The 213,461-nt window shown below is 70.1% G+C and carries 211 protein-coding genes; 112 read left to right on the top strand and 99 right to left on the bottom strand.

Annotated features, from left to right (window positions below):
• The coding region (locus H521_RS0110045) for a cell wall-binding repeat-containing protein (protein WP_026482144.1) at positions 1-249 on the top strand (249 nt) is incomplete at its 5' end.
• 106 nt (positions 250-355) lie between these two features.
• Here the strand turns inward: H521_RS0110045 and H521_RS0110040 are convergent.
• The 4 genes from H521_RS0110040 to H521_RS0110025 form a co-directional block, all read right to left on the bottom strand.
• Positions 356-949 carry a nitroreductase family protein gene (locus tag H521_RS0110040; protein WP_022892892.1) on the bottom strand — a complete coding sequence of 198 codons (594 nt, stop codon included), beginning with the start codon at positions 947-949 and terminating at the stop codon, positions 356-358.
• Between the two features lie 110 nt (positions 950-1,059).
• A complete protein-coding gene (locus H521_RS0110035; protein ID WP_022892891.1) occupies positions 1,060-2,133 on the bottom strand; it encodes a threonine aldolase family protein in 1,074 nt (357 codons plus the stop codon).
• An 80-nt stretch (positions 2,134-2,213) separates the two neighbouring features.
• Positions 2,214-3,347 (bottom strand): ABC transporter permease, encoded by a 1,134-nt coding sequence (locus tag H521_RS0110030; protein WP_022892890.1) that lies wholly within the window; start codon positions 3,345-3,347, stop codon positions 2,214-2,216.
• A complete protein-coding gene (locus H521_RS0110025; protein WP_022892889.1) occupies positions 3,344-4,228 on the bottom strand; it encodes an ABC transporter ATP-binding protein in 885 nt (294 codons plus the stop codon). The genes H521_RS0110030 and H521_RS0110025 overlap by 4 nt, the downstream gene beginning before the upstream one ends.
• Positions 4,229-4,461: 233 nt before the next feature.
• On the opposite strand from H521_RS0110025, the gene H521_RS22705 reads away from it, so the two are divergent.
• Positions 4,462-5,841: an MFS transporter gene (locus H521_RS22705; protein WP_022892887.1), complete on the top strand. Its 1,380-nt coding sequence runs from the start codon at positions 4,462-4,464 to the stop codon at positions 5,839-5,841.
• Here H521_RS22705 and H521_RS0110010 read toward each other — a convergent pair.
• Genes H521_RS0110010 through H521_RS0110000 form a run of 3 tightly spaced genes read right to left on the bottom strand, consistent with a single transcriptional unit; the run spans position 5,826 to position 7,232 of the window.
• Positions 5,826-6,404: a dihydrofolate reductase family protein gene (locus H521_RS0110010; RefSeq protein ID WP_022892886.1), complete on the bottom strand. Its 579-nt coding sequence runs from the start codon at positions 6,402-6,404 to the stop codon at positions 5,826-5,828. The genes H521_RS22705 and H521_RS0110010 overlap by 16 nt on opposite strands.
• Positions 6,404-6,898 (bottom strand): SRPBCC family protein, encoded by a 495-nt coding sequence (locus tag H521_RS0110005; protein WP_022892885.1) that lies wholly within the window; start codon positions 6,896-6,898, stop codon positions 6,404-6,406. The genes H521_RS0110010 and H521_RS0110005 overlap by 1 nt, the downstream gene beginning before the upstream one ends.
• The gene (locus tag H521_RS0110000; protein WP_022892884.1) at positions 6,891-7,232 is read right to left on the bottom strand and encodes an ArsR/SmtB family transcription factor; all 342 of its coding nucleotides are present in this window, start codon (positions 7,230-7,232) and stop codon (positions 6,891-6,893) included. Before H521_RS0110000 ends, H521_RS0110005 begins: the two co-directional genes overlap by 8 nt.
• A gap of 212 nt (positions 7,233-7,444) precedes the next feature.
• Here H521_RS0110000 and panD point away from each other — a divergent pair, with 212 nt between their 5' ends.
• Positions 7,445-7,855: an aspartate 1-decarboxylase gene (gene panD, locus H521_RS0109995; RefSeq protein ID WP_022892883.1), complete on the top strand. Its 411-nt coding sequence runs from the start codon at positions 7,445-7,447 to the stop codon at positions 7,853-7,855.
• Between the two features lie 35 nt (positions 7,856-7,890).
• Here the strand turns inward: panD and H521_RS0109990 are convergent, their stop codons facing one another.
• The 3 genes from H521_RS0109990 to H521_RS0109980 form a co-directional block, all read right to left on the bottom strand.
• On the bottom strand, positions 7,891-8,604 hold the full coding sequence (locus H521_RS0109990) for a response regulator (RefSeq protein ID WP_022892882.1): 714 nt from the start codon (positions 8,602-8,604) through the stop codon (positions 7,891-7,893).
• Entirely contained in the window at positions 8,601-9,965 is a 1,365-nt protein-coding gene (locus H521_RS0109985) for a sensor histidine kinase (RefSeq protein ID WP_022892881.1), read from the bottom strand. The genes H521_RS0109990 and H521_RS0109985 overlap by 4 nt, the downstream gene beginning before the upstream one ends.
• Before the next feature lie 164 nt (positions 9,966-10,129).
• Positions 10,130-10,525 (bottom strand): phage holin family protein, encoded by a 396-nt coding sequence (locus H521_RS0109980; protein WP_022892880.1) that lies wholly within the window; start codon positions 10,523-10,525, stop codon positions 10,130-10,132.
• 76 nt (positions 10,526-10,601) lie between these two features.
• On the opposite strand from H521_RS0109980, the gene H521_RS22700 reads away from it, so the two are divergent.
• The 3 genes from H521_RS22700 to H521_RS0109965 all read left to right on the top strand — a co-directional run bounded on the left by H521_RS22700 (position 10,602) and on the right by H521_RS0109965 (position 13,484).
• Complete coding sequence (locus H521_RS22700) at positions 10,602-11,933, top strand: MFS transporter (protein WP_022892879.1); 1,332 nt, start codon at positions 10,602-10,604, stop codon at positions 11,931-11,933.
• A gap of 103 nt (positions 11,934-12,036) precedes the next feature.
• On the top strand, positions 12,037-12,645 hold the full coding sequence (locus tag H521_RS0109970; RefSeq protein WP_022892878.1) for a hypothetical protein: 609 nt from the start codon (positions 12,037-12,039) through the stop codon (positions 12,643-12,645).
• A 143-nt stretch (positions 12,646-12,788) separates the two neighbouring features.
• Entirely contained in the window at positions 12,789-13,484 is a 696-nt protein-coding gene (locus tag H521_RS0109965; RefSeq protein ID WP_156891361.1) for a hypothetical protein, read from the top strand.
• Here H521_RS0109965 and H521_RS0109960 read toward each other — a convergent pair.
• Together H521_RS0109960 and H521_RS0109955 are read right to left on the bottom strand one after the other, a co-directional pair.
• Positions 13,474-14,127: an SDR family NAD(P)-dependent oxidoreductase gene (locus tag H521_RS0109960; protein ID WP_022892876.1), complete on the bottom strand. Its 654-nt coding sequence runs from the start codon at positions 14,125-14,127 to the stop codon at positions 13,474-13,476. The genes H521_RS0109965 and H521_RS0109960 overlap by 11 nt on opposite strands.
• 106 nt (positions 14,128-14,233) lie before the next feature.
• The gene (locus H521_RS0109955) at positions 14,234-15,709 is read right to left on the bottom strand and encodes a DUF6421 family protein (RefSeq protein ID WP_022892875.1); all 1,476 of its coding nucleotides are present in this window, start codon (positions 15,707-15,709) and stop codon (positions 14,234-14,236) included.
• Between the two features lie 317 nt (positions 15,710-16,026).
• Between H521_RS0109955 and H521_RS0109950 the strand changes: the two genes are divergently transcribed.
• A complete protein-coding gene (locus H521_RS0109950) occupies positions 16,027-16,314 on the top strand; it encodes a DUF4190 domain-containing protein (RefSeq protein ID WP_022892874.1) in 288 nt (95 codons plus the stop codon).
• A 67-nt stretch (positions 16,315-16,381) separates the two neighbouring features.
• Here H521_RS0109950 and H521_RS22695 read toward each other — a convergent pair whose 3' ends face one another.
• Positions 16,382-17,866, bottom strand: coding sequence for a DHA2 family efflux MFS transporter permease subunit (locus tag H521_RS22695; RefSeq protein WP_022892873.1), 1,485 nt, complete (start codon positions 17,864-17,866; stop codon positions 16,382-16,384).
• A gap of 58 nt (positions 17,867-17,924) precedes the next feature.
• Here H521_RS22695 and H521_RS22690 point away from each other — a divergent pair, with 58 nt between their 5' ends.
• Positions 17,925-18,545, top strand: coding sequence for a TetR/AcrR family transcriptional regulator (locus H521_RS22690; protein ID WP_022892872.1), 621 nt, complete (start codon positions 17,925-17,927; stop codon positions 18,543-18,545).
• A 63-nt stretch (positions 18,546-18,608) separates the two neighbouring features.
• Positions 18,609-19,076 (top strand): GNAT family N-acetyltransferase, encoded by a 468-nt coding sequence (locus tag H521_RS0109935; protein ID WP_022892871.1) that lies wholly within the window; start codon positions 18,609-18,611, stop codon positions 19,074-19,076.
• A 13-nt stretch (positions 19,077-19,089) separates the two neighbouring features.
• Here H521_RS0109935 and H521_RS0109930 read toward each other — a convergent pair whose 3' ends face one another.
• The 4 genes from H521_RS0109930 to H521_RS22685 are packed head-to-tail and all read right to left on the bottom strand — an operon-like array spanning position 19,090 to position 22,466.
• Positions 19,090-19,554, bottom strand: coding sequence for a GNAT family N-acetyltransferase (locus H521_RS0109930; RefSeq protein ID WP_022892870.1), 465 nt, complete (start codon positions 19,552-19,554; stop codon positions 19,090-19,092).
• 52 nt (positions 19,555-19,606) lie between these two features.
• Positions 19,607-20,515: an ABC transporter permease gene (locus tag H521_RS0109925; protein ID WP_022892869.1), complete on the bottom strand. Its 909-nt coding sequence runs from the start codon at positions 20,513-20,515 to the stop codon at positions 19,607-19,609.
• Between the two features lie 9 nt (positions 20,516-20,524).
• Positions 20,525-21,562: an aliphatic sulfonate ABC transporter substrate-binding protein gene (locus H521_RS0109920; RefSeq protein WP_022892868.1), complete on the bottom strand. Its 1,038-nt coding sequence runs from the start codon at positions 21,560-21,562 to the stop codon at positions 20,525-20,527.
• A 43-nt stretch (positions 21,563-21,605) separates the two neighbouring features.
• Complete coding sequence (locus tag H521_RS22685; protein ID WP_022892867.1) at positions 21,606-22,466, bottom strand: ABC transporter ATP-binding protein; 861 nt, start codon at positions 22,464-22,466, stop codon at positions 21,606-21,608.
• A 121-nt stretch (positions 22,467-22,587) separates the two neighbouring features.
• On the opposite strand from H521_RS22685, the gene H521_RS0109910 reads away from it, so the two are divergent.
• Positions 22,588-22,995 (top strand): VOC family protein, encoded by a 408-nt coding sequence (locus H521_RS0109910; RefSeq protein WP_051159248.1) that lies wholly within the window; start codon positions 22,588-22,590, stop codon positions 22,993-22,995.
• A gap of 46 nt (positions 22,996-23,041) precedes the next feature.
• Entirely contained in the window at positions 23,042-23,881 is an 840-nt protein-coding gene (locus H521_RS0109905) for an SDR family oxidoreductase (RefSeq protein WP_022892865.1), read from the top strand.
• On the opposite strand, the gene H521_RS25815 is transcribed toward H521_RS0109905, so the two are convergent.
• The 5 genes from H521_RS25815 to H521_RS0109880 form a co-directional block, all read right to left on the bottom strand.
• The gene (locus H521_RS25815; RefSeq protein ID WP_022892864.1) at positions 23,845-23,997 is read right to left on the bottom strand and encodes a hypothetical protein; all 153 of its coding nucleotides are present in this window, start codon (positions 23,995-23,997) and stop codon (positions 23,845-23,847) included. The genes H521_RS0109905 and H521_RS25815 overlap by 37 nt on opposite strands.
• 61 nt (positions 23,998-24,058) lie before the next feature.
• Positions 24,059-24,877: an alpha/beta fold hydrolase gene (locus H521_RS0109895; RefSeq protein ID WP_022892863.1), complete on the bottom strand. Its 819-nt coding sequence runs from the start codon at positions 24,875-24,877 to the stop codon at positions 24,059-24,061.
• Between the two features lie 31 nt (positions 24,878-24,908).
• On the bottom strand, positions 24,909-25,364 hold the full coding sequence (locus tag H521_RS25810; RefSeq protein ID WP_022892862.1) for a hypothetical protein: 456 nt from the start codon (positions 25,362-25,364) through the stop codon (positions 24,909-24,911).
• Positions 25,361-26,656 carry a serine/threonine-protein kinase gene (locus H521_RS0109885; protein ID WP_022892861.1) on the bottom strand — a complete coding sequence of 432 codons (1,296 nt, stop codon included), beginning with the start codon at positions 26,654-26,656 and terminating at the stop codon, positions 25,361-25,363. Before H521_RS0109885 ends, H521_RS25810 begins: the two co-directional genes overlap by 4 nt.
• Before the next feature lie 73 nt (positions 26,657-26,729).
• On the bottom strand, positions 26,730-27,428 hold the full coding sequence (locus H521_RS0109880) for a TetR/AcrR family transcriptional regulator (protein WP_022892860.1): 699 nt from the start codon (positions 27,426-27,428) through the stop codon (positions 26,730-26,732).
• Between the two features lie 89 nt (positions 27,429-27,517).
• Between H521_RS0109880 and H521_RS0109875 the strand changes: the two genes are divergently transcribed.
• A complete protein-coding gene (locus H521_RS0109875) occupies positions 27,518-28,222 on the top strand; it encodes an NAD(P)-dependent oxidoreductase (protein ID WP_022892859.1) in 705 nt (234 codons plus the stop codon).
• 50 nt (positions 28,223-28,272) lie between these two features.
• A complete protein-coding gene (locus H521_RS25025) occupies positions 28,273-28,860 on the top strand; it encodes a GNAT family N-acetyltransferase (protein ID WP_022892858.1) in 588 nt (195 codons plus the stop codon).
• A 13-nt stretch (positions 28,861-28,873) separates the two neighbouring features.
• Here the strand turns inward: H521_RS25025 and H521_RS0109865 are convergent, their stop codons facing one another.
• The 3 genes from H521_RS0109865 to H521_RS22675 all read right to left on the bottom strand — a co-directional run bounded on the left by H521_RS0109865 (position 28,874) and on the right by H521_RS22675 (position 32,175).
• Complete coding sequence (locus tag H521_RS0109865; protein WP_022892857.1) at positions 28,874-29,710, bottom strand: exodeoxyribonuclease III; 837 nt, start codon at positions 29,708-29,710, stop codon at positions 28,874-28,876.
• Between the two features lie 100 nt (positions 29,711-29,810).
• Positions 29,811-31,256, bottom strand: a complete 1,446-nt coding sequence (locus H521_RS0109860) for a cell wall-binding repeat-containing protein (protein ID WP_169513980.1) — start codon at positions 31,254-31,256, stop codon at positions 29,811-29,813.
• Positions 31,257-31,641: 385 nt separating this feature from the next.
• Complete coding sequence (locus H521_RS22675) at positions 31,642-32,175, bottom strand: DUF6328 family protein (RefSeq protein ID WP_022892855.1); 534 nt, start codon at positions 32,173-32,175, stop codon at positions 31,642-31,644.
• 97 nt (positions 32,176-32,272) lie between these two features.
• Between H521_RS22675 and cofE (H521_RS22670) the strand changes: the two genes are divergently transcribed.
• The 6 genes from cofE (H521_RS22670) (at position 32,273) to fgd (ending at position 37,688) form a co-directional block, all read left to right on the top strand.
• Entirely contained in the window at positions 32,273-33,088 is an 816-nt protein-coding gene (gene cofE / locus H521_RS22670; RefSeq protein WP_022892854.1) for a coenzyme F420-0:L-glutamate ligase, read from the top strand.
• A 54-nt stretch (positions 33,089-33,142) separates the two neighbouring features.
• A complete protein-coding gene (locus H521_RS0109845) occupies positions 33,143-33,925 on the top strand; it encodes a GntR family transcriptional regulator (protein ID WP_022892853.1) in 783 nt (260 codons plus the stop codon).
• 115 nt (positions 33,926-34,040) lie between these two features.
• Positions 34,041-35,075: a TIGR03557 family F420-dependent LLM class oxidoreductase gene (locus H521_RS0109840; protein WP_051159247.1), complete on the top strand. Its 1,035-nt coding sequence runs from the start codon at positions 34,041-34,043 to the stop codon at positions 35,073-35,075.
• On the top strand, positions 35,072-35,947 hold the full coding sequence (gene cofE, locus H521_RS0109835; RefSeq protein ID WP_026482140.1) for a coenzyme F420-0:L-glutamate ligase: 876 nt from the start codon (positions 35,072-35,074) through the stop codon (positions 35,945-35,947). The genes H521_RS0109840 and cofE (H521_RS0109835) overlap by 4 nt, the downstream gene beginning before the upstream one ends.
• Positions 35,944-36,666, top strand: coding sequence for a 2-phospho-L-lactate guanylyltransferase (cofC, locus tag H521_RS22665; protein ID WP_084512208.1), 723 nt, complete (start codon positions 35,944-35,946; stop codon positions 36,664-36,666). The genes cofE (H521_RS0109835) and cofC overlap by 4 nt, the downstream gene beginning before the upstream one ends.
• The gene (gene fgd, locus H521_RS0109825; protein ID WP_022892851.1) at positions 36,663-37,688 is read left to right on the top strand and encodes a glucose-6-phosphate dehydrogenase (coenzyme-F420); all 1,026 of its coding nucleotides are present in this window, start codon (positions 36,663-36,665) and stop codon (positions 37,686-37,688) included. Before cofC ends, fgd begins: the two co-directional genes overlap by 4 nt.
• A gap of 108 nt (positions 37,689-37,796) precedes the next feature.
• On the opposite strand, the gene ggt is transcribed toward fgd, so the two are convergent.
• The 3 genes from ggt to H521_RS0109810 form a co-directional block, all read right to left on the bottom strand.
• The gene (gene ggt / locus H521_RS0109820; RefSeq protein WP_022892850.1) at positions 37,797-39,635 is read right to left on the bottom strand and encodes a gamma-glutamyltransferase; all 1,839 of its coding nucleotides are present in this window, start codon (positions 39,633-39,635) and stop codon (positions 37,797-37,799) included.
• A gap of 118 nt (positions 39,636-39,753) precedes the next feature.
• On the bottom strand, positions 39,754-40,266 hold the full coding sequence (locus tag H521_RS22660) for a nucleoside/nucleotide kinase family protein (protein WP_022892849.1): 513 nt from the start codon (positions 40,264-40,266) through the stop codon (positions 39,754-39,756).
• A 242-nt stretch (positions 40,267-40,508) separates the two neighbouring features.
• Entirely contained in the window at positions 40,509-41,606 is a 1,098-nt protein-coding gene (locus H521_RS0109810; RefSeq protein WP_022892848.1) for a DNA glycosylase AlkZ-like family protein, read from the bottom strand.
• 240 nt (positions 41,607-41,846) lie between these two features.
• Here H521_RS0109810 and H521_RS25805 point away from each other — a divergent pair, with 240 nt between their 5' ends.
• On the top strand, positions 41,847-41,990 hold the full coding sequence (locus tag H521_RS25805) for a hypothetical protein (RefSeq protein ID WP_022892847.1): 144 nt from the start codon (positions 41,847-41,849) through the stop codon (positions 41,988-41,990).
• Positions 41,991-42,026: 36 nt separating this feature from the next.
• Here H521_RS25805 and H521_RS22655 read toward each other — a convergent pair whose 3' ends face one another.
• From H521_RS22655 to H521_RS0109790, 3 genes are read right to left on the bottom strand one after another with little or no spacing between them, the layout of a single operon-like run.
• Complete coding sequence (locus H521_RS22655; protein WP_022892846.1) at positions 42,027-42,848, bottom strand: ATP-binding cassette domain-containing protein; 822 nt, start codon at positions 42,846-42,848, stop codon at positions 42,027-42,029.
• Complete coding sequence (locus H521_RS22650; RefSeq protein ID WP_084512205.1) at positions 42,845-44,011, bottom strand: putative F420-0 ABC transporter permease subunit; 1,167 nt, start codon at positions 44,009-44,011, stop codon at positions 42,845-42,847. The genes H521_RS22655 and H521_RS22650 overlap by 4 nt, the downstream gene beginning before the upstream one ends.
• Positions 44,011-45,012, bottom strand: coding sequence for a putative F420-0 ABC transporter substrate-binding protein (locus tag H521_RS0109790; RefSeq protein WP_022892844.1), 1,002 nt, complete (start codon positions 45,010-45,012; stop codon positions 44,011-44,013). Before H521_RS0109790 ends, H521_RS22650 begins: the two co-directional genes overlap by 1 nt.
• A gap of 229 nt (positions 45,013-45,241) precedes the next feature.
• Here H521_RS0109790 and H521_RS22645 point away from each other — a divergent pair, with 229 nt between their 5' ends.
• From H521_RS22645 to H521_RS22640, 7 genes are read left to right on the top strand one after another with little or no spacing between them, the layout of a single operon-like run.
• The gene (locus H521_RS22645) at positions 45,242-46,192 is read left to right on the top strand and encodes an alpha/beta hydrolase (protein WP_022892843.1); all 951 of its coding nucleotides are present in this window, start codon (positions 45,242-45,244) and stop codon (positions 46,190-46,192) included.
• Positions 46,189-47,601: a dihydroorotase gene (locus tag H521_RS0109780; RefSeq protein ID WP_022892842.1), complete on the top strand. Its 1,413-nt coding sequence runs from the start codon at positions 46,189-46,191 to the stop codon at positions 47,599-47,601. Before H521_RS22645 ends, H521_RS0109780 begins: the two co-directional genes overlap by 4 nt.
• A 2-nt stretch (positions 47,602-47,603) precedes the next feature.
• Complete coding sequence (locus H521_RS0109775; RefSeq protein WP_022892841.1) at positions 47,604-48,578, top strand: LLM class flavin-dependent oxidoreductase; 975 nt, start codon at positions 47,604-47,606, stop codon at positions 48,576-48,578.
• Positions 48,579-48,620: 42 nt separating this feature from the next.
• On the top strand, positions 48,621-49,460 hold the full coding sequence (locus H521_RS0109770) for an ABC transporter ATP-binding protein (protein WP_022892840.1): 840 nt from the start codon (positions 48,621-48,623) through the stop codon (positions 49,458-49,460).
• The gene (locus tag H521_RS0109765) at positions 49,457-50,299 is read left to right on the top strand and encodes an ABC transporter permease (protein ID WP_022892839.1); all 843 of its coding nucleotides are present in this window, start codon (positions 49,457-49,459) and stop codon (positions 50,297-50,299) included. The genes H521_RS0109770 and H521_RS0109765 overlap by 4 nt, the downstream gene beginning before the upstream one ends.
• Positions 50,296-51,129: an ABC transporter permease gene (locus tag H521_RS0109760; protein WP_022892838.1), complete on the top strand. Its 834-nt coding sequence runs from the start codon at positions 50,296-50,298 to the stop codon at positions 51,127-51,129. Before H521_RS0109765 ends, H521_RS0109760 begins: the two co-directional genes overlap by 4 nt.
• 4 nt (positions 51,130-51,133) lie before the next feature.
• Positions 51,134-51,553 carry a RidA family protein gene (locus H521_RS22640; RefSeq protein WP_022892837.1) on the top strand — a complete coding sequence of 140 codons (420 nt, stop codon included), beginning with the start codon at positions 51,134-51,136 and terminating at the stop codon, positions 51,551-51,553.
• 149 nt (positions 51,554-51,702) lie between these two features.
• Here the strand turns inward: H521_RS22640 and H521_RS22635 are convergent, their stop codons facing one another.
• Complete coding sequence (locus tag H521_RS22635; RefSeq protein ID WP_051159245.1) at positions 51,703-52,782, bottom strand: ABC transporter substrate-binding protein; 1,080 nt, start codon at positions 52,780-52,782, stop codon at positions 51,703-51,705.
• Between the two features lie 227 nt (positions 52,783-53,009).
• Between H521_RS22635 and H521_RS0109745 the strand changes: the two genes are divergently transcribed.
• From H521_RS0109745 to H521_RS0109720, 6 genes are all read left to right on the top strand, one after another.
• Complete coding sequence (locus H521_RS0109745; RefSeq protein WP_022892835.1) at positions 53,010-54,023, top strand: alcohol dehydrogenase catalytic domain-containing protein; 1,014 nt, start codon at positions 53,010-53,012, stop codon at positions 54,021-54,023.
• Positions 54,013-54,609, top strand: coding sequence for an OsmC family protein (locus tag H521_RS0109740; RefSeq protein WP_022892834.1), 597 nt, complete (start codon positions 54,013-54,015; stop codon positions 54,607-54,609). The genes H521_RS0109745 and H521_RS0109740 overlap by 11 nt, the downstream gene beginning before the upstream one ends.
• A complete protein-coding gene (locus tag H521_RS22630) occupies positions 54,606-55,790 on the top strand; it encodes a CaiB/BaiF CoA transferase family protein (RefSeq protein ID WP_022892833.1) in 1,185 nt (394 codons plus the stop codon). Before H521_RS0109740 ends, H521_RS22630 begins: the two co-directional genes overlap by 4 nt.
• Positions 55,787-56,650, top strand: coding sequence for an amidohydrolase family protein (locus tag H521_RS0109730; RefSeq protein WP_022892832.1), 864 nt, complete (start codon positions 55,787-55,789; stop codon positions 56,648-56,650). The genes H521_RS22630 and H521_RS0109730 overlap by 4 nt, the downstream gene beginning before the upstream one ends.
• Positions 56,651-56,725: 75 nt before the next feature.
• Positions 56,726-57,571 carry a DODA-type extradiol aromatic ring-opening family dioxygenase gene (locus H521_RS22625; protein ID WP_022892831.1) on the top strand — a complete coding sequence of 282 codons (846 nt, stop codon included), beginning with the start codon at positions 56,726-56,728 and terminating at the stop codon, positions 57,569-57,571.
• The gene (locus H521_RS0109720) at positions 57,568-57,924 is read left to right on the top strand and encodes a hypothetical protein (protein ID WP_156891357.1); all 357 of its coding nucleotides are present in this window, start codon (positions 57,568-57,570) and stop codon (positions 57,922-57,924) included. The genes H521_RS22625 and H521_RS0109720 overlap by 4 nt, the downstream gene beginning before the upstream one ends.
• 35 nt (positions 57,925-57,959) lie before the next feature.
• Here the strand turns inward: H521_RS0109720 and cofD are convergent, their stop codons facing one another.
• Complete coding sequence (cofD, locus tag H521_RS0109715) at positions 57,960-58,967, bottom strand: 2-phospho-L-lactate transferase (RefSeq protein ID WP_022892829.1); 1,008 nt, start codon at positions 58,965-58,967, stop codon at positions 57,960-57,962.
• Between the two features lie 54 nt (positions 58,968-59,021).
• A complete protein-coding gene (locus tag H521_RS0109710) occupies positions 59,022-59,432 on the bottom strand; it encodes a hypothetical protein (RefSeq protein WP_040424392.1) in 411 nt (136 codons plus the stop codon).
• 49 nt (positions 59,433-59,481) lie between these two features.
• Here H521_RS0109710 and H521_RS0109705 point away from each other — a divergent pair, with 49 nt between their 5' ends.
• The gene (locus tag H521_RS0109705; RefSeq protein ID WP_022892827.1) at positions 59,482-60,240 is read left to right on the top strand and encodes a DeoR/GlpR family DNA-binding transcription regulator; all 759 of its coding nucleotides are present in this window, start codon (positions 59,482-59,484) and stop codon (positions 60,238-60,240) included.
• A 21-nt stretch (positions 60,241-60,261) separates the two neighbouring features.
• Here H521_RS0109705 and H521_RS0109700 read toward each other — a convergent pair whose 3' ends face one another.
• Positions 60,262-61,701: an aminotransferase-like domain-containing protein gene (locus H521_RS0109700; protein ID WP_245560965.1), complete on the bottom strand. Its 1,440-nt coding sequence runs from the start codon at positions 61,699-61,701 to the stop codon at positions 60,262-60,264.
• A 134-nt stretch (positions 61,702-61,835) separates the two neighbouring features.
• Here H521_RS0109700 and H521_RS0109690 point away from each other — a divergent pair, with 134 nt between their 5' ends.
• From H521_RS0109690 to H521_RS25015, 11 genes are all read left to right on the top strand, one after another.
• Positions 61,836-62,684: a nitrilase-related carbon-nitrogen hydrolase gene (locus H521_RS0109690; protein ID WP_022892824.1), complete on the top strand. Its 849-nt coding sequence runs from the start codon at positions 61,836-61,838 to the stop codon at positions 62,682-62,684.
• Positions 62,685-62,713: 29 nt separating this feature from the next.
• Entirely contained in the window at positions 62,714-64,177 is a 1,464-nt protein-coding gene (gene hydA / locus H521_RS0109685; protein ID WP_022892823.1) for a dihydropyrimidinase, read from the top strand.
• 31 nt (positions 64,178-64,208) lie between these two features.
• Positions 64,209-65,225, top strand: a complete 1,017-nt coding sequence (locus H521_RS0109680) for a TIGR03842 family LLM class F420-dependent oxidoreductase (RefSeq protein WP_022892822.1) — start codon at positions 64,209-64,211, stop codon at positions 65,223-65,225.
• On the top strand, positions 65,222-66,211 hold the full coding sequence (locus tag H521_RS22620; protein WP_022892821.1) for an ABC transporter permease: 990 nt from the start codon (positions 65,222-65,224) through the stop codon (positions 66,209-66,211). The genes H521_RS0109680 and H521_RS22620 overlap by 4 nt, the downstream gene beginning before the upstream one ends.
• Positions 66,208-67,047, top strand: a complete 840-nt coding sequence (locus tag H521_RS22615) for an ABC transporter ATP-binding protein (protein WP_022892820.1) — start codon at positions 66,208-66,210, stop codon at positions 67,045-67,047. The genes H521_RS22620 and H521_RS22615 overlap by 4 nt, the downstream gene beginning before the upstream one ends.
• Positions 67,047-67,886: an ABC transporter permease gene (locus H521_RS22610; protein ID WP_022892819.1), complete on the top strand. Its 840-nt coding sequence runs from the start codon at positions 67,047-67,049 to the stop codon at positions 67,884-67,886. Before H521_RS22615 ends, H521_RS22610 begins: the two co-directional genes overlap by 1 nt.
• Positions 67,883-69,046: an ABC transporter substrate-binding protein gene (locus H521_RS0109660; protein WP_022892818.1), complete on the top strand. Its 1,164-nt coding sequence runs from the start codon at positions 67,883-67,885 to the stop codon at positions 69,044-69,046. Before H521_RS22610 ends, H521_RS0109660 begins: the two co-directional genes overlap by 4 nt.
• Before the next feature lie 80 nt (positions 69,047-69,126).
• Entirely contained in the window at positions 69,127-70,458 is a 1,332-nt protein-coding gene (locus tag H521_RS0109655) for an aspartate aminotransferase family protein (protein ID WP_022892817.1), read from the top strand.
• Between the two features lies 1 nt (position 70,459).
• Entirely contained in the window at positions 70,460-71,953 is a 1,494-nt protein-coding gene (locus H521_RS0109650; RefSeq protein ID WP_022892816.1) for a CoA-acylating methylmalonate-semialdehyde dehydrogenase, read from the top strand.
• Positions 71,954-72,350: 397 nt separating this feature from the next.
• Positions 72,351-75,125 (top strand): glycoside hydrolase domain-containing protein, encoded by a 2,775-nt coding sequence (locus H521_RS25020; protein WP_169513979.1) that lies wholly within the window; start codon positions 72,351-72,353, stop codon positions 75,123-75,125.
• Between the two features lie 73 nt (positions 75,126-75,198).
• Positions 75,199-78,099 carry a discoidin domain-containing protein gene (locus H521_RS25015; protein WP_022892814.1) on the top strand — a complete coding sequence of 967 codons (2,901 nt, stop codon included), beginning with the start codon at positions 75,199-75,201 and terminating at the stop codon, positions 78,097-78,099.
• Positions 78,100-78,128: 29 nt separating this feature from the next.
• Here the strand turns inward: H521_RS25015 and H521_RS0109630 are convergent, their stop codons facing one another.
• The 3 genes from H521_RS0109630 to H521_RS0109620 all read right to left on the bottom strand — a co-directional run bounded on the left by H521_RS0109630 (position 78,129) and on the right by H521_RS0109620 (position 80,451).
• The gene (locus H521_RS0109630; protein ID WP_022892813.1) at positions 78,129-78,626 is read right to left on the bottom strand and encodes a CinA family protein; all 498 of its coding nucleotides are present in this window, start codon (positions 78,624-78,626) and stop codon (positions 78,129-78,131) included.
• A complete protein-coding gene (locus H521_RS0109625) occupies positions 78,610-79,422 on the bottom strand; it encodes an enoyl-CoA hydratase/isomerase family protein (protein WP_022892812.1) in 813 nt (270 codons plus the stop codon). Before H521_RS0109625 ends, H521_RS0109630 begins: the two co-directional genes overlap by 17 nt.
• Positions 79,423-79,533: 111 nt before the next feature.
• Positions 79,534-80,451 carry a LysR family transcriptional regulator gene (locus tag H521_RS0109620; protein WP_022892811.1) on the bottom strand — a complete coding sequence of 306 codons (918 nt, stop codon included), beginning with the start codon at positions 80,449-80,451 and terminating at the stop codon, positions 79,534-79,536.
• A 449-nt stretch (positions 80,452-80,900) separates the two neighbouring features.
• Between H521_RS0109620 and H521_RS0109610 the strand changes: the two genes are divergently transcribed.
• Genes H521_RS0109610 through H521_RS0109580 form a run of 7 tightly spaced genes read left to right on the top strand, consistent with a single transcriptional unit; the run spans position 80,901 to position 90,205 of the window.
• Entirely contained in the window at positions 80,901-81,641 is a 741-nt protein-coding gene (locus tag H521_RS0109610; RefSeq protein ID WP_022892809.1) for a Type 1 glutamine amidotransferase-like domain-containing protein, read from the top strand.
• On the top strand, positions 81,638-82,993 hold the full coding sequence (locus tag H521_RS0109605) for an anaerobic C4-dicarboxylate transporter family protein (protein WP_022892808.1): 1,356 nt from the start codon (positions 81,638-81,640) through the stop codon (positions 82,991-82,993). The genes H521_RS0109610 and H521_RS0109605 overlap by 4 nt, the downstream gene beginning before the upstream one ends.
• A 13-nt stretch (positions 82,994-83,006) precedes the next feature.
• Complete coding sequence (locus H521_RS22595; RefSeq protein ID WP_022892807.1) at positions 83,007-84,431, top strand: threonine/serine exporter family protein; 1,425 nt, start codon at positions 83,007-83,009, stop codon at positions 84,429-84,431.
• Between the two features lie 9 nt (positions 84,432-84,440).
• Positions 84,441-85,013 (top strand): orotate phosphoribosyltransferase, encoded by a 573-nt coding sequence (gene pyrE, locus H521_RS0109595; protein ID WP_022892806.1) that lies wholly within the window; start codon positions 84,441-84,443, stop codon positions 85,011-85,013.
• Positions 85,013-88,237 (top strand): septum formation family protein, encoded by a 3,225-nt coding sequence (locus H521_RS26580; protein WP_022892805.1) that lies wholly within the window; start codon positions 85,013-85,015, stop codon positions 88,235-88,237. Before pyrE ends, H521_RS26580 begins: the two co-directional genes overlap by 1 nt.
• A 4-nt stretch (positions 88,238-88,241) precedes the next feature.
• Entirely contained in the window at positions 88,242-89,276 is a 1,035-nt protein-coding gene (locus tag H521_RS22590) for a ribokinase (RefSeq protein WP_022892804.1), read from the top strand.
• The gene (locus H521_RS0109580) at positions 89,273-90,205 is read left to right on the top strand and encodes a nucleoside hydrolase (protein WP_022892803.1); all 933 of its coding nucleotides are present in this window, start codon (positions 89,273-89,275) and stop codon (positions 90,203-90,205) included. The genes H521_RS22590 and H521_RS0109580 overlap by 4 nt, the downstream gene beginning before the upstream one ends.
• 38 nt (positions 90,206-90,243) lie before the next feature.
• Here the strand turns inward: H521_RS0109580 and H521_RS0109575 are convergent, their stop codons facing one another.
• Positions 90,244-90,741: a DUF6069 family protein gene (locus tag H521_RS0109575; RefSeq protein ID WP_022892802.1), complete on the bottom strand. Its 498-nt coding sequence runs from the start codon at positions 90,739-90,741 to the stop codon at positions 90,244-90,246.
• 101 nt (positions 90,742-90,842) lie between these two features.
• Between H521_RS0109575 and H521_RS0109570 the strand changes: the two genes are divergently transcribed.
• Entirely contained in the window at positions 90,843-91,262 is a 420-nt protein-coding gene (locus H521_RS0109570; protein ID WP_022892801.1) for a MarR family winged helix-turn-helix transcriptional regulator, read from the top strand.
• A 95-nt stretch (positions 91,263-91,357) separates the two neighbouring features.
• On the opposite strand, the gene pdxR is transcribed toward H521_RS0109570, so the two are convergent.
• The gene (pdxR, locus tag H521_RS0109565; RefSeq protein WP_022892800.1) at positions 91,358-92,908 is read right to left on the bottom strand and encodes a MocR-like pyridoxine biosynthesis transcription factor PdxR; all 1,551 of its coding nucleotides are present in this window, start codon (positions 92,906-92,908) and stop codon (positions 91,358-91,360) included.
• A gap of 139 nt (positions 92,909-93,047) precedes the next feature.
• Between pdxR and H521_RS0109560 the strand changes: the two genes are divergently transcribed.
• Positions 93,048-94,055, top strand: coding sequence for an aldo/keto reductase (locus H521_RS0109560; RefSeq protein WP_022892799.1), 1,008 nt, complete (start codon positions 93,048-93,050; stop codon positions 94,053-94,055).
• 41 nt (positions 94,056-94,096) lie between these two features.
• On the opposite strand, the gene H521_RS25010 is transcribed toward H521_RS0109560, so the two are convergent.
• The 6 genes from H521_RS25010 to H521_RS0109530 all read right to left on the bottom strand — a co-directional run bounded on the left by H521_RS25010 (position 94,097) and on the right by H521_RS0109530 (position 98,704).
• Positions 94,097-94,564, bottom strand: coding sequence for a hypothetical protein (locus H521_RS25010; RefSeq protein ID WP_156891351.1), 468 nt, complete (start codon positions 94,562-94,564; stop codon positions 94,097-94,099).
• A gap of 9 nt (positions 94,565-94,573) precedes the next feature.
• Entirely contained in the window at positions 94,574-95,371 is a 798-nt protein-coding gene (locus H521_RS0109550) for an HAD-IIA family hydrolase (protein ID WP_022892797.1), read from the bottom strand.
• A 113-nt stretch (positions 95,372-95,484) separates the two neighbouring features.
• Entirely contained in the window at positions 95,485-96,141 is a 657-nt protein-coding gene (locus H521_RS0109545; protein ID WP_022892796.1) for a metal-dependent transcriptional regulator, read from the bottom strand.
• Between the two features lie 5 nt (positions 96,142-96,146).
• Positions 96,147-97,028: a metal ABC transporter permease gene (locus tag H521_RS0109540; RefSeq protein ID WP_022892795.1), complete on the bottom strand. Its 882-nt coding sequence runs from the start codon at positions 97,026-97,028 to the stop codon at positions 96,147-96,149.
• A 3-nt stretch (positions 97,029-97,031) separates the two neighbouring features.
• Positions 97,032-97,793 (bottom strand): metal ABC transporter ATP-binding protein, encoded by a 762-nt coding sequence (locus tag H521_RS0109535; RefSeq protein ID WP_022892794.1) that lies wholly within the window; start codon positions 97,791-97,793, stop codon positions 97,032-97,034.
• Positions 97,790-98,704: a metal ABC transporter substrate-binding protein gene (locus H521_RS0109530; RefSeq protein WP_022892793.1), complete on the bottom strand. Its 915-nt coding sequence runs from the start codon at positions 98,702-98,704 to the stop codon at positions 97,790-97,792. Before H521_RS0109530 ends, H521_RS0109535 begins: the two co-directional genes overlap by 4 nt.
• A gap of 81 nt (positions 98,705-98,785) precedes the next feature.
• Between H521_RS0109530 and H521_RS0109525 the strand changes: the two genes are divergently transcribed.
• The 3 genes from H521_RS0109525 to H521_RS0109515 all read left to right on the top strand — a co-directional run bounded on the left by H521_RS0109525 (position 98,786) and on the right by H521_RS0109515 (position 100,948).
• Entirely contained in the window at positions 98,786-99,457 is a 672-nt protein-coding gene (locus H521_RS0109525) for a TrmH family RNA methyltransferase (RefSeq protein ID WP_022892792.1), read from the top strand.
• 28 nt (positions 99,458-99,485) lie between these two features.
• Entirely contained in the window at positions 99,486-100,502 is a 1,017-nt protein-coding gene (gene corA / locus H521_RS0109520) for a magnesium/cobalt transporter CorA (protein WP_022892791.1), read from the top strand.
• A 77-nt stretch (positions 100,503-100,579) separates the two neighbouring features.
• A complete protein-coding gene (locus tag H521_RS0109515; RefSeq protein ID WP_022892790.1) occupies positions 100,580-100,948 on the top strand; it encodes a nuclear transport factor 2 family protein in 369 nt (122 codons plus the stop codon).
• Between the two features lie 88 nt (positions 100,949-101,036).
• Here H521_RS0109515 and H521_RS0109510 read toward each other — a convergent pair whose 3' ends face one another.
• The gene (locus H521_RS0109510) at positions 101,037-101,939 is read right to left on the bottom strand and encodes an alpha/beta fold hydrolase (protein WP_169513978.1); all 903 of its coding nucleotides are present in this window, start codon (positions 101,937-101,939) and stop codon (positions 101,037-101,039) included.
• Between the two features lie 73 nt (positions 101,940-102,012).
• Here H521_RS0109510 and H521_RS0109505 point away from each other — a divergent pair, with 73 nt between their 5' ends.
• The gene (locus H521_RS0109505; RefSeq protein WP_022892788.1) at positions 102,013-102,579 is read left to right on the top strand and encodes a TetR/AcrR family transcriptional regulator; all 567 of its coding nucleotides are present in this window, start codon (positions 102,013-102,015) and stop codon (positions 102,577-102,579) included.
• 30 nt (positions 102,580-102,609) lie between these two features.
• On the opposite strand, the gene argG is transcribed toward H521_RS0109505, so the two are convergent.
• Complete coding sequence (gene argG, locus H521_RS0109500; protein WP_022892787.1) at positions 102,610-104,037, bottom strand: argininosuccinate synthase; 1,428 nt, start codon at positions 104,035-104,037, stop codon at positions 102,610-102,612.
• A 78-nt stretch (positions 104,038-104,115) separates the two neighbouring features.
• On the opposite strand from argG, the gene H521_RS26080 reads away from it, so the two are divergent.
• The 3 genes from H521_RS26080 to H521_RS0109485 all read left to right on the top strand — a co-directional run bounded on the left by H521_RS26080 (position 104,116) and on the right by H521_RS0109485 (position 115,460).
• On the top strand, positions 104,116-104,667 hold the full coding sequence (locus tag H521_RS26080) for a DUF3151 family protein (protein WP_022892786.1): 552 nt from the start codon (positions 104,116-104,118) through the stop codon (positions 104,665-104,667).
• 1 nt (position 104,668) lies between these two features.
• The gene (locus H521_RS0109490; protein ID WP_022892785.1) at positions 104,669-105,955 is read left to right on the top strand and encodes an adenylosuccinate synthase; all 1,287 of its coding nucleotides are present in this window, start codon (positions 104,669-104,671) and stop codon (positions 105,953-105,955) included.
• A 112-nt stretch (positions 105,956-106,067) separates the two neighbouring features.
• Positions 106,068-115,460, top strand: a complete 9,393-nt coding sequence (locus H521_RS0109485) for a DUF5979 domain-containing protein (RefSeq protein ID WP_022892784.1) — start codon at positions 106,068-106,070, stop codon at positions 115,458-115,460.
• 68 nt (positions 115,461-115,528) lie between these two features.
• Here the strand turns inward: H521_RS0109485 and H521_RS0109480 are convergent, their stop codons facing one another.
• Entirely contained in the window at positions 115,529-115,750 is a 222-nt protein-coding gene (locus tag H521_RS0109480; protein WP_022892783.1) for an Rv0909 family putative TA system antitoxin, read from the bottom strand.
• Between the two features lie 144 nt (positions 115,751-115,894).
• Here H521_RS0109480 and H521_RS22575 point away from each other — a divergent pair, with 144 nt between their 5' ends.
• Positions 115,895-116,548, top strand: a complete 654-nt coding sequence (locus H521_RS22575) for a GNAT family N-acetyltransferase (RefSeq protein ID WP_022892782.1) — start codon at positions 115,895-115,897, stop codon at positions 116,546-116,548.
• A 47-nt stretch (positions 116,549-116,595) separates the two neighbouring features.
• On the opposite strand, the gene H521_RS0109470 is transcribed toward H521_RS22575, so the two are convergent.
• From H521_RS0109470 to H521_RS22570, 6 genes are all read right to left on the bottom strand, one after another.
• Positions 116,596-117,336: a sulfite exporter TauE/SafE family protein gene (locus H521_RS0109470; RefSeq protein WP_022892781.1), complete on the bottom strand. Its 741-nt coding sequence runs from the start codon at positions 117,334-117,336 to the stop codon at positions 116,596-116,598.
• A gap of 93 nt (positions 117,337-117,429) precedes the next feature.
• Entirely contained in the window at positions 117,430-119,385 is a 1,956-nt protein-coding gene (locus H521_RS0109465) for a carboxypeptidase-like regulatory domain-containing protein (RefSeq protein ID WP_022892780.1), read from the bottom strand.
• Positions 119,386-119,454: 69 nt separating this feature from the next.
• Positions 119,455-120,927: a sodium/solute symporter gene (locus H521_RS0109460; RefSeq protein ID WP_022892779.1), complete on the bottom strand. Its 1,473-nt coding sequence runs from the start codon at positions 120,925-120,927 to the stop codon at positions 119,455-119,457.
• The gene (locus H521_RS0109455) at positions 120,924-121,328 is read right to left on the bottom strand and encodes a DUF485 domain-containing protein (protein ID WP_022892778.1); all 405 of its coding nucleotides are present in this window, start codon (positions 121,326-121,328) and stop codon (positions 120,924-120,926) included. Before H521_RS0109455 ends, H521_RS0109460 begins: the two co-directional genes overlap by 4 nt.
• Positions 121,325-122,071, bottom strand: coding sequence for a LytR/AlgR family response regulator transcription factor (locus tag H521_RS0109450; protein ID WP_022892777.1), 747 nt, complete (start codon positions 122,069-122,071; stop codon positions 121,325-121,327). The genes H521_RS0109455 and H521_RS0109450 overlap by 4 nt, the downstream gene beginning before the upstream one ends.
• Complete coding sequence (locus H521_RS22570) at positions 122,068-123,294, bottom strand: sensor histidine kinase (RefSeq protein WP_022892776.1); 1,227 nt, start codon at positions 123,292-123,294, stop codon at positions 122,068-122,070. Before H521_RS22570 ends, H521_RS0109450 begins: the two co-directional genes overlap by 4 nt.
• Positions 123,295-123,486: 192 nt before the next feature.
• Here H521_RS22570 and H521_RS0109440 point away from each other — a divergent pair, with 192 nt between their 5' ends.
• The gene (locus H521_RS0109440; RefSeq protein WP_022892775.1) at positions 123,487-123,879 is read left to right on the top strand and encodes a DUF485 domain-containing protein; all 393 of its coding nucleotides are present in this window, start codon (positions 123,487-123,489) and stop codon (positions 123,877-123,879) included.
• Positions 123,879-125,495: a solute symporter family protein gene (locus H521_RS0109435; protein WP_022892774.1), complete on the top strand. Its 1,617-nt coding sequence runs from the start codon at positions 123,879-123,881 to the stop codon at positions 125,493-125,495. The genes H521_RS0109440 and H521_RS0109435 overlap by 1 nt, the downstream gene beginning before the upstream one ends.
• A gap of 241 nt (positions 125,496-125,736) precedes the next feature.
• Here H521_RS0109435 and lpdA read toward each other — a convergent pair whose 3' ends face one another.
• Positions 125,737-127,137, bottom strand: a complete 1,401-nt coding sequence (gene lpdA / locus H521_RS0109430) for a dihydrolipoyl dehydrogenase (RefSeq protein ID WP_022892773.1) — start codon at positions 127,135-127,137, stop codon at positions 125,737-125,739.
• A 221-nt stretch (positions 127,138-127,358) separates the two neighbouring features.
• On the opposite strand from lpdA, the gene H521_RS0109425 reads away from it, so the two are divergent.
• The 6 genes from H521_RS0109425 (at position 127,359) to H521_RS0109400 (ending at position 132,573) form a co-directional block, all read left to right on the top strand.
• On the top strand, positions 127,359-128,258 hold the full coding sequence (locus H521_RS0109425) for a DMT family transporter (protein WP_040424369.1): 900 nt from the start codon (positions 127,359-127,361) through the stop codon (positions 128,256-128,258).
• 155 nt (positions 128,259-128,413) lie between these two features.
• Positions 128,414-128,773 carry a GntR family transcriptional regulator gene (locus H521_RS0109420; protein WP_022892771.1) on the top strand — a complete coding sequence of 120 codons (360 nt, stop codon included), beginning with the start codon at positions 128,414-128,416 and terminating at the stop codon, positions 128,771-128,773.
• Positions 128,770-129,678: an ABC transporter ATP-binding protein gene (locus H521_RS0109415; protein ID WP_022892770.1), complete on the top strand. Its 909-nt coding sequence runs from the start codon at positions 128,770-128,772 to the stop codon at positions 129,676-129,678. Before H521_RS0109420 ends, H521_RS0109415 begins: the two co-directional genes overlap by 4 nt.
• Positions 129,675-130,442 carry a hypothetical protein gene (locus H521_RS0109410; RefSeq protein ID WP_022892769.1) on the top strand — a complete coding sequence of 256 codons (768 nt, stop codon included), beginning with the start codon at positions 129,675-129,677 and terminating at the stop codon, positions 130,440-130,442. The genes H521_RS0109415 and H521_RS0109410 overlap by 4 nt, the downstream gene beginning before the upstream one ends.
• Before the next feature lie 113 nt (positions 130,443-130,555).
• The gene (locus tag H521_RS0109405) at positions 130,556-131,257 is read left to right on the top strand and encodes an ABC transporter ATP-binding protein (RefSeq protein ID WP_022892768.1); all 702 of its coding nucleotides are present in this window, start codon (positions 130,556-130,558) and stop codon (positions 131,255-131,257) included.
• A complete protein-coding gene (locus tag H521_RS0109400) occupies positions 131,254-132,573 on the top strand; it encodes an FtsX-like permease family protein (RefSeq protein ID WP_022892767.1) in 1,320 nt (439 codons plus the stop codon). The genes H521_RS0109405 and H521_RS0109400 overlap by 4 nt, the downstream gene beginning before the upstream one ends.
• 102 nt (positions 132,574-132,675) lie before the next feature.
• On the opposite strand, the gene H521_RS0109395 is transcribed toward H521_RS0109400, so the two are convergent.
• Positions 132,676-133,170: a hypothetical protein gene (locus tag H521_RS0109395; RefSeq protein WP_022892766.1), complete on the bottom strand. Its 495-nt coding sequence runs from the start codon at positions 133,168-133,170 to the stop codon at positions 132,676-132,678.
• A 185-nt stretch (positions 133,171-133,355) separates the two neighbouring features.
• Between H521_RS0109395 and H521_RS0109390 the strand changes: the two genes are divergently transcribed.
• The 6 genes from H521_RS0109390 to H521_RS0109365 all read left to right on the top strand — a co-directional run bounded on the left by H521_RS0109390 (position 133,356) and on the right by H521_RS0109365 (position 137,186).
• Positions 133,356-134,030, top strand: a complete 675-nt coding sequence (locus tag H521_RS0109390) for a DUF998 domain-containing protein (RefSeq protein ID WP_022892765.1) — start codon at positions 133,356-133,358, stop codon at positions 134,028-134,030.
• Positions 134,031-134,095: 65 nt separating this feature from the next.
• Complete coding sequence (locus H521_RS0109385; RefSeq protein WP_022892764.1) at positions 134,096-134,467, top strand: YciI family protein; 372 nt, start codon at positions 134,096-134,098, stop codon at positions 134,465-134,467.
• Positions 134,467-135,738, top strand: a complete 1,272-nt coding sequence (locus H521_RS22565) for an RNA polymerase sigma factor (protein ID WP_022892763.1) — start codon at positions 134,467-134,469, stop codon at positions 135,736-135,738. The genes H521_RS0109385 and H521_RS22565 overlap by 1 nt, the downstream gene beginning before the upstream one ends.
• Positions 135,731-136,081, top strand: a complete 351-nt coding sequence (locus H521_RS0109375; RefSeq protein WP_022892762.1) for a chorismate mutase — start codon at positions 135,731-135,733, stop codon at positions 136,079-136,081. Before H521_RS22565 ends, H521_RS0109375 begins: the two co-directional genes overlap by 8 nt.
• Positions 136,078-136,995 carry an SDR family NAD(P)-dependent oxidoreductase gene (locus tag H521_RS0109370; RefSeq protein WP_026482128.1) on the top strand — a complete coding sequence of 306 codons (918 nt, stop codon included), beginning with the start codon at positions 136,078-136,080 and terminating at the stop codon, positions 136,993-136,995. Before H521_RS0109375 ends, H521_RS0109370 begins: the two co-directional genes overlap by 4 nt.
• Positions 136,992-137,186, top strand: a complete 195-nt coding sequence (locus H521_RS0109365) for a hypothetical protein (RefSeq protein WP_026482127.1) — start codon at positions 136,992-136,994, stop codon at positions 137,184-137,186. Before H521_RS0109370 ends, H521_RS0109365 begins: the two co-directional genes overlap by 4 nt.
• A 19-nt stretch (positions 137,187-137,205) precedes the next feature.
• Here H521_RS0109365 and H521_RS0109360 read toward each other — a convergent pair whose 3' ends face one another.
• Together H521_RS0109360 and H521_RS0109355 are read right to left on the bottom strand one after the other, a co-directional pair.
• Positions 137,206-137,676, bottom strand: coding sequence for an OsmC family protein (locus H521_RS0109360; RefSeq protein ID WP_040424314.1), 471 nt, complete (start codon positions 137,674-137,676; stop codon positions 137,206-137,208).
• Positions 137,673-138,305: a GntR family transcriptional regulator gene (locus H521_RS0109355; RefSeq protein ID WP_022892761.1), complete on the bottom strand. Its 633-nt coding sequence runs from the start codon at positions 138,303-138,305 to the stop codon at positions 137,673-137,675. The genes H521_RS0109360 and H521_RS0109355 overlap by 4 nt, the downstream gene beginning before the upstream one ends.
• A gap of 287 nt (positions 138,306-138,592) precedes the next feature.
• Here H521_RS0109355 and H521_RS0109350 point away from each other — a divergent pair, with 287 nt between their 5' ends.
• From H521_RS0109350 to H521_RS0109310, 9 genes are all read left to right on the top strand, one after another.
• Entirely contained in the window at positions 138,593-139,522 is a 930-nt protein-coding gene (locus tag H521_RS0109350; RefSeq protein WP_022892760.1) for a phosphate/phosphite/phosphonate ABC transporter substrate-binding protein, read from the top strand.
• Between the two features lie 56 nt (positions 139,523-139,578).
• A complete protein-coding gene (phnC, locus tag H521_RS22560; RefSeq protein WP_022892759.1) occupies positions 139,579-140,484 on the top strand; it encodes a phosphonate ABC transporter ATP-binding protein in 906 nt (301 codons plus the stop codon).
• Positions 140,481-142,295 carry a phosphonate ABC transporter, permease protein PhnE gene (gene phnE / locus H521_RS0109340; RefSeq protein WP_022892758.1) on the top strand — a complete coding sequence of 605 codons (1,815 nt, stop codon included), beginning with the start codon at positions 140,481-140,483 and terminating at the stop codon, positions 142,293-142,295. Before phnC ends, phnE begins: the two co-directional genes overlap by 4 nt.
• Before the next feature lie 26 nt (positions 142,296-142,321).
• Positions 142,322-143,476 carry a TIGR03364 family FAD-dependent oxidoreductase gene (locus H521_RS0109335; RefSeq protein ID WP_051159252.1) on the top strand — a complete coding sequence of 385 codons (1,155 nt, stop codon included), beginning with the start codon at positions 142,322-142,324 and terminating at the stop codon, positions 143,474-143,476.
• A complete protein-coding gene (locus tag H521_RS0109330) occupies positions 143,473-144,324 on the top strand; it encodes a phosphonatase-like hydrolase (RefSeq protein WP_022892756.1) in 852 nt (283 codons plus the stop codon). The genes H521_RS0109335 and H521_RS0109330 overlap by 4 nt, the downstream gene beginning before the upstream one ends.
• A 10-nt stretch (positions 144,325-144,334) precedes the next feature.
• Positions 144,335-145,492 carry an alcohol dehydrogenase catalytic domain-containing protein gene (locus tag H521_RS0109325; RefSeq protein ID WP_026482122.1) on the top strand — a complete coding sequence of 386 codons (1,158 nt, stop codon included), beginning with the start codon at positions 144,335-144,337 and terminating at the stop codon, positions 145,490-145,492.
• A 77-nt stretch (positions 145,493-145,569) separates the two neighbouring features.
• Positions 145,570-146,331, top strand: a complete 762-nt coding sequence (locus H521_RS22555; protein ID WP_022892754.1) for an endonuclease/exonuclease/phosphatase family protein — start codon at positions 145,570-145,572, stop codon at positions 146,329-146,331.
• Complete coding sequence (locus H521_RS0109315) at positions 146,328-146,747, top strand: hypothetical protein (protein WP_022892753.1); 420 nt, start codon at positions 146,328-146,330, stop codon at positions 146,745-146,747. Before H521_RS22555 ends, H521_RS0109315 begins: the two co-directional genes overlap by 4 nt.
• Entirely contained in the window at positions 146,744-147,337 is a 594-nt protein-coding gene (locus tag H521_RS0109310; protein WP_022892752.1) for a hypothetical protein, read from the top strand. The genes H521_RS0109315 and H521_RS0109310 overlap by 4 nt, the downstream gene beginning before the upstream one ends.
• A 201-nt stretch (positions 147,338-147,538) precedes the next feature.
• Here H521_RS0109310 and H521_RS26075 read toward each other — a convergent pair whose 3' ends face one another.
• Positions 147,539-147,766 (bottom strand): hypothetical protein, encoded by a 228-nt coding sequence (locus tag H521_RS26075; RefSeq protein ID WP_169513977.1) that lies wholly within the window; start codon positions 147,764-147,766, stop codon positions 147,539-147,541.
• Between H521_RS26075 and erm the strand changes: the two genes are divergently transcribed.
• A complete protein-coding gene (gene erm / locus H521_RS0109305; protein ID WP_051159243.1) occupies positions 147,654-148,526 on the top strand; it encodes a 23S ribosomal RNA methyltransferase Erm in 873 nt (290 codons plus the stop codon). The two genes, H521_RS26075 and erm, sit on opposite strands and share 113 nt — an antisense overlap.
• On the opposite strand, the gene H521_RS0109300 is transcribed toward erm, so the two are convergent.
• From H521_RS0109300 to H521_RS25005, 5 genes are all read right to left on the bottom strand, one after another.
• Positions 148,507-148,734 (bottom strand): PLDc N-terminal domain-containing protein, encoded by a 228-nt coding sequence (locus tag H521_RS0109300; RefSeq protein WP_026482119.1) that lies wholly within the window; start codon positions 148,732-148,734, stop codon positions 148,507-148,509. The genes erm and H521_RS0109300 overlap by 20 nt on opposite strands.
• Before the next feature lie 53 nt (positions 148,735-148,787).
• Positions 148,788-149,135, bottom strand: a complete 348-nt coding sequence (locus H521_RS0109295) for a hypothetical protein (protein ID WP_022892751.1) — start codon at positions 149,133-149,135, stop codon at positions 148,788-148,790.
• A 2-nt stretch (positions 149,136-149,137) separates the two neighbouring features.
• Positions 149,138-149,647 carry an NUDIX domain-containing protein gene (locus tag H521_RS22550; protein ID WP_022892750.1) on the bottom strand — a complete coding sequence of 170 codons (510 nt, stop codon included), beginning with the start codon at positions 149,645-149,647 and terminating at the stop codon, positions 149,138-149,140.
• 114 nt (positions 149,648-149,761) lie between these two features.
• Complete coding sequence (gene purL, locus H521_RS22545; RefSeq protein ID WP_040424359.1) at positions 149,762-152,050, bottom strand: phosphoribosylformylglycinamidine synthase subunit PurL; 2,289 nt, start codon at positions 152,048-152,050, stop codon at positions 149,762-149,764.
• Positions 152,051-152,352: 302 nt separating this feature from the next.
• Entirely contained in the window at positions 152,353-153,879 is a 1,527-nt protein-coding gene (locus H521_RS25005) for an HNH endonuclease signature motif containing protein (protein ID WP_022892748.1), read from the bottom strand.
• A 254-nt stretch (positions 153,880-154,133) separates the two neighbouring features.
• Between H521_RS25005 and H521_RS0109270 the strand changes: the two genes are divergently transcribed.
• Positions 154,134-155,351 (top strand): MFS transporter, encoded by a 1,218-nt coding sequence (locus tag H521_RS0109270; RefSeq protein WP_022892747.1) that lies wholly within the window; start codon positions 154,134-154,136, stop codon positions 155,349-155,351.
• A 7-nt stretch (positions 155,352-155,358) separates the two neighbouring features.
• Here the strand turns inward: H521_RS0109270 and H521_RS0109265 are convergent, their stop codons facing one another.
• Together H521_RS0109265 and H521_RS0109260 are read right to left on the bottom strand one after the other, a co-directional pair.
• Positions 155,359-156,174, bottom strand: a complete 816-nt coding sequence (locus tag H521_RS0109265; RefSeq protein ID WP_022892746.1) for a shikimate 5-dehydrogenase — start codon at positions 156,172-156,174, stop codon at positions 155,359-155,361.
• 27 nt (positions 156,175-156,201) lie between these two features.
• The gene (locus H521_RS0109260; protein ID WP_022892745.1) at positions 156,202-156,663 is read right to left on the bottom strand and encodes a DUF3817 domain-containing protein; all 462 of its coding nucleotides are present in this window, start codon (positions 156,661-156,663) and stop codon (positions 156,202-156,204) included.
• A 126-nt stretch (positions 156,664-156,789) separates the two neighbouring features.
• On the opposite strand from H521_RS0109260, the gene H521_RS22535 reads away from it, so the two are divergent.
• A complete protein-coding gene (locus H521_RS22535) occupies positions 156,790-157,092 on the top strand; it encodes a hypothetical protein (protein WP_156891343.1) in 303 nt (100 codons plus the stop codon).
• A 43-nt stretch (positions 157,093-157,135) separates the two neighbouring features.
• Here H521_RS22535 and H521_RS0109250 read toward each other — a convergent pair whose 3' ends face one another.
• Positions 157,136-157,663: a tetratricopeptide repeat protein gene (locus H521_RS0109250; protein ID WP_026482118.1), complete on the bottom strand. Its 528-nt coding sequence runs from the start codon at positions 157,661-157,663 to the stop codon at positions 157,136-157,138.
• A gap of 119 nt (positions 157,664-157,782) precedes the next feature.
• Here H521_RS0109250 and H521_RS0109245 point away from each other — a divergent pair, with 119 nt between their 5' ends.
• Entirely contained in the window at positions 157,783-158,241 is a 459-nt protein-coding gene (locus H521_RS0109245) for a Fur family transcriptional regulator (protein WP_022892742.1), read from the top strand.
• Positions 158,242-158,381: 140 nt separating this feature from the next.
• Positions 158,382-159,863 (top strand): catalase, encoded by a 1,482-nt coding sequence (locus H521_RS0109240; RefSeq protein ID WP_022892741.1) that lies wholly within the window; start codon positions 158,382-158,384, stop codon positions 159,861-159,863.
• 255 nt (positions 159,864-160,118) lie between these two features.
• Here the strand turns inward: H521_RS0109240 and purQ are convergent, their stop codons facing one another.
• The 6 genes from purQ to kynA form a co-directional block, all read right to left on the bottom strand.
• Positions 160,119-160,817, bottom strand: coding sequence for a phosphoribosylformylglycinamidine synthase subunit PurQ (gene purQ / locus H521_RS0109235; protein ID WP_022892740.1), 699 nt, complete (start codon positions 160,815-160,817; stop codon positions 160,119-160,121).
• 13 nt (positions 160,818-160,830) lie between these two features.
• On the bottom strand, positions 160,831-161,163 hold the full coding sequence (gene purS, locus H521_RS0109230; RefSeq protein WP_026482117.1) for a phosphoribosylformylglycinamidine synthase subunit PurS: 333 nt from the start codon (positions 161,161-161,163) through the stop codon (positions 160,831-160,833).
• Between the two features lie 104 nt (positions 161,164-161,267).
• Entirely contained in the window at positions 161,268-161,717 is a 450-nt protein-coding gene (locus H521_RS22530) for a hypothetical protein (protein WP_022892739.1), read from the bottom strand.
• Positions 161,718-161,847: 130 nt separating this feature from the next.
• On the bottom strand, positions 161,848-163,071 hold the full coding sequence (locus tag H521_RS22525; RefSeq protein ID WP_084512223.1) for a kynureninase: 1,224 nt from the start codon (positions 163,069-163,071) through the stop codon (positions 161,848-161,850).
• 32 nt (positions 163,072-163,103) lie between these two features.
• On the bottom strand, positions 163,104-164,246 hold the full coding sequence (locus H521_RS22520; protein WP_022892737.1) for an amidohydrolase family protein: 1,143 nt from the start codon (positions 164,244-164,246) through the stop codon (positions 163,104-163,106).
• Positions 164,247-164,248: 2 nt separating this feature from the next.
• Positions 164,249-165,106: a tryptophan 2,3-dioxygenase gene (kynA, locus tag H521_RS0109210; RefSeq protein WP_026482116.1), complete on the bottom strand. Its 858-nt coding sequence runs from the start codon at positions 165,104-165,106 to the stop codon at positions 164,249-164,251.
• 296 nt (positions 165,107-165,402) lie between these two features.
• Between kynA and H521_RS0109205 the strand changes: the two genes are divergently transcribed.
• Positions 165,403-166,053: a TetR/AcrR family transcriptional regulator gene (locus tag H521_RS0109205; protein WP_022892735.1), complete on the top strand. Its 651-nt coding sequence runs from the start codon at positions 165,403-165,405 to the stop codon at positions 166,051-166,053.
• Between the two features lie 119 nt (positions 166,054-166,172).
• On the opposite strand, the gene H521_RS22515 is transcribed toward H521_RS0109205, so the two are convergent.
• From H521_RS22515 to purD, 6 genes are all read right to left on the bottom strand, one after another.
• Complete coding sequence (locus H521_RS22515; protein WP_022892734.1) at positions 166,173-167,666, bottom strand: DHA2 family efflux MFS transporter permease subunit; 1,494 nt, start codon at positions 167,664-167,666, stop codon at positions 166,173-166,175.
• A 58-nt stretch (positions 167,667-167,724) separates the two neighbouring features.
• The gene (locus H521_RS25795; RefSeq protein WP_022892733.1) at positions 167,725-167,871 is read right to left on the bottom strand and encodes a hypothetical protein; all 147 of its coding nucleotides are present in this window, start codon (positions 167,869-167,871) and stop codon (positions 167,725-167,727) included.
• Positions 167,872-168,097: 226 nt separating this feature from the next.
• Complete coding sequence (locus tag H521_RS22510; RefSeq protein WP_022892732.1) at positions 168,098-168,709, bottom strand: TetR/AcrR family transcriptional regulator; 612 nt, start codon at positions 168,707-168,709, stop codon at positions 168,098-168,100.
• 88 nt (positions 168,710-168,797) lie between these two features.
• Entirely contained in the window at positions 168,798-169,655 is an 858-nt protein-coding gene (locus tag H521_RS0109180; RefSeq protein WP_051159242.1) for a VOC family protein, read from the bottom strand.
• Between the two features lie 101 nt (positions 169,656-169,756).
• Positions 169,757-170,707, bottom strand: coding sequence for a phosphoribosylaminoimidazolesuccinocarboxamide synthase (locus tag H521_RS0109175; protein WP_022892730.1), 951 nt, complete (start codon positions 170,705-170,707; stop codon positions 169,757-169,759).
• Between the two features lie 130 nt (positions 170,708-170,837).
• Positions 170,838-172,181, bottom strand: coding sequence for a phosphoribosylamine--glycine ligase (gene purD / locus H521_RS0109170; RefSeq protein ID WP_022892729.1), 1,344 nt, complete (start codon positions 172,179-172,181; stop codon positions 170,838-170,840).
• A gap of 90 nt (positions 172,182-172,271) precedes the next feature.
• Between purD and H521_RS22505 the strand changes: the two genes are divergently transcribed.
• Both H521_RS22505 and H521_RS0109160 read left to right on the top strand, forming a co-directional pair.
• Positions 172,272-172,877 (top strand): signal peptidase II, encoded by a 606-nt coding sequence (locus H521_RS22505; RefSeq protein WP_245560963.1) that lies wholly within the window; start codon positions 172,272-172,274, stop codon positions 172,875-172,877.
• 34 nt (positions 172,878-172,911) lie between these two features.
• Positions 172,912-173,295 carry a sterol carrier family protein gene (locus tag H521_RS0109160; protein WP_026482114.1) on the top strand — a complete coding sequence of 128 codons (384 nt, stop codon included), beginning with the start codon at positions 172,912-172,914 and terminating at the stop codon, positions 173,293-173,295.
• Positions 173,296-173,304: 9 nt separating this feature from the next.
• Here the strand turns inward: H521_RS0109160 and H521_RS0109155 are convergent, their stop codons facing one another.
• From H521_RS0109155 to H521_RS0109145, 3 genes are read right to left on the bottom strand one after another with little or no spacing between them, the layout of a single operon-like run.
• The gene (locus tag H521_RS0109155) at positions 173,305-174,138 is read right to left on the bottom strand and encodes a heme ABC transporter ATP-binding protein (protein WP_084512196.1); all 834 of its coding nucleotides are present in this window, start codon (positions 174,136-174,138) and stop codon (positions 173,305-173,307) included.
• The gene (locus tag H521_RS0109150) at positions 174,135-175,211 is read right to left on the bottom strand and encodes a FecCD family ABC transporter permease (RefSeq protein WP_040424343.1); all 1,077 of its coding nucleotides are present in this window, start codon (positions 175,209-175,211) and stop codon (positions 174,135-174,137) included. Before H521_RS0109150 ends, H521_RS0109155 begins: the two co-directional genes overlap by 4 nt.
• A 49-nt stretch (positions 175,212-175,260) precedes the next feature.
• Positions 175,261-176,394 (bottom strand): heme/hemin ABC transporter substrate-binding protein, encoded by a 1,134-nt coding sequence (locus H521_RS0109145; protein WP_022892725.1) that lies wholly within the window; start codon positions 176,392-176,394, stop codon positions 175,261-175,263.
• 160 nt (positions 176,395-176,554) lie between these two features.
• On the opposite strand from H521_RS0109145, the gene H521_RS25000 reads away from it, so the two are divergent.
• Together H521_RS25000 and H521_RS0109135 are read left to right on the top strand one after the other, a co-directional pair.
• Entirely contained in the window at positions 176,555-179,695 is a 3,141-nt protein-coding gene (locus tag H521_RS25000) for an HtaA domain-containing protein (RefSeq protein ID WP_026482111.1), read from the top strand.
• A 96-nt stretch (positions 179,696-179,791) separates the two neighbouring features.
• Entirely contained in the window at positions 179,792-180,127 is a 336-nt protein-coding gene (locus H521_RS0109135; RefSeq protein WP_022892723.1) for a hypothetical protein, read from the top strand.
• A gap of 39 nt (positions 180,128-180,166) precedes the next feature.
• Here the strand turns inward: H521_RS0109135 and H521_RS0109130 are convergent, their stop codons facing one another.
• Positions 180,167-181,063, bottom strand: a complete 897-nt coding sequence (locus tag H521_RS0109130; RefSeq protein ID WP_026482109.1) for an alpha/beta fold hydrolase — start codon at positions 181,061-181,063, stop codon at positions 180,167-180,169.
• Positions 181,064-181,102: 39 nt separating this feature from the next.
• Positions 181,103-182,140, bottom strand: a complete 1,038-nt coding sequence (locus H521_RS0109125) for a LacI family DNA-binding transcriptional regulator (protein WP_022892721.1) — start codon at positions 182,138-182,140, stop codon at positions 181,103-181,105.
• 145 nt (positions 182,141-182,285) lie between these two features.
• Between H521_RS0109125 and H521_RS22495 the strand changes: the two genes are divergently transcribed.
• Genes H521_RS22495 through H521_RS0109115 form a run of 3 tightly spaced genes read left to right on the top strand, consistent with a single transcriptional unit; the run spans position 182,286 to position 185,374 of the window.
• A complete protein-coding gene (locus H521_RS22495; protein WP_211215494.1) occupies positions 182,286-183,245 on the top strand; it encodes an MFS transporter in 960 nt (319 codons plus the stop codon).
• Positions 183,134-183,556 (top strand): MFS transporter, encoded by a 423-nt coding sequence (locus H521_RS26240; RefSeq protein WP_211215495.1) that lies wholly within the window; start codon positions 183,134-183,136, stop codon positions 183,554-183,556. The genes H521_RS22495 and H521_RS26240 overlap by 112 nt, the downstream gene beginning before the upstream one ends.
• A 36-nt stretch (positions 183,557-183,592) precedes the next feature.
• Entirely contained in the window at positions 183,593-185,374 is a 1,782-nt protein-coding gene (locus H521_RS0109115; RefSeq protein WP_022892718.1) for a glycoside hydrolase family 3 protein, read from the top strand.
• A gap of 78 nt (positions 185,375-185,452) precedes the next feature.
• Here H521_RS0109115 and purF read toward each other — a convergent pair whose 3' ends face one another.
• A complete protein-coding gene (gene purF, locus H521_RS0109110) occupies positions 185,453-186,910 on the bottom strand; it encodes an amidophosphoribosyltransferase (RefSeq protein ID WP_022892717.1) in 1,458 nt (485 codons plus the stop codon).
• A gap of 182 nt (positions 186,911-187,092) precedes the next feature.
• Between purF and H521_RS0109105 the strand changes: the two genes are divergently transcribed.
• From H521_RS0109105 to H521_RS0109080, 6 genes are all read left to right on the top strand, one after another.
• On the top strand, positions 187,093-188,301 hold the full coding sequence (locus H521_RS0109105; RefSeq protein WP_022892716.1) for an ROK family transcriptional regulator: 1,209 nt from the start codon (positions 187,093-187,095) through the stop codon (positions 188,299-188,301).
• Positions 188,298-189,263 carry a carbohydrate ABC transporter permease gene (locus H521_RS0109100; RefSeq protein ID WP_022892715.1) on the top strand — a complete coding sequence of 322 codons (966 nt, stop codon included), beginning with the start codon at positions 188,298-188,300 and terminating at the stop codon, positions 189,261-189,263. Before H521_RS0109105 ends, H521_RS0109100 begins: the two co-directional genes overlap by 4 nt.
• A complete protein-coding gene (locus tag H521_RS0109095; protein ID WP_022892714.1) occupies positions 189,256-190,149 on the top strand; it encodes a carbohydrate ABC transporter permease in 894 nt (297 codons plus the stop codon). The genes H521_RS0109100 and H521_RS0109095 overlap by 8 nt, the downstream gene beginning before the upstream one ends.
• Before the next feature lie 79 nt (positions 190,150-190,228).
• The gene (locus H521_RS0109090) at positions 190,229-191,473 is read left to right on the top strand and encodes an ABC transporter substrate-binding protein (protein WP_022892713.1); all 1,245 of its coding nucleotides are present in this window, start codon (positions 190,229-190,231) and stop codon (positions 191,471-191,473) included.
• A gap of 84 nt (positions 191,474-191,557) precedes the next feature.
• Positions 191,558-192,712, top strand: a complete 1,155-nt coding sequence (locus tag H521_RS0109085) for a glycoside hydrolase family 15 protein (RefSeq protein WP_022892712.1) — start codon at positions 191,558-191,560, stop codon at positions 192,710-192,712.
• On the top strand, positions 192,709-194,952 hold the full coding sequence (locus H521_RS0109080; protein WP_022892711.1) for a glycoside hydrolase family 31 protein: 2,244 nt from the start codon (positions 192,709-192,711) through the stop codon (positions 194,950-194,952). Before H521_RS0109085 ends, H521_RS0109080 begins: the two co-directional genes overlap by 4 nt.
• Before the next feature lie 31 nt (positions 194,953-194,983).
• On the opposite strand, the gene H521_RS0109075 is transcribed toward H521_RS0109080, so the two are convergent.
• A complete protein-coding gene (locus H521_RS0109075) occupies positions 194,984-195,415 on the bottom strand; it encodes a PaaI family thioesterase (RefSeq protein ID WP_022892710.1) in 432 nt (143 codons plus the stop codon).
• Between the two features lie 23 nt (positions 195,416-195,438).
• On the bottom strand, positions 195,439-196,062 hold the full coding sequence (locus H521_RS24995; protein ID WP_022892709.1) for a TetR/AcrR family transcriptional regulator: 624 nt from the start codon (positions 196,060-196,062) through the stop codon (positions 195,439-195,441).
• On the opposite strand from H521_RS24995, the gene H521_RS22485 reads away from it, so the two are divergent.
• Complete coding sequence (locus H521_RS22485; RefSeq protein WP_084512219.1) at positions 196,052-196,978, top strand: SDR family oxidoreductase; 927 nt, start codon at positions 196,052-196,054, stop codon at positions 196,976-196,978. The genes H521_RS24995 and H521_RS22485 overlap by 11 nt on opposite strands.
• Before the next feature lie 13 nt (positions 196,979-196,991).
• Here the strand turns inward: H521_RS22485 and H521_RS0109060 are convergent, their stop codons facing one another.
• Complete coding sequence (locus H521_RS0109060) at positions 196,992-197,603, bottom strand: hypothetical protein (protein WP_022892707.1); 612 nt, start codon at positions 197,601-197,603, stop codon at positions 196,992-196,994.
• A 69-nt stretch (positions 197,604-197,672) separates the two neighbouring features.
• Here H521_RS0109060 and purM point away from each other — a divergent pair, with 69 nt between their 5' ends.
• Together purM and H521_RS0109050 are read left to right on the top strand one after the other, a co-directional pair.
• Positions 197,673-198,791, top strand: coding sequence for a phosphoribosylformylglycinamidine cyclo-ligase (purM, locus tag H521_RS0109055; RefSeq protein ID WP_022892706.1), 1,119 nt, complete (start codon positions 197,673-197,675; stop codon positions 198,789-198,791).
• Between the two features lie 5 nt (positions 198,792-198,796).
• Complete coding sequence (locus H521_RS0109050) at positions 198,797-199,564, top strand: LLM class flavin-dependent oxidoreductase (RefSeq protein WP_022892705.1); 768 nt, start codon at positions 198,797-198,799, stop codon at positions 199,562-199,564.
• A 52-nt stretch (positions 199,565-199,616) separates the two neighbouring features.
• Here H521_RS0109050 and H521_RS0109040 read toward each other — a convergent pair whose 3' ends face one another.
• Positions 199,617-199,823, bottom strand: coding sequence for a DUF3073 domain-containing protein (locus H521_RS0109040; RefSeq protein ID WP_026482105.1), 207 nt, complete (start codon positions 199,821-199,823; stop codon positions 199,617-199,619).
• Positions 199,824-200,095: 272 nt separating this feature from the next.
• Between H521_RS0109040 and H521_RS0109035 the strand changes: the two genes are divergently transcribed.
• Complete coding sequence (locus H521_RS0109035; protein WP_022892704.1) at positions 200,096-201,274, top strand: NAD(P)-binding domain-containing protein; 1,179 nt, start codon at positions 200,096-200,098, stop codon at positions 201,272-201,274.
• Here the strand turns inward: H521_RS0109035 and H521_RS0109030 are convergent.
• Together H521_RS0109030 and H521_RS22480 are read right to left on the bottom strand one after the other, a co-directional pair.
• On the bottom strand, positions 201,271-201,708 hold the full coding sequence (locus H521_RS0109030) for a DUF1801 domain-containing protein (protein WP_022892703.1): 438 nt from the start codon (positions 201,706-201,708) through the stop codon (positions 201,271-201,273). The genes H521_RS0109035 and H521_RS0109030 overlap by 4 nt on opposite strands.
• Before the next feature lie 9 nt (positions 201,709-201,717).
• Positions 201,718-203,823 (bottom strand): APC family permease, encoded by a 2,106-nt coding sequence (locus H521_RS22480; RefSeq protein WP_022892702.1) that lies wholly within the window; start codon positions 203,821-203,823, stop codon positions 201,718-201,720.
• 116 nt (positions 203,824-203,939) lie between these two features.
• Between H521_RS22480 and H521_RS24990 the strand changes: the two genes are divergently transcribed.
• Both H521_RS24990 and H521_RS24985 read left to right on the top strand, forming a co-directional pair.
• Entirely contained in the window at positions 203,940-204,548 is a 609-nt protein-coding gene (locus tag H521_RS24990; RefSeq protein ID WP_022892701.1) for a hypothetical protein, read from the top strand.
• Between the two features lie 102 nt (positions 204,549-204,650).
• Positions 204,651-205,439, top strand: a complete 789-nt coding sequence (locus H521_RS24985) for a copper resistance CopC family protein (protein ID WP_022892700.1) — start codon at positions 204,651-204,653, stop codon at positions 205,437-205,439.
• Positions 205,440-205,502: 63 nt separating this feature from the next.
• Here the strand turns inward: H521_RS24985 and crcB are convergent, their stop codons facing one another.
• From crcB to H521_RS22460, 5 genes are all read right to left on the bottom strand, one after another.
• Positions 205,503-205,877, bottom strand: coding sequence for a fluoride efflux transporter CrcB (gene crcB / locus H521_RS0109010; RefSeq protein WP_051159241.1), 375 nt, complete (start codon positions 205,875-205,877; stop codon positions 205,503-205,505).
• A 5-nt stretch (positions 205,878-205,882) separates the two neighbouring features.
• Positions 205,883-206,302, bottom strand: coding sequence for a fluoride efflux transporter FluC (locus H521_RS22465; RefSeq protein ID WP_022892698.1), 420 nt, complete (start codon positions 206,300-206,302; stop codon positions 205,883-205,885).
• Between the two features lie 9 nt (positions 206,303-206,311).
• Positions 206,312-206,827 carry a GNAT family N-acetyltransferase gene (locus tag H521_RS0109000; protein ID WP_022892697.1) on the bottom strand — a complete coding sequence of 172 codons (516 nt, stop codon included), beginning with the start codon at positions 206,825-206,827 and terminating at the stop codon, positions 206,312-206,314.
• Between the two features lie 223 nt (positions 206,828-207,050).
• Positions 207,051-207,695, bottom strand: a complete 645-nt coding sequence (locus tag H521_RS0108995) for a PadR family transcriptional regulator (protein WP_022892696.1) — start codon at positions 207,693-207,695, stop codon at positions 207,051-207,053.
• The gene (locus H521_RS22460) at positions 207,692-208,591 is read right to left on the bottom strand and encodes a DUF4097 family beta strand repeat-containing protein (protein WP_022892695.1); all 900 of its coding nucleotides are present in this window, start codon (positions 208,589-208,591) and stop codon (positions 207,692-207,694) included. The genes H521_RS0108995 and H521_RS22460 overlap by 4 nt, the downstream gene beginning before the upstream one ends.
• A 319-nt stretch (positions 208,592-208,910) precedes the next feature.
• Here H521_RS22460 and H521_RS0108980 point away from each other — a divergent pair, with 319 nt between their 5' ends.
• Positions 208,911-209,669: a MerR family transcriptional regulator gene (locus H521_RS0108980; RefSeq protein WP_022892693.1), complete on the top strand. Its 759-nt coding sequence runs from the start codon at positions 208,911-208,913 to the stop codon at positions 209,667-209,669.
• A gap of 64 nt (positions 209,670-209,733) precedes the next feature.
• On the opposite strand, the gene yczE is transcribed toward H521_RS0108980, so the two are convergent.
• Positions 209,734-210,429, bottom strand: coding sequence for a membrane protein YczE (yczE, locus tag H521_RS22455; protein WP_022892692.1), 696 nt, complete (start codon positions 210,427-210,429; stop codon positions 209,734-209,736).
• A 62-nt stretch (positions 210,430-210,491) separates the two neighbouring features.
• Between yczE and yczR the strand changes: the two genes are divergently transcribed.
• Positions 210,492-211,934 (top strand): MocR-like transcription factor YczR, encoded by a 1,443-nt coding sequence (gene yczR, locus H521_RS0108970; protein ID WP_022892691.1) that lies wholly within the window; start codon positions 210,492-210,494, stop codon positions 211,932-211,934.
• A 295-nt stretch (positions 211,935-212,229) separates the two neighbouring features.
• Here yczR and H521_RS26400 read toward each other — a convergent pair.
• The coding region (locus H521_RS26400; RefSeq protein ID WP_022892690.1) for a hypothetical protein at positions 212,230-213,461 on the bottom strand (1,232 nt) is incomplete at its 5' end.

Here is a 213,461-nt window from a genome sequence, read left to right as displayed (position 1 = left end):
GCGGAGAGTTATGCGCCGGGTGTCGATGTGGTGTTCGTCGCGAACGGGTTGAACTTCCCGGATGCGTTGGCTGGTGCTCCGGTGGCTGGTGCGCAGGGTGGTCCGTTGCTGTTGGTGGCGGACTCGATGATCCCGGCGGTCGTGGCGGCGGAGTTGGATCGTCTGGATCCGAAGCGGATCGTGGTGCTGGGCGGGGCGGGTGTGGTGCACGAGTCGGTGGTGCAGGAACTGGCGGACTTCATCGACTAGGCCGGTCGACGAATGAATCGAGCGCCACGGGTCGTGATCGACTCGTGGCGCTCGTGCCGCTGCTGATCCGCGGCGCTCGACGCTCGCGCGCGGCTGCGCTTGCTCGTTACTCGCCGACGAGCACGAGCTCTTCGAGGGACTTGCGCAGGCGCGGTGCGCTCTCGCGCTCGCGGAGCGCCTCGGGCAGGGCGTTCACGTCGCCGAGTACGCCGATCGCGGTGATCGAGACGACGTCGAGGCCCTCGGCGAGCCCGAAGGCCGCGCGGATCTTCTCGCCCTCGAAGCCGCCCATCTGGTGCGTGTGCAGGCCCTCGTGCTGCGCCTGCACCGAGAGATGGGCGACGGCCTGGCCGAGGTCGTAGCGCGCCCACGGGCGGGGCTTGCCCTCGGCGTCGACGGTCTCGGCGATGTTCGCGATCAGCACGGCGGCCGAGTCGGCCCACGCCTGGTTGAACCCGAGCATTGCGCCGTGCACCTTCGTGAAGGCGGCGGTGCCGCGGCGGGCGACGATGAAGCGCCAGGGCTGCACGTTGTTGGCCGAGGGCGCCCAGCGGGCGGCCTCGAGGATCGTGCGGATGACGCCCGGCTCGATCACGGCCGTGGGGTCGTAGGCCCGGGGGCTGAAACGCTCGATGAGCGGCGTGATGAGCGGGGCGTCGGTCTCGGCGCGGCGCGAGGTGATGTCGGTGATGAGCGTCATGGGTTGCAGCTTTCATGCATTGGGGCGGATGCCGGGGCATCGTCGACCCACGGGGTGCAACGTGCCGCGGCATCCGTTATTCCATGCTTCTGCATACTCCCAGCGATGGCTCAGACGCGCGCGAGTTCCTCGCGGATGCCGACGACGAACGCATCGATGTCGGCTTCGCTCGTGTCGAACGAGCACATCCACCGCACCTCACCGCGCGCGGCATCCCAGTCGTAGAAACGGAACCGCTCGCGCAGCCGGTCGGCCACGCCCGCCGGCAGCGTCGCGAAGACGCCGTTCGACTGCGTCTGCTGCGTGAAGCCGAGGCCCGGCAGCTCGCCGGCAGCGATGCCGGCGTCGAGCGCGTCGCGCAGCCGGCGCGCCATCGCGTTCGCGTGCCGTGCGCTGTCGATCCAGAGCTCGCCCCCGTAGAGCGCGATGAGCTGCGCCGAGGTGAAGCGCATCTTCGAGGCGAGCTGCATGTTGAGCTTGCGCAGGTACTTGAGACCCACGGATGCCTCGGAGTTCAGCACCACGATCGCCTCGGCGCCGAGGGCGCCGTTCTTGGTGCCGCCGACGCTCAGCACGTCGACGCCGACGTCACGGGTGAAGGCCCGCAGTGGCAGGTCGAGCGACGCGGCGGCGTTCGACAGGCGCGCGCCGTCCATGTGCAGGGTCATGCCGCGCTCGTGCGCGTGATCGGCGATCGCGCGCACCTCGTCGGCGGTGTAGGCGGTGCCGAGTTCGGTGGTCTGCGTGATCGACACGACGAGCGGCTGGGCGCGGTGCTCGTCACCCCAGCCCCACGCCTCGCGGTCGATGAGCTCGGGGGTGAGCTTGCCGTCGGTCGCCGGCACGGTGAGCAGCTTGATGCCGCCGACCCGCTCGGGCGCCCCGCCCTCGTCGACGTTGATGTGGGCGGTGCTCGCCGAGATCACTGCGCCCCAGCGCGGGAGCATCGACTGCAAGGCGGTGACGTTCGCGCCCGTGCCGTTGAAGACGGGGAAGGCCTCGACGCCCTCGCCGAAGTGGCCGGCGAACACCTGTTGCAGGCGCTCGGTGTAGACGTCGTCGCCGTAGGCGACCTGGTGGCCGTCGTTCGCGGCGGCGATGGCGGCGAGCACCTCGGGGTGCACGCCGGAGTAGTTGTCGGAGGCGAAGCCGCGGACAGAGCGGTCGTGGAGCTGTTCAGTCACCGAACCATCCTCCCATTCCCGGCTGTGCGCCGGGAATGGGAGGCCTGCCCCAACCCGCCCTCTCGGTGGGGTGAGCGCGCTCAGCCTCGCAGCGCCTCGGCGAACGGCACCCGCGCGCCGGTCTTCAGGAGCGAGTTGCGGTAGATGCGCTCGCCGATCACGACGGCCAGGGCCGTGCTGGCCACGAGGATCACGAGCGACACGATGGGCTCCCACCACTCGGCCTGCCCGAGGAAGATGCGCATCGGCATGCCGACGGGCGCCGAGAACGGCACGTAGCTCATGATCGCGAGCACGACCGGGTTGTCGTTGAAGAAGATCACCAGGAAGTACGGGATCATCACGAGCATCGTCACCGGCGTCGTGACCGAGCCGATGTCTTCGGCGCGCGACACGAGGGCTGCACTCGCGGCGAAGAGCGCCGCGAGCATCACGAAGCCGATCGCGAAGAAGACCACGAACCAGATGACGGATGCCCCGAGCACGCCGAGCAGCACCTGCTGGTCGGTGAGCATCAGCCCGAGGATCGCGAGCACAGCGATCGCGAGGATCTGCCCGAACGCGAGCACGCTGTTGCCGATCACCTTGCCGGTGAGCAGGGCCCGTGCCGACACGGCGGAGAGCAGGATCTCGACGACGCGGGTCTGCTTCTCCTCGACGACCGACTGCGAGATCGTCGAGCCGAACGTGATCGCCGACATGAAGAACACGATGCCGAAGCCGAACGCCACGAGATAGGCGATGCCGGGGTCGACCGCTGCCGGGTCGAGCAGTTCGACCGTCGGTGCAACGGAGAGCGCCGAGACGACCGAGTTCGGGGTCGATTCGAGGCCGTAGACGATGACGCCGAGAGGTTCGGATGCCGCGGGGGCGACGATCGCCTCGACCTCCCCGTCGCGCAGCAACTGCTCGGCGGCGGCGAGATCATCGACCGGCTGCGCGTCGAGCGCCTCGTTGCCGGCGACGACGTCGGTGGCCCCCGCGACCACGGCGACCTTCGGTACGTCGGACTGGCCGCCGAAGATGCCGCCCAGCACGATCGACGCGAGCACGGCGAGCATGAGGATGCCGGTCGAGACGAGGAACGCCTTGCTCCGCATGCGCATCGTGATCTCGCGCCCTGCCACGAGGGTGACGCTGTCGACGAACGTCGGCGTGCGGCGCTCGTCGCCGGGTGTACGGGTGGCGCGCGGTGCTCTGGTGTCGGTGCTCACAGCACGACCTCCTTGAAGATCTGGGCGAGCGTGGTGTGCTCGCGGGTGAAGTTCACGACCTCGCCGCGAGCGACGGCCTCGGCGAGCGCGGCCTGCCGCGCGGCATCCGATTCGGCCTCGAAGACCGCCCAGCCGCCGTCGAAGTCGGCGACCCGGATGCCGGGCTGCTGCCGTAGCCAGCCGAGGTCGCCCGAGGTGAGCAGCTCCCAGCGCTCCGAGCCGTGCTGGGAGCGCAGGGTGTCTGCGGTTCCCGAGGCGGCGATGCGCCCGCCCGCGATGATGACGAGGTCGTCGCAGAGGCGCTCGACGATGTCGAGCTGGTGCGAGGAGAAGAGCACCGGGGCGCCGGATGCCGCGGCATCCGCCAGCACGCCCTGCACCGTCTCGACGGCCATCGGGTCGAGGCCCGAGAAGGGCTCGTCGAGCACGAGCACCTCCGGCCGGTGCACGAGGGCCGCGGCGATCTGGGCGCGCTGCTGGTTGCCGAGCGAGAGCGACTCGATCGTGTCGTCGCCGCGCTCGCCGAGGCCGAGTCGCTCGAGCAGCTCGACCGCGTTGCGGTGCGCTGCTGCGGCGCTCCAGCCGTGCAGCCGGGCGAGGTAGACGGTCTGCTCGAGCACGCGCATCTTCGGGTACAGACCTCGCTCTTCGGGCATGTAGCCGAAGCGGCGCCGATCGGCGGCGGTCAGTGTGTCGCCGCCGAGGGTGACGGTGCCGCCGTCGGCGGCGAGCACGCCGAGCACGATGCGCATCGTCGTGGTCTTGCCGGCGCCGTTGCCGCCGACGAAGCCGGTGAGCCGGCCGTCGCCGACGGTGAAGCTCACGTGGTCGAGGGCGAGGCGCTCGCCGTAGCGCTTGGTGACATCCTGGAGTTCGAGCATGGCTTCACGCTACGGATGTCGCGAGCCCCGCGGCATCCGCCGCGCGACGGGTTTCACGGCCTGCCGCAGCCGGTGACTCCGCCGTACGGCGGAGGGGGCTACCGGATGTCGGGGGCGCTGGTTACGATCGCACGGTGACCAACGGATCAGGGGAGTCCGAGACGCAGCAGGTGCCCGGGTCGGCACCGCCTCCCGCGGTGCCCGCGTCCACGGTGTCACCGCCGCCGAACGGCATGCGCACCTTCATCCAGGTGCTCGCGAACACGATGATCGCGAACGTCACCACGAGCTTCCTCTGGTTCGCGCTCACGTTCTGGGTCTACCTCGAGACCCGCTCGGTGCTCGCGACGGGCATCATCGGCGGCGCCTACATGCTGCTCATCGCCGTGTTCTCGATCTTCTTCGGCACGATCGTCGACCGGCATCGCAAGCATCGCGTCATGGTGTTCTCGAGCCTCGTGACCCTCGGGTCGTTCGTGATCGCCGGAGTGCTCTACGCGACGCAGCCCGAGGCAGCGCTGCTCGACCTCGGCGGACCGTGGTTCTGGCTGTTCTCGGGCATCATCCTGTTCGGCTCGGTCATCGAGAACATGCGCAACATCGCGCTGTCGACGACCGTCACGCTGCTCGTGCCCGAGCCGCGGCACGCCAACGCCAACGGCATGGTGGGCACCGTGCAGGGGCTCGCCTTCATCGTCACGAGCGTGTTCAGCGGTCTCGCGATCGGGCTCGCCGGCATGGGCTGGACCCTCGTCATCTCGATCGCGGCGACCCTCGTCGCCCTCGTGCACCTGCTCTTCGTGCGCATCCCCGAAGACCACCCCGTCGTCGACGGCGATCACAGCCCGGCGATCGACCTGCGCGGCAGCATCGCCGCGATCAAGGCGGCGCCGGGCCTCTTCGCGCTCATCCTGTTCTCGACGTTCAACAACCTCATCGGCGGCGTCTACATGGCGCTCATGGACCCGTACGGCCTCACGCTGTTCCCGGTCGAGGCATGGGGCGTCGTGCTCGGCGTCTCGGCCACGGGCTTCATCGTCGGCGGTCTGGTGATCGCCAAATGGGGGCTCGGCCGCAACCCGATCCGCACGATGCTGCTCGTCGTCGTCGCCATGGGCCTGCTCGGGGCGCTCTTCACGATCCGCGAGTGGTGGGTGCTCTACGGGGTCGGCATCTGGGTCTACATGACCCTCATCCCGGTGGTCGAGGCGGCCGAGCAGACCGTGATCCAGAAGGTCGTGCCGTTCCGGCGGCAGGGGCGGGTGTTCGGCTTCGCCCAGGCGTTCGAAGCGGCGGCGGCGCCGATCACCGCGTTCCTCATCGCGCCGATCGCGCAGTTCTGGATCATCCCCTACATGGAGTCGAACGAGGGCCGGGCGACATGGGGGTGGCTCCTCGGCGACGGCGATGCCCGCGGCATCGCACTCGTCTTCCTGTTCAGCGGGCTCGCGATGGTCGTGCTCGCGCTCATCGCCTTCGGCACGCGCTCGTATCGCATGCTGTCGGCGGAGTACCAGCAGGGCGGTGCAGCGGGCGATGCGGGGGAGCCGGATGATGCCGACGAGTCGGATGCCGCGGCATCCGACCCCGCTCGCGCTCAGCGCACGACGTAGCGGAGGCTGACGACGCCGCCCGGCCGTTGCGTGACGCGGTCGAGTTCGATCGAGCGGTCGCCGAGCTCGGCCGGGGTGAACGATCGGCCCGCGCCGAGCAGCACCGGCACGACGCGCAGATGCAGCTCGTCGACGAGTCCGGCGCGAAGCAGGGCATCGGTGAGCGTGAGGCTGCCCCACACGATGACCGTGTCGAACCGCTGCTTCAGCGCCGCGGTCGCCTCGACGCCGTCGCCGTGCAGCACCCCGATCTCGCCATCGCCCCACGGCGCTTCGGTCAGCGTGTTCGAGATCACGAACTTGGGCAGCCGGTCGATGAGCTCGGCGACCCGCTCGACCTCGGGGTCGACGCCCGGCCAGTAGTCGGCGAACATGCGATAGGTGGTGGCGCCGAACAGGATCGCGTCGGCCCGTGAGACGTAGTCGAGCTGTTCGGTGTCGTTGAAATCGACCTCGCCGTTCTCGCCCGGCTGCACGAGCGCGTCGAAGAAGTCGATGCCACCGTCGAGCTCGGCGGCGTAGCCGTCGATGCTCACGATCTGCTCGATGATGAGGCGGCCCATCAGCTTGCCCCCTGCTCATCGAGTCGCCCGTGCTCGTCGAGGTGCTCGACGAGCACATCGAAGGCCGAATCCCAGCCGTCGTAGACGTTGTCGTCGCCGGGGGCGGCCTCGATGCCGAGCACGTGGAACGTCATTCGCGTCTGCTCGCCGCGCTCGCCGTGTTCGGCGAGCTCGATCGTGAGCACCGGCGCGATCTCATCCGGGTCGCCGGGCGAGCCCCACGTCATGACGAGCCGTTCGGGCGGCGTGATCTCGCGATAGACGCCGGCCGTCGGATACTCGGTGCCGTCGGGCGCGATCATCGTGTAGCGATAGCGCCCGCCGGGTCGCACGTCGAGCACGACGCTCTCGCGCGGCGTGACGATGCCCCGGGGGTGCCACCAGACGGCGGCCTCGTCGGGGTCGGTCCATGCGCGCCACACGACGTCGCGGGGTGCGTCAAAGATGCGCGTGATGGTGAACTGCTTCGTTGCTGCGGCGGTCTGCTCAGGCATCCGTCTGTCCTTTCAGTTCGCGGAGTCGTTCGTCGAGCAGGTCGAAGCGCTCGTTCCACTCGTCGCGGTGCCGGTCGACCCAGGCGGATGCCTCGTCGAGCGGCTCGGTGCGAAGGGTGCAGGTGCGCCACTGGGCCGTCGCGGTGCGCTCGATGAGCCCGGCGCGCTCGAGCACCCTGAGGTGCTGCGAGATAGCGGGCCGGCTCATCGCGAAGGGCTCGGCCAGTTCGCCGACGGTCGTCGGCCCGCCGCGAAGTCGCGAGAGGATCTCGCGCCGGGTCGGATCGGCGAGCGCCTGGAACACGAGGCTGAGCGCATCGGGCCCGTTCTGCATGTAAGCAACTCCTTAATTAATACATTGCTTACGTTAGGCAGAAGTGCGCGCGGTGTCAAGGGAGCTGCTGCAGAAATTCAGGAGATCCCGCTCTGTAGGTCGCCATGCGGGGTCATAGCCGCACATCTCCTGAATTCTGCGCGCCCGCGCGCTCGGGCGCGGGCCGTGTTGCAGGCGCCTGCCCCTCGCGCGACATCCGTAAGCTGGATGCCGTGTTGCGCACCATGCTGAAGTCGAAGATCCACCGCGCCACCGTGACGCACGCCGACCTGCACTACGTCGGCTCCGTGACGGTCGACCGCGAGCTCATGGACGCCGCCGACCTGCTGCCCGGCGAGCAGGTGTCGATCGTCGACGTGACCAACGGCGCCCGCCTCGAGACCTACGTGATCGAGGGCGAGCGGGGGTCGGGAGTGCTCGGCATCAACGGAGCCGCGGCGCACCTCGTGCACCCGGGCGACGTCGTGATCCTCATCGCGTACGGGCAGCTGGATGATGCCGCCGCCCGAACCTTCCGCCCGCACATCGTGCACGTCGACGCGTCGAACGCGATCGTCGCGCTGGGGTCGGATGCCGCGGAGCCGGGTGTGACCGGCGTGCAACGCTCACCGCACGCGGCCTGAGCGAGCGTCTGCCGCAAGGCGTCCGCAACACGGCGTCAGCCGCGTGGCCGCACGATGCCGTGCTCGTAGGCGTAGACCACGGCGTGCACGCGATCGCGCAGTCCGAGCTTCATGAGGACCTTCGACACGTGCGTCTTCACGGTCGCCTCGCCGACCCAGAGCCGTTCGGCGATCTCGGCGTTCGAGATTCCCGCGGCGAGATGCTCGAGCACCTCGCGCTCGCGGTCGGTGAGGGTGTCGAGCGCGGTCGGCTGGGTTTCGAGACGACGATGGCGCGCCTCCTCAACCCGCGGTGAATGGGTGGGAGGGGTTTCGACCCGCGCGGCGCCCGAGACCGCCTCGATGACGCGGCGCGTGACGTCGGGCGAGAGCAGCGCGTCGCCCCGGGCCACGACCTGCACGGCCTCGATCAGCTGCTCGGGGCTCGAGTTCTTCAGCAGGAACCCGCTCGCCCCGGCCTCGAGGGCGGCGAAGAGGTAGTCCTCGCGGTTGAAGGTCGTGAGCACGAGCACGGCCGCACCGGATGCCGCGTCGGCGGTGATGCGACGCGTGGCCTCGAGTCCGTCCATGCCGGGCATCTGCACGTCCATGCAGACGACATCGGGCGAGAGCTCGGCGACCTTGGCGATGGCGTCTTCGCCGTTCGCCGCTTCGCCCACCACCTCGATGCCGTCTTCGGAGTCGAGGATGGTGCGGAAGCCGCCTCGCACGAGGCTCTGGTCGTCGACGACGAGCACGCGGATGCTCATGCGCGCACCTCCTCGACGCGCCGGAGCGGGAATTGCGCGCGCACCAGGTACCCGCCCCGCGCCCGTGGGCCGAGTTCGAGGTGGCCGCCTGCCGCCGCCACCCGCTCCTGCATGCCCAACTGGCCGAGACCTCGGCTCGCGGCATCCGGTGCCGAATCGCTTCGTGACCGGCGCACGGCACCGGTGTTGGTCACTTCGACCTCGACCGATTGATCGGCCCAGCGCACGCGGACCTCCGACGTCGCTGCGGCGCCGGCATGCTTGCGCACGTTCGTCAGGGCCTCTTGGACGATGCGGTAGGCGCTGAGGTCGACGACGGCGGAGACCGGGACGGGCTCGCCGATGATCTCGAGCGTGGTCGGAAGGCCGATGGCCGAACTCTCGGCGACGAGTTCGTCGAGACGCTCGATGCCGCGGGTCGACGTGCTGGTGGCGGCGTCGGTGACGTCGGCCGAGCGGTGCAGGGCGGCGTCGAGCACGGCGGATGACCCGGTCTCTGCATCGCCGCGAAGGGTGCCGAGCAGGCCGTGCAGTTCGTCGACGGCGTCGCGGGCGCTCGACTCGATCGACGAGAGCGCCGTCGACGCTGCCTCGGGGTCTTTCGCCAGCACCCGGCGGGCGGCGCCGGCCTGCACGCCGATCACCGAGACGTGGTGCGCCACGACGTCGTGCAGCTCGCGCGCGATGCGCAGCCGCTCGATCGCGACGGCCTGCGCCCTGGTGCGCTCCCGCTCGGAGGCGAGCTCTGTCGTGCGCTGCTCGAGTTCGGCCCTCGACCGTGCAGAGCGGTAGGCGGTATCACCGAAGTACCATGCGCCGCCGAAGTACAGCAGGTTCGTGAGCACGTTGATGAGGCCGTAGGCGAGGTACGGCGAGATCGCCCCCTCGCGGGACAGGTCGGGCAGGTGGTCTTCGATGGTCGCGAAGTAGATGAGCCCCCAGAAGAGCCACGCGAACATGCCCACCACGATGAGGCCGCGCACGATCGTCGCCCGCCGCCGACTGCGGCTCCACGCGCCCACCGTGTAGATGGCGATGAAGAGGGCGATGTTGGTGAACAGGACCTCGCCGATCTCGACGACACCGCCGACGACGAAGGCGACGGATATCGTGACCGCCACGACCTCGGGCCAGCGCCGTCGCACGGCGAGCGGCAGGGGCACCGCGACGATCCAGATGGCGGTCGCCCACCACGGCGTCGTCTCGCCCCAGCCCGTGACGCGGTAGAGCAGCGTGCTCGCGACCGTGCCCGCAGCGAGCACCAGGGCGAGCACGAGGTCATTGCGGAACGCACGCCGGCCCGGCCGCGGGCGAACCCACTCGACGCCCTCGACCACGGGCGGTTCTGCTGCATCGGCCATGCCACCACGCTAGCGAGGGAGTCACGCCGATGAATCCACCGCGCGGCGGAGATCGTCAGCGCAACGCTGCAGCTCCGATGCTTCCGGTGCAACGACTCAGCAGTGATGCGCGCTATCGAGCTTCCATGGCGTGCTTTTCTGGTGAGCGGGTCGCTCGTTCGAGGTCAGGCGCGAGCGCCCCGCCGCTCGCCCGCTCGCTGCTTCAGGAACACGAGCGGTAGCAGCCAGGTGCCGAGCGCCGTGACGAGCCACACGATGAGGGTCGCCAGCACCCAGGTGAGCAGGCCGTCGATCTGCAGGCCGTTGCCGATCCAGTGCGCGAGCAGCAGCGCGACGAAGGTCGAGATGAGGCCGACCCCGCCGAGGATCGCCGGAGCATGGCGGGCGGCGAGCTTGGAGATGAGCGGGCTCAGAAGCGATTGCGCGATTGCGAAGATCAGCATCGCGACGATGAAGCCCGCCCAGTTGATGTCGAAGCCGGGCAGCAGCCACCAGGCGATGAGGAGTCCGAGGGCGGCGGTGCCGAGGAAGATCGCCGCGCGGATCAGGAAGCGCACCATGTCGCGAGCGTAGCGGCTGCCGCGGCATCCGCCGTTGCATCTTGGCGGCGGGCCGAGGAGCGAGCATGATGAGCACATGGCCGAACGTGCGCAGCGCAATGCCTCGCAGCCGGCGCCGAATCCGGCGGCGCAGCGAGTGCAGGCGGCGTACTTCACCCTGCTGATCGGCAACACGCTCGCCGCGTCGTTCATCTGGGGCGTGAACACGCTGTTCCTGCTCGACGCCGGGCTGACCAACCTCGAGGCGTTCGCGGCGAACGCGTTCTTCTCGGTGGGCATGGTCATCTTCGAGGTGCCCACAGGTGTCGTCGCCGACACCATGGGCCGTCGCGTCTCCTATCTCCTGGGCACCGTCACGCTCGCCGCGACGACCGTGCTCTACTACCTGCTCTGGGTCGCGCACTCGCCGTTCTGGATGTGGGCGGTCGTCTCGGTGCTGCTCGGCCTCGGCTTCACCTTCTTCTCGGGTGCGGTCGAGGCGTGGCTCGTCGACGCGCTCGCGGCGACGGGCTACACCGGCGGCCTCGAGCGGGTGTTCGGCCGGGGCCTGGCGCTCTCGGGTGCCGCGATGTTCGTCGGCTCCATCGCCGGCGGCGTCATCGCGCAGGCGACGAACCTCGGCGTGCCGTTCCTCGTGCGCGCCGGCATCCTCGTGGTGATGTTCGTCGTCGCCGCGATCGTGATGCGCGACCTCGGCTTCACGCCGGCGGGTCGCGCGCACCCGCTGCGAGCCACGAAGGAGGTGTTCCAGGCCTCGGTGAAGTACGGGCTCGGGCGAAGGCCGGTGCGCTACGTCATGTTCGCGTCGTTCTTCACGACCGGCGTCGGCTTCTACGTCTTCTACGCGCTGCAGCCCTACCTCGTCGAGCTCTGGGGCGACTCCGGTGCGTACTCGATCGCAGGCCTCGCCGCGGCGATCCTCTCGGGGTCCCAGATGATCGGCGGACTCGCCGCGCCGTGGGTGCGGCGCAGGTTCCGCAAGCGCACGACGACCATCATCGCGAGCCTCATCGTCTCGACGCTCGTGCTGCTCGCCCTCGGCGTGAATCAGAACTTCTGGATCGCCCTCGTGCTGCTCACGGTCTGGGGCCTCGTCGATGCCGCGGCCGGGCCCGTGCAGCAGGCCTACCTCAACGACATGATCCCGTCGCAGCAACGAGCAACCGTGCTCTCGTTCGACTCGCTGCTCGGCAGCACCGGCGGCGCCGTGATCCAGCCGGTGCTCGGGCGATCGGCCGACATCTGGGGCTATCCGGGTTCGCTGCTCGTCAGCGGCGGCATCCAGGTGCTCGCGGTGCCGTTCCTCTGGCTGAGTCGCCGACAGGGTTCGCCGGCGGATGTCGCGACGGGCGATGACGCCGTGGCGGCCGATGGTTCGTCGGAGATCGCGGGGCCGGCGGCCGGGTGAGTCGGCGTGGTGGGTTGGTCTCAGGGCTAGCCCTCAGTCCTTCGAACCGATCGAAGCGATACAGTGTGCGCACGCGATCACCCATGCCAGGAAGGCGGACGCCATGCGACGAGGTGCACTGGTCGGCGCAGCCGCCGTTCTTGCAGCGGGGGTGCTGGTTGCCGGAGTCGTCACCGCGTCGGCATTCCAGCGAGTCGAGACCGGTGTCGACGACGCGTCTGTCGGCAGCACTGGCGGGGAGACCGCCGTCACCGATGTGACGTCGCGTGAAGACGAGGAGCGCCGGGTCGCGCCTTCGAGCGCTCCCGTGATCCTCGAGGCCCCGCATGCCGTGGCGCCCGCAGAGTTGCCGGTGCCGCCGGAATCCGCGGAAGACGCCGTCGTCGACGCGACGGCCGACACCGACGCCGACACCGGATCCAGCGACGTGCCGGTCGAGGGCGAGGACGACTGGAGGCCGACGCTCGAGGAACAGCAGACGTGGCTCGCGTTCCAGCAGACCGTCCGAGACTGCATGGCCGAGCGGGGCCAGGAGTACCTGTATTGGGAGTGGTGGAGCGGAACGTCGGCGATGCCCGTCGATCTCTCCGGTGAGGAGCGCGCCGCATGGGATTTCGCCCTCTACGGCGATGACCCCGGCGGCGAGGCCTACCGCTGGCAGGACGCGGGGTGCTGGGGCGCCGCGGCCGAGGCAGCCGGCAACACCCACTGATCTGGGCTCGTCCCCCACTCACCGCACTGAGTTGCGCACTTCAAGCCCCCGTTCGGGGGCATGTAGCATGGATCGGACACCCCGAGCGGCCAGCGGTCGTTCCCGATCGCGGCGGGAGGTGCCCGATGCGCAAGGCGCTGGTCATGAGTGGCGCGATCGCGGCCCTCTTCGTGGGTTCGATCTTCGTCGGCGTCGCCGTTGCGACGACCGGGGCACCGGTGCTCTACGACGCGAGGTCGCCGCAGCCGGTCGCGACTGAATCCGGCGGCTTCGGGGTCGAGGCGGGCGAGGCCACGGGCGATCCGCAGGTTCCGGCCGACGGTGCTGACGACGATGGTGAGGCACCGCTGCCGCGCACGCACTCGAACCCTCCAATCGCGAGCCCGAGCCCAGCACCGAGCGCGCCGCCGGTGCCGTCTCCCGCGCCCAGCCCGCCGCCGGCCGATCCCGTGCCCACCGCCGATGAGCAGCAGGCATGGCTCGCATTCCAGCAGCTCGTGCGCGAGTGCATGGCCGGAGCCGACCAGGAGTACCGCTTCTGGGAGTGGTGGAACACCGAACCGCGCAATCCCACCTCGACCGCCCCGGCGATGCCCGAGGGGCTCAGCACCGAGCAGCAGCAGGCGTGGCGCCTCGCGCTCGAGGGCGACGGCGATGACGGATGCATCGGCGAGGCGACTCGCGCCGATCAGCAGCCACCGGCCTCCGGCATGCCGCCGCCGCCAGCACCGCCGCCCGCCGAGAGCGTGGCGCCCCCTGCAGAGAGCGGCGCTCCAGCGGTCGAGAACGAAGCACCCGCGGCCGGGACCGAGGCCCCGCCCGCCGAACTCAGGCAGTGAGTTCGACGACGGCACCGTTCAGCTCAGCGGCATCCGTGCCCCAGAGGTCGACGACGGATGCCGCGAGCCGACCCTCAAGCCCCGCGAGTGACTGCACGCGGAACGTGACCGCCGCTGCGGTGTCGCCGGCCTTGCCGAAGCCCTGCGCGAGAGAACGCATCCACGACTCGCTCGCCGCCTTGATCGCCGTGTAGTTGGCGCCGCCCGCGGTGGGGCGATCGACGGTCGTCGACGAGACGATCGCGATGCGGCCGGCGGGTGACGCCACGAGGTCGTTCCAGAAGGCGCGGCTGACGTAGCGCAGCGCCGTGAACGAGCGTTCGAGCACGCGGTAGTCCTCTTCGGTCTGCCCGGCGATGCCGCCGCCGCCGCGCCAGCCGCCGACGAGGTGCACGACGCCGTCGACGTCGCCGACGCGGGCGTGCACGCGCATGGCGAGCTCGAGCACGTCGTCGCCGTCGGTGAGGTCGGCACGCTCGCCGACCACGCCAGGCAGCTCGGCCTCGAGGGCCTCGATGCGCGACTGGTCGCTGCCGACGGCGATCACTCGCGCCCCGGCGTCGAGGAGCGCGCGGGCGACGACGCGACCAGAGGTGCTCGTCGCTCCCGCGATGAGCACGGTGCGATTCGCGAGATCGGTCATGAACTTGCTCCTCTTCGAGTTTCGTCGGTCGAATAGCGAAGCGTATCGAGACCCACGTTACGGGGTCTCGATACGCTCCTTCGTCGCTCCTCGACCGGCGGGGTTGCTACTCGGCCGCCGAGTGCGCCGTGATGCCGACGGTCGACTCGATGACCGGCTTCATCTTCTTGTCGAGCGCCTCGTAGAACATCGAGAGCGGGAACTCGTCGTCCATCACGAGGTCGGTGTAGCCCTTCGGCGCCCCGGCGAGCACCTCGCGCGGCAGGCCCTGCGCCCACACCGACGCCGGGTTCGGCGTCACGACGCTGGTGACCAACTCGTAGGCGGCGAGCCAATGCGCCGTCTTCGGCCGGTCGATCGACTTCCAGTAGAGCTCGTCGATCGCATCGCCGAGCTCGACGACCGCGTCGGGCACGGCGTCCCAGTCGAAGCTCAGCGAGACGTCGGTCCACTCGAGCACGTGCTTCTGGTGCAGCCACGCGAACAGCAGCTGGCCGCCGAGCCCGTCGTAGTTGCGCACGCGCGAGCCGGTGATCGCGAAGCGGAAGATGCGATCGAAGATCACCGCGTACTGCACGAGCTTGCCGTGCTGGAGCAACTGCTGCTCGACGGCGGTCAGGTACTCATCTGCCCCTCCCGTATGCTCGGTCGCTCGCTTGCGCAACTGCCGCTCGATCTTCACCGACTCGCGGAACGCGGTGAGGTCGCACCGCAGTTCTTCGAGCGAGTAGAGGAAGAACGGCATGCGCTGCTTGATCATGAACGGATCGAACGGCAGGTCGCCGCGCATGTGGGTGCGGTCGTGGATGATGTCCCACATCACGAAGGTGCGCTCGGCGAGCTCTTGGTCGTCGAGCAGCGCCGCCGCGTCGGCGGGCAGTTCGAGCTTGGTGATCTCGGATGCCGCGCGCACGACCTTGCGGTATCGCGCCGCCTCACGGTCTTGGAAGATCGCGCCCCACGTGAACTGCGGGATCTCGCGCATCGCGACCGTCTCGGGGAAGAGCACGGCCGAGTTCGTGTCGTACCCGGGCGTGAAGTCGACGAGCCTCAGGCTCACGAAGAGCTTGTTGCCGTAGTCGCCGGCTTCGAGCGCCGCGATGAACTCGGGCCAGATCGTCTCGACCACGAGGGCCTCGACGTGCCGTTCGGTCGAGCCGTTCTGCGTGTACATCGGGAAGACCACGAGGTGGCGGATGCCGTCGACCCGGTGCCGCTGCGGCTGGAACGCCACGAGCGAGTCGAGGAAGTCGGGCACGCCGAAGCCCTCGGACTGCCAGCGCCGGAAGTCGACGACGGATGCCGCGAGGTACTCGGCCTCGTGCGGGAACCGCGGCGCGAGCGCCTCGATCGACTCCACGATGGCATCGACGAGCGCGGATGCCTCTTCGCGGTCGCTCGCCTCGGGCACCGAGCCGTCTTTCACCTGCAGCCCGTGCAGGGCGGTCGCCGATTCCTTGAGGCGCAGCCACGCGGCATCCGTCTCGACGCCGTCGGCGAGCGCGAGGTCGGCGGCGGTCACCTCGTCTTCGAGAACCTCGGGTTCGCCGATGATGGCGTCGATCATGGTGTTGCTCGACATGTGAACCTCCGTTCCTCGGTGAGGGTGCGCGATGCGCGGGTTTGGCGCGACGGGATTCGCCGGCTCATCCAAGGCTACGAGGCGAGCGTCTGCGATTGGTTGTGCTCCGACGCGGGATCATTGCGTCGCCGTAAGAATTCGCGACGAAGATCGCCGTGGCGCGCACATCGTCTCGATGCGTCGTTCCGAGTCGCTCTGCGACCCGGCGTGGCGCGGCGAGTCGAAACGGGGAGTGCTGTCCATTGACACCGGGCGACGGGCGCTGTCAAGATGCGTTCGGCAATCCGCCGCTTCCCAACAGCAAGGAACCCTCACACATGACCACTCCCGCTCCCGCCCCCGTGCCTGCGCAGCCGGCGTCCGCTGAGAAGTGGAACGTTCTGTCGATCGTCGGCTTCGTGCTGTCGCTCATCGGCTTCAACGTCGTCGCGATCGTGCTCGGCTTCATCGCCCTCAACCAGGTCAAGAAGACCGGTGAGCGCGGCCGTGGCCTCGCGATCGCCGCGATCATCATCGGTTTCGTCTACATCGTGATCGGCATCATCTTCTTCGTCGTGTTCGCGTCGATCATCGCCTCGAACCCGAACATCACGACGACCTACTGAGTCGCTCCTGAACCACGAAGTCCCCGCCCGGCTCCGGCCAGGCGGGGACTTCGTCGTCGAGGGGTGCTCAGCGCGCGAGCTCGGGCTCTCGCTCCTCCTCATCGACGATCGACTCGACGGCGGCATCCGCGGATGCGGGTGCTGGTGCCGTCGCCCGCCCGGCCGGCAGCAGCATCGCGATCAGCCCCGAGACGAGCAGCACCGCGGCACCCACGACGACGGCGGGCTGTGCGCCGACGCCGTACTCGGTCGGTGTGAGCGCGCCGCCGGCACCGGTGAACACCGCGGTCGAGACGGCGATGCCGAGCGCGACGCCGACCTCGCGCAGCATCGAGTTCGTGCCGCTCGCCTTGGCGTGATCGTCGGGCGCCATCGTCGCGAGCACCGCGGTCGCCGACGGGGCGAAGACGAGTCCCATGCCGATGCCCGCGATGATGAACGGCGCGATGAAGGCCGAGTACTCGGTGCCGGGCTCGAGGAGTTGCGTGAGCCAGAAGAGCGCACCCGACAGGGCGAGCAGGCCGGCCACGATGAGCGTGCGGGTGCCGAGGCGGCCGGCGAAGACTCCGGCGAGCGGTGCCACGATCATGGGAGCGAGGGTCCACGGCGAGGTCTGCACAGCGGCATCGAGCGGGCTCGCGCCCTGCACGACCTGCAGGAACTGGATCAGGATGAAGATCGACCCGAACGCTCCGAAGCTGAATCCGAAGCCCGCGAGGTTCGCCACGGTGAAGCTGCGGTCGCGGAACAGGCGCAGCGGCAGCAGCGGCGCCGAGGTGCGCGACTCCCAGGCGACGAAGGCGAGCAGCAGCGCGCCGCCGGCGATCAGGCTGCCGAGCACCTCGACGCTCGACCAGCCCGCGTCGTTGCCGCGCACGATGCCGTAGACGACGCCGAGCAGTCCGACGCCCGAGAGTACGAGGCCGACCACGTCGGCGCGAAGGCGGGCGCCGAAGCTGTTCGGCAGGGCGGCGAGGGCGAGGGCGATCGAGACGACGCCGACCGGCACGTTGATCCAGAAGATGGCCTGCCACGCCCAGCCCTCGATGACCGCGCCGCCGATGAGCGGGCCCGTGGCGACGCCGAGTCCGGCGACGCCGCCCCAGATGCCGATGGCGAGCGGGCGCCGGGCGAGTGGCACGGCACCCGCGAGCAGGGTGAGCGAGAGGGGCATGATCGCCGCGGCGCCGAAGCCCTGCGCGGCTCGGGCCGCGATGAGCTGCGTCGGGTCGGTGGCGAGCGCCGCGAGCGCCGAGCTCAGCGTGAAGACGACGATGCCGATCACGAAGAGCGTGCGCCGGCCGAAGCGGTCGCCGAGGGCGACGGCCATCAGGATCGTGCTGGCGAAGGCGAGCGTGTAGGCGTTCATGAACCACTGCAGCTCTTCGACGGATGCCCCGAACTCCGAGTGCAGCACCGGCAGGGCGTTCGTCATGACGAGGTTGTCGAGCGTCGCCATGAACATCGGCAGCGCCGTGGCGATGAGCACGAGCCAGAGCGGGCTCGGTCGGCGGGTGCGCAGCGGGACTGCTGCGTCGAGCGTGGTGGACACGGCGTGCTCCTTGTTTGTAATCGAATGATTACTTGGACTGTAGTAATCGACTGATAACATGTCAACCATGACGGTCGAAGAAGTCGCACCCGCTCCGCGAATGAGGTCGGCCGACCGGCGCGAGCAGATCCTCGTCGCGGCCACCGCGGTGTTCGGCGCCAAGACCTACGTCGGCACCACGACAGACGAGGTGGCCCGCGCAGCCGGGGTGAGCCAGCCCTACGTCGTGCGGCTGTTCGGCACGAAAGAGAAGCTGTTCGTCGAGGTCATCGAACGCGCCTATGCCCGCCTGCTCGCCGAGTTCCGCGCCGCGCTGCCCGGGTCGGTCGAGGGCCGCGCCGAACGCATGGGAACGGCGTACACGAGCCTCCTCGCCGAGCGGGGCATGCTGCCGGTCATCGCGAGTTCCACGGCGCTCGGCGGCGAACCGGTGATCGGGCGCGTTGCGCGCAAGGGCTTCAGCGAGATCTGGCGCTTCGTGCGCGAAGACGCCGGATTCACCGAGGAGCAGACCCGCCAGTTCATGGCCACCGGCATGCTCATCAACGCGATCGTCGGGCTCCGCCTGACCGGTGACTACGGCGACGAGCTCTCGGCGACCGAGATCTTCGACGCCTGCTTCCCCGACGGCGTGGCCAAGTTGCGCACGTTCATGCCCGGTACCGACGAACCCTGGTGATGGTGCTGCGCTGAGCGAGCGGATGCCTCGGCATCCGCTCGTCTCGTGTGACAGGCTTCGCCCATGACCGCTTCGCTCCGACCGATCGACGTCGACCTCCTGCCCGCGTGGATCGATCGCAGCGCCGCCGAGTATGCGGCGGATCTCGTGGCGACCGGCAAGCCCGCCGACGACGCGGCGCGAGCGGCCGCGGAGGGCATGGCCGAGTCGTTTCCGAACGGCGAGCTCTCACCCGGCCATGCGGTCTTCGACGTGATCGACGACGGCGTCACGGTCGGCTACCTGTGGATCGGCCCAGACACGAGCGGCGACGAGAGTTCATGGTGGGTCTGGGACGTGCTCGTCGAACCCGATCAGCGCGGTCGTGGCCTCGGGCGCGAGGCGATGCGACTCGGCGAGGAGTACGCCCGGGCGCGGGGGGCGCACTCGATCGGCCTGCACGTGTTCGGGTTCAACACCGCGGCCCACCGACTGTACGAGTCGCTCGGCTACGAGACGACGTCGATCAGGATGCGCAAGCGCCTGGAGTGAGCGGCCGCGTCGGTCAGAGCGGCTTGCCCATGTGCATCGTTGCGACGGTGTAGCCGAGGCCCGTGTAGAGCCGGATCGCCGGCTCGTTGTATGCGAAGACGTTCAGGCGCAGGTTCGCGGCACCGTGCTCGCGCGCCACCTCCTCGGCGAGCTCCATCGCTCGCCGTCCGAAGCCGCGACCGCGGTGGGTCTCGTGGATGGCGACGTCCCAGACATACCAATTGGCAGCGTCGGTCATCGGGCCGATCCAGAGCCAGCCGACGTCTTCTCCGGCAGCCTCGACGGTGAAGAGCAGATGCCCGTCGACGAGACGGCCATCGGGGAAGAACTGCTCCTCGGATGCCCGGCGCGCGGTGGCCGCCTGCTCGGCGCTGTCGCCGGCGCTGCGCCGTGCCTGCTCATACGCCGCCATCGCGATCGGCAACCAGGCGGCGACCTCGGCGTCGGACTTGGGGATGAGGCGGACGTGATCGGTCATCGTTCCATGATGCCAGCGCGGCTCGTGCTGGAGCGATGCCGGCGGGCGCGGCTCACGCCCAGCGGCGCACCGCCCAGCGCTCCACGAGCGCGACGACGGAGTCGGTGAGCTTGCCGAGCACGGCGAGCAGGATGATCGCGAGGAAGATGCGGTCGATGCGGCCGTTCTGCCCAGAGTCGTTGAGCAGGAACCCGAGACCCATCGACGAGGCGATGAGCTCTGCGGCCACGAGGAAGAGCCACGATTGCGCGAGCGCGAGGCGCAGCGCCGAGAGCACCGAGGGCACCACGGCCGGCAGCTGCACCGTGGCGAAGAGGGCCACGCCGTGCAGTCCGAACGCTCGGCCCGCCTCGATCAGCTGCCGGTCGACGTGCCGCAGCGACGCCGACACGATCGTGTAGACCGGGAAGAAGGCGCCGATCGCGATGAGGATGACCTTCGAGTCTTCAGCGATGCCGAACCAGAGGATCAGGAGCGGGATCCACGCGAGCGAGGGCACGGCCCGGATCGCCCCGAGCGTCGGCGCGAGCAGGACGTCGGCGAGCCGAGACAGCCCGACGATCGCGCCGAGCGCCAGGCCGATCGCGCCACCGAACGCGAAGCCGATGAAGACGCGTTGGGTCGAGATCGCCACGTAGAGTCCGAGCAGCCCGCGCTCGGCGAGGTCGACCGCCGCGAGCCACACCATCTCGGGCGACGGCAGCTGCGAGAGCGGCACGAGGCCCGACGTCGAGACCCACTGCCAGGTGCCGAGCAGCAGCAGTGGGATGATCGCGCCGCCGGCGATGCGGAACCAGCGTCGGTCGACGAGACGACGGCGCCCGCTCGGCGTCTCGGGGCCAGCGGATGCCTCGCGGCCGGCCGCGATCGACGTCGTGCCGTCGTTCACGGCGACCCGCACGGCATCGCCGTCGTGGATCGCCGCGCCCGTGGAGAGCGCCGTGTGCGAGGCATCCGTCATGGTGTTCGCCTACTTCGCGAAGCGGGTGGCGTCGGCCTTCGTGACGAAGGTGTCGTTGATGATCGTCTCGAGCGCCTCGTCGACCTGCGCCTGCGTGGCGACATCGCCGAGCTCCACGAAGATCGGGCCGATCTTCTCGAGCACCTCGACCTGGGCGTCGCCGGGCACGGGGTCGACGTCGAGGTTCGAGCGCTCGGTGATGACCTTCGTGGCGACGGCGAGGTCGAGCCCGGCGACATCCGCGAGGATCTGCGCCGTGTCTTCGGGGTTCTCGGCCGCCCACGCGCGGGCCTGCTCGTAGGCGTCGACGACCGCCTGGGCGACCTCGGGCTTGTCGGCGATGAACGACTCCGTCGCGTTCAGGAAGCCGTAGCTGTTGAAGTCGACGTTGCGGTAGAAGAGCATCGCGCCCTGCTCTTCAGCGCCCGCCATGATCGGGTCGAGCCCCGACCACGCGTCGACCGAGCCGTTCTGGAGGGCGGCCCAGCCGTCGGCGTGCTGCAGGTTCTGCACGGTGATGTCGGATGCCTCGAGCCCCTCGGCCTCGAGCGACTGCAGCAGGAAGAAGTACGGGTCGGTGCCCTTGGTCGCCGCGACCTGCTTGCCCTTGAGGTCTTCGACCGAGGTGATCGCCGAGCCGTCGGGCGCGACGAGCGCGGCCCACTCGGGCTGCGAGTAGATGTCGATCACCTGGATGGGCGAGCCGTTCGAGCGAGCGAGCAGCGCCGCCGAGCCCGCGGTCGAGCCGACGTCGATGGCTCCGGCACGGAGCGCCTCATTGGCCTTGTTCGAGCCGGCCGACTGCACCCAGTTCACGGTGAGGCCGGCGTCTTCGAGCCAGCCCTGGTCTTTGATGATGAGGCTCAGCGGGTTGTACGTCGCGAAGTCGATGTTGAGGGTCTGACCCTCGAGCGAGACGGCCTCGCCGGCCTCGGTGGGCTCGGGCTCGGCGGCCTGGCCTTCGCCGGCGACGCAACCGGAGAGCAGCAGTGCTGCGGCGGCCGCGCCGGCGACGAGCGCGGTGCGGAAGAATGGGGGGCGGGACACGTGGACTCCTTCAGGGTGGTGGCGCGGGTGCTGTGGGCGCCGGTCAGAACGGGTAGTGCGGGATGGTCGTGGTGGACTCGATGCCGCGTGCGACACCGTGCCGGTCGATGCCGAGACCGTCGAGCAGGCGCCCGCGCAGCTCGGCGAGCTCTGCTGAGCCGCGATCGCGCGGGCGAGCACCCGGCACGACGACGACCTGGCGGATGTCGGCGCCCGGCGTCTCGCCGTCGCTGCCGAGCAGGATCACCCGATCGGCGAGCTGCAGTGCCTCATCGACGTCGTGCGTGACGAGCAGCACGGTCGTGGGCGCGGCGGCGTGGATGTCGAGCAGCAGGTCTTGCATCTTCAAGCGGGTGAGGGCGTCGAGCGCGCCGAACGGCTCGTCGAGCAGGAGCACGCCGGGATTGCGAGCGAGCGCACGAGCGAGCGAAGTGCGCTGGGCCATGCCCCCCGAGATCTCGCGCGGGCGGTGGCCGGCGAACTCGGCGAGGCCGACGAGTTCGATGAGCCGCGCCACCTTCTCGCGGCCTACGGCCTTCGAGGTGCCGCGCGGCAGGCCGAGGGCCACGTTGCCGGCGACGGTGCGCCACGGCAGCAGACGCGGCTCCTGGAATCCGACCGCCGACCGCGGGTCGTACGAGGTGACGGGCGTGCCGTCGACGCTCACCCCGCCCTCGGTGGCCCGGTCGAGCCCGCCGGCGATGCGCAGCAGCGTCGACTTGCCGCAGCCGCTCGGGCCGAGGATCGCGACGATCTCACCCGACTGGACTTCGAGGTCGATGTCGCGCAGCACCTGACGCGTGCCGCCGGCCGTGTCGAAGGCGCGCCCGACGCCGCGGAACGAGACGGGCACGGCAGCGGCCGACCCCGAGGTCTCGCGGGCAGTGGCGGATGTCGCCGACATGAGGGACTCCTCGGCAGCAGATACAGGGGGATTCCATTCGAAGCTATCGAGGTGCCGCCGCGCTGTCAGCCGGGCGCGACCCGCGACGTAACAGTGCCGGGTGCGTCGGGCTGTCATCCGAATGACATCTGGGACTCGATACGGTTCAGACGTGATCCGAATCCAGAACGCCACGTACCTCGTACACGACCATGACAAGGCGCTCGACTTCTTCGTCGGAGCGCTCGGGTTCGAGGTGCGTCAGGACGAGACGTTCGACGGCGGGTGGCGCCGCGTGGTCGTGGGCCCGGAAGGCGGCGGCACCGGTTTCGTGCTCGCTCTCAGCGCCGACCGCGATCTGCTCGGGAGGCAGGCGGGGACCGATGTTGCGTTCTTCCTCGAAACCGATGAGTTCGAGCAACAGCATGAGCGGATGCTGAGGCACGGCGTTCGGTTCCGAGAGGAGCCGCGTCGCGAGGCCTACGGGACGGTCGCGATCTTCGAAGACCTCTACGGCGCGCCATGGGATCTCATTCAGCCACCTGTGTAACGCCGGTCGGAACGCGCTGGGCCGACGCGTGGGCGAAAATGGGGGGATGACGAGAACCGCACGCGGCGCCAGGGTACTGATCACCGGGGCGGCCGGTGGCATGGGCCGCATGTACGCCCAGCGGGCCGTCGCCGAGCACGCGGCATCCGTCACGCTCTGGGATCGTGACGCGGCGGCGCTCGCGCGTACGGTCGACGAGCTCGGCGCCGTCTCGCAGGGTCGCACCCGCATCCAGTCGTTCGTCGTCGACGTGGGCGATGCCGGTGCGATCGCGAAGACGGCCCAGAGGGTGCGACGAGACGTGGGCAACCCCGACGTGCTCATCAACAACGCCGGCATCGTGCGGGGCAACCGCTACTTCTGGCAGACCGACAACGGCGAAGACACCCGGCCCACGATGCAGGTCAACGCGCTCGCGCCGATGTACCTCACCCGAGAGTTCCTGCCCGGCATGATCGCCGATGCCTATCGACCGGCGCGTATCGTCAACATCGCGAGCGCCGCCGGAACGCTCGCGAACCCGCGCATGGCGGTCTACGCGGCATCCAAGGCGGCCCTCATCGCCTGGAGTGACTCGCTTCGGCTCGAACTCGAGCAGGCCGACCACGGCAACGTCAAGGTGACCACCGTCACGCCGAGCTACATCTCGACGGGCATGTTCGCCGGTGCGCGTGGCCCGGTGCTCACGCCGGTGCTCGAGCCTGAGTACGTCGTCGATCGGGTGTGGCGGGCCATGCTCGACGGTCGCCCGCTGCTCGAGTTGCCGTGGAGCGTCGGACTGTCACGCGCGTTGCGCGGGCTGCTGCCGACTCGCGTCTTCGACCGGGTCGTCGGCGAGGGGTTCGGGGTCTACCGCTCGATGGATCGGTTCACCGGTCGTCGCTGAGCCTGCACCCGCACGGGCACAGGCTCGGGGCGACGCCGGCGCGCGGCGAGGCCGAGGAGCAGTGGGCCCACGGTGCCGGAGATGCAGATCGCGGCGAGCCAGAGTTCGGTGGTCATTCGACGACGGTAGCCCTCGAGCCTGAGGGCCCGCTCCGAATCCGGCGATTCAGCGGGCGGCTCAGAGTGCGTGCTCCCGGAGCCAGTCGAGCAGCACGCGGGTGAACTCCTCCGGCCGCTCGACGCTCGGCAGGTGCGCGGTGCCCGCGATGCGAACGCCCGTCGCGTCGGGCAGTTTCGCGAGCAGGTGGTCGTGCGCCGCGAGCTCTTCGCTGAGGTCGTGCTCGCCGACGATGACGAGCGCGGGCGAGCGGATGTCGCCGAGACGCTCGCAGGCCGGCGGTTCGAGTGGAAGCACCGTGCCGTCGTCGTGCACGTGCCCGATGTTCAGCGCGTTGAGCTCGCGTGCTCGCTGCAGGAACCGCGGGTCGACATCGGCCGCGCTCCGCCCGAACCCCACCGCCCAGACCTCGGCTTCGAGCCGCAGGTACCGCGCGGCATCCTGTGTCAGGTCGATCGCCTCGATCTCGTCGAAGCTGCGCTGCTCCTCGTCGGTGAGGGGCTGGTCGGGCGTGCCGCCCGGCACCGAGCCGACCGTCGCCACGCCGCGCACGCGATCGGGCGCCGCGAGCGCCGTGTCGAGTGCGAGCCGACCGCCGCGGCTCGCGCCGATGACGGTCGCCGCCTCGATGCCGAGGTGGTCGAGCAGGGCGACGGCATCGGCGTGATTGGCGAACGGCACGGCCTCATCGTGCCGAGTGCCGCCGAACCCTCGCGGGTCGTACCTCACCACGAGATGCTCTTCGGCGAGGGCGTCGACCTGGGCATCCCACATGCGCAGCGTGGCGATGCCGGCGGGCAGGAGGAGGAGGGCGGGTGCGGACGCGGGTCCGGCGGATTCGTAGCAGAGCTCGGCGCCGGGAACGGAGAGGGTGGGCATGCTTCGAGCGTACGCAATCGGCTGCGCCGGCTCAGTCGTCGCCGTTGCCCTTGCCGCCGTTGCCCTTGTCGTTGCCTTTGTCGTCATTGCCCTTGTCGTCGTTGCCCTGGTCATCGTCGCTGTTGCCGGGGCCGCTGTCATCGCCCTCATCGGGTGCCGGCTCGGGCTCGGGGGTCGGCGTCGTCGCGGCTTCGGCGGCCTCGAGGTCGACCTGAACGAGGGCGAGCGCCTCGCGGATCTCCTGAGCCTGCTCCGCGTCGATCGTGCCGTTGTCGACGGCCGCGGTCACGTCGTTGTCGAGCAGTGCGAGCTCGGCCAGCGCGCCGAGGTAGTCGCCGGCCTGGGCTCGCGTCGCGACCTGCACGACCGAGGCATGCAGCTCGCCGGCGACCGATTCGGCCGACGGGCTGCAAGCGGCGAGGCCGAAGACGAGCGAGGCCGCGATGGCGCCCGCGGCGAGGGCCGAACGGAATCGGGTGGGAATCATCGGGTCACCGCATCGTCGAGGCGTTCGAGGTGCACGCCGAGCTGGCCCGGCAGGCTCGGCAGCGGTTCGACCGGCGCGGTCGGGGTCGGGTCGAGACTCGCCACCACGGGGGGAACGAGGTGAACCGCCCCGACCGCGATGAGGGCGAGCAGCGCGATCGAGATGACCGGGCGCAGCCATCGGCGCGAGTGCGGCTGTGATTGCGACTGCGCTCGTCGCTGCGGCCGTGACCGTGGCCGTGACTCCGGCCCACGCGTCGCCGCCGTGACCGCGCGTGCTGCGACGGCGTCATCGCTCTCCGCGCCGCCGCGGGTCATCACCCGGGTCGTTGCCGTGGATTGGTGCTCCGCGCCGTCAGCCGATCGATCGACCGGCAGCACCTTGGTGGGGTCGTCGGATGCCGCGGCCGACACACTCGTCGTGGCATCCGGCAGCGCATCGGAGACTTCGAGCCGGCCCGACGCCATCGCGATGTCGAGCGCGAGCGGGCGGGCGGCCGGGTCGCGGTCGGTCATCGCGCGCAGCAGCGCGACCCACTCGGAGCCGAGCTCGTCGGGGATCTCGGGATCGCGCACGAGGCGCGCAGCGGCGGATTCGGTGGCCGGCCCGGGGAAGGCCTGCTGCCCGGTGCGCGCTTCGAGCAGCACGAGCCCGAGGCTGTACACGTCGGCCGCGGTGCCAGGGGCGTTGCCGCTGACCTGCTCGGGGCTGAGGTAGCCCGCCGTGCCGACGAACGCGCCGGTGCGGGTGAGGCGGGCGTCGTCGATGAGCCGGGCGATGCCGAAGTCGGCGAGCTTCGCGTTCCACCTGCGGGTGGGCAGGTGCGCCGCCGAGAGCAGCACGTTCGCGGGCTTCACGTCGCGGTGCACGATGCCGCGCTCGTGGATCACGTGCAACGCCTCGGCGAGGTCGGCGGCCACGCCCGCGGCATCCGCTGGGCTCATTCGACCGAGGCGCAGCGACTGGCGGAGGTCGCGGCCGTCGACCAGCTCCATCACCAGGTACTCGCGACCGATCGCGTGGTCGTAGTCCGCGTCGTAGAGCCGCACGAGGGCGCGGTGTTCAACGCTCGCGAGCAGCGCGATCTCGGATTGCCGTCGAGCCGTGTCATCGATGCCCTCGGCCGCGGCGGCGAAGATCTTGACGGCGACGGAGCGACCCAGGCTGCGATCGACGCCCCGGTAGACGCTCGCCATGCCGCCGCGCCCGATGAGCGCATCGAGACGGTATCGCCCACCGAGGGTGGTGCCCGTGAACGGGTCGCCCGTGGCTCGCTGCTCGGTACTGGTCACCTCTCGAGCGTAACGTCGCCGGCTGGGAGCCCGGCGATTCCGGGCATGGGGTTGCGTCTGTCCGCGGCGGGGGTCAGCCCGCGTCGGGCGCCAGTCCGTCGAGGATCAGGGCGAGACCGAAGAGGAATTCGTCGTCGACGCCGGGCGCGGCGGATCCGGCCCCCGCGCGCTCGAGCGCGATCTCGGCGAGATTCGGGTAGTCGGCGGCGGAGAGCTGCGCGAGCAGCTCAGCCGCTGCATGACCGGCGTCACCGGCGTCGTCGGCATCACCGTTTTCGCCGAATGGCAGGCTGCGTTCCTGCAGCAGGCTGCCGTAGACGTAACTGTCGAGCACCGCCATGGCGTGCACCGACATGGTCGTCGAGAATCCCGCACGGCGCAGGGTGCCGAGCACGCTGTCGTGATGGCGCAACGTCGCCGGCCCGGGGGTGCTGCGCGAATCCATCATGCCGATCGCCCACGGGTGGCGCTGCAACGCTGCGCGGGTCGAGACGGCGAGCACGTGCAGCTCGTCGCGCCACGGGGCTGCACTGTCGGGAAGCGCGATCTCCGCGAACACCGCATCGATCATGCCGTCGAGCAGGCCGGCGCGGTTGGCCACGTGGTTGTACAGCGACATCGCTTCGACGCCGAGGCTGCTGGCGACCGCCCGCATCGTCACCCCGGCCGAGCCGGAGTCGTCGGCCAGTCCGACCGCGGCCTCGACGATTCGCGATCGACTCAACGGTGACCGCCGTGCCGCGATCGGCTGCGCGCTGCGCGTCGTGCTCATTTCGCCTGCCCCCGAGGTTGCACATGCTTACAACGTAAGTGTAGGGTACTTACATTGTAAGTAAGAGTGAACGGCGCGAAGAAGAAGGCATGAGCACGTCGGGCATCCAGAGGGTCTGCGTCATCGGCGCATCGGGCAAGCTCGGCCAGCACATGGTCAGGCTCGCCCTCGATCGGGGCTACGACGTGGTCGGTGTCTGCCGCGAGCGCAGCGTCGGCAAGCTCGGTGAACTCGCGAATCGCATCACCGTGGTGCCCGGCTACACCGACGACCGGCGCGTCATCGAGCAGGCCGTGGCCGGCTGCGACGCGGTGCTCACCGTGCTGGTGCCGTGGGGCACCCGGCACTACTCATCGGGCACGGCGCAAGCGGTGCTCGACTTCGCCGAGCCCGGCGCACGGCTCGTCTTCTCGTGCGGCTGGCACGTGCCGCGCGACGAGCACGATGTGTACCCGCCCGCGACCCTCCGCGCGCAAGCGGTGATGACGAAGCTCATGCGGGCGCTTCGCGTCATGGACATCGACGATCAGGTCGAGGCCGCCCATCGCATCTACGCGAGCGGCACCCGATGGACGCTCGTGCGCGGCAGCACCCTCGAAGAGGGCGAGAGCCAGGGGCTCCCGGTCTGGGCCGAGCACGTCGGCGACCCCGTGCTCGCGAGCGACCGAACGCGGCGGGTCGACTACGCCCTCTTCATGCTCGACGCGCTGACGAACGACGAGCTCGTACGAAAGGCGCCGGCGATCGTCGGCCGCCTCTCGCCGAGCGCGCTGGCGCACGCGGGCACGCAGTGACGTCGCGCGCGCATCCGCAACTGATCCATCTCAGAGAGGGACACACCGCCATGACCGAATCCGGAATCCGACCACGGCTCGCCACTTCGCACGACGCCGCAGCGATCGTCGAGCTGTGCGCGTCGGCGTTCGACGACGATGCGCTCACCGAGTGGATCCACCCCGATCAGGGCACCCGCCTCGAGATGCTGCGCTTCATGTTCGACGCATCACTGGGCGAGGCGATCGCGTCAGGCAACGTGATCACCGCGGCGGCATCGGATGGCGTACCGCTGGGTGCTTCGATCTGGCAGCACTCGTCGACCGTGCTCACGAGTGAGATCACCGGAGATGATCCGCTGTCGCAGCGAATGCGCGCGCTCCAGCACGCGACCGATGCGCGGCGCCCGCGATCGCCGCACGTCTACCTGCCGTCGATGGCGGTGCACCCGGCACGCCGGCGCGGCGGCATCGGCGGCATCATGCTCGCAGCCGGCATCGAAGCCGCCGCAGAGCGAGGCCTGCCCGTCTCCCTCGAGGCATCATCGCCCGAGAACCGCCGCTTCTACCTGCGCCACGGATTCGACGACCTCGGTGGCCCGATCCGGGTCGCCGACGACGCCCCGACCCTGCAACCGATGTGGCGCGACGCCCGCTGACGCGCGAGCGGCCTCAGAAGATCATCGGGCGATCGTCGTCTTCGTCGCCGAGCGCGAGCTCGACGAGCACCGGCACGTGGTCGCTGGGAACATCGCCCTTGCGCTCGTTGCGGTGGATCGTGGCATCGGTGACGGCCTCGGCGAACGCCGCCGAGCCGAGCACGAAGTCGATGCGCATGCCCTCGTTGCGCGGGAACTTCAGTTGCTTGTAGTCCCAGTAGGTGAAGCCCTCGGGAACGCGTGGGCGCACGACATCGGTGACGCCGGCGTTCTCGAGCGTGAAGAACGCCGCGCGCTCGGGCGGCGAGACGTGCGTGCTGACGCCCTCGACGACCATCGGGTCGCCGTTGTCGGAATCGAGCGGTGCGATGTTGAAGTCGCCCATGAGCGCGAAGGGCACTTCAGGCCGAGCGGATGTCTCGGCGCGCGTGTAGTCGGTGAGCGCCGCGAGCCAATCGAGCTTGTAGGTGTAGTGCGGGTCGCCGAGCGAGCGCCCGTTGGGCACGTAGAGGCTCCACACCCGCACGCCGTCGACCGTCGCGCCGATCGCGCGAGCCTCTTGCGGCTGGTCGGGGCCCTCGAGTCCCTTGAGGAAGCCCGGCATGCCCGGGAACGCCGTCTCGACCTCGCCGATGGGCGAACGGCTCGCGATCGCCACGCCGTTCCACTGGTTCAGACCGTGGATCGCCACCTCGTAGCCCGCCGCTTCGAACGCCTCGAGCGGGAACTGCTCGGGCTTGCACTTGATCTCCTGCATCGCGAGCACGTCGACGTCTTCGCGCACCATCCAGTCGACGGTGCGCCCGACTCGGGCGCGGATCGAGTTGACGTTCCAGGTGGCGATGCGCATGCATCCAGCGTATGGCAGGCGTCCGACGCGTCTGCCCTCACGCAACGGATGCCTCGGGTGCGCGTGCACCCGAGGCATCCGTTCGTTCAGTTGCAGCGGCTCAGCAGTGTTTCAGCGGTTCGTCGAACGAGATCTCCGAGAAGTAGCCGAGCAGGTACGTCTCGTAGACGTGGAGCGCGGCGATGTGCTGTTGCACGGAGTCAGGCACGCACGTCGGGGGAACGGCGTACAGCGGCGCGCCCCACCTGCCGCCCGCGAGGGCGGCACCCGAGAGCGCGTCGGGGAAGTTGGTTCCGTTGGTGACGAATGCGTAGACCGAGGTGGCGCCGTCGGGGGTGTACCAGTTGAACTCGTTGATCACGAGCGACGTGCCGTAGCGGTCGGCACCTGCCAGTCGGTTCGTTGCATACTGCTGCGCCAGCTGGGCTTGGATGCCTGTCGACACGACGCCGGTGCCGCCGGCGATGAGCACCGCGTCAGGCTCGAGCCCGGCGATCGTGGTCATCGTCGCACCGTCGAGCGAAGGAGCCGCTCCCGGAACGATCAGCACCGGTTCGCCGTAGGAGGCCGCCCCGTTGCTCGCGGAGAGCGCATCGGGGAAGTTCATGCCCGTCGCGATCCAGGCGAACCCGCCGGTCCCGCCGGTCTCGCCGAAGGCGTGGTCGACGATCGCCCGCGAGGTGGCGAACCGATCGGAGCCGGCGAGTCGCTGCACATTGGCATCGGCGACGATCTGCTTGACGGCGGACTCCACACCCGCGGAGACGGCACCGGTACCACCGGCGATGAGGATGTTCGCCGGGCTCAACCGGCCGAGTTCGGCTTCGATGGCCGACGGTACTGCCGTCGGCGCCACCAGCAGGAGCGGACCGCCGCACGTGGCTGCAGCCGGAGCTGCGCTCAACGCATCGGGGAAGTCCGCCCCTGAGGCGAGGTAGACGCAGTCGACGTTCGCGGGGAAGTCCGCCGCGATCGCGGCCGAGGTCTCATAGCGCGACGCTCCCGCGATGTAATCGCTCAGCAGCGGAGCAAGCACCTCGTCGATGCCGGCGGAGTCCTGTCCGTCGGTGACGACGACCGCATCGGCCTGCGAGGCATACGCCGCATTCGGGTAGAAGTCGGGCAGGAGTTCCGATCCCGATGCCTGGTCCTGAACGAGCACGACGTACGATCCGGTGTCGAGACCGGTCAACGTGTAGGTGCCGTCGGATGCGCTCGTCGCGGTCGCAAGGGACCCCGACAGCGTGTTGTTTCCCGAGTCATAGGTATGGGCGGTGATCGTGGCTCCCTGGAGCGGCACAGACACTGCGTAGTCGACGAGCTGATCGACGACGCCAGAGATCGAACCGGTGCCGACGGCCATGCGGGCCACCACGTCGTCGCCGAGCTCGGCAGAGGCGGTCGTGGCCGAGACGCCGAGTGTCAGGCCCCGCGGTGCGAGCGGATCGCTCGCGGATGGGACCGACGTTGAGAACGCCGGCGGCACGTGGCCGGGCCCTTCGGCGCCGTCGCTCGATGAGGCGTGGGCGGGTGTTGCGCTGATCACGGTGACTGCGACGCAGGCCGCGAGAGCGAATGCAGTGCGCCAAGGCATTGCACTGGGGGAGCGGGACATATGGTTCCTTCGGGGAGATGACCTCAGGGATGAGGGCAGACTGCACGATACGGAGCACGCTCTCCGAAAGCGATGCCCCCATTCGGGGGGTGATCCGATGCCCGGGTGCGGCAGGCGCGCGAGCGCGAAGGGCACTTCAGGCTGAGCGGATGTCTCAGCGCGCGTGTAGTCGGTGAGCGCCGCGAGCCAATCGAGCTTGTAGGTGTAGTGCGGGTCGCCGAGCGAGCGCCCGGTGCGCCCGACTCGGGCGCGGATCGAGTCGACGTTCCAGGTGGCGATGCGCATGGGTCAAGCGAAAGACAGGCCGCCCACGCGATCAGTCGTGTAATTGCCCGTTCGAGAAGCGTTCGCCGGGCCGCACCGGCACCCGGTCGGCCGAGAGCCGTGGCACCGCGAGCCAGAGCAGCGCGACCGCGACGACCCCGGCGCCGAGGGCGACGAACCCGGCGGCCCGGCCGAGCGCAACGTCGAAGACGAGGCCCGCGACCCCGGCGGCGAGCAGCGAGACGACGACGAGATCGGCGACGAGCAGCGCGCCGCCGACATGCACGACGCGGTCCTTCTGCAACTGGCCGAACAGCAGCCGGTGCAGGATTACCGGACCGAGGCCGATCAGCGTGGCCGCGCACGCCAGACCGACGAGCACGAGGTAGAGCGTGAGCTGGTAGCCGTCGAGTTCGGTGAAGCGCGGCTGGAACGCCGCGGCGAGCAGGAATCCGCTGATCACCTGGGTGCCGGTCTGCACGGCTCGCAGCTCTTGGAGGATGTCGGTCCAGTTGCGATCGAGGCGTTCGACCCGGGTCTCGTTGCGACCGTCACGGCGGTCGTCGCGCGAATCATCGGTGACCATACGCGATGCTACCGCCGGGGGCATCCGTCTCTTCAAGGGGTGGACACGGCGCTTCGACGTGCAACTGGCCGCGCGGGCCGCGGAACTGCGATGATTCATGCAGACCGATGAGCCGGGGGTGGCCGTGAGATACAGCATCGAAGGAGTCGAGGGGCTGCCCGAGATCGGCAAGGGCGACGATCTCGCCGCACTCATCGCCGAGGTGGTCGCACTCGACGACGGCGACATCCTGGTGATCACCTCGAAGATCGTCTCGAAGGCCGAGGGCCGCATCGTGCAGGCCGCCGACCGCGAGCAGGCGATCACCGACGAGACCGTTCGCGTCGTCGCGAGCCGCACGTTCGACGGCGGCGTGACCCGCATCGTCGAGAACCGGCAGGGCATCATCGGTGCCGCGGCGGGCGTCGACGCGTCGAACGCACCGCACGGCACGGTGCTGCTGCTGCCGGTCGACCCGGACGCCTCGGCCCGGGCGCTGGCCACCGGCATCCGCGCCCTCACCGGCGCCCACGTCGGCGTCATCCTCTCCGATACGCTCGGGCGCCCGTGGCGCGAAGGCCAGACCGATCTCGCGATCGGCGCGGCCGGCGTGCTCGTCTTCGACGACCTGCGCGGGTCGACGGATGCCTCGGGCCAGCCGCTCTCGGTCACGATGCCGTGCGTGGCCGACGAGCTCGCGGGCGCCGCCGAGCTCGTGAAGGGCAAGTCGTCGGGGGTGCCGGTCGCCGTCGTGCGCGGACTCCGGCGCCTCGTTGGCGACCTCGACCTGCCAGGGGCGCGGTCGATCCAGCGGCCGGCTGAGCGCGACCTGTTCCGGGTCGGCGCCGATGAGGCGTACAACGAGGGGTATCGCAACGGCTTCGACGAGTCGCAGGCCGAGGGACCGCTCGCCCCGCGTGAGCCCCTCCGCTGAATTCTGGATCCAGAACCGGTCTTCGGCGCCGGATTTCCGCTAAGTTCGGGTTTCATGAGCACACGCAGTGCAAGTGCAGGCGACGCCATCGAGCCGATCGCGGCCGGATCCGACGGCGGGGCAGCAGCCCTGCAGCAACTGGCCGGTCGTCATGCCACCGGCTACCGCTCGGTCGGCGTGATGGTCTACGACATCCTTCGCGACGCCATTCTGGGCGGCGCGCTCGTGCCGGGCCAGAAGCTGCGCCAAGAGACGCTCGCCGAGCTGATCGGCGTCTCGCGACTGCCGGTGCGCTCGGCCCTCATCCAACTCGAGGCCGACGGGCTCGTCGAGTTCCACGACCGTCGCGGCGCCGTGGTGAAGTCGCTCTCGCCGGCGCAGGCGAAAGAGGTCTACGACATCCGCACCCTGCTCGAGATCGAGGCGCTACGGCTGTCGATGAGCGAGATGACGCCCGAGCGGGTGGAGCGGTTGCGCGAGCTCGGGCAGATCGCCGACGAGCAGCAGGAGGGCGCCGATTTCGTCGACGCCCGCACGGCGTTCTACGCCGAGCTGTACGACGCCGAGCGGCACCCGGTGCTGTGGGAGATGATCGAGCAGTTGCGCCTGAAGGTCGGGCGCTACGTGCTCGGCTGGCGGCTGGTCGGCGGTGCCGAACACGGCCATTCGCACGAGAAGCTCATCGAGGCCGTCGCCGCCGGCGAGGTCGAGCCGGCGGTGACCGTGCTGCGCGAGCACCTCGAGCGCGTGCGCGACGCCGTGCTCGAGCTGCTCGACGCCGAGGCGACGGCTGCCGAGGCCGGGGCCGTCTCCGCGCGCCGTTCCGGTCGTCGCTGAGCGGAACGACGACCCGACGCTCAGTCGCGCGGCTTTCGCGGTTGCATTTTGGATCCAGTATCCGAGATAATGACAACGGTCACTCGCGTTCGCGGGCGGCCCGGCTCGCACCCGCATGACACGGGTGCTCGCGACCCGTCAGGATGGAGGGGTGTCAGTGCACATCGGCTACGCCGCGATGCTCGAGCAGTTCGCCCCCACCGAGGCGGTCGCGCTCGCCGCGCTCGCCGAGCGCCACGGGTTCACCGGGGTGATGGCGTCCGACCACTTCCAGCCCTGGCTGCCGCGTCAGGGCGAGTCCTCGTTCGTCTGGAGCGTGCTGGCGGCGCTCGGCGAGCGCACCTCGGGTGATCTCGGGCCCGGCGTCACGACGCCGAGCTTCCGCATGCACCCGGCCGTCGTCGCCCAGGCGAGTGCCACGCTCGCGAGCATGTACCCGGGTCGGCACTGGCTCGGCATCGGCTCGGGTGAGGCGCTCAACGAGCACATCGTCGGGCAGTACTGGCCAGAGGCCCCCGAGCGCATCAACCGCATGTTCGAAGCGGTCGAGATCATCAAGAAGCTGTTCTCGGGGTCGATCGCGGGTCGCGACGTGCGGCACTTCGGCCCGAACTTCAAGCTCGAGACCACCCGTCTCTGGACCATGCCGGCCGTCGCGCCCGAGATCCTCGTGGCCACCGCCGGCCCCGTCACCGCGCGTCGCGCCGGCAAGCAGGTCGACGGCCTGATCACGACGAGCGCGCCGATCGACCGCGTGGCACCGCTGCTCGCGCGGTTCGCCGAGGGCGCTCGCGAATCCGGCCGTGACGCATCGACGATGCCGAAGGTGCTGCAGCTGCATCTCTCGTGGGCGAGCACCGATGAAGAGGCGATGCGCAACGCGCTCGCCGAATGGCCGATCGGCGGTCTGCGGTTCGGCCGCAGCGACATCCGATCGCCCTTCGAGTTCGAGCAGATCGCGCGCACCGTGCGCCCCGACGACTTCGAGGGCCGCATGATCGTCTCGGCAGACCCCGACGCGCACCGGGCGCACATCCAGCACTACCTCGACCTCGGCTTCGATCGCATCTACCTGCACAACGTGGGCCGCAACCAGACCGAATTCATCGAGATCTTCGGGCGCGACGTGCTGCCGGGGCTGCACCGATGACGCGCACGGCGCTCGAGGCGGGTGCAGCCCTGGGCGTGCGCGCGCTGGCCGGGATTCCCGAGATCGAAGCCGGCGACGACCTCGTCGAGCTCATCGTCGCGGCAGCGGCCGGCACCCTGCGCGACGGCGACATCCTCGTCATCACCTCGAAGATCGTCTCGAAAGCCGAGGGTCGCGTGCGGGTCGCCGACGGCCGCGAGCAGGCCATCGCCGACGAGACCGTGCGTGCCGTCGCCACGCGGGACCACGCCGGCGGGGTCACGCGCATCGTCGAGAACCGGCTCGGCATCGTCGCCGCAGCGGCCGGCGTCGACGCGAGCAACACCGCGCCCGGCACCGTGCTGCTGCTGCCCGTCGATCCCGACGCTTCGGCCCGAGCGCTGGCCCGCGGCATCCGAGCCCGCGCGGGCGCCGAGGTCGGCGTGATTCTGAGCGACACGCTCGGGCGACCGTGGCGCGAGGGGCAGACCGATGTGGCGATCGGCGCGGCGGGGGTACGCGTCTTCGACGACCTCCGTGGCACGAGCGACAGCGCAGGGGCGACGCTCGCGGTGACGATGCCGTGCCTCGCCGATGAACTGGCGGCGGCAGCCGACCTCGTGAAGGGCAAGACGAGCGGATGCCCCGTGGCCGTCGTCGGCGGACTCGCCCGCGTCGTCGGCCCGCTCGACCTGCCGGGGGCCCGCTCGATCGTTCGGCCCGCCGAACTCGACCTCTTCCGTCTCGGCACCGATGAGGCGCTCGTCCTCGGCCGGGAGCAGGGGCGCGCGGCCGGCTACACCTCGGGCCGAGCCGCCGGGCATGCCGAGGGCTGGGCTGCCGGCTTCGCCGAGGGGCGCGCCGCCGCGGCCGCCGATCGGTTGCTCGCATGAGCGCCTGGACCGTGGTGATTCCGGTCAAAGAGCTGCGGCAGGCCAAGTCGCGCCTCGGCACCGGCATCACCCCGCCGGCGCGGGCGGCGCTCGCCCGAGCCTTCGCCCTCGACACGATCGCCGCGGCCGTTGCGACGCCGTCGGTGCAGCGGGTCGTGGTGGTGGGCGCCGCGTCCGAACTCGCCGCGCTTCGCGAGTTGGCCGGTCCGGAGCTGGCCGGCGTCGAGATCGTCGATGAGCGGCCCGGGGCAGGGCTGTCGGCGGCGATCCGGCTCGGCATCGAACACGCCCGCGAGCGCGACGAGCCCGCCGTGGCCGTGCTGCTCGGCGACCTGCCCGCCCTCACCCCGGCCGAGCTCGGCACCGCCCTCGAGGCGGCCGCGCGGCATCCGCTCGCTTTCGTGCCCGACGCGGACGGCACCGGCACCACCCTCGCGACCGCGCTCGCCGGCGAAGCGTTGCTGCCGCAGTTCGGCGCCGATTCGGCGTCACGGCACGTCGCATCGGGGTTCACCGACCTGACCGCCGTCGTGCCCGACTCGGTCGGCACCGGCCTGCGACGCGACGTCGACACCATCGAAGCCCTCGAAGCCGTGCTCACCGTCGGCGTCGGGGCGCACACCGCCGAAGCCGTCGCCGCGCTCGCCGACGGGTCATTGCCTCACGACCACGCATCCTTCGCGTGGACGGGAACGTCGAACAGAAAGGGAACACCGTGACGCTCACTCTCGGATACAAAGCCTCAGCGGAGCAGTTCGCGCCCCGCGAGCTCGTCGAAATCGCGGTCGCCGCCGAACAGCACGGCATGGAGTCGGTGTTCACGAGCGACCACTTCCAGCCGTGGCGGCACACCGGCGGCCATGCCCCGTTCTCACTCGCCTGGGTCGCAGCTGTCGGTGAACGCACGTCGACGATCAAGATCGGCACCTCGGTGCTGACACCGACCTTCCGGTATAACCCGGCCGTGCTCGCTCAGGCGTTCGCGACGATGGGCGTGCTCTACCCAGGCCGCATCATCCTCGGCGTCGGCTCCGGCGAGGCGCTCAACGAGATCGCCACGGGCTTCCAGGGCGCCGGCGAGCAGGAGTGGCCCGAGTTCCGCGAGCGTTACGCACGCCTGCGCGAATCGGTGCGCCTCATGCGCGCGCTCTGGAGCGACGAGGGCCAGGTCAGCTTCGACGGCGAGTACTACTCGACCCACGACGCTTCGATTTACGACCGGCCAGAGGGCGGCGTGCCGATCTACATCGCCGCCGGCGGCCCGCAGGTCGCGAAGTACGCCGGCCGCGCGGGCGACGGCTTCATCTGCACGTCGGGCAAGGGCGCCGAGCTCTACGCCGATCAGCTCATGCCCGCAGTGAAGGAGGGCCTCGAGGCGCGCACCGACGGCCGCACGTTCGAGCAGTACGACCGCATGATCGAGATCAAGCTCTCGTACGAAGAAGACCTCGACACCGCCCTCGACAACACCCGATTCTGGTCGCCGCTCTCGCTCTCGAAGGAGCAGAAGCACGACATCACCGACCCGGTCGAGATGGAGCGGGCCGCCGATGCCCTGCCGATCGAGGAGATCGCGAAGCGTTGGATCGTCGGCACCGACCCCGACGCCGTCGTCGAGCAGATCGGCCAGTACATGGATTGGGGCTTCAACCACCTCGTCTTCCACGCACCCGGACATGACCAGCGCCGATTCCTGGAGCTCTTCGAGCGCGATCTGGCACCGCGACTGCGAGCACGCTGAGCGTCGCACTGCCCCGTCGATCGAGTAGGCCCGCCAGGGCCGTATCGAGATCTCGCACGAGGTCTCGATACGCTCCTTCGTCGCTACTCGACCGGCGAGGCGCGCGGGCTACGAAGCCGGCTCGACCACGAGCCCGGTGCCGCCCCCGCGCCGCACGGGTTCTGCCACCGCGGTCATGAGCCCGTCGGCGCCGACCTCGATCGCGGCCACCGCCCCGATCTCGGCCGGTGGCCCGAACGTGTGGCCGTACGGCGTGAGCTCGGCGGCGTACGCATCGAGGAACGCCTGCTCGGCCGAGACGTTGACGGTGTTGCGCTGCGCCGCCCGTGGTGCCGCGACCGCGTCGGGCAGGCTCATGCCGAGTTCGATGCGGTTCATGAGCACCTGCGTTACGGTGGTGATGATCGTGGAGCCGCCGGGCGAGCCGACGACGTAGCGCACGTCGCCGCCGTCGAGCACGATCGTGGGTGACATCGACGAGCGCGGCCGTTTGCCGGGTTCGACGGTGTTCGGGTCGGCGGGGTTCGGCACGAAGTTGAAGTCGGTGAGCTCGTTGTTCAGCAGGAACCCGCGCCCGGGCACGGTCATGCCCGAGCCGCCCGTCTGCTCGATCGTGAGCGTGTAGGCGACCGCGTTTCCCCACTGGTCGACCACCGAAAGGTGCGTGGTCGAGATGTTCTCCGTGTCGACGGGGTCGGCGGCGGCGGCGAGCTCGCAGCCCGCCGCGTCGAGCGGCGCGGGCGCCACGGGCTTGACCGACGCGGCATCCGGATCGATCACGCAGGCTCGTGCGTCGGCGAAGTCCTGACTCAGCAGGGTCTCGGTCGGCACGTCGACGAAGGCCGGATCGCCCACGTAGGCGTTGCGGTCGGCGAAGGCGTGCGCTGTGGCCTCGAGGAAGAGGTGCAGCGCCTGCGGCACCGGCTCGCCTGCGAGATCGTAGTTCTCGAGGATGTTGAGCGATTCGCCGACCGTCGTGCCGCCCGACGACGACGGGGCCATGCCGTACACGTCGAGTCCGCGGTACTCCACGTGCGTCGGGGCCTGCTCGAGCACCTCGTAGTCGGCGAGGTCGTCGGCCGTCAGGTAGCCCGGGAACGCGGGCAGCGTCGTCGCCGGATCGGTCTGCGGGTCCTGTGCGATGGCGGCGATCTCGTCGGCGAGGGCGCCCTCGTAGAAGACGTCGGTGCCGTGCACGGCGATCTGGCGAAGCGTCTTCGCGAGGTCGGGGTTCTTGAAGGTCGATCCGACCACCGGAGGTGCGTCGTTCGGCAGGAACAGTTCCGCCGTTGCCGGGAAGGCTGCGAACCGGGCCTGGTTGGCGGCCGTCTGCTGGGCGAAGGTCTCGTCGACTCGGAACCCACGTGTGGCGAGCAGGATCGACGGCTTCAACATCTTGTGCAGCGATTCGGTGCCGAAGCGGTCGAGCGCCGTCTCCCAGGTGGCGAGCGTGCCGGGCACGCCGACCGAGAGTCCCGATGACACGGCGGCGGCGAAGGGGTACGGCTGGCCGGTGGCGGGATCGATGAACGCATCGACCGGCATCGCCGCGGGCGCGGTCTCGCGCCCGTCGATCGTGGTGACCTCGCCGGTCGCGGCGTCGAAGTACACGAAGTAGCCGCCGCCGCCGATGCCGGCGCTGTAGGGCTCGGTGACGCCGAGCGCGGCCGCCGTGGCCACGGCGGCGTCGACGGCGTTGCCGCCCTTGCGCAGCACCTCGAGGCCCACGGCGCTCGCTTCGGAGTCGACGGATGACACCGCGCCGCCGTAGCCCGCCGAGGTCGACGGCGCCGGTGGCGCCGGGCGCCCGGCGGCGAACAGGCTCGAAGCGGCGGTGAGCGGCTGCGCGGAAGCCGGGGCGGCAGCCGCGAGAGCTCCGACCGCGAGCGTTGCGGCGAGTGCTGCGCTCACGCGACGAAGCGCGGCGCGGCGGACGACGTTGACCATTTGGGACCCCCCGAATCGGGTACAACCTGCTGGATGCCATCACCGTAGACCTCGACGCCTTCGACGGCAACGGGTGGCCTCGGATCGGATCGGATCCGATCGGGTCGCGCCCGGCGGGTCAGCGCAGTCCGGGTCGGTTCACGCTCGGCGGCAGCGCGCAGTAGTCGTAGAAGAATCGGCTCGGTGCGGCGTCGTCGGTGACGTCGACGATGACGGATGCCCCCGAGTGCGGCAGCTCGTCGCCCGCCTTCAGCCACACCGAGAAGTGCCAGATGCCGCGCACGGCGTCGTCGAGCAGGCCCCGCCCGTCGACGACGAGCACCGAGTCGTCGGATGCCCCGGGCGTGGTGCCCGCACGGAACGGATCGACGACCTCGGCGCGGAGCGCGGCCTCGTCGATTCGATGGGCCCCGCCGGTCTCGTCGGCTCCGCCGACGGATGCGCGCACGACCGACTGCCCGCGCCCTCGGAGCACTGCTGCGAGGTCGTCGGCGAAGCGCGCGGTATCGACCGTCGCGGCGCCGTCGACCGCGATGAGCCGGCGGCCGCGCGGAGCATGGTGGAGGAACTCCTCGGCGATGCCCTCGAGCAGTTCGTCGCGAGGCTGCGCCTCGTAGGCCGTTCGCGTCATCCCCTCAGGCTACGCGCGCCCGGCGGAGGGCGCTGGCGCGTTCGTCTACACGTGCACATCGGCCGATGCCATTCGGCCACGGTTGTCGAAACGTCGCAGAGTCGAGGTTTCGACGGCCTGCCCTGGATCGTGAGTTCTGACCCACCGAACGGCTGGGTTCTGACCACCTAGTGATCGGTGTTCAAGAGCTCGCCAGCTGACCGCTCGCGGCCGTTGGAGGATCCGCTTGGGGGAATGCGGCGTCAGTGCCCGTCGGAATGGATCTCGCGACCAAGCACCTCGGCGAGTCTTCCGCGCGCGATCTCGAGCTTGTCGCTCGAGAGTGCTCCGCCGTGGGTCGTTACGGTAAGCAGATCCTCGGCAATCTTCCAAGTGCCTTCGACCCGACCGTCGATCAGTACCGGATTGGCGCCGCGGGTGATCTCGCCACGCCGGTCAGGCGGGACGATGTGCACGTCTGCAGTGCCCGCGCCGAGGAGCCACGGATCGAGTCCTGGCAGCAGATGAATGACGCCCGATGCCGGCTCCGACGCCAGCTCGTCGACATGGTCTGCAAGACAGAGCAGCTCATCGCCTTCGACGTCGATCGTCACGATCTCGTCCTCTAGCATGCGTGCGATCCAGCCCGCGATGCGCTTGCGGCCGGCGCTGAGGCCATCGCCGAGCCAGTATTGCAGGTGGTCGGCAGACGCGGGCCCGTAGGCGGAGAGGTACGCGCGGACAGCCTGCGGCCCGGCATCCTCGGGTTCCGGAATGCCCGACCAACCGAATGCGACCGTCGGTGACTGCAGCATCAGCACGCCCTCCCGCGGTGGGGCAATACTGAGGTCGCCCTGCCATGCGAAGGGCTTGAGGAACGTGCATGACTTATCAGTGAGTGCCCCGGTGAGGTGCGAGAATCGCGCGTCACGAACGACCACGTCGGCCAAATCGCACTGGTTGAGAGGACCGGATGACAGTGCATCGCGCACGACCGCGCGGAGCACCGGCCAGTCCGCGGGTTCGAGGCGGTAGAACTCGCGCCAGCTCTTCAGTTCCCACTGTCGCCCAACCGCTCGGAGCGCGAGATAGATTCCAGCGTCTTCGGGAACGAGGTAGTTCATCGCTCCACGGAACGCAAATGTCTTGACGAGATGTCCCTCCGCGAACGCAGCCGCTACAGCTCCCAGATGCGGACGTAGCATTCGCGACCCGATCGCGAGCTCGGCGTTTCCCGACCATGACGGCACCGCAACCAGCCGTCGAACCACTTCCCCTACGGAGGTGGCGCCTGGACCGTTCAGGAACTGACGCCGCATCCGCCACGAGAGGATCTCCTGCCATCCGATCGCCCCGACCATGACGACAAGCTAACCACCGCTCACGAGCAGGTAACGTGTTCGCATCGCGCCACAGACGACAACCGACGTCGCGTTGTATCGGTGCCTGGACAACCGATTGCCGGTTCGCTCCCGCGGCAGCCGATGTCGCGTGGGCGGATCGATCATCGGGCGGCGTCACGCAGTCGATGATCGCCTCCGGCTGTCGGTCACGCGCGCAGAGACCGACGGGGAGCGCCAATCGCCCCCTATGCTCGCCCCATGGAGTTCTTGATGATCGCGTTCGCGCTCTTCCTCTTCTTCGCCGTGATCAGCATCATCGCCGCGCTGCGCCGGATCGCGGACGCGACCGAGGAGATCGCACGCAATGCCCGCGAGCGTGCAGAGGTCGACGCGCCGCAGTAGGTTCGCGGGTGCCCGGCACCCGGACTCGCCGGTGCCTCACGTGCGCGGGTCGAACGCGACCTCTGGCGTCTGCGCCGACGAGACGCCCGCGTAGGCGATGATCGGCCGCCCTGTCGAGGGATGCGAGAGCACTTCGGCCTCGACGCCCCAGACCTCGCGGATGAGGCTGGGTTCGAGCACCTCGGCCGGCGCTCCGGATGCCACGACCCGGCCGCCGTCGAGCACGATCACGTGATCGGCGTAGGACGCCGCGAGTCCCAGGTCGTGCAGTGCCGCGAGCACCGTGCGCCCCTGTGCGGCGAGCGAGCGCAGGAGTTCGAGACTCGTGAGCTGGGCGCGCACGTCGAGGTGGTTGGTCGGCTCGTCGAGCAGCAGCAGCTCGGGCTCCTGCGCGATCGCCCGCGCGAGGTTCACCCGTTGACGTTCGCCACCCGAGAGCGTCGAGTAGTCGCGACTCGCGAGCGGCTCGAGACCGAGCACGGCGAGCGACTCGGCCACCACGGCGCGGTCGCGCTCGCCGAGCCCCGACCACGCGCCGAGGTGCGGCGTTCGGCCGAGCGCCACGACCTCGTCGACGCGCAGCTCGGGTGCGTCGTGCGTCTCTTGCTCGGCAAGGGCGATGCGCCGGGCGCGGTCGCGTCGGCGCAGGGCGGCGAGGTCGGTTCCGGCGAAGGCGAGCGCACCGGCATCCGCTCGCTCGATGCCGGCGATGAGGTGCAGCAGCGTCGACTTGCCGGCGCCGTTGGGGCCCAGCAGGACCCCGAACGAGCCCTCGGGCACGGTGGCGTCGACGCCGTCGATGATGAGCCGGCCGGTGCGCGAGAAGCGCACGCGTGAGAGGTCGAGCCCGTCGCTCACGAGACCCTCCTTCGCATCAGCAGCACGGCGAACACGGGGCCGCCGACGAGCGCCGTGATGATGCCGACCGGCAGCTCACGCGGATCGAACAACGTGCGGGCGGCCGTGTCGGCCCACACGAGGAACAGGGCGCCGGCGAGCGCCGAGAGCGGCAGCAGGGCGCGGTGACGCGAGCCGACGAGCAGGCGCACGGCATGCGGCAGGATCAGCCCGACGAAGCCGATCGAACCGCTGACCGCCACGAGCGCACCGGTGAGCAGGGCCGTGCCGCCGAGCAGCAGCATGCGGCTGCGACCCACGTGCACGCCCAGGGCGGATGCTGCGGCGTCGCCGAACGCGAAGGCATCGAGCGTGCGGGCGCTCGCGATGAGGGGGATGCCGATGACGAGGAGCGCCCCGCCCGCGATCGCCACCGAGACCCAGTCGGTGCCGGCGAGCGAGCCGAGCAGCCAGTTCAGGATCTCGCGGTAGCTGTCGCCGGTCGCGCTCCAGAAGATCACGAGGCTCGTGAGCGCTCCGAACACGGAGGAGACGGCGAGGCCCGCGAGCACGGTGCGGGTCGGAGTGAGCCCGCCGGTCGTCCCGCCAACGCCGCCGCGACCGGCGGCACCGGCGAGAGCGAGGGTCGCGGCGAGGGCGGCGAGGGCGCCCGCGAATGCAGCGAACGGCAGCAGCAGCCCGACGCCGAGCACGATGACGACGACCGCCCCGACCGAGGCACCCGATGAGAGTCCGAGCAGGTAGGGGTCGGCGAGCGGGTTGCGGGTCAGTGCCTGCATGACCGCGCCGCAGAGGGCGAGGCCCGCGCCGACCGCGGCGGCCGTGAGCACGCGCGGCATGCGCAGTTCCCACACGATGCCGTCGCGCAGCGGGGTGAGGGTGGGTTCGCCGAGCCCGAGATGGGCTGCGACGCTCGCGATGACGTCGGCGGGCGCGAGTCCGGCCGGCCCGATGGTGACGGCGACGACGACGGATGCCGCGAGCAGCACGCCGAGCGTGACGGCCCACGCCGCCGTGCGCCCGCGCCCTCCCGTCGGTCGAGATCCCGTCGGTCGAGCAGGGCGCCCAGCGCCCGTATCGAGACCCGGTGACCCGAAGCTCGGAGTGGAGGTCTCGATACGCTCGCTGGCGCTCGCTCCTCGACCGGCGGGGGTGGGGGACATCAGCCGAGCGCCCCGAGCTGGTCGACGAGCGAGGCGACGGCCGACACGTTGCGCACGCCGGCCTCGGTGGCCGGGAAGTCGACGATGACGTAGCGCTGCTGCTGCACGGCGGGCATGGCCGCCGTGGCGGGGCTCGATTCGAGGTGCGCGATCTTCTGCTCGGCGGTGTTCCACGCGGCGTCGACGAGTACGATCACGTCGGGGTTCGCGGCGACGATCGCCTCCCAGCCCATCGAGGTCCACGTGTCGGCCACGTCGCCGGCGATGTTCTCGAGACCCGCGGCCTGCATGATCATCTGGGGGGCGCCGATGCCGGCGCCGACGAACGGCGTGTCGTCGCCAGAGCTGTACCAGAGGGCGGTGAGCCCGTCAGCGTTCGGCTCGATCGCGTCGAGTTCAGCTCGCTGCGACGTCACGAGGGCTGCCGCGGCATCCGGAACGCCGAAGATGTCGCCCGCCTCCTCGAACTCGCGGAAGACCTCGTCGAAGGTGAGCGGATTCGGCATGTAGCCCTCTCCCTTGCACGCTGCGGGGGCGACGTAGGTGTCGACGCCGAGCTTTGAGAGGGTCTCGCGGTCGCCCGCGCCCTCGGCCGAGAGGTTCGACTCCCAGCCGGCGAAGACGAGGTCGGGCTCGGCCGCGAGCGTGACCTCTTGCGAGGGCACCTTGTCGGAGAGCACGTCGATCTCCGCTGCAGCGCCCTCGAACTCGTCGGGCACCGGCCCGTCGCTGAAGGCGGTGCCGACGACGCGGTCGCCGACGCCGAGGGCGAGCAGCAACTCGAGGGTCGAGGACTTGATGGTGACGACGCGCTCGGGTGCTGCGTCGAAGGTGACCTCGGTGCCGCAGTTGTCGACCGTGACGGGGAACGATGCACTCGCCGCGGCGGATGGCTGGGGCTCGCTGTCGGCCGTCGAGGCGCTCGCGCAGCCGGCGAGCAGCAGGGCGGCGGCGATCGGCGTGATGACGGCGAGCGCGGAACGGGTGGGTGAAGTGGGCATGAGGCCTCCGGGGGTGCGTGCGAATGGATCCGACGAGGTCGGCGACACACGGCCCAAGCCCGGGCCATCACGACCGGTGAAAGCCCACCGGCGGTCGTCCTCATCCTAAGCCGCGAGGCCATTCGAATTCAATACTGGATTCTGGATCCAAAATAGGCCATGATCTCCGTAGCGAGTTGCGGCTCGCGACATGCAAAGCAGCATTCACAACCCGAGAGGACCGCGAGACATGCAGACGACGCCGGTCGAGTTCTACAGCGAAGGGGATCGCATCGCCGCGCTCTGGCGCACGCCCGACGCCCCCGGTCCCTTCCGCGCCATCGTGCAGGGGCCGGGCTGGCTCGGGCTGAAAGACGCCAAGCTCTACGTGCGCTACCACGAGGCGCTCGTCGCGGCCGGCTTCGCGGTGCTCATCTTCGACTACCGCGGCTTCGGCGACTCGGCGGGCGATCGCGGCATCCTGTCGCCCGGTCGCCAGTTGCAGGACCTCGTGAACGCGGTCACCTACCTGACGACGCGCGACGACGTGATCGCCGACGCGATCGGCACCTTCGGCACGGGCGGCACCGGGGGCGGCAACGCCGTGCTGCTCGCCGGCACCGACTCCCGCGTCAAGGCCGCCGTGAGCCAGGTACCTGTCGCCGACGGCACAGACTGGCTGCACCGCATGCGGCAGGAGCACGAGTGGCTCGCCTTCCTCGCCGCACTCGACGAAGACCGGCGCCTTCGGGTCACGACCGGCGCCGGCCGTCTCGTGCACCCCCGCGAAGAGATCATGGTGCCCACGCCCGAGCGGCGGGCAACCACGATCAAGGCCGACGTCGACGACCGCATCCCGAGCGCGATCTCGCTCTCGAGTGCCGAGGAGATCCTCGCCTACCGGCCGATCGACGCGGCCGCGACGCTCGCCACCCCGCTGCTCGTGATCGGCGTTGAGGGCGACGCGACCACGCCGACCGACCACGCCGAGGCGCTCTATGCCGCCGCGAAGGGCCCGAAGCAACTGATCATGCAGCGCCACACGACGCACTACGCGGCGTACGACCGCTACTGGGAACAGACCACCCCGCGCATCGTCGACTGGTTCGACCGCCACGTGCAGCCGAGCGACGTCGAGATCCGCACCACCCCGTCGCCCGGCCAGGGCGAGACCGAAGAACGCCTGGAGGCACCGCAGTGAGCATCGACCTGAGAATCGCCGGCGGCACCGTCGTCACCCCGAGCGGCCCGGTCGTGGCCGACCTGCTCGTCGACGGCGGCCGTGTGGCCGGCATCGTGGCGGCCGACGTCGCCGTCGAGAGCGCCCGCATCATCGACGCAACCGGCCGCCTCGTGCTGCCTGGCATGGTCGACGTGCACGTACACACCCGTGAGCCGGGCTACGAGCACAAAGACGACATTCTGACGACCACGCGGCAGGCCGCGGCCGGTGGCGTCACCACGATCTTCGGCATGCCGAACCTCAAGCCGCCGACCGTCGACGTCGCGACCCTCACCGACGTCTTCGATCGCTACGCATCGAGCTCGATCGTCGATTGGAACCACAACCCCGCCCCCACGAAGTTCGACCAGATCGGGCCGATGGCCGCGATGGGCATTCGCGCGTTCAAGATCTACATGGTCGTCGACACGGGCCGCAGCTACCCGCACCCCGCCGGCACGGGCATCCACGACCACGGCCACCTGCTGCAGATCATGGACGAGATCGCCAAGACCGGCATCCGCTTCATCGTGCACCCGCACGACCAGGCGCTCATGGACTACATCGAGGGCGAGGTGCTCGCCCGTGGCGACAACACCCCGCAGGGCTACGCCTCGGCGTACGCCGCCCGCGAAGGCGTCATCTGGGACACGGCGATCGATGTCGTGCTGCGGCTCGCCGAGGCATCCGGTTGCCCCGTGCACATCGCCCACATCCAGACCCGTCGATCGATCGAGGCGGTGCGCCGGGCGAAGGAGCGCGGCGTCGACGTCACGTGCGAGGTGAACCACTGGGCGCCGTTCCTCTCCACCTGGAACGACGTCGAGACCCTCGGGCCGTACGCGCTGAGCTACTGGGTGCCCGACGACAATCGCGCCGCCATCTGGGAGGGCATGCGCGACGGCACCATCGACATCGCGAGCTCCGACCACGCGCCGCACACGCGCGAAGAGAAGGAGATCGGGTGGACCGAGATGTGGAGCGCGCACACCGGCACGCCCGGCATCCAGTACTACTACGAGCTCATGCTCGACGCCGTGAACCGCGGTGAGCTCACGCTCGACCGCGTCGTGGAGATGGTGGCCGAGGTACCGGCCGCCAAGTTCGGCCTCGCGGGCGTCAAGGGCATCCTCGAGGTCGGCGCCGACGCCGACATCGTGATCGCCGACCTCGACCACGAATGGACGATCACCGACGACGACGTGCTGTCGAAGATCGGCTGGACGCCGTACAACGGCCGCACGATCAGCACCCGCATCGAGCGCACGCTCGTGCGCGGCCGGGAGGTGTACGCCGACGGCGCCGTCGTCGGCGAGCCCGGATATGGAAAGCTCGCGGCCGCTCCGGCCGAACGCACGGCCGAACTGGCCGCAAAGGAAGGGAACTGACCATGAAGTTCGGTCTGCTGCTGCCGCATTTCGGCGAAGAGGCGAGTCGCGACAAGCTGCTCGAGGGGTCGAAGCTCGCCGAGAAGATGGGCTTCGACTCGGTCTGGGTGCGCGATCACCTGGTCTTCGAGCCGCACGGCGAGATGGAGAAGCCTAACCGCACCTTCTACGACGCGCTCACGACGCTGACCGCGATCGGCGCCGTGACCGAGAAGATCGAGCTCGGCACCGGCTCGCTCATCCCCTTCCGGCACCCGCTGCTCACGGCGCTCATGGCCGGCACGATCACGCAGCTCGTGGGCCCCCGCCTCATTCTCGGCTTCGGCGCCGGCACCTTCGATCACGAGTTCGAGGCGGTCGGCTGGGGCGACATGGATCGCGTCGAGGCCGTGCGCTCGAACGCCGAGATCCTGAAGCGCGTCTTCACCGAGAACGACGTCAGCTACGACGACGGCATCTTCAAGTTCGACAATGTCACGATCGAGCCGAAGCCCGTCGGCGGCCGGGTGCCGTTCTGGTACTGCGGTGCGACGCCACGTTCGGCCCGCCTCGCCGCCGAGTACGCCGACGGCTGGATGCCAGGCCGCATCTCGCTCGCGTCGATGGCCAAGCGCATCGGGGTCATGAAGGAGATGACGGATGCCTCGGGCCGCCCGATGCCGACCGTCGCCGTGATTCCGCCGACCTCGATCGAGGAGACGCGCGAAGCCGCGCTGAAGGACGTCAACGTGCCGGGCCTGCTCGCGTGGGCCAACAAGGCGAAGTTCGCCGTGAAGCCGCCGTCGGGTAGCTTCGAGACCGTCGAAGACCTCGAGGGCCAGCTCATCGTCGGCAATCCCGAACAGGCCGTTGAAGAACTCAAGAAGTTCGAAGCCACCGGTGTCGAGCACCTCGTCTTCGACTTCCGTTTCAAGTTCGATCGCTTCTTCGAGCAGATCGAGCTGCTCGGCAGCGAGGTGCTGCCGAAGATGCGCTGACGGGGCGACGAGGCTTCCGTGACGGCGAGAGAGAGTGCAACGATGACGACGACGACCATCGAACGACCCGAGCCCGGGGCATCCGCGCCGCTGATCTCGGTTCGCAACCTCACCGTGAGCTACAACGTGGCTCGAACGGGCAAGACCCTCACCGCGATCGAGGGCGTCGATCTCGACGTGCGCGAGGGCGAGTTCGTGACGGTGCTCGGTCCATCGGGCTGCGGCAAGACGACGTTCATGAACGTCATCGCCGGGCTCGTGAAGCCGACCTCCGGCGAGGTGCTCGTCGACGGCCGGCCGGTGACCGGCCCCGGCCCAGATCGCGCCGTCGTGTTCCAGGACTACGCGCTGCTGCCGTGGCGCACCGTGTTCGACAACGTGAAGTTCGGCCTCGAGATGCAGTCGCGCCTGAAGGGCGACGGATGGCGCGACCGAGTGCAGGAGGCGGTCGAGCTCGTCGGCCTCAAGGGCTTCGAGTCCTCGTATCCGCGCGAGCTCTCGGGCGGCATGCAGCAGCGCGTGGGGCTCGCGCGGGCGATCGTCGCCGAGCCCCGCATCCTGCTCATGGACGAGCCGCTCGGCGCCGTCGACGCGCTCACCCGCGAGGTGATGCGCGACGAGATCGAGAAGCTCATCGCCGCGACCGGCAAGACCGTGCTCTTCATCACGCACTCGATCGAGGAGGCGATTCTGCTCGGCGATCGGATCGTCGTGTTCAAGAGCCACCCCGGCGCGATCAAGGAGGTCATCGAGACCGGCCTCGAGCGCCCGCGCAGCGAACGCAGCGTGCAGAGCGAGCCGCGGTTCCTCGAGCTGCGCGACCACCTCTGGGAGGCGCTGCAGCACGAGGCGACCGCGGCGGCGAGGGTCGCCGGCTCATGAGCGCGATGAGCGCGATCTTCGCGAGCGGGCCGAACATCGGTCGCCGCGGGCTCGCATCGTGGCTGGCCGGCCTGAGCGCCGGCGGCCGCGCCGCGGTGCTCGCGGTCGAGGTGCTGCTGCTGCTCGTCGTCTGGCAGCTCGTGGTCGGCGTGTGGGGGCTCGTCAACCCGGTCTTCTTCCCGGCGCCGCTCGACATCGCACGCGGGTTCGGCGAGCTCGTCGCGAGCGGCTCCCTCGCCGCCAATGCTGCCATCTCGTTGCAGGCGTGGCTCATCGGCTTCGCGCTCGCGGTGGTCGTCGGCATTCCCGTGGGCCTGCTGATGGGCGGCTCGCTGCCGGTCGACAAGGTCGTCGGGCCGATCGCCTGGACCATCTACGCGACGCCGACGATCGCCTACCAGCCGCTCAGCAAGGCGTGGTTCGGGTTCGGCATCGGGCCCGTGATCTTCCTCGTGACGGTGAGCGCGCTGTTCCCCATCCTCTTGAACGTCGCCGCCGGCATGCGCACCACGAGCCCCTCGCTGCTGCGGGCCGGGCGCGTGTATGGGGCATCCCGATTCGAGCTCTACCGCAAGGTGTTCCTGCCCTCGACGGTGCCGTTCCTCTTCGCCGGCCTGCGGCAGGCCGTCGTGCTCGCCACGATCGGCATGGTGGTGGCCGAGATGACGGGCTCGTCATCCGGCATGGGCGCGCTCATCATCAAGGCCGCCAACACGTACCAGACCGACCAGGCGTTTGCCGCGATCTTCGTCGTCGTCATCTGGAGCGTCTCGATGACCCAGGTCGTGAGCCTCGTCGAGCGCTGGACCGCTCCCTGGACCCGGAAGGCACGACGATGACGACCATCTCGATCGAGGCCGTGAACGCACCGCCGCTGCGGCGCCACCGGCGCCTGCCCGACAAGTGGGCCTGGCTCCTGATGGCGGTCGTCGCCGGAATCCTGCTCGTCTGGGAGGCGGCGGTCAGCTGGCTGCACCTCGTGCCCGAGTCGTTCCTGCCGCCGCCGACTGCGGTCGCCGCCGCGTTCGTCGAACTGCTCGGCCGCCCCGACTTCTGGCAGGCGTTCGTGTTCAGCCTGCAGAACCTCGCGATCGGGCTCGTGCTCGCGGTCATCGTCGGCGTGATCGTCGGCCTCGCCGTCGGCTGGTCGCCCGTGCTCCGCTTCACGGTCGCGCCGTTCCTCTGGCTGCTGTACTCGACGCCCAAGGTGGCGCTCGCGCCGCTCTTCATCCTCGTGCTCGGTCTCGGCAACGAGTCGAAGATCGCGCTCGTCTTCCTGCTTGCCGTGTTCCCGATCATCCTGAACACCATGGAGGGCGCGGTCACGGTGAACGCGTCACTCGTGAACGCCGCGCGGGTCTACAACGTCAACGGCGTCGCCCTCGGCTGGAAGGTCATCTTCCCGGCGACCCTGCCGTACAGCCTCGCCGGCATCCAGCGCGGCGTCGCGCTCGGCTTCACCGGCGAGGTGCTCGGTGAGTTCCTCGGCGGAGCGGGCGGCCTCGGCCACTTGCTCGAGTTCGCCGCGTACCAGTTCGAGATGGCCGAGGCCATCGCGATGGTGTTCGTGATGGTCATTGTCGCGAACCTGCTGCTGGCGCTGATCTCGGCGCTGCGCAAGCGGCTCGCCCCTTGGTACGACGACCGCCAGGTCATGTACGGGGCCTAGGGCGATGCAGAAGCAGGTCATCGTCGCCGACGGCGTCTACCCGCCCACGGCCGAGTTCAGCCAGGCGATCCGGGTATCGGGCGGCGACCTGCTGTTCGTCAGCGGCATTATCGGCATGCGAGCGGATGGGTCGATGCCGGCGTCGACCGTCGAACAGGTCGAGCTCGCCTTCGAGAACCTCGCGAGGGTGCTCGTCGCCGCGGGTGCCGGTCTCGCAGACGTCGTGAAGGTCAACGTGTTCGTGCGCGACGACTTCCGGTTGTTCCGCGACGAGATCCGTGAGATCCGCGCCCGGTACTTCACGGCCGACTTCCCGGTCTCGACGCTCGTGCAGGTCGCGGGATTCGCCTCGCCCGACTACCGCTTCGAGATCGAGGCGATCGCGGCCGTGCCGACCGGGCAGTCGCCGCCGCACTGCAGTTGATTCGGCCTCACCGCCGACCCGAAGCCGCCGGTCCCCGTCTCATGCGCGATGACGGGGGCCGGCTTTCGCTGTCGCCCGCAGCGGGCACGCATGCGAAAGGGCCCTCGCCGCCATGCGCTGCGGTGAGGGCCCTTCGTCATGCCAGGTGCTCAGGGATAGGGCAGCGTGACCGGCCCCTCGTTCGTGAGGTCGAGCAGCTCCTGCGCCTTCTCGAGGTAGACGAGCTGTGCGTCGTCGAACTCGATCGGCTCCAGTTCCTGCGTCTCGATGGTCGTGTCCCAGGCCTCCGCATCGAAGTAGAGGTTGGGGCACGCGAGGTGCGCGTCGAGCACCCAGGGGCTGTCGAGCTCGCGCAGCGCCGCCACGTCGAAGTCGTTGGCCTCGTAGATGTCGAGCACCTGGTCGACGTTCTCGGGGAACTCGCCGGGCGCGGGTGCGGTCATGAAGTCGACCGCCTTGATCGTCGCCCGCAGGAACCGCACGAGCGTGTTCGGGTTCTCGGCAGCCCAGCCGCTGCCCGCGACCTGCACGTCGTTCGCCCAGTTGCGCAGCGTCTCGACCACGATGTTCGCGTCGTGCTCCTCGAGGGCCGGCAGGTCGTCGCCGTAGAACGGCTGCAACGAGATCTTGTCGTTGACGAAGAACTCGGTCCACGACTCCGAGCCCGGGCCCGGGTAGACGACCTCGACGTTCACCGTGTCGAGATCCCAGCCCTCCTCCTTCAGCACGCGCTTGCGCTGGAACTCGGCAGGGTCGCCGGGCGTGCCGGCCAGCACGACGGAGGTGCCGTCGAGCTGCTCGACCGAGGTGATGCCGCTCTGCGCCGCGAAGTCGAAGTTCTGCCGGCAGTAGTGACCGCCGACGAGCTCGAGCTCGACGCCGCCGCGAATGGCCTCGATGACGGTGCCGGTCGAGTCGACGCCGATGTCGGCGCTGCCGCTCGCGACGGCGGCCGTCACGTTGTCGGCGGTGATGACCTCGACGGTGAGGCCCTCCTCCTCGTAGTAGCCGAGGTCGGTCGCGAGCACGTACATCGAGTACATGGTGATGTCGGGGAAGGGGATGGCCACCGTGATCTCGGTGTCTTCGGCGGCGCCCACCTCCCCGTCGGGGAAGCTGACGGATTCTGGTTCCGCGCCGCCCCCGGCGGCGGCGCAGCCGGTGAACAGCGTGAACGCTGCCACTCCGGCGGCCGCTGCGAGGCCGTATCGTCGGATGGATCTGCGCATGACTCTCCATTCTTGGCGGGTGACTCGCAAGCCGGCTCCCGCGGAGAACGGATGCCTCTCGCGAATTGATGGATACCGTATCCAATTTGCGCACCGGTGTCCACGGTTTTCTTCCGACCGACTTCGGGAGACGATTGCTGCACCTCTGGACGCGGTGTCTCATTTTGGATACCGTATCCAGAAGTAGATGGCACGGATGCCGTCGACCCGACGAATCGAGGAAGCACGTGCGCGCAGCCCTGCTCACCTCGCATGGCCTCGACGGCCTCAGCGTCGTCGACGACCTCGATCGCCCGGTCCCAGCAGCGGGCGAGGTGCTCGTGCGCGTGCAGACGGTCGGCGTCAACCAGCTCGACCTCAATGTCATCGCCGGTCTCGGTCCGGGCGCCGCAGCCCGACTGCCCCGAGTGCTCGGGCTCGACCCTGCTGGCGTCATCGAGGCGGTCGGTTCCGGCGTGAGCCCGGCCCGCGTCGGTGAGGCCGTCGTCGTGAAGCCCAATATCCCGTGCGGCAGTTGCGCGGCGTGCGCCGCCGCGCGCGAGGCCGATTGCGCCGCGCAGACCGTCGTGGGCGTGCACCGCGAAGGCGGTGCGGCCGAGTACGTCGCCGTGCCTGCAGCGAGCGCCTTCGCCCGCGGCCGGCTCGCACCCGAGCTCGCGACCGCAGCCGTACACAGCCTGCCGATCGTCATCAACGCCCTCGACACCATCGGGCTCGTCGCCGGCGAGCGCGTGCTCGTCACCGGTGCGGGCGGCACACTCGGGCAGGCAGCCGTCGACTACGCGCGTCACCTCGGGGCAGAGGTGACCGCGGCATCCCGCCGGCCGATCGAAGCCGCCGACGGTGTGCGTCGTCTCATGGCGACGGATGCCGCTGCGCTCGCCTCGGCGCTCGAAGCGACCGGCGCCCCGGGGTTCGACGTCGTGCTCGACGTCAGTGGCCACGCCGCGCTGCTCGGTGCCGGCATCGCCGCGCTCGCCTGGGGCGGCCGTGCCGTGTTCTGCGCGGCCTCGATCGACTCGCGGCTCGAGATCGACGCCCGCGAGTTCTACCTCCGTCGCAAGCGCCTGCACGGCGTCGCGAGCGCCGACCTCGAGCAGGTGCGCCGCGCCCTCGAGCTCGTGCAGCACGGCGAGGTCACAGTTCACGTCGGCTCGCGGCATCCGCTCGACGAGATCGCGACCGCCTACCGCGACTTCGCCGTTGCGCCGCCCGGAAAGGTGATCATCGATGTCGCCTGACCTCGTCGACCGCACCCGCCTTCGCGCGTCGCTCGAGCGCATCGCGAGCGAGGCGGCGAACGACCGCGCCTCCCACGTCGCGCGGCCGTGGGTGTCGGCGCGGCTCGAGCGCGACACGATCGCCGTGTCGAACTTCACGCAGTTCCGAGTCGAACACGAGTTCCGCGCCGACGAATCCGTCGAGCGGGGCGGCCACGACTCGGCGCCGAGCCCGCTGCGCTACCTCCTGAGTTCGATCGCGTTCTGCGTGCTCGGATGGTGCGCGAAGACCTGGGCGGCGGCGGATGTGCCGGTGCATCGCCTCGAGGCGGACGTGCGTACTCGACTCGACCTGCGCGGAGAGCACCGGGTCGGCGAGGTGCCGCCCCACCCGACCTGGTTCGTACTCGAGCTGCGCGTCGATGACGAGACGGACGCCGACCACGCGACGTCGCTGGCACGCGAGGCGGTCGACCGCTGCCCGGTCAGCGCCCTGATCGCGCGGGCGGTGCCCGTGCACCTGATCGTCGTGCATCACGGTGCCACGGTGCTCGACGAGCGACCCGACGAACTCCGATCCGAACACCGAGAGGAACAGACCAGATGAGCACTACGACGACCGGCCGCGGAGGCCCGCTCGCCGGCATCCGGGTGATCGAACTCGGCCAGTACATCTCGGGGCCGTTCGCCGCGAAGCTGCTCGCCGACCTGGGCGCCGACGTCGTGAAGGTCGAGTCTCCGGGCGGCGACCCGATGCGGCGCTGGGAGGGCGGCGGCGACTCGAGCCCGCAGTTCGCGGCGTACAACCGCAACAAGCGCGCCGTCACCCTCGACCTGAAGACCGAGGCCGGCCTCGCCGACCTGCTGGCCCTGGCCCGCGACGCCGACGTGCTCATCGAGAACTTCCGGCCGGGGGTCGCTGCACGGCTCGGTTTCGGTCGCGACACGCTTGCCGAGCTCAACCCGCGGCTCATCACATGCTCGCTCACGGGGTTCGGCCCGACCGGGCCGCTCGCGGCGCGGCCGAGCTACGACACGGTGATCTCGGCGATCGGCGGCATGTACAGCCAGGTCGTGCCCGCCGACGTGCTGCGTCCGCTCGGCCCGGCCTTCTCCGACCTGCTCTCGGGCATGTCGGCCGCGCAAGCGGTGCTCGCCGCCCTGCACGCCAGGGGCGACGGCCCCGGCGAGCACATCGAGGTCTCGATGGTCGGCTCGCTCATCGACTTCCTCACCGAGGCGGCATCGACGTACCTCGAGACCGGGCAGGTGGCGGGCCCCGATTCGCGGCCGCGCCGGGCACAGGCGTACGCCTGCGAGGGCTCAGACGGTGGCGCGTTCGTGATCCACATGTCGGTGCCCGAGAAGTTCTGGATCGGCCTGCTCGAGGTGCTCGAGCGGCCTGACCTCGCCGCGGACCCCCGGTTCGCGACCCGCGAGGCCCGCGTGCGCAATTACGACGAACTCGATGCCGAACTGAAGGCGATCACCGCGCGGCATCCGCGTGCCCACTGGCTGGCCCGGCTCGAGGCGCACGACATTCCGCACGGCCCGCTCAACACCGTGGCCGAGCTCTTCGACGATCCGCAGATCGCCTCGATGGGCCTCGTCGAAGAGCTCGAGCGAGCGGATGGCTCGACGGTGCGGGTGCCCGTGCACAGCACGTCGTTCAGCCGCAGCGGCCGGCCCGTCTACCGCGCTGCGCCCGGGCTCGGCGAGGGCAACGCCGAACTCCTCTCGACCGCGGGCGAACCGCGCTCGACCGCCGACGAAGGGATCCACGCATGAACCGGCCTGACGACCTCGTCGCGATCGACGTGCACACGCACCCGCAGACCGAGGAGTTCCTCGCCGCGATGGGCGGGCGCCACCAGCAGATGTCGGCGCACTTCGGGCGCGAACGGCCCGTGGTCTCGTTCGCAGAGCAGGCCGACCAGTATCGCGAGCAGCGCATGATGGCCGTCATCGTGAACTCCGACTCCGAGACGACCTCGGGCATTCCCGGTGCCCCGAACGACCTGCTCGGCCGGGCGCAGGCCGACCACCCCGACGTCTTCATCGCCTTCGCGGGCATCGACCCGTGGAAGGGCGAGGCAGCCGTCGCCGAGATCCGTCGCATGCACGCCGAGTACGGCATCAAGGGCGTCGGTGAGCTCAACCCGTCGCGGCAGCAGTTCCTGGCGAACGACCGGCGCTTCTACCCGATCTGGGAGACCTGCGCCGAGCTCGGCCTCGTCGTGATGTTCCACTCGGGGTTCCCCGGCGCGGGTGCCGGCACGCCGGGCGGCGGCGGCTACCGGCTCGAGAACGCGCGGCCGGTGCCGTACATCGACGATGTCGCCGCCGAGTTCCCCGAGCTCAAGATCATCAGCGCCCACCCGGCCTGGCCGTGGCACCTCGAGAACCTCGCGATGGTGTGGCACAAGTCGAACGTCTACCTCGACCTCTCGGGATGGGCGCCCAAGTACCTGCCGCCGGAGGTCGTGCGCTACGCCGACTCGCTCATCACCGATCGCGTGCTGTTCGGCTCCGACTGGCCGGTCATGACGGCCGAGCGCTGGATGGGGGAGTTCGCCGAGCTGCCCTTCAAAGACGAGTCGCGGCAGAAGATCCTGCTCGAAAACGCCCGCACGCTCTTCGGCATCTGACCCGCGGCATCCGACGCATCCGATGCATCCGATGCATCCGATCCGGACTCATCCGACCTCGACGAACGGACCGACATGGCTGAACTCGTGATGGCGGCGGCGACGCCGCACAACCCCCTGCTCTGGCGGGCGATGGTGGAGCCGATGCCCGATGACCTCGTCGGCGTCGCGGCGAACTTCCGTCGCATCGGTGACACGATCGTCGAACTCGGCGTCGACGTGATCATCGAGGTCGGCACCGACCACATCCGCCAGTTCTTCTCCGACAACGCGCCCGCGTTCGTCGTCGGCAAGGCCGAGCGCTATCACGGCACCTACGAGAACGAGGTGCGCACCTTCGGCATGGAGTACGTCGAGGTGGCCGGCCACCGCGAGCTCGCCGACCGCATCGCGGGCCGCGAGGTGCTGCCCGAGGCGATCGACTTCGCGGTGAGTCACGAGTGGCGGCTCGACCACGGCTTCATCATTCCGCTGCAGTACCTGACGCCGGCGCTCGACATCCCCGTCGTGCCGATCCACGCGAACTCCACCCTGCCGCCGTTGCCCAGCCCGCGCCGGTTCGCGGCACTCGGCGAGCACTTGCGCGACACGGTGGCGGCGTGGGAGTCCGACGCGCGGGTGGCGCTCATCACCTCGGGGCACATGGCCACCGACATCGGCGGCCCGCGGCAGTTCCTCGGGCAGGGCTCGCCCGACCCAGAGTTCGACGAGATGGCGGTCGGCTGGATGCGCGACGGCGATCTCGAGGCCGCGATCGAGGGATGCCGCTACGACCGCATCATGGCGGCGGGCAACGTGACCTATCAGTACGTGAACGTGATCACCGCGCTCGCCGCGATGGGCGGCCGCCCGGCCGAGCTCGCCGAGGCGACCGAGTCGCGCTTCGCGTCGAGCCCGTTCTTCATGTGGAGGGCCGGATGAGCAAGTACATGGTCGACAAGTTCATGCGGGCGGTCGAGATGAGCGACGCCGAGGTCGCGGCATACGTCGCCGACCCGGCGGCCTATGTCGACGTCTGGCTGGCTTCGGGGGCAGCGGCGTCGGCGCCGGATCGCCCGAGCGACGACCACGAGCTGACGGCGGCGGAGCGCGATGCCTTCGCCGCTCGCGACATCGGAGCGCTCTACGCCCTCGGTGCGCATCCGTACCTGCTCTGGCACTTCATCGAGGCCGTGCACTCGCACGAGTTCGCGGCCGGGTTCGGCTGGCGCGATCTCGTCGAGCGGTACCGGGCCGCCGTGCTGCCGCACGGCACGCCCGATTACATCGCCTGAGCTCGCGCCGCGCGCCGCGCCGCGTCAGCTCACGCTCAGCGCTGCAGTTGCCGGCCGAGGTCGATGGCGGCGCCGGCGAGTGCGGCCGAGGTGTCGAGGTCGTGCATCCAGAGCGGGGCGGATGCTGCGTGCAGCCCGACGCCCTCGAGCGCCTCGAGCGCCGGGGTATCCGCGTCGTCGACGAGCCAGGCGTCGAGCAGGCCGCCCCCGCTGCGGGCGCCGTAGTGGCGTCCGACGGCTTCCGCGGTCGTCGCGACGCCGATCGCGGTGAGGCACGCGTCGGCCATGCCGCGCACGACCTTGCCGCCGATGATCGGCGAGACGCCGACGACCGGGGCCGAGGTCTCGGCGAGTGCCTCGCGGATGCCGGGGATGGCGGTGATCGTGCCGATCGACACGACCGGGTTCGAGGGCGCGACGAGCACGACGTCGGCACCGACGATGGCCTCGACGACCCCGGGCGCCGGTCGGGCCGACTCGAGGTCGCGCTGGCGGAAGGCGAGTGCCGGCAAGGTGGCGCGATAGCGGGTCCACCACTCCTGGAAGTGCATCTCGCGCTCGCCGCCGAGCTCGTCTGGGTCGGCCACGCGCACGTGGGTGTCGACCTCGGCGTCGGTCGCGGGAATCAGCTGCACGCCGAGCGGCCAGCGCCGCTGCAGGCGATGCGCGACCTCGCTCGGCGTGAGTCCCCCGCGCAGCCAGGCCGTGCGCGCCAGGTGCGTGCCGAGGTCGAGATCGCCGAGCGTGAACCACGGCCATCCCACGCCCCACTCGCGGAGCTCGGCCGCGACGCGCTCGGTCTCGCCGGCCCGCCCCCAGCCGCGCTCGGTGTCGTTGACGCCCGCGAGCGAGTAGAGCAGCGAGTCGAAGTCGGGCATGAGGCGCACGCCCGCGAGCCAGAGGTCGTCGCCGGTGTTCACGACGACGGTGACGGATGCCTCGGTGCCGCCCTCGCCGTCGGGCCAGCGCCGCGCGCACTCCTCGCGCACGCCGCGCACGAAGCGCGAACCTCCGACTCCGCCCGCGAGCACCGTGATCTGCACTCTGCAACCCTACGGCCGCGCAGCACGAGCGGAGCGGGCGGGGCGAGGCGGAGGTCAGGCGGCGATCGAGGGGATCTCGTCGATCGAGCGGTAGACGGGGATGCCCCGGGCCTCGGCGATGCGCACGTCTTGGTCGGCCCCCTGCGAGGCGCCCTCGAGCCGCAGCACGGCGTCGCAGTGCTGCAGTAGGCGGTGGGCGGTCGCGTACATCACGTCGCCCTCGGGGCGCGGCTCATCGCCCGAGGTGCCCGCGCTCGCGGCATCCGGCGCTGCGACCGCTGCTTCCGCCGCCACGCGAAGAATGGGCAGCGCGACCCACTCGCCGATCATGGGCACGTGGCCGCGCTCGTAGATGGGCAGGGAGGCGGCTTCGAGTCGCTCGAGGTTGCGGGCGATGCGGGCGGGGTCGCCGTCGGTGCCGGATCGGTACGGGCCGGCGATGAGAATGAGCAGTGGTTTCGACATGCCGCCCACCATAACGTGCAAGAATGTAAATAACCAAGGAGGAACGTGCATGTTGACCGCACAGCGCCGTGAACTGTTGCTCGATCGGCTGCGCCGCGACGGGCGCATCGTGGCCGCCGAGATTGCGGGCGAGCTCGACATCTCCGAAGACACGATCCGCCGCGACCTGCGCGAGCTCGCCGCCACCGGACTCCTGCAGCGGGTCTACGGCGGCGCCCTCCCGGCCTCGCCGGCGATTGAACCGTACGACGCGCGCACGCGCATCGAGCCGGCGAGCAAGCACCGGGTCGCGGCCGCCGCAGCGCGGCTCATCGAGCCCGGCGCCACCGTGCTGCTCGACGGCGGCACCACGGCGCTCGCGCTCGTCGACGCACTGCCGCGCACGTTCCGCGCGACCGTCATCACGCACAGTCCGACGGTGGCCGTCGCCCTCGCCGAACACGAGCAGATCGAGCTGCAGCTCATCGGCGGCAAGATCTTCCGGCACTCGATGGTGGCGAGCGGCGCCCTCGCGATCGAGTCGCTGAGAGACGTGCGCGCCGACCTCTTCTTCCTCGGCGTCACTGGAGTGCAGGCCGAGGCGGCGCTCACCACGGGCGATGCCGAGGAGGCGGCGATGAAGCGAGCGCTCGCTGGCGCGGCTGCCGAGACCTACGTGCTCGCGAGCATCGAGAAGATCGGCGCGGCATCCCCCTACCGGGTGCTGCCGCTCGACGCGGTGACCGGAATCATCGCCGACGCCGATCCCGAGAGCGCGGCGATGCGTGAGCTCGCCCGCGCCGGGGCCCGGCTCGTCGACGCCCGCTGAGCTGCAGGGCCGAGACCGCCGTCAGTACCCGCCGGCGGCGAGGTGGTGCGCGGCGGTGGCGAGTGCATCCGCCATCTCGTCGGTACCGTCCCGCAGCATGCCGACCGTGACCCGAACGAAGTCGCCGTCAGCTCTGGCGCGGGCACCGTTCGCGGCGTCCGCGGCGTCGGATGCGGCCAGGAACGGCGTGCCAGCCGCGACCCGGATGCCGGCGGCCGCGAGCTGCACGAGCGCCGAGCGCTCGCTCAGCACCGGCATCCAGAGGTTGATGCCGTCGGCCGGCGCGACCTCGACGCCGCGCGAGCGAAGCGCGTCACCGAGGGCGCGCTGACGCGCGGCGTACTGACGCCGTGCCTCGGCAACCGCATCGATCGAGGCGCGCCCGGTGAGCAGGTCGAGCAGGATCGTCTGCACCATGCGCGAGGTCCAACCGGGCCCGAGCATGCGCCGAGCCACGACCCGCTCGACGAGATCTCGAGGGCCGCCGAGCGCCGCGATGCGCAGGTCGGGGCCGTGCGACTTCGAGAAGCCGCGCACGTGCACCACCCTGCCCGGCAGCGAGGTGCCGAGGGTGACGTCGCCCTCGGTCGAGATGAGGCCCGAGTGGTCGTCTTCGATGACGACGAGATCGTCGACGCCGTCGGCCGAGCGGATGACGCGGGCGAGCGCCGCGGCTCGCTCGGCGTTCATCGAGGCGCCGGTGGGGTTCTGCGCGCGCGGCTGCAGCAGCACGGCGACCGGGCGACGGTGCAGTGCCCGGGCGAGCGCCTCGGGCACCATGCCCTGCTCGTCGAGCCGCACAGGCACCGCCTCGGCGCCGAGCACGTCGAGCAGGTCGAGGAACGGCGGGAACCCGGGGCTCTCGACGACGACCCGGTCACCGAAACGCACGAGCTGCTCGAGCGTGCGCGTGATCGCGTCGAACGCGCCGTCGACGACCATGATGGTGTCGACCTCCGAGGGCCAGGAGTCGGCGAGCACCGTCGCGAGTGCCGGAATCACCGGCTCGGCCTGGTAGCTGCCCGTCTCGGCGTGCGGCGAGACGCGTGAGAGCGCCGGGCCGAGCGCGGGCAGCAAGAGCGGGTCGGGCGTGCCGCGCGAGAGATCGAGCCGTACGGGGTCGTTGGGGGCGGCCATGCCGCGCATGCGCGGGGCGAGCCAGCCCTGCGAGAGCGGCCGCACGAAGCTGCCGGCGCGGCCACGCGACTCGATGAGGCCGGCGCGCGAGAGCGCCTGCCACGCCTGGCTCACCGTGGCCGGGCTCACGCCGAGGGCGCCGGCGAGTTCGCGCACGGTCGGCAGGCGCGAGCCCGTGCCGAGTTCACCGGAGTTCACGAGTCGGGCGATGACCCCCGCGATGCCGCGAGGGCTCGCATCGGGGAACTCGGCGACCGCGAGAAGGGTGGCGGCGTCGAGTCGTGCACCGGGCGTGTGGCGAGCATTCACATGAATACCTGACACGACCATTGCCTCCTCACGCCGCAAGGGACAGGATAAGTAACCACAACGTCACAGTGTGAAACACAAGAGAAATGTTCACGCCGAAGAATAACAGAACGGCGACGGCAACGAAGCCGACCGACGTAGGAGGCACCATGACGATCGTCCGAGCGGCCATCACGCAGACGACCTGGACCGGCGACAAAGAGTCGATGCTCGACAAGCACGAGCAGTTCGCGCGGGATGCCGCGGCGCAGGGCTCGCAAGTCGTCTGCTTCCAAGAGCTCTTCTACGGCCCGTACTTCGGCATCACCCAAGACCAGAAGTACTACCGCTACGCCGAGCCGGCCGATGGGCCCATCGTGCAGCGCTTCGCCGACCTCGCGAAAGAGCTCGGCACGGTCATGGTGCTACCGATCTACGAAGAAGCGCAGACCGGTGTCTACTACAACTCCTCGGTGCTCGTCGATGCCGATGGCTCGATTCTCGGCACGTATCGGAAGCACCACCTGCCGCACCTCGACCGATTCTGGGAGAAGTTCTACTTCCGGCCCGGCAACCTCGGGTACCCGGTCTTCGACACCGCCGTCGGCCGGGTCGGCATGTACATCTGCTACGACCGGCACTTCCCAGAGGGCTGGCGCGAGCTCGGCCTGAACGACGCGCACATGGTCTTCAACCCCAATGCCACGAAGCCCGGACTCTCGAACCGCCTGTGGGAGGTCGAGGGCCCGGCCGCGGCGGTGGCGAACGGGTACTTCGTGCTGCAGCCGAACCGCGTCGGCCGCGAAGACAACGAGTACGGCGACCTCGCCGTCGACTTCTACGGCACGAGCCAGGTGATCGACCCGCGCGGCAACTTCGTCGGCGATCGCGGGTCGAGCGAGCACGAAGAGGTGCTCGTGCGCGACCTCGACCTCGACATGGTGCAGCAGATGCGCGACGACTGGCAGTTCTACCGCGACCGCCGCCCCGACTCGTACACCCAGATCGCGAAGCCGTAGCCCTTCGACAAGCTCAGGGAGCCAAGCACATGACCACCACCCTCATCACTGGCGGCACCGTCGTGAGCGCGACGGGCCGGGCCCCGGCCGACGTGCTCGTCGACGGCGAGACGATCCGGGCGGTGCTCGAGCCCGGCAGCACCATTCTGGGCACGGATGTCGCGGCATCCGTCGACCGGGTGATCGACGCAACCGGCAAGTACGTCATTCCCGGCGGCATCGACGCCCACACCCACATGGAGCTGCCCTTCGGCGGCACCGCCGCGATCGACACCTTCGAGACCGGCACCCGGGCGGCCGCATGGGGCGGCACGACCTCGATCGTCGACTTCGCGGTGCAGACCTACGGGCAGCGCATCGAAGACGGCCTCGCCGCGTGGCACGAGAAGGCCTCTGGCAACTGCGCCATCGATTACGCGTTCCACCAGATCGTCGGCGACGTCAACGAGGCATCCCTCGCCTCGCTCGCGAAGCTGCCCGATGAGGGCATCACGAGCTTCAAGCTCTTCATGGCCTACCCGGGCGTCTTCTACTCCGACGACGCACAGATCTTGAAAGCCATGCAGGTCTCGCGCGACACGGGCATGCTCACCATGATGCACGCCGAGAACGGCCCGGCGATCGACGTGCTCGCCGCACAGCTCGTCGAGCAGGGCAAGACCGATCCCTTCTATCACGGCGTCGCGCGCGCTTGGGAAATGGAGGAGGAGGCCACGCACCGGGCGATCATGCTCGCGAAGCTCACCGGCGCCCCGCTCTACGTCGTGCACGTGTCGGCCAAGCAGGCCGTCGAGCAGCTCGCGTGGGCGCGCGACAAGGGGCAGAACGTCTACGGCGAGACCTGCCCCCAGTACCTCTACCTCTCGCTCGAAGACCAGCTCGGCGCGAAGAGCGACGAGTGGGGTGCGTTCGAGGGCGCCAAGTGGGTGTGCTCCACGCCGCTGCGCAGCCGGGCCGAGGGGCATCAGGACTCGATGTGGCAGGCGTTGCGCACGAACGACCTGCAGATGGTGTCGACCGACCACTGCCCGTTCTGCATGAAAGACCAGAAGGAGCTCGGCCGAGGCGACTTCCGCAAGATCCCGAACGGCATCGGCTCGATCGAGCACCGCATGGACCTCATGTACCAGGGCGTCGTGACGGGCGAGATCACGCTCGAACGCTGGGTCGAGCTCACGTCGACGACACCGGCGCGCATGTTCGGGCTGTACGGGCAGAAGGGCGTCATCCAGCCGGGCGCCGACGCCGATCTCGTGGTCTACGACCCGAATGGACACACGTCGATCGGCGTCGGGCTCGACTCATCGGGCGCCCCTACGGGCCGATCGCACCACATGAACATGGACCACTCCGCGTGGGAGGGCTACGAGATCGACGGCCACGTCGACACGGTGCTCTCCCGGGGCAAGGTCATCGTTGACGGCGACGAGTACCTGGGCACCAAGGGCGACGGCCGCTTCCTCAAGCGCGGCCTCAGCCAGTACCTCATCTGACGCGGCAACCACAGAATCGAACGGAGCACGGATGGAATTCGGAGCGGTCCTGCAGACCAACCCACCGGCATCGCGAACCGTGCAGCTCGCGAAGCTCGCGGAGAACCACGGCTTCTCGCACGTGTGGACGTTCGACTCGCACATCCTCTGGCAGGAGCCGTACGTCATCTACAGCCAGATCCTCGCCGAGACCCGCAAGATCACGGTCGGTCCGTTCGTCACCAACCCGGCGACGCGCGACTGGACGGTGACGGCATCGGTCTTCGCGACGCTCAACGAGATGTACGGCAACCGCACGATCTGCGGCATCGGCCGCGGCGACTCGGCCGTGCGGGTCACCAACGGCAAGCCCACGACGATCGCCGAGCTGCGGGAGTCGATCCACGTGATCCGCGAGCTCGCGAACTCACGGCCGGTCGAGTACCACGGCTCGACGATCCAGTTCCCGTGGAGCCGCGGCTCCGAGCTCGAGGTGTGGGTCGCGGCCTACGGCCCGATGGCGCTCAAGGTCGCGGGCGAGGTGGGCGACGGCTTCATCCTGCAGCTCGCCGACCTCGACATCGCCAAGTGGATGATCACGACGGTGCGCAACGCGGCCGAGGCCGCCGGGCGCGACCCGATGTCGGTGAAGTTCTGTGTGGCAGCACCCATGTACATCGGCGACGACGTGGCGCACATGCGCGAGCAGTCGCGCTGGTTCGGCGGCATGGTGGGTAACCACGTCGCCGACATCGTCGCGAAGTACGGCTCGCACGGCACGGTGCCCGACGCGCTCACCGACTACATCGCGTCCCGCGAGGGCTACGACTACAACGAGCACGGCCGCGCGGGCAACACGCACACGAGCTTCGTGCCCGATGAGATCGTCGACCGGTTCTGCGTGCTCGGCACCGCCGAGCAGCACATCGAGAAGCTGCAGGCGCTCGCGGAGCTCGGCGTCGACCAGTTCGCCGGCTACCTCCAGCACGACAATAAAGAGGAGACGCTGCGGGTCTACGGCGAGACCGTGATCCCGGCGCTCAGCGAGCACGTCACGGCGAAGGCATGACCGACACCCGCCGGTCGAGTAGGCCCCCCGGGGCCGTATCGAGATCTCGTGAGGCAGCTCCGGAGGTCTCGATACGGCGCTCCGCGCCTACTCGACCGGCGAACAACTCCGCCCCTCGGCGAGAGCTCGCTCGCTGGGGCTGGGGCCTCGCCGGCATCCTCGTCGTCGCACTGCTCTGGGAGGGCTACAAGGCCATCGGCCCCGCCGACGGCGTCGTGCTCGGCGAGACCCGAGTGCTGCCGCGCACGACCGACCTCGCGATGCCGCACATCTGGGAGATGCTCGCCCGGCTCGGCGAGCCCGTCACGCGCGCCGACGACGCGCTGCCGCTTTGGGCCGTCGTCGCGCTCGCGGCACTCACGACGCTCGGCATCGCCGCGGCCGGATGGCTCGTTGGCGTCGTCGTCGGCATCGGCTTCGCGCTCATCATGCAGCGGTGGCGGCTCGCCGAGTGGGGACTGCTGCCGTGGATCGTGATCAGCCAGACGGTGCCGCTCATCGCCTTCGCACCGGTCGTGAAGAGCTGGGGATCGCGGGTCGAGATCGGCGCGTTCGAGTGGCAGGACTGGATGTCGGTCGCGCTCATCGCGAGCTATCTCGCGTTCTTCCCGATCGCGATCGGGGCGCTCAAGGGGCTGCAATCGCCCGATCGCATCCACGAGGAACTCATGCAGACGTATGCGGCCGGCTACTGGCAGACCCTCGTCAAGCTCCGGATGCCGGCGGCCGTGCCGTACCTGCTGCCCGCGCTGCGGCTCGGAGCGGCGAACGCCGTGATCGGTGCCGTGGTCGCCGAGGTGTCGACCGGGCTGCAGGGCGGCATCGGGCGCATCCTCATCCAGTTCGCGGGGCAGGCGTCCGGCGACCCGGCGAAGGCGTGGGGCCCGATCTTCGGCTCAATCGTGCTCGGCCTCGTGGCAGCCGGCTCGGTCGCCCTGCTCGGCGTGATGCTCAAGAACTACCGACGAACCGAGGAGAGCGCATGACGCAGGAGCAGGGCGTGCAGATGACGGCGGTCGAGATCAACGGCGTCGACAAGGTGTTCGAGACCCGCACGGGGCAGGTGCAGGCGCTCGACTCGATCGACCTGACCGTCGCCGCCGGGGAGTTCGTCTCGCTCATCGGTCCGAGCGGATGCGGCAAGTCGACCCTGATGCGGCTCGTCGCAGACCTCGACGAGCCCACGGGCGGCACGATCTCGGTCTTCGGCAAGACCCCGAGAACGGCGCGCCTCGACCAGGAGTACGGCATCGCGTTCCAGCAGGCCGGCCTGCTGCCGTGGCGAACGGTCGCGGGTAACGTGGCTCTGCCGCTCGAGCTGCACGGCGTAGCATCCGCTGCTCGAAGCGCTCGCGTCACCGAGCTGCTCGACATGGTGGGGCTCTCGGACTTCGCCGACCGCTACCCCGACCAGCTCTCGGGCGGCATGCAGCAACGCGTGGCGATCGCCCGCGCGCTCGCCGAGCAGCCGCGGCTGCTGCTCATGGACGAACCGTTCGGCGCGCTCGACGAGATGACGCGCGAGAAGATGCAGACCGAGCTCGTGCGCATCTCGGCCGAGACGGGCGCGGCCGTGGTCTTCGTCACGCACTCGATCCCCGAGGCGGTGTTCCTCTCCGACCGGGTGGTCGTGATGTCGCCGCGGCCCGGACGCATCCAGCAGATCGTGCCGATGCGACTCGGCGTCGACGCGCAGCGTGCGGCGCGCACCGAAGAACTCCGCGAGGAGCGCGGCTTCTTCGAGATGGTCACGGCCGTGCGCGAGGCGCTGCACGGCGGCTCGCCGATCGCCACGGGCGCGCGCGGAGTGGAGAACCGCTGATGTCGGCCGTCACCGCGGGTTCGGCGCAACGCGGCATGAGTCCGCGCACCGAGACGACGCTGCGCATCGTCGCGCCGATCGCCGTCGGGCTCATCGTGCTCGGCGTGTGGCAGTTCCTCGTGAGCGTCGTCGGCGTGAGCGACTACCTGCTGCCGAGCCCCGCCTCGATCGTCGAGGAGCTCGTGGCCTACTGGCCCTCGGTCGTGCAGGCGACGCTGCTCACCGGCACGAACGCGCTGCTCGGCCTCATCGTCGGCTCGGTGCTCGGCATCGCGCTCGCCGCGCTCGCCGCGAGGTGGCGCGGCATCGACCAGATGAGCGCGCCGGTCGTGGCCTCGCTCGCGGTCATCCCCATCGTGGCGCTCGCGCCGGTGCTGAACTCGATGTTCGGGGCCGACAGCCAGTTCGGGCGCCAGGCGATCGCCGCGCTCGCCTCGTTCGTGCCGGTCTTCATCAACACGCTGCGGGGCTTCCGCCAGACGACGCCCGTGCACCGCGACCTCATGAAGGCGTACGCCGCGAGCTCCGGCCAAGTGTTGCGCACGCTCACGCTGCCCACTGCCAGGCCGTTCATCCTCACCGGCATCCGCATCGCCTCGTCGCTCGCGGTGATCTCCGCACTCGTCGCCGAGTACTTCGGCGGCCCGCGCGGCGGCCTCGGCGGGCTCATCTCGACGTCGGCCGCCTCGAGCGCCTACGCGCGGGCCTGGGCCTACGTCGTGGCATCCATCGCCCTCGGCCTGCTCTTCTACCTCGCAACGCTCGGCCTCGAACGGCTGCTGCAGCGTCGCGCTCCCTCCACCACCGCACCGCACCGCACTACGAAAGGACCGACATGAACCACAGCAGACGTCGCTTCGCGACGATCGGCGGCGCGCTCGCCATCTCGGCGGCGCTCGTCCTCACGGCCTGCTCGGCATCGGGCGACGGGTCAGGCGGCGATGCCGCAGACGGCGGCGACGGGGGCGATCTCACCTCGGTGAAGCTCCAGCTCCAGTGGCTGCCGCAGGGCCAGTTCGCCGGCTACTTCGCCGCCGTCGACCAGGGCTTCTTCGAAGAGGAGGGGCTGGACGTCGAGATCATCCCCTCGGGCGGCGACATCGTGCCCCAAGACGCGCTCGCCAACGGCGACGTCGACTACGCGATCGCCTGGGTGCCGAAGGTGCTCGGCTCGATCGAGCAGGGCGCGAACCTCACGAACATCGCCCAGATCTTCCAGAAGTCGGGCACCCTGCAGGTCTCGTGGGCCGACTCGGGCATCGACTCGGTCGCCGACTTCGAGGGCAAGAAGATCGGCTCGTGGGGCTTCGGCAACGAGTGGGAGATCTTCGCGGCGATGGCCGCCGAGGGGCTCGACTCCTCGACGGTGCAGATCATCACGCAGGACTTCAACATGAACGCCTTCCTGCAGGGCGACATCGACGCGGCCCAGGCGATGACCTACAACGAGTACGCGCAGTTGCTCGAGACGCCGAACCCCGACACGGGCGAGCTCTACCAGGCCGAGGACTTCAACGTCATCTCGTATCAAGACACGGTCGGCGCCATGCTGCAGGACGCGATCTGGGCCGACACCGAGCGGCTCGAGAGCGACGAGGCGTACCAGGAGACGACGGTCGCGTTCCTCAAGGCCGTCATCAAGGGCTGGATCTATGCGGCCGAGAACCCCGAGCAGGCATCGGAGATCACGATCGCCGAGGGCTCCGGCTGGGGGCCGAGCCACGAGCTCTGGATGGTCAACGAGACCAACAAGCTCATCTGGCCCTCGCCTGACGGCATCGGCATGATCGACGAGGCCGCGTGGGACGCGACCGTCGCCGGAGCACTGTCGGCCGTCAACGAATCGGGTGCGAGCCCGATCACCGAAGAGCCGCCGGCGACGGCGTGGTCGAACGAGTGGATCACGCAGGCGCTCGACGAGCTGAAGGCCGACGGCGTCGACGTCACGGGCGAGAGCTTCAAGCCCATCGACGTCGAACTCGCCGAAGGCGGCAACTAGGCACCAGGCAACGGATGCCGCGTGGCCGGCGAGTCCCGGCCGGCCACGCGGCATCCACTCGACAGAAAGGCAGCGTCGCCATGACCGACACCACCCTCACCGACAGCCTCGACGAGCGGGCGCGCGAGCTCGATCGCGAGCACGTCTTCCACTCCTGGTCGGCGCAGGCCAATCCGTCGAGCCTCGTGATCGCGAGCGGGCGCGGGGCCCGGGTGTGGGATCACGCCGGCCGCGAGTACCTCGACTTCTCGAGCCAGCTCGTGAACGTCAACATCGGCCACCAGCACCCATCCGTCGTGCAGGCGATCCGCGAGCAGGCAGAGCTGCTCACGACGATCGCGCCGTCAACCGTGAACCTCGCCCGCGGCGAGGCGGCGAAGCGCATCGTTGCCCACGCGCCCTCAGGGTTCCGCCGGGTGTTCTTCACCAACGGCGGAGCCGACGCCAACGAGAACGCCATCCGGATGGCGCGGTTGCACACCGGGCGCGACAAGATCCTCTCGACCTACCGCTCGTACCACGGCAATACGGGCGCCGCGGTGGTCGCGACGGGCGACTGGCGGCGGGTGCCGAACGAGTTCGCCCGTGGCCACGTGCACTTCTTCGGCCCGTACCTCTACCGTTCGGAGTTCTGGGCCGAGACCCCCGAGCAAGAGGGCGAGCGCGCCCTGCAGCACCTGCGCCGCGTGATCGAGGCCGAGGGGCCGTCGTCGATCGCGGCCGTGCTGCTCGAAACGATCCCCGGCACCGCGGGCGTGCTCGTGCCGCCGCCGGGCTACCTTGCGGGGGTGCGTGAGCTGTGCGACCGGCACGGCATCCTGCTCATCCTCGACGAGGTGATGTGCGGGTTCGGCCGCACCGGCCGGTGGTTCGCGTTCGACGGCCACGACGTGCGGCCCGACCTCATCACCTTCGCGAAGGGCGTGAACTCGGGCTACGTGCCCGCGGGCGGCGTCATCATCGACGAGCCCATCGCGGCGACGTTCGACGATCGGGTCTTCCCGGGCGGACTCACCTATTCGGGGCATCCGCTCGCGATGGCCTCGATCGTCGCGACGCTCGACGCGATGGCGTCAGAAGCCATCGTCGACAACGCCCGCGACATCGGCGACACGGTCATCGCGCCGGCGCTCGCCGATCTCGCCGATCGCCATGAGGTGATCGGCGAGGTGCGCGGCGAGGGCGTGTTCTGGGCGATGGAACTCGTCGCCGACCGCGGCACGCGAGAACCGCTGCCCGCAGCGGCGATGGGCCGCATCAAGTCGGCCCTCATCGAACGGGGCGTGCTGCCGTTCGTGCAGGACAACCGCATCCATGTCGTGCCGCCCTGCGTGGTCACGGCCGACGAGGTCGCCGAAGCCGTGGCCGCGTACGACGAGGTGCTCGGCACCGCACTCGAAGGAGAGAACTGAAATGACCGAGTTCATCGAGCACTGGATCGACGGGGTATCCCTCGCCGGCGACCCGAGCCGCAGTGGGCCCGTCTACAACCCGGCCCTCGGCACCGAGCAGAAACGCGTGCACTTCGCCTCGACCGCGGATGTCGACACCGCCGTGCAGGCGGCCGCTCGGGCCTTCCCCGGCTGGCGCGACACCTCGATCGCGAAGCGCCAGCAGGTGATGTTCGCGTTCCGCGAGCTGCTCAACGCGCGCAGCGGAGAGCTCGCCGCCATTCTCACGAGTGAGCACGGCAAGGTGCTGTCGGATGCCGCGGGCGAGATCGCCCGCGGACTCGAGGTCGTCGAGTTCGCCTGCGCGATGCCGGGCTACACGAAGGGCGAGTACTCCGAGAACGTGTCGACCGGCATCGACGTCTACTCGACGAAGCAGCCCGTGGGCGTCGTCGGCATCATCAGCCCGTTCAACTTTCCGGCGATGGTGCCGCTGTGGTTCTTCCCGCTCGCGATCGCGACCGGCAACACGGTCGTGCTGAAGCCCTCCGAGAAGGATCCGTCGGCCGCGATCTGGCTCGCTCGGCTCATGCAGGAGGCCGGCCTGCCCGACGGCGTGCTGAACGTCGTGCACGGCGACAAGGTGGCCGTCGACGCGCTGCTCGAGCACCCCGTCGTGCGTTCGATCTCGTTCGTCGGATCGACGCCGATCGCGAAGTACATCTATGCGACCGCCACGGCCAACGGCAAGCGTGTGCAGGCGCTCGGCGGTGCGAAGAACCACATGCTCGTGCTACCCGACGCCGACCTCGACCTCGCGGCCGACGCCGCCGTCAACGCCGGCTTCGGTTCGGCGGGGGAGCGCTGCATGGCCGTCTCGGTCGTGCTCGCGGTCGACACGGTCGCCGACGAGCTCGTGACGAAGATCAGCGAGCGGATGTCGCGGCTCACCACCGGCGACGGCACCCGTGGCTGCGACATGGGGCCGCTCATCACCCGCGAGCACCGCGACAAGGTCGTCGGCTACCTGGATGTCGCGGCATCCGATGGTGCGACCGTCGTGGTCGACGGCCGCTCGGTCGAGATCGACGGGGACGCCGACGGGTTCTGGCTCGGCCCGACCCTCGTCGACAAAGTGCCGCTCGAGTCATCCGTCTATCGCGACGAGATCTTCGGGCCGGTGCTCTCGATCGTGCGGGTCGACGGCTATCAGGCGGGCCTCGATGTGATCAACGCCTCGCCCTACGGCAACGGCACGGCGATCTTCACGAACGACGGCGGGGCCGCGCGGCGCTTCCAACGCGAGGTGACCGTGGGCATGATCGGCATCAACGTGCCGATTCCGGTGCCGGTCGCGTACCACTCGTTCGGCGGTTGGAAGGACTCGCTCTTCGGCGACGCCAAGGCCTACGGTCCGCGCGGCTTCGACTTCTTCACGCAGGAGAAGGCGGTGACGTCGCGCTGGCTCGACCCGAGCCACGGCGGGCTGAACCTGGGGTTTCCGCAGCACGACTGAACGCCATCAGGAGAACGTTCGCTGATCAGGACGTGGCCGCCGGTTTCGTCCTGAACTGGCGTCGACCACCTGATTTCGTCGTCGCATGCAACGCGGCAAGATGAGCAGAGCGTGCACGGCCGCTGCGCGTTGCGCGGGCGTCGAACGGGCGAGCGTGGCGGGCCGGAGGCGTGCACGGCGAGATTGCGCGCAACGGCCTCGATGCCTCCGCGCTCAGTGGGGTTGATCATTCCCAGAATGTTGATGCAACGGCGCTCGCTGGCGCCGAATCTGACTCTTGACGACGTTTCATCGATGCGACATGCTCGGGCAAAACTGAAAGAACCTGCGCGCTTCGGCCAGATTCGATCAGTACAAGTCATTGTCGATGAGCATTCGTCAACCCGGAAGGAACGGCATGTCAGCCTCCCTTGGATCACTCCGTCGGAAAGTGGCGATGCTCGTCGCGGTCGGGCTCGCGGTGCCGTTGGCGCTGATTGCCGTGCCCGGCGCAGCGACCGCCGAGCCCGCGACCGTGATCGTCGACGATTCCACGACGAGCGGCACCAACCGGTTCGAGTTCGGCGCGGGCTGGAACGCGGGCACGGGGCTCGACCTCGCGAAGTGGAACGCCGGCACTGAACACTGGGCCAAGAGCGCTGATCGCTCGGCGTTCACCTTCACGTTCACCGGCGAGCAGGCTCGGCTCTTCGGCATCAAGGACGTGCCGCACGGCAAGTACGCGATCTCGGTCGACGACGGCACGGAGGTCGTCGTCGACGCCTACGCCCCCACCCGCTCGTTCAAACAGCTCCTCTTCGACACCGGCGCCCTGCCGACCGGAACCCACACCGTGAAGCTCCGGCTCACGGGCGAGAAGAACGCGGCGGCCTCCCGTGCCGACGGCCAGATCGACTTCGCCGAGGTCATCGCCCAGCGCGTGCCCGTCACCGGCGTCGAGATGGACGAATCGCCGATCGAGCTCGTCGAATCCGCGACGCGGCAGCTCGAGGCATCCGTCGTGCCGGCCGGAGCGACCGACGCCTCGCTGCGCTGGTCGTCGTCCGCCGAGTCGGTGGCGACCGTGAGCGCGACGGGCTACGTCACGGCGGTCGCCGCGGGAACCGCGACGATCACCGCCACCACGGTCGACGGCGGGTTCACGACCTCCCGTGACGTCACGGTGACGGCCGCTCCGACGACGCTGAGCGGCGCCGTCGGCGAGACGAACTTCCACTACACGACCACGAAGTACTTCGACGACTACCGCCGCAAGTACCTTAGCGACGTCATCGGCATGACGGGTACCGAATGGAGCGACACGGCGTGGCGGAACGACCGCGTCAGCGGGCAGTTCGTGCTCTGGACGGGCGCCGAGGCGAAGACCGGCGTGCGCGTCGAGAGCGCCACGCTCGTGGGGGCATCCGGCGTCGCACTCGATGCGAACGGTCTCGACGTGAACTTCGTGGACGCGGTCATGGCGGGCCGGGGCCGCCCGTCGCTCGGCAAGCCCCAGGAGCCGATCCCCGACGTGCTGTCGACCGTCGCGAGCGTCGACGTCGTCGCGCACACCGTGCAGCCGCTCTGGCTGATCGTCGACGTACCGGCGGATGCCGCAGCCGGCCAATACACGGGCGAAGTCGTCGTGGTCGACGACCAGGGCGAGCGCATCACGTTCGACCTCGGACTCGAGGTGCTCGACCTCGAGCTCCCGGCTGCGGGCGACTGGGACCAGTTCATCGACCTCTGGCAGAACCCCTACGCCGTGGCTCGCGTCTCCGGCATCCCGGCGAACCAGCTCTGGACGCGCGCGCACTTCGACGCGATGCTGCCGCACTACCAGCGCCTGCGCGACGCCGGTCAGGACGTCATCACGGCGACGGTCGTCAACGACCCCTGGGCCTCGCAGACCTACGACCCGTACGGGTCGATGGTGAAGTGGACCAAGAAGACCGACGGCACGTGGGCATTCGACTTCACCGTGTTCGACCAGTGGGTGACGTTCATGATGGACGAGGTCGGAATCGACGGCCAGATCGACGCGTACTCGATGGTGAACTGGGCCAGCAAGGTGCAGTACCTCGACGCCGCGACCGGGCAGAAGATCACGGCGAGCGTGCCGGTCGGCTCGGCGATCTGGACCGAGATGTGGAGCGCCTTCCTCGAGGCGTTCGGGCCGCACCTGCAGGAGAAGGGTTGGTTCGACCGCACCTACATGGCGATGGACGAACGTGCGCTCGGCGACCTCATGTACGCGGTCGACCTCATCGATGCCCACGCCCCGGGCCTCAAGGTCGGCGCCGCGATGAACTACAACAGCCTCACCGACCCGCGGCTCGACCGCATCGACAAGATCTCGGTCTCGTCGGATCACGTGCTCGTCGGCGACGAGGTCTTCGAGGCGACGATGAAGCACCGCCGCGAACTCGGCCTCATCACGAGCATCTACTACTGCGTCGGCATCTACCCGAACACGTTCATCCGCTCGAACCTCGCCGAGGCCGCGTGGACCCAGTGGAAGACCGTCGCGACCGACTCCGACGGCTACCTGCGCTGGGCGTACGACAGCTTCGTCGCCGATCCGTTCGCGACCACCGACTTCAAGACCTGGGAATCGGGCGACACCGCGCAGGTGTACCCCGGCAACGTCTCGTCGGTGCGCTGGGAGCGCATGAACGAGGGCATCCGGGATGCCGAGAAGGTGCGCCGGCTGAGCGAGCAGTCGCCCGAGGCGGCCGCCGAGCTGAAGACGGCGCTGCTGGCGATGGGCAACCCCGGGGTGAAGAAGGACCCGTTCGGCGGCGTCATCGACCCGGGCGACGTCGACATCCCGGCCGAGGTGGATCGACTCGAGGCCGCACTCGAGCAGGTCACGCGGGAGTTCCTCGAGGCGCGGAACCCGCTCGAGCTGACGGCGACCGCGCAGGCGCGCTGCATCGGCTCGAAGGCCGTGCTCGCCGTCACGGCCAGGAACGACGAGGCCGTACCGATGTCGATCACGTTCACGTCGACGTTCGGCAGCAAGTCGTTCGCGACCGTCGCGGCCGGCAAGAACGCGACCCACGTGTTCACGACCCGCTCGGCGAGCATTCCCGAGGGGACCGTCACGATCGACGCGGTCGCGACGATCGACGGGTCGGAGACCTCGTCGACCAGCACCGCGACGTTCGCGGCGAAGTCCTGCTCGAACTGAGCGCACGCGACGTTCCCGGCGACCCCGGCATTCCCGGTGAACCCGGGATCCCCAGCATCTCGAAGGAGAGAACATGAGCATCAGAGGTCGTTCGAACACCGGGGGCCGCGCCGTGGCCGCCCTGCTGCTGGGCGCGGGCGTGATCGTCTCGACGCTCGTGCCGGTCGCGGCTCATGCCGCCGACAATCCGGCCCCGCGCATCATCCCCGAGTTGCAGACCTGGACCGGCGGCACCGGCGCCTTCACGCTCGACGGTTCGAGCCGCATCGTCGCCGACCCCGAACTCGCGGAGGTCGCGACGCAGTTCGCCGCCGACCTCGAGGCGACCACCGGCATCGCCGTGGAGGTGGCCGAGGTCGCCGAGGGTGCTCCGGCCGCGGGCGACCTCGTGCTCGACTACGACGAGTCGCTCGCGCACGAGGCCGGCGGAGAGCTGTTCCGCACCGAGGGCTACCGCCTGACGATCACCGCCGACGGCGTCGAGATCGCCGCCCCGAACACGGATGGCGCGTTCTACGGCACCCGCACCGTGCTGCAGGCCCTGCTGCAGTCGCCGGGGCGCGCCGAACTGCCGATCGGTCAGAGCATCGACTGGCCGAACCACGAGGTGCGCGGGTTCATGCTCGACGTCGGGCGACGCTTCTTCACGCCCGAGTTCGTTCGCGACTACATCACGATGATGAGCTGGTACAAGCTCAACGAGTTCCAGATCCACTTGAACGACAACGAGATCCAGCGACCGGCCGGCGGCTGGGTCGACGCGTACGACGGGTTCCGGCTGAAGTCCGACAACCCGGTCTTCGCAGGACTCGCTTCCGAAGACGGCGCCTACGACCGGGCCGACTGGCAGAGCTTCGAGGATGCCGCTGCGGCCCACGCCGTCACGATCATCCCCGAGATCGACGCGCCCGCGCACTCGCGCTCGTTCATCAGGTGGAAGCCCGAGATCGGGTTCGACGGCGGCGACTCCGACCACCTCGACCTCTCGAAGCCCGAGTCGACCGAGACGATCAAGGCCGTCTTCGACGAGTTCACGCCGTGGTTCGAGGGGCCCGACGTGCACATGGGCACCGACGAGTACCCGCGTGACGGCAAGGACGACTACCGCACCTTCTTCAACACCATGGCCGAGCACATCAGGGGCCTCGGCAAGCAGCCGCGCGCGTGGGGCAGCATGACCGTGATGCACGGCTCCGCCGCCGGCTACGACCGCGACGTGACGATCAACGCGTGGAACAACGGCTGGTACGGCATGGCCTCGGCGCTCTCCGACGGCTACGAGTTCATCAACACGAACGACGGCGATCTCTACGTCGTGCCGTTCGCGAACTACTATCACGGCAACGGGCTGAACAACTCGTCGCTCTACAACTCCTGGCTGCCGAACAAGCTCGGCAGCGCCGAGGTCGTGCCGGCCGGCACACCGAAGGGAGCGATGTTCGCCGTCTGGAACGACCTGGTGCATCGCGAGTACACCGAGCTCGACGTGCACGGTCTCATGCGCGACTCGTTCCCGGTGATCGCCCAGAAGACCTGGAAGTCGACGACGCCGACGCTGAGCTACGGCGACTTCACCTCGCTGCAGCGCCGCATCGGTGCGGCCCCCGGACTCACGACGATCGACCAGGGCAACGGCGCAGCCGCCGCAGGCGAGCGTTCCCTCGGCGCCGTCGTGACCGCCTCGTCGAGCACCGAGGGCACCTCGCCGTCGGCGCTCACAGATGGGCGTTCGCTCACCCGCTGGTCGACGTCCGAGCCAACCGCCGACGTGGTCATCGACGTCGGCGCGTCGGCGCCGACCGGTCGACTCGAGATCGACTGGGCCGGGGCCACGCCGGCGAGCTACGACGTGCACGTCTCGACCGACGGGCGGTTCTGGCAGCACGCCGCCGACGACGTCGACGGTGCGACCGGCACCTTCGACCTCGCCGGCCTGCCGGCGCGATACGTCGCCGTCCGCGACATCCGCGCCGGCGACGGAGACATCGCCGCCTGGCGCATGTCGGTCTTCAGCCCGGCGCCGCTCACGACCGGCGCGACGGCCATGGCCTCGGGCGTCGAGGCCGCCTCGTTCCCGGCGAGCCTCGCCATCGACGGCAACGATGCCACCCGCTGGTCCGCCGACTACAGCGCTCAGCCTTGGATCGCGGTCGACCTCGGGTCGGCGCAACGCTTCGGCGAACTCTCGCTGAAGTGGGAGGGCGCCTCGGCGAAGGACTACACCGTCGAGGCGTCGAACGACGGGCAGACCTGGAGCCCGGTGGCCACTCGCACCGGCATGGCCGCCGGCGCACGAACCGACGCGCTCACCTTCGACCCGGTCACCGCGAGGCACCTGCGCGTCACGATCACCGCGAAGAACCTGAGCCCGTACCTCAGCCTGTTCGAACTGTCGATCCCGTCGTCGGCCGGGCCTGAGGCGGCGATCACGGCGCAGATATCGCCCGCGGAGCCCGACGGACCCGACGGCTCGTACGCGACGCCGCCGACTGTGACGGTCGTGGCGAGCGGTAGTGCCGGCGCGGCCTCGGGCATCGAGTACCGGGTGAACGACGGCGACTGGGCGGATGCCTCCGGGCCGATCGTGCTCGACGGCCAGGGCGAACTGCGCGTCGACTACCGCGCGACGGTCGGCGGCATCCCGGTCTCGGGACACGGCGTCGTCGCTGTCGCGGCGGCGCCCGAGCTGAACGTCGAGGCCTCGGTGACGAGCCGGTGCATCGGCGGCAAGGCGTCGCTCTCGGTGCGGGCGCTGAACGGCGAATCGCTGCCGCTCGACATCGCGATCACGACCGACTACGGCACGAAGTCGTTCACCGCCGTGGATGCGGGGAAGAGCGCGTTCCACGCCTTCTCGACGCGACTGGCTGCGCTGCCGGCCGGCGAGGTCGACGTGGCGGCGACGGCGCAGGTCGACGGACACGCGGTGTCGTTCACCACGGCTGTGCCCTACGATGCCCGGTCATGCGGCTGACGACGGCGTAGCGGATGTCGCGGCGGTGATCACGCTCCCCGGGCCTCGAGCTCGGGGAGCGCGTCACGCAGCAGCTCGAGCGCGGCGCGCACCGTCTGGTGCACGACGACCGACGGGTCGTCGGCGCTGAACGAGAAATGCGCATCACGGATGTCGCCGCGCACCGCGACCGCGGCGTACACGCTTCCGGCGGGCTCATCGCCCTCGGGCTCGGGGCCGCCGACACCCGTGACCGACACGGCGGCCTCGGCGTCGAGCAGGCGGGCGACTCCCGTGGCGAGTTCGCGCGCGCACTCCCGCGAGGTGATGGAGGCGGCCGTGACGCCGAGCACGTCGCGCTTGACCGACTCGGCGTAGGCCACGACGCCGCCCGTGAACCACTCCGAGGCGTCCGGTGCCGCGCCGAGGGCGTTGGCGATCGCCCCGCTCGTCAGCGACTCCGCTGTCGCGACGCGAATGCCGGCAGCCTGTGCGCGCTCGGCGATCTCGCTCGCGATCGCGGCGAACTCGTCAGCGGGATCCTGCATCTGCGGCCTCCTTCGAGGCGGCGGCCCTCGCTCCGAACGCGGCGATCGCGGCCTGCGCCTGCGGGCTTTCGAACGCCGCACCGATCGTGCGGGCCTCGTCGTCGAGCGCCTCGGCGAAGGGGCGCTCGAGGCCCGAGCGCACGAGCCGCTTCGCTTGCCCGAACGCGCCGGTCGCTCCGAGCAGCCACGACTCGGCGATCTGCCGCGCGCGAGCCGCGAGCGCCTCCGCCGCGACCACCTCGGTCACGAGTCCCCACTCGAGTGCCTCGGCGGCCGACAGGGTGCGTGACGTGAGGGTCAGTTCGAGCGCGCGTCGCGTGCCGATCGCCTCGGGCAGCAGCGTGCTGACGCCGCAGTCGGGCGTCAGCGCGACATCCGCATATCTGCTTGCGAAGGTCGCCCGCTCTGAGGCGACGATGAGGTCGGCGACGAGCATGAAGCCGAGACCGCCGCCCGCAACCGGGCCCTGCACCGCCGCGACGATCGGCTTCGCGCTCTCGCGCAGCGTGCGGTGCCCGTCGTGGATGCGGTCGGCGAGGCCCGTGATGACCGCGCCGGCATCGGCTTCGCCCGCGGCGAGCTGCGACATCGCGATGACGTCGCCGCCCGCGCAGAAGGCCCGGCCGTTCGCGTCGAAGAGCACAGCGCCGATGTCGTCGCGCTCGGCGATCTCGTGCGCGAGCGACTGCCAGCGGGCGATCGCATCGGGATCGACGGCGTTCAGCCGGGCCGGTCGGTTGAGCGTCACCCGGGCGAGCCCGTCGGTCACCTCGAACAGGATCGCGTCATCGCTCATGAACGTGGAGTCTACTTCGCCGTCGCGGATCGAGGCTCCGACGACCCTTTGCGGCATGGAGGACGAGCCGCCGAAGCACTCCAGGGCGCAAACCGTCGTGGCAAGGAGGGTTCAGCCCGCGGCGTGCGCCTGCTCGAGGCGCGACGCACGCGCCACGAGCACGTCGAGCACCGTGCGCACGGCGAGCCGCTCGGCGACGTCCGGCCGCACGAGGGCCACGATCTGACGAGCGGATGCCACGCCGCGCAGCGGCTTCAGCACGATCGACTCGGGCACGGCGCCACTGGTGAACCGGGGCACGAACGCGATGCCGAGGCCGGCTTCGATGAACGCCTCGATGATGCGCATGTCGCTGAAGCGCTGGCTCACCTTCGCCCGCTGGCCGGCCTGCTGCTCGATGGCGTGCAGGATGCGCTCGAACGGGAACCCGGGCGGCACCCCGAGCCAGGTCTCGTCGACGAGGTCGGCCGGGGTGAGGTGCGCCCGGCCCGCGAGCCTGTGGTCGGCGGGCAGCCCGATGTCGAGCGGCTCGGTGAGCAGCGGCACGGCCTTCAGGCCCCGGCCGCCCCACGGCAGCACCCCGGGCATGGTGTGCGCGAGCACGATGTCGTAGTCGCTCGTGAGGTCGGCGAACTCGGCGAGCTCGGGGTCGAGGTCGGTCGCGCGCACGACGAGGCCAGCGACCTCGGCGAGGTCGGTGAGCACTGCGGGCAGCAGCGTGGCACCGACGGTCGGAAAGGTGAGCAGTGAGACCTCGCCGCTCGGGTGGTTCCGGAACTCGTCCCACAGGGCGGTGGCGTGCTCGAGGGCGATCGCGACATCGGCCGCGCTGCGCGCGAGCGCGTGCCCGGCGCTCGTCAGCACGACACCACGACCACTGCGCTCGGTGAGCGGCATGCCGGCCTCGCGCTCGAGCACCTTGAGTTGCTGCGACACGGCCGAGGGCGTGCGGCCGGTGGCCTCGGCGACCGCGGTGACGCTGCCGCGCTCGGCGAGCTCGCGCAGCAGGTCCAATCGACGAACGTCCATGTAGCCAGGCTACATCGTCATTGTAGAATTGTGAGCTTGTGCTGAAGAGTTTGCAGCGCGAGAATTGAGGTGTCGAACACGTGCAATGGGGCATCGACTGCTCGATCACCCGCTCGTTCTTCGAAAGGAATCACCATGGTCTTCGTACTCCTCGGCGTCGTTTCCGTCGCCGCCGTCATCGGCTCGATCGTCGTCACCGCGCGTGACGGCTACCGTCGTCAGCCGCGAGAGACGTTCGCGCGCACCGTCTAGGCGCCGTCGCGAGACCGGGGGCTTCATTCCCCCGGATTGCAGGGCCGCTGCGCCGGGGAGGGACACCCGGCGGAGCGGCCCTTCGTCATGCGTATCGGGATGCGCTGGGGGAGTCCCGATCCGCGATGGCATGTCTCTCGACACGGCTGACCGTCTGCCGCTAGCGTGTGCCGAAGGGCGAGACGTTTGGGGGAACGATGGCGCACGTGGTCGCAACCGGTGCCGGCAAGGCGATGATGGAGCGGCGGGCCGACCCGACGCACGACTACATCCTGAAGCTCACCGGCAAGGAGCGCCCGCGCGTGCTCTTCGTCGGCACGGCGACCGGCGATGACGCCGCCTACGTCGTGAGTTTCTACACGACCTACGACTCCGACCGGTGCGCACCGCATCACCTGCCGCTGTTCCATCGTGCGGTCGACGACCTCGCAGGCTTCGTGAAGGGCTTCGACGTGATCCACGTCGGCGGCGGCAACACCGCCAACATGCTCGATGTCTGGAAGCGACAGGGCCTCGACGAGATCATGCGCGAGATGTGGGAGGACCCGAACTCGAACACGGTCTTCACCGGCGGCTCGGCCGGCGGCATCTGCTGGTTCGAGGGCGGCACCACCGACAGCTACGGCCCCACGCTGCAGGTGCTGCCCGAGGGGCTCGGGTTCCTGCACGGCAGCTTCTGCCCGCACTACGACGCGGAAGACCAGCGGCAGCCGCTCTTCCACGCCTCGCTGCTCAGCGGTGAGCTCTCGACCGGCTACGCCGTCGGCAACCTGCAGTCGGTGCACTTCGAGGGCAGCGAGTTCGTCACCGCGATCAGCCCGGTCGACGACCCGCTCGCCCTCAAGGTCGAGGCGGTCGACGGCGAGATCGTCGAGACGCCGCTACCGGTGCAGGTGCTCGCGAGTACCGGCCCCATCGTGAAGGGCCCGTCGTCGTGAACGACAACGTCTGGATCCTCGTCGCCCAGCTGGTCGTGGTGGTGCTCGCGATCTTCATGGGTACCCGCACGAGCGGCATCGGGCTCGGCGTCTGGGGCCTCGTCGGCGTCGCGGTGCTCGTCTTCGGTTTCCAGACCGCACCCGGCAATGCGCCCGTCGATGCCGTCTTCATCGTGCTCACGGTCATCACCGCGGCATCCGTCATGCAAGCGGCGGGCGGCATCGACTGGATGGTGTCGGTGGCGGCGAAGGCGATCAAGTCGAGGCCGAAGAGCGTCGTCTTCCTGGCGCCGGCGATGTCCTTCCTCTTCACGGTGGGCGCCGGCACCGGCAACATCTTCTACCCGCTCCTCCCGGTGATCTACGACGTCTCGTACCAGCAGAAGATCCGGCCCGAGCGGGCGCTGTCGGTCTCGGCCGTGGCATCGCAGGTCGGCATCCTCTGCAGCCCGGTCTCCGCCGCGACCGCTTCACTCGTCGTGCTGCTCAGCCCGAGCGGTGTGGACCTCGGGCAGATCCTGCTCATCATGTGGCCGGCCTCGATCGTGGGCCTGTTCCTCGCCGCCCTCGTCATGGTGCGGCACGGAAAGGACCTCGAAGACGACCCCGAGTACCAGCGCCGCCTCGCCGAGCACCTCATCAAGCCGCCCACCGAAGACGCGACCACGAAGAAGCTGCCTCGCACCGCGGTGCTGTCGGCGTCGATCTTCCTCGCCGGGGTCGCGTTCATCGTCGCGATGGGCCTGTTCGAGGGCATCCGGCCGATCATCGGCACCGATGACGACGGCGACCCGGTTCGCGTCTCGGTGACGATCATCATCGAGGTCACGATGGGCGTCATCGCGGCGCTCATCTTCGTGTTCTGCAAGGTCAAGTCGGCCGACGTGCCGAAGCAGTCGACCTTCCCTGCCGGCATGGTCGGCGCGTTCGCGCTCTTCGGCATCGCCTGGCTCGCCAACACCTTCGTCGCGAACAACAACCAGCTCATCGTCGACGGGCTCGGCTCGCTCGTGTCGGGGTCGACGGCGTTCGTGGGAGCGTTGCTGTTCGCGCTCGCGCTCTTCCTCGTCGCCATGCTCACGACGAGTCAGTCGAGCGCGACGAACGCGATCGTGCCGATCGGCCTCGCGATCGGCCTGCCCGCTCCGCTCCTGGTCGGTCTCTGGCCATCGGCGATGGGCATGTACACGCTGCCGGCCAACGGCTCGCAGGTGGCCACAGCTGCGTTCGACCAGACGGGCACGACCAAGCTCGGCAAGTTCGTGTTCGACCACTCGTTCCAGCTACCGAACCTCGTCTACGTCGTCTCCGCCATGATCGTCGGCGTGCTGCTCTCGTTCGTGATCGTGTGATGCGGTCGACGTGATGGCAGAAGCGGCCGATCGCGCACTCCTCCGCAGCTTCCTGCTCGGTCTCGCGGAGGGCATGAACGCTGCCGCCGACTCGGTCGACAAGATCCGCGACACGCTCGTGCAGGTCTCGCGCGCCTACGGGCGCGACGACACCGACTTCATCGTGCTGCCGACGGTGATCATCATCCAGACCGGATCGGGGGAAGAGGGCCGCGTCGCGATCCGCTCGGCCGTGAACGCCTCGTTCCGCTTCGACCAGATCGCCGCGCTCTACCGCCTGATCGACGACGCGAAACGCGCAGAGATCGCCCCGATCGACGGCATCGCGCGCCTGAACGAGATCGGCGTGATGAAGCCGTCGCACGGATGGCTCGTGCGCACCTTCGGGCACGCCGTGCTGACGACGGGACTCGCGCTGCTGCTCGCGCCGAGCTGGGAGGGCGCGCTCGTCGCCTTCGTGCTCGGCGCCTTCCTCGGGGTCGCCAAGCTCGTGCGTTCGCCGACGCTGCAACTCGTCTTCCCGGTCTTCGCGGCCTTCGTGTGCGCACTCGCCGTGTTCCTGATCGCTCCGCACTTCCCGATCGGCGACCCGATCCGGTTGCTCATCGCCCCGCTCGCGACCTTCCTGCCCGGCGGCGTGCTCACCACGGCCGTCGTCGAACTCGCTGCCGGGCAGATGCTCGCCGGAGCATCGCGCCTCGTCTTCGGGTTCGTGCAGCTCTCGTTGCTCGCCTTCGGCATCCTCGCCGCCGGCACCCTGGTCGGTGCCGGAAGCTCGAGTTACGTGCCGCTCGAGACATCCGCTGCCCTTCCCTGGTGGATCTCGATCATCGCCGTGCTGCTCTTCGCGATCGGCAACTACCTGCACTTCTCGGCGCCCGCGCGCACGTTCGGCTGGGTGCTGCTCGTGCTGCTCGTCGCCTACGGCGGGCAGGTGATCGGCGGCGCCCTCCTCGGTGCCACCGTGAGCGGCTTCATCGGCGCGCTCGCCATGACTCCCGTCGTGCTCTGGGTCGCGACCCTGCGGCATGGAGCACCGTCGCAGCTCACCTTCCTGCCGGCCTTCTGGCTGCTCGTTCCCGGTGCGGCCGGGCTCGTCGGACTCACCGAGGCGATCGGCACGACCCGCGGCTACGAGGACTTCGCCGAGGCGATCATCTCGATCATGTCGATCGCGCTCGGCGTGCTCATCGGCACCGCGCTCTACCGGGTGGTGCACCATGGCGCCGAGGAGCTCGCGGACTTCCACATCGAGGTGCCGGCGGCGCTCACCGATGAGCAGCGACCACCGTTCTGGGCGCGGCTCGTGCCCGGCACTCCGCGCTCGTTCTGGGGGAGTCGTCGGCGGCCGCCGCCGACGCGAGATCGAGCGGATGTCTCGTCGTCGCCGCTGCACGCAGCAACATCCGCCCCTTCTTCTCAGGCAACCGGGTCGTAGAGTATTCGGGTGACCCTCCGTGACCCTCAGCCCATCGACGCCGTGCGCGCCCAATTGATCGACTTCATCGCAGCCGAGGCGGTCTTCCACGGGGACTTCACCCTGACGAGCGGCAAGAAGGCCACGTACTACGTCGACCTCCGCAAGGTGAGCCTCGACCACCGGGTCGCGCCGCTCATCGGCCAGGTCATGATCGACGTCATCAAAGACGTGCCCGATGTGTTCGCCGTGGGCGGCCTGACGATGGGCGCCGACCCGATCGCCGCGGCCGTGCTGCATCAGGGCGCAGCACAGGGCCTCGAGTACGACGCGTTCGTCGTGCGCAAGGAGCCGAAAGACCACGGTCGCGGCAAGCAGGTCGAGGGTCCCGACCTCGCCGGCAAGCGCGTCATCGTGCTCGAAGACACCTCGACGACCGGCGGGTCGCCACTGAAGGCCATCGAGGCGCTGCGCAACGTCGGTGCCGAGGTCGTGGCCGTCGCGGTCGTCGTCGACCGGGCGACGGGTGCTCGCGAGATCATCGAGGCCGCCGGTGTGCCCTACCTCTACGCCATCGGCTTGGAAGACCTGGGGCTGGCCTGATGAACCGCGACGGGAACGACTTGGGCGGCGACGGGGCCGATTGGCTCCTCGCCCAGCTGGCGGGCGGCGCCCAGCCGCAGCGTGACGACCAGCCCGAGCCACCCGTCGAGCCACCCATCGACCCGCGCCGCGCCTCGTCGGTGCCGCCTGCCCACCTGCCACCCGTCACGCCGTCGCCGCTCGCGCAACAGCCGAGTGCGCCGCGTTCGCCGGCACCGCGCCGCGAAGAGGTGCTCGACTGGTTCTCCGAGGCCCCGGCCCCCGCCCAGGCCGATGTCGATGTCGAGACCCGGGCGCTGCCCGTGATCGGTGCACCGGCACCGCAGATGCCGGTCGTGCCCGCTGCGCCGTTCGCGCCATCTGCCTCCTCGGCGCCAACGACACCGTCTGCTGCCCCGAGCGCGCAGCCGGGTCCATCGTGGACGCCGCCGTTCGCGGTCGATCAGCCGAGACCGCCGGTGACGCCACCGGTCGCGCCGGTCTACCTGACGCAGGTCGAACCTCCCGTCGGCGTTCCGGCACCGGCGCCGCTGCCGCCCGTTGCGCCGGTGACTCCCACCGCGCCGGTGCCCCCCGGCCCCGTTACGCCCACTGCTCCGTTCGCACTGACCTGGAACGACGATGCGCTCGAATCAGAAGATGCGATCCGCGCCGCGTTCCGCAATCTCGCTGAGCCAACGCCGTCGCATGCGTCTGCGGCGGTACCGGGGCCTGCGGCTGCACCTGAGCCTGCGGCTGCACCTGAGCCTGCGGCTGCACCGACCGCATCGCCGTCGACTGCCGCGGCATCGGCCGAGCCCGAGCCGCCCGCCGACGCCGCCTCTCCGTTCGCGGGCTACGCCCCGCCGCCCGTCGCCCGCCAGTCATTCACCCCGGTGCCGACGGCCGCCCCGACACCGCCGGTGGCGCCGCATCCGACTGCCCCGGTGGCAGCACCCGCCGGCTGGGACGAGCGCCGACCGCCCGCACAGGCGCCGGCTGCGCCGTTTGACGCCGAACTGTGGGCAGCGCTGAACGAGGCCGAACCGACCGCAGCATCATCGACCCCTGCAGCTTCGACCGCTGCAGCCTCGACCGCCGCAGCATCGACCCCGTCTGTTCCGGCAGCACCGGTGGCGCCGTCCGTTCCGACGGCACCGGTCGCGCCCACGACACCGGCTGCACCCACGGCACCGGTCACGCCGACGCGCGCAGAACCTGACCGGTTCGCCGCCTTCGCGGCCGAGGCGTCCGACCCCTTCGCAGCGCTGACCAGGGCCGTGCCCGTGCAGCCGCCGGCAGCGGCACCGTCGCCGACCTCGGCACCGGCGCCGACCCCTGAACCTGCCTCGCATCCCGCGCCCGAGTTCCATGGAGCTGACGCGCCCACCGCCGCGGCCGCGGTTGCTGGCTCAGCAGCAGCAGCAGCAGCAGCAGCGGCGGCCTCGGTCGCAGCTACCGGCTCCGCCGCAGTGCCCGGGGCGGAGGCACGCGGCGGCTTCCCGTTCCTCGAGGTGCGCGGCGCCGCTGAGGAGCTGCGTGGTGCACCGGTTGGCGCTCCGGCACGCGAAGCGAGTGCGTTCAACACCACGCCGTTCCCGGCGTTCGCATCGGGTGCGAACCGCGGTGACGACGACCCCACCCGGCAACCTCCCGCTCCCGTCGACGACCTGCTCGCCTCGCTCGGCGGCGGCGGCGGCGGCGGTGGTGGCGGCGGAGCTCGCGGAACGAACGGCGGCGCAGACCGGGGCCACAACGTGCTGCCACCCGCGCAGCACGCGGCATCCGGCGGCGGTGCGACTCCGCCGACCGGCCCGGTGCCCTCAGGGCTCGACGCCCTCGGGCTCGGCTTCGATGATGATGCAGATGACGAGGCAGACGGCGAGGGAGCCGAGGACGCCTCGACCCGCGAGACGGCATCGGGCACCGGCATCCGTGGCCGCTTCTTCGGTCGCGACCGCGTCGGAGGCGAGGCCGCACCCGACGCCGACGCCGGCGACGACGAGTCCTCGATCTCGCGAGAGATGAACGAGGCCGGGTACTTCTGGAACCTGACGCCCGACCCGAACGCCGAAGACCCGAAAGACCGCCCCGAGGCGGTGGCGACGTCGTTCCTCCCGGCGGCCGACGCCTCCGACGGCGCAAGCCCCTTCACTGAGGCCGGCGCCGACGAGGAGTGGCCGAACGAGCCTGAGGCGCGATTCGCGGAGCCCGTCGCCGACGAGGCGTGGCCGAACGGGCCCGAGACTCGATTCGCAGAGCCCGGTGATGATGACGCGACGACGGATGTCGCCACGCGGATGTTCCCCGAGGTCGGAACCGAGCCCGGGTTCGGTCAGCCTGCGTTCGGTCAGACCGCGGGCCCCCATGAGGCATCCGACGACGACTCGCTCGCGGCGCTCTTCGGCGGCGCAGGGCTCGCCGGTGGAGCCGCCGGCAGTGGGGGCGCCGGGTTCGATGCCGCTGGGGCGTTCGCCCCTGCGGCCGCGAGCGCGCCTCAGCCGCCCACTACTTCGAACCCGCCGTTCGGCGCCCCCGTCGTGGGCGCCGCGCCGCGCACGACCAGCGCCGCCGCAAGCGGCGGTTCCGGTGCGGCTGGTGGACCCGGCTCCGGCAGTTCAGGCGGCTCCGGCGGCAGCGGTGGTCGCGGCGGCGGCGCTCTGGACGCTGCGAAGGGCGGCAACCGCACGGTGCGCACCCTGATCTGGGTCGCCGGCGGCCTTGTCGTGGTGCTCGTGATCGCCGGACTCTACTTCCTCGGCACGCAGCTGACGGGCGGCGGCGGTGGCACCGAGCAGGCGTCGAGCAGCGCCTCGGCGAGTGCGTCCGAGACGCCCGTTCCGGCGCCGACCGCGCCCCAGCCTGCCGGTGTGCACGCGTGGGACACCCTGTTCGGCGGCGAGTGCATCGACCCCTTCGTCAATGCCTGGGCCGGCGATTTCACCGTCGTCGACTGCGCGGCGCCGCACGCGGCCCAGCTCGTGTACCGCGGCACCCTGCCCGGCGACGCCGCTGCCCCGTATCCGGGTGAGGCCGAGCTCGCGGCGCAGATGCCGATCCTCTGCCAGGCCGCCGGCGTCTTCGAGCCGACGCTCGTCGCGGGCATCGGCGACCTGCAGGTGCAGGGCGCCTACCCGCTCGAGGCTCAGTGGGCAGAGGGTCAGCGCAATTACTTCTGCTTCGCGAACCGCGCCGGCGGCGAGCCGCTGACGGGACCGATCAACGGCCCCGGCCCGGCGGTCTGACCGGGTGACCGGCGTGCCGCGGGCGACGAGCACGCGCGATGCAGCCGGCACTGTCGGCGCGCTCGGTGCCGTCGTCGTGTTCGGCTCGCTGAACGTGGATTCGACGAGCTACGTCGAAGCCTTCCCTGCACCGGGGGAGACCATTCGCGCCCATGGCTTCCAGATCGCACTCGGCGGAAAGGGCACGAACCAAGCCGTCGCGGCGCACGTCGCGGGGCTTCCGGTCGAGCTCGTCGCCCGCGTCGGCGACGACGCCAGCGGAGCGTTCGCCCGGGTGGCGCTCGAGCGGCTGGGCCTGTCGCTCGCGGCGATGCGAGAGGTCGCCGGAACCACGACCGGCGTCGCGCAGATCACCGTCGCGGATTCGGGCGAGAACACCGTGATCGTGACCGCCGGCGCCAACCTCGCCCTCACCGCCGGCTCGGTCGACGACGAGCGGGAACGGGTCGCCGCGGCGGCCCTCGTGCTCACCCAGGGCGAGCTGACCGTCGACGCCATCGACCGGGTCGCCTCACTCGCCGATGAGCTCGGCGTGCGCTTCGTGCTCAACCTCGCACCGCCGGCCGCCGTCGCCGCCGCGACCCTGCGCACCGCGGATCCGCTCGTGCTGAACGAGCACGAGGCGAGAGCCGTCGGACTCGGCACGGATGCCGCCCCGGGCGCGCTCCTCGACGAGTGGCGCGGGATCGCGGCATCCGCTGCCGGCGGCATCGCCCGCTCTGTCGTCGTGACGCTCGGGGCTGCCGGTGCCGTCGCTGCCGATGCCACCGGCTCGTGGGCGGTCGCGGCGCCGCGCGTGGTCGCGGTCGACACGACCGGAGCGGGAGACGGCTTCACGGGCACGCTCGCGGCCTTCCTCGCCGAGGGCCGGCCCTTGCCCGAAGCGCTGCGGATCGCCGTCGCCGCCGGCGCCCTCGCCGTGCAGTCGCGTGGCACGGTCGACTCCTACGCGCCGCGCGACGAGGTGCTGGCGACAGCCACGGCCGACGCCGCTGCGGTCACCCCGCCCGCAACCCCGACGGAACGAGGGCCCGAATGACCATCCCCGTCATCATCGACTGCGACCCCGGCCACGACGATGTCTTCGCCCTGTGGCTGGCTGCGGGGCATCCGGCGCTCGACCTCGTGGCGGTCACGACGGTCGGCGGCAACGTGCCCCTCGAGCACACGAGTCGCAACGCCCGCATCGCGCTGACCGTCGCGGGCGTCACCGACGTGCCGGTCGCCGCCGGTGCCGACGGCCCGCTCGTGCGTCAGCTGCAGACCGCCGAGTGGATCCACGGCGAGAACGGCCTCGGCGGCCCGGAGCTGCCCGAACCCACGGTGCCGCTCGACGCCCGCACGGCGACCGAGCTGATCGCCGATACGCTCATGGCGTCGGCCGAGCCGGTCGCGATCGTCGCGACGGGGCCGATCACGAACGTCGCGGTGCTGTTGCGCGACCGGCCCGAGCTGGCCGAGCGCATCAGAGAGATCGTCTGGATGGGCGGCTCGACCGATCGAGGCAACGTGACGCCCTACACCGAGTTCAACGCGTGGGTCGACCCCGAGGCGCTCGACCTCGTGGTGCGCAGCGGCATGCGGTTCACGATGGTCGGGCTCAACGTGACCCACCGGGCCCTCGTCACGGCCGCCGTTCGCGAACGGATCGCCGCCGTCGGCACCGCAACCGCGGCCTTCGGCGAGGAGTTGTTCGAGTTCTTCTGCCGCACGAACGACGAGGTGTTCGGCATGCCCGACGGCCCGTTGCACGACCCGGTCGCCGTCGCCGTGCTCGCCGACCCCGGCTGCGTCGGGCTCGTGCGCACGCGGCTGGACGTCGAACTGTCGGGGGCCGAGACGGCCGGCGCGACGAGCGTCGACCTCGACGGCATGCTCGGGCGCGAGCCCAACGCCTGGGTCGCGACCCAGATCGACGTCGACCGGTTCTGGGCCGGCGTCGAGGCATCCATCGCCCGGCTCAGCTGATCGCTCTGGCGCGATCCGCGCCGAGGCGGCGGTACTGCTCAGCGACGGCTCCGCGCGGTGAGCGCGACGAACCAGGCGATGCCGGCGACGGCGTGCATAGCGGCGAGGGCGAGGGCCGTCGGCAGATCGGATGTCGCGGAGAACGGCATCGGGGCGGACAGCACGCCGAACGCGAGGCCGATCCAGGCGATCCAGCGCACGAGCGCGGGTCGGCTGCGGCCGAGCCACCAGAGCAGGGCTCCGACGATGAGCATCGGCATCGCGAGGGACACGACCACCTGGCCCGCGTTGATCTGCAACGGTTCGGGGGAGCCCGGCGTGGTGACGAGCATGGTGGCGCCCGTGGCCGAGGCGATGCCGAGGGCCACGAGGGCGATCGCGATCGAGGCCACGAGCGCGGCGAGCACCCGCACCGGGATGCTGCGGCCGGCGCGGGCGTTTTCGGCGCTGACGTCTTCGGTGCCGGCGTCTTCGGTGCCGGCGCCTTCGGGGGCGGATGCCTCGGTGCCGGTCGTGGTGGTCGGGCTGCTGCTCATGTTGTACTCCTCAATGGTTGAGTATTCAAGTAATTGTCACCACCTTGCGCCAATTGCTTGAGTAAGTCAAGTGTTGAGCCGATCACGCGTAGACTCGTGGCATGTCGGAACCCGAGGTGCAGTTCGCCGAGGCCCAGCACCTCACTGGCCTCATCTTCCGAGTCGCCGAGCGTGCCAAAGACGACTTCGCCGTGGCCGTCGCCGAGTGCGGTCTCTCGCTGACGCTCGCTCGCGCGGTGCTCATCCTCGGTGAGCCGGCGCCGATGCACGAGGTGGCCGATCAGCTCGCGTGCGACCCGTCGTACATCACGAACCTCGCCGACCAGCTCGAGGCGCATGGGCTCGCCGAGCGTGCCGCCGGCACCGATCGACGTGTGAAGCTCCTGCAGCTGACGCCCGAGGGCCTCGAGATGCGCGAGCGTCTCTCCGCCGCGCTCGAGGAGGGCGCGACCGTGACCCGCGCCCTCACCGCTGCCCAGCGCACCGACCTCGGCGAGCTGTTGCAGCAGATGCTGCGGTGATCGCACTGTGCAGCGCGAGCAGGGTCGCTACTGGTCGAGCTTCTGACCGGCCCGCCCGTTGCGCCCGTGACGTCGCAGAATCGGCTCGTACCCGGTCAAACGTGCGAGCGGATGGCCTGCGCGAGCCGTGCCACGGCTTCGTCGACGAGCGCATCGGAGAGGTTGCCGTAGCCGATGACGAGGGCCTCGGTCATTGGGGTGGCGCTCGACGCGCGATACCCCGTCAGGTCGGTGACTGACACATCGAGATCGGATGCCGCGTCGCGCACGCGGCTCGCGCTGACATCGGCCGGCAGCTCGAGCACCGCGTGCATGCCCGCGGCGATGCCGGTGATCGGCAGGCCGGGCAGGTCCCGATCGAGCGCCGAGAGCAGCGCGGCGCGGCGACGGCGGAACCGCCCGCGAGCTGCGCGCAAGTGTCGTTCGAGGTCGCCGGCGGTGATGAATTCGGCCAGCGCGACCTGGTCGAGCGTCGACGGCCGCGACCGGTCGGCAACGGGAATGCGGCGGCGAAGCTCGCGGGGCATGACAGTCCAGCCGAGCCCGAACGCCTGCGCCATGGATTTCGACAGCGACCCGATGAGCACGATGCGCTCGGGAGCGAGGCCCTGCAGTGCCGCGATCGGTCGGCGGTCGTAGCGGAACTCCGCGTCGTAGTCGTCTTCGATGAGCACGCCGTCGACCTGACGAGCCCAGCGTACGATCGCCTCTCGCCGGCCCGGTGACAGGGCCGCGCCGAGCGGGAACTGATGTGCCGGTGTGACGAGCGCCGCGCGGGCGCCGGTGCGCGAAGCCGCGGCGACGAGGGCGTCGACGTCGACGCCCGACCCGTCGACCGGGACCGGAACCGGTGTGAGCCCGGCAGCCGCGGCGATCTCGCGAAGACGTGGCCAACTCGGATCCTCGACGAGGATCGCCGTGTGCCCGGTCGCGCGGAGCCCGGCGACGACGCCCGCCATGCCGTCGGTCGCGCCGTGAGTGATCACGACATCGTCGGGCGCGGCCAGCGCGCGGCGCGACCGGGAGAGATAGTCGGCGACGGCGACGCGGGCGAGCGGATGTCCCAGACGATCCACCACGGCGAATTCTCCGTCGGGCAAGCGCTCGAGAGCGCGTCGCACCGCTGCGGCCCAGCGAGCACGTGGCACGTGCCGGAGGTCGGGCACGCCGGGGCCGAGGTCGAAGCGCGGCCGGCGGAACTCGGCGCGAAGGGGAGTTGCGGGGAGTTCTGCGGAGCCGGAGCCGTCACCGGTCTGGGGCGACGTGCCGCCCGTGCGATGCTCGCCGCCAGGGCGCCATTCCGGTCGCACACCGGAGGGAACTCGCGTGCCCGAGCCGACCACGGCCTCGAGGAACCCCTCGGCGACGAGCTGACCGTATGTCTCGGTGACCACCCAGCGCGACACGCCGAGCGTCTCGGCGAGTGAGCGGCTCGGCGGGAGGGCGGCGCCCGCGGGCAGCCGCGAGGAGTGCACGGCATCGCGGATCGCGGCCTCCAGCCGGTCGCGCAACGGTGCCGGGCCGTCGCCGAGGTCGAGCAAGGTCTCCCACGCCAGCCTGGTCGAGATGCGGGGACTGCTGGGGAGGGGTGGGTTGCCGGAGTCGCCGGGCCGGGTGCCCGACCGAGTGTCGTCTGCTCGAGGCATCCGCCCCCGCTCCCTGCCGTCCGGCATCGTGTCGGTCCGTGAAATTGGTCTGGTCAAAGTTCTGCTGATTGGAGTGTATGACCAAACCGAAGGCTTCGTACGCTCGGTTCTGTCACCCACCACTCCACCGGAGGAACTCATGCGCTACCGCACGATCGGCAATGGCCGAACCAACTTCGACGTCTCGACCATCTGCCTCGGCACGATGCAGATGGGAACGAAGATCGACGAGGCGACCTCGTTCGAGATCCTCGACCGATTCGTCGAGGCGGGCGGCACGTTCATCGACACGGCCAACAACTACAGCTTCTGGGACAACGGCTACGGCCGTGACAGCGAAGACCTGATCGGGCGCTGGCTCGCGAGCCGCGGCGGCCGCGACCGGCTGCGGATCGCGACGAAGCTCGGAGCCGCCAAGAAGGACCCAGCGCTGCCGCTCTCGAACACGGAGCCGACGAATTTCCAGGGTCTCGGAGCCGACGTCGTCACGCGGGAGGCGCGCGAGAGCGCGAAGCACCTGGGCGTCGATCACCTCGACGTCGTCTACGGTCACGTCGACGACCTCGAGACCCCGCTCGCCGAGACCGTCGGCGCATTCGGTGCGCTGCAGGACGAGGGCCTCATCGGCATCTCGGGCATCTCGAACGTGGCAGTGTGGCGGGTCGTCGAGGCGCGCGAGGAGGCGCTGCGCCTCGGGATCGCGCCCTACGGGCTCGTGCAACAGCAATACAGCTACATCTACCCGGCACCGAAGCTCGGCCGCCAGAACTTCGTCACGCCCGAGTTGCTCAGCTACGCGGCATCGACCGGGGTCGACGGCCGCCCTCCGCTTGCCGTCACCGCGTACTCGCCGCTGCATCAGGGCGCCCTGAGCCGACTCGACAAGCCGCTCTGGGGCGGGGTGAACCATCCCAGCACGCTGGCACGGCTGCAACTGCTGCACGACGTCGCGCGCGACATCGGTGCGACGCCGAACCAGGTCGCCCTCGCCTGGCTCCTCGGGCGCGAGGTGCCGGTGATCCCCGTGGCGGGGCCGTCGAGCGTCGCGCAGCTCGAGGAGGTGCTCGGTGCCGCCGAGCTCGATCTCGACCCCGAGGTGCGCGATCGACTCGACGCCGAACCCGAGGAGACGCTCCGCGCCGCGTAGGCGGCAATTCCGCCGGGAGGCGCGTCGCCGAGGGTGTCGAGTCAGTCGAACTCGACGGTCTCGACCTCGTCTTCGTCGTCGTCCTCGACGTCGTCGGCGACGCTCAAATCGTCGATCGCGAGATGCTCGTCGAGCTGGCAGTAGATGACCATGTCGGGGTACTGGCTCGCAGCTTCGTAGATGAGCACGAGCGTCGCGTCGGGCGAGACGATCACGCCCTGCAGCTCGAGCTCGCGTGCAAGCAGCGCGTAGTCCTCGGCGGCGACCACATGGCCCGTGCCCTCGTAGGCCGAATCGGTGAGCTCGTGCACGACCTCGTCGTCGATGCGCGCGAGGTCGTCGGCGGTCGGGCGCCTGAGCGCCCGCTCGGCGATGGCGCGCATCTCGGCCTGCTCGACGGGCTCGTCGTCGACCGCGAACAGCACGGCGACGTGACGGTCACCTGGCAGCACGGTTGAGGCGACTAGCTCGCCCTCGTCGTCGTATTCGACGTCGGTCAGTTCGATCATCATGGCTCCCTACAGCTCGGTCTCGGCCGGCGCCTCGCGCACGAGCTCGCTGACGCCCGAGAGGATCTCGTCGGGCCGGAACGGGTACTTCTCGATCTCGGCCTCGTCGCTGATGCCGGTCATCACGAGAATGGTGTGCAGCCCGGCCTCGATGCCCGCGACGATGTCGGTGTCCATGCGGTCGCCGATCATCGCGGTGTTCTCGGAGTGCGCCCCGATCTTGTTGAGTGCCGAGCGGAACATCATCGGATTCGGCTTGCCGACCACGTAGGGCTCCTTGCCCGTCGCCTTGGTGATGAGCGCGGCGATCGCGCCGGTGGCGGGCAGCGGGCCGTCGGCCGACGGTCCGGTGGCGTCGGGGTTCGTCACGATGAAGCGCGCGCCGGCGCCGATCAGGCGGATGGCCTTCGTGATGGCCTCGAACGAGTAGTTGCGCGTCTCGCCGACCACCACGAAGTCGGGCGCCGTCTCGGTCATCACGAATCCGGCATCGTGCAGCGCGGTGAGGATGCCCGCCTCGCCGATGACGAACGCCGTGCCACCGGGCACCTGCTGCTTCAGGAAGTCGGCGGTGGCGAGGGCGCTCGTCCAGAGTCGGTCTTCGGGCACGTTGAGGCCCGAAGCACGCAGCCGCGCCGACAGGTCGCGGGCCGTGAAGATCGAGTTGTTCGTGAGCACGAGGTACGGCGTGCCCGCGTCCTCCCACTGCTGCAGCAGCGCGCCGGCGCCTGGCAGCGCGTGATTCTCATGCACGAGCACGCCGTCCATGTCGGTCAGCCAGCACTCGACGTCGTCACGATGTCTCATTGCTCCAGCGTAGGGGCGGATGACGCGGCGTTGCGAATGACGGATGGTGGATCGAGCAGGATCACGGCGCGTCGAGCGCCGCGCGATTCGCCCCGATCGCCTGCGGGGAGCGCTCAGGCGGTGACCCAGACGTCGGCAGCGACATCGGCGCCGAGCGCGTGCCGGTTGTCGGCGATGCCCACGTGCAGCCCGGAGTCCGAGACATCCGTGACCGTGATCTCGGCGCCGGGCCCGACGCCGATCTCGTCGAGCCGCCGCAGCACCGCCGCGTTGCGATCGGAGATGCGGATGATGCGGCCGGAGTATCCGGCCGGAGCGGCGTCGAGGCGCAGGAACGGCTCGTTGACGAGGGTGCCGTCGGCGGCGGGGATGGCGTCGCCGTGCGGGTCGCGTGACGGACGGCCGAGGCGGGAGTCGATCGCCTCGAGGAGCCGGTCGGAGATGGCGTGCTCGAGGATCTCGGCCTCGTCGTGCACCTCGTCCCAGCGATAGCCCATCTCGTCGACGAGCCAGGTCTCGATGAGTCGGTGCCGCCGAACGACCGCGAGGGCGCGAAGCGTGCCGGCGTCGGTGAGGCGCACGGCGCCGTACGGCACGTGCGACACGAGCCCCTGCGCCGCCATCTTCTTCACCATCTCGGTGACCGATGAGGGGGCCACGCCGAGCCGCCCGGCGAGCACCGAGGGCGTGATGGGCTCGGGCTGCCACTCGGTGTGGGCGTACACCGTCTTCAGGTAGTCCTCGATGGCGGGGCTCTGGCTGCTGGGCATCGGCTTCAGACTATCCGGCGACGCCCGATCGCGGCCCGTCGGCGAGCCGTGGCGAACCACCGGCCGATGACGCCGTGCTTCGGGGCGAAGAGGTAGACGAGCGCGAACACGGCACCCATCACGAGCACGACCATGCCACCCGACGAGGTGTCGAGGTAGTAGCTCAGGTAGATGCCGAGGAGCGAGCAGGCGCCGGCGATCGCCGGCGAGATGACAAGCATCTTGGCGATGCGGTCGGTGAGGAGGTAGGCGGTCGCTCCGGGGATGATGAGCATGGCGACGACGAGGATGACTCCGACCGCCTGCAGCGCGACCACCACCGTGAGGGCGAGCAGGCCGAGCAGTAGGGCCCCGAGCACCTTCGGGTTCAGGCCGATCGCGTTCGCGTGCGTCGGGTCGAACGCGTAGAGCGTGAGGTCGCGTCGCTTGAGCACGAGCGTCGCGAGCGTGACCGCACCGAGCGCGAGCACCTGCACGAGGTCGGCGACGCTGACGCCGAGCAGGTTGCCGAAGAGGATGTGGTTCAGGTCGGTCTGGCTCGGAATGACGGAGATGAGCACGATGCCGAGGGCGAAGAGCGTCGTGAAGACGACCCCGATCGCTGCATCCTCTTTCACCCGGCTCGTCGACCGCACGATGCCGATGAGCGCGACCGCCGCGATGCCGAACACGAGCGCGCCGACGGCGAACGGCGTGCCCAGCACGTAGGCGAGCACGACGCCGGGCAGCACCGCGTGCGAGACGGCATCGCCCATGAGCGACCACCCGATGAGCACGAGCCAGCAGCTCAGCACCCCGCACACGATCGCCGCGGTCACGGTGACGAGGAACGCCCGCTGCATGAAGTCGTAGCCGAGGGGCTCGAGCAGGATGTCGACGAGATCCATTCGCTATGCCGCCTCTCGCGGACCGACGCCGAAGGCTCGAGCGAGGTTCTCGGGGCGCAGCACCTCAGCGGGTGATGCGTGCATGAGCACGCGGCGCATCAGGAGCACGGCCTCGTCGGCGAGGCCCGGGAGTGCGTGGAGGTCGTGAGACGAGACGAGCACGGTGCGGCCATCGGCCGCGAGCTCGCGGAGCAGCTCGGTCACCGTCGCCTCGCTGCGCTTGTCGACGCCGGCGAACGGCTCGTCGAGCAGGAGCACCTCTGCCCCCTGTGCGAGCCCGCGCGCCACGAAGGCGCGCTTGCGCTGCCCGCCCGAGAGCTCGCCGATGCTGCGGTCGGCGAGGGCGGTGAGCTCGACCCGCTCGAGTGCGGCATCGACGGCCTCGCGGTCGGCGGTGCGCGGGCGCCGGGTGAACCCCTGGAAGCCGTAGCGGCCCATCATCACGACGTCGCGCACACTGACCGGGAACGCCCAGTCGACGTCTTCGTTCTGCGGCACGTACCCCACGGCGCCGACCTTGCGCGCCTCCTTCGGCGAGCCGCCGAGGATCTGCACCGACCCGCGGTCGGGCTTCACCATGCCCATGATCACCTTGAAGAGCGTCGACTTGCCCGAGCCGTTCATGCCGACGAGTCCGCAGACGATGCCGCGTTCGAGCCGCAGCGACGCCCCGTCGAGCGCGAGCACCTCGCCGTAGTGCACAGTGACGTCGCGCACCTCGAGCGCAGCGCCGGGCGTTGCGGGCTCGATGGTCGGCGAGGTCATCGCTCGACCCCCGTGAGACCGGCGACGATGAGCTCGGCATCGTGCCGGAGGAGTTCGAGATAGGTGGGCACCGGGCCGTCGGCGGTCGAGAGCGAGTCGACGTACAGCGTGCCGCCGAAGTCTGCGCCGGTCGCCCCGACGACCTGCTGCATCGCCTTGTCGGAGACGGTCGACTCGCAGAACACGGCCGGAACCTCGTTCGTCTCGACGAACTCGATCGTGCCGGCGACCTGCTGGGGGGTGGCCTGCTGCTCGGCGTTGACCGCCCACAGGTACTGCTCGGTGAGTCCGGCGTCGCGAGCGAGGTAGCTGAACGCGCCCTCGCAGGTCACGAGCGCCCGCTGGTTCTCGGGCAGGGTCGCGAGTTCGGCGACGAGCTCGTCGTGCACCGACTGCAGCTCGGCCTGGTAGGCGGCACCGTTCGCGGCGAAGTCGGCGGCGTTCGCCGGGTCGAGCTCGCTGAACGCCTCGACCATGTTGTCGACGTAGCGCTGCACGTTCAGCGGCGACATCCAGGCGTGCGGGTTCGGCTTGCCCTCGTAGGCGTCTTCGGCGATCGGCAGCACGTCGACGCCGTCGCTGACGACGACGTGCTCGACATCGATGCTCTCGACGAACTGCGCGAACCACGCCTCGAGGTTGAGGCCGTTGTCGAGGATGAGGTCGGCCCCTGCAGCACGGCGGAGGTCGCCCGGTGTCGGTTCGTAGCCGTGGATCTCGGCGCCGGGCTTGGTGATCGATTCGACGCGCAGGTGATCGCCGGCCACGTTCTGCGCGATGTCCTGCAGCACGGTGAAGGTGGTCAGCACGACGGGGCGGTCGTCGCCGGCTGCGTCGCCCGCGCCTCCGGAGCACCCCGCGAGCATCACGGTGGCGCAAGCGAGCAGCATGGCGACGAAGGTTTTCGGCATACCGAAAACATAGCAAGATTTCGGCACACCGAAAAGCGTGCCGGTCGATCCTGTCGCCGCGCGAGTGGGTAGCGTTGCAGCGTGGAAGAAGAGCCGAGCGAAGCGGATGCGCCCGCCGCCGATCCCGCGCCGACGCACGGCGTCGGCCCCTGGCCGGGCGGCGAGGCCGAGTGGCCCGACGACGAGCACTACGACCCCGAGCTGCTCGAGCACGGCGACTCCCGCAACGTCATCGACCGCTACCGGTACTGGCGCATGGACGCGATCGTCGCCGACCTCGACGAGCACCGGCACCCGTTCCACGTCGCCATCGAGAACTGGCAGCACGACATGAACATCGGTTCGATCGTGCGCAGCGCCAACGCCTTCGCCGCCGACACCGTGCACATCATCGGCCGCCGCCGCTGGAACAAGCGAGGCGCAATGGTCACCGACCGCTACCAGCACGTCGTCTACCACCCGGATGTCGCGGCATTCGCCGAGTGGGCCCACGAGGCATCCGTGCCCATCATCGCCGTCGACAATGTCGAGGGCGCGGTGCCGATCGAGGCGTTCGCCTGGCCGACGCGCTGCGTGCTGCTCTTCGGGCAGGAGGGGCCGGGGCTCTCGCCCGAGGCGACCGCTGCGGCCGACTCGGTCGTCGAGATCACGCAGTACGGCTCGACCCGCTCGCTGAACGCGAGCGCCGCGGCCGCCATCGCGATGCATTCGTGGGTGCTCACCCACGCCGTGCCGCCCACCTCGCCCGGATGAGCCGCCGCGGTCTGGCACACTGGCACCGATGACGGTCATCGACAACGCGATCTACCGCGACGGCGCGCGCGTCGCGACGCCGGCGAGCCTCGACGAGACGTTCGAGTCGCGGGCCGAGCACGGCGGCTTCGCCTGGATCGGCCTGTACCGCCCCACCACCGACGAGCTGGATGCCGTCGCCGCGGAGTTCGGGCTGCATCCGCTCGCCGTCGAAGACGCCCGCAAGGGCCATCAGCGGGCGAAGCTCGAGCGCTACGGCGACGCGCTCTTCGTCGTGCTGCGGCCGGCCCGTTACCTCGATGCGGAGGAGAAGGTCGAGTTCGGCGAGCTGCACCTCTTCATGGGCGCCGACTACGCGATCACGATCCGCCGCGCCGAGTCGCCCGACCTCGCGAAGGTGCGCCACCGCCTCGAGAGCACGCCCGAACTGCTCGCGAAGGGGCCCGAGGCGGTGCTCTACGCGATCCTCGACGAGGTGGTCGACGGGTACGCCCCGGTGCTCGCCGGCCTCGAGAACGACATCGACGAGATCGAGGAGCAGCTCTTCGACGGCGACCCGATGGTGACCCGCCGCATCTACGACCTCGCGAGCGAGGTCATGGAGTTCCAGCGGGCGACGCGCCCGCTCATCGAGATGTTCCAAGCGCTCGAGCGCGGCTTCGAGAAGTACGGCGTCGACGTCGAGCTGCAGCGCTACCTGCGCGACGTGCTCGACCACGTCATCCGCGCGGTCGAGCGGGGCGAGTCGTTCCGGCAGCTGCTCCAGAACGCGCTGACCGTGCACGCGACGCTCGTCGGGCAGCGCCAGAACGAGGAGATGAAGCGCCTCACCGAGACGAGCCTCGCCCAGAGCGAGCAGACGAAGAAGATCTCGAGCTGGGCGGCGATCCTCTTCGCGCCCACCCTCGTCGGCACGATCTACGGCATGAACTTCACGAACATGCCCGAGTTGGGATGGGCGTTCGGTTACCCGCTCGCCGTGTTCCTGATGCTGGCGATGGGCTTCGGGCTCTACGTCGTGTTCAAGCGGCGCAACTGGCTCTGAGCGAGCGGATGCCGCGAGCCTGCGACTCGACGGCCGGGGCCCTTCCCGCGGCATCCGATCGCCGTTAGCGTTGGCTCATGACCGAGATCACCGATGATCTGCCCGCTCGACTCATGCACGAAGAGCACGCCGGATGGCGGGCCATCATCGAGGGCCGGGGCGGTGAGCACTACCAACGCGTCATGACCCGCGACGCCCTCATGATCGTCGAGGGCGCCGTGCTCGGGCGCGACGACATCCTCGCCTCGTTCCGGGGCGTGCCGCCGTGGGACGAGTACCACCTGCACGAGCCCGCCGTCATCCGGCTCGGCGATCGCGCCGGCATCCTCGTCTACCGAGCGGTCGCGCGCCGTGGTGACGACAGCGTGAACCTGCGCATGTCGACGACGTACCTCATCGAAGACGGCGCCTGGCGCGTCGCGGCGCACCAGCAGACCGCCGCCTGACTGCTCGCCCGAGTGATCTCTCGAACCTGCGCACTACTCCTCGACGTGCGCGGTGGCCTCGCGGTACCTCGCGGTACTGCGCGTCGTCTCACACCGACGCCGTGGCATCCGCCGTCGTCCAGAACGAGCGCAGGCGCGTGGTGAGGGGTACGGGCACCTGCATCGGAAGCGAGTGCGTCGTGTCGGGCCAGATCTCGACGGCGGCATTGGGCAGGTGCGCTTCAGCGCGAGTCGCCGCCGGCGTGCCGCCGGCGAGCGAGCGACTTCCGGCGATCGCGACGTACAGCGGCATGCGCAGCATCGCCATCTGGGCGGTGGTGAGGGGCCGCGGAGTCGGGAGCCTGCTGACGAAGGTCTCGGATGCGACGGAGATGAGCGTGCCCGTCGGCCCGGCAGTATTGACCTCTTCTGGCGACACTCCGCCGATCGACGCCAATGCGTGCTCGCGCCACCGCTGCGGCACTGGCAGGGTCGTCAGCGCCGCCCAACCGAACAGCGACGGCGGCGGCCACCCGAACGTGAACACCGGTTCGAGCAGCGTGAGAGATGCGAGCCGCTGAGGATGCCGCACCGCATGGTTCGCCGCGGTCGCGCCGCCGAATGAGTGCCCGACCGTGTGTACCAGGTCGTGGCCGAGTGCGGTGATCGCCTCGTCGAGCCAGAGCGCCTGGTCTGCCGGGGTGCGGAGCGGGACGCGTTGCACCGAGAGGCCGGCGTCGCCGAGCGCGTCGAACGCGATGATCGTCCGTCCGGTCGTGCGGAAGCCGGGAAGGTTCTCGGCCCACATCGGCGCGCCGGCGGTCTTGCCCGGCAGGAGCACGAGCGGCGGCGCGGTGGTGTCGTCGCCGCGCCAGGTGTACGAGCGGACGCGCCCGAACGAGGTCGGCACGTCGGCGACACGGTCGGGCGTCTCGAGCTCGGCCATCGCGGCTTCGTAGGCGGCGATGAACCGCGCCCGGCTCTGTTCGGTGCGGAACGTTCCGAGTCGCACGGGTGCCTCCAGTTGCAATACGATCGTATTGTCCAGGGTAGCAAGACGCGCAACGACACGGAGGAAGGCCCGGATGGACCGACGCATCGACATCATCCACGGCGTCTGGCACATCATCCTGCAGCGAGGCATCGCCGGCGTCTCGTTCCGCGCCGTCGCAGAGGCTGCCGGAGTCTCGGTCGGCCTCGTACAGCATTACCATCCCACCAAGGGCGACCTCGTCCGCGCGAGCGCGGCGGCGATGATCGAGGGCTCTTCCACCGCGTACCGTGCCGCCAACCGGTCGCCGCTGGAGACGATCCGCCATCTCGTCGCCCACGCCATCCCGACTTCGGCACCGGCACGTGATGGCGTGGTCATCTGGCACGGGTACCTCGCGGCATCCGTCGGCGACGATGAACTCGCCGCGCTGCTGCGAGCGGCCAAGGCCGGCCAGGAGCGCGAGTTGTCCCAGCACCTGTCGGTCGTCGTGCCGTCGACCAGGCTCGACTTCATCGCCCGCAGCCTCATCGCTGTGGCCGACGGGCTCTCGGCCCGTGTCATCACCGGTGAACTGAGTGGAACGGATGCCGTCGACACGGCCGAGGCCGCGATCGACGAGTTCATCGGCATGACGACGAAGCGGTCACCCTCGATGTGAGGGCGACCGCATGGTCGTCATGCCGGGCGATCAGTCGGTGCCGAGGTCGAACGCGGCGGCTTCGTTCGCGGCATCCGTCGCGGCCTCGAGGTCGGTCTCGACCTCGCCCGCGCTGATCTCGGTCGACTCGCCAACGGTCAAGTCACCCACGAGCTTCGCGGTCTCGCCGCCGACGATGCCCTGCTTCGCGTACAGCTCGAGGCGAGCGCGCGAATCGGCGATGTCGAGGTTGCGCATGGTGAGCTGGCCGATGCGGTCGAGCGGGCCGAAGGCCGCGTCGCCGACGCGCTCCATCGAGAGCTTGTCGGGGTGGTAGCTGAGCGCGGGGCCGCGGGTGTCGAGGATCGTGTAGTCGTCGCCACGACGCAGACGCAGCGTGACCTCGCCCGTGACGGCCGAGCCGACCCACTTCTGCAGCGACTCGCGCAGCATGAGCGCCTGCGGGTCGAGCCAGCGGCCCTCGTACATGAGGCGGCCGAGGCGGCGACCCTCTTGGTGGTAGCTCGCCACGGTGTCTTCGTTGTGGATGGCGTTGAGCAGCCGCTCGTAGGCGATGTGCAGCAGGGCCATGCCGGGCGCCTCGTAGATGCCGCGGCTCTTGGCCTCGATGATGCGGTTCTCGATCTGGTCGGAGACGCCGAGGCCGTGACGGCCGCCGATCGCGTTGGCTTCGAGCACGAGGGCCACCGAGTCGGCGAACTCGGCGCCGTTGAGCGTGACCGGTCGACCGGCCTCGAAGCCGATCGTGACGACCTCCGGGGCGATCTCGACGTCGTCGCGCCATGACGCCACGCCCATGATGGGCTCGACGATCTCGACGCCGGTGTCGAGGTGCTCGAGGGTCTTCGCCTCGTGCGTGGCGCCCCAAATGTTCGCGTCGGTGGAGTACGCCTTCTCGGCCGAGGCGCGGTAGGGGAACCCGCGGGTCACCATCCACTCGCTCATCTCGGTGCGGCCGCCGAGCTCGGTGACGAAGGCCTCGTCGAGCCACGGCTTGTAGATGCGCAGGCGCGGGTTGGCGAGCAGGCCGTAGCGGTAGAACCGCTCGATGTCGTTGCCCTTGTAGGTCGAGCCGTCGCCCCAGATCTCGACCTCGTCGTCGCGCATCGCGCGAACAAGGAGGGTGCCGGTGACGGCGCGGCCGAGGGGCGTCGTGTTGAAGTAGGTCTTGCCGCCCGAGCGGATGTGGAAGGCACCGGTGGCCAGGGCCGAGAACCCCTCTTCGACGAGCGCGGTGCGGCAGTCGACGAGGCGGGCGATCTCGGCGCCGTACTCCTTGGCACGGTCGGGCACGGCCTCGACGTCGGGCTCGTCGGGCTGACCGAGGTCGGCGGTGTAGGTGCAGGGCACCGCGCCCTTCTCGCGCATCCACGCGACGGCGACCGACGTGTCGAGCCCCCCGGAGAAGGCGATGCCGACACGTTCGCCGACGGGGAGGCTGGTCAGGACTTTCGACATGCCCTCCAGCCTACTTGGCGGGATGACCGTGTTTCGCGGCCTCCCGGGCCTCCAAGCGGCCCCGCGATAAGGTTGAGTGTGACTGCAGAGCAATCAGCACCGGAGCCGGAGGCGTCCCTCGTCGACGAACCCGAGGTACGGCAGGCCATCGCCGACGGCGATCGCGCGTCGGTCTCGATGATCGTGGCGGAGCATCCGTCGTCGCCGCTCGCCTGGACCGAGCTCGCCGATCTCGCCGACTCAGAGGGCCGGGCCATCGAGTCCTTCGCCTTCGCCTCGGTCGCGGTCGACCTCGCCCGCGAACAGCTCGCCGCAGGCGGTTGGCAGCCGGGCCACCTCGTGTCGTGGTCCGACGAGCCCAACCGCGCCTACCTGCGCGCCCTCGACACCCAGCGCCGCGCAGCCGAGAGCCTGGGCCTCGACGAGCGCGCCACCCGCCTCGCCGACGAGCTCGCCACCGCCGACCCCGAGGCTCCGGCGCGCATCGCGTCCGAATTCACGCCGACCCAGCTGATCACGATCGTGGGCGGTGCTGCGATGCTGTTCGAGCCCGCGGCATCCGCTGAGGCGATCGTCGGCGACCCGATTGCAGAACCCGCCGCGACCGACGCGGCGGCAGGAGAGGACTGACATGCCCGCAGCCGTACTGATCGGTGCACAGTGGGGCGACGAGGGCAAGGGCAAGGCGACCGACCTGCTCGGTTCGCGCCTCGACTACGTCGTCAAGTTCAACGGCGGCAACAACGCCGGCCACACCGTCGTCATCGGCGACGAGAAGTACGCCCTCCACCTGCTGCCCTCGGGCATCCTCACGCCGGGCGTGACGCCCGTCATCGCGAACGGCGTCGTCGTCGACATCGAAGTGCTCTTCGAGGAGCTCGAGGCGCTCGAGGTTCGCGGCGTGGATGTCTCCAAGCTCCGAATCTCGGCGAACGCGCACCTCATCACGCAATACCACCGCACGCTCGACAAGGTGACCGAGCGCTTCCTCGGCAAGCGCCAGATCGGCACCACCGGGCGCGGCATCGGGCCGGCCTACGCCGACAAGATCAACCGGGTCGGCATCCGCATGCAAGACCTGTTCGACGAGAACATCCTGAGGCAGAAGGTCGAGGGCGCCCTCGACCAGAAGAACCACCTGCTCGTGAAGGTCTACAACCGTCGCGCGATCGGCGTCGACGAGGTCGTCGAAGAACTGCTCGGCTACGTCGAGCGGCTGCGGCCGATGGTCACCGACACCTCGCTGCTGCTGCACCGCGCGCTCGACGCCGGTGAAACAGTGCTCTTCGAGGGCGGCCAGGCCACGATGCTCGACGTCGACCACGGCACCTACCCCTTCGTCACGTCGTCGAACGCGACGAGCGGCGGCGCCGTCACCGGTTCGGGCATCGCGCCGAACCGCATCGACCGGGTCATCGCCGTCGTGAAGGCCTACACGACGCGAGTCGGTGCCGGCCCGTTCCCGACCGAGCTGTTCGACGAGTGGGGCGACTTCCTCACCGAGCAGGGCCACGAGTTCGGCACCACGACCGGCCGCAAGCGCCGCACCGGCTGGTACGACGCCCCGATCGCCCGCTACGCGGCGCGCATCAACGGCGTCACCGACTTCGTGCTCACCAAGCTCGACGTGCTCACGGGCATCGAGCGCATCCCCGTCGCCGTCGCCTACGAGGTCGACGGCGAGCGCGTCGACGAGGTGCCCGTCTCGCAGTCCGACTTCCACCACGCGAAGCCGATCTATGAAGAGTTCCCCGGCTGGTCCGAAGACATCTCGGGTGCCCGCGAGTTCGCCGACCTGCCCGCGAACGCGCAGTCGTACGTGCGCGAGCTCGAGGCCATGAGCGGCTCGCGCATCTCGGCCATCGGCGTGGGCCCCGGCCGCGACGAGATCGTCACGCTGCACGACCTGCTCGGCTGAGGTCGACCTCGAGCCCTTCCCTCCCGCGGCGCTCCTCGATAGTGTCGAAAGTGGGGTGACCCGTTCGAGGGTCCGTCCGTAGCGGCCGGGGGGCCGCGGGCAGGGGGCCTGAATGTCGATCGTCCGTCGAGCACTCACTGGGGTCGTCGCAGCGATCTTCGCAGTCGGACTCACGGCGCCGTCCGTGGTTCCCGCCTTCGCGGCACCCGATGACGCCGAGTTCACGACATTCACGAAATCGGTGACTCCACCCGATACCTCGCCGTACGAGGCGGGCGAGAAGTTCAGCTACACGATCAGTCTCACGTGCAACAGCCCCATCGTCGACATCTGCGTCGGGGCACAGGTCAGCGACACCCTCCCCGCCCCGTTGGTCTTCGACCCCGCGGTGCCGAATCCGGTCGTCGTCTCGCCGAGCACCGGCAGCGCAGTCACCGTGAACGGCAGCGACGTCGTGGTCGACTTCACCCAGACAGGTACGGCCGGAACCGGCCTCACCACCGGTCAGCAGGTCAACATCACGGTGTTCGTGCAGGTGCCCGCCGACGTGAGCGCCGACTTCGACGGCGAGATCACGAACACGGCGGATGCCACGGCCGAGAACGCCTTACCGAAAGAAGCGCCGGCGACGGTCATCCTCGACATCCCCGAGGTGCTCGACTCGACCGTCGTGAAGTCCGTCGACGACAACGTGCCCGACGGGCAGTCCATCCCCTCGCTGCCCGACCAGCCGGTCGACTACACGATCGGCGGCGGCAACGCCTCGAACCGTTCAGTCGACACCGTCGTGGTGCAGGATCCGGCCGACGGCACGGCCAGCCCGTACGACGAGTACCTCGACTTCACGGGCATCACGTCGATCGCGCCGCCGCCCGGGGCCGACCAGGTGCAGATCGAGTACCAGGACCCCGACGGCAACTGGGTCGTGGCGTACCCCACCGGCCCGATCCCGACCGATTTCACCGACATCCCCGATGTCGAACCTCTCTCCGTTGTGAAGGGTCTGCGGTTCACCTTCTCCTCCTCGACAGGCCAGATCCCGCCGACGCCGCCGGGTCAGGAGGCCGCGATCGGCATCTCGTCGGAGACGAACGACGGCGTGCTGGATATTCCATTGGACGAGTCCGTCACCGTGCCCAACACGGCGTCGTCGATCGTCACGGTCGACGATCGGTCGACCGATCCTGAGACCGCCGACGGTGAGGTCGTGATCAGCAACTCCGGTCCGACGGTCGACATCGAGAAGTCGTTCGCCGACCCCGTGCTGCTCGCGGGCGACTCGACGACCGCGACGATCGAGTCGACGAATGGCGGCCGGCCGGTCACGTCGATGGTCATCGAGGAGCCCACCCCCGGGTCGCCGAGCCTGGCCGATCAGGGCCTCACGTTCGACGGGTTCGGCGACATCACGTGGCCGCAGAACGCCACGAATGCGACCGTCACCTACACGTACACCGACGGCGCCACCGAGACGCTCGAGACGACGGATGTCAACACGCTGCCCGCGCCGACCGGCGACGTCGCCGGCTTCACGGTCACCTTCACCGGTCCGATCGAGCCGAACTCGACCGCCGAGATCCCGTTCGACGTCACGGCGCAGAGCGTCCCCGGGCAGGCCGACATCGTCAGTACGAACGACGCGACCTCGACCGTGACCGATACGACCGGCCAGACCGGCACCGACGAGGCCTCGGCGGATGTCACCCGCCAGCCGGTGCGGATCTCGACGGTGATCGACAAGAACATCGTGCGCGACGAGGCCTGGGCAGTGCCGGGCAGCCCGACCGACGTCACGTTCCTCGCCTCGGTCAACGACCAGGGAGAGAACGCCTCGACCATCGGCGCGACCGACCTGACCATCAGCGACCCGGCGGATCCGCAGCCCGGCGACCCGCCGTCGCAGTTCTGGAACACGTTCGACGCTCGACAGATCACCGCGGGCGTCCCCGCCGATGCCAACCTCACGGTGCAGTACTGGAACGGCGAGGAGTGGGTCACCATTCCCGGCGCTGAACTCATCGCGGGCCCGACCACGTGGACCTACTCGGTGCCCGCCGACCTGCAGGACGACGTCCAGGGCATCCGTTTCATCTACACGCCGCAAGCACCGGCCAAGACGCTGCCGCCCGGGTTCCAGGTCGCGCCGACGATCTCCGTCGCCACGCGCGAGAACTTCCGCGACGGGTCGGGCAGCGTCGAGGACGCCGCCCAGGCCGCAGATCCGCTGGTCGTCGCCAATGACGCGTCGTCGACGGTCAATCCCGCCGATGACACCCCCGAAGACAACACCGCGACCGCCGGCGACCAGATCGACGTGAACCCCTTGAACCCCGATGACGGCGTCCTCCAGCTCGAGAAGACCTGGCTCGAGGAGAACGTGAACGCGTTCAGCGACGATCGTCGCACTGCGAGGGTCTCGTGGTCGACCGAGGGTGTGCCGTTCGACACCGTCGCGCTCACCGACGACCCGACGGCCGGCGCGGATTTCTCGGATATCGCGGCATCCGCCTTCGACGCGTGGGACCTCGCCGTCATCGAGGAGATCGATGGGACGGTCGATCCCGCCATGGCGTACGACCGCATCTCCGTCGTCGAGCTGTACGACGGCGACGCCGGCGGATGGACGGACATCACGGCCGACGTCTGCGGCGCCGCCGACACTACCGGGACCTCATGCGACGGCGCCTTCCCGGGCTACGAACTGACCGAGACACAGCGCGACACGACGCTCGCCGTGCGCCTCACCTACGCGGAGGGCTCAGCTCGGGGCGGAGCCGGCGAGCCCCCGATGGGAACCGGTGTGGCGCCATCGTACGACTTCGAGCGCAACCTCGACCTCACCTTCGAGCTCCGCGAGACGAAGCGCAGTGACGGCGGGCCGGTCGTGGGCAGCCTCCACGACGAGACGTACAACTCGGGCCAGAACGGGGTGGTGACGAACACCGTCGACATCACCGGCGACGGGCCGGTGCCGATCTCGCAGGACGCCGCCGACGACATCACGATCCTCGACACGGTGATCAACACATCGATTTCCAAGACCTTCGACCAGGACACCCTGCCGGTGCCGCCCGAGAGCGCATCGCAGGCCGATTACCCCCTCGTGAGCGCGACGCTGTTCGCGACCAACGAGACCGAGGCGAGCGTGGCAGAGCTCCGGGTCGACGACCCGGCTGCGATTCCGGCCCCGCCGATCCCCCCGCCCCCCGCGACGACCACCTACGACTACCTGAACCTCTCCTCCATCGACTCCATCAGCGTGCCGGCGGAGGCGACGCTCTCGACCGTCACGCTGACCCGCGAAGGGGGCGCGACCACCGACTACACCATCGACGAGGCCAGCGCGCTCACGGCCGCCGAGCTCGCCGACGTCATCGGATTCACCGTGGTGCACACCGATCCCGATGGGGTGTCGATTCTCTCCCAGGAGTCCACCGCCGTCGTGCTCACCTTCCAGCTGCGCGAGTTCCTGCGCAGCCAGCCGAGCGTGAGGCCCACCGAAGGCGACATCGTCGACAACGTGGCGTCATCGAGTGCGAGCCGACCGGGCGGCGACCCCGCCCTCGACGAGGCATACGCCACCGACGACGACTCCCTCACCTTCGCGCCCGCGGAGTACGGCGTGAACGCCGGCAAGGGGATCTCGCCGGCGTCGCGATACGAAGACGAACCGAGCGACGGCTACACAGTGACGATCGGCGGCCAGCCCACCGGCAACGTGCGCACTACCGTGCTCACGCTCACCGACGACGAACCCACGTTCTGGAATGCCTTCGAGTTCGCCTCGTTCCCGGTGGCGACATTGCCGCCGAACCTGGGCCAGATCCGGGTATCGGCGCTCGCCGGGGTCGACTACGCGATCGACGGTGGCACGGGAGCGCTCGTGCAGACGTGCGCTGGCAGCACAGATCTGACCGCCTGCTGGCTGGTCGGCGAGTGGCAGGATGTCGCGGCCGATCGAACCGTCACGCCCGCGCTGCCCGATGGGGCGGTGCCGACCGACGTTCGTGGCCTCCGGTTCGAGGTGCGCCGCGACGCGGAGGAGACCAACTGGGAGCAGCCGAGAAATCCCATCGTGACCTTCGCCTTCCTCGCCGACCGGCTGGAGAACCTGCAGTACGGCCCGAACGGCGAGATCGATGCGTACCCCGTTCCGTCGACCCTCCCCGGGCTCGAGACCGCACCGGGCGAGCCCGTGCAGGGCACGACGACCGATGTGGTCGACGTCAACGGCGTCGGGTCGTGGGAGACGCCTGGTGGCACGGTGTGGGAGGCGGATGCCGCGGCATCCGACACGACGCAGTTGCTGCACCGCGTGAACTCGATCAGCGTCACCAAGTCGCCCGGCAACGGCTCGGGCGGCAGTGCCGCGCAGCAGTTCCCGCCCGCCTCGCCGATCCCCTACACGATGACCATCACGAACACCGGCGAATGGGCGATGACCGGGCTCGAGCTCACCGACCAGGTCGCCACCGACGCTGAGGGCTCGTACCTCGTCGCCGACCCCGACGCTGATCCGGTGTTCGCCTTCGCGCTCACCGACGCCGAGGGCAACGCTCTTCCGACCGACGGATTCACGGGCGAGCTCGACGAGACCACCGGCGTGGTCACGATCACGGTGCCCGAGGGTTTCGTGTTCAACCCGGGCGACGTGCTCGTCATCACGGCGCAACTCGAGTTCAGAGCCGCACTGCCCCCTGGCACACCGGTCGGCAACACGATCACGGCCACGAGCGACCGCGACTTCGAGACGTGCGAGCACACCTCGAACAACGTCGACGCGCCCGACACCCAGAATGTCGCGGAGTGCGCGGCCGACACGACGGTGACGCCGGCCCCTGCGGCGCCGATCGGCATCGTCAAGGCGGTCAAGGGCACGGGAGCCGGCGTTCCGGGTGTCGATCCGTCCGATCCCAACTACGACGATCTCGGCGTGCTGAACACCGCAGCGGACCCGTCGGCGGTCGCGTGCGCGGCGCCGAACGGAGGCGGCGGGTACTACGTGAACGAGTGCGTGCCGATCACCCGCCCTGGCGGAGTCGAGACGTGGCGCATCAGCTTCACCAACCGCGGCAACGTGCCGGCCGACTCGATCGCCGGCATCGACGTGCTGCCTGCCGTCGGCGACACCGGTGTCGTGGTCGGTTCGCCGCGCGGTTCGCAGTGGCAACCGGTCTTCATCGGCAATGTGGTGGTGCCGCCCGTCGGAACGGCCACCGCTTACTACATGGCGAGCGTGCCGAACCAGGCGTGCAACGCGGCGGACATCCAGTACAGCACCCTCGGCCAGCCGATCCCCGAGACGGATCCCTGCTTCGCCGACGTGTCGACGCGGCCATGGATCGAGTACGACGAGACGACGCCTCCCGCTGAGCTGGCCACCGCGCGGGCGCTCAAGCTCGTCTTCGACTACCCCGAGGGCGGGGGCCTACCGCCGGGTGCCACGGGCACGGTGACGTTCGACACGCGGACGCCCGCGATCGTGCCGGATGCGTACGACGACGGCCTGCCCATCGCCTGGAACACCGTCGCCGCCGGCTCGCGCGCGACGTTCGAGAGCCAGGAGATCTACCAGGGCCCGGTGGAGCCGGTTCGCGCCGGCGTCGCTGTGCCGACGGGCGAAGTGCAGTTGCAGAAGTCGCAGGTCGCCCCCGCCAGCTGGACGTTCCCGCTGCCCGATTCCTACCAGTTCGACGTGCAGTGCGACTCTCTCGAGGAACCGGTCGACTTGGTCGACACCGACGGCGCTCCGGTGTCCCCGATCGACGTGCCCGCCGACGGATCGCTCGTCGCCGTCGGAACCGGCACCAACCTGCCGCTCTTCTCCGGATGCACCGTCTCGGAATTGTTCGCGCAGGGATCGACCGTCACGTACGACCCCGAGGGCACCGCAGACCGGTCCGGTGAGGTGATCGCGACACGCGATCTCACGGGACGCACCGACATCCACCACCCGTTCCCGCCCGACCCCGTCGAGGAGATCACCCTCCAGGTGACCAACACCTACCAGATCGGCGGATTCAGCGTTTCGAAGGAAGTCGAGCGCAGCACCGCGGTCGACCAGGATGGCAACGAGATCGCGTTCGATCCCGAGTTCATGTTCGAGGCGAGCTGCATCTTCCTCGGCGAGGAAGTCATTCCCGAAGACGAACGCGAGTTCGCACTGGGCGAGGGCGATTCCGTGGACTTCGGTCCGCTGCCCGTCGGGGCCGACTGCACGGTCAACGAGACGGATGCCGCGGGCTCGACCTCGACCGAGATCGTCGTCACCGAAGACGGCACCGCCGGCGAGCCGATCGACGGCGCGTCGGCGTCGTTCACGATCCTTCCCGACGAGCAGGACGGCACCCACCTCACCACGCTCGCCGTGACGAACACCTACACGGTCGGCGGCCTCGAGATCACGAAGGACGTGACGGGCGCGGGCGCCGCCGACTGGGCACCCGATTCGTTCGAGGTCCGGCTCGTGTGCGAATGGGACGAGGCGACCACGAACCCCGTCTACGACGACGTGGTCACCATCGCAGCCGGTGAGACCGTGACGATCGAGGACCTGCCGACTGGGGCATCCTGCACCGTGACCGAGCCCGACGACGGCGGCGCGACTGGCGAGCCGGTGATCACGCCGGCACAGCCGGTCGTGGTCGGCGTCGACGGCGCGGAGGGCGACCCCATCGCCGTGACGGTGACCAACGACTTCCGGGTCGGCGGCTTCCAGATCGAGAAGGAGATCACCGGGCCGGGCGTTCCCCTCACCGACGGCACGGTGTTCACGTTCACCTACGTGTGCACCTACGAGGGAGCGACCGTCGGGGAGGGAACACTCACGATCACCGGCGACGGCACCGCCGGCCCCCTTGTCTCGAATAGCGTGACCGGACTTCCGGTGAATAGCGTGTGCGTCATCACTGAGACGGATGACGGCGGGGCGGATGGCACGCCCGAGCCCGTCACCGTCTCGATCCCCGACGAGCTCGAGGGCGTCGCGCAGGTCGAAGTGGCCGACATCGAGAATCCGTTCAGCGCCGGAACGATCGCGGTCACGAAGGAGCTGAACGGCACTGCGGCCGAGGTTCCCGAGATCGCCGGCGCGACCTACACCGTGCACGTGACTTGCGCGCTCACCGCTGACGGCGATCCGATCTTCGACGGCGACGTGCAAGTGACCGGCGAGTCGACCGTCACCGTGATCGACCCGGCGACGGGTGAGCCGCTGCTGCTCCCGCTGGGCACCCACTGCTGGGGCGAGGAGACCGATGACGCGGGTGCGACCGAGTCGAGCGTCGACTTCGACTCGTTCGACAACGCGGCGATCGTGGTCGCCGCCGACGGCGAAGAGCCGCAGACGCTCGAGCTCACGGCGACGAACACCTTCGAGTTCAGCGAGGTCTCGATCGTCAAGGACGTCACTGGCAACGCGGCGCATGCCGAGGGGGTCACCTTCGAGATCCTCGTAACCTGCACCTTCAAGCGCGGCGACGGCAACCCGCCGATCGTCGTCTACGACCAGGAACCGGTGGAGCTCGAGGACGGCGAGCTCGTCACCCTGTTCGAAGTCCCGATCGGCTCGGAGTGCTGGGCCGAGGAGCCCGACGGGCAGGGTGCCTACGAGATCGAGATCAGCGCGACCGAGCAGAACCCGGTCGTCGTCACCGGCGGGGCAAATCCGATCACCATCATCGTGACGAACGTCTTCCCCGACGCGGGCTTCACGGTGAAGAAGACCGTCGACAACGGCGGCGCCGTGAATCAGGACGGCACGCCCATCGCCTACGACACGGTGTTCTCGTTCACCGCGACCTGCGAGTTCCAGGGTGAGACCGTGCTCGACGAGTCGTTCGAGCTCACCGACGGCGGCACGCAGACGTTCGACCAGTTGCCAGCCGGCAGCGACTGCACCGTGACCGAGACCGACCAGGGCGGCGGCACCACGTCGATCGTCGTCACGCAAGACGGCGTCGACGACGACCTCGGCGAGGCGACCTCGGCCGAGTTCACGCTGCTGCCCGATGAGGATGCCACGGTCGTGACGTCGGTCGCGGTGACCAACGCGTACACGGTCGGATCCATCGAGCTCACGAAGGCGGTCACCGGCACCGGCGCCGACGTGTGGGGCGGCACATTCGGCGACTTCGAGGTGCAGGTGGTCTGCACGCTCGAGGCCGCCGATCCCGACACGGTCTACGACGAGACGATCACCCTCACGAAAGACGCCCCGGGCAACGTCGCGGTGATCGAGAACCTGCCGACCGGGGCATCCTGCACCGTCACCGAGATCGACGACGGCGGGGCGACCGAGTCGACCGTTACGCCATCGACGTTCGTGGTCGGTGACGACACGACCGACGAGCCGATCGCGGTCGAGATCGAGAACGAGTTCCGAACCGGTGCACTGAACGTGCTGAAGACGGTCGACGGACCGGGCGTGCCCGAGTTCTCGCAGGGGCCGTTCATCTTCACGGTCGTCTGCACCTACGAGGGGCAGGCGGTCATCGACCAGCGACTGGTCGTGGTCGGCGACGGAACCGAGGGCCCGTTCACGAGCGAGACCATCACCGGGATCCCGGTCGGCTCGGTCTGCGTGGTCACCGAGGTCTTCCGGGCGGATGCCGATGAGACACCGCCGCCGGTGACCGTGACCATCCCCGACCAGGAACCGGAGGGCGTCGAGACCGTCGTCACCGCCGGCTTCCTCAACGTCTTCTCACTCGGCGAGATCCAGGTGGCGAAGGAGGTCGACGGAGCGGCCGCCGAGCAGCCGTTCGTGCAGAACGCCGTCTTCACGGTGCACGTGACCTGCCAGCTGTCCATCGCGGGTGTCCCCGTCACCGTCTTCTCCGGCCCGGTCGAGGTCGGCGCGGGCGAGACGGTGCAGGTGCTCCGCGCCGACGGCACTCCGCTGAAGTTGCCGTACCAGACGCGATGCTTCGGCGAGGAGGCCGACGCGGCGGGCGCGACCGCGAGTACGGTCGACTTCGACTCGTTCGAGAACGCGGCGGTGATCGATGTCGAGGACGAGCCCCAGATGTTGACGATCACCGCGACGAACACGTTCGAGCTGGGCTCGCTCGCGCTGACGAAGACCGTGAGCGGCGACGTCTCGCAGGCAGCCGGCAAGACGTTCCGGATCGAGGTCACCTGCGTGCTCGAGCAGGGGGCGAACGAGCCCTACGTCGCGCTCGACGCCTCGCCGGTGATGATCGCGGGCGGTGAGACGAGCGTCATCGAAGACCTGCCGATCGGTGCGGAGTGCTGGGCGGCTGAGCCCGACCCGGCCGGCGCGGCAGCCGTGACGATCAGCGCGACGGAGGCGACACCGGTGACCGTCGGCCTCGACGACGTCGTGACGATCACGGTCGACAACCGATTCGACCCGCCGATGCCGGCGACCGGGGTCGACGGCGCCGAGCTCGCCGCCCACCTCACGTGGGCGCTCGGCCTCATCGGCGGTGGCCTCGCCGTCATCGCATTCGTGCAGTTCCGCCGGCGCCGCCAGGTGGGGTGAGCAGGACGAACACGACGAAAGGGGCGGATGCCGCGACAACGCGGCATCCGCCCCTTTCGGCTCGAAGACTACTTCTCGGTGCCGATGGCCCCGTCGACGTTGCCGCGAACGTCGTCGATCTTGTCGTGATGCTCCTCGGGCACGACCTTCTTCGCCGCTTCGGAGACGCCGTCGAGCACCTTGTCGCTGATGTCTTCAGCCTGCTCGCTGTTCAAGACCTCGGAGATCTTGTCTTTGTTTTCCTCGATGAAGTCCTTGGCCTTGTCAGTCAGATCGTCAAGAGCGCCCATGGCCCCCCGCCTTTCGTTTCGAAGTAGTCGTGCTCCCGTCATCGTAGGGGCGGCACTCGTCGAGGGGAAGGGCTGCGACGCTCGACGACCATCCCGTCGCCCGCTCGTCATGTGCGCGCCACCAGGCCATGCGAGTCTTGAGGGGTGACTGCGACTCGACCCGCCGACGAGGAACTCGTCGGCCGATTCATCCGACTCAGCCCGTTCACGCACGCCGACATTCCCGAGCTGCATCGCGCGATCGGCCGGCCCGAGGTGTTCGCCGGCGGCTACGGCGGTGGGCCGGCCGGGCTACCGGCCGACGCGGCCGCCTACGACGCGTTCGCCCGGTCGTACTACTCGGGCGGCGAGGAGGCCATGCCGTGGACGATCCGGCTGCGCGGCGGCGCCGACGACGGCACGGTGATCGGGGCGACGAAACTCGGCGACCTCGACCTGCACAACGAGTCGACGCACATCGGCTGGACGGCTTACCACCCGGGCGTGTGGGGCACCGCCGTCAACCCCGAGGCGAAGCTGCTGCTGCTCGACCTCGCGTTCCGCAACGGCTTCGGCCGGGTGAAGATCCAGGCCGACGCGAACAACGCGCGGTCGCGCGGAGCGATCGAGAAGCTCGGCGCCCGCCTCGACGGCGTCATGCGCCGGCACAAGCGCCGCGCCGACGGCAGCTGGCGCGACAGCGCGGTGTACTCGGTGATCGTCGACGAGTGGCCTGCCGTGCAGGCGGGTCTCGAGGGGCGCCTCGCGGCCTGGGGCGATCGCGCGGTCGAGCTGCGTGCGGAGCAGTCCCGCGGCTGAAGCGGGTGCGGGTGGCGGTGCCGCCGCGGTCGCGCGTGCGGGCCAGCTCAGCCCCAGAGTTCGGTCGCGCCGTCGATGATCGCGGCCGCTCCGCCGACGTAGGCGATCACGATGACCGCGATGCGCGCCGCACGGTGCGGGATGCGGCGGTGGAGGAGTTCGCCGAGCGCGAGGCCGACGAGCAGCGCCCCGATGACGAACGGCCAGGATCCCGGCTCGAGTTCGGGCAGCGCCCACCCGGTGGCGCCGAGCTTGCCGACGAGCGATGCGACGCCGATCACGACGAAGTAGGGCTGCGCGGTGGCGGCGAAGGCCACCTGCGGCCACCGGGTCGAGACGGCGTAGACGCTGAGGGCGGGCCCGCCAACGCCGGCCGCGGCATTCATGAACCCGGATGCCGCGCCGGCGACGATCGCCGGGGTGCGACCGGTCGCGACGTGCTCGGTGCGCGTCACGATGAGCGAGACCGTGAGCGCCACGACCACGAGCACGCCGACCCCGAGCTGCAGCACTGGGCCAGGCAAATGGGCAGCGACGAGCGCGCCGGCCACGGTGCCGGCGAGCGCTGGAACCACGAGCCAGCCGAACCGCGACCACTCGATGTGACTCCACACGCGAGGCAGGATCAAGAGCGAAGACAGCACCGCGCAGAGGTTCACGAGCACGACGCCGTCGAAGGGACCGAGCAGGATGACGAGCGCCGGAGCGGCGATGAGGGCGAAGCCCATGCCCGTGATGCGCTGGGCGAGGGCACCGACGAGCACGGAGACGACGACCGGCAGGAGCACCGACCGAGTCTACCGAGGCGCCGGCCGCGAGCCGGGGTCAGCCCCCGACCCGGGGCCAGCCGGGAACGCCGGAGTCAGCCCGTGACGCCGGGGTCAGCCCGTGACGCGACGCCGACGTGCGGTGACGGCGACGAGCGCCGCTCCCGCGAGGGCGGCGAGCAGGCTCGCGATCGCGATCGTGCCGGTCGCCGGGTCGACACCCGTCGCCGGCAGGGTTCCCGCGGGTGCCGTGCCGCTGCCACCGGGCGTCGGTGTCGGTGTCGGCGTGGGAGCCGGCGTGTCGGCCAGCAGCACGAAGTCCTGGTCGAAGATCGCCTCGCCGGCGGCGGTGATCGTCACCGTGCGCGTGGCGGGGCCGACGGCGGTGTACCCGGCCGGCACGGTGAGGGTCATCGTGTACTCGCCCGGAGGCAGCGTGCCGAGGGCGTACCCGCCGGTCGCGTCGGTCGTGAGCACGCTGGAATCGCCGGCTCCGCTCACCGTCACGGTGGCAGCGGGGAACGGGGTGCCGTCGTCGAGGAACACGGTGCCCTCGATGCTGCCGAACCGGACGAGCTCGAAGTCGACGTTCTCGACATCGCCGTCGGTGACGGTTTCGGCCCGAGTGGGCGAACCCACGACGCTCGTGCCATCGGGGGCGGTCACCGTCACGGTGTACTCGCCCGACGGCAGCAGTGGGAAGCTGTAGGTGCCGTCGGCCCCGGTGACCGTCGAGAGCGTTCCGTCGGGCCCTTCGGCGGTGACGGTGACACCGGGAACGCCGGTGCCGGCCGCGGTGACGGTGCCCGAGAGGGTCGGGTTCGCGGCCACGACGAAGTCGATGCCGGTGATGGGCTCGGTATCACCGACCTCGATCGTGAACGACGGCAGCGGATCGGTCTCGAGGCTGTAGCCGTCGGGCGTCTGGATGGTGGCAGTGTGCGAGCCGACGGGCACCTCGTCGAAGAGATAGTTACCGTTCGAGTCGGTCGTCCTCGTAACGCCGCCGATCGTGACCTCGACACCGGGCATCGGGTTGTTGTCGGCATCGGTGACGGTGCCTGAGACCGCGACGGGCACGATGTCGCGGATCGAGAAGTCGACCACGGCGTCGTCGGTCGTCAAGTCTGCGGGCTTGCGATTCGCGTCGACGGCTATCTTGCCCGCGGGGAGCACGGCCTCGACGATGTAACCGTCGGTCGCGAAGAACCCCTCGAACGAATACAGCCCGCCGCCGGCTGTCGTGGTCGTGCCGACGATGTCGCCGTTCGCGTCGATGAGGTTGACGGTGACCCCGTCGGCCGGGCCGGTGCCCGCATCAGTCACGGTGCCGGTGATGTCGCGCGCGAGCGAGGCGAACCAGGTCTGGTAGACGGGGAAGCCTGCACGGCGGGTGAAGACGAAGGTCAGCGACGAGATGGACGTCTGCGGTTCGAACCAGGCCGCGGCGCCGCTCGTATCTTCGGCCGCGTCGTTGCCGGTGAGGGTCATGGCCGCCGGGTCCCACTCGGGCACGTCGAGGGCGTCGCCGTCGCACGAGGGCTTGCCGACCACGCCGTCGGCGCAGTAGTTGAACCCCTCGCGGAACCCGAGTTCGGTCGCCGTGAGCGGTGCGCCGTCGGCGCCGATGGCCTGGATGCGCACCTGGTCGGCGTCGATGTCGCCCAGCACGAAGGTCCAGCCCGACGTCGGCGTCGGTGACGCGAACGAGTAGGTCGTCGTCGACGGCGCGGTGGCGCTGTCTGCCTTCGGCCGAAGGTTCAGGTACGGCTGGTCGCGGCTCGAGCCGTACTTCTCGCCGACGGGCGTGCCCTCCGAGAGCCACATGGATGCCCCCGAGACGACAGCAGCCGCGCCACGCGAGTCGCTCGACACCTGGGCCGTGAGCGCCGGTTGTCCGGCGAGCGTCATCGACGTCGCATAGGCACCGCCCGAGCCGGTGAGCGGAGCCCACGTCGCCCAATTGGCGGTCGTCGCCGCCGACGCCGGTGTCGCGGCGATGGTGACGGTGAGAGCTGCGGCCATCAGGCCGGTGAGCGCGGTGAGCAGTGTGCGATTCCCCCGAAGCATTTGCTCATGCTAACGGCGGTGCTCGTTCGCCGCACCCTTCGTGCGAGAACAACACCCGTCGATCACTCCTCAGCGAACCCGCTGCTCGGGCACGTGCAGCCTGGTGAGGAACGCATCGGCCCCGCGTGGAATGCGGTGCCGGTCGGCGCGCGACACGAGCACCGTGACGGTGATCGCGATGGGCACCGTCCACGCCGCCGGCTGCTCGAGGAACGGGCGAAGCGCCGGCGCAGCCGCCGAGAACAGCGGGCCGCCGAGGATCGCCGCGCCGGAGAGCACGGCCCCCGCGACCATGCCCGCGATCGCGCCGCGGGCGGTGAGACCTCGCCACCAGATACCGAGGATCAGCATGGGGCAGAGGGTCGATGCCGTGAACGCGAAGACGAGCCCGACACTGCCGGCGAGCCCGGCCGACTCCGTGGTGAGCGCGACCAGCAGGGGGATGAACGAGGAGGCGATCGCTGCGATGCGGAAACCGCGCACGCTGCCGCCGAGCAGATCTTGGCTGATGACGCCCGCGAGCGAGACGACGAGGCCCGACGACGTCGAGAGGAATGCGGCGAACGCCCCGGCGATCACGAGCGCCGTCAGCAGCTCGCCGCCGATTCCCGGCACGAGGCGCCCTGGCAGCAACAGGACCAGCGCGTCGGCTTCGCCCGAGGCGGCGAGGTCGGGGGCGAACGCCCGGCCGAGCAGGCCGAACGCGGTCGGGAAGAGGTAGAACACCGAGAGCAGTACGAGCACGATCACCGTCGTGCGACGAGCGGCCACGCCGTCGGGGTTCGTGTAGAAGCGCACGAGCACGTGCGGCAGCCCGAGGGTGCCGAGCAGCAGCGCCACCATGAGCGAGACGGTGCGGTAGGCGTCGAGTTCGGCGGGGCCGGCTGCTGGCGGGAACGCCTCGGCCGGGGTGAGCTGGGGCGCGGGCTCGCCGCCGCCCAGGATGAGCAGCAGCGCCACCACCGGCACCGCCAGGGCGGTGAGCTTCAGCCAGAACTGGAACGCCTGCACGAAGGTGATCGACCGCATGCCGCCTGCCGCGACGATGACCCCGACGATGATCGCGACGGCGACGGAGCCGACCCACGACGGCAGGCCCGTCGTGATGCGCACGGTGAGTGCGGCCCCCTGCAGCTGCGGCACGATGTAGAACCAGCCGACGACGATGACGAGGGTCGAGGTCACGCGTCGCGCCCAGATCGACTCGAGCCGTGCCTCGGTGAAGTCGGGGATCGTGAACGCGCCCGAGCGGCGCAGCGGCGCCGCCACGAAGAGCAGGAGCATGAGGTACCCGGCGGTATAGCCGATCGGGAACCACAGCCCGCCGGCGCCCTGTAGCAGGATCAGGCCGGCGATGCCGAGGAACGACGCCGCAGAGAGGTACTCGCCCCCGATCGCCGAGGCGTTCCACCACGGGCGTACGGTGCGCGAGGCGACGTAGAAGTCGCTCGTCGTGCGCGAGATGCGAAGCCCGTAGAAGCCGATCAGCGCCGAGGCGAGCGCCACGGCGGCGATCGCGGCGTAGCCGATGACGGGGTTCACTCCTCCTCCGTGAGCGAGCGATAGCGCGCCTCGTTGCGACTCGCCGCTCGCACGTACAGGCCGCCGACCGTGATCGTGAGGGGGTAGACGCCGATGCCGAGCAGCAGCCACGACACCGGCACCCCGAATACGAACGAGTCGTCGAGCCCGGGCACGAGCACGATCGCGAGCACGAAGAGGGCCGTCGCGGCGACGAATCCCACCGCGAACACGATCGCAAGCCGCAACTGCGAGCGGATCAGCGAGCGCGCGTAGACGCCCGCGATGTCGCTCGTCGGTGCGCCGGCTCCCACGTGCGGCAGCGCGCGATCGACGGTCCCAGTCGCAGGTGACGCGGCTCCGCCCGGCCGCGGAGCCGTGACGCGCACTCGGGCCGGTGGTGACGCTCCTTCGTCGCTCATGGCCTCGGCCGGATCATCGCCTGGTCGAGTCGCTCGCGCAGCGCCGGCAGCAGCCGCCGGCTCACGGGCAACTCGGCCTGGCCGACGGTCACGCTCGGGTGGTCGGAGCCGAGCCGCAGGCGACTGAGATGCGCGAGCGACACGAGGTACGAACGGTGAACCCGCACGAAACCGGCATCCGCCCACTGCCGTTCGAGGTCGCTCAACGGCACCCGCACGAGGTAGCTCGCCTCTTCGGTGTGCAGGCGCGCGTAGTCGCCCTGCGCCTGCACGTAGCGCACGTCGTCGCGGCGGATCATGCGGGTCGTGCCACCGAGCGTGACCGCGATCAGCTCGGGCGCAGCGGATGCCTCGACGGCCGTGTGGCTCGATTGGCCGGCCTTCAGCGCCTCGACGATGCGGCCGACCGAGCGGTGCAGCCGCTCGGTGCGCACGGGTTTCAGCAGGTAGTCGACCGCGGCGAGGTCGAAGGCCTCGAGCGCGCCCTCCTCATCGGCCGTGACGAAGACGAGCACCGGGCGCTGCTCGAATCGCGCGAGCGCGCGGGCGAGGTCGAAGCCCGTGAGACCCGGCATGTGGATGTCGAGGAAGGCGGCGTCGACCGGTTCGCGCGTGAGCAGGCGGATCGCCTCGGCGCCCGACGACGCCTGGTGGATCACGCCGACCCGAGGGTCTTGCCCGAGCAGGAAGGCGAGCTCGTCGACCGCGGGCTGCTCGTCGTCGGCGATGAGCACGGAGATCATGGCTCAAGTCTCCCATCGGGGCTCGTTGCCGCGGTGGGGCGCCTCGGCCCGGCCTTCGGCACCCGCATGCGCACGAGGGTGCCCGCACCGACGTTCGTCTCGACGACGAGGCCCAGCTCATCGCCGTAAACCTGACGCAAGCGCGCATCGACGTTGCGGAGGCCCACGTGCTCGCCGCCGGGCGTGCCTCCGGCGAGCACCGCCGCGAGGGTCTGGGGGTCGATGCCGACGCCGTCGTCTTCGACGCTGATCTCGGCGAATGCGCCCGAGTCGGCCGCTTCGATCGTGATGGTGCCGCCGCCCTCCTTCGACTCGAGGCCGTGCCGCACCGCGTTCTCGACGAGCGGCTGGATCGAGAGGAACGGCACCACCGTCGAGAGCACCTCCGGCGCGATCTGCAGGGTGACCTTCAGGCGCTCGCCGAAGCGGGCGCGTTCGAGCCGCAGGTAGCTGTCGATCGAGCGCAGCTCTTCGGCCACGGTCGTGAAGTCGCCGTGCCGGCGGAACGAGTAGCGGGTGAAGTCGGCGAACTCGAGCACGAGCTCCCGCGCCTGCGCCGGGTCGGTGTTGATGAACGACGCGATGGCGTTCAGCGAGTTGTAGATGAAGTGCGGGCTGATCTGCGCGCGCAACGCCCGCACCTCGGCCTCGGCGAGGGCGGCCCGGGATGCGTCGAGCTCGCCGAGTTCGATCTGCGCCGCGACCCACTCCGCGACCTCGCCCGTGGCACGCACGAGCCCGGACCGCACGGGCGAGGCGAACGCCACGATGGCGCCGAGCGGACCGGCCCCGAGCGGCCCGGCGCCGCCGAGGATCGGCGCGACGACGGCATCCGTCTCCCACGCCCCGATCGGGATGCGCCGCTGCACCTGCTGCCGACCGCTCGCGAGCGCCGCCGCGGCGAGTCGCTCGGCGACCGGCCGCACGGCGTCGTCGCCGTCGATGGCGATCGTGCCGGATCGGTCGACGATCGCGAGGCTCTCGCAGCCCAGCAGTGCGCGCAGGTGCTTGCCCGCGCGCAGGGCGTCGAGCTCGTCGATGCCCCCGCGCAAGTGCTCCGCCGCTCGCGATGCGAGGTGCAGCGTCTGGTACGTCGCCTGCTCGGCGTCGGTGCCGAGCTCTTTCGAGGCGAGCACGATGCGCCGCAGGAAGAGCACGAGCCCGACCGCGAGGGCGCCGCCGACGACGCCGAGGGCGGCGGCGAGCAGCGTCGACTCGGGCATGCACGACAGCGTAACCCCTTGGTTCCCTCCGCTCGTTCGTCGTCGCCGACCCGCCGTTCGTCGCACGGTGAGCGCCGTTCAGCGACGACGAACGGCGGGTGCCCCATGCCGTCGGCCGAGCGCGCGAGAGTGGGCCGACCGAACATTCGATGCGGCGAACGATGCGTTCACCGCGACCCCGAAGGAGACGCGATGGGCAACGACGCCCTGAGCGCGGAGACCGAGACGGCCCCCGTCGTCGATTACCGCGCGGTGCAACAATCCGAAGAGTTCCAGCGCCTGCGTTCGAAGCACCGGAGGTTCGTCTTCCCCGTGCTCGGTGCCTGTCTACTCTGGTATCTCGCCTACGTGCTGCTCGCCGGCTACGCGCACGACTTCATGTCGACGCCCGTGTTCGGCAGCATCAACATCGCCATCCTGCTCGGTCTCGCCCAGGTCGTCACGACCTTCGCCGTGACCATGTGGTACGTCAGCTACGCCAATCGCGAGCTCGACCCCATCGCCGCGAACCTGCGTGACGAGATCGAATCGGGCACCTCGGTCGCCGCCTTCTCGGGCGCGGCCCGATCGGAGGGAGACCGCTGATGCTGCATTTCGCTGCCGCCCCCGCCGCCTCTCCGGGCGAGCCGTGGCTGAACATCGCCATCTTCGGCGCGTTCGTCGCGATCACGATGATCATCGTGTTCCGCGCGAGCCGAAACAACAAGACCGCCGCCGACTACTACGCCGCCGGCCGCTCGTTCACGGGCGGGCAGAATGGCTCGGCGATCGCCGGCGACTACCTCTCGGCGGCGTCGTTCCTCGGCATCGTCGGAGCGATCGCGATCACGGGCTACGACGGGTTCCTCTACTCGATCGGCTTCCTCGTGGCCTGGCTCGTCGCCCTGCTGCTCGTGGCCGAGCTGCTGCGCAACACCGGCAAGTTCACGATGGCCGACGTGCTCTCGTTCCGGCTGAAGCAGAAGCCCGTGCGCATCGCCGCGGCCACCACGACCCTCGTCGTCTGCTTCTTCTACCTGCTCGCCCAGATGGCGGGCGCGGGCGGTCTCGTCTCGCTGCTGCTCGGCGTCGGCGACCAGCTCGGCCAGGCCCTCGTCATCACCGTCGTCGGCGCGCTCATGATCCTCTACGTGCTCATCGGCGGCATGAAGGGCACGACCTGGGTGCAGATCATCAAGGCCGTGCTGCTCATTGCCGGTGCCGGCGTGATGACGGTCTGGGTGCTCGCGCTCAACGGCTTCAACTTCTCGACCCTGCTCGACAACGCCGTCGCGGTCGCGGGCAACCCCGAGATCCTGAACCCCGGCATCAAGTACGGGGTCTCGGATGTCGCGAAGGTCGACTTCCTCTCGCTCGGCCTCGCCCTCGTGCTCGGCACCGCGGCCCTGCCGCACGTGCTCATGCGCTTCTACACGGTGCCCACGGCGAAGGAGGCGCGCAAGTCGGTCGTCTGGGCGATCTGGCTGATCGGCATCTTCTACGTGTTCACGCTCGTGCTCGGCTACGGCGCGGCGGCCCTCGTGGGCGCCGATGTCATCGCAGCCGCACCCGGCGGCCCGAACTCGGCGGCCCCGCTGCTCGCGTTCGAGCTCGGCGGACCGGTGCTGCTCGGCCTCATCTCGGCGATTGCCTTCGCGACGATCCTTGCGGTGGTGGCCGGCCTCACGATCACCGCCGCTGCGTCGTTCGCGCACGACATCTACGCGAGCGTTGTCAAGAAGGGCAAGCCCGAGCCCGGCGCCGAGGTCAAGGTCGCACGTCGCACCGTGGTCATCATCGGCGTCGTCGCGATCATCGGCGGCATCGGGGCGAACGGGCAGAACGTCGCGTTCCTCGTCGCGCTGGCGTTCGCGGTCGCGGCATCCGCCAACCTGCCGACGATCGTCTACTCGCTCTTCTGGAAGCGCTTCACCACGCAGGGCGCCCTCTGGAGCATGTACGGCGGTCTCGCCTCGGCGATCATCCTGATCATCTTCTCGCCCGTCGTCTCGGGCTCGGTGACCTCGATGCTCAAGACCGAGGAGATCAACTTCGCGATCTTCCCGCTCTCGAACCCCGGCATCGTCTCGATTCCGCTGGCGTTCTTCCTCGGCTGGCTCGGCACGGTGCTCGACAAGACCAAGGAGGACCCGCTGAAGCAGTCGGAGATGGAGGTTCGTTCGCTGACCGGCGTCGGAGCCGAGAAGGCGACAAGCCACTGAGAATTCCCGGCGGCGGGAGGTCTCACCCGCCGCCGGGAACACTTCGACCCGGCGGCATCGCCTGCCCAGCCGGGTCGGATGAACACCGAGGGGCGGATGCCGCAGCAGCACGCTGCGGCATCCGCCCCTCGTGTCGTCGGCGGGTCTCGATACGGCTGCTCCTCCGTCGCGGCCTACTCGACCGGCGGGAACGCCGGTCGAGTAGCGACGAAGGAGCGTATCGAGACCCCCGTGGGCAGGCTTACATGTTGATCATGTGGCCGGCGAGGCCGTGGAACGCCTCTTGCAGCGCCTCGGAGAGCGTGGGGTGGGTGTGCACGTTGCGGCCGAGCTCGAGGGCGCCGAGATCCCACTTCTGGGCGAGGGTGAGCTCGGGCAGCAGTTCCGAGACATCCGGCCCGATGAGGTGCCCGCCGAGCAGTTCGAGGTGCTCGCCGTCGGCGATGAGCTTGACGAAGCCCGTGGGCTCGCCGAGTCCGTGCGCCTTCGCGTTGGCCGAGAACGGGAACGTCGACACCTTCACGTCGTAGCCCTCGTCGCGCGCCTGCTGCTCGGTGAGGCCGAAGCTCGCGACCTGCGGCGAGCAGAAGGTCGCGCGCGGCATCATGCGGTAGTCGCCGAGCGACATCGTCTCGGCGCCGCCGATCGTCTCGGCCGCGACGACTCCCATCGCCTCGGCGACGTGGGCGAGCATGAGCTTCGCGGTGACGTCGCCGATGGCGAAGATGTGCGGCACGCTCGTGCGCATGAACTCGTCGATGCCGATCGCACCGCGGTCGGTGAGCTCGACCCCGGTGGCCTCGAGGCCGAAGCCGTCGACGTTCGGGGCGAAGCCCACTGCCATGAGCACGCGGTCGACCTCGAGCGACCCGGGCTGGCCGTCGGCACCGGTGTAAGCCACCGTGACCGAGGTGCCGTTGTCGGTGACCGTCTCGACCTTCGTCGAGGTGAGGATCGGCACGCCGAGCTTGCGGTACTGCTTCGTGATCTCCTTCGACACGTCGACGTCTTCGTTGGGCAGCGCCCGATCGAGGAACTCGATGATGGTCACCTCGACGCCGAAGTTGCGCACGATGTACGCGAACTCCATGCCGATCGCGCCGGCGCCGATGACCGCGATCGACCGCGGCAGGTCGCGGTCCATGATCTGCGTCGCGTACGTGACCACGTTCGGCGAGAGTTCGACGCCCGGCAGGAGCTTGACGCGGGAGCCGGTCGCGATGATCGCGTTGTCGAAGGTGAGCGTCTCGGTCGATCCGTCAGCCTTCGCGACGTCGATGGTGTTCGCATCGCGGAACGTGCCGCGACCGTCGACCTCGGTGATCGCGTTCTTCTTCATCAGGTAGTGCACGCCCTTGACGCGCCCCTCGGCGACCTGGCGGCTGCGTTCGTAGGCGACGCCGTAGTCGAAGCTCACCTCGCCCGACATGCCGAAGGTCGCGGCCTGCGTGGTGAAGATGTGGGCGAGCTCGGCGTTTCGGAGCAGCGCCTTCGAGGGGATGCACCCGATGTTCAGGCACACACCTCCCCAGTACTTCTCCTCGATCACGGCCACGCGGAGACCGAGCTGGGCGGCGCGCACCGCGGCGACGTAACCGCCCGGGCCCGCGCCGAGAACGACGACATCGAAATGGGTGGTCATGTCGCCAGCCTAGGCGCGGCGGCCGGGCGAGCGGGAGAGGGAACGGGGCATCCGATGCCGTCACGGCGGGTTCCGGACAGGCACCCCGGCGGGCGTATCGGGGTGTCGGCGGCCGGGCATACGCTCGAGCAGTGAACACCAGCACCGCACCGAATCGCGTGGCCGCGGCATCCGCTTCGTCGCAGCCGTCGAGGCTCTCGACGTGGGTGCAGTTCCTCGCCATGGGCATCGTGTGGGGTGCGAGCTTCCTCTTCATGAAGGTCGCGCTCGACGGGGTCTCGTTCGGCCAGGTCGCGTGGTCTCGCACGCTGCTCGGGGCGCTCGCGCTCGGCGTGATCGTGCTCGTCATGCGGCCGAGAGTCGTCGCGCCCGACGGAACGCGGGGCCCGGTGCTGCCGCGCGAGCGTGTGGTGTGGCTGCACTTCCTCGTGGTGTCGCTCACGACCTGCGTCATCCCCTACCTCTGCTTCGCGTGGGCCGAGCAGTACGTCTCGTCGAGCCTCGCCTCGATCTACAACGCGACCACGCCGATCATGACGGCGCTCATGGCGACCCTCGTCTTCCGGGTCGAGCGGCTCGGGCTGAGCCGGTGGGCGGGCGTCGGCGTCGGCATCGTCGGCGTGCTCGTCATCATCGGGCCGTGGCAGTACTCGGCGCTCACCGGCAGCCTCGCGGGGCAGCTCGCGTGCCTCGTCGCGACCGTCTGCTACGGCTTCACCTTCGGTTACCAGCGCCGCTTCCTGAGCCAGCGCCCGATCGCCCCGGCGACGTTCGCGTTCCTCTCGATCGGGGTCTCGGCGGTCGTCATGCTCGTGCTGACGCCCTGGGTCGCGCTGTCGCCGGTCGACCTCGACTTGGCCGTCGTGGGCTCGCTCCTCGCGCTCGGCGTGCTGGGCACGGGGCTCGCGTACATCTGGAACATCAACGTGCTTCGCGCATGGGGGCCCACCGGCACATCGACCGTCACGTACGTCACGCCCGTCGTCGGCGTGGCCCTCGGCGTGCTGTTGCTCGGCGAGCGCTTCTCGTGGCACGAGCCGCTCGGCGCGGTGCTCGTGCTGCTCGGCATCCTGCTCGCGCAGGGCCGTCTGCGGCTGCCGCGGCGATCGTCGGTCGAGTAGCGACGAAGGAGCGTATCGAGACCTGTCGCGTGGTCTCGATACGGCGCTGGTGCGCCTACTCGACCGGCGGGCACTTGACAACGGTACGCGCACATGGTTGGTTAGTTACACAAGTAATGAACCAACCAAGGTTCAGCCGGAACAGATGGGCGGGTATGGACGACTCACGTCCGATCTTCATCCAGATCGCAGAACAGGTCGAGAACGACATCATCGACGGCTCGCTGCCCGAGGGCGGCCAGATTCCATCGACGAACGAGTTCGCCGCCTTCCTGCGCGTCAACCCGGCCACCGCACTGAAAGGGGTGACCCGCCTTGTCGACGACGGCATCGTGGAGAAGCGAAGGGGAATCGGCATGTTCGTGACGATCGGGGCCCGTGAGCGGCTCGTCGAACGACGGCGGGCGGGATTCGCCACCGAATACCTCAGACCACTCATCATCGAGGCCGAGAAGCTCGGCATCGGCATCGACGAACTCGCGGGCATGCTCCGCGCGGAAAGGATCGAATCATGACCCGCACCGTGGTGCACGCCACCGGGCTCACGAAGCGCTACGGCTCGTTCACGGCCGTCGACGCGGTGAACTTCTCGCTCGAGGAGAACCGCATCTACGGCCTGCTCGGACGCAACGGCGCCGGCAAGACGACGATCATGCAGATGCTCACCGGGCAACTCTTCCCCGATGCCGGCGAACTCGACGTCTTCGGCCGCGAACCCGCCGAGCACGCCGACGTGCTGCGTCGCATGTGCTTCATCGCCGAATCGCAGCGCTACCCCGAGGACTTCACGCCGGCCCACGTCTTCAAGGCGGCACCGTGGTTCTTCGAGAACTGGGATGCCGCGTTCGCCGAGCAACTCGTCGCCGACTTCCGGCTGCCCCTGAAGCGCCGCATCAAGAAGCTCTCACGCGGCCAGCTTTCAGCGGTCGGTGTCATCGTCGGTCTCGCCTCCCGGGCACCACTCACCTTCTTCGACGAGCCGTACCTCGGGCTCGACGCCGTCGCGCGGCACATCTTCTACGACCGGCTGCTCGAGGACTACGCCGAGCACCCCCGCACGATCGTGCTGTCGACCCACCTGATCGACGAGGTCGCGAACCTGCTCGAGCACGTCATCCTCATCGACCAGGGCCGCATCCTGTTCGATCGCGACGCCGACGAGCTGCGAGGCTCGGCCACCACGGTCGCCGGCCCGCGCGCCGCCGTCGAGTCGTTCGTCGCCGATCGTCCCGTCATCGGTCGCGAGGGCCTCGGTGGGCTGGCATCGGCCACCATCGACGGCCGACTCGACCAGGCCGACCGCATCCGGGCGGCCGAGGCGGGGCTCGAGTTGGCACCCGTCTCGCTCCAGCAGCTCATCATCCACCTGACCGGCACCGACCTGCGTGCCGATTCGACCGAACAGGAGGTTGCGGCATGACCGCCGTCATCGAGCAGTCGATCCCGCGTACCGAGGCCCGGTCACGGGCCCACGAGATCTGGCGCATCGTGCGCCTGCACGCCGTCAACCCGTCGATCTTCTTCGGAGTGCCCTGGCTCATCCTCGGCTCCGCCTGGGCGATCATGATGATCATCGGGCTCATCATCACCGGCGCGGGCGGGCCTGTCGACGACATGGCCAAGGGCATGCGCTACAGCTGGGCCGTGCTCTCGCCGCAGTGGTATCTCGTCGTCGTCGGCGTGCAGGCGATCGGCCTGACGTTCTCGTTCGCACTGGGCTTCGGCACCACTCGCCGCGACTTCTGGATCGGGACGAGCATGATGTTCGGCCTCGTCTCGCTGCTGAACGCCGTTGCGATCGCCACGCTCGTGCAGATCGAGAAGGCGACGAATGGCTGGGGTGTCGGCATCGCCATGTTCGACTCCCTCTGGTACGGGCAGCAGGGGTGGCTCGTCGACTTCTACACGACGCTGGCGCTGCAGCTCCTCGTGTTGTTCGTCGGCGCGAGCGTCACGACGGTGTACATGCGGTGGCGCATGCGGGGCATGATGATCGTGATGTTCAGCGCGATCGCGCTGCTGCTGGTCTTCGTCGCATACCAGACGTTCAGCGGCGGCTGGATGGCCCTCTTCGAGTGGTTCGGCAGCATCGGCGTCGTGGGCGGCTTCACCATCGTGCTCGGTTTCGCGGTGGCCTTCGCCGTCGGCGGGTACCTCGTGATCCGGCGGGCGACACCCCGCTGAGTCGCAGCTCCGCACGGCACAGAGGGCGTCATCCGCGAGGATGACGCCCTCTTCGCGTGAATGCGACCTCCGCCCGACGCGCCGGCCCGCCCCGCCCCGGCAGGCTCGAGGCTATGAGTTCCTTCGTGATCGAGGCATCCGGCCTCAGCAAGTCCTTCGGCCAGACGCACGCGCTTGCGGGCGTCGACCTCCAGGTGCGAACCGGCGAGTCGCTCGCCATCATGGGCGCCTCGGGATCGGGCAAGACGACGCTGCTCCACTGCCTCGCCGGCATCACCCGCCCCGATACCGGCACCGTCGCCTTCCAGTCGGGGGCAGGCCGGGTGGACGTGACCGCGCTCAGCGAGCGCGAGCGCTCGCGGCTGCGGCGGGAGGCGTACGGCTTCGTCTTCCAGCAGGGGCTGCTCATTCCCGAGCTCACCGCCGTCGAGAACGTCGCGCTCGCCCTCATGCTGAACGGCATGCCGCGCCTGCGCGCCGAGGAGTACGGCCGCGGCTGGCTCGCGGCTCTCGGCCTCGCCGGCATGGAGGACCGCCGCATCGGCCAGCTCTCGGGCGGCCAGGCGCAACGCGTCGCGATCGCCAGGGCGCAGGTCACCGGGGCATCCGTCGTCTTCGCCGACGAGCCGACCGGTGCGCTCGACTCGACCACCTCGGCCGAGGTCATGCGCGCGCTGCTCGATTCGACGACCGGCCAGGGCCGCACGCTCGTGGTCGTCACGCACGACGCGGATGTCGCAGGGCGCTGCAGCCGCATCGTCGACATGCGCGACGGGCGCATCGTCGGCGAACGGGTGCCGGGGGTGTCGGCATGATCGGCCGGGTGGCCTGGCTGCTCGCCCGACCGGGCACGGCGGGGGCCGCCGCGAGCGCGCTGCCGATCACGGCGTTCGCGATCGTCACGGCGCTGCTGCTCACCGTGCTCGGCGGCGCGCAGTCGTTCTGGAGCTGGTCGGGCGATGTCGGCGTGACGTACCAGGCGCTCGCCGTCGTCGCGCTCGTGCTGCTCGTCGTGCCGCTCGCCTCGCTCGGCGGCGCAGCGGCCCGGCTCTCCGCACGCCGGCGCGACGACCGGCTCGCGACGCTGCGACTGCTGGGCGCGACACCGGCCACAGTCTCGGCACTCGCCGTGATCGAGTCGGTCGTGCTCGCGGTCGTGGGCGCCCTCGCCGGCGTAGCGCTCTACTTCGTGCTCGTACCGTTGCTCGCGCTGATCCCGTTCCGGGGGGAGGCACTCGGCATCGAGGGCGTCGTGCTCGCACCGCTCACGATCCTCGGCGTGGTGCTCGGGGTCGCGCTGCTTGCCATCGTGAGCGCCGTGCTCGGCCTGCGCCAGGTCGTGATCTCCCCGCTCGGCGTGCGCACGAAGCAAGACGCGCCGAAGCTGCACTGGCTGCGCATCGTCATCGGCGTCGCGGTCATCGCCCTCGCCTTCCTCGTGATGAGCGTGCTGCAAGTGGCCGGTTCGGCGATGCTCATCCTCGCGATGCTCGGCGCCGCGTTCGGCGGCAGCATCGCAGTGCTCAACCTGATCGGCCCGTGGGTCATCCGGCTCGTCGCGCAGTCGCAGGCCAAACAGGCCAAGGTGCCTGCCCGGCTGCTCGCGGCCCGTGCGGTGCTCGAGTCGCCCAAGGCGGCGTGGCGACAGGTCTCGGGGGTGGCGATGACGAGCTTCATGGCCGTGTTCGCGGGCGTCGGCATCGCGCTGCTCGGCTCGTTCGGCGAGGCGGCGGACGCCGAGTCGCAAGAGCTCTTCGCCGACATCCGCACCGGAATCCTGATCACCGTGGTCGGCTCGTTCCTCATGGTGGCGTGCTCCGTCGGGGTCAACCAGGCCGCCGGCATCCTCGATCGCGGCGAGCTGTACCGCTCGCTCGGCATGCTCGGCATGCCGACGCCGACCATGGATGCCGCCCGTCGCCGGGCGGTCATGTCGCCGCTGCGCATCACCGCGATCGGCTCCGCCGTGACCGCGGCGATCGTGATGCTGCCGCTCACCGGGCTCACGATCATCGTCGCGCCGCTCTCGCTCGCGGTCATCGCGGGCGTGCTGGCCGCGGGCATCGGCGTCGTGTGGCTCGGGCTGCTCGCGACGAGGCCCATGCTCGAGCGGGCGGCTGCCACGAACTGAGGCCGGTTCGCCGACCTCTGCGGGTCGAGCCCGTCGAACCCCTGCCGGGAAGCGGTCGGGTTCGGCGGGCTCAACCCGCTTCGACATCCAGTGCCGCAGCGGTCAGGCGCGCGTCATCGTCGAGGGGTACCCGCCGTCGCCCGGGTAGACCCAGGCACCGTCGACGACCTGATCGTCGGCGCTGAACTTGCCCTGGAAGTACGCCGGGCTGCCCTTCGCGCCGCCCCAGATCGTGAGGGTGTCGCCGACGAGTTCGTAGACGTAGTCCAGCGTGTTGCCCGCGGAGTCGTAGAAGCGCGAGACGACGTCGGCGCCGACGGGCTCGCCGAACGGGTGGAGATTGCCGATGACCTCGAAGCCGGTGATCTGCTGCTCGAATTGGGTGAGTTCGACGTGCTGCAGCAGGAAGTACCCGCCCGGCATCCACTCGTACCGCACGGTGCCCTCGGCGCCGCCGGTCACCGTCCACGATCCGACGAGCCGGTCGAGCGCACGCAGCTCAGGGGTGGGATCCGGCTGCTCGCCGAGGCCGTAGGCGTCGACGTCGTTCGCGGTGTCGCTCGCGGTGACATTCACGGTTTCGATTCGGTCGTGCATGGTCGGTTCCTCTCGTTCGCGGTGCCTCGGTCGGCGCCGTCATGGATACCTCGGAGCCACGACCGCGTCCTTGACATCGAGCAGCAGAAATCTCGAGCGAAGGAATTTCGGTCCGCGATGTCAAGACGGCTCAGGCAGCTCCGAGGTAGCTGTACAACACCGAACCCACACCCCCGGGAGGAAAAATGACCGCACACACCACCACTCCGGGCGCGGCCGGCGAGCTGACCGCACCGCCGACCACGTCGTCGAGCCGCCGCCGCTCCACTCGGCGCCTGGCGCTGGCCGCCGCGCTCGCTGGCCCGCTCTTCTACGGCTCGGCCATCGCCCAGATGCTGACCCGCCCGGGCTTCGACCTGCGCAAGCACCCGCTCAGCCAACTCTCCACCGGCGAGCTCGGCTGGATCCAGATCGCGACATTCGTGCTCACCGGGCTCGGCGTGCTCGCCCTCGCGATCGTGCACCGGCGGGTGACGCAAGGCCTCGGCCGGCGAGCGGCACCACTGTTCATCGGCATCTTCGGTGCGGGCCTGATCGCAGCAGGCTGCTTCGTCATGGATCCGCAGTTCGGCTTCCCGCTCAGCGCACCCGAAGGCGCGGTGCCGATGTCGTGGCACTCGATCGTGCACTCCGCCGCTGCCGCCATCGCCTTCACCGCCCTCGCGGTCGCCTGCATCGTGCTTCTCGTACGGGACATCCGTCGCCGGGCGCTGTGGCCGGCGATCGGCAACGGTGTGACGGCCCTCGTGATGCTGCTGCCGGTCTCGCCCGAGAGCGCGAGCGTGCAAGTCGCACTCACCGGGATCGTCGCCTTCACTTGGACGACGGTGGTCGCGCTGCGACTCCGCCGGGCCGCCTGAAAGCCCGCTCCATTCATCGAACCCGAATAGCGTGGCAACGACCGCGCCGTCTGGAAGGAAACACCATGAAGTTCCTCGTGCTCAGCTACACCCCCGCCGCGGCTTGGGATGCCGCGACAGCAGACACCCCGTCGGAAGAGGCGCTGGCAGCATTCGCCGCCTACCAGGAATTCGAGGCGGAGCTTCGTGCCACAGGCGAGTTCGTGACGAGCGAGGGCCTCGGCCACCCGGCCGTGACCACCACGGTGCGCAAGGCCGAGTCGGGCGTCGTCGCCACCGACGGGCCGTTCGCCGAGCTGAAGGAGGTGCTCGCGAGCTTCGCGGTGATCGACGTCGCGAGCCTCGAACGCGCCCGCGACATCGTCTCGCGCATGGTCGCCGTGCTCGGCGAGCCGATGGAGATCCGTCCGATCATGGGCGACGACTTCGCCGCCTGATGCCCGGCGCCCGCGACACGACCGTCGAACACCTGCTGCGCTCCGAGGCGCCTCAGGTGCTCGGCGCGATCGTGCGCCGCTTCGGTCGCTTCGACGTGGCCGAAGATGCGGTGCAGGAGGCACTCATCGCGGCCAGTCGCCAGTGGCCGGCCGACGGCGTCCCGGCCGAACCGCGCAGTTGGCTCATCCGCGTCGCCTATCGCAAGATGATCGACCTGCTGCGTTCCGAGCAGGCCGCCCACCGCCGCGAAGCGGAGGCCGCGGCATCCGACCCATCGCTCGTCGATCCGACAACACCGGGCCCGACCGTCGTCGACCACGACGACAGCCTGCACCTGCTCGTGCTGTGCTGCCATCCTGCGCTCCGTGCCGCCTCGCAGATCGCGTTGACTCTGCGCGCCGTCGGCGGTCTCACAACCGCGGAGATCGCTCACGCCTACGGTGTCAGCGAACCGACCATGGCGGTGCGCATCAGCCGGGCGAAGCAGCAGCTGAAGAAGGCGGGCGCGCGTTTCGCGTTGCCGCTCGAGGGCGACCTGCGGCCGCGCATCGAGGCGGTCATGCGGGTGCTCTACCTGGTCTTCAACGAGGGGTACACCGCGACTTCCGGCGATACGCTGGCGCGTCGCGATCTCACCGAAGAGGCGATTCGGCTCGCCCGGTTGCTGCAGCGCATGCTGCCGGACGACCCGGAGCCCCAGGGCCTCACCGCCCTGATGCTGCTCACCGAGGCCCGGCGAGGCGCGCGAACGGATGCCTCGGGAGAGCTCGTGCCCATGGCGGAACAGGATCGCGGTCGGTGGGATGCCGCACTCATCGCCGAGGGCAGCGCCCTCATCGAGCGGGCCTGGCGTCAGCGCAGCGTCGGCACGTATCAGTTGCAGGCCGCGATCGCGGCCGTGCACGCCGAGGCCGTTGACGCGGCTGAGACCGACTGGCCGCAGATCGCCGCGCTCTACCTCGGCCTGGAGCAGCTCGAGCCGACCGCCCCCGTGCGGCTCGGCCGAGTGGTCGCCGTCGCTCACGCCTACGGTGCGCAGCGCGGGCTCGCCCTGCTCGACGACCTCGACCGGCAGCACGATCTCTCCGCCGACGCGCTTGTGAGCGCCCGCGTGCGGGCCGTACGCGCCCACCTGCTGGGGCTCACGGGAGACCACGGGCTCGCGAGCACGGAGTTCAGGGCGGCGGCGGAGATGACCGGCAACCTCATCGAGCAGCGCTACCTGCACGAGCGCGCTGTGCGGATGGAAGTACGCTCGTTGCATGACTGACGGGCCCTTCGACGAACGGGATGCCGCGATGAGCGAGCTGCTCGGCATCCGATCGAGCATCGACAACATCGACGCGGCCCTCATCCACCTGCTCGCCGAACGCTTCAAGTTCACGCAGCAGGTCGGCCGGCTGAAGGCCACGCACGGCCTGCCGCCGAGCGACCCCGATCGCGAGCGGCGCCAGCTCGCGCGGCTGCGCGACCTCGCGATCGACGCGCACCTCGACCCGGCGTTCGCCGAGAAGTGGTTCAACTTCGTCGTCGCCGAGGTGATCCAGCACCATGAAGAGCTCGCCAACAACGCGGGCGGCACGGCCGGCATCGGCAACGCCGGCGAGCTGTGAGCTGGTACCCGATCGCGCTCCCGTCGCAAGCGGGCAAGCGCTACCTCGTGACCGGCGGCAACCGCGGGCTCGGATTCTTCACTGCGGCCAGGCTCGCGGGTGCCGGCGCGCATGTCGTGCTGGCCGGGCGCAGCCCTGAGCGGCTCGAGGCGGCGCTGTCCGCCATTCGCGGCGCTCGCCCAGAGGCATCCGTCGAGCCTCTCGTCATCGACACGGCCTCGCTCGACTCGGTGCGCGCCGGCGCTGCGCGGCTGCTGCACCGGCCGCCGCTCGACGGCATCGTCACGAACGCGGGCATGGTGCACACGCCGGGAGTGCGCCTCGAGTCGCCCGACGGCAACGAGCTCGTGCTCGCCACCAACGTGCTCGGCCATTTTGCCCTGCTGGCCCGGCTGCTGCCGCATCTCGCACCGGGCGCTCGCGTCGTCGCGCTCGGCTCGTTCTCGACGCTGCTCTCGACGTTCCGCATCGACGACCTGCAGCTGACGCGCGGCTACGACTTCTGGCGGGCGTACGCCCAGTCGAAGATCGCGACCCAGGTGCTCGCCTTCGAGCTCGACCGGCGGCTGCGGGCGGCGGACTCCACGACGATGAGCGTCGTGGCCCACCCGGGATACGCGATCAGCGGTCGCACGCCACGGGTTCCCGGGGTCAACGAGCCGACCGCCGGTGCGCGCTTCGCCGATGCGCTGCAGACGCCGTGGGCGCAGGGCAAGCATCGCGGGGCCGAGGTGACGCTGCATGCGCTGACCGCGCCCGGCGTCGAGGGCGGCCAGTTCTGGGGTCCCCGGTTCCTGACGAAGGGCGCGCCGAACCTGCAGACGCCGACGCGAACGACGAAGAATGCCTCGATCGGCGCTCGCTTCTGGGCCTTCGCCGAAGCGGCCACCGGCGAGACCTTCGGCGTCGCATGACCGAACCGACCGAGAAGCCGCGGTTCTTCGCGCGGCCGAAGGTGCGGCGCATCCTCTCGCGCACCGTCGTCGCGATCGGCATCGTGCTCGCGGTCATCGGCGTCGTGTCCGGACGCTACGGCTGGCTCTTCGCGGGCATCATCGCGACCGGCCTCGGCGCCGCGATGGGGCCGGGGCGCATCCGCCGCTGAGCCGAGCGACCCCCGCGGCTCACGCGGTCAGGGTCGTCGGTTCATGGAGCACCGCAAAGTTCACCGAACGCGCGATGAAGCAATAGTCGCCGACGCGCTCGTGCAGTTCCTCCGCCAGGTGCGGGTCGCTGTTCGCGTCGATCGTGACCCGCGGGCGCAGCGTGACCTCGCTGAACTGCCCGCTGCCGTTCGGCTCTTCGAGCATCGCGCCGGTCGGGGTATCCGCGTAATCGGTGACGACGACGCCCGCACCCGCAGCGAGGTGGAGGTACCAGAGCATGTGGCACTGAGCGATCGAGGCGACGAGCAGCTGCTCGGGGTTCCAGCGCGCCGGGTCGCCCCGGAACGAGAGGTCGGACGACCCGGGGATCGGCGGGAGACCGTCGGCGGTGACCTCGTGGTCGCGGCCGTACCCGCGATACGTCGCGGTGCCGGTGCCGAGGTTGCCGGTCCAGTGCAGCCCGAGGTCGTAGTGGTGGGTGGTGGTCACTTCGTGCTCCGTTCGGTGGCGATGCGGCGGGTCGTGAGGGCGTGATCTGCGGCGGCGAGGCGTGCGCCGTCGGCGTCGCCTGCGGCGATGCGGGCGAGGATGTCGCGGTGTTCGTCGTGCACGGATGCCACGCGCTCGCGTTCGCCCAGGCGATGGCGGGTCGAGACCACGATCTGGTCCCAGTAGCGGTCGAGCGTCGCGACGACGACGGTGTTGCCGGCGAGCTGGGCGATGCGCTGGTGGAAACCGCGGTTGCGCTCCGTCGCAGCCGGGAGGTCGCCGCTGCGCGTGAGCGCATCGGTCTCGTCGGCGATCGCGTCGAGTTCGGTGAGTCGGGCGGGCGCCATCTCGCCGCGACGCACGAGGGTCGCGAGAGCGGATGCCGCGTGGCCGTCGAGCGCCGAGCGGGCCTCGTAGAGCTCGGCGAGCTCGTCGGCGTCGCGCATGTGCACCCGCACGCCGCGGCCCTGGGCGACGACGAGCCCGTCGGCCTCGAGCCGCTGCAGCGCCTCACGCACCGGCGTTCTGCTCACGTCGAGTCGCTCGGCGAGCGATGACTCGCTGAACCTCGTGGCCTGATCGAGGGCGCCGCCGAGCACGAGCTCGCGCAATTCGTCGTAGACGGTCATGCGAGAGATTATTGCATGCAATACGCCAACAATGCATACATTGATCCTTGACACCGGGCGGGCGCATGCCACCGATGCGTCGAGCGTGCAGTGGCCGCCGGTTCCGGGGTGGGGAGTGCACTCTCGATGAGAGCCAAGCGCGACGCGGACGCGCAACGGCTCGATGCGCGCGGTTCACCTTCCCGTAACCACGAAGCAGTCCCGCGTTGGCGGCGGCTGCTTACGTTGGGGCAACGGAACACACAGCATGCGCCTGCACCGGGCGCAGCGGTCACGAAAGGTTTCCGATGAGACTCTCCACCAAGGCCTGGCCCGCCATCGCAGCGGCGGCCCTGCTCGCCGTCGGCCTCGCCGCCTGCTCGTCGCCCTCTGCGGCCGACGACGCGGCAGCGGATGCCTCGGGCGATGTGACGTTCGCGGTCGACGAGAACACGCTCGTGTTCGGTGTCGTGCCCGACTCGGTCGACACCGAGACGAACTACCAGCCGCTCATGGACTACATCGCCCAGGAGACGGGCAAGACGGTCGAGTACCACGAGTCGACCGACTACGCCGCGCTCATCGAGGCAGCGGTCGCCGGCAAGATCGACGTCGCCTCGTTCTCTGGCTTCACCTACGTGACGGCGTCGAACAACGGCGCGGCGCTCACGCCGATCTCGTCGATCATCACGGAAGAGGGCCAGGAGCCCGGCTACTTCTCGCAGGCGATCGTGCCCAAGGGCAGCGACATCACCGACCTCGCCGGCTTCAAGGGCAAGAAGGTCTGCTTCGTCGACCCGTCTTCGACCTCGGGCTACCTGTTCCCGAGCTACAACCTGCTGAACGAGGGCATCGACCCCGAGACCGACGTCACGCCGGTGTTCGCGGGCAAGCACGACGTCTCGGTCACCAAGACCGGTGAGGGCGTCGAGTGCGAGGCCGGCTTCGCCGAAGACAGCGAGGTCGAGAAGAGCGACAAGGTCGAGGTCGTCGCCGAGACCATGGTGCCCGGTGCGCCGATCGTCATGTCGAACACCCTGCCCGAAGAGCTGAAGACGCAGCTCGTCGGCATCCTCGGCGAGGTCACGATCGACGACATCATCGCGGCCGGTATCGACAGCGCCGACAGTGACGCCTTCCGCAGCGCGTTCTTCGCCACGTCGCCGGTCGACGACGCGTACTACGACACCATCCGCGACATCTGCGAGAAGACGAACGCGGAGCAGTGCCAGGGCTGACGCCCGGTCACTGACCAGCACGGCAGATCGAACCACGCAGGAACACGGAGCAGCAGATGAACGAGTCAGCTCGGATCGACGACGCGAACGCCACCGATGAATCGGTCGTCATCGACGTCACCGGACTCACGAAGGAGTTCGGCCGCACCGTGGCGCTGCAGGGGGCATCGCTCACGGTCTCGCGGGGCGAGATCGTGGTGCTCCTCGGCCTCTCGGGCTCGGGCAAGTCGACGTTGCTGCGGCATCTCGACGGCCTCGAGACGCCGACATCGGGTTCCGTGCGCGTGCTCGGCCAGGAGGTGCCGCGCCTGACCGGCCGGCGCCTCCGGGCCCTGCGCAGCCGCATGGGCTTCGTGTTCCAGCAGTTCGACCTCGTGCCATCGCTCACGGTGCTCGAGAACGTGCTGACCGGGGCGCTCGCCGAGCTCCGCGGGCCGCGCATCGGGCTCTGGAGCTACCCCAGGCGCTTGAAGCTCACGGCGCTCGGACACCTCGACCGGGTCGGCCTGCTCGATCGTGCGTACCAGCGCGCCGACACCCTCTCGGGCGGGCAGCAGCAGCGCGTCGCGATCGCGCGCGCCCTCATGCAGAACCCCGAGATCCTCCTCGCCGACGAGCCCGTCGCCTCACTCGACCCCGAGTCGAGTGAGCAGGTCATGGCCCTCATCCGGGAGATCGCGATGGACGAGGGCCTCACCGTCGTCTGCAGCCTCCACCAGGTCGACCTCGCGCTCTCGTGGGGCGACCGCATCGTCGGCCTGCGCCACGGCGAGGTCGCGCTCGACACACCCGTCGAGGGCCTGTCGAAGGCCGCCGTCATGGAGATCTACGGCCGCGTCGCCACCTCCACCACCGAACTCTCCGCCATCGAGGTCGAGCTCGCGGATGCCGCGGCTGCTGCAGATCTCGACAGCGCCGATCTCGACAGCGCCACCCTCGTCGACGGCTCGCTGCGATCATGACGCTCACCGCGCCTTCCGCCGCATCGCCGAGCCGGCAGAGTCCGACTCCGCCGCCCTCGATCCTCGAGCGCGCACCCCGCCGCCGCGTCTCAGCCGAGCGGATCGCGGCGACCCTGACCCTCGGCGCGATCGTCGTGGCATCCGTCATCGCCCTCGCCGACTCGGGCATCTCGATTCCGAGCATGGTCGAGAGCTGGGGCAACGCCGAGCGGTTCTTCGCTCGGGTTGGCCCCATCACCTTCCCCGAGCCGGCGGAGCTCGCCTACCTCACGGCACTCACGATCGGGCTCGTGCTCTGCGGCACCCTGCTCGCCGCCGTGATCTCGGTGCCGGTCGCCTACCTCGCGGCCTCGAACACGACGCCCGGCCCCGGGTGGCGGGCCTTCGGCCGCTTCGTCGGCGTCTTCACCCGCGCAGTGCCCGACGTCGTGCTCGCGATGGTCTTCGTGCTCATGTTCTCGCTCGGCTCGCTGCCCGGCATCCTCGCCATCGGGCTCCACTCGATCGGCATGATCTCCAAGCTGTTCGCCGATGCCATCGAGCAGATCGACGAGGGCCCGCGCCTCGCCATTCGCGCATCAGGCGGCTCGAAGCTGCAGGAGTTCACGAGCGGAATCCTGCCGCAGGTGCTGCCCTCGTGGGTGGCGACAGTGCTGCACCGCAACGACATCAACCTGCGCGGCTCGGTCATCCTCGGCTACGTCGGCGTCGTCGGTCTCGGCATGGAGATGTCGTTCGCCTTCAAGTCGCTGAACTACTCGGAGGGCCTCGGCATCGCGATCGTGATGTTCCTGCTCTGCGTCGCCATGGAGATCGTCTCGAGCGTCGTGCGTCAGGCGATGCTCGGCATCGCTCCGACGGGTCGCGGCCTCGGCGACCGCGTGGTGCGCGGTGTCGCGAACGCCAGAAACCGCGCGGCCGCCGGTCGAGTAGCGAGCGCCAGCGAGCGTATCGAGACCTCGTCGGCTGGTCTCGATACGCCTCCTTCGTCGGCTCCTCGACAGGCGGTGTCCCACGACCTCCACGCGGCGCTCCGTCGCCCGTGGGATGCCGTGCGCATCCGCAACACCGCGTGGGGCTGGATCGCGCTCGCCGTCGTCGTCGGCAGCGTGCTCATCTGCAACATCCAGTGGGGCGACCTCATCACCTTCTGGGCGAAGATCCCCGCGATCGCCGTGCAGTTCTGGCCGCCGAGCTTCGGCAACTACGACATGGCGACGATGGTCGGCGCCATGATGCAGACGATCGGCATCGCGCTCGCCGCGACCCTGCTCGCCTTCGTGTTCTCGGTGTTCGTCGGCTCCCTCGCCGCGCGCAACGTGGCGCCCAACGGCACGGTGCGCTCGTCGATGCGCCTGCTGCTCGTCGTGATCCGCGGCATCCCCGAGGTGATCCTCGCGATCGTGCTCATCGTCATCACGGGCCTGGGAACGCAGGCCGGCACGCTCGCACTCGCGTTCGGCGGCATCGGCCTGCTCGGAAAGCTCATCGCCGATTCCTTCGAAGAGGTGCGGTCGGGGCCCGAGCGTGCGCTGCACGCCACGGGCGCGAGCCGCACGCAGGTCTACGCCTCGGCGACGCTCCCGCAGGGCACCCGCGCCCTCATCGGGCACAGCTTCTACCTGCTCGACACGAACATCCGGGCGGCGACGATCCTCGGCATCGTGGGCGGCGGCGGCATCGGCTACTACCTGCTGAACGCCGGGCAGGGCTCGAACTACGCCGCGGTCACCGCGATCGTGCTGATGATCCTCGTGACGGTGCTCGTCGTCGAGGGCGTCGCCGTGTGGATGCGGCGGGTGTTCCGATGAGCACGAGCCCGATGAGCATGAGCCCGATGAGCACGAGCCCGATGAGCGGCTTCGACGTCGCCGTCGTCGGCTCCGGCATCATCGGCCTCGGTGCCGCACTCGCCGCGCACCGGCGCGGTCAGCGGGTCGTCGTGATCGAGCGGGGCAGCGAGGCCGCCGGGGCATCCGTGCGCAACTTCGGCCACCTGTGTTTCACGCCGCAGGCCGGTCTCGCCCGCGAGTTCGCCCTCGCCTCGCGCGAGCTGTGGCTCGGGCTCGCGAGCGACGCCGGCGTGTGGATCCGCGAATCGGGCACCCTCGTGGCTGCGCGCCGCGAAGACGAACTCGCCGTGCTGCAGGAGCTCGCGGCGGCGCGCGGCGGCGCAGAGGTCGAGCTGCTCTCCGCCGCCGAGGCGAACGAGCGGATGCCGCTCGCCCCGGGTTCAGCCGTCGGCGGTGCGTTCCTGCCGCAGGACCTGCAGGCGAACCCGCGGCAGGCGATCGGCGCGCTCGCCGCGTATCTCGAGCGCGAGGGCGTCGAATTCCGCCGCCGCACCGCGGTCGGCGCAGTGCGACCGGGCCGGGTCGAGACGAGTCGCGGTCCCATCGACGCGGGCCGGGTCGTCGTCGCCGTCAACCACGACATCGACCTGCTCTACCCCGAGGTGGCCGAGCGGGTCGGCATCGTGCGCTGCGCCCTCGACATGCTGCGCGTCTCGACCGAGCTGCGGATCCCGCTCGTGGCACCGCTCCTCACCGGGTGGTCGCTCGTGCGCTACGGCGCCTTCTCGGCGACGCCCGCGGCGGTCGCGCTCCGCGAACGGCTGCACGCCGAGTCGCCGGCGCTCGCCGCGCTCGACCTGAACCAGATGTACACGCAGCTGCCCGATGGCTCGCTCATCGTGGGCGACACGCACGTACGCGGCGTCAGCGTCGCGCCGTTCCAGGCCGAGTCCGCGTTCGAATCGCTGCTCGAGGTCACCCGCGAACTGTTCGGACTCGAGCACCTGCGCGTGATCGAGCGCTGGCAGGGCGTGTACGCGAGCGGCCCGAACGACTTCCTCATCGAGGAGGTCGAGCCCGGCGTGCACCTCGCAAGCGCGACCACCGGCATCGGCATGACGACCGGGCTCGGCCTCGCCGACCACGTCGTCGGAGCATTCGAACCCGCAACGACCACCCCGCAGAGAGGCGCATCATGACCACGAACCCACCCGTCGGCATCTCCGACGACGAACTCGCCGAGCTCGACGAACTGGCCGAACTCACCGAACCGAGCGAGACCGGCGCTCGCGAGTTCGAGGTCGACGCGCTCGACGAGCAGCTCGACGACCTCGACGACCTCGAGGAGTCCGACGACCCCGATGAGGGCGACATCGAGCTCATCGTGCTCGACATGGCGGGCACCACCGTCGCCGACGACGGTGTCGTCGAGCGGGCGTTCGCACTCGCCGCCGAACGCAGCGGCATCGCGAGCGGCGACGCCTTCGAGTCGGCCGTGCGGTACGTGCGCGACACCATGGGACAGTCGAAGATCGCGGTCTTCCGGGTGCTCACCGACGGCGACGAAGACGCCGCGCAGCGGGGCAACGCCGCGTTCGAGACGGCCTACGCCGAGCTCGTCGCGAGCGAGGGCGTCGCCGAGATCGCCGGCGCGGCCGACGTCATCAGGGAGCTGCGCGGAGCCGGGGCATCCGTCGCCCTCACGACCGGCTTCGCACCCGCGACGCGAGACGCACTGCTCGACGCGCTCGACTGGCACGGCCTCGCCGACGTCGTGCTCTCGCCGGCCGATGCCGGCCGCGGTCGCCCGTACCCCGACATGCCCCTTACCGCGCTGCTGCGCACGGGCGCCAGCGCGGTCGACGCGATGGTCGTCGTGGGCGACACCGTCAGCGACATGGAGTCCGGCGTGAACGCCGGCGCCGGGTTCGTCGTCGGTGTGCTGAGCGGGGCGCACGACCGCGACGCGCTCACGCTCGCGGGCGCCGACGCCGTCATCGACAGCATCGCCGAGCTGCCCGCGCTGCTCGGCCTCCGCAGCGAGTAGGGGAGTACCGGTGCACACCGTGGAACGAATCGGCGAGCTCGACGTGATCGTGAAGCCTTCGCCCGTGGCCATGGTCTGGAACGAGCCCGGCCGACCGCACGACGCCCTCGCGGCGCCCGGCGTTCGGCTCGCGGCGGGGGAGGCGCTCGTCGAGATCGAACTCGCGACGATCTGCGGCTCCGACGTGCACACGGTGCGCGGCGATCGCTCGGCCCCGGCCCCGCTCGTGCTCGGTCACGAGCAGGTCGGCCGGGTCATCGCGGTGGGCGAGGGCGCCGTGCGCGCCGACGGTCTGCCGCTCCAACTCGGCGACCGCGTGATCTGGTCGGTCACCGTCAGTTGCGGCACGTGCGATCGCTGCAGCCGCGGCCTCACCCAGAAGTGCCGCTCACTGGCGAAGTACGGGCACGAGCGGGTGCATCGGGGCTGGGAACTCTCGGGCGGCTTCGCCACGCACGTGCAGCTGCGCGCGGGCACCGCGACCGTTCCCGTGAGCGAGACGCTGCCCGCCTCGGTCGCGGCGCCGGCATCGTGCGCCACGGCCACCGCGGTGGCGGCGCTCGACGCGGCGACGGCGCGCATCGACCTCGACGGTGCGCTCGTGCTCGTGACCGGCGCCGGCATGATCGGCCTGACGGTCGCGGCGATGGCCGTCGAGGTGGGCGCCGAGGTGATCGTCTCCGATCCGGATGCCGCGCGGCGTTCGTTCGCCCGTCGGCTCGGCGCCGTCACGGCCGACCCCGCCGCACGCGGCGCTTCGGACGACCGGCTCGACGCCGTGCTCGCCCGCTTCGAGGCGCGGGGGTTCCGAGAGGTGCTCGTGGCGATCGAGGCATCCGGATCCGCCGCCGGTGTGCGCACCGTGCTCGACACCGTCGGCGTCGGCGGCGTCGCGGTGCTCGTCGGCAGCGTCTCGCCCGGCCCCGAGGTCGGCATCGACCCCGAGTCGATCGTGCGGCGGCTCGTCACCGTCACTGGCGTGCACAACTACGCGGCATCGCAGCTCGTGCGTGCCGTCGAGTTCCTCGAGCGGTCGTGGCGGGAGCTGCCGCTCGATGAACTCGTGGGCGCGACGCATCCGCTCACCGAACTCGATCTCGCGATCGACGAGGCCGGGACCGGGCTGCACGTGCGGGTCGGCGTGGCGCCGGGGCGCCGGCCGTTCTGATCGTGGAGGTGCGGTGCGGCGGTCCACGGCCGAATTCTGTGCCAGTCCGGAGCCAGGCGACGTAGGCTGATTCGATCATGCGTGTGATCAGCTACAACCTTCGCAAGCACCGGGCGAGCGGGGAGCTCGTGGGCATCGTCAAGCGCTATGCGCCCGATATCCTCTGCCTGCAGGAATGCGACACGCAAGACCTGCCGCAGCAGATCGGCACGCTCGAGCTGGCCGACGCCACCCAGCGCAACCGCCTCGGGCTCGCCCTCTACTACCGAGCCGACCGCTTCACCGCGCGGCGCGTGCAGGCGTTCGTGCTCAAGAAGTCGCTGCACGACCGCTTGCTGCGCCCCGCACATGAACGGCTCATCGGTGTGCGCCTGCTCGACCTCGAGGCGCAGCGCGAGCTCATCGTGGCGTCGTTCCACGCGGCGCCGCTCACCGCGCTCAACTCGCTGCGTCGCCACCAGATCAAGACGGCGCTCGGTGAGCTGCAGTTTCTCGGGCCGGGCCTGCCGACGCTCATGGTCGGCGACTACAACTACCCGATCTTCAAGGAGAACCTCGGCGAGAAGGTGCGCGACTCGGGCTACGACCTGACGCTCAGCGACAAGCGCACGTATACGCGGTACAAGTTCTTCCGCGGGCACTTCGATCTCGCGACCTCGGTCGGGTTCGACATCGTGGGCATCGAGACGCTCGAGCGAGGGTCATCCGACCACATGCCGATCCTCGTGAACGCGGACTACAGCGCCTATGGCGCGCATGCGGCGTATGTCGACGACGCCGACGAAGCCGATGACGAGGCTGCGGCGGGCATTTCAGACACGGCCGCGGACGTGCCATGATCAGCCGCGAGCTGGCGCTCGCGCTGCGTGAGGCGGGGCTCGTCTGGCACCCCGAATCGGGCGACCGGTTCCAGCTCGACCTGCCAGACACCGTCGAGGCCGAGGTGGAGGCCGACGTCTTCACCGTGAGCGAGATGACGATCGAGGCGCACCGCTTCCCGACGGGAACCATCCTCGGCTTCAACGGCACGACCGAGTGGGCGCTCGATTCCGTCTCGATCGGCGACGCCGTGTGGCTGCCCCGCGAAGACCAGTTGCGTGAGCTGCTGCGGTCGACCTTCCGTGCGCTGCGGCGGCTCGACGACGCGTTCGAGGTCGAGATCGAGCTGGCCGGAGCGCGGCGGCGCTTCGAGCATCCGGATGTCTCCGAGGCCTACGGTCTCGCCATGCTCGAGCTCGTCGGACGATCGCGATGACGGATGCCTCGGGCGCGGAGCCTGCGCCGGTCGAGCCTGAGTCGATCGAGCCTGCGTCGGCCGCGGCCGGCCGCGCGGTCGCGCTCGTGGCGGAGCTCTTGACCGGGCCCGTCGGCAGCGCGGTCGCCGAGCTGGAGCGGCACGGTGCCCGTGACGAGACCCTCGCCGACTATGTGGCAGAGCGGCGCACGCTCGGCATTCCGCGTGCCGCCCGCATGGTTCCGCTCGGCCGGGTGTGGCGGCTCGGGGTGCTGCTGCTCACCGCCGACGGCCGGTTGTTCGCCACTGGTCGAGCGGTACGCGCCGAGCGTCCGGCCCGACGCAGCACCCCCGCGGCGGCGATCGCCGAACAGCGCGCCCTTCGCGCTGCCGCCGTGAAGGGCGGCATCGCCGAAGGAGAGACGGTGAACTTCGGTGCGGCGCCGATCGACCCGGCCGAGCTCGCCCGCACCGGGGCATCCGGCCCGCTCGTGCTCGTCGGCGACGCCGTGGTGGTGCGCTGGAACCCGGCGCAACCCGACGCGCTCACGCCCCTCGACCGCTACCTCGGCGAGCGGGTCGAGTTGCTCGCGCACCCGACGGGCGCCTGAGCGGATGCGTCGTTCGAGCGGGTTTGCTAAGGTCGACGATCGTGTGTTGTAACTCCACGGCAATGATCATTCGGCCCCGCACCGCCTGAGGCGGAGCGACCGAACGTTCTCGCGTCCCTCCGCCTCGGCCATGACCCTGGCCGCGGTGCGGTTCGGCGTACCCGGCTGACGATTCTCGCCAGCGGAGCTTTCATTGCGTACTCACGCGTCTTCTTCTTCTTCTTCTTCTTCACGTTCTTCACGTTCCTCCCGTTCCTCCCGTTCCTCCCGTTCCTCCCGTGCCCGTTCACCTCGTGCCGGTTCTTCTCGCGGTTCGATGCCATCGCCATCGCCATCGCCATCGCCATCGCTGTCGTCGCCGTCGATCGTGGGCGGTCGCCACGAGCTCGGGCAGAACTTCCTGACCGACCGTCGGGTGATCGACGGCATCGTCGCACTCGTCGCGGCGACGTCCGGCCCGATCATCGAGCTCGGCGCCGGTGGCGGTGCGCTCACCCGACCGCTCGCGCAGCTGGGGAGGCCGCTCACCGCACTCGAACTCGATCCGCGGCGGGCCGATGCGCTGCGCCGAGAACTGGGCCCCGACGGCGATCACGGCCGTCGCGTCACCGTCGTGCAGGCCGACGCGCTCGTCTGGCGGTATCCGTCGTCGCCGCACGTCGTCGTCGGCAACGTGCCGTTCCATCTCACGACGGCGATCATGCGGTCGCTCCTCGCGCGAGGCCACTGGACCGACGCGGTGCTGCTCACGCAGTGGGAGGTGGCTCGGCGGCGCTGCGGCGTCGGCGGCTCGAGCCTGCTGACCGCCCAGTGGGATCCGTGGTTCGCGTTCACCCTGCACGAGCGGGTGCCGGCGCGTGCCTTCCGGCCGATGCCGTCGGTCGATGGCGGGGTGTTCGGTGTCGAGCGGCGGCGCGACCCGCTCGTCGATGTCGCAGAGCGGGCGGCGTTCCAGGCCTTCGTCGGCGAGGCCTACCAGGGGCGCGGCAACGGCATGGCGCAGATCCTCGCACGCACGTCTCGCCCGTTGCCCGTCGAGCGGGGCCGGCGAGTGCTGCGCGCACTCGGCCTGCCGGCTCACGTGCTGCCGAGCCGCCTGACGGGGGAGCACTGGGCCACGGTCTGGTCGGCGGTGCGCGAGACACCGCGCACGGTGCGGCGTCGCGGCGCTAGCGGAGGTCGCGACTGATGCGGATGCCGAACGGATGCGGCCCGGCAGCGAACCACACGATGGAGCCGACGAGCGGGAAGCAGAACACCGCGATCGCCCACACCCATCGTTCGAGTTCGTTCAGCTCGTTGGTACGGAAGATGCGCGAGATGACCCAGATGATGATGGCGAGGTATGCGACGCCGATGAGCAGGCCGACCAGATGCCAGCCGAAGAATCCATCCATGGTGCCGTTCCGCCCGTCGCAGTCTGATTCCGTGCCGACTCGTGACGTTCAGGCTACCGCGAGCGATCGGTGGCGGTCGCGTCGTTCGACTGATGATCCGCGCCGTCACCGGTTCCGTCACCGGCCCCGTCACCCGTGCCGTTGCCCGACCCGCGCTCGGAGCCCTGCGACTCCTGTTCCTGCACCGCCTCGATGATCGAGTCCTGCAGGCCGCGCTGGCCGGTGTGCAGCTCCTGGTACTTCTCGCCGGCGCTCATGAGCGGCCCGAGGGCGTGTCGCAAGCGCGAGCGAGCACCCTTCGGAGCGCGGATCCACCGCACGACGATGCCGATCACGATCGCGAGTGCGAACACGGCGACCGGCACCCAGACGAGGGAGAGCGGCCACGATGCAGGGCTCATGATCAGAACCCGTGGGGCGTGATCGGGGCGAGCCGGTCGTCGCGCAGCGCCTCGAGCACCTCGAGCTCGTGCGGCACGACCGGCTCGGGCAGGGCGTCGAGCGCGAACCAGCGGAGCTCGACCGCCTTGTCCTCCATCAGCGTCGGTTCGCCCTGCCATTCGGTGGCGCTGAAGAACACATCGATGCGCTCCTCGATCGCCCGGTGCGGAGCCCCACCAGTGCGGTGCATGACGGTGAGCACCGTGAGCGCCGACTCGTCGAGTTCGACCCCGAGCTCCTCGCGGGTCTCGCGAGTGGCCGCGGCGAGCAGCGACTCGCCCTGCTCGACGTGCCCGGCCGCGCCACACGCCCAGTGCTCGTCGAAATACCCGGTGCCACGCCGAAGCTGGAGCAGCACCTCGTCGCCGCGCCGCAGCACGACGTACGCCGCCGGAATGACCGCGAAGCGTCCGTGGGACGCCGCGTACGCCTCGGAGTACGCGGTGCCCGCACCCGCACCCTCGATGCTCACGCCATCACCGCGGGGTCGCCAGAAAACGCGCTTCCGACGCGGTCTTGCATCGGTTTCTGGCGACTCGATGCCAGGTCGTGGCGGGTCACGGCGAGTGCTGCGCGACAGCGGATGTCAGTACCCGACGATGGGGCCGAACGCATCGGCGAGCGGGGCGCGGTTGATGCCGCGCAGCTCGTCGATCGAGACGGTGAAGAGGCCCTGCACCTCGAGGGCTCCGGATGTCGCGTCGGTCACGCCGATGCGACGCACCGGGTAGTCGCGGCCCTCGCAGAGCCCGCGGAACTTCACGTCGTCTTCGCGCGGCACGGTCACGATGACGCGGCCCGTCGACTCGGAGAAGAGCGCGGTGGCGAGGTCGATGCCGGCGTCGCCGGCGACCTCGTCGAGCACCACGCGGGCGCCGAGGCCGAAGCGGCCGACCGCCTCGGCGAGGGCGATCGCGAGGCCGCCGTCGGAGAGGTCGTGCGCCGAGTCGATGAGGCCCTCGATCGCCGCGGCGTTGAGCAGCTCGGCGAGGCGCTTCTCGCCGGCGAGGTCGACGGCCGGCGGGCGACCGCCGAGGTGGCCGTGCACGACGCCGGCCCATGCGGAGCCGTCGAGCTCGAGCGCGGTGTCGCCGAGGAGGTAGATGTTGTGGCCGTCGTCTTGCCAGCCGCTCGGGATGCGGCGGGCGATGTCGTCGATCACGCCGAGCACGGCGATGACGGGCGTCGGGTGGATGGGCACGTCACCGGTCTGGTTGTAGAACGAGACGTTGCCGCCCGTGACGGGGATGCCGAGCTCGAGGCATCCGTCACTCAGGCCCTCGACGGTCTCGGAGAACTGCCACATGACCTCGGGGTTCTCGGGGGAGCCGAAGTTCAGGCAGTCGGAGACGGCGGCGGGCACCGCGCCCGAGACGGCGACGTTGCGGTAGGCCTCGGCGAGGGCGAGCTTCGCGCCCTGGCGCGGGTCGAGCTGCGAGTAGCGGCCGTTGGCGTCGGTCGCGATGGCGACGCCGAGGCCCGACTCCTCGTCGACGCGCACCATGCCGGCGTCGTCGGGGTAGCTGAGCGCCGTGTTTCCGAGCACGTACTTGTCGTACTGGTTCGTGACCCACGCGGCATCCGCCTGGTTCGCCGAGCCGATGAGCTGCAGGAACTGGGCGCGGATCTCGTCGGGCGTGGCCGGGCGGTCGAGCTTCGCGGCCGTGTCGGCCTGCAGGGCGTCGATCCACGTCGGGTAGGCGACGGGGCGCTCGTAGACCGGGCCGTCGACGGCGACGGTACGCGGGTCGACGTTCACGATCTCCTGGCCGTGCCACATGATGCTCAGGCGACCGGTGTCGGTGACCTCGCCGAGCACGCTCGTCTCGACGTCCCACTTCTTGACGACCTCGAGGAAGCCGTCGAGCTTCTCGGGGCGCACGATCGCCATCATGCGCTCCTGGCTCTCGCTCATCAGGATCTCTTCGGGCGTGAGCGTGGGGTCGCGCAGCAGCACGTCGTCGAGCACGATCGCCATGCCGCCGTCGCCGTTCGACGCGAGTTCGGAGGTCGCGCACGAGATGCCGGCTGCGCCGAGGTCTTGGATGCCCTCGACGAGGTCGCCCGCGAAGAGCTCGAGGCAGCACTCGATGAGCACCTTCTCGGCGAAGGGGTCGCCGACCTGCACCGCGGGGCGCTTGGTCGGGCCGCCCTCGTCGAAGCTGTCGGAGGCGAGGATCGATGCGCCACCGATGCCGTCGCCGCCGGTGCGGGCGCCGAACAGCACGACCTTGTTGCCCGCGCCCTTGGCGTTGGCGAGGTGCAGGTCTTCGTGGCGCATGACGCCGACTGCGAGGGCGTTCACGAGCGGGTTCGCCTGGTAGACCGAGTCGAACCAGGTCTCGCCGCCGATGTTCGGCAGGCCGAGGCAGTTGCCGTAGAAGCTGATGCCGCTCACCACACCGTGCACGACGCGAGCGGTGTCGGGGTGGTCGATGGCGCCGAACCGCAGCGCGTCCATGACGGCGACCGGGCGGGCGCCCATCGAGATGATGTCGCGCACGATGCCGCCGACGCCCGTCGCGGCGCCCTGGAACGGCTCGATGTAGCTCGGGTGGTTGTGGCTCTCGATCTTGAAGGTGACCGCCCAGCCCTCGCCGACGTCGATGACGCCCGCGTTCTCGCCCATGCCCACCATGAGGTTCTTCTTCATCTCGGGCGTGACCTTCTTGCCGAACTGGCGAAGGTAGATCTTCGACGACTTGTAGGAGCAGTGCTCGCTCCACATGACGGAGTACATCGCGAGCTCGGCGCTCGTGGGGCGGCGGCCGAGGATGTTGCGGATGCGCTCGTACTCGTCGGGCTTCAGGCCGAGGGCAGCGTAGGGCTGCTCCTTCTCGGGCGTGGTCGCGGCGACCTCGACGGTGTCGAGCACGGCCGTGGCGGCGCCCCCTGAACCGGTCGACGGGGCAGCGGTGTTGGCGGGGGCTTCAGTGGTCACGAGTGGCGAGCTCCAGAGAGGGCGACGATGGGATGCCGCGGGCGGATGCCTGACCCGATCAGTCTACCGGCCGCGGGATGGCCGCGACCTCGGGCGCCTCAGTGGCGGGCGGGCGGGCGGGCGGACGGATCTCGGATCTGCGGTCGTAGATGCCGGGGGCGCGCGGCTCTGGCGTCGGCACTCTCTCGATGAGCGCGAACCCGGAGCGCATCGAGGCGTAGCGAGTATCCGCGTCGCTATGCGGCGGCCGTGCGTGGTTGCGCTGACGGTGGCCCCGAATCTGCGGAAGGGTGCGTGGCGGACCGTCGCGCGAGGTGGAGCCGAGGCGCGACGTTGCCCGGCCGCGGGCGTTGTTCGGGATCGAGGTGCACCGGCGGCACGAACCAGCTGCGGCCGTCGCGGATGCGGATGCTCCAACCGTCGTCGTGCACGCGATGGTGGTGGAAACTGCAGAGCATGATGCCGTTCGACAGCTCGGTGCGCCCGTGATGACGACCCCACCACGCGATGTGGTGTGCCTGCGCGTGCGACGGGGGCCGCTGACAGGCCGGCCATGCGCACCCGCCGTCTCGTTCGACGAGAGCGAGCTTCTGCGCGGGAGAGAACAGCCTCGCCGCACGGCCCAGGTCGAGCACTTCGCAGCCGTTTCGCATGAGCATCGGGGCGACACCGGCGGATTCGGCGAGCTCGCGGGCGGTCGCGACCGACACGGGCTGATCGACGCCGTCGATGGTGGCGTGCCCACGCCCGCTGACCAGCGCCTCGACATCGAGTCGAGCCACGACGGTCACGCTGCGAAGCGCCGGGGGTGCGCCCGCGCTCGAGAGTGAGAGCCGGGCGATGTCGGAGAGCGCATCGGCATTCAACTGCGCGATCGTGCGCTCTTCGCGGAAGAGCGGATCGGCACCGGTGTCGCGCGCCTCGGCACCGGCACCGGCACCGGCGCCGGCGCCGGCGTCTGCGTCGCCGCGCTCGCCGAAGCCGCGCTTCGCGTCGCGAGCACGGTGCAGCTCTGCACTCACGAGCGCTTCGATCGCGAGCTTGATCGGTGCACCGTTCGCCGGGTCGAACGCACCCTTCAGGTTGATCATGCCGGCCGCGTCTTGCCAGACCGAGAGGCCTCGGCGAGCTCGCAGCTCGTCTTCGCTTGGCTTCACGCCGTCGGGGTCGAGATGCGCTTCGAGCTGCCTGATGAGCCGCACGAGTCCGTCGACTCCGACGGCCGGGGCGCGGTCGACGAGCAATTGCTCGGCGGCATCGAGCTCGTCGCGCGCAGCGCTCGGCGGAAGGTGGTCGAGGAACCGGCGGATGACGTCGGCGGCGGCGACCCCGAGCGTGCCGGCATCGAGCGCCTGCGCCACGTGAGGATGCCGGGGTGGCAGCGCCTCGCCGGTGAACGATGCACGGCGGCTCGTCGCCTGGCCGACGGCGACGAGCCGAGCTGCGTCGGTGTAGCGACCACCAGTGGTCTGTGCGATCAGCCGCTCGGGTGAGGCGAAGCCGTGCTTGCGAGCCAGGTCGGCGCCGTCATCGACGCCGCGAGAGCGCTCGGCGATGCCCGCCGCGCACCTCGCCTGGAGCGCCTCGACCCGCCGACACAATTGCGCCAGCGCCTCGGTCGCCCGCACCAGCCCGTCATCGTTCATGGCGCGGATGTCGGTTTCGGCGTCGCTCGAGGAGCCGAGCAACGCGCCCGCCCACTGCCGAAGCACCGCGGCGCACGCAGCCTCGAGTTCGAGGAGGGCTGCTGGGGCTTCGGGCATGGTTCGATTCTAGCGGAATACGGACGCAGATTCGAAGAAATGTTCGAATGTGGAGAACTCGCTCGACACCGCTCCCGGGTCAGGCCGTCGCTCGGCCCACGACCCCGCCACGCGGCATCCGCTCGCGGTAGACTCGACCCTGGTCGTCGCATTCCCGACGGCCCTGGGCGCGCACAAAGCGCGTAGTCGACCCGCCGTAGCGCTCGCGGAGCCCCGCCCCGCGCCCGCGGGAACGCCCTTCCTCAGGTATCCCCATGACGCCGTCCACTCCCTTCTACTCCACGTCCTCCACGCCGGCCGTGATGCCGCCCTTCCCGTGGCTGGGTCTCATCGTGCTCGCCGCGGCCGTCTTCCTCTCGGTCACGATCGAGATGATCCCGACGGGCCTGCTGCCCGACATGAGCCGCGAGCTGGGCGTGAGCGAGCCCCTCATCGGCCTGCTCGTCACGGTGTTCGCGGCCACGGTCGTGGTGCTCACCGTGCCGCTCTCGAGCCTCACGAAGCGCGTTCCGCGGCGCACGCTCATCGTGATCAGCCTCGCGGTGCTCGCCGTCAGCTGCGTGCTCAGCGCGCTCGCGCCGAACTACGGCACGGTGCTCGCCACGCGCGTCCTCGGTGGCGCAGCACACGGACTCTTCTGGTCGGTCGTCGGAGCGTACGCCGGCCACCTCGTGCCCAAGGAGCAGCTCGCCCGCGCCGTCTCGATCAGCGTTGCCGGCGGCTCGCTCGCCTTCGTGCTCGGCGTGCCGCTCGGCACCGCGCTCGGCCACGCGTTCGGCTGGCGACTCGCCTTCGCCGGCATCGGCGTGATCACCCTGCTCGGTGCGCTGCTCGTCTGGCGCTTCCTGCCGCCGGTGCGCCACCACGCCGGTGAAGCGGATGCCGCGCCGATCCGCCTGCGCGGAGACCCCACGTTCGTGCCGGTGATCGTCGTCTGCCTGGTCACCGCGGTCACGATGGTCGGCGCGTACACGTTCTACACGTACATCGCGCCCTACATCACCGACGTCATGGGCCTGCCGGCGAGCGCGATCAGCCCGATGCTGCTCGCCTACGGCATCGCGGGGGCAGCCGGCCTGGTTCTCGCCGGCACCGTGCTCGGTCGTCGGCCGACCGCGGGGCTCGCCGTCGCACTCGTCGCGACGGGCCTCGGCGTGGCCGGGCTCGCGCTCTTCCCGCAGGTGCCGATCGTGAGCATCGCGAGCTTCCTGCTCTGGGGCATGGCGTTCGGCGCGTTGCCGCCGATGCTCAACACGCGCCTGCTGCACTCGGCGTCGTCGCGCATCCGCGATGCCGCGGCATCCTTCTACACGACCGCGTTCAACACGGGTATCGGTGGCGGTGCCCTGCTCGGTGCCGTGCTCTACGGCGTGGTCGGGCTCGCCGGCCTGCCGTGGGTGTTCGTCGCGCTGCTCGCGTGCTCGACGACGGCGCTCATCTGGACCGCGATCGTCAACCGCGTGCAGCACTGACGAGCAGCTACTCCGCCCGTGAGAACGCGGCGGCGCGCGCGATCTGCTCGCGTGTCAGCGCCACGCCCGTGTAGCGCTCGAACTGCGCTGCGGCCTGCATCGCGTGAACCTCGGCGCCGCTGATGACGAGCTTGTCCGCCGCACGGCCGGCCGAGACGAGCGGCGTCTCCGCGGGGAACGCGACGACGTCGAAGACGACGGATGCCGCGGCGATGTGCGCATCGGAGAACGAGAGCGCCGAGGCATCCGCGCCCTGCATGCCGAGCGGGGTGACGTTCACGATGGCCTCGGCGCCGGGCGCAGGGTCGACAGCCGTCCACGTGTAGCCGTACTGCTCCGCGAGCGCCGGGCCGAGCGACGCGTTGCGCGCGAGCACCGTGACGTCGTCGAATCCCGCACCGCGGAACGCCGCGACGACGGCCTTCGCCATGCCGCCCGACCCGCGCACGAGCACCGACTGCACCGGGTCGAGCCCGTTCTCCGCGATGAGCTGCGCGATCGCTTCGTAATCGGTGTTCGACGCCGTGAGCACCCCGCCGTCGTTCACGATCGTGTTGACGGACTCGATCGCCGCGGCCGAGGGCTCGACGACATCGACGAGGGGGATCGCCGCCTCCTTGAACGGCATCGAGACGGAGCATCCGCGGATGCCGAGCGCCCGGATGCCGCGCACGGCGCCCTCGAGGTCGTCGGTCGTGAACGCCTTGTAGACGAAGTTCAGCCCGAGCTCGTCGTAGAGGAAGTTGTGGAAGCGGGTGCCGAGGTTCGACGGCCTGCCCGCGAGCGAGATGCAGACCGACATGTCCTTGTTGAGAATGGGCATGCCACCAGTCTGCGCGCTCCGAACGGATCAGGCCTCACGGCCCCCGGGCGGACCGATCACGAGCAGCGCTGCGAACACGACGGCGATGCCGACGACCGCGACCGAGACGAGCAGCACGGGTCGGGCGAGGAACCAGCGCAGCAGCCCGTTGACCCAGTTCGAGTCGGCGGGGTGGTCGGTCTTCTCGCGGCGCCAGTCGCCCTCGAGGTGGCCCTTGCGCACGAGCCACAGCTCGAACGGGATGGTGGCGTACGGCACGATCGCGGTGAGCACGGCGAACGCGACGCGGCCGAGGTTCCAGCGCTGGTTGACGCCGATGATGACGGCGGTGAGTGCATAGGCGAGGAACACGAACCCGTGGATCGATCCGCCCACGAGCACCGCCCACTCGACGCCGGCCGCGTATTTCAGGATCATCGCGACGATCAGGATCGTCCAGGTGACGGCCTCGGCGAAGGCGAGGGCGCGGTAGAGGCGTTTCGGTGACACGGATGCTCCAGGGTTCGGGTGCTCCCATCCTCGCAGCCGCCGCTGAGCGCACGCATCGAACGAACGATTGACGGTGCGCGGGTGGTAGCGTGTGCCACCGAACCGGGAGGTCTGATGAAGGACAGCATGCCGAAGATCACGCTCTGGTCTGGCATCGGCCTCGCGCTCGCCGGTGGCGTGCTCGCGGCCTTCGTGCAGCCTGCGCTGTATTCGAGCGCGTGGCTCAACACCGAGCCGGGTCAGACCTTCCTATACCTCGGTCTGCTCCTACTGGACCTGCTGAACACCCTGGTGATCCCGCTCGGCACCGCGCTCATCGCGGCATCCCTCGTCATGTTCTATCTCAGGGGGCGTTCGCTGCCGGCCGAGGCCGATCGCCCGAAGCGTTGGGTACTGCCCGACCCGCTCGAGCGCCGCGCCGAGCGCTGAACCCGGCTCGCATACGTCACTCGGAAACCGACGACGGGCCCACTCAGCTCCGTGGTCGCACCTCGTCGAGCCCGAGCAGGTACGCCGCGTTGCCGCGCAGCGCCGCCTCGTAGCGAAGCACGTCGGGCGTGCGAACCTCGTCGGCGGCGAACGCCAGCAGCGAGCCGACGGCGGCGTCGCTGCGGCCCGAGGCGTGCAGCCCGAGCGCGTGGAAGAGCCGCACCGACGCCGAGTCGGGGTACTCGGCGCGTGCCCGATCGAGCGCCGCCATCGAATCGTCGAGGCGACCGAGAATGCGCAGCGTGCTGCCGTACTGCAGCAGGCAGCGGCGCAAGGCATCGCCCGCAAGGCCCGCGGCCATCGCCCGTTCGTAGTAGCCGAGCGCGGTCTGCTCCTCGCCCGCCGTGTCGTACGACCCGCCGACCTCGTAGAGCACCCACGCGTTGCCCGGGTGGCGCTCGAGCACGGCGAGGAACTCGTCGATCGTCGGCTGCATGTTCGCCCGGTCGCGGCGGTCGAAGATCTCGCGCAGCGTCGCGTCGAGTTCGGGGCTGAGGGCGGTGTCGGTCATCGTTCCATCATGCAGGAGGGAGGCCGGGCGGCGGCTCACCCGCAGGAGCTGCGGCCCGCGGCATCCGACTCGCCCTGAAGTTGTTTTGACACAATCAAAACAAGCGATAGGGTCGAGTCATGACCTCGACCGGCACTGACGCAAGCGAACGGCTCGCCGCCCGCGTGCGCGCCGCCGGCCTCAAGGTCACCGACTCGCGCATCGCCGTCTTCGACGCGTTCCGCCCGGGTGAGCACCTCGACGCCGATGCGGTGCACGCACGCGTCGCAAGCGTGCTGCCGAGCACCTCGCGGCAGGCCGTCTACGGCGTGCTCGGTGCGTTGTCCGAGGCGGGGTTGCTGCGCAAGATCGAGCCGGCCGGCTCGCCCGCGCTGTACGAGACGCGCACGGGCGACAACCACCACCATCTCGTGTGCACGACCTGCAGCACGGTCTTCGATGTGGCCTGCATCGTCGGCGAGGCCGCCTGCCTCACACCGAGCGAGACGCACGGCTTTCGCATCGAGACCGCCGAGGTCACGTTCTGGGGCGTCTGCCCCGACTGCAGCGCCGGCCGTGCGAGTACCGCGCTGAGCTGAGCCGGCAGGGGCCGTACCGGTCCCATCCATCGCGCCGGGTCGATCCGGCGACCGAGACTCGGGCGCGCCCTACTGCGCCCCGTCGACCCCACGGTCGGCGACCCCAGAGAAAGAACGAAGAGAAACAGAGAGAAGGACGCATGTCGGAACTCACCAACACGCCCACCACGACGCAGACCGGCACCCCGGTCGCGAGCGACGCCCACTCCCTCACGGTCGGCGCCGACGGCGCGACGGTGCTGCACGACCGGTACCTCGTCGAGAAGCTCGCGCAGTTCAACCGCGAGCGCATTCCCGAGCGCATCGTGCACGCGAAGGGCGGCGGCGCGTTCGGCACCTTCGAGGTGACGGCGGATGTCTCGGCGTACACGCGTGCCGCGGTGTTCCAGCCCGGCACGACCGTCGAGACCCTGATGCGCTTCTCGAGCGTCGCGGGAGAGCAGGGCTCGCCCGACACCTGGCGCGACGTGCGCGGCTTCTCGGTGAAGTTCTACACGACCGAGGGCAACTACGACATCGTCGGCAACAACACGCCGGTCTTCTTCATCCGCGATGCCATCAAGTTCCCCGACTTCATCCACTCCCAGAAGCGGCTGCCGGGCTCGGGCCTGCGCAACTCCGACATGCAGTGGGACTTCTGGACCCTTTCGCCCGAGTCGGCGCACCAGGTCACCTACCTCATGGGCGACCGGGGCCTCCCGAAGTCGTGGCGAGAGATGCACGGCTTCGGGTCGCACACGTACCAGTGGATCAACGCCGCGGGCGAGAAGTTCTGGGTGAAGTACCACTTCCGCACGCAGCAGGGCGACCTGCACCTCGACCCGGCCGCCGCCGAGGCGATCGCCGGTGCCGACGCCGACTTCTACCGCCGCGATCTGCACGACGCGATCGAGGCCGGCGAGCACCCGAAGTGGGACCTCCACGTGCAGGTCATGCCCTACGACGACGCCAAGACGTACCGCTTCAACCCGTTCGACCTCACGAAGGTGTGGCCGCACGCCGACTATCCGCTGATCCCGGTCGGCACGCTCACGCTCGACCGCAACCCGCAGAACTTCTTCGCGGAGATCGAGCAGGCGGCGTTCTCGCCGGCGAACACCGTGCCGGGCATCGCGATCAGCCCCGACAAGATGCTCATGGCCCGCGTGTTCAGCTACCCCGACGCGCAGCGCTACCGCGTGGGCACGAATTACAACCAGATTCCGGTGAACGCGCCGCACGCGGCATCCGTCGCCAACTACTCGCAAGACGGCGCGCAGCGTCACGGCTTCAACGCGCCGAACACGCCGGTCTACGCGCCGAACTCGTTCGGCGGACCCGTGGCGTCGGCTGAGGCCGCCGCCGAGGGCGGCTGGGAGAGCGACGGCGAGCTCGTGCGTTCGGCGTACACGTTGCGCGCCGACGACAGCGACTTCGGCCAGGCCGGCACGCTCTACCGCGAGGTGCTCGACGACGCGGCGCGCGCCCGCCTGCTCGAGACCCTGACCGGCCAGGCCGGCGCGATCACGATCGACGAGATCCGCGAGCGCTTCTTCCAGTACTGGACGAACGTCGACGCCGGCCTCGGCGTCGTGCTTCGAGCGGCGCACGCGACGGCTGCCGCCGACGGCGCCGCGGCGTAACCAGTCGCACGAACGGGCCCGGATGCTACTGGCGTCCGGGCCCGTTCGGCGGTGCGGGGTCAACGGAGGAATCGATGGATCGCCGAGACGGCCGAGCCATCGCTCGATGCAGTGACCATCAGCAGCCCTCGGTCCTGCCCGCCGAGCAGGCACCGGTACGTCGGATGACCGCCGGCCCAGCCGGCCGATGCGAGGGTGTAGCGCCCGCCGCGTCCGGCAGCGCTGGACCGGAGGAAGCCCGCGAGCGCTCGGCGGCTACGCCTCGACGAGGGCGCGGCGGATGACGCTCGTGAAGAAGCCGAGTCCGTCGACGCCCGAGCGCATGGCGGCAGCGGTGTCGGGCCCGAAGCCCGGCTCGACGGCGTGCTCGGGGTGCGGCATGAGGCCGACGACGTTGCCGCGCTCGTTCGAGATGCCGGCGATGTCGCGCAGCGATCCGTTGGGGTTCACGCCGACGTAGCGGAACACCACGCGACCCTCGCCCTCGAGCCGGTCGAGTGTCTCATCTGAGGCGATGAACCCGCCCTCGCCGTTCTTGAGGGGGATCGTGATCTCTTCGCCCGCCGAGAACTCGCCGGTCCAGTCGGTCGACGCGTTCTCGATGCGCAGCACCTGGTCGCGGCAGATGAAGCCGCCGTGGTCGTTGCGGATGAGCCCGCCTTCGAGCAGGCCCGCCTCGGTGAGCATCTGGAAGCCGTTGCAGATGCCGAGCACCGGCATGCCGGCGTTCGCCGCAGCGACGACCTCGGTCATGATCGGGCTGAGCGAGGCGATCGCGCCGCAGCGCAGGTAGTCGCCGTAGCTGAAGCCGCCCGGCAGGATCAGGGCGTCGACGCCCTCGAGGTCGTGCGAGCCGTGCCAGAGCGCGACCGGCTCGCCGCCCGCGATGCGCACCGCGCGCTGCGCGTCGCGATCGTCGAGCGAGCCGGGAAAGGTGATGACGCCGATGCGCATGGTCGGACCCCGCTCAGTGCGTTTCGCCGGCTGGGGCGCCGAAGCCGTCTTCGGTGACGGATGCCGCGTCGGAGGCCTCTGCGGCGAGTTCGGCGTTCGTCACCTCGTAGTGGATGCCGACGACGTCTTCGATCACGCCGTTGGAGAGGATCTCTTCAGCGATCTCTTGGACACTCGCCTTGAGGGCGTCGTCGACGGGACCGTCGACGGTGAGTTCGAATCGCTTGCCGATGCGCACGCTGCTGAACCCGGTGCGACCCGTGCGGGCGAGGGCGCCGGCGACGGCCTTTCCCTGGGGGTCGAGCAGTTCGGCTTTGGGCATCACGTCGACGACGATGGTGGGCACCGCGGTTCTCCGTCCGGTGTCGAAAGTGTGGATGCGTCGATTCTACCGGGGAGAACTGCGGTGCCCGGCACGGCGGTCTGCCGGGCCGTTCGGGGGTGCAGTCGTCAGTGCCGCCGCAGCCCCTTGATGATGAGGCCGAGGGCGACGACGGCTGCCGCGCCGACCGCGATGACCCGACCGGGGTTCTCCCGGTACTGCGCCTTGACATAGGCGACGCCGTCGTTCGCGGCTTCCTTCGCTGCGGTCGCCGCGGTGCTCGCCTGCTCCGCGATGGCATCGATCGCCTCGGTGGCGTTGCCTTTCGCATCGCTCAACAGGTCGTGCGCTGCGTCGGATGCCTTCGCTGCGGTGTCGCTCACGGTGTCGGCAGCGTCGGCCGCGGTACTCGAGAACTTCGTCGAAGCATCGGCTGCGGCATCCGCTGCTCGCTGGGCGGTGTCGTTCACGGCATCGCTCCCTCGCGCTGCGGTGTCGCTCATGGCATCGCTCGCTCGTGCTGCGGTGTTCTGCGCGGCGGTCTTCGCGTTCGTGATGTTTCGGTCGGTGTCGGACATGATGCTCCCTTCGCCGGTGATCGAGTCATCGTACGCTCGCCGGCCGGGAGAGGCCCGGATCGCCCGGTGGGCTTGTCACGAGCTGGTGCGGGTGGTAACGCGGCCGCCGGCCACATGACGAAGCTGCACCTCAGGCGAGCCCGGCGCGCTCCAGCAGCACGGTCTTGAGGGTGTCGCGGGTCGCGGCGAGCCCGCGGTGCACCTCTTCGAAGCTCGTCGACAGCGGTGACAGCCCGATGCGCAGGCCGCCCGGATCGCGGTAGTCGGGGATCACGTCGCGCTGCCAGAGCCGGGCGGTCACCTCGCGCATCGCGTTGTGGTGGAGCGTCACGTGGCCGCCGCGCTCCTCGGCGTCGGCCGGTGAGGCGAGCGTCACCCCGAGCGGGGCGAGCCAGTCGCCGGCGAGCGTGATGGCGTACTCGGTCAGTGCGACCGACTTCGCGCGCAGCGCCGGCATGCCGGCCTCCTCGATCATCGCGAGGGTCTCCTCCATCGCGAGCATGCCGACGATCGGCGCCGTGCCCGAGAGGAAGCGCCTGATGTCGGGCACGGGCTCGTAGTCGGGCCCCATCGCGAACATGTCGGTCGTGCCCCACCAGCCCTGGATCGGCTGGGCGAGCACGGCCTGCAGGTCGTCGCGCACGTACGCGAAGGCGGGCGAGCCCGGGCCGCCGTTCAGGTACTTGTAGGTGCATCCGACGGCGAGGTCGAAGCCCCAGAGGTCGGCCTTCACGGGCACTGAACCCGCCGAGTGGCAGAGGTCCCAGAGAATGAGGGCACCGGCGTCGTGCGCGATGCGGGTGAGCTCGGGAGCATCTGCGAGGTAGGCCGAACGGTAGGCGACGTGCGAGACGACCACGAGCGCCGTCTCGGGGCCGACCGCTTCTGCGAGCTGCTCGGGCGTCACCCCGGCCGTCGTGTTGACCTCGATCCAGCGCAGCCGCATGCCGCGCTCCTTCGCGATGCCGTCGAGCACGTAGCGGTCGGTCGGGAAGTTGTCGGTGTCGACGATGATCTCGCGGCGAGCGGGGTCGCGCGCGAGCTGGGCGTCGACCGCGGCGCGGGCGAGCTTGTAGAGCAGCACCGTCGTCGAGTCGCCGATCACGGTCTGTCCGGCCTTCGCCTCGATGACGGCCCGGCCGATGCGGTCGCCGATCTCGGTGGGCAGCTGCAGCCACGCTTCATCCCAGCCGCGGATCAGGCGGCCGCCCCAGTCGTCGCGCAGGAACCGCTCGACCCGTTCGATCGCCGAGACCGGCGGCCGCCCGAGCGAGTTGCCGTCGAAGTACACGAGGTCGGTCTCGGCACCTGCGAACCGCTTGCGATAGTGGGCGAGCCCGTCGGAGCGATCCATGCGGCGGGCGAAGGCGAGATGCGGGTCGAGCGTCACTGGGGCTCCAGGTGGTCGGTGCGGATCTGTTCGGGTGCGGTGCCTGGCGGTTCGGGTGCGGTGCCTGGCGGTTCGGGTGCGGTGCCCGGCTGTTCGGGTGCGGTGCCCGGCTGATCGGAGGCGGCTCGATCGGAGGCGGGCCGGCCGGCATAGGGCTCCAGGTCTTCGACCGCCACGACGCGCGCGGTCGCGAGCCAGCGCGGCACGTCGTCGACCGAGACGGGCGGCGGCCCCGGCACGAAGGTCGCGATGCCGTGGCGATCGGTCGCGACCGCGGCGGGCCACACCTCGGTGATCGAGGCGATGAGCTCGGATGCCGCGAGGCCGGCGTCGACCAGCAGCTCGAGTTCGGCCGGGTTCACGCCGAGCGGTTGCTCGCCGTTGCCGAGGTCGGTGCCGTAGAGCACCCGCCCGCCCGCCGCGCGGAACCGTGCCAGGTTGTCGACCGCGATCGCGGTCGCGGGTGTCGGCTCGCCGTAGCCGGCGACGAAGAGCGTCGAGATCCAGCGCTGGCCCGCCGCGACGGCGCTGGCGACGAGCGCGTCGTCGAGGCGCTCGGTGAAGGGCGTGTGCGCGAAGGCGTCGACGCCGGCGTCGATCGCGAGCCGCGACATCCCCTCGCCCTCGACGTGGGCGACCACCGGCAGCCCGTGCGCGTGCGCGCTCGCGACGATGGTCTCGAGCGTTGCACGGTCGAACACCGGGCCCGTCGCCGAGTTGAGTGCGACCTTGATGACGGATGCCCCGAACGCGAGCTGCTCCGAGACCGCAGTCTCGACCGAGCTCGGCAGGGCGGCGCGCCCGTCACCCGCATCGGCGGCGATCTCGCGGGCGCTTCCGGGTGCGGCCCATGAGCGGCCGACCGGGTAGCCGCCCGGCGCCGTGAGGAAGCTGCCGGCGAACGCGACCCGGGGCACGCCGCTGCGCCGCGCGTACGCCGAGATCGTGTCGAGCGGGCCGCCGAGGTCGACGACGCCGGCGATCGCCGTGTCGCGCAGCGCATCGGGCCCGATGATCATCAGGTGCACGTGGTGGTCGATGAGCGGCGGCAGCATCGTGCCGACCTCGCCCGGGTGCTCGCCGTTCAGCGAGCGGCGCACGGGGCGAGCCAGCGGTCCGAGGTCGAGCGGCGGCGCCATGGTCAACCCGGGATCTCGGTGCGCACGGCGTAGAGCTCGGGAAAGAAGGTGAGGTCGAGCGCGCGCCGCAGGAAGGTCGCGCCACTCGAACCGCCCGTGCCGGTCTTCGACCCGATGATGCGCTCGACCGTCTTCAGGTGTCGGAACCGCCACAGCTGGAAGTTGTCTTCGAGGTCGACGAGCTCTTCGCACGTCTCGTAGGCCGCCCAGTGCTCGGAGGTGTCGGCGTAGATCGTTGCGAAGACCGGCACGAGCTCGGGCGCGAACGTCCACGCCTGGGTGACATCGCGCTCCAGCAGTGACGCGGGGATCGGGTAGCCGCGGCGGGCGAGCAGGCGCAGGAACTCGTCGTACAGGCTCGGAGACTCGAGCGCGTGACGCAGAATCACGCTCGCCGCGGCATCCGATTCGAAGACCTGCATCATCTTCGCGTTCTTGTTGCCGAGCACGAACTCGACCGCGCGGTACTGGTACGACTGGAACCCGCTCGCGTTGCCGAGCACCCCGCGGAACTGGCCGTACTCGGTGGGGGTGAGGGTCGCGAGCACCGACCACTGCTCGGTGAGGGTCTTCTGGATGTGCTTCACCCGGGCGATGCACTTGAGCGCGCGGCCGAGCTCGTCGGCGCGCAGCAGGTCGCGGGCGGTCTCGAGCTCGTGCAGCACGAGCTTCAGCCAGAGCTCGGTGGTCTGGTGCTGGATGATGAACAGCAGCTCGTCGTGGTGCTCGGGCCGGCTGATCGGGCGCTGGGCGCGGAGCAGCGTCGGCAGGTCGAGGTAGCCGCCGTAGCTCATGCGATCGCTGAAGTCGGTGACGACGGATGCCTCGATCGTGCGGGTGTTCGCTTCGACGCCGTCGATCGCGTCGTCGCCCGGTTCGGTTGGCTCAGGAGTCACGGCACCAGCCTAGCCACGCGGCATCGGCCGCCAGTGGCTCGCGAGCCGGATGGCCAGCGGGACGAGTCGACGCTGCGCAGGCAGATGGCGCCGGCGGGACGACGGCAGCTGCACTGACGCGGCGGGCGCCCCCGTCCCGGACGAACCGGCTCGTTGCCCGCCGCGCAGCGTGTCCCTCTCCCCGAGGGAAATCGACCCCGCTCGGGTAAACGGAGACGACCCTCCGAATCATACCCGAGCTGCGCGCGTACAGTGAAAGCGTGAGCTCGTCGACCTCGTCTCGCCGCGATGCGCGGCGGAATCATGCACGCCTGCTCGACGAGGCGCGGCAGCTCTTCGCGGAGCGCGGCATCGACGCGCCGCTCGACGAGCTCGCCGCCCGTGCCGGTGTCGGAGCGGGCACGGTCTATCGCCATTTCGCGAACCGCGACGCGCTCGTGCGAGAGATCTACGACGCTGCCGTGGCCGAGTTGCACGACCTCGCCCCCGAGATCCTCGGCGCCCAGACGGCATGGCGATCCGTCGAGCTCTACGTCGAACGGCTCGGCGCCTGGGTGGCCGAATCGCCGTTCCTGCCCGCCGTGATGCGTCGCGTCGCCGAACTCGATCCCTCGTATCGCCCCGGCGCAGAGTTCGAGGAGGTCGTCAACGGCCTCGTGGCGAGGGCGCAGTCCGAGGGCGCCCTTCGCGACGACGTCACCGCGGTCGATCTGGGCATCCTCGTCGACATGCTCGGCTCGCTCGGCCAGTACGGCCGCGAGTACCTGCCGTTCTGGCGGCGCCAGCTCACGATCGTGCTCGACGGGCTCCGGGCGCGGCCGGGCACCACGCCGATGCCGGCGCCGGCGCAGGCCTTCGCCGCGTTCCACGACATGTCGCACGCGAAGGGGCCGAAGCCCGCGCCGCGCTGACGTCGCGGTGATCTCCCGGCTGTCCTGCCCCGCGCCCGACCGCACGCGACGTGACGCGAATCGACCCCGAGCGGCCGCTCGAAGGTCGATTCGCGTCACGTGAGCGAGTGGTCAGCTGGTCAGGCGCGACCCTGCAGGCGGGCCTCACCGGGGGCGCCCGCCGGGCGAATCGTCACCACGGCCACCGCTGCGAGCAGCGCCGCGACTCCAGCACCCACGAAGATCGCACGGAACCCTCCTGCCGCGACGACCTCGGCGCTCGCGCCGCTCTCACCGAGCGCGGCCGAGACCGCCCCGCTGACGGCGCCGAGCACCGCGAGCCCGAGCGCGCCGCCGATCTGCTGGCTCGTGTTCACGAGGCCGCCCGCGAGGCCCGACTCCCCGCCGTCGACCCCGTCGACCGCGAGCTGGGTCGCCGTGACGAAGGCGCCACCGAGTCCGACCCCGATGGCGAGGCTCGGGCCGAGCACGTGCACGACGAACTCGGCGCCGCTCGGCGCTGCGGCGAGCCATGCGAGCCCGCCGGTGAGCACGAGCAGCGAGGCGGTCAGCACGGGGCGGATGCCGAATCGGGCGACGAAGGGCGGCACGATGCCGGCGATCACGACGAGTGCCCCGGCGAGCGGGAGCTGCGAGAGGCCGGCGGCCAGCGCATCGAAGCCGAGCTGCTCCTGCAGGAACACGGAGAGTGCGAAGAACAGTGCGACCATGGCGGCGCCGACGAGCAGCATCACGACATTTCCCGCCGTGACCGCCCGATTACGGAAGAGCTCCATCGGTACGAGCGGCATCGTGGTGCGGCGCTCGATCGCGACGAACACGGCGAGCAGGGCGGCGCCGGCTGCGAGCAGCGCGATGACGAGCGGATGCCCGAAGCCGAGCGCCTCGGCGTTCGACAGGCCGGCGACGAGCGCGACGAGGCCGGCGGTGACGGTTGCGGCACCGGGCAGGTCGAGGGTCGTCGTGGCGCCGCGTCGGTCTCGTGCCACGAGGAAGGGAACGGCGACGAGCACGATCGCGCCGATGGGTGCGTTCACGAAGAACACCGCCTCCCAGCCGAACGCGCCCGTGAGCAGTCCGCCCGCGAGCACGCCTGCGGCACTGCCGATTCCCGCCACGGCGCCCCAGATGCCGAGCGCCTTGGCGCGGTCGGCCGACGTCGTGAAGAGTCGGGTCACGAGTGCGAGCGACGCGGGCGCGAGCAGGGCCGCGGATGCACCCTGCACGGTCCGTGACGCCAGCAGCCAGGTGCCGTCAGGGGCGAGGCCGGCGGCGACGGAGGCCGCGACGAAGCCGACGGTGCCCACGAGGAAGACCTTGCGGTGACCGAATCGGTCGGCGAGCCGGCCCCCGAGCAGCAGCAGGCTGCCGAAGGGCAGCACGTAGGCCGTGATGACCCAGGCGAGCGCGCCCTGGTCGAGGCCGAGGTCGGTGCCGAGGCTCGGGATCGCGATGTTCACGATCGAGGCGTCGAGCACGACGAGGAACTGGGCGAGTGCGAGTGCGCCGAGGGCCCACCAGCGCAGGTGGGTGCGGTCGGGCGAGGTCGGGGCCGCGGCGCCGGTCGCAGCGAGCTGCTGCGACCGGGCCTCGGAGAGGCGGGTGGTGTTCATCGGAGTGTCCTTTCGATTCGATGACGGATGCCCCGAGGAGACCCGTCGGGAGGGGAGATCAGTTCCAGAGGGAGAGCATCGCCAGTGCGGCGAAGGTGAGCACTCCGAAGGCGACCCACCAGAGCACTCGCTCGGTCGAGTGGCCGCCCGGGCTGGCTGCGGTCGGGCCGGTGGCGGTGGCGGTGGCGGGATTCGTGTCGTTCATGGAAAACTCCGATTCGTTTGTAATGAGTGACTAGTCAGTCACTATCGAGGTGGAACAATTGCCCACGGCGACGAGACGCGTGGGCGATGGCGGCGACGGCGGCTACGACCAGGCGGAGAACATCGCGAGGTCGAGGAGCACGAGCGGGATCAGGGCGACCCAGCGCATGACGCGTTCGGACTTCATGGAGCACCTCCCTTCGGCGTGACGGGTTCGGGCGGTCGGTTCACGCGGCGTTGCCGCCGGTACTCGAGCCGGCCGCGGAGCCGGGCGCCGCCGCGGTGAAGTCGGGGTGGCGAATGCCCGCGGCGAGCGTGGCCGCCCAGGCCTCCGAGGAGTCGTCGATGCCGAGCGTGGCTACGAGGTGGCAGAGTTGGCCGAAGGCGATGAACCGCTGCACCGCGGCATCCGTCGCGCCCGACCTCGTCGATGCGAACTCCGTCACGCGCCGGTAGCCGCGCCGGAGGGCGGCTCCGATCTCGGGCACCTCGACCGCCGACTGCGCGTGCACCTGCAGCATCAGCAGGTCGCGGTCGGCGATGAGCTCGGCGTACGCGCCGCCCATCGAATCGAGGATGCCGTCGGGGGTGGGGTTCGTCGCGTGTTCCACCCCGTGGCCGAGTGACTCGACCACGCGGTCGTAGCAGGCGTCGAGCGCGCCGACGAAGAGCTGCTCCTTGCTCGGGAAGAGCTTGAAGACGTATGCCGACGAGATGCGAGCCTCGGCCGCAACGTCGGCCACCGTGGTGCCGCGGTAGCCCGTGCGGGCGAATGCGGTGATCGCGGCGGCGATGACGAGCGGTCGCCGTTCCTCTGCAGTGGAGAGCTTGATTGCCATATGAGTGACTGTACACTCACTCATGGTCGAAGCGCAAATGTCTGCGTCTGCGCGCTTGCCGGCCGGCAACAGCGAACGTCGTCGTGACTCAGCCGGCCGAGCGCACTTCGACGAGATTCGCCCACGGGTCGTCGAACGCGAGGGTGCGACCGTCGTCGCGGGTCGGCACACGGTGGTGCGCCATGCGCTCGCCGAGCGCGCCGAGGTCGTCGGCGCCCGGCACCACGATCTCGACCTTGCCGAGTCCGAGCGCGAGGCCCCGGCGGCCGGCGCCACGGCTGTTCCACGTGTTCATCGCCATGTGGTGGTGGTAGCCGCCGGCCGAGACGAAGAGCGCGTGGTCGCCCATGCTCGCCGTCGTCTCGAAACCCAGCCGGTCGACGTAGAACTCGCGCGCGCTCGCGATGTCGCCGACCGAGAGGTGCACGTGGCCGACCACGGCGTCGCCGAGGCGGGAGGTGGCGTCGGCGGTGACGGATGCCGCGGCATCCGCTGCCCGTTCGGTGAGGTGCTCGCGCAGGTAGGTGTTCGGGTCGAGGTAGAGCGTGCCCATCTCGATGGTGCCGTGCACCCAGCTCCACTGCGAGCGGTCGCGGTCGAAGTAGAGCTCGACGCCGTTGCCCTCGGGGTCGGTGAAGTAGAACGCCTCGCTCACGAGATGGTCGGCGCTGCCGGTGAAGGTGCCGGGGTGCTTGGCGGCCACGGAGTAGATCGCGGTCGCGAGTGCCTCGCGGGTGTCGAAGAGGATCGCCGTGTGGAACAGGCCGGCGTCGCGCGGCGAGGCGTGCCTGAGCTCGGGCGCGTGCTCGAGGATCACGATCGGCGTCGCGCCGCGGCCGAGCACCGCGACGGGCCCGTCATGGCTCAGCAGGTCGAGCGTGACGCCGTCGCGGTAGTAGCGGATCATCGCGTCGAGATCACCGACGCGCAGCGTCACCGCGCCCATGCCGGTATCGGCGGCGAGCAGTCCCGCGCCGGCGGGCTGGCCATTGGTTGTAATCACAACTAATAGTAACGGATGCCTCGGCGACGGTATTCCGGGAGGCCTCAGGCGCGCAGCGTCAACCGCTCGAGCAGCTCGCGGTAGCGCGCGGCTGTCTGCTCGACGATCTCGTGGGGGAGCGTCGGCGGCTCCTCGGTGACATCCTGATCCCAATTGGCGGTGAGCCAGTCGCGCACGATCTGCTTGTCGAAACTCGCCATGCGCAGCTCGGGCGTGGCCGCGGTCGCGTATGCCTCGGCATCCCAGTAGCGCGACGAGTCGGAGGTCAGCACCTCGTCGGCGAGCGTCACGATGCCGGTCGCGCGGTCGGCGCCGAACTCGAACTTCGTGTCGGCGAGCACGAGGCCGCGGGTCTCGGCGATCTCGGAGGCGCGAGTGAAGATCTCGAGCGAGAGCTCGCGCAGCTGCGCGGCGACGACCTCGCCGACGAGCTCGACCGTGCGCTCGTACGACACGTTCACGTCGTGCTCGCCCATGGGGGCCTTCCACGCGGGCGTGTAGATGGGCTCGGGCAGCCGGTCGCCGTTCGAGAGCCCCTCGGGCAGCGGGATGCCGCCGATCGCGCCCGTCTGCTGGTACTCCTTCCAGCCGCCGCCGGTGATGAAGCCGCGCACGACGCACTCGATCGGGAACATGTCGAGCGTGTGGCAGAGCGTGCCGCGCTCGGCGAACTCGGCCGGGACCGGAGGCAGGTCGAGAGCCTGCAGGCGGTCGTCGAGCGGCTGCGCCAGGTGGTTCGGCACCTCGGGCAGCTGGTCGAACCACCAGCGCGTGAGGCTCGTGAGCATCGCGCCCTTGCCCGGGATCGCGGGGGAGAGAACGCTGTCGTAGGCGCTCACTCGGTCGGTCGCGACCACGAGCACGACGGGCGAGAGGCTCAGGGGGTCGCCGGTCCAGCTGTCGTCATCGACGAGCAGTGCGGTGGGCACGTAGAGATCGCGCACCTTGCCCGAGTAGACGTGGGTCCAGCCTGGGTGCTCCTGCGATTCGCTCACCGCCCCAGTTTACGAGCGTCGCGCTGACGCTGGAGTACCCGATGTGCCCACGAGGACCCGTCGTGCACGCGCGAATCGACCTTGGGCGCACGTCGGGTACTCGGGCTGGTGCGCAAGCTTCAAGCACTCGCTATTCGGTGACGCGAGCCGCGATGTCGGTGCGGTACTGGCCGCCGTCGAGCCTGAGGTGCGCGAGGGCCTCGTAGGCCCGGCGGCGCGCCTCGGCGAAGCCGTCGCCGACGGCGACCACGTTGAGCACGCGGCCGCCGGTGGCGATGAGCGGCAGATCATCGGTCGCCGTGCCGGTGGCACTCGCCGCACCGATGGCCGTCGCGGCATGGGCGAGGTGCACGCCGGCCACGGATGCCGCGGCCTCGATGCCCTCGATCGGCCGCCCGGTCTCGGGCGCCTCGGGGTACCCCTCACTCGCGAGCACGACCGTGACCGCGGCATCCGGCCGGAAGACCGGGCGCGGCAGCGAGCCGAGCCCGCCGGTCGCCGCGGCGTAGAGCAGGCCCGACAGGGGGGTCTCGAGCCGCGGCAGCACGACCTGCGTCTCGGGGTCGCCGAACCGGGCGTTGAACTCGATGACGCGGATGCCGCGAGTGGTGAGGATGAGGCCCGCGTAGAGGAGCCCGATGAACGGCGTCTGCTCGGTGGCGAGCTGGCGCACCGTGGGCAGTGCGATCGTCTCGATGACCTCGTCGACGAACGCCTGCTCGCTGCCGAAGCGACCGCCCCGGCCGTCGTCGGCGTCGGCGAGCCACGGCAGGGGGGAGTAGGCGCCCATGCCGCCGGTGTTCGGGCCGGCGTCGCCGTCGCGCAAGCGCTTGTAGTCCTGCGCCGGCGAGAGCGGCAGCACGTTGGTGCCGTCGGAGAGCAGGAAGAGCGAGACCTCCTGGCCGTCGAGGAACTCCTCGATCAGCACGGGGCCCTGCTGCAGGTAGTGGGTGGCGTGCGCAACTGCAGCGGCGCGGTCGTCGGTGACGAGCACGCCCTTGCCCGCTGCGAGTCCGTCGGCCTTCACGACATAGGGCGAGCCGAACTCGTCGAGGGTCGCCTCGACGGCCTCGAGCGTCTCGGCGAGGTTCGCCCGCCCGGTGGGCACGCCGGCGGTCTCCATGATGCGCTTCGCGAACGTCTTCGAGCCTTCGAGCGCTGCCGCGGCCTTGCCCGGGCCGAACACGGCGATGCCGCGGGTGCGCAGGGCATCGGCGACGCCGGCGACGAGCGGCGCCTCTGGGCCGATGACGACGAATTCGATGTCGTTGTCGAGGGCGTAGTCGGTGACGAGGCCGGGATCGGCGGCATCGAGGGCGATGGTCGTGACGCTGCCGCGGGCCGACGAGGTGTGGGATGCCGCGATGCCGGCATTGCCGGGAGCGGCGATGATCTCGTGGCCGGCCTCCTCGTCGAGGAGCGCGAGGATGATGGCGTGCTCGCGCGCGCCGGAGCCGAGGACCAGGATTCTCACCGGTTCAGGCTACCCCTTCGGCCACCGCGATGACGCGCTGCATCGGCTCGACGGCCCGGCGCGCTCGAGCGGGCTGCGAGAATGGTGCGGGTGACCTCAGTGAGCCCCGGCGCCGACGACGCGCGAGACCTTCCCAGCACCGGCCGGCACCGTCTCTTCTGGTGGGTGCTCGCGATCGCAGTGGTCGTCGTGCTCATCGACCAGGGCAGCAAGTGGTGGGCCGAGGCCGAGCTCGGCGACGGCCGCACCATTCCCGTGATCGGCGAGCTCATCCGGTTCGTGCTCGTCTACAACCCGGGCGCCGCGTTCTCGATCGGCACCGGCTTCACCTGGATCTTCGCGATCCTCGCCGGCATCGGCGCGATCGCCGTCGCGTGGTTCGCCTGGCGGGTCGGCTCCATCGGCTGGACGATCGCGTTCGGACTCCTGCTGGGCGGCGCGATCACCCACCTCGGCGACCGGCTGTTCCGCGAACCGGGCTTCGGCCGTGGGCACGTCGTCGACTTCATCGGCTACGGCAACCTCTTCATCGGCAACGTCGCCGACATCGCGATCTTCGCCGGCGCCGTGATGATCCTCGTGCTGACGTTCATGGGCATCACGATCAGGGGCGGGCGCGCGGCCGATGCCGAGACAACCGACCCGGCCGACACCGATCCCGGCACCACGGATTCGCCGGCCTCCGCCGCTTCCTGAGCGCGGCTCGCCCACGGGTGGGAGAATGGTGGGCATGGCACGCGTGAGGATCGGCGACGACATCGGGCGGGCGGCGATGACCGTCGTGCAGTTGGTCACCGCCGATGGGGCGGATGCCGCGACATCCGTCGATCGGTCGACGCTCGCGCTCGCGGTGCGCTACTCGCTGCAGCTGCTCGCCGAGCAGGCGCCCGGCGGCACCGTCGAGGTGCGCGTGCCGCCGTTCGGCGCGGTGCAGTGCATCGAGGGGCCGAAGCACACGCGGGGCACACCACCGAACGTCGTCGAGACGGATGTCACAACGTGGCTCGCCCTCGCATCGGGCGACCTCTCCTGGGCCGACGCCCGTGCCAACGGTCGCGTGCACGCCTCAGGGCAGCGGGCCGACCTCACCGAGGTGCTGCCGATCGTTCGCTGAGCCATCGCGTCACCGCACCGGCAGCACGAGTGGCGCCCCGGTGCGCGGGTGCGGCACGACGTCGACGGGCTGCCCGTAGACCGCCTCGATGCGCTCGGCCGTGAGCACCTCGGCCGGTGCGCCGGTCGCGACGACCCGACCGAGTCGCAGCAGGGTGACGTCATCGGCGTAGGCGGCCGCGAGATTGAGGTCGTGCAGCACGACCACGACCGTGGCGCCCGCTGCGGCGTGCGCGCGGGCGAGGCGCAGCACGTCCTCCTGGTGCTTCAGGTCGAGCGCCGCCGTCGGCTCGTCGAGCAGCAGCACAGGTGTGCGCTGGGCGACGATGCGCGCGAGGGCGACGCGCGCCCGCTCGCCGCCCGAGAGCGACGGCACGGTGCGGGCGGCGAGGTGCGAGACGTCCGTTGCGGCCATGGCCGCCTCGATCGCGAGGTCGTCGTCGTCGGCGGCATCCGTGCCGGCCCACGGGTGGCGGCCCATCGCCACGATCTCGCGCACCGGAAACGGGAACGAGACCATGTGCTCTTGCGTGAGCACGGCACGCAGCCGTGCGAGTGCCTTCGGCGCATGCTGCGCGACGGGCGTGCCGTCGAGCAGCACGGTGCCCGCCGCGGTGGCGCGATCGCCCGCGAGCGCCGCGAGCAGGGTCGACTTGCCCGCCCCGTTCGGGCCGATGAGCGCGTGCACCCGGCCCGGGGCTGCGGTGAAGTCGACGCCCTCGAGCAACCGTGCGCCGTCGATCTCGACGGCGAGGCCCGTGGCAGTCAGGGCGAGCCGGGCCGAGGCATCCGTCACGGCGCCGGTGCCTGTGGCTGCGCGCGCTTCCTGCTGCTGCCGGCTCATCCCCAGCCTCCCGAACGGCGGCGCGTGCGGCGCAGCAACCAGAAGAAGAACGGGCCGCCGATGAGCGAGGTGAGCATGCCGATCGGAAGGTCGGCCATCGGCACCATCGTGCGGGCCGCAAGATCGGCGAGCAGCAGCAGAAGGGCGCCGCCGAGGGCGCTCGCCACGAGCAGCGGGCGGTGGGCGGGGCCGATCACCATGCGCATGAGGTGCGGCACGATGAGCCCGACGAACGCGATGATGCCCGCGAAGGCGACCGCCGAGCAGACGAGCACGGCCACGACGACGATCGCGATGATGCGCACCGCCTCGACCCGCACGCCGAGATGACGCGCGCCGCGCTCGCCGAGCGAGAAGAGGTCGAGGGTGCGGCCGAGCACGAGCGCGGCGGCGCCCGCGGTGACGACGAGCGGGAGCATGACCGCCACCTCGGGCCAGCGAGCGCCGTTCAGCGAGCCGAGCTGCCAGAACACGATCTCCTCACGTGAGCCGGTGTCGCCGATGAAGGTGAGAAACGCGAGCGCGCCGCCCGCGAAGGCGTTGATCGCGATGCCGGTGAGCACCAGGGTCACGATCTCGGTGCGGCCGCCGGCGCGGCTCGCGAGGTAGACGACGAGCGTCGCACCGAGCCCCGCGACGAATGCGGCGGTCGCCGTCACCCAATCGCCGAGGGCGGTCCAGCCGAGCACGATCGCGGCGGCGGCGCCGAGCGCGGCGCCCGAAGAGACGCCCACGACACCGGGTTCGGCGAGCGGGTTCGCGAAGATCGCCTGCATGACCGTGCCGGCCATGGCGAGTGCCGCGCCGATGAGCAGTGCCATCGCGATGCGTGGGAAGCGGATGTTCCAGAGCGCCGAGTCGGTGTTCGGCAGCGCCTCGGGCGCATCGCTCAGGCCGAGCCCGCGCAGCAGCGACGTCCAGACCTCCGCCGGTGCGACGGGCAATTGGCCGGCGCCCGCCGAGACGATCACGCACGCCCCGAGCGCGAGCGCGAGCCCGCCGAAGAGCACCGCGTGGCGGAGGCGCAGGCCGCCTCGGGGCACAGTCGGTCGCCCTCTCGTGGCGCCGAGCATGGGCACCACATCGTCGGCCGGGGTCGTGACCGTGCCGGTGCCTCGCACGCTACTCATCGAGGAACCCCGACTGCGCCGGTGCCCACACCGCCCGGGCGAGGGCCTCGACCACCTGCGGTGCGCGGGGGCCGAAGCTCAGGATCTCGGTGTCGGCCATGTCGACGAATCGTCGATGCACGCCGGCGGGGGTCGAGGCCAGCGCCGGAACCCGCTCGAGCAGTCCGTCGACGCCGCCCACCGAGTCGAGCCCGCCGCTCATCAGCAGCACGAGATCGGGCTGGGCCGCCACGAGTGCTTCGGCCGTGACGGGCCGCATGCCCTGCCAGCCGATCTCGCTCGCGATGTCGACGCCGCCGATGGACTCGATGAGCGAATCGGCGCCCGACTCGGCGCCGAAGAGGTAGTAGACGTTCGCCGAGCCGCGCACGTAGAGGAACGCGATGCGCGGCCGCACGGCCGGGTCGTCGGGGACTGCCGCGTCGATGTCGGCGAGCACCCGGGCGAGGTCGGCGTCGACCTGCTCGGTGAGGAGCCGCCCCCGCTCGGGCACGCCGAGGGCAGCGGCCACTTGCCCGATGAGCTCGTCGATGTTGTCGAGGCTGCGCTCCGACGTGGTGATCACGACGGGGATTCCGCTGTCGCGGAGCTGGTCGAGCACGTCGAGCGGGCCGAGGGTGGTGTCGGTGATCACGACGCTCGGGTCGAGCGCGAGCAGCGCCTCGGCGGTCAGGTTGTGCCCGCCCTGCGTCACCACCGGCAGAGCGGATGCCTCGGCGAACCCGGTCGAGCTGTCACGCCCGACGACGCGGTCGCCGAGGCCGAGTCCGAACACCGTCGCCGCGAGCGAACCTGCGACATCGAGGGCGAGGATGCGCGACGCATCCGTCACCGTGACCTCGGTGCCCTCGTCGTCGGTGACCGTCGCCGGGAGTTGCGGCGACTCGTGGGACGTGATCGTCGGCAGCGCGGCGTCGGCGAGACACGCGGTCGACGGACCCTCGACGGCGCGCGGAGCCTCGTCGATCGCGAGCTCGGCGAATGGAAGCGCACTGGCCTCGCAGTGCGGCTCGGCGGCGGATCCGGATGCTGCCGCGGCGCAGCCGCTCGTGAGCAGCGCGGTTGCGACGAGCAGGGCGACGTACGCATGGCGCGATGAACGACGGGAGGCGATGAAGGTAGCCAAGTGAGGTAAGCCTTACCTTAAAGTTGACAGGGCGGCGTGATCACTCTAGCTTCATTCTTAGTTGAGCCTTACCTAACTCGGCTTTCCCTCGATCACCCCTCGCGATGCCGCGGAGCGCCCTGTGCGCGCCGCGGCTTCGCCATGCCTGGAGGACCGCGTCGTGAAGACACCGTCATCGATATCCACCCGTGCGGGAGGGCGCTGGCTCGCCGCCGCCCTCGCGGCGCTGCTCGCCCTCGGCGGCTCGACGCTCGCGACTGCACCGGCGTTCGCCGAGGAGTTCGCTCCGCCGGCGGCCGTCTCGCAGGAGCCTGCGCCGCAGGATGCCGCGCCGACGCAGGAGCCCGTCGTACCAGAGGCTGCGCCGGCGGATGCCGCGCAATCGGCCGGCCCCCAGGCGCCTCCGGCGTCGGCATCGGCAACCGCATCGGCTCCGGCGGAGACCGAGCCGACGACGGAGGCCGCGTCCGGCATCGCCGCGCCGGCCGAGACCGCGCCGGCCGCGGCAGCCGCCGCGATCGAGCCGACGCTGTCGATCTCGCCGGCCACCCAGGTCGACCCATCGATCGAGAACACCTTCACGGTCTCGGGCACCGGCTACGTCGGCCCGGGTGCCGCGAACGGCGCCTACGTGCTGCTCGGCGACGCGAGCATCTGGAACGGCAGCGGGCCGCTCGTCGCGACCGGCTGGCTGGCGCTCGCGTGGGTGCCGGCGTCGAAGATGGTCGACGGGGCGTTCACCACGACGCTGAAGGTTCCCGTGGGCAGCTTCGATCCGGCGAAGCAGTACGTCGCCGCGACATCCGCCGCCCATGGCCTCTCGGTCACCGATCGCTCGCTCGACGCCTTCGCCCCGATCGCGATCGCCCAGCCGAAGCCCGTCGCAGACCCGGTGCTGAGCGTGACGCCGGCGACGGACGTCGACCCCGCAGTCGAGCACACTTTCACGGTCTCGGGCACCGGCTACGTCGGTGACGGCGCGAAGAACGGCGCGTACGTGCTGCTCGGCGACGCGAGCATCTGGAACGGCAGCGGGCCGCTCGTCGCGACCGGCTGGCTGGCGCTCGCATGGGTGCCGGCGTCGAAGATGGTCGACGGTGCGTTCACGACGACGCTGAAGGTGCCTGCCGGATCGTTCGACCCGGCGAAGCAGTACGTCGCCGCGACATCCGCGGCCCACGGCCTCTCGGTCACCGACCGCTCGCTCGACGCCTTCGCCCCGATTGCCATCGCGAAGCCGAAGCCCGAGCCAGTGACGCCGACCGTCACCGTCTCGAAGACGAGCAAGCTCAACGCCTCGGGTGAGACGGTCACGGTCACGGGAACCGGGTTCGTTCCCAACGCCCCAGCGACCGATGGAGTGCGACCGCCGCTCGCGGGCAGGTTCGCCGGGGCTTACGTTGTCTTCGGCTCGTTCCTCGAGAACTGGAAGCCGAGCGCGGGCGCCCCATCGTCAGCCCGCGTCGCCGATTCGCAGAAGTGGGTCGTCGATGCAGCGGATGTCGCCGCCATCGGCGGTGCTCCCGCCGGTGCGGTCGCGATCGGCGCCGACGGCTCGTTCGAGGTCGAGCTGACGGTGCGCGAGTTCGACAAGGCCCTCGACGACGGCCACTACGGCGTCTACACGTACGCCGGCAGCGGCGCCAAGGTCGCGGCCTTCGAGACCTCCACGCCGATCTCGTTCGCCGACGAGATCACGCCGCCGACGACCCCGCCCACCACCCCGCCGACGACGCCCGCGCAACCCGGCACGAGTGTTCCGGTCGCGAGCGGCTCGCTCTCGTGGGGAGTCTCGGGCGACTTCCGCCGGTACATCGCCGGTGACACTGCGAAGGGCTCGATCTCGGTCGGCGGTGGCGCGACGCAGTCGGGCGGTGCCTTCCAGTTCGGCCAGACCGGTGGCACGTACAGCCCGATCACCGGAACCGGCACCGCCGGTTACGCCGGCTCGGTGCGGTTCACGGGCCACGGCGGACTGCTCGACCTGACGTTCGCGAATCCGACTCTGCGCGCCACGACCGCGACGAGCGGAGTGCTCGAACTCACGGTCAACGGCTCCCGGGTCGACTTCGCGACCGTCGACCTCGGCGCAGCGTCGAAGTCCATCGCGAGCGGTGCCACGAGGTTCGCGGGTGCACCGGTGACCCTCACGGCCGCCGGCGCGACGGCTTTCGACGGCTACTACTCGGCGGGCAAGACCCTCGATCCGCTCACTGCGGTGATCGGCACGCCGGGAGCAGCGCCCGCCGGTAATTCGGGAACAGTGGCGGCTGCGGCGCGGGCGACCCCGCTGGCCGTCGTGCCGCCGGCCCCGCCCGCCACGACCGGCATCGAACTCGACACCGCGACCCTCGCCGCTCTCGTCGAGGGCAAGACCGTCACGGTCACCGCCGACGGCTTCCAGCCCGCTGAGACCGGCATCATGGTCGTCGTCTACTCGACGCCCACGGTGCTCGCACGAGACCTGGTCGCCGACGCGAACGGCGTTGTCAGCTGGACGGGCAGCCTGCCCGCCGGCCTCGAGGCGGGCGAGCACACGCTCACCTTCCAGGGCTCGATCGCCAAGGGTATCCGATTCACGATCGCGGCGCCCGCCGGCCTGTGCACCGTCACGGCCGCGACGCTCCACTGGGGCTTCAAGCAGTCGTTCCTGCAGTACCTCGAGGGCGGCATCGCGAACGGCGAGTGGACGGTGACCGGCGCAAGCGAGGCCGACGGCGTCTTCTCGTTCACCGGTGGTGCCGGGTCGGTCGAGGCGGCCACCGGCCGCGGGCTCGTCACGTTCCCGGGTTCGGTGAAGTTCACGGGTCACGACGGTGCACTCGACACGACGATCGCGAACCCGTCGATCGAGCTCGTCGGCGGTGATGAGGGCTACCTGCGTCTCGACGTGACCGGTACGACCCAAGACGGTCAGCCCGTCACGGCGCAGTCGGTGCGGTTCGCGAAGCTCGACCTCGGCGACGTGCTCGCTCGCGACGGCGACGCGCTCGTGGCGACGGCGGCCCCCGCCGTCTTCACCGAGGAGGGTGCCGCCGCGTTCGGCACGTACACCGCAGGCGAGGAGCTCGACCCGGTCTCGTTCTCGATCGGCGTGCCGGCCGATTGCGGCATCGAGGCCGAAGCCGCGGCTGCGAAGCCCGAGGTGAAGCCGGCGGCGGCCACGCAGCTCGAAGCGCAGAACACCGCGGCCGACAGCCAGGCGACCTGGCTCATCTGGCTCGCCGCGGCACTGATGGTGCTGGCGATCGCCGCGATCACCGTGTTCGTGGTGCAGCGGAAGCGCCGCGCGACCGCCTGATCCGTTCCGACTCGCCGGAACGTCGAGTGACGGGAGGCTCACCCAGCTGGTGAGCCTCCCGTCGCCGTTTCAGCACGGGTGCGGGAGAATGGAGGGGTGACCGACCCATCGAATGCACCTGAGCCCGTCGACCCGCGTGAGACCGAGATCGCGCGTGACACGGTGACGGTGCGGCGCGCCCCGCGCTACTCGCGGTTCATCATGCTCGGCGCGCTCGTGGGCGTCGTCGTGGCGCTCATTCTCACCGTCGCCTTTCCCGACAACGACGAGTTCGACAAGGGCCAGATCTTCGGCTTCCTGCTGCTTGCGTGCGCCACGGTCGGCGTCGCGCTCGGCGCCGTCGTCGCGCTCGTCATCGACCGGGCGACCGCGCGTCACGCAGCCTCGGTGACGGTTGAGCACGAGACGATCCACCCGCCGGTCGACGAGTAGCCGGCGGAGCCGGCCGAACGCTCCGCCGCGGCAGCCGCCTCAAGTGACGATGAGACTCGCGACCGCGTCGGCGAACTCGCGCGGCGCCTCTTGCGGCAGGTCGTGGCCGATGCCCGGCAGCTCGCGAAACGTGTACGGCCCGGTGAACGCATCGCGATCGTCTGACGCATGCGGCCCGCCGATGCCGTCGGCGCCGCTCTCGAGTACGACGGTCGGCACGGTGATGGGCGGCTCGGCGGCGAGCGCGGTCTCGGTGGCCGCGTATCGTGGGTCGCCCGCCACGAGCCCCGAGCGGTGCCGGTAGGAGTGGATCACGACATCGACGAAGTCGGGGTTCGACAGGCTCGGGGCGCTCGCCCGGAATGCGTCGGCGGCGCCGGCCCACTCGGGTGACCAGCTCGTCCAGAGCAACTCGCAGAACTCGTCGCGGTAGCGCTCCAGCCCGCGCCGGCCGGCCTCGGAGTGGAAGTAGTACTTGTACCAGTACGTGCGCTCCCACTCGGGCCGGGTGGGCTCTTGCGCGAACGCCGGGTTGAAGATGTTGTAGCCGCCCACCGTGACGAGACCCGCGACCCGCTCGGGATGCAGTGCCGCGACGATGCACGCAGCACGCCCGCCCCAGTCGAAGCCGCCGACGACCGCGCGTTCGACGCCGAGACCGTCGAGCAGGTCGAGCAGGTCGTGCGCGAGGGCGGCCTGCTCACCCGAACGCAGCGTCGTGGCGTCGGTGAACCGGGTCGGACCGTACCCGCGCAGGTACGGCGCGATCACGCGAACGCCGGATGCCGCGAGCATTTCGGCCGCTTGGTCGAACGCACGAACGTCGTAGGGGAAGCCGTGCGCGAGCACCGCGACCGGCCCGTCTGCAGGGCCGGCCTCTTCGTACGCGATGTCGAGCACCGAGGTGCGCACAGTGCCGGTGCGAGTGAATCCCATGCAGGCAGTCTGCAGCACCACACCGACATGCGGAGGACCTCAGCGTCGGGTGGAGGCGCGCTCGACCAGGCTCGTGTCGAACTCGTGGCGTCGTTCCTCGAGCTGTTCGCCTTGGATGCGGCGAAGCAGCAACTCGACGGCGAATCGGCCCATCTCGGCGTAGGGCTGGCGCATCGTCGTGAGTTGGGGGTCGATCAGCACCGCGGCCCGCTCGTCGTCGAAGCCGACGAGCGCGACGTCGTCGGGCACGCGCAGCCCCCGAGCTCGCAGGGTGCGAACCGCCGGCGCGGCCATCAGGTCGGCAAGGCAGAAGACGGCGTCGATGTGCACCCCGCGCTCGAGCGCGGCGTCGAGCTCGGGCCAGATCTCGCGCGATTCGTCGAACGGGTCGGCGCAGTCGATCAGGAGCGATTCGTCGACCGCGATGCCGGCCGCCTCGAGCGCTTCGCGGTAGCCGATCGTGCGCTCGTCGATGAAGAGTCCGTCGCCCCAGTCGGTGGGGGAGTCGCCGAGTTCGGCGCGAAGCAGCGCGATCGATCGCCGCCCCTGGGCGATGAGGTGCTCGACCGCTGCCCGCGCACCCTCCCGGTTCCGTGCGGAGATGGTCGGAAACCGGACCGCGCGGCTCGTGTCGTCGACCGCGATGGCGGGCAGCGCGATGCGATCGCACGCGTCGCGAACGGCATCCTGGTCGGGCATGCTGATGACGATGACGCCCTCGGTGGGCACGTTGGCGAGCCCTTCGACAACGGCCGCCGTGCCACCGTCGATACCCGCCACCGGGTGCACCATGAGTTGGTACCCCTCGTCGGATGCCGCCCTGAATGCCGCGCGGATGACGGGCTCCCACCATCCCCAACCGGCATCGGGCACGATCACGCTGATGGCGTGATAGCCGCCCGAGCGGAGCGCACGAGCCGTGACCGACGGGCGGTAGCCGAGCTCGCGCGCCACTGAGCGAACTCGCTCGCGCGTCGCCTCGCTGACATCGGGGTGGTCGCCGAGCGCCCGCGACACCGTGGCGATGCCCACGCCTGCAGCGCTCGACACATCGATCAGGGTCACTCTGCGTGCCATCTCGCCCCTCGTGATCGCCGCTCGTTCGAAGTCGGGCTTGACGCGTGACCCGACCTGGCCTATCTTAGCGGAAGCGTTACCGGAAACGTTTCCGGTAACGCTTCCAGAACAACCATCCACTAGTCTCAATGATGAGGATCCCCCAATGTCTGCATCACTCAGTTCCCCCGGAGTGCTGGCCCCGGCCACCCGTAAGCCGGTCGGGCCGCTGTTCATCGCGGTGTACGCACTGGTCATGTTCGGCATCTGGATGTCGATCATGCTTCCCGCATCGGTCACGATCGCCCTGCGCATCTCCGAGATCGATCCCGACAACAAGACGACGAGCTACTCCATCGCCGCGGGCGTCGGCACGCTCGTCGCGCTGCTGGCCAATCCGTTCTTCGGCCGGCTCAGCGACCGCACGAGAAGCCGCTTCGGACGTCGCCGCCCCTGGATCGTGATCGGCCTCGCCGGCACGATCGCCGGCGCCGCCATCATCGGCCTCAGCAACTCGATGCCGATGCTCCTGCTCGGCTGGATCATCATGCAGGCGTTCGTGAACGCGGCCATCGCCGCGGCACTCGCGATCGTGCCCGACCGCATCCCCGAGAAGCAGCAGGGTCTCGTCGGCTCCCTTTCGGGCACGGCCTCAGCGGCGGCCCTGCTGGTCGGCGTGTTCTTCGTGCAGTGGTTCCCGTCGAACATGCTCGCCCAGTTCGGCCTGCCCGTGCTCGTCGCCATCGTCTTCTCGGTGGTGCTGATCGCCATGTTCCGCGATGACACCCCGGCGCCCGCCGACATCGAGCCGTTCAGCCTGCGCGAGTTCATCGGCAGCTTCTACGTCAACCCGCGCACCTCGCCCGATTTCGCCAAGCTCCTCGCCGCGCTCTTCCTGATCTCCTGCGGGCTCGGAGTCATCGCGACCTACACGGTCTACATCCTCCAGGACCGCATCCAGGCGAGCGAGGCCGAACTGCCCGGGCTCATCACGCTGGCGTACGTGTCCCGGGCATCCTCGCGGTTGCGATCGCTCCGGTCGCCGGCTGGCTCAACGACCGCACCGGCCGCCGAAAGCTGGTGCTCGGCGCAGGCGCCGTCGCGATCGCGGCGGGAATCCTCGTGATCGCGTTCGCCGGCACCGTGCCGGTCTTCCTGCTCGGGGTGTGCCTCGTCTCGGGTGTCGGCACCGGGTTGCTGTACGGCAGCTACATCGGATTCGCCGTGGCGACGATGAACGACCCGGCGACAGCCGCGCGCGACCTCGGCGTCACGAACATCGCGATCACCCTGCCGTTCTCGATCATGCCCTTCGCGGCGCCCCTCCTGCTCGGCATCGGCGGCGCCGCGCCGAACTACCCGGTGCTGCTCGTCGTCAGCGCCGTGCTCACCCTGCTGGGCTTCGTGCCGATGCTCGCCATCCGCTCGACGCGCTGACCGGCCGACGCCCTGACCTTCAGAAAGAGAACACCCATGAACGACTACCGTGACCCCGCCCTGCCCGTCGACCGCCGTGTCGACGACCTGCTGGGCCGCATGACCGTCGCCGAGAAGGCCGCGCTCATGTTCCACCCCTCGACCGCTCCGGCGGGCGACGGCCTGAGCGAGGCCGACGCCATCGCCGCGGCCGAGCGATTCGCCGGTGAGCGGGGCATCAGCCACTTCAACGTGCTCGGCGGGCAGGACAGCGCGGCCGTCGCGGCATGGCACAACACGCTTCAGGAGATCGCCGAGGCAACCCGGCTCGGCATCCCGGTGACGTTGTCGACCGACCCCAGGCACGGGTTCCGCAGCAACCTCTTCACGGGGCAGGCGCTCGACAGCCTGTCGCGCTGGCCGGATGCCCCCGGCATCGCCGCGATCGGCGGCCTCGACGCTGCGCGATCGTTCGGCGACACCATGCGCCGCGAACTGCTCGCGATGGGCATCCGCGTGTTCCTCGGCCCGATGGCCGACCTGTTCACCGAGCCGCGCTGGTCACGCGGCTCCGGCACGTTCGGCGAGCACCCCGAGCGGGTGGCCGAACTGACGGTCGCCTTCATCGAGGCGTTGCGCGGCGGCACCGAGCTCGGGCCCGACTCGGTCGCTGCCGTGGTCAAGCACTTCCCGGGCGGCGGCCCGCAACTGAACGGCGACGACGCGCACGACCCGCGCTACCCAGAGCAGGTGTACCCCGGCGGAATGCAGGAGCTGCATCTCGAGCCGTTCACGCGCGCCTTCGCAGCCGGCGCCACGCAGGTCATGACGTACTACGGCAAGCCCGTCGGCACCGAGTGGGAAGAGGTGGGCTTCGCGTTCAACGCGCCCGTCGTCCGCGACATCCTTCGCCGCCGCCTCGGCTTCGACGGCATCGTCGTGACGGATTGGAATCTGCTCGAGAGCGAGAGCGTCGCCGGGCTCGAGTTCGGCCCCAACGGCTGGGGCCTCGAGCACCTCACGCCGGTCGAGCGCGCCGCGATCGCTATCGACGTGGGCGTCGACCAGTTCGGCGGCGACCGGAACCCGGCGCTCGTCGAGGAACTCGTCGATTCGGGCCGCATCACCGAGGCGCGCATCGACGAGTCGGTGCGTCGCCTGCTGCACGAGAAGTTCCAGCTCGGCGCTTTCGAGCACCGCCGGGTCGACACCGAGGCCGCGCGTGCGGAGTGCGGTTCGCCCGTGTTCTTCGAGCGCGGCGTCGCCGCCCAGCGGGCCTCACTCGTGCTGCTCGCAGAGAACCACGGCGCGCGTGCGCTCGCTGCCGGCTCGCGCGTGCTGCTCGACGGCGTGTCGCCCGATGCGCTGCCGGCCGCCGATCTCGTCGCGGTCGACGAGCTCGATCAGGCCGACGCCGTGCTCGTGCGACTCGACTCGCCGTTCGAACCCGGGCGCGGATCGCTCGGCGACTTCTTCCGCGGCGGCAGCCTCGCCTTCACCGGCGAGGTCGTCGAACGGATGCGCCGCTATGCCGAGCACGCGCCGGTGTACGTGTCGGTCTACCTCGAGCGACCGGCCGTGCTCACCCCGTTGCTCGACATCGCGGCGGTCGTCGTCGGCGACTTCGGTGCGAGCGACGCCGTGGTGCTCGACGCGTTCACCGGGCGGGCGGCATTCAGCGGCACCCTGCCGTTCGACCTGCCGTCGTCGATGGCTGCGGTCGAGGCCTCGCGCGAGGACGTGCCGTTCGACACGGCGGACCCGCTCTTCCGCACCGGGTTCGGGCTGCAGCGCACGCTCGGCCTCGAGGGCACCACCGAGGGCCGCCTCACGGCCTGAGTCGCGCCGGCCGGCGCGCCGACGACACGGCGCGCACAACGGCGAGCGGATGCCGCGGCATCCGCTCGCCGTTTCGCGTCAGCTGAGCTGCGTGCGCTCCACCCAGCCGAGGTACTCCTCGGTGACGGTGCCGGTGACGTACTCGCCCGTGAAGCACGAGAGGTCGAGCTGCTCGATCGAGGTGCCGTCGGTGATCGCGGCCTGGAGGTCGGCGACCTCTTGGTAGATCATGTGGTCGGCGCTCAGCTCGGCGGCGATCTCGGGGATCTTGCGGCCGTAGGCGATGAGCTCTTCGCGGCTCGGCATGTTGATGCCGTAGACGTGCGGGAAGCGCACGGGCGGTGCTGCCGAGGTGAACGTGACCTTGTTGGCGCCGGCGGCACGGGCCATCTCGACGATCTCTTTCGAGGTCGTGCCGCGCACGATCGAGTCGTCGACGATGAGGATGTTCTTGCCCTTGAACTCGGTGCCCATGGCGTTGAGCTTCTGGCGCACCGAGCGCTTGCGCTCGGCCTGGCCGGGCATGATGAACGTGCGGCCGACGTAGCGGTTCTTGTAGAACCCCTCGCGGTATTCGATGCCGAGCTTCTGCGCGACCTGCATCGCGGCCGGGCGCGATGAGTCGGGAATGGGCATGACGACGTCGATGTCGCCCTTGTCCATGTACGTCTCGATGGTCGTCGCGAGCCGGTCGCCCATGCGCAGTCGCGCCTCGTAGACCGAGATGCCGTTCATGATCGAGTCGGGGCGGGCGAGGTAGACGTACTCGAACGAGCACGGCACGAGCTGCGCGTTCTTCGCGCATTGCCGCGAGATCATCTGGCCGTCGAGGCCGATGAAGATGGCCTCGCCGGGTCGCACGTCGCGCACGATCTCGTAGCCGCCCGATTCGAGCACGAGCGATTCGGATGCCACGATCCACTCGTCTCGGCCGTTGTCGGCGGTGCGCCGGCCCAGGATGAGCGGGCGGATGCCGAACGGGTCGCGGAACGCGAGCAGGCCGTAGCCGGCGATGAGCGCGATGACGGCGTAGGAGCCCTCGACGCGCTCGTGCACCTGCTCGACCGCCGTGAAGACCTGGTCGGGGTCGAGGTCGAGGCCGGTGATCTGGGTCTGCAGCTCGGTGGCGAGCACGTTGAGCAGCATCTCGGTGTCGCTCGTCGAGTTGACGTGCCGGCGGTCGATGCGGAACAGGTCTTCTGAGAGCTCGCGGGTGTTCGTGAGGTTTCCGTTGTGCACGAGGATGATGCCGTAGGGCGCGTTCACGTAGAACGGCTGCGCCTCTTCTTCGCGCTCGGCGGCGCCCTTCGTCGTGTACCGCACGTGACCGAGGCCGATGTTGCCGATCAGCGAGCGCATGTCGCGGGTGCGGAACGCCTCGCGCACCTGGCCGCGCGCCTTGGCCATGTGGAACACCGGCCCGTCGGCGGTCGCGATGCCGGTCGAGTCCTGACCGCGGTGCTGCAGCAGGAGCAGGCTGTCGTAGATCTGCTGGTTGGCCGGTTCAGTGGAGACGATGCCGACGATGCCGCACATGCGAGCGATGGCTCCTCGAAGGTGGGGGAAGTGTCCGAGCAGGACAATCAATCCTCCCATACCTCTGATGGGTGAATGCCGGGCGCGGTCTCGCGTGCGGATTCGCCGCGAGGTCTTGCTTCTGGGGTTTATTTAGGTCTAAATTAACTCACATCTGCACGACCGAACACTCCGAGGACTCAATGGCGATCCGCTCCACCTTGCGCACCGATCTGAACCGCTCGGCGATCCTCGCGCAGCTCGGTGCCAACGGCCCCGCCTCCCGCGCCGATCTCGCCCGCGTGCTCGCCGTCTCCCCGGCCCTCATGACCCAGCTCGTGAAGGACCTCATCGTCGACGGACTGGTGGTCGAACTCGAGCAGGCGCCCTCGAACGGCGGACGCCCTGCACGGATGCTCGGCCTCGCGGCGTCATCGGGCCGCGCCATCGGGGTGAAGGTCGTCGCCGATCATGTCGCATTCGTCGAGGTGGGTATCGACGGGCGGGTCCTGCGCTCGGCGAGCGTGCCGTACGACGCCGCATCGAGCGTCTCCCTCGCCGAGCTGATCGCACGCATCCAGGCGTTCATCGCCGACGGAACGGGCGCGACGCTCCTCGGCATCGGCGTCGGCGTGCCCGGCAGCGTCGACCTGCCGGGAGACGGCATCGTCGACGCGCCACAGCTCGGCTGGTCGGGCGTCGAACTCGGCCGCGCGCTTCGCCGCGCCCTCGACCTGCCGGTGATCGTCGAGAACAATGTCAACGCGCTCGCCGTCGCCGAGCGTCTCTTCGGGCTCGGTCGCGCACACGACAACTTCCTCGTGGTCACGATCGGCACTGGTATCGGCGCAGGCATCGTGGTCGACGGGAGCGTGCTCCGGGCCGCCTCGGGCGGCGCAGGCGAGATCGGGCACATCCCGATCAGCGACGACGGTCCGCGCTGCAGCTGCGGCAACGACGGATGCCTCGAGGCCTACATCGGCGAAGCAGCTCTCGTCGCCCGTGCCCGCGAGCTCGGCGTGATCGCCGCCGATGACCGCATCGCCGAGCTGCACGCGGCCGCAGAATCCGGTGACGATCGCGCGCTCGCAGTCTTCGATGACGCCGGTCGGCTGCTCGGCCGCACCCTCGCCGGCGTCGTGCACATGATCGATCCAGCGCTCGTCATCGTGCTGGGCGAGGGAACGACATCGTGGCGTCACTGGGCGCACGGCTTCGAGCCGTCGTTCCGCTCGCACCTCCTTCGGCACCGGCGCAGCCTCCCGGTCGAGGTCGAGACCTGGCAGGACGAGAGCTGGGCGCAGGGAGCCGCGGCGCTCGTGCTCGCGACGCCGTTCGACTCGGCCGGCGCCTCGGGCGACCAGGGCCGGCTGATCCGCGCCCGGCTCGTCGAGCAAGCGGGCAGATCATGACCGCCCTCGTCGGAGCGGCGGCCGCCGAGATCGACGGTGGATCATCGTCTTCGGCGACCGGCGTCGCTCCGCGACATCCGTCGGCCCGTGGGTCGCGGCGTCGCTACGCGCTCACAGTGCTCGCCTTCATGCTGCCGAGTGCCATCCCGCTCGTGCTCTTCGTGCTCGGCCCGATGGTGGCGGCCGCATGGATCAGCCTCACCGAGTGGAACCTGCTCTCGCCGGCGAAATGGGTCGGGCTCGACAACTACGCGACCCTGCTCACGGATCCCGCGACGGGCGACGTCTTCCTGCACACCGTGTACTACATCGTCGGCTATCTGCCGCTCGTGTACGTCGGCGGTCTCGCGATCGCGCTCGCGCTGAACACGGCGCTCCGCGGCCGCACGCTGTTGCGCGGGATCTACTTCCTGCCGGTCATCACGAGCTGGATCGTCGTCGCCCTCGTCTGGCGATGGCTCCTGAACCCCAGCAACGGCGTGGTGAACACGGTGCTCGGCTTCTTCGGCATCGAGGGGCCCGGATGGTGGTCGGATCCGGCATGGGCGATGCCGTCGATCATCCTCGCTTCGGCGTGGAAGGATCTCGGCTTCGTCATGGTGATCCTGCTCGCCGGGCTCCAGGCGATCGACCCCGGACTCGTCGATGCGGCACGCGTCGACGGCGCGGGCTGGTGGCGTCGGCTCTTCTCCATCACCCTCCCGCTCTTGTCGCCTGCCACGTTCTTCGTCGTCGTGATCTCGCTCATCAACGGGTTCCAGGTCTTCGACCAGGTCTACGCGATGACCGGGGGCGGGCCGGGTGGCGCGACCCAGGTGGTCGTGCAGCAGATCTACGACCTCACCTTCCGGTATGGCAAGGCCGGCGAGGCATCCGCTCTCTCGTGGCTGCTCTTCATCGTGATCCTCGCGGTCACGGTCGTGCAGATCCGCGGCCAACGCAAGTGGGTGAACTATGGCTGAGACGACGCTTCGAGCGACCGGGCCCCGCACCGTCGCGGCACGCACCGTCGCGGCACGCACCGCCGCGGCACGTGCCGCGATGGGACGCAGCGTACTGCTGCACACCGTGATGGTGATCGGCGCGCTCGTGATGTTCTTCCCGTTCTACTGGACGCTCGTCACCTCGCTGAGCCCGGGCAGCGGGCTCGGCTCGACGCCGTCGCTCCTGCCGGCCGACCCGGGCTTCGACGCCTACGTGCAGCTCTTCCAGCAGGTGCCGTTCGCGAGGGTCGTCGGAAACAGCATGCTGCTCGCCGTCGTCACGACCCTCGTGCAGCTCTTCACGAGTGCGACGGCCGCCTACGCCTTCAGCCGTCTGCCGTTCCCGGGCCGCACGGTCGTGTTCGGCGTGTACCTCGCGACGATGATGATCCCACTGCAGGTGCTCGTCGTGCCGCTGTTCGCCGAGCTGAAGGCGTTCGGACTCGTCGACACCTACCTCGGCGCGCTGCTGCCGACATTCGCGGCCGCCTTCGGCATCTTCCTGCTGCGGCAGGCGATGAACCAGGTGCCGATCGAGCTCGATGAGGCCGCCGCCCTCGACGGCGCCGGCCACTTCCGGATCTTCTGGACGGTGATCCTCCCGAACATCCGGCCGGCCCTCGCCACCCTCGCGGTCTTCGCGTTCATGGGCAGCTGGAACAGCTTCCTCTGGCCGCTCGTCGTGCTGCGCTCGCCGGAATTGCAGACGCTGCCGGTTGCACTCGCCGGCCTGCAGGGCCAGTTCACCACGCAGTGGGACATCGTCATGGCCGGTTCGGTGATCAGCATCCTGCCGATGCTCGCCATCTATCTCTTCGCCCAGAAGTACGTGATCCAGGGTGTCGCCAATGCCGGCTTGAAGTAGTCGGCCGGCGTCGGTCGCCACCCGACCCATGCACCGCACCATCCACTCCGCCTCACCCATATCGAAGGAGATACCCATCATGAGGACCACAGCACTCGCAACGGTCGGCCTCGCTGCCGCCGTCGCGCTCACCCTGAGCGGTTGCGCCGCCGGCGGGGACCAGGAGTCCGGTGACGTCACGATCACCTACACGAACTTCATCTCCAACGACGGCAACGAAGAGAACCTCGAGAAGATCGTCGCCGCGTTCGAAGAGGAGAATCCCGACATCACCGTCGAGGTCACCACGCTCCCGTACGCCGACTACGGCACGGCGCTGCAGACCGACCTCGCAGCAGGCACCGTCGCCGACGTGTTCGACATCGAGTACTCGAATTACGCCCAGTACCAGGCCAACGGCGTTCTGGCGGAGCTGCCCGTCGAGGCCCCCGACGCGTATCGCCAGAGTGTGCTCGATGCCTATCAGACCGATGGCGTGCAGTACGCACTCCCGAGCTCGTTCTCGACCGTTGTGCTGTTCTACAACCGCGACCTCTTCGACGCGGCGGGGCTCGAGTACCCGACCTCCGACTGGACCTGGGCCGAGGAGCAGGCCGCGGCCGAGAAGCTCACCGACGCCGCGGCAGGTGCGTGGGGCGACCACCAGCCGGTGAGCTTCTACGAGTTCTACAAGGTGCTGGCGCAGAACGGCGGCGAGTTCCTCGACAAGAGCGGCACGAAGACCGCCTTCAACTCGCCCGAGGGCATCGAAGCCGCCGAGTGGCTGGTCGGCAAGAGCGGCACCGTGATGCCGACGATCGAAGCGGGGCAGGGCACTCCCGACTTCGACACGACCCTGTTCACCGACGGCAAGCTCGGCATGCTGCACACCGGAATCTGGATGTTCGGCGCCTTCGCCGACGTTCCGTTCGGCTGGGACATCGCCGTCGAGCCCGGCAACACCGAGCAGGCGAGCGCCCTGTTCTCGAACGCCGTCGGCGTCTCCGCCGAGTCCGACCACGTCGAGGCGGCCGCGAAGTTCGCCGAGTTCCTCACGTCGAGCGAGGTCATGGTCGAGGCTCGCCTCGAATCCGGATGGGAACTGCCGGCGACGTCCGACGAAGCAGCGCTCGCGAGCTACCTCGAGCTCGGCACCCCCGAGAACCGGCAGGCCGTCTTCGACTCGCTCGAGCAGGTCGCGCTGCCGCCCGTGGTGGCTGAGGGCCAGCAGGAGATGCAGGACATCATGACCGAGGAACTCGTGGAAGCGCAGTCGGGCCGCAAGTCCGTCGAAGAAGCGCTCAGCTCGGCCGAAGAGCGCATCAACGCCGCCATCGGCGGCTGAGAAGCGTCGGGCCGGGGCGCAGTGCCGGCCTCGGCCCGACGAAGCACAGGACCACCCACGAACGAGCATGAAAGCAGCAGACGGATGACCCTGCCGAAGATCGACCAACCGGCACCGACCGGCGCGCCAGCGGCGCGCACCGCGAACACCGCGATCGCCGCGCTCGCCGAATCGAGCGCCGACCTCATCGCATCGCTCCAGCATGCAGGGGGTGCCTATCCGGCGAGTCCGACCTTCTCGGCGTACACCGGCTACAGCTGGTTCCGAGACGGCGCGTTCATCGCCGACGGCATGTCGAGCTACGGCCGGGCGGAATCGGCGGCGCGGTTCTTCGACTGGTGCGCCGCGGTGCTCGACGCACGCGCCGCCGACGTGACGGCGATCGTCGAGGCCGCCCGGGCCGGCGTGCCCGTCGCCGACACCGCGATGCTGTCGACGCGGTTCACGTTCGACGGCCAGGCCGGCGACGACGAGTGGTGGGACTTCCAGCTCGACGGGTACGGCACGTGGCTCTGGGCGGTGGGGCAGCATGTGCGCCGGCACGGCACGGATGCCTCGCGCTGGGCCGACGCGATCGCCCTCACCGTCGACTATCTCTGCGTCTCATGGCAGCGCCCGTGCTTCGACTGGTGGGAGGAGCACGCCATGCACGTGCACGTCTCCACGCTCGGATGCATCGCGGCCGGACTTCGCGAGGCCGTCGCCGTCGGAGTGCTCGATGCCGAGCGAGAAGCCGCGGCCGTCGCGGCCGAAGCGGAGATCAGCCGGATGCTGCTCACCGACGGCGTCGTCGACGGTCATCTCGCCAAGTGGGTCGGCTCCGCCGCCGTCGATGCGAGCCTTGCAGCCGTCGTCGGCCTGCTCGACGTCGTTCCGGCCGGATCCGATCTGGGTCGCGCCACGATCGCGGCGATCGAACGCGACCTCACGGTCGACGGTGGGGTGCACCGCTATCGCGAGGACACCTTCTACGGCGGCGGCCGGTGGCCCTTGCTGTCATGCGTGCTCGGGCTCGCCCAGCTCCGCTCCGGCAACGCCGACCGCGCGCGCGAGCTCCTCGATTGGGCCGTGGCGACCGCAGGCGACGACGGCTCCCTGCCCGAGCAGGTCGGCGGGCATCTCCTCGCACCCGATCGTGTCGACGAGTGGGTCGAGCGCTGGGGGCCGGTCGCGCAACCCTTGCTCTGGAGCCACGCGATGGTGATGCGCCTCTCGGTCGAGTTGGAGGCATCGGCATGATTCGCCATCGCCCGTTCGGATCGGGGCACCCGTACTCGGTCGACACCGAGCAGCGCTGGCCGATCGACCCGGTCGCCGGCGAATCGCTGGCGATCGGTGCACGTGCGACCCCCGACATCGTCGAGGTCGAAGCTGAGCTCGTCGTCGTCGATCCGAGCGGCGAACGACACCGCGAGCGGATGCCGCTCGACCGCATCGCCCGCACCTCGCGCGGCCAGACGGTCGACGGCGGCCATCTCGCCTCCGCTCAAGCGCGGCTCGCGCGCGCCGCAGGCGGCTGGGCGCTCGCGATCGATGCCCCAGAGGCGGGCAGCCACCTCCGTTACCGACTGAGCGGGCGCACCGCCGAGGGCGCAGCGCAGCACACCCGCTGGTTCGAGACGCCCGTCTTCGGCTGGCAGCCCGCACCCGACGACGTCGTCGCGTCGACCGGCACCCGCCGTATCGTGGCGGGCAGCGTCGCCACGCTCACCGATGGCGAGCGCGTGCGCCGAGTGCGGTTCGCGGTCCCGCTCGAGCCGGGCGAACACGTCACCGGATTCGGCGAGCGGTTCGACGCCCTCGACCACCGCGGCAGCGAGCTCGACTCGGTCGTCTTCGAGCAGTACAAGAGCCAGGGCGCCGAGCGCAAGACGTACCTGCCGATGCCGTTCGCGCACGTCGTCGGCGGCGATGGCTGGGGCTTCCACGTGCGGACCTCGCGCCGGGTGCAGTTCGACCTGGGGGCGAGCGCCACCGACACGATGTTCGTCGAGGTCGAGACGGATGCCCCGATCGGCGAGCCGGCGGTGACGACCGCGTTCTACGGCGGCACGCCCACCGAGGTGCTCGACGCGTTCCTCGACGAGGTCGGTCGCCCCGAGCAGTTGCCCGACTGGGTGTTCCGGCTCTGGGCGAGTGGCAACGAATGGAACACGCAGGCCGAGGTCATGCGGCAGATGGACCTGCACCGCGGGCACGACGTGCCGGTCGGCTCGGTCGTGATCGAGGCGTGGAGCGACGAGAGCACGTTCACCGCGTTCCGCGATTCCCGCTACGCCGTGACCGAGGACGGTGCCCCGCATCGGCTCGCCGACTTCGAGTTCCCCGAAGACGGGGCGTGGCCCGACCCGAAGGGCATGGTCGATGAACTGCATGCCCGCGACATCCGGGTGCACCTCTGGCAGATTCCCCTCATGAAGCTCCGACCACACCCTGCGGGGCAGGCGAAGGCCGACGCTCGCGCGGCCGTTCGCGAGGGGGTGCTCATCAGGGAGCCCGACGCTCGCGGCGCGCTCCGCCCGTACCGGAACCGCGGCTGGTGGTTCCCGCTGTCGTACATGCCCGACCTCACCGACGATCGCGCAGCGGCTTGGTGGACCGAGAAACGGCGCTACCTCGTCGACGAGGTCGGCATCGACGGGTTCAAGACCGACGGCGGCGAACACGCGTGGGGCCGAGAGCTCGGGTATCTCGACGGCACGCGCGGCGATGAGGCGAACAATCGCTTCCCGGTCGCCTACGCGAAGGCGTACGGCGACCTGCTCCGTTCCTCGGGCAAGGCGCCCGTCACGTTCAGTCGCGCCGGGTTCGCCGGTTCGCAGGCGCACGGCGCGTTCTGGGCCGGCGACGAGAACTCGACGTGGGACGCGTTCCGCTGGTCGATGTTCGCGGGGCTCTCGGCGGCGGCGAGCGGAATTCTCTACTGGGGCTGGGATCTCGCCGGATTCTCGGGTGACCTGCCCGACGCCGAGCTCTACCTGCGGGCGACCGCGGCATCGACGTTCGTGCCGATCATGCAGTACCACTCGGAGTTCAACCATCACCGCACGCCGTCGCGTGACCGCACGCCGTGGAACATCGCCGAGCAGAGCGGCGACGAGCGCGTGCTCGGGGTCTTCCGCGAGTTCGCGCAACTGCGCGAGCGGCTCGTGCCGTACCTCGCGGCCGAAGCCGCCCAGAGCATCCGCACGTCATCGCCGCTCATGCGGCCCGTGTACTTCGACCACCCGGCGCTCGACACCGCATGGACGCACCCGCTGCAGTGGATGCTCGGGCGCGACCTCTTCGTCTCGCCCGTGCTGGTCGCGGGGGAGGCGGAGCACGAGGTCGCGCTGCCGCCGGGGGCGTGGCGCGATGCGTGGACCGGCGAAGCGGTCGAGGGACCCGCGGTGCTGCGACGCGAGGTGTCGATCGACCGAGCGGCGGTCTACATCAGGGCCGCTGCGTGGGACGACCTCGCGCCGGTGTTCACCGGCTGAGTTCGTGCCCGAGAGTCCGGGTGCCGCAGGCTCAGTACTCGGAGGGTTTCGCGAGCACGGCCATCGTGCATCGCGAGACGCACACGAGCTTGCCCGCGGCATCCGTGATCCTGATGTCCCAGACCTGCGTGGTGCGGCCGCGCGTGAGCGGAGTGGCCTCGCCGTAGACCCAGCCGTCGGCGACGGGGCGCATGTGGTTCGCGTTGATCTCCATGCCGACGCAGTAGTTCTTCTCCGGGTCGACGGTGAAGCTCGCGCCCCAGCTCGCGAGCGTCTCTGCGAAGGCGACGGATGCCCCGCCGTGCAGCACCCCGCCGGGCTGGCGGGTGCGGTGGTCGACCGGCATGCGCCCCTTGAGCGAGTGCTCCGTGACCTCGGTCATCTCGATGCCAATCGCCCGGATCATGGTGTCGTCTCGTGAATTCGCCCACTCCAACGAGGGCTCGCCGAACCAGATGCTCATGGGGTCGAGTCTGGCACGACCGATCACACGGGCGCGGCTCCCGTGATGTGACCCCGCGTGCGACCGAAGCCGACGAGCGACGCGTCGAGCGCGTCCATCATGCGACGGTGCAGCTCGTGCGAATCCACGGCCTCATCCGCGCCGACGAGGCCAGCGGCCTCGACCGCTCCGATCGCCGCCCCAACCATCGGTGCGACATCGGCAGCGGGCGATGCAGTTCCGCGGGCGACTCGGAGTGTGAGCTCGCTCGCCAGCTCGACGAGCTGTCGTGCGAGGGAGGCGGGGATCAGGCCGTTGAGGCTGAGGGCCGCGCGCGCGCTGGCTTGGTCTCGGAGTGCCTCGTCCGTGCACGCCGCGTCGACCAGCGCGGCGACGGCAGCCCTCACGCGATCGACCGGGTGCGGCGAGGGCGTCGAATCGGCAACCGCCCAGGCAACCTCAGCGAACTCGTGCACGTGGGCGAAGAGAAGGTCCTCTTTCGACGCGAAGTGCACGAAGAAGGTCCGTTCCGAGACGTTCGCGCCGGCCACGATCTGCGCGACCGTCGTGCGTGCGTAGCCGCGATCCGCGAAGAGACGGGCAGCGCTGGTCCGGATGGCGTTGCGGGTGCGCGACTTTCGGGCTGCATAGTGATTCATGGTCGCCATCCCGGCAGTCTACGGCCGCATATTGCAGAACTGCAATATGGCATGCAAGAGTGGGAAGGTGGAGACCTCAGACGAAGCTCGAACGTACGTCGTGACCGGCGCAGACTCGGGGCTGGGCCGGGCAATCGCGCACGAACTCGGCAACGCCGCTCGTGTGATCACGTGCGGTATCGGCGAATCGGTGGATGTCCGGGCGGACCTGGCGACACCCGTGGGTCGAGCCGACCTCATCCGTCAGGTGCGCGATCGCACTGATGGTCGAATCGACGCGGTCATCGCCGTCGCCGGAATGGACGATCGAGGGCCGAACACGGTGGCGCTCAACTATTTCGGCACCATCGCGGTACTCGATGGGCTCCGTGACTGCCTGGCCGCATCACCGGCGGGTGCCGCGGTGGTGATCTCTTCCTCGTCGACCCTCAACCGGGGCAGCGGCGCCCTGGTTCGGGCCTGTCTCCGCGGCGATGAGGAGCGGGCCGGACGCGTCGCTCGACGGCTGGTCAGCACGCGGCGGGGAAGCCAGATCTACCGATCGAGCAAGATGGCGCTCAACCTCTGGGTGCGTTCCGCCGCGGTGGCGGCCGAGTGGGCAGGCAATGGCATCGTCCTGAACGCGGTGGCTCCCGGGATCATCGCCACCGAGCAGGTCGTCTCGTCGTGGCACCGGCAGCAACGGCTCTTGCAGACGGCGCTCCCGCAGCCGTTGGGGTCGCCGGGGCCGGTGGAGCCCGTGGCTGAACTCGTCGCGCATCTCGCCTCGCCCCGGAACCGGTTCATCACCGGCCAAGTCATCTACGGCGACGGCGGCACGGATGCACTCATGCGCAAGGGGCGACCGCAACGCGTGTATCTCCGCTACCACCCCCGGGACGTGCGTGCGATGGTGGACGCCTCCCGAGAGCTCGCGCGGTCGTAGCGGATCGCGTGGACTACGCGAGCTCGGCGATGATCGGGTGCATCGCGTCGTCGAAGGCGGCGGCATCCGACCGCAGCGAGTCGGTGACCGCGACGGTCATCGCGCCGATCCACCACACGCCGGGCGCCGAGAGGGGCACCACCTCGACGTTCAGTTCGAAGGAGTGGGCGCGGCGGCCCACCTCGCGCTCGTGTTCGGCGATCGTGCCGGCGTAGGCGCGATACGAGTCGCCGCGCCGCGTCGCGGATGCCTTGCGGTACCCCTCGTGGGCCCAAGCGGCCCAGGCCCGTGCGGCCTCGGCGTGCGGCACGATCGCGGCGGCGAGCACCTCGGCCTCGCCGGTCGGCAGTGCGACGTCGGTCTCGAACGCGTCGACGAGCTCGAGCGGCACGGGCGACGGATGCGCCTCGGGTTCGACGGTCATCGCCCACCAGGCACGCCACTGGCGTTCGAGCAGATCGTGCTGGTCGATCTCGAGTCGATCGCCGAAGGCACCGACATCGCGCAATCTCGGGAGCTCGACGGGGGAGGCGATCGCGAGCACCTCGCGGAGATAGAGGGCGAGGAGCACCGGGCGACTCGCGTTCTCACGGATCACCCACGACGGTGTGCCCTCAGGCTGCATGGCTGTATTTTAGTCCGCCGGCACGAGAACGGCACGGTTCGGCACGCGGGGCGCGGGTACGCTTGACAGGTGACCTCGAACTCGTCCTATGCCGCTGCCGGAGTCGACACGCGGGCCGGTGATCTCGCGGTCGAGCTCATGAAGTCCGCGGTGGCCGCCACGCACAACGCCAATGTGCTCGGCGGCGTCGGCGGTTTCGCCGGCCTCTTCGACCTCTCGTTCGCGAAGGACTACACGCGGCCGCTGCTCGCGACCTCGACCGACGGCGTCGGCACGAAGATCGCCATCGCGCAGGCGCTCGACAAGCACGACACGATCGGGCAAGACCTCGTGGGCATGGTCGTCGACGACATCGTCGTGGTGGGTGCGAAGCCGCTCTTCATGACCGACTACATCGCGTGCGGCAAGGTCGTGCCCGAGCGCATCGCCTCGATCGTCACCGGCATCGCCCGCGCCTGCGCCGACACCGGCACGGCCCTCGTCGGCGGCGAGACCGCCGAGCACCCGGGGCTCATGGGTGCCGACGACTACGACGTCGCGGGCGCAGCGGTCGGCGTGGTCGAGGCCGACCGCCTGCTCGGCGCCGAGAAGGTCGCATCGGGCGACGCCGTCATCGCGATCGCCTCGAGCGGCCTGCACTCCAACGGCTTCTCGCTCGTGCGGCACGTGCTGTCGACCGCCGGCATCGGGTACACCGATTCCTCGACCGAGCTGGGTTCCACGTGGGGCGAGGCGCTGCTCGAGCCCACCCGGCTCTACACCGGACCGCTCGTCGAACTGCTCGCCGGCCCGCACGGCGATGCCGTGCACTCGCTCTCGCACGTCACGGGCGGCGGCATCGCCGCGAACCTCGCCCGCGTGCTGCCGCTCGGTTCGTGGGTCGAACTCGACCGGTCGACCTGGTCGCCCGCGCCGGTGTTCCGCGTGCTCAACGAACTGGCCGGCACGACGCTCGAGTCGACCGAGGGCACCTGGAACCTCGGCATCGGCTTCTTCGCCGTCGTGCGAGCGGATGCCGCGGCATCCGTCATCTCGGCCCTCGACGCCCTCGGCCTTCCGGCCTGGCAGGCGGGCACCGTGACGATCGGCGAGACCCCCGCCGCCCTGGCCGGGGTTGATGCCTGGGAGCAGGGCGCCAAGGGCGTCGACGGCGGCGCCGTGCGACTCGTCGGTTCGTACGCGGGCTGACGCTCATGCGGGCGGCGGTCTCGATCGGGCTCGCGGGCAGCACCGACGCCTCGGTCGTGCGCTCGCTCGCTCCGCGCATCGAGCGGCTCGGGTTCTCGGCGCTCTGGCTGAACGACATCCCCGGCGGCGACTCGCTCGCCGGGCTTCGCGTCGCGGCCGGCGTGACCGGCGGGCTCGGGCTCGCGACGGGCGTGATCCCCCTCGATCGACGGCCCGCCGAGACGCTCGACCTCGCGGGCCTTCCGGTCGAACGCACCACGATCGGCGTGGGCTCGGGGCGAGTGGCGCACCCGCTCGCACTCGTCGAGCGCGGCATCGAGGCGCTCCGCGCCGTGAGTGAGGCGGCGATCGTCGTCGGCGCGCTCGGGCCGCGCATGCGCCGGCTCGCTGCCGAACAGGCCGACGGCGTGCTCTTCAACTGGCTGACGCCGGCGGCGGCGGCCGAGGCGACCAGCGAGCTTCGCGCTGCGGCCGGAGCGCGCAGCGGGCCCGGCCCGCGCAGCGTGCTCTACGTGCGCACCATCACCGACGCCGACGCGCAGCCGATGCTCTCGCGTGAGGCCGAACGCTACGAAGCGGTGCCGGCGTATGCGGCGAACTTCGACCGGCTCGGCATGCGCGCGCTCGACGCGACGCTCGCCGACGGCGAGCACCTCATCGACTTCGACGTCGTCGACGAGGTGGTGCTTCGTGCGATCACGCCGACCGGATCACTCGCCGAGCTCGAGGCCTTCGTCGAGCGCACCGCCGACTGGCTGGCGCACGCCGAATGAGGTCGGTGCGAGAAGGGTGATGAGCCCGAGATCGGCGATGAGAAGCGCGCGCTCAGGCGCGCTGTTCATCGCCCGCGACGTAGGTGTCGTCATCGTCAGCGGAATACTCCGCCCACTTCGACGCCTCTTCGCTGTACTCGTCATGCGGCGAGCTCGTGGTGAGCTCGCGCTCAAGCGCGTTGTAGTCGGTGTTCGGGCTGAAGTACTTCAGCTCCCGAGCGACTTTGGTGTGCTTGGCTTTCTGACGGCCGCGCCCCATGCGTGACCCCCTTACGACATCTGGCCGGGTGGGATTGTGTCTTCACCCGGCGCTCATCTGATAAATGAATTCGTCCGACCGCCAGTTTAGCACCGCGATCGAGAGCGAACGGCGCCCTCCACAGGCGCGCCCGGGGCGCCGCGACGGAGTGCGCCCAGGGCGCCGCGGTAGAGCGCGGGCGGCACGCTCCATAGGGTGTGCCCGGGGCGTATGGTGGGCGTTCGGCTGGTGTGCTGCGAGCACACAGCAACCCATGCTGAGATTGTCAGGTGATGACGAGCCCCGAACGCGTGAAGGTCGTGGTGATCGGCGCCGGTCAGGCCGGTTTGTCGGTCGCCTTCTATCTGCGCCGATTCGAGCTCGTGGCCGATGAGGACTTCGTCATGCTCGACCGCGCGCCCGGCCCCGGCGGCGCCTGGCAGCATCGCTGGTCGTCGCTGCGCCTCGGCACCGCGCACCGCGTGAACGACCTGCCCGGCATGACCGAACTCGGCCTCAGCTTCGACACCGCCGACCGCAACCTGCCGGCGAAAGAGGTCGTCGCCGACTACTACAGCAGGTTCGAGGAGCACTTCGACCTGCGTGTGCGCCGCCCGATGAACGTGCGACAGGTCGTGAACGCCGGCGTCGACCTGCTCGTGCGCTACGAGGACCTCGCCCCGCAACCCCTCCTCGAGGTGCAGAAAGAGGCGCGCGGCCTCTTCGGCCGTCGCCGCAAGACCTTCGAGGAGCCCGCGGCGCCGGTCGTGCCGCAGCACGAGATCGCCACCCAATTCCTGGTGAACGCCACGGGCACGTGGGGGTCGCCGTTCGTGCCGTACTACCCCGGCATGACCGAGTTCGCGGGCCGCCATCTGCACACGTCCGACTTCACCGATGCCGAAGACTTCCGCGACAAGCACGTCGTCGTCGTGGGCGGCGGCACCTCGGCGATCGGCTTCATGCTCGAGCTCGAGGATGTCGCGGCGGGGCTCACCTGGGTCTCGCGACGCCCGATCGACTGGCTCGATCGTCAGGAACTCGACCTCGAAGGGGCATCCGCTGCCGTCGCGATGCAAGACGAGGCGGCACGATCGGGTCGCGCACTGCCGTCGATCGTGAGTGGCACCGGGGTGCCGCGCAGCCGCCGCATCTCGGCCGGCATCGAGCGCGGACTGCTCGTGGCGCGCCCGATGTTCGATCGCATCGAGGGAGACCGGGTGGTCTGGCAGGGCGAGGACTCGGGCCTGGCCCGCGCCGACGTGATCATCTGGGCCACCGGCTTCCGCCCCGATCTGCGGCACCTCGCGCCGCTGAAGCTTCGCGAGAAGACCGGCGGCGTGACCGTGGGACAGGGCGCCGCGTGGAACGACCCGCGCGTGTTCCTCGCCGGCTACGGCCCGCAGGCCTCGACGATCGGCGCGAGCCGCGCCGGGCGCATGATCGCCCGCCAGATCATGGCGATGCTCTAACCGGGATCGCCGTCGCGGGCGCGCTGCCCGAAGGTGCCGGCGGTGACGGTGCGGTACGAATCGCGCACCATCGACTCGAGCACGCCCAGGTCGATGTCTTCGAGGTTCTTGAGGTAGAGGCATCCGACGCCCCTGGTGTGCGGTCCGAGCTTCGCGAGGGCCTCGGCATGCGCGCCGACGCCCTCGGGGAAGTAGATCGTCGTCGCGGCCTTGCGCGGCGAGAACCCTGCGGCGCCGGCACTGCCCTCGCGGCCGCTGTCGTACTTGTAGTGGTACTCGCCGTACCCGATGATCGACGGCCCCCACATGCGCGGCGGCTCGCCCGTCACGCGAGAGAAGAGCTCGAGCAGCGTCTCGGCGTCACGGCGCCGCACCGGGTGCGCGACCCGGTCGACGAACTCGTGCACCGAGGCATCCGTGTAGTCCGTGGCCATGCCGCGATGCTACCGCTTCGGCTTCTGCGCGCTCTCGGCGAGTGGGCGTCGCGGCACCGGGCGCACGGGCTCGCCGCGACGATCCTGCCCGGGCAGCGGGCGCGAGCGCCGGCCGTAGATGAGGTCTGAGGAGTCGAGCAACCAGGGCACGAGCGCGACCGTGACGCCGTGCACGAGCAGCAGCTTCTGGCGGATGCGACGCGCCTTGTGGTTGTGCAGCATGCTCTCCCACCAGTGCCCGACGACGTACTGCGGCATGTACACCGTGACGACCTCGGAGCCGTGCTCCTCTCGGCGCGACTTGATGTAGGTGATCAGCGGGTAGCTGAGGTCGCGGTAGGGCGAGGAGAGAATGCGCAGCTTCACATGGATGTTCTGCTTCGCCCACTGCTTCTTGAGCTGCTTCGTCTGCTCGTCGTCGAGCGAGACGTGCACCGCCTCGATCGAGTCGTGCCTTGCGGCGATCGCGTAGTCGAGGGCCTTCAGCGTGGGCTTCTGCATGCGACCGACGAGCACGATGGCGTGGTCGCCCGCCGAGCCGAAGGTCGTCGTGGGGTCGACCTCGATCTCCTTCTCGACGTCGCGGTAGTAGCGGTTGACGCCCATCATGAGCAGGAACAGGATCGGCATGAGCAGGAACACGATCCACGCGCCGTGGGTGAACTTCGTGACGATGACCACGATGAGCACGACGGCGGTCATCGCCGCGCCGACCGCATTGATCACGAGTGCGCGCCAGATCGCGCCCCTCGTGAGCGGCGCGGCATCGTCGTCGTCGGCGTGTCCCGATCGCTTCGGGGAGCCCGGCTTCGGTCGACGCAGCTGCGAGAGCGCGCGCAGCCAGTGCCGCACCATGCCGGTCTGGCCGAGGGTGAACGAGACGAACACGCCGATGATGTAGAGCTGGATCAGCACCGTCAGGTTGGCCTGGAAGACCAGCAGAATGACGCATGCCGCGGCGGCGAGGATCACGACGCCGTTCGAGTAGATCAGGCGGTCGCCGCGGGTCGAGAGCGACTTGGGGGCGTAGCCGTCGCGCGCGAGCACCGAGCCGAGCAGCGGGAAGCCGTTGAACGCGGTGTTCGCCGCGAGCAACAGCACGAGCGCCGTTGCCGCCTGGATCAGGTAGAAGAAGACCGTGGCGTCGCCGAACGTCGCCGCGGCGACCTGCGCGATGAGGCTGCGCTGCGGCTCGGTCGCGCACTCGGCCCACCCGATCAGATGGCACGGGTCTTCGGCGTAGTGCACCTGCGAGACGAGCGCGAGCGTCGTGAGCCCTGCGAAGAGCACGATCGCGATGCCGCCCATGAGCACGAGCGTGCGCTGCGCGTTCTTCACCTTGGGGCGGCGGAACGCCGGCACACCGTTCGAGATCGCCTCGACGCCCGTGAGGGCGGAGCATCCGCTCGCGAAGGAGCGCAGCAGCAGCAGGATGATGCCCGCTTGCGTGAGCGACTCGGCCTCGACGCCGAACGTCGCGGACTCGGCGACCGGCGGATCGCCCATGAACGTGCGGGTCAGGCCGACGACGACCATCACGAAGACGCTGCCGATGAAGAGATAGGTCGGCACGGCGAAGGCCTTCGACGACTCGGAGACGCCGCGCAGGTTGATGGCCGCGAGGATGATGACGAAGACGATCGCGAGCTGGACGCGGAACGGGTTCAGCTCGGGAATGGCCGAGATGATGTTGTCGACGCCCGAGGCGACCGAGACGACGACCGTCATCACGTAGTCGACGAGCAGGGCCGAGGCCACGACGAGCCCCGACTTCTCGCCGAGGTTGCGATGTGCGACCTCGTAGTCGCCGCCGCCCGAGGGGTAGGCGCGAATCAGCTGCCGGTAGCTCGCGACGACCGTCACGAGCAGCACGACGACCGCGAGCGCGACCCACGGCGCGAAGCTCAGGAAGGCCAGGCCGCCGACCATGAGGATCATCACCAGCTCTTGCGGCGCGTACGCCACGGAGGAGAGCGGGTCGCTCGCGAAGATCGGCAGCGCGAAGCGCTTGGGGAGCAGCTGACCCTCGAGCTTCTCGGTCGGCAGCGGGTCGCCGATGATCCAGTGCTTCGGCGATTTCAGTTCGGCCGGCGGGGCATCCGCCTCATTCGTCACGGCGCCTGACACTACTCTTGCGGCGGGCGGTGTCAAGTCGGACCCGAGGGAGTCTCAGGCGCGCCTTGTAGAGTTGTGGCGATTTCGCCGATCGTTCGAACCTCTGGGGGCACGCCGTGAACCGTGCGACGCAGCTCGCGCGTGGGGCGGCCATCGCGGCCGTCGCCGTGCTGCTCGCTGGGTTCTCGCACGGGGTCGCCGGGGGTGAAGCACCCGGTGGGGCAGGGGTCGCACTGGCGGCACTCGTCGCGCTCGCGGCATCCGTCGCCCTCATCGGCCGCCGAGCGACACCGGTGCGCACCACCCTCGCCGTCGTCGTCAGCCAGGCGGCATTCCACCTGCTCTTCGGCGTCGGTGCCGGCACGTCGACCGGTTCGGTCGTCGTGAGCGGGGGCGGGCACCACTCGACCGTCGCGTTCATCGACGGTGCGCGGTCGGCCGGTGACCACGCGCACGCAGACGGTGCCATGCTCATCGGCCACACCATCGCCGCCGCGCTCACGATCGTGTACCTCGTCGCCGTCGAGCGAGCGGCCTGGCGTGCGGTCGGTGCTGCGACGCGTCGCCTCGTGCTGCGGCTCACCGCGTCGAATGTGCTGCCCGTCGACGTCGCCCTGCCGCTGGCCCGTCGCGCCATCGGCTCGCCGGCGCCGCGGCTGCGGTCGAGGCTGCGCTTCACGGCGTTCGGCTATCGCGGACCGCCGGCTCTCTTCGCCTCCGCGTAAGCTCCGCCGACCGGCGGAACCAGATCGTTCCGGATGCCGCTGCGCACGCGCTCGTCGCGGGCTCGCCGGCAGCCGGACCCGAGGAGAGAGACTCCCATCGCAATGACCAACACCAATTCCGCCACCATTTCGGCAGGCGGCTCCGCTGCAGGTTCTGCTGCCGTGTTCGCTGCAGACGACGCGTCGTCGGCCCGCACCCATCGTCTCCGCACCGCGGTGCTCGCCGCTGCGGCGCTCACCTTCGCCGCGGGCATCGCCTTCGCGGGCGCATCGCCCGCCTTCGCGCACGACGAGCTCCTCGGCTCGAGCCCCGAGCCCGGCCAAGTGCTCGACGCCGCGCCGGCAGAGCTCTCGCTCGAGTTCTCGAACGACATCATCGAGGTCGGCACCGCCGTCGAGGTGGTCGACCACCACGGCGGTGAGGTCGCCGTCGGCGAGCCCGTCGTCGTCGGCCCGCGCGTCACCGCGTCGCTCCCCTCCGATCTCGAGGGCGACTACCAGGTGCGCTGGCGCGCGGTGTCGAGCGACGGCCACCCCATCGAGGGCACCATCGACTTCGGCGTGGGGGCCGACGCAACCGGCGTCTGGACCGAGGAGGCGCCGCACGATGCGCCTGCGAACGAGGGCGAGCAGGCCGACGAGGGCGAGGACGCAGGTGAGGCCGGCGACGCCGAGGAGACCGCGTCGAGCGGCCCCGACGGCTGGGCGGTCGCCGGTTTCGTCGTCGGCGGGCTCGGAGTCCTCGCGCTCATCGCCGCGGTCATCGTGAATGCGATGCGCAAGAGCGCCGGCCCGGGCGCGGGCCCGGGTTCCGGCACGGATGGCGGCGCCGGCGATGGCACTGGCACGGGTAACGGCACGGGCACGGGCACGGGAGGCGACGCGGCCTGACGCGCGAACGACCAGCGAGCGGATGACCCCGACCCCGAGGCATCCGCTCGCAGCGTTCTGGCGTCAGCGCACGGCGAGGTACGCCGCTGCCGCGGCGCCGATGCCGAGCACGAGTGTCAGGCCCACATTGAGCACCGCCGCGCGCCACCGACCGCCGACGAGCAGCTCGATCGTCTCGACGCTCCAGGTGCTGAACGTCGTCAGGCCGCCGCAGAACCCCGTGACGAGCACGAGGCGCAGTGCGCCGTCGATCGCCGCGACCTCGGCGAGGCCGATGAGTGCACCGGCGAGGCCGGAGCCCACCACGTTCACGAGCAGGATGCCGCCCGGCAGGTGCCCTGGCCGTACGGGGAAGGCGCGCGACAGCGCGAAGCGCAGCACGGCGCCGACCGCTCCCGCGACGAGCACGGCGGCGATGACCAGTGGGCTGAGGGCCATGCTCGTCACAGGGTCTCTCCGGCATCGCTGACGTCGTGCGGAAGCGGCCGGTGCGCGAGCGTCGAACCGAGTTGGAGTCCGGCCGCGGCGAGGGCGAGACCGCCGACGACGGAGACGAGCAGGGAGAGCGCGGCGAGCCACACCTCGCCCTCGCGAGTCAGCGCGAGCAGCGACGCGATCACGGCGGAGAGTGTCGTGAACGAGCCGATGACGCCCGCACCGAGGCCGGCCTTCAGCCAGACAGGCGTTGCCGGCCGGGTCCAGAGCCCGCCGACGAGCCAGCCGAGCGCGAGGCAGCCGAGGAGATTGACCACGAGGGTCTCGATCGGGAAGGCGTCGTCGGAGTGCGGGAACGCGAGGTCGCAGACGAGGCGGAGGCCGGTGCCGATGAGGCCGCCGACGGCGACGGCGAGATACGAGCGCACTCCCAGAGGTTATGCCCGCGACGACGCCGCGAGGTCGAAGACCCAGTCGTTGGTGTGCAGCACGAGGCCGGGCTTCGCCTCGAACTGCTCTTCACCGAGCAACCGGAAGCCCGCCTTGCGGCACACGGCGTTCGAGGCCGGGTTGTCGACTCGCGGGTAGGCGTGCACGGGCAGGGTCTCGCCGGTCGCGCGTGCCGTCTCGAGCATCGCGACGACGGCGGTGGGTGCGATGCCCTGGCCCCGGAACTCGGCCTCGACCGACCAGCCGCTCTCGAGCGCGGGCTCGCCGTGCCAGTCGTGCTGCCAATAGCCGACCATGCCGACGCCATCGGGATGGCCGGGAATGATGATGCGGAACTGGTGGGCGGTGCCCTCGCGCTGCAGGCGGAGGTACCGCTCGTGCCGCGCGAGCACCTGCTCGTCGTTCTCGGGGCCGCCGAGCTGGTCCATCAGCTCGTGCGTGTTCGCGCGATGCAGCAGCGCGAGATCGTCTTCGGACCACGGACGCAACTCGATCTCGGGCATGCGCTCATCGAATCATCACCCGCCCACATCGCCGTCGCTGTGCACTACTCCGGATGCCTCGGCGGACACGCCGGGGCGGAGACTCTCTGTGCGGCGTGTCGCACGAGGCATCCGGAATTGCGCACAGCGTCACGTCGCCCGGCTCCGATCGCGCCGGAAGACGACGAAGGGCGGCGCCCCGGGGGAGGCGCCGCCCAACTCTCTGGGGCCGATTCGGCCCGGGTCAGTGGTCGGTGAGCGTGGCCATGACATCGGCTCGCACCTGGGCGAGGCGAGCGCGCAGCAGGGTGACCGACTCGGGCGTCACCCGCCCGTGGCTCGCATGCGTGCGCAGGTCGGTGCGCAGCTGCTGGCGGAACTCGCTCAGCACGAGGTCGATCTCGTGCACCGCGCGACTCGACTCGGCGCGAGCGTCACCGCCCCAGCCGGTCGACGAGGTGCCACCCGACGCCGACGCCGGTGCCTTCGTCGCCGACCGCTTGGCCTCGCGAGCCGCGCTCGCGAGCTCGGCGCGGAGCGAGCGCATCGCCCCGTTCACCTCGGCGCGCACACCGTCGGCGAGTCGACGCACCGAGTCGGTGACCTCGTTCTCGATGCCGTCGAGCTCACCTCGGCGTGCGTCGAGCTCGGCGCGACCGGCATCCGTGATCTCGTAGACGGTCTTGCGGCCGTCGGTCGACTTGGAGACCAGGCCCTCTTCCTCGAGCTTCGAGAGACGGGGGTAGATCGTGCCGGCGCTCGGGCTGTAGGTGCCGCCGAAGCGATCGGAGAGCGCCTGGATCAGCTCGTAGCCGTGGCGCGGCCGCTCTTCGAGCAGCGCAAGCAGGTAGAGGCGCAGACTTCCGTGGGCGAAGACCGGCGGGGTCATGCGGATGCCTCGTGGTCGGCGGTGCTCGTGGCGCCCGTCGTGCCCGACTCGTCGTCGCGGCTCGAGCTCGAGGCATCCGTCGCCCGATCGCCGGGCTCGCGGCGCATGACCGAGATCGAACCCGAGACGCTGTTCGCGCCGAGGTCGAGCCAGGTGCCCGAGAGCTCGCCCGTGGTGCGCTCGAAGCCCTTGCCGAGCATGCCCTTGATGGTCGTGTCGTCGAGCAGCACGGTGCCGCCGACGGTGTTGATGCGGTAGCGCGCGCCGGTGCCGGCGTCGAAGCGCACGGTCAGGTCGCCCGCGACCGTGTTGGTGTCGACGCGGTCGGGAGTGCCGAAGGCGTCGAGGATCATGTTGCCCGACACCGTGTCGACGTTGAACGAGCGCACGTCACCGGTGGCGACGACGTCGCCCGACACCGAGTGCGCCGTGATGCGCCCCGTGTGGTTGCCCGCCGACAGCTCGCCAGAGACGGTCGACAGCTCGACGTCGCCCTCGTGGTTGTCGAGAACGAGGTCGCCCGAGACGGTGCTGAGCTTCGCGTCGGTCGCGAAACCCGAGATGAGCGCATCGCCCGAGACGACGCCGAGCTTCAGCAGCACGTGACGCGGAGCGAGGATCGAGACGTCGGCTTTCGCCTGACCCATGAAGCCCTTGAAGACGTCGACGAAGTTGTCCCACCGCAGCTGCGGGTGATCGATCTCGAGGGCGTCGCCGTCGATCTCGACCTTCAGGTCTTTGCCGGTGACGTTCGAGATCTCGATGCGAGCGCCCGGCTCGTCGTGGGCGATCACGTCGACCTTGCCGCCGATGAGGCCGACCTTGAGCTTGCGAACGAGTTCGAGGTCGATGACTCGTGTCTCGCCCGGGTTGACGACCCATTTCTCGATGGACATGTGGTGCTCCTTCTGTCGCGGTTGCGTTCGTATGCGAGGTGCGGATGTCGCGGCATCCGCTGCTCTCGAAGTCTGTGACGCGATATATCGCGTGTGCGATATCAACACGATATATCGCGTCTGCCCGTGATGCAAGTCGACGCACCATCAGCCGTCAGCGAGTCGGCGGATGATCGAAGCGACACGCCGGCGCACTCCGGCGTGCCGCTCGGATGTTCCGCCGACGCCGAGGTCGCCGCTGCTTGACATTGACGTCACGTCAACCTCTACCGTTGCAGACGTGGGCCAGAGCGCCCCGGTCACGAGAGAGGAGCACGACGTGGACTGGTCGATTCAGGAGATCGCGAAGCTCGCCGGCACGACGAGCCGCACCCTGCGTCACTACGACGACATCGGGCTGCTCGCGCCGACGCGCATCGGCTCGAACGGGTATCGCCACTACGACGATGCCGCGCTCGTGCGCCTGCAGCGGATCCTGCTGCTGCGGGAGCTCGGGCTCGGGCTCCCCGCGATCGGCGAGGTGCTCGACCGAGAGGTGAGCGCCCCGCATGCCCTGCGCAGTCACCTCGAGTGGCTGCGGGGCGAGCAGGATCGGCTGGCGCGGCAGATCGCGTCGGTCGTCAGCACCATCGGAGCACTGGAAGGAGGTGAACAACTGATGGCAGAGAACATGTTCGACGGCTTCGACCACACTCAGTACAAGGAGGAGGTCGAGGAGCGTTGGGGCAAGGACGCGTACGCGAAGAGCGACGCGTGGTGGCGCTCGATGAGCGCCGATGAGAAGGCCGCCTGGCAGCAGCGCGTGTCGCAACTCAGCAGCGACTGGGTCGCGGCGTTCGAGCGGGGCGTCGACCCCGCGGGCGACGAGGCGCAGGCGCTCGCGCAGCGGCACTTCGAGTGGCTGCGCGGCGTGCCCGGCACGCCGGGTGGCGGTGGTGCAGGGCCGAGCAAGGAGTACTTCCTCGGCCTCGCCGAGATGTACGTGGCCGACGAGCGTTTCGGCGCGAACTACGGCGGCCAGGCCGGTGCCGAGTTCGTGCGCGACGCGATGACGGCGTACGCCGAGCGCGAGCTCTAGAGCGAGCTGCACATGCAGTCGCCCCCGAGGTGTCCCCGCCTCGGGGGCGACTGCGGTCTCTGGGTCAGGCCGGCGACGCTGCGGATGGCGTCGGCTCGGGCGTGGTGGCATCCGCTCGGCCGGTGCTCGGAACGACCGGGCTGCGCTTGATCGCGAACAGCGGGATCGTGTAGCCGCAGAGCGGGCCGATGAGCAGTGCGAAGGCGACGGTGCCGATGCCGACGTTGCCGCCGAGCAGCCAGCCGGCGGCCAGCACGACGAGCTCGATGCCGGTGCGCACGATCCAGATCTTCCAACCGGTGACGCGGTGCAGGCCCGTCATCAGGCCGTCGCGCGGCCCGGGGCCGAAGTGCGCGCCGATGTAGAGGCCGGTCGCCGCGGCGAGCACCACGATGCCCGAGGCCAGCAGGACGATGCGCACCCAGAGGTCGAGCCCCGATGGGATGAGCCACAGGCCCACGTCGGCCGCGGGGCCGACGAGCAGCGCGTTCATCACGGTGCCGAAGCCGAGTCGCTGGCGGATGGGGATCCACAGCAGCAGCACCACGCCGCTCATGAGCACGGTGATGAGGCCGAAGCCGAGGCCGGTGTGCTTCGAGATGCCCTGCGTCAGCACATCCCACGGGCCGACGCCCAGTTCGCCGCGCACGATGAGGGCGATGCCGATGCCATAGAGGAAGAGACCGACGAAGAGTTGCACGAACCGACGCACGAGGACGGGCGTCGAATCGGCCGAGGTGAAACGGATGGAGCGGGGCATTCTGCAATCCAATGGCACGATTGGCCTGTTCGCAAAGAGCCAATTCGTCTAAAGTGGCTCGAATGGCGGAGTCCACACTGAGCGCACGATCGCTCGAGAACCTGCTCGGCGACTGGCGCGCGGGCGCAGGCAGCGCGTACCACGCGCTCGCCGAGCGCATCAGGCTGCTCGTGCTCGACGGCCGGATTCCGGTCGATACCCGGCTGCCGGCCGAGCGCGATCTCGCCGTTCGCCTCGGGCTCAGCCGCACGACCGTGACGGCGGCTTATCGCCATCTGCGCGAGCAGGGCCTCGTGCTGAGCGTGCGCGGTTCGGGCAGCGTCGCGCGGCTGCCGGGTGCGCCGACGATGCTGCCGGCACCCCCCGCGGCCGACTACATCGACTTCTCGAAGGCCGCGCCGCCCGCCCTGCCCTGGCTGCCCGACCTCGCACGGCAAGCGCTCGACGAGCTGCCGGAGCATCTCGGCGACGCCGGCTTCGACCCGATCGGCACGCCAGCCCTGCGGGCCGTGATCGCCGACCGCTACACCGCGCGCGGATTGCCGACGATGCCCGAGCAGATCATGGTGACGATCGGCGCCCAGCATGCGATCGCGCTGCTCTCGCGGGCACTCATCGGCCGCGGCGACCGGGCCGTCATCGAGGCGCCGACCTACCCCCACGCCTATGAGGCACTGCGCGCCGCGGGCGCCCGGCTCGTGCCGGTCGGCGTCGCCCCGCACGACGAGCCGGAGTGGAGCGGCGAGGCCGAGACCGAGGCGCTGACTCGCGCGATCGGCCACTCGAACCCTGTCGCCGCGTATCTGATGCCCGACTTCCAGAACCCGACCGGGCGCTCGATGAGTGCGCAGACCCGCGAGCGGGTGCTCGATGCCGCCGCCCGGCAGGGCACCGCGATCATCGCCGACGAGACCACGGGCGAGCTCGACATCGATCGCCCCGAATCGCTCCTGCCGATGGCCGCCTACGGGCCGGCGATCATGGTCGGCTCGGTCGGCAAGACGGTCTGGGGCGGGGTGCGCGTCGGCTGGATCCGCGCCGACCGGCCGCTCATCAGGCGGCTGCTGGCGGTGCGTTCGCCCGGCGATCTCGGCACTCCGATCATCGAGCAGTTGCTCGTGACCCGTGCCCTGCCGCACATGGACGACATCCTCGAGCTGCGCCGCGAACAGCTTCGTTCCGGGCGCGACCGCCTCGAGCAGCTGCTCGCGCAGTTCCTTCCCGAGTGGCGGGTGCCGCGCGTCGATGGCGGCATCGTGACCTGGATCGGCCTCGGAGCACCGGTGAGTTCGCAGCTCGCGCTGGCTGCCAGGGCGCAGGGCCTGATCGTCGCGGCGGGCCCGAGATTCGGCATCGACGGAGCGTTCGAGCGGTTCCTGCGACTGCCGATCTGCTACCCCGCCGAGACCACGGATGCCGCGGTGCAGGCCCTGGCCAGGGCGTGGCGCTCCCTGTCGGGAGCTGCGCCGGCACCCGAGCAGAGCCTGATCGAGTCGGTGGTGTAGCTCCGCCACCGGGCGGAGGAATGCGGGACGGCGGACGTCTGCGTTCGCCCGCCGCCCCCATCGGCCGCGGCGCCCCAGCCGCGGCCTGGCCGTGCCGAACGGGTTGCCGGCACGGAGCTCTGTGGAGCAGGTGGAGCGGCGGACGACTGCGCTCGTCCGCCGCCCCTCGTGGCCGCCGATGGGGCAAGCGGCCTGCCGTGCCGAACGGGTCGACGGCACGGAGCGTTTGGGGCAGTGAGAACTGCCGGGGGATGGGCCCGGCGCCGGGTAGGTCGGCGCCGGGCGCAGCCCGGTGTTACCGGCTCATCGCGAACCGGCGGAAGCCGACGAGCAGCAGGCCCGCGAGAAACGCGAGTACTGCCAGCCCGAGGGCGCCCAGGTCGACTCCCGTCGACGCGAGCGTCGTGGAGTCCGCGGCGCTCGATCCGGCGCCGGAGGCGACCGTCGCGCTCCCGCCGGCACCTGCGGGCGTCGTCGGGTTCGTCGGGTTCGTCGGGTCGACCGGGTCAACGGGGTCGACCGGGTCAACCGGGTCGACAGGGTCGACAGGGTCCACGGGGTCGACCGGGTCCACGGGGTCGACCGGGTCGACGATGGTCGTCGATCCGTCCGTCTCGCTGTCGCCGATCACCGAGATCGCGTTGCCGCCGATCGTGATGGGCAGGGACAGGTTCGGCAGCAGCTGTGTTCCTCCGAGCAGCCCGCCGTCACCATCCGTCGTCGCCGAACCCACCCCGGTTCCTGGCGTCACGACCGTCTCGGAATCGGTCGACGTGCTGTCGCCCACTCCCGAGATCGCATTGCCTCCGACTGTCACCGGCAGAGCGAGCGACGGCAGCAGCTGCGTGCCGCCGAGGACCGAGTCCTCACCGCTCGTCTCGGCCGAGCCACCCGAGCCGGAGCCCGATTCGACCACGGTCGTCGCGTCGGTGCTGGTGCTGTCGCCGATGCCGGAGATGGCGTTGCCGCCGATCGTCACCGGCACGGAGCCGCCCACGATCGCCTGCGTGCCGCCGAGGATGGAATCCTCGCCGCTGGTCTCGGCCGAGGATGCCCCGCCCGATGCCGTGCCCGATTCGACGACGGTCGCGGCACCGCTGCTGGTGCTGTCGCCGATGACCGAGATGGCGTTGCCGCCGAGCGTGATCGGAATGCCGATGCCGCCGAGCACCTGGGTGCCGCCGAGGATTCCGTCGTCACCCGAGGTCGACGCGCTGCCTGCGTCGTTCGAGCCGCCCGATGCCACCGCGGTGCTCGCGTCTTCGGTCGACGAATCGCCGATGACCGAGATCGCGTTGCCGCTGATGGTGATGGGAACCGACACGTTGACGAGTCCCTGTGTGCCGCCGAGCAGCGAGTCCGACCCGCTGGTCTCGGGTGCCTCGGCCGCGGCGGGTGCCGGTGCCGGTGCGACCTCGGTGGTCGCGCCCTCCGACGACGAGTCGCCGATGACCGAGATGGCGTTGCCGCCCACGGTCACGGGAATCGACACGTCGATGAGCGCCTGGGTGCCGGAGCCGACACCGT

The organism is Agromyces subbeticus DSM 16689, assembly GCF_000421565.1.
GTDB lineage: Bacteria > Actinomycetota > Actinomycetes > Actinomycetales > Microbacteriaceae > Agromyces > Agromyces subbeticus.
Note: the sequence above shows the minus strand (reverse complement) of the source record. Positions and strands in the feature narration are given on the sequence as shown.

Coding starts and splice junctions, on each gene's coding strand:
- H521_RS0110040 (WP_022892892.1), bottom strand. CDS start 949: ATGACGCTCATCACCGACATCACCTCGCGCCGCGCCGAGACCGACGCC.
- H521_RS0110025 (WP_022892889.1), bottom strand. CDS start 4,228: ATGCTCGAACTCCAGGATGTCACCAAGCGCTACGGCGAGCGCCTCGCC.
- H521_RS22705 (WP_022892887.1), top strand. CDS start 4,462: ATGCGCACCTTCATCCAGGTGCTCGCGAACACGATGATCGCGAACGTC.
- H521_RS0110010 (WP_022892886.1), bottom strand. CDS start 6,404: ATGGGCCGCCTCATCATCGAGCAGATCGTGAGCATCGACGGCTACGCC.
- H521_RS0110005 (WP_022892885.1), bottom strand. CDS start 6,898: ATGCCTGAGCAGACCGCCGCAGCAACGAAGCAGTTCACCATCACGCGC.
- H521_RS0110000 (WP_022892884.1), bottom strand. CDS start 7,232: ATGCAGAACGGGCCCGATGCGCTCAGCCTCGTGTTCCAGGCGCTCGCC.
- H521_RS0109990 (WP_022892882.1), bottom strand. CDS start 8,604: ATGAGCATCCGCGTGCTCGTCGTCGACGACCAGAGCCTCGTGCGAGGC.
- H521_RS0109985 (WP_022892881.1), bottom strand. CDS start 9,965: ATGGCCGATGCAGCAGAACCGCCCGTGGTCGAGGGCGTCGAGTGGGTT.
- H521_RS0109980 (WP_022892880.1), bottom strand. CDS start 10,525: ATGGTGCGCTTCCTGATCCGCGCGGCGATCTTCCTCGGCACCGCCGCC.
- H521_RS22700 (WP_022892879.1), top strand. CDS start 10,602: ATGGCCGAACGTGCGCAGCGCAATGCCTCGCAGCCGGCGCCGAATCCG.
- H521_RS0109970 (WP_022892878.1), top strand. CDS start 12,037: ATGCGACGAGGTGCACTGGTCGGCGCAGCCGCCGTTCTTGCAGCGGGG.
- H521_RS0109965 (WP_156891361.1), top strand. CDS start 12,789: ATGAGTGGCGCGATCGCGGCCCTCTTCGTGGGTTCGATCTTCGTCGGC.
- H521_RS0109960 (WP_022892876.1), bottom strand. CDS start 14,127: ATGACCGATCTCGCGAATCGCACCGTGCTCATCGCGGGAGCGACGAGC.
- H521_RS0109955 (WP_022892875.1), bottom strand. CDS start 15,709: ATGTCGAGCAACACCATGATCGACGCCATCATCGGCGAACCCGAGGTT.
- H521_RS0109950 (WP_022892874.1), top strand. CDS start 16,027: ATGACCACTCCCGCTCCCGCCCCCGTGCCTGCGCAGCCGGCGTCCGCT.
- H521_RS22690 (WP_022892872.1), top strand. CDS start 17,925: ATGTCAACCATGACGGTCGAAGAAGTCGCACCCGCTCCGCGAATGAGG.
- H521_RS0109935 (WP_022892871.1), top strand. CDS start 18,609: ATGACCGCTTCGCTCCGACCGATCGACGTCGACCTCCTGCCCGCGTGG.
- H521_RS0109930 (WP_022892870.1), bottom strand. CDS start 19,554: ATGACCGATCACGTCCGCCTCATCCCCAAGTCCGACGCCGAGGTCGCC.
- H521_RS0109925 (WP_022892869.1), bottom strand. CDS start 20,515: ATGACGGATGCCTCGCACACGGCGCTCTCCACGGGCGCGGCGATCCAC.
- H521_RS22685 (WP_022892867.1), bottom strand. CDS start 22,466: ATGTCGGCGACATCCGCCACTGCCCGCGAGACCTCGGGGTCGGCCGCT.
- H521_RS0109910 (WP_051159248.1), top strand. CDS start 22,588: ATGACATCTGGGACTCGATACGGTTCAGACGTGATCCGAATCCAGAAC.
- H521_RS0109905 (WP_022892865.1), top strand. CDS start 23,042: ATGACGAGAACCGCACGCGGCGCCAGGGTACTGATCACCGGGGCGGCC.
- H521_RS25815 (WP_022892864.1), bottom strand. CDS start 23,997: ATGACCACCGAACTCTGGCTCGCCGCGATCTGCATCTCCGGCACCGTG.
- H521_RS0109895 (WP_022892863.1), bottom strand. CDS start 24,877: ATGCCCACCCTCTCCGTTCCCGGCGCCGAGCTCTGCTACGAATCCGCC.
- H521_RS25810 (WP_022892862.1), bottom strand. CDS start 25,364: ATGATTCCCACCCGATTCCGTTCGGCCCTCGCCGCGGGCGCCATCGCG.
- H521_RS0109880 (WP_022892860.1), bottom strand. CDS start 27,428: ATGAGCACGACGCGCAGCGCGCAGCCGATCGCGGCACGGCGGTCACCG.
- H521_RS0109875 (WP_022892859.1), top strand. CDS start 27,518: ATGAGCACGTCGGGCATCCAGAGGGTCTGCGTCATCGGCGCATCGGGC.
- H521_RS25025 (WP_022892858.1), top strand. CDS start 28,273: ATGACCGAATCCGGAATCCGACCACGGCTCGCCACTTCGCACGACGCC.
- H521_RS0109865 (WP_022892857.1), bottom strand. CDS start 29,710: ATGCGCATCGCCACCTGGAACGTCAACTCGATCCGCGCCCGAGTCGGG.
- H521_RS22675 (WP_022892855.1), bottom strand. CDS start 32,175: ATGGTCACCGATGATTCGCGCGACGACCGCCGTGACGGTCGCAACGAG.
- cofE (WP_022892854.1), top strand. CDS start 32,273: ATGCAGACCGATGAGCCGGGGGTGGCCGTGAGATACAGCATCGAAGGA.
- H521_RS0109845 (WP_022892853.1), top strand. CDS start 33,143: ATGAGCACACGCAGTGCAAGTGCAGGCGACGCCATCGAGCCGATCGCG.
- H521_RS0109840 (WP_051159247.1), top strand. CDS start 34,041: ATGACACGGGTGCTCGCGACCCGTCAGGATGGAGGGGTGTCAGTGCAC.
- cofE (WP_026482140.1), top strand. CDS start 35,072: ATGACGCGCACGGCGCTCGAGGCGGGTGCAGCCCTGGGCGTGCGCGCG.
- cofC (WP_084512208.1), top strand. CDS start 35,944: ATGAGCGCCTGGACCGTGGTGATTCCGGTCAAAGAGCTGCGGCAGGCC.
- ggt (WP_022892850.1), bottom strand. CDS start 39,635: ATGGTCAACGTCGTCCGCCGCGCCGCGCTTCGTCGCGTGAGCGCAGCA.
- H521_RS22660 (WP_022892849.1), bottom strand. CDS start 40,266: ATGACGCGAACGGCCTACGAGGCGCAGCCTCGCGACGAACTGCTCGAG.
- H521_RS0109810 (WP_022892848.1), bottom strand. CDS start 41,606: ATGGTCGGGGCGATCGGATGGCAGGAGATCCTCTCGTGGCGGATGCGG.
- H521_RS25805 (WP_022892847.1), top strand. CDS start 41,847: ATGGAGTTCTTGATGATCGCGTTCGCGCTCTTCCTCTTCTTCGCCGTG.
- H521_RS22650 (WP_084512205.1), bottom strand. CDS start 44,011: ATGTCCCCCACCCCCGCCGGTCGAGGAGCGAGCGCCAGCGAGCGTATC.
- H521_RS0109790 (WP_022892844.1), bottom strand. CDS start 45,012: ATGCCCACTTCACCCACCCGTTCCGCGCTCGCCGTCATCACGCCGATC.
- H521_RS22645 (WP_022892843.1), top strand. CDS start 45,242: ATGCAGACGACGCCGGTCGAGTTCTACAGCGAAGGGGATCGCATCGCC.
- H521_RS0109775 (WP_022892841.1), top strand. CDS start 47,604: ATGAAGTTCGGTCTGCTGCTGCCGCATTTCGGCGAAGAGGCGAGTCGC.
- H521_RS0109770 (WP_022892840.1), top strand. CDS start 48,621: ATGACGACGACGACCATCGAACGACCCGAGCCCGGGGCATCCGCGCCG.
- H521_RS0109765 (WP_022892839.1), top strand. CDS start 49,457: ATGAGCGCGATGAGCGCGATCTTCGCGAGCGGGCCGAACATCGGTCGC.
- H521_RS0109760 (WP_022892838.1), top strand. CDS start 50,296: ATGACGACCATCTCGATCGAGGCCGTGAACGCACCGCCGCTGCGGCGC.
- H521_RS22640 (WP_022892837.1), top strand. CDS start 51,134: ATGCAGAAGCAGGTCATCGTCGCCGACGGCGTCTACCCGCCCACGGCC.
- H521_RS22635 (WP_051159245.1), bottom strand. CDS start 52,782: ATGCGCAGATCCATCCGACGATACGGCCTCGCAGCGGCCGCCGGAGTG.
- H521_RS0109740 (WP_022892834.1), top strand. CDS start 54,013: ATGTCGCCTGACCTCGTCGACCGCACCCGCCTTCGCGCGTCGCTCGAG.
- H521_RS22630 (WP_022892833.1), top strand. CDS start 54,606: ATGAGCACTACGACGACCGGCCGCGGAGGCCCGCTCGCCGGCATCCGG.
- H521_RS0109730 (WP_022892832.1), top strand. CDS start 55,787: ATGAACCGGCCTGACGACCTCGTCGCGATCGACGTGCACACGCACCCG.
- H521_RS22625 (WP_022892831.1), top strand. CDS start 56,726: ATGGCTGAACTCGTGATGGCGGCGGCGACGCCGCACAACCCCCTGCTC.
- H521_RS0109720 (WP_156891357.1), top strand. CDS start 57,568: ATGAGCAAGTACATGGTCGACAAGTTCATGCGGGCGGTCGAGATGAGC.
- H521_RS0109710 (WP_040424392.1), bottom strand. CDS start 59,432: ATGTCGAAACCACTGCTCATTCTCATCGCCGGCCCGTACCGATCCGGC.
- H521_RS0109705 (WP_022892827.1), top strand. CDS start 59,482: ATGTTGACCGCACAGCGCCGTGAACTGTTGCTCGATCGGCTGCGCCGC.
- H521_RS0109690 (WP_022892824.1), top strand. CDS start 61,836: ATGACGATCGTCCGAGCGGCCATCACGCAGACGACCTGGACCGGCGAC.
- hydA (WP_022892823.1), top strand. CDS start 62,714: ATGACCACCACCCTCATCACTGGCGGCACCGTCGTGAGCGCGACGGGC.
- H521_RS0109680 (WP_022892822.1), top strand. CDS start 64,209: ATGGAATTCGGAGCGGTCCTGCAGACCAACCCACCGGCATCGCGAACC.
- H521_RS22620 (WP_022892821.1), top strand. CDS start 65,222: ATGACCGACACCCGCCGGTCGAGTAGGCCCCCCGGGGCCGTATCGAGA.
- H521_RS22615 (WP_022892820.1), top strand. CDS start 66,208: ATGACGCAGGAGCAGGGCGTGCAGATGACGGCGGTCGAGATCAACGGC.
- H521_RS22610 (WP_022892819.1), top strand. CDS start 67,047: ATGTCGGCCGTCACCGCGGGTTCGGCGCAACGCGGCATGAGTCCGCGC.
- H521_RS0109660 (WP_022892818.1), top strand. CDS start 67,883: ATGAACCACAGCAGACGTCGCTTCGCGACGATCGGCGGCGCGCTCGCC.
- H521_RS0109655 (WP_022892817.1), top strand. CDS start 69,127: ATGACCGACACCACCCTCACCGACAGCCTCGACGAGCGGGCGCGCGAG.
- H521_RS0109650 (WP_022892816.1), top strand. CDS start 70,460: ATGACCGAGTTCATCGAGCACTGGATCGACGGGGTATCCCTCGCCGGC.
- H521_RS25020 (WP_169513979.1), top strand. CDS start 72,351: ATGTCAGCCTCCCTTGGATCACTCCGTCGGAAAGTGGCGATGCTCGTC.
- H521_RS25015 (WP_022892814.1), top strand. CDS start 75,199: ATGAGCATCAGAGGTCGTTCGAACACCGGGGGCCGCGCCGTGGCCGCC.
- H521_RS0109630 (WP_022892813.1), bottom strand. CDS start 78,626: ATGCAGGATCCCGCTGACGAGTTCGCCGCGATCGCGAGCGAGATCGCC.
- H521_RS0109625 (WP_022892812.1), bottom strand. CDS start 79,422: ATGAGCGATGACGCGATCCTGTTCGAGGTGACCGACGGGCTCGCCCGG.
- H521_RS0109620 (WP_022892811.1), bottom strand. CDS start 80,451: ATGGACGTTCGTCGATTGGACCTGCTGCGCGAGCTCGCCGAGCGCGGC.
- H521_RS0109610 (WP_022892809.1), top strand. CDS start 80,901: ATGGCGCACGTGGTCGCAACCGGTGCCGGCAAGGCGATGATGGAGCGG.
- H521_RS22595 (WP_022892807.1), top strand. CDS start 83,007: ATGGCAGAAGCGGCCGATCGCGCACTCCTCCGCAGCTTCCTGCTCGGT.
- H521_RS26580 (WP_022892805.1), top strand. CDS start 85,013: ATGAACCGCGACGGGAACGACTTGGGCGGCGACGGGGCCGATTGGCTC.
- H521_RS0109580 (WP_022892803.1), top strand. CDS start 89,273: ATGACCATCCCCGTCATCATCGACTGCGACCCCGGCCACGACGATGTC.
- H521_RS0109575 (WP_022892802.1), bottom strand. CDS start 90,741: ATGAGCAGCAGCCCGACCACCACGACCGGCACCGAGGCATCCGCCCCC.
- H521_RS0109570 (WP_022892801.1), top strand. CDS start 90,843: ATGTCGGAACCCGAGGTGCAGTTCGCCGAGGCCCAGCACCTCACTGGC.
- pdxR (WP_022892800.1), bottom strand. CDS start 92,908: ATGCCTCGAGCAGACGACACTCGGTCGGGCACCCGGCCCGGCGACTCC.
- H521_RS0109560 (WP_022892799.1), top strand. CDS start 93,048: ATGCGCTACCGCACGATCGGCAATGGCCGAACCAACTTCGACGTCTCG.
- H521_RS25010 (WP_156891351.1), bottom strand. CDS start 94,564: ATGATCGAACTGACCGACGTCGAATACGACGACGAGGGCGAGCTAGTC.
- H521_RS0109550 (WP_022892797.1), bottom strand. CDS start 95,371: ATGAGACATCGTGACGACGTCGAGTGCTGGCTGACCGACATGGACGGC.
- H521_RS0109545 (WP_022892796.1), bottom strand. CDS start 96,141: ATGCCCAGCAGCCAGAGCCCCGCCATCGAGGACTACCTGAAGACGGTG.
- H521_RS0109540 (WP_022892795.1), bottom strand. CDS start 97,028: ATGGATCTCGTCGACATCCTGCTCGAGCCCCTCGGCTACGACTTCATG.
- H521_RS0109535 (WP_022892794.1), bottom strand. CDS start 97,793: ATGACCTCGCCGACCATCGAGCCCGCAACGCCCGGCGCTGCGCTCGAG.
- H521_RS0109530 (WP_022892793.1), bottom strand. CDS start 98,704: ATGCCGAAAACCTTCGTCGCCATGCTGCTCGCTTGCGCCACCGTGATG.
- corA (WP_022892791.1), top strand. CDS start 99,486: ATGACGGTCATCGACAACGCGATCTACCGCGACGGCGCGCGCGTCGCG.
- H521_RS0109515 (WP_022892790.1), top strand. CDS start 100,580: ATGACCGAGATCACCGATGATCTGCCCGCTCGACTCATGCACGAAGAG.
- H521_RS0109505 (WP_022892788.1), top strand. CDS start 102,013: ATGGACCGACGCATCGACATCATCCACGGCGTCTGGCACATCATCCTG.
- argG (WP_022892787.1), bottom strand. CDS start 104,037: ATGTCGAAAGTCCTGACCAGCCTCCCCGTCGGCGAACGTGTCGGCATC.
- H521_RS0109490 (WP_022892785.1), top strand. CDS start 104,669: ATGCCCGCAGCCGTACTGATCGGTGCACAGTGGGGCGACGAGGGCAAG.
- H521_RS0109485 (WP_022892784.1), top strand. CDS start 106,068: ATGTCGATCGTCCGTCGAGCACTCACTGGGGTCGTCGCAGCGATCTTC.
- H521_RS0109480 (WP_022892783.1), bottom strand. CDS start 115,750: ATGGGCGCTCTTGACGATCTGACTGACAAGGCCAAGGACTTCATCGAG.
- H521_RS0109465 (WP_022892780.1), bottom strand. CDS start 119,385: ATGCTTCGGGGGAATCGCACACTGCTCACCGCGCTCACCGGCCTGATG.
- H521_RS0109455 (WP_022892778.1), bottom strand. CDS start 121,328: ATGAGCGACGAAGGAGCGTCACCACCGGCCCGAGTGCGCGTCACGGCT.
- H521_RS0109450 (WP_022892777.1), bottom strand. CDS start 122,071: ATGATCTCCGTGCTCATCGCCGACGACGAGCAGCCCGCGGTCGACGAG.
- H521_RS22570 (WP_022892776.1), bottom strand. CDS start 123,294: ATGCCCGAGTCGACGCTGCTCGCCGCCGCCCTCGGCGTCGTCGGCGGC.
- H521_RS0109440 (WP_022892775.1), top strand. CDS start 123,487: ATGGGCAACGACGCCCTGAGCGCGGAGACCGAGACGGCCCCCGTCGTC.
- H521_RS0109435 (WP_022892774.1), top strand. CDS start 123,879: ATGCTGCATTTCGCTGCCGCCCCCGCCGCCTCTCCGGGCGAGCCGTGG.
- lpdA (WP_022892773.1), bottom strand. CDS start 127,137: ATGACCACCCATTTCGATGTCGTCGTTCTCGGCGCGGGCCCGGGCGGT.
- H521_RS0109425 (WP_040424369.1), top strand. CDS start 127,359: ATGGGCATCGTGTGGGGTGCGAGCTTCCTCTTCATGAAGGTCGCGCTC.
- H521_RS0109420 (WP_022892771.1), top strand. CDS start 128,414: ATGGACGACTCACGTCCGATCTTCATCCAGATCGCAGAACAGGTCGAG.
- H521_RS0109415 (WP_022892770.1), top strand. CDS start 128,770: ATGACCCGCACCGTGGTGCACGCCACCGGGCTCACGAAGCGCTACGGC.
- H521_RS0109410 (WP_022892769.1), top strand. CDS start 129,675: ATGACCGCCGTCATCGAGCAGTCGATCCCGCGTACCGAGGCCCGGTCA.
- H521_RS0109405 (WP_022892768.1), top strand. CDS start 130,556: ATGAGTTCCTTCGTGATCGAGGCATCCGGCCTCAGCAAGTCCTTCGGC.
- H521_RS0109400 (WP_022892767.1), top strand. CDS start 131,254: ATGATCGGCCGGGTGGCCTGGCTGCTCGCCCGACCGGGCACGGCGGGG.
- H521_RS0109395 (WP_022892766.1), bottom strand. CDS start 133,170: ATGCACGACCGAATCGAAACCGTGAATGTCACCGCGAGCGACACCGCG.
- H521_RS0109390 (WP_022892765.1), top strand. CDS start 133,356: ATGACCGCACACACCACCACTCCGGGCGCGGCCGGCGAGCTGACCGCA.
- H521_RS0109385 (WP_022892764.1), top strand. CDS start 134,096: ATGAAGTTCCTCGTGCTCAGCTACACCCCCGCCGCGGCTTGGGATGCC.
- H521_RS22565 (WP_022892763.1), top strand. CDS start 134,467: ATGCCCGGCGCCCGCGACACGACCGTCGAACACCTGCTGCGCTCCGAG.
- H521_RS0109375 (WP_022892762.1), top strand. CDS start 135,731: ATGACTGACGGGCCCTTCGACGAACGGGATGCCGCGATGAGCGAGCTG.
- H521_RS0109365 (WP_026482127.1), top strand. CDS start 136,992: ATGACCGAACCGACCGAGAAGCCGCGGTTCTTCGCGCGGCCGAAGGTG.
- H521_RS0109355 (WP_022892761.1), bottom strand. CDS start 138,305: ATGACCGTCTACGACGAATTGCGCGAGCTCGTGCTCGGCGGCGCCCTC.
- H521_RS0109350 (WP_022892760.1), top strand. CDS start 138,593: ATGAGACTCTCCACCAAGGCCTGGCCCGCCATCGCAGCGGCGGCCCTG.
- phnC (WP_022892759.1), top strand. CDS start 139,579: ATGAACGAGTCAGCTCGGATCGACGACGCGAACGCCACCGATGAATCG.
- phnE (WP_022892758.1), top strand. CDS start 140,481: ATGACGCTCACCGCGCCTTCCGCCGCATCGCCGAGCCGGCAGAGTCCG.
- H521_RS0109335 (WP_051159252.1), top strand. CDS start 142,322: ATGAGCACGAGCCCGATGAGCGGCTTCGACGTCGCCGTCGTCGGCTCC.
- H521_RS0109330 (WP_022892756.1), top strand. CDS start 143,473: ATGACCACGAACCCACCCGTCGGCATCTCCGACGACGAACTCGCCGAG.
- H521_RS22555 (WP_022892754.1), top strand. CDS start 145,570: ATGCGTGTGATCAGCTACAACCTTCGCAAGCACCGGGCGAGCGGGGAG.
- H521_RS0109315 (WP_022892753.1), top strand. CDS start 146,328: ATGATCAGCCGCGAGCTGGCGCTCGCGCTGCGTGAGGCGGGGCTCGTC.
- H521_RS0109310 (WP_022892752.1), top strand. CDS start 146,744: ATGACGGATGCCTCGGGCGCGGAGCCTGCGCCGGTCGAGCCTGAGTCG.
- erm (WP_051159243.1), top strand. CDS start 147,654: ATGCCATCGCCATCGCCATCGCCATCGCCATCGCTGTCGTCGCCGTCG.
- H521_RS26075 (WP_169513977.1), bottom strand. CDS start 147,766: ATGCCGTCGATCACCCGACGGTCGGTCAGGAAGTTCTGCCCGAGCTCG.
- H521_RS0109300 (WP_026482119.1), bottom strand. CDS start 148,734: ATGGATGGATTCTTCGGCTGGCATCTGGTCGGCCTGCTCATCGGCGTC.
- H521_RS0109295 (WP_022892751.1), bottom strand. CDS start 149,135: ATGAGCCCTGCATCGTGGCCGCTCTCCCTCGTCTGGGTGCCGGTCGCC.
- H521_RS25005 (WP_022892748.1), bottom strand. CDS start 153,879: ATGCCCGAAGCCCCAGCAGCCCTCCTCGAACTCGAGGCTGCGTGCGCC.
- H521_RS0109270 (WP_022892747.1), top strand. CDS start 154,134: ATGACGCCGTCCACTCCCTTCTACTCCACGTCCTCCACGCCGGCCGTG.
- H521_RS0109265 (WP_022892746.1), bottom strand. CDS start 156,174: ATGCCCATTCTCAACAAGGACATGTCGGTCTGCATCTCGCTCGCGGGC.
- H521_RS22535 (WP_156891343.1), top strand. CDS start 156,790: ATGCCGAAGATCACGCTCTGGTCTGGCATCGGCCTCGCGCTCGCCGGT.
- H521_RS0109250 (WP_026482118.1), bottom strand. CDS start 157,663: ATGACCGACACCGCCCTCAGCCCCGAACTCGACGCGACGCTGCGCGAG.
- H521_RS0109245 (WP_022892742.1), top strand. CDS start 157,783: ATGACCTCGACCGGCACTGACGCAAGCGAACGGCTCGCCGCCCGCGTG.
- H521_RS0109240 (WP_022892741.1), top strand. CDS start 158,382: ATGTCGGAACTCACCAACACGCCCACCACGACGCAGACCGGCACCCCG.
- purQ (WP_022892740.1), bottom strand. CDS start 160,817: ATGCGCATCGGCGTCATCACCTTTCCCGGCTCGCTCGACGATCGCGAC.
- H521_RS22530 (WP_022892739.1), bottom strand. CDS start 161,717: ATGTCCGACACCGACCGAAACATCACGAACGCGAAGACCGCCGCGCAG.
- H521_RS22525 (WP_084512223.1), bottom strand. CDS start 163,071: ATGGATCGCTCCGACGGGCTCGCCCACTATCGCAAGCGGTTCGCAGGT.
- H521_RS22520 (WP_022892737.1), bottom strand. CDS start 164,246: ATGGCGCCGCCGCTCGACCTCGGACCGCTGGCTCGCCCCGTGCGCCGC.
- H521_RS22515 (WP_022892734.1), bottom strand. CDS start 167,666: ATGAACACCACCCGCCTCTCCGAGGCCCGGTCGCAGCAGCTCGCTGCG.
- H521_RS25795 (WP_022892733.1), bottom strand. CDS start 167,871: ATGAACGACACGAATCCCGCCACCGCCACCGCCACCGGCCCGACCGCA.
- H521_RS22510 (WP_022892732.1), bottom strand. CDS start 168,709: ATGGCAATCAAGCTCTCCACTGCAGAGGAACGGCGACCGCTCGTCATC.
- H521_RS0109180 (WP_051159242.1), bottom strand. CDS start 169,655: ATGGGCGCGGTGACGCTGCGCGTCGGTGATCTCGACGCGATGATCCGC.
- H521_RS0109160 (WP_026482114.1), top strand. CDS start 172,912: ATGGCACGCGTGAGGATCGGCGACGACATCGGGCGGGCGGCGATGACC.
- H521_RS0109155 (WP_084512196.1), bottom strand. CDS start 174,138: ATGAGCCGGCAGCAGCAGGAAGCGCGCGCAGCCACAGGCACCGGCGCC.
- H521_RS0109150 (WP_040424343.1), bottom strand. CDS start 175,211: ATGCTCGGCGCCACGAGAGGGCGACCGACTGTGCCCCGAGGCGGCCTG.
- H521_RS0109130 (WP_026482109.1), bottom strand. CDS start 181,063: ATGGGATTCACTCGCACCGGCACTGTGCGCACCTCGGTGCTCGACATC.
- H521_RS0109125 (WP_022892721.1), bottom strand. CDS start 182,140: ATGGCACGCAGAGTGACCCTGATCGATGTGTCGAGCGCTGCAGGCGTG.
- H521_RS22495 (WP_211215494.1), top strand. CDS start 182,286: ATGTCTGCATCACTCAGTTCCCCCGGAGTGCTGGCCCCGGCCACCCGT.
- H521_RS0109115 (WP_022892718.1), top strand. CDS start 183,593: ATGAACGACTACCGTGACCCCGCCCTGCCCGTCGACCGCCGTGTCGAC.
- purF (WP_022892717.1), bottom strand. CDS start 186,910: ATGTGCGGCATCGTCGGCATCGTCTCCACTGAACCGGCCAACCAGCAG.
- H521_RS0109105 (WP_022892716.1), top strand. CDS start 187,093: ATGGCGATCCGCTCCACCTTGCGCACCGATCTGAACCGCTCGGCGATC.
- H521_RS0109100 (WP_022892715.1), top strand. CDS start 188,298: ATGACCGCCCTCGTCGGAGCGGCGGCCGCCGAGATCGACGGTGGATCA.
- H521_RS0109095 (WP_022892714.1), top strand. CDS start 189,256: ATGGCTGAGACGACGCTTCGAGCGACCGGGCCCCGCACCGTCGCGGCA.
- H521_RS0109090 (WP_022892713.1), top strand. CDS start 190,229: ATGAGGACCACAGCACTCGCAACGGTCGGCCTCGCTGCCGCCGTCGCG.
- H521_RS0109085 (WP_022892712.1), top strand. CDS start 191,558: ATGACCCTGCCGAAGATCGACCAACCGGCACCGACCGGCGCGCCAGCG.
- H521_RS0109080 (WP_022892711.1), top strand. CDS start 192,709: ATGATTCGCCATCGCCCGTTCGGATCGGGGCACCCGTACTCGGTCGAC.
- H521_RS0109075 (WP_022892710.1), bottom strand. CDS start 195,415: ATGAGCATCTGGTTCGGCGAGCCCTCGTTGGAGTGGGCGAATTCACGA.
- H521_RS22485 (WP_084512219.1), top strand. CDS start 196,052: ATGGTCGCCATCCCGGCAGTCTACGGCCGCATATTGCAGAACTGCAAT.
- H521_RS24995 (WP_022892709.1), bottom strand. CDS start 196,062: ATGGCGACCATGAATCACTATGCAGCCCGAAAGTCGCGCACCCGCAAC.
- H521_RS0109060 (WP_022892707.1), bottom strand. CDS start 197,603: ATGCAGCCTGAGGGCACACCGTCGTGGGTGATCCGTGAGAACGCGAGT.
- H521_RS0109050 (WP_022892705.1), top strand. CDS start 198,797: ATGCGGGCGGCGGTCTCGATCGGGCTCGCGGGCAGCACCGACGCCTCG.
- H521_RS0109040 (WP_026482105.1), bottom strand. CDS start 199,823: ATGGGGCGCGGCCGTCAGAAAGCCAAGCACACCAAAGTCGCTCGGGAG.
- H521_RS0109035 (WP_022892704.1), top strand. CDS start 200,096: ATGACGAGCCCCGAACGCGTGAAGGTCGTGGTGATCGGCGCCGGTCAG.
- H521_RS0109030 (WP_022892703.1), bottom strand. CDS start 201,708: ATGGCCACGGACTACACGGATGCCTCGGTGCACGAGTTCGTCGACCGG.
- H521_RS24985 (WP_022892700.1), top strand. CDS start 204,651: ATGACCAACACCAATTCCGCCACCATTTCGGCAGGCGGCTCCGCTGCA.
- crcB (WP_051159241.1), bottom strand. CDS start 205,877: ATGGCCCTCAGCCCACTGGTCATCGCCGCCGTGCTCGTCGCGGGAGCG.
- H521_RS0109000 (WP_022892697.1), bottom strand. CDS start 206,827: ATGCCCGAGATCGAGTTGCGTCCGTGGTCCGAAGACGATCTCGCGCTG.
- H521_RS0108995 (WP_022892696.1), bottom strand. CDS start 207,695: ATGACCCCGCCGGTCTTCGCCCACGGAAGTCTGCGCCTCTACCTGCTT.
- H521_RS22460 (WP_022892695.1), bottom strand. CDS start 208,591: ATGTCCATCGAGAAATGGGTCGTCAACCCGGGCGAGACACGAGTCATC.
- yczE (WP_022892692.1), bottom strand. CDS start 210,429: ATGCCCCGCTCCATCCGTTTCACCTCGGCCGATTCGACGCCCGTCCTC.
- yczR (WP_022892691.1), top strand. CDS start 210,492: ATGGCGGAGTCCACACTGAGCGCACGATCGCTCGAGAACCTGCTCGGC.